Raw genomic sequence first — 226,003 nt, 5'->3', positions numbered from 1 at the left:
GCACCGGCGGGGCGAGGGGTGACGTCGCCATCAGCCGTGCCCCTCGCTGACATGGGCGCCCGAGACGGCGCGACGCTCGCCGAGCGACACCGAGGGCAACCGCACCGAGATCAGCCCGCGCGGGCGCCAGACCATCATGGCCACCATGGCGAGGCCGAACAGGAGCAGACGGTACTCGCTCGGGTCGAAGCCTTCGCCGAACACGGCCTTCAGGAAGCCGAGGTTGCGCAGCATCTCCGGCCCGCCGACCATCGCCACCGCGGCGATGGCGACACCGACCTGGCTGCCCATGCCGCCCAGCACCACGATCGCCAGGATGATGGCGCTCTCCAGGAAGTTGAAGCTCTCCGGGCTGATGAAGCCCTGGCGTACGGCGAAGAATGAGCCGGCCACACCCCCGAAAGCCGCGCCCAGCGCGAAAGCCGTGAGCTTCGTGGCAGTGGTGTCGATGCCGAGCGAGCGGCACGCGATCTCGTCCTCGCGCAGGGCCTCCCAGGCGCGGCCGATCGGCAGGCGGCGCAGGCGCAGGGTGACGAAGTTGGTGATCAGCGCGAGCGCGAGGATTAGGTAGTACAGGAAGACGAGCCGGTGCATCGAGTCGTACGGGATGCCGAAGGTGGCCGCGAACCCGTCGTCGCCCGCCGTGAACGGGATCCCGAAGAAGGTCGCCCGCGGGATCGACGAGATGCCGGCGCCGCCGCCGGTCACGTCGGTCCAGTTGATCAGGACGAGGCGGATGATCTCGCCGAAGGCTAGCGTCACGATGGCAAGGTAGTCGCCGCGCAGGCGCAGCACCGGGAAGCCGAGGATCATCCCCCAGAGGCCGGCGAACAGGCCGGCCAGCGGCAGGCAGATCCAGAACGACAGGCCGAAGGTGGTCGACAGCAGCGCGTAGGAATAGGCGCCGACCGCGTAGAAGGCGACGTAGCCGAGGTCGAGCAGGCCCGCGAGGCCGACCACGATGTTCAGGCCCCAGCCGAGCATCACGTAGGTGAGGATCAGGATGCCGAGGTCGATCCAGTAGCGGGCCGAGGACAGGCCGCCGGTGGCGAGCGCCGCGAGGATCGGCAGGGTCAGGGCGACGGCGATGAAACTGTAGAGCCCGACCTTCGAGGTCTTCTGGCCGGCGTCGGGCTCGCCGTGGACCGCCTCGGTGGCCTGGACCGGGGAGGGGGTCAGCGCCCGCCGGGCGTCCCGGCGCAGGAGCACGAGCCGTTGGACGATGCGGGCGACGAAGATCGCCAGGCAGAGCGCCGCCACCAGACCCCAGCGCGGCACGAGCACCAGCTCGCTCCCCGGCCCGGGATCGGTGCGGTAGGCGATGATCGGCACGCAGAGGCCGAAGGTGACGAGGGCGTAGAGGGCAGCATCGCGCAGGATGCCGGCCATCGCGGAGCCCGGGAGCGCAGTCTGGGAACCGGCCATCAGACTTTCTCGACCTCGGGCCGGCCCAGGATGCCCGAGGGCATGAAGATCAGCACGATCGCCAGGATCGAGAAGGCGGCGACGTCCTTGTACTCGATGGAGAAGTAGGCGGACCAGAAGGTCTCGATCAGACCGATGATCAGGCCGCCGAGCACGGCGCCTGGCAGGGAGCCGATGCCGCCGAGCACCGCGGCGGTGAACGCCTTCACGCCGGGCACGAACCCGTCGGAGAACGACACGACGCCGTAATACATGAGGTAGAGGACGCCCGCGACGGCCGCCAGCGCGGCACCGAGCACGAAGGTCAGCGAGATCGTGCGGTCGACGTCGATGCCGAGCAGAGCCGCCATCTTGCGGTCCTGCTCGCAGGCGCGCTGCGCCCGGCCGAAGGGCGTGCGCTGCACGAGGTACCAGAAGCCGGTGAGCAGCACGGCGGTGACCGCCATGATCAGCACCTGCTTCCAGGCCAGGAACACCGCGTAGCCGTCCCGCTCGAACAGGGTGATGCCGCCCGACAGCATCGGCGGCGTCGGCTTGTTGCGGGCGCCCTGCACGACCTGCACGAAGTTCGACAGGAAGATCGAGACGCCGATCGCCGAGATCAGCGGCGCCAGCCGGAACGAGCCGCGCAAGGGTCGGTAGGCCACCCGCTCGATCGCCCAGCCCCACAGCGCGGTGAGCACCATGGCGACCACCAGCACCACCAGGAAGGCCAGCGCGATGGAGCTGATGCCGAGCCAGACAGTCAAAAGCAGGAACGTGATCAGCGCGATGAAGCAGGAGACCATGAAGACGTCGCCGTGGGCGAAGTTCACCATGCCGATGATGCCGAACACCATGGTGTAGCCGATGGCGATCAGGCCGTAGATCGAACCGAGCGTCAGCCCGTTGATCAACTGCTGTACGAAAACGTCCATGGACTCCCGCGCGCGCTCGTTTCTTGTGCTGCCCGCGCCGAGCGCGGGCTGATCGTCGCCGCAAGTCTCGTACCGCAAGCGTAGCCAACCGGCCACCGGTTTCATCGCCGCCCGGGCGTCGCGTGAAAACAGTCGACCGCACCAGTAACCGGGCCTGAATGGGCTTGCGTCTGGCGTAGTTCGTGCTTCACGTTAACGAACTTTAATGCTCGCTCATCCCGGGCGCTGGCGAGGAGCAGTACCGATGGCAGGTTCACGGCTCACGACGATGATCTTCGTCGGCATGCTCCTCGGGATCGCGGTGGGCTACGCCTGCAGTATCACCTGGCCGGATCCGCAGACCGCCAAGGAGATCGCCGGCTATATCGCGCTGATCTCCGACGTGTTCCTGCGGCTGATCAAGATGATCATCGCACCGCTGGTGTTCTCGACGCTGGTCGTCGGCATCGCGCATCTCGGCGACACCGCTGCGGTCGGCCGCGTCGGCGGCAAGGCGCTGCTCTGGTTCGTCGGGGCCTCGTTCTGCTCGCTGATGCTCGGCCTGATCCTGGTCAACATCATGCAGCCGGGCGTGAACCTGAACCTGCCGCTGCCCGATGTCGGCGCCGGCACAGGCCTGAAGACCGCCTCGCTCTCGCTTAAGGAATTCGTGACCCACCTGGTGCCCAAGAGCGCCGTGGAGGCCATGGCCAACAACGAGATCCTGCAGATCGTGGTCTTCTCGATCTTCTTCGGCGTCGCGCTCGCGGCCCTCGGCGAGAAGGGCCACTTCCTCGCAAAGGGCATCGAGGGCCTGGCCGACGTCATGCTGAAGGTGACGGGCTACGTGATGCTGTTCGCCCCCGTGGCGGTGTTCGCCGCCATCGCGGCGACGATCACAACGCAGGGCATCGGCGTGCTCATCACCTACGGCAAGTTCCTGATCGAGTTCTACATCGGCCTCGCGGTGCTCTGGGCGCTGCTGATGGGCGTCGGCTTCCTGTTGCTCGGCGGCGGCGGCATCATGCGGCTGATCAACTTGATCAAGGAGCCGTTCGTGCTGGCCTTCTCGACCGCGTCGAGCGAGGCGGCCTACCCGAAGATGCTCACCAACCTCGAGCAGTTCGGCGTGCCCAACCGGATCACCTCGTTCGTGCTGCCGATGGGCTACTCGTTCAATCTCGACGGCTCGATGATGTACTGCACCTTCGCGGTGATGTTCATCGCCCAGGCCTACAACATCCCGCTGACCTGGGGTCAGCAGCTCACGATGCTGTTCCTGCTGATGGTCACCTCGAAGGGCATGGCCGGCGTGCCGCGCGCCTCTCTGGTGGTGATCTCGGCGACGCTGGCGCAGTTCAACATCCCGGAGGCCGGCCTGCTGCTGATCATCGGCATCGACCAGTTCCTCGACATGGGCCGCTCGGCCACCAACGTGCTCGGCAACAGCGTCGCCACGGTGGCGGTCGCCAAGTGGGAGGGCCAGCTCAGCACGACCGACCAGCGCCTCGACCATGTCGGCACCGTGCCCTCGCCGGCAGAGTAGGGGCGGCGCGAGAGCGGGAGGACGGGTGATGGCAATGCGGCTCGTGGCGGCGATAGTCCTGGCGCTGGCTGGCGCGTCGCCGGCTTCCGCCATCGAGGTGCTCACCGGCACGCTCAAGAGCGTCGCCGAACGCGGCGAGATCGTGCTCGGCTACCGGGAGAGTTCGGTGCCATTCTCCTTTGTGGAAGGGAAGCAGCCGGACGGCAGCCCCCGGCCGATCGGTTACGCCATCGACCTCTGCGGCGAGATCGCCGACGACGTCCAGGCGGCGATCGGCCGCCCGGTGAAGATCCGCTACGCGCCGGTCACCGCCGAGACCCGCATCGACGCGGTGGCCTCGGGCAAGATCGACCTCGAATGCGGCTCGACCACCGCCAATGCCGAGCGTCGCCGGCAGGTCGCCTTCTCGCCGGTGGATTACATCAGCGCGACCCAGCTTCTGGTGAAGCGGGGATCTGGCATCGCGTCCTACCGGGATCTCGGCGGCAAGACCGTGGTGGTCACCGCAGGCACCACCAACGAGAAGGCCGTGCGCGACCAGCTCGCCCGGCTGAAGATCGCCGCCCAGCTGGTGACCGCCCCCGACCACGCCGCCTCCTACGCCATGGTCAAGGCCGGCAAGGCCGACGCCTTCGCCACCGACGACGTGCTCCTCTACGGGCTGATCGCCACCGACGCGCAGGACGGGGCGAACTACACGGTGCTGCCCGACAAGCTCTCCTACGAGCCCTACGGCATCATGTTCCGCAAGGACGACCCGGAACTCGCCGGCCTCGTGCAGCAGACCTTCACGCGCCTCGCCGAGTCCCGCGCGCTGCGCTGGACCTACGAGCGCTGGTTCCAGAAGCGCCTGCCCCACGGCGAGCGCCTCGACATCCCGATGTCGAACGACCTGCGGGTAAGCTTCCAGCTGATGGGTCTCGACGCGGGCGAGTGAGCGCCGCATCCACCGCGTCATCCCGGGGCCGCGCAGCGGAGCCCGGGATCCAGACACGCCGAGGCTCCAAGAATAAGCACTGACAGTGCGTCTGGATTCCGGGCCCGCCTCCGGCGATCCGGAAGGACGGAGCGGATGGCGCGGCTCACTGCCAGGCGCGATCGCCCGGGCGCCTCGCTTTCGCCCAACCGGCACGCGAGGAAGACCCGGCCTGACCGCTTCCCTCCCGCCGCGAGCGTGCCTTCGCCCATGCTGATCGCCGCGCACTGCCCGAAGCCGCGCGCCCTGGCGCTGGCCGCCCTCCTCGCCTGCGCCGCCTCGGGGGCGTCCGCGCACCCGCACGTCTGGGTGACCGCGAAGGCGCAGCTCGTCTACGAGGGCGGCAAGCTTGTCGGCGTGCGCGACACGTGGAGCTTCGACCCCGAATACACCGCCTACGTCACGCAGGGCCTCGACACCAACAAGGACGGCACGCTCAGCCCCGACGAACTTGCCGGGCTCGCGGCCGAGAACACCGCCAACCTCGCCGAATTCGGCTACTTCACGAAGCTGAAGGTTGGCGGCAAGGAGCAGGCCTTCGCCGATCCGAGGGAGCCGGCGGCTCGCATGGAGGACAAGGCTCTGGTCATGACCTTCCTGCTGCCGCTCAAGACGCCGGTCCTGCAGGGTCGGGGTGTTGCCGCCCTGGAGGTCTACGACCCGACCTACTTCGTGGCCTTCTCGTTCGCGGACGGACCCGAAGCCGCGACGCTCGCGGGCGCGCCGCAGGGCTGCGCCGCCACCGTCACCCGCCCGAAGACCGAGCAGCCGAAGACGGCGGAGGCCGGGTCCTCGGGAATGACCGAGGCGTTCTTCGAGGCGCTGACCGCGGCCTCCAGCTACGGGGTGCAGTTCGCCAGCCGGGTTCTCGTGGCATGTCCGTAGGCATCGGGATCGCCGCGCCGGCCCAACCGGGGCGGGTGGGATTGCGGCTCGGCCTCATGGTGCTGGCCATCGGAGTGGCCGCCCTGCTGGCGGCCGCGATCGCGTGGCTCGTTGCGCCCGGCATCGTCGCGCCGCCGCCGCGCTCGCCGTTCGGGATCGGCTTCCGGGAAGCGGCCCCGGCCGCCACGGGGATCGGCGGCGTGATCCTGGCGCTGCAGGCGAGCTTCTCGCGCAGCCTCAACGCCGCGGTGAGCGCGCTCCGGGGCGGCGGCAGCTGGAGCCCGCTGGTCGGGCTCGCCTTCGCGTACGGCGTTTTCCACGCCGCCGGCCCCGGCCACGGCAAGGCGGTGATCGCGGGCTATATCCTGGCGGGCGAGCGGGCGCTCCGGCGCGGCGCGATGCTGAGCGTCTGCGCCGCGCTGCTCCAGGCCTGCATGGCCGGGGCGATCGTCGGCCTCGGCAGGTTGGTCCTCAACGCTACGACAGCGAGCATCACCCGGGCCGGCACGCTGATCGAGACGGTGAGCTTCGCTCTCGTCGCCCTGATCGGGCTGGTGCTGACGTGGCGCAAGGCCGGGCGCCTCGCGCATCTCGGCACCGGCTGCGGCCCCGGCTGCAGCCACCTGCCAGGGCCGCAGGCCCTCGACACCCATGACACGTGGCGCGAGCGGGCCGGTGTGGTGCTGGCGGCAGGCATGCGTCCCTGTGCGGGCGCTGTGCTGGTCTTGGTCTTCGCGGTGTCGCAGGGCGTGCCCGGGGCGGGCGTGCTGGCGGTCCTGGCGATGGCGCTGGGCACGGCGCTCACCACGACGGCGCTGGCCTGTCTGGCGGTCTTCGCCAAGCGCACGGCCCTGCGCCTCGCGGGCGGCCGGGGCCAGGCGGGGCTCCTGGCGCTCGGTGGCCTGGAACTCGTCGCCGCAGCCTTCGTGCTGGTCCTCGGCACCGCGATGATCTCGGGCCTCGCGCCCGGGCTCGGCGGCTGAGGGGGCCTCGCCTTCCGGAACACGGCGTGCCACGCTGCGCACCCGAGACGGAGAGCGCGCCCATGCATCCCGACTTCGAGACGATCCTGAACTGGCGCCTGCTCGCCGGGTCTCACTCCTTCCCCGGCCCCGACGGCGGAACCTGCATCAACGAGGCCGCGATCGTGGCGGCCGGTCTGCCGTACCGGGCGATCCGCTCCAGCGCGGATTGCCCGCCCTGCTTCTCGCGGCCGATCGCCGCCTACGCCCTCGGCCTCAACGACGCCATGCCGGACGACATCCGGCCGCAGCTCATGGCCTTCGTGCTGCGGCTCTCCGGCAGCGCCGACATGCCGGAGGTCGAGGCCGCGCGCACATCGCGGCTGGCGTTGGAGAGCGTGCGGCGCATCCTGGCGCCGCTCTGCACCCTCGCCGGCATGGCCGAGGATGCCGAGGCCTGCGCCGGGGCCCCGGACTGGCTCATCGCGCTGGCGGCCGCGAAGGCGGCGGCCTGGCGGGGCGGGGCGCTCGCGCAGGCGGCGGCCCGGGGACGCCGCTGGCGCGAGGGCGCGCTGACCGCAGCAGTGTCCCGGACGGCGACGGCCGCGCAGCGCTCCGGCGACGATGCGCGCTGCGCCGCAGAGGTCGCCGAAGGGGCCGCGCCCTTCGTGGCCGGGACTTGGAGCCAGGCCTGCGCGATCCTCGAGACGGCCCTCAGCCTCGGTCGGCAGGCGCCGGAGATCGCCTTGGCCGGGGCCCGGGAGCGGCTCGACGCGGCGCGCGCCCTCGCTCCGGCCTGATCAGGCCGCCACGGGCGCGGCGTCGAGATCGAGCTCGATCGTGCCGCAATTCTCCAGGAACGTGCCGGTGAGGTGATAGAAGAACGTGCCGTGCCCGACCACCGCGATGGTCCGTTCCGGCCGGGTGCGCAGCCAGTCGCGGAACGCCGCGACCCGGGCGTCGAACAGGTGGCGCGGCTCGACCGGGTAGCCGCCGACCTCGCAGCCGGCTTCCGCGTGCCACCAGATCTCGGGCAGATGGCCGACATCGAGATGCGGGAATTCGGCCGCGATCTCCGAGGCCGCACGGCCGACGTCGCAGCTGCTCTCCTGGCATTCCCGATGCAGCACCTCGACCAGAATGCGGGGCTTGCTCGGATGATCGCCGAACACGATCGCGGCGGTCTCGATCGCGCGGGTCAACGGCGACACCACCACCAGATCGAACGGGATCGACCGCAGCCGCTCCCGCGCGTCCCGGGCCTGCATCTGGCCGCGCGGGGTCAGCCGGGCGTCGGGCAGCCCGGGATCGCCGCGCCCGAGCTTGTGCGCGGCGTTGAACGTCGATTCCCCGTGGCGGAGGCAGACGATTCGGGTCTTGTCCTGCATGGAACTCGGATGCGTCTCTCGAGGGGTCGGCTGCGTTGGTTCCGGGCGTGTCAGGCGAAACGCCCGCCGCGCTGGATGACCTCGATCTTGTAGCCGTCCGGATCCATGGCGAAGAAGAACCGGGCCAGCACGTCCTCGCCGTGCTTGAGCGCCTTCAGGTCCGTGACCGTGAAGCCCTCGCGCCGGTGCCGCGCATGCTCGGCCTCCAAGTCATCGACCACGAAGGCGATGTGCCCGTAGCCGTCGCCCAGATCGTAGGGGGTGTCGCGCCCCTTGTTGACCGTGAGTTCCAGCTCGAACGGCGAGGCCGGGTCGCGCAGGTAGATCAGCGTGAAGTCGGGAAAGTCGTAGCGGTCGGACACCTCGAGGCCGAAGGCGCGGGCGTAGTAGTCACGCGCGCGCTGCTCCTCAAGGACCCGGATCATGGCGTGGACGGGCTTGGACATGCGTCTCCGGTTCCGTGTGAGCAGGCGACAGGTGGAGGATCCACCCCATGTGGCGCTCCGACCCGTCCCTGAAAAGACCGAGCGCCGCAGAGGCCTGCGCGACATCGACGCTCCGGGGCGCGCCGAACCAGCTCCGGTCGACCGGCTTCTCCTGCGAACCAACGCTTGCACTTGAGCGCAATAGCACGTCGTCCAATACAAATTGCCAAGAACTAATTCTGAGGCCAAATTCGCGAATATCAGTATTATTTATGCCAATAAACCACTCAATCGAGCGATACATATCAAGCATGCCGACTTGAAATTTCGAGCTTTATACCTCATAACAGACAAGAGCGATTAATTCCTTTTTTACTCCCCACAGCCAATCCTTCGAATGACCATTCAGAACGGCCATATAGATTTTCAATCCGGGACATGAAGACTGTGGTAAGGCTGTCAAACCTCAAGGTTCTGCCCAAGCTGATCGCCGTCATTGCTGTCATCAGCATGATTGTCGGCGCCTGTGTCTGGTATGGACAGGGCCGAATGCGCGAGATCGACCAAGCCTACAGCGACTTCCTCAGCAACGAGACGGTGGCGGCGGTCGAGGCCCGGCGCCTCAACCGCCTTATGTTCGAGCTCAATTACTGGGTCTACCGGATCATCGCGGAGACCGAGGAGGCGCAGATGCAGAGCGCCAACCGAGGCTTCGAGGCCGCCCTTCCGAAGGTGAGGCCGACAATCGAAGCCCTCCGCGCGCATGCGCCGGCCTTCGCGAAATCGATCAACGCGCAGGGCGAGCGCATCGAACGCTTTGTCCAGAACGTCGACGAAGTGCGCCGGCTCGGGACCACCAACCAGAACGACAAGGCCCTCGCGCTGGTCCACTCGGCGATCGACCCGACCTTCTCGGCGATGATCGAAGCCGGCAACAAGATCGCCGACGACATCGGAGCTTATGTCGCCAAGGCGTCGGACGAGCTGACCGACAAGACCAACGCGACCCGCTACAGCCTGATCCTATTCAGCGCCCTGGGCATGCTCGCCGGACTCGCCGCGGCGGTGTTCATCGCGGTGTCGGGGATCACGCGCCCGCTCTCGCGCCTCGTGTCGGTCCTGCAGCGCATGGCGCAGGGCGAGATCGATGCCGAGATCAAGGAGGCCGCCCGTCGGGACGAGGTCGGCGCGGTCGGGAAGGCGGTCGAGGGCATCAAGGCCATGGTGGCTCGCAAGGCCGCCGAGGAGGCCGAAGTCCGGCGCATCGCCGACGCGGCCGCCCAGGACGAGCGCAAGCGCACCATGCTGGAACTGGCCGACGGGTTCGAGCAGGCGGTCGGGAGCATCGTCGGGATGGTGTCGTCCTCGGCCACGGAACTGCAGGCCACCGCCCAAACCATGACGGCCAGCGCCACCGAGACGGCCAACCAATCCACTGCCGTGGCGTCGGCCGCCGAGGAGGCTTCCGCCAACGTCCAGACCGTGGCGGCCGCGGCCGAGGAACTCGGCTCTTCGGTGCAAGAGATCGGCCGGCAGGTGCTCGGCTCGGCCAGCCTCGCGCAGACGGCGGTCGGCGAGGCCGACGAAACCCAGCACCTCGTCCAGGCGCTGACCCAGGCGGCCACGCGCATCGGCGACATGGTCGGGCTGATCTCGAGCATCGCGGGCCAGACCAACCTGCTGGCTCTGAATGCCACGATCGAGGCGGCCCGCGCCGGAGAGGCGGGGCGGGGCTTCGCGGTGGTCGCCGCCGAAGTGAAGGAGCTCGCAGCGCAGACGGCGAAGGCCACCGAGGAGATCAGCCAGCAGATCGGCCAGATCCAGGGCGTGACCGGCCAAGCGGTCTCGGCCATCGACACGATCGCGGCGCGGATCCGCGAGATCGATGGGGTCGCGACCACCATTGCCGCGGCCGTGGAGCAGCAGGGCGCGGCCACGCAGGAGATCGTCCGCAACGTCGCGCAGGCGGCGACCGGCACCGACGAGGTGACGAGCAACATCACCGGCGTGGCCCGGGCCTCCGAGGAGACCGGCGCGGCCGCCGCCCAGGTGCTGGGCGCCGCCGGCGAGTTGTCGCGCCAGTCCGAGCATCTCGGCGCGGAGGTGTCCCGTTTCCTCGCGACGATCCGGGCGGCCTGAGACCGACTTCGCACGGCGCGAGCCCGGACGTGCCGAAGCATCCTGGCGCCCACAGCCAAGCCATCCGCGCGTGATGACGCGCGGGCAAAGCCGACCGTGGCCTTCAACCGGCTCCTGTCAGAGCCCCGCTCAGGCCCCGACCCGCACCACCTCGGTCCGGTCGCCGGTCTGCGCGAAGGCGGCCGGATCGGCGCCCGTCATCCAGACCTGGCCGGGCAGGGCTTCCAGAGCCTCGAACAAGCCCGCACGCCGGCGCGGGTCGAGGTGGGCCGCCACCTCGTCGAGGAGGATCACCGGGGCGATTCCGCTCATAGCCCGCACCAGGCGGGCATGGGCCAGGACGAGCCCGATCAGCAGCGCCTTCTGCTCGCCCGTGGACGCCGTCCCGGCCGGCACGTCCTTGGGACCGTGGCGGACCACGAGGTCGCTGGTCTGCGGCCCGATCAAGGTGCGGCCGGCGGCCCTGTCGCGGTGGCGGCCATTGCGCAAGGCCAGCCGGAACCGGTCCTCCGCCTCGATGGCGGGCCAGACCGCGACGAGATCATCGAGGTCCCCCTCCAGGCGGATGGAGGCCCAGGGGAAGGGCTGCGCATCGTCCCGGGTCTCGGCGATCAGCCGGTCGAGCCGCTCGGCGGTCTCGCGCCGGGCCAGCGCCACCGCGACGCCGAGCTCGGCCACCTCCCGCTCCACCGCGTCGAGCCAGCGGTCGTCGTCGGGTCGATCCTCCAGGAGGCGGTTCCGCGAGCGCAGAGCCCGCTCCATCGCGGAGACCCGCGCCCCGTGCCCGGCATCGACCGCCAGGACGAGGCGGTCGAGGAACCGGCGCCGGTCGCCGGCCGCGCCGCGGAACAGCCCGTCGAGGTCGGGCGTCAGCCAGACCACCCGGAGGAACTCGCTGAAGGCCACCGGCGAGGAGGCCGGCGCGCCGTCGATGCGGCAGAGCCGGCCTGCCCGCCCGTCCGGCCCGGGGGGCTCCAACCCGGTGCCGAGCCGGTGCTCGGCGCCGTCCCGATCGAGGGTGATCGAGACGGCGAAGCCGCCCGGTCCCCCGGTCCGCGCCATGGAGGCGAAGTCCGCCCGCCGCAGGCCCCGGCCCGGCACGAACAGGGAGATGGCTTCGAGCAGGTTGGTCTTGCCGGCGCCGTTCTCGCCGACCAGCGCGACGAACCGGGCCTCGGGCGCGAGTTCGAGATCGGCGTGGTTGCGGAAGTCGCGGGCGATCAGGCGGGTGATGCGCTGGACCGGCTCGTTCGACCCGATCTCAGGATCGAGTGGATTGCTCATCGTCGATCCGCAGGGCTGAGCCGAACGGCGCTCAACGCTCCCCTCTCATCTGCCATCCCGTACAACCACCGCGTCCTGAGGTGCCCGCATCGGCGGGCCTCGAAGGAGGGCTCCAGAATCCATGTCGCCATCTGGAGGCCTTCTTCGAGGACTCCACGATGCTCCGGCACCTCAGGACGAGGGCGGGAGCCGGAAGGACCGACGCAGTCCTACACCCGCATCGGCATCAGCACGTAGAGCGCGGCGGCACCCTCGCGGTCTTGTATCAGCGTCGGCGAGCCCGGATCGGCGAGCTTGAACAGCGCAGTGTCGCCCTCGAGCTGCGCCGTGATGTCGAGCAGGTAGCGGGCATTGAAGCCGATATCGAGGTTGGCCGCCTCGTAATCGACATCGAGCTCCTCCGTGGCGCTGCCCGAGTCCGGGTTGTTCACCGAGAGGGCGAGACGCCCCTCGGCCAGCCCCAGCTTTACCGCGCGGCCGCGCTCGGACGAAATGGTCGAGACCCGGTCGACCGCCTTGGCGAAGGCGTCGCGCTCCACGGTCAGCCGCTTGTCGTTGTTGGCCGGGATCACCCGCTGGTAATCCGGGAAGGTCCCGTCGATCAGCTTGGAAATCAGGGTCAGGCCGCCGGCGAAGCGCAGGCGGATCTTGGCGGGCGACAGGTCGACCGCGACAGTCTCGCCGCCGTCGTCGAGGAGCTTCTGGATCTCCGCCACCGCCTTGCGGGGCACGATTACGCCGGGCATGCCGACGCTGCCCTGCGGCGCCGGGATCTCGACCCGGGCGAGCCGGTGGCCGTCGGTGGCCACGGCCCGCATCACCGGGCCGGCTTCGGTCTCCAGCGTGTGCAGGTAGATGCCGTTGAGATAGTAGCGCGTCTCCTCGGTGGAGATCGCGAATTGCGTCTTGTCGATCAGGCGCTTGAGATCGGCGCTGGCGATCTCGAAGCCGTGGGGCATCTCACCGGCGGCGAGGTCCGGGAAATCGCCTTCCGGCAGGGCCCCGAGGGCGAAGCGCGAGCGGCCGGAGCGGATCGTCATCTGGCCGGCCTCGCCGCCGGTCTCCAGGGAGACCTGCGCGCCGTCGGGGAGCTTGCGCACGATGTCGTAGATCACGTGCGCCGGCACCGTGGTGGCGCCCGCATCGGCGACGTCGGCCGGAACCCCCTCGGTGACCTCGATGTCGAGATCGGTGGCCCGGAGCTGGAGGCTCGCGCCTTCCGAGCGCAGCAGGACGTTCGACAGGATCGGGATCGTGTTGCGGCGCTCGACGACCCGGTGCACGTGGCCGAGCGACCTGAGCAGGGCCGCGCGCTCGACAGTGACTCTCATCGCAATACTCGAATGGTGTGGACGGCGCCGCGGCCGGCAGCCGTCGCGGAATATGGCCGTTCAGCTTGGCGAAGGGGACTCGGGAACGCAAGGCCGCCATGGGTGCGCCGCACAGCGACCTCGACCATCCCGCCGGCGCCATGTCGGATTCAGGGTTTCCGTCCAGGCCGCCCCGTGCGAAAGCGCCGCAACCGAACCGAGACCGTCCAGATCATGCTGCAGAGCGTCGAGACCGCAGGCCCCACAGGCACCGCACCGAGCGCCGGGAGGATCCTGGCCGCGAGCTTCGTCGGGACGGCGATCGAGTTCTTCGATTTCTACATCTACGCCACGGCCACTGCCCTGGTGATCGGACCGGTCTTCTTCCCCGCCGGCGCGCCGGGCGTTCAGCAGCTCAGCGCCTTCGCGACCTTCGCCATCGCGTTCATCGCGCGGCCGGTGGGTGCAGCCCTGTTCGGGCATTTCGGCGACCGGGTCGGCCGCAAGGCGACGCTGGTGGCGTCCCTGCTGATCATGGGCCTGTCCACCGTCCTGATCGGCTGCCTGCCGACCTACGCCACGGCCGGCTGGTGGGCTCCGGCGGCGCTCTGCATCCTGCGCTGCGGGCAGGGCATCGGGTTCGGCGGGGAATGGGGTGGGGCGGCTCTGCTGGCGGTGGAGAACGCACCGCCGGGCAAGCGCGCGTGGTACGGGATCTTCCCGCAACTCGGCGCGCCGGTCGGCTTCATTCTGGCCAATCTCGGCTTCCTGGCGCTGAGCTTCGGCCTGTCGCCCGAGAACTTCCAGGCCTGGGGCTGGCGGCTGCCGTTCCTGGCCTCCGCCGCCCTGGTCGGCGTCGGGCTCTACGTGCGCCTGAAGCTCACCGAGACGCCCGCCTTCAAGGCCGCGCTGAGCCAGGCCCGCCCGGAGCGCGTGCCGTTCGCCACGATGCTGACGCAGCACGGGCGCGCGGTCCTGATGGGCACCTTCGCCATGGTGGCGGTTTACGCGGTGTTCTACCTGTCGACCGTGTTCGCCCTGGGCTACGGCACCGGCACGCTCGGCTACACGCGGCCGAGCTTCCTGCTGTTCGAGTGCATCGCCGTCTGCTTCATGGCGCTGGGAACCGTGATCTCGGGTGCCGCCGCCGACCGGTTCGGGCGCCGGCCGGTGCTCCTCTCCGGTATGGCCGCGGTGTTCCTGCTTGGCTTCCTCATGGGGCCGATGCTGGGAACGGCCGCCGGCACCGGGACGTGGCCGCCGGTCCTCGGCTTCCTCTGCCTCAGCCTCCTGGCGATGGGCTGGGTGTTCGGCCCGATGGGCGCCCTGCTGCCGGAGCTGTTCCCGACCCGGGTGCGCTACACCGGCGCCTCGGTCACGTACAATCTCGCGGGAATCCTGGGCGCATCCGGAGCGCCCTACATCGCCCAGGAACTCGCGGCCTATGGCGGGATCGGCTTCGTCGGGATCTACCTGGCGGTCGCCGCGACCCTCAGCTTCGTCGCCGTCCTGGCGATGCCGGAAACGTCGGGCCGCTAGAGCCGTTCCGGATCGGATTGGGACGGGGTCGATGGACATGCCCATGCCGGACCACGCGTAGGTTTCCTCGCGCGTGCGGGAGAGATGTGCCCACGCAGTGAGCTGGGTGAGGGATCAGGTCTGCCCAGGCGAGGCGCAACCGGGCCCCGCGGCGCGGACGCCTCACCGTGAAGCGTCCTAGCATTCACCCCAACCCTCTCCCGCACGGGAGAGGGGGCATGACGCGGCTGTCTCGGCAGGAGACGCTTGTCGTCCAGGCCGTAGCAACCGGATCGGGAACGGCACTAGGCCCGGCCGGCGCCCGGCTCGAAGCGGCCGAGGAACCGGGTCCGCTCCCACAGCTCGATCGTGTTACGCTCCAGCATCGCGCGCACTTGGCGCTTCGCCTGGCTGTCGTCCTCGGCCAACACGACCTCGGCCGAGAAGACGCGTCCGGCGCGGTCGAGCTTGAACGCCCGGTAGGCGCGGCTGCGATGGGCGGTATCGGCGTTCAGGGCAAGCATCGGGACCTCCTCTGCGGCCGAACGTTCCAGCAGAGGGTTAACGGCACGTAAACGGTGCGCGGGCCGGGCGTTGCGCCTCGTCAGAGCGCGCATCCTGGCCGGGGCGACGGGCCGTGACCGGATCCGGAGCGCTCAGCTCCGCTTGTCGAGGGGTCGGCCCAGCAATCGTGCGAACTCGGCCTCGATCTCCTCCACCGAGAACGGATTGCCGGCTGATTTCGCGTCGGACCGGGTGACCGGCGGCTCGAATGTCGGAGCGGCCTTCGGCAGAACCGGCTGGGCCGGCGGCGGCGCGGGCGGCTGCAAAGCCGGGACCGGCTCCGGCGCTGCCGGGGGTGCGGGCGACACGACCGGAGGTTTCGGCGTGACCGGTGCCGCCGGCCTGTCCGGGATCGCAGGCATCGGCCCAGGCGTGGGCGCCGGCGGGGTGGAGGCCATGGCGGCCGCCACCGGGTCGACACCCTCCGGCGCGGCGGGCACCGGGGCGGGCGTGACGGCGGAGGACGGGCGCGAGAGCGCGGCCTGAAGCTGCCGCGCCATATCGGACAGGATCGCCGGATCGACCGAGCGGCGTTCGGACGGGACGGCGAGGCTCGGGGCCTGCGCCGCTCCCGACTCGGCCGGCTCGGGCTCGACCTTCCGCTCGGAGGCGGGGCGCGGCGGAGACTCAGCGAGCGGCGGCGCGGTCCGGCTCAGGATCCGCCGCGGCGTCATCGACTCGCGTGGCGCCCGAGGCGGCGCGATGGGTGCCTCCGCGACCGGATCCGGCGCCAGGGGCGCGGAGACATCCTGGCCGGGCTCATCACCGCCGAGCAGGGCGGCGTCGAGCGGCAGGGTCACGGGCGGTGCGGCTGCGGAGCGTGGCACGGGTGACGGCACGACCACCGGCATCGCGAAGCCCGGATCGAACAGGGGCTCGGCGCGGCGACCAGCCGTCTCGGCCAGGGCGCGCGGCGGCTCGGGCAGGCGCCCGCCCTGGACCAGGGGATCGGGCAGCGGCTCGTCGAGAGCATCCGGGGCCGGCTCGGACCGGAGGCTCGCCTCCGGCAGCGGGCGCTGGGTGCGCTGGATGTTGCGCTCGACCACCACGTCGTTGGGGCCGCCCACCAGGAGCAGGTGCTCGACATTGTCCCGGCGCAGCAGGATCAGCTGGCGCGCGCGGTCGAGCTCGTAGACATCGACGATCCCGAGCCGGGGCTGCCGACCGCGGCCGCCCGCACGCCCCGGCAACGCGAGGTTGCGTCCCGTGAGCCGCCGGACCGTGAAGACGATGGCCGCAAGCGCCGTGAAGATGACGGCGAAAATCACGACGTACTGGACGATGGGGGAGCCGTCAGAACCGAACACGGATTGCAGCCATCGCAAAATTACGCACTCGCACGTTCCGGCCGCCGCTGGTTCGCGACCGGCACGGCTTGTCCATACCACGCCGGCAGGGCTGCAAGGCAAATGACGTTAAGAGTTCGTTAACAGACCTTTTAAACCAACGCTATCAAGACAATAGGTTGTGAAGAGGGTCTCGCGCGGGCGCCTCGGGAACCGGATTGCCGCACCCTGCACATGCCGGCCCGCGACCGCACGGTCAGAGGCGATCAGGCAGGGGCCGGCCTGACCGATCGGCGGCGTGGCCACCCGTCGTTGCTGGCTCACCCACATCTTTAACGCACCGTTAACCATGCAGGCGGCAGATTTTGCCGAGCCCGCCGGCTTCGGCGCGGCCCCGCCGGAGGCGACCTTGGCCCTCACAGACCTGCCCGTGCTCGGCATGCTGCGCACCCGGATGCAATGGGCCCAGGCGCGCCAGGGCGTGATCGCCGAGAACGTGGCCAATGCCGACATGCCGGGCTTCAAGCCCCGCGATCTCGTGGAGCCCCGCATGGACCGGGCAACCGGCACCCTGGTCTCATCGTCGACGACCCTGGCGCTGACCAGCCCGGCCCACATCGCCCCGGCCGGGCAGGGAGCGGGCGACGCCGCGTCGAAGCGCGCGAAGGGCTTCGAGACGCGCCCGAGCGGCAACGCCGTCAACCTCGAGGACGAGATGATGAAGGCCGGCGACAACCAGTCGGACTATCAGCTCGCCGCCTCGCTCTATCAGCACAGCCTCACCACCCTGAAGATCGCCGTCGGCAAGAGCTGAGCTTCCGGGACAAGGGCTGTTCGGTCACGGCGCGCGGAGGGCCTGAACCATGGAATTCAGCAAGTCGCTCACGGTGGCGGCGGCCGGCCTCAAGGCCCAGTCGGGCCGGATGCGGATCATCGCCGAGAATATCGCCAACGCCGATTCCGCGCCCGCATCGCCCGGGGCGGAGCCCTATCGGCGCAAGATTCCGACCTTCACCAGCCATCTCGACGGCGAGACCGGGGCCCGGCTCGTGGAGGCCGGCCGCATCCGGCGCGATCCGTCGGCGTTCCGGACCAAGCACGAGCCCGGAAACCCGGCGGCCAACGCCCGGGGCGAGGTGCAGATGCCCAACGTCAACGCCCTCATCGAGAACATGGATCTGCGCGAGGCCCAGCGCTCCTACGAGGCCAATCTCAACATGGTCACCTCCACCCGCAAGATGCTGGCGCAGACGCTGGCGATCCTGAAGTGACCGCGTAGGAACGCGCAGCAAGGACTCTGGCCATGGCTTCGAGCAACTTCGCGGCGGGCGCCTACGCCGCCGTCCAGGGCCTGGCCTCCGGTCGGCCCACCCCCCGGGTGCAGCCGGCCGCGGAGGCGGGCGGCGACTTCATGCAGCTTCTCGGACAGACGCTGGACAGCGTCGGCGATGCCGGGCGGCGGGCCGACGCGCAGGCCGTCTCGGCCGCGTCCGGCAAGGCCAACGTGGTCGACGTGGTCACCGCGGTGGCCGAGAGCGAGACCGCCCTCCAGACCATGGTCGCGGTGCGCGATCGCATGATCTCCGCCTACGAGGAGATCATGCGGATGCAGATCTGACGCCGCGCCCCGACCGGATTACCGGCATCGGATCATCCAGCCCAGTCCCCTCAGGATGAGGGCGGAGGTTCGGATAGACGTTCGACCGGCGGGAACCGCCCCGCCTCCTGCGCCGCCATCCCGGCTCACATTGGCACCTTCATGACCGGCCTCGCCATTCTCGACATCGCCCGCGACGGCATCTTCGTCTTCCTGAAGATCGCCGGACCGCTGATGCTCGTCTCCCTCGCCGTGGGGCTCGCCGTCTCGCTGGTCCAGGCCCTGACCCAGGTCCAGGAGCAGACCCTGATCTACGTGCCCAAGATCGTCGCGGTGTTCGCCGCGCTGCTGTTGATGCTGCCGTTCATCGGTGACGCCATGGCCGGCTACATGGTCCGCATCGCCGCCCGGATCGCGGCGGGCGGCTGATGCACAATCCCGCCGCGACAGGGGCCAAATTCGCGTGCCATAGGGGCGGCGATGAACCTGCTCGTGCCCGGGATCGCGTCGGCCTTTCTGATCACCTTCGCGCGCGTCGGCACGCTGATCATGCTGATGCCCGGGATCGGCGAGCAGACGGTGTCGCCGCGGCTGCGTCTCGCCTTCGCGGTGCTCACGACGCTGGTGCTGTTCCCGACCGTGCGCCCGCTGCTCGGCGGCACGGAGGGGCTGGCCGGGCCCCGGCTGATCGGACTGCTGTTCGGGGAGACGATCGTCGGGCTGGTGCTCGGCCTCACGGTGCGGATGGTGCTCGCCGCCCTGCAGACCGCCGGGGTGATCATCTCGGCGCAGCTCGGCCTGTCCTACGCGATGACGGTGGATCCGAGCCAGGGCGGCCAGCAGGTGGCGATCGGCAACTTCCTGTCGCTGCTCGGGATCACGCTGATCTTCGCCGCCGACCTGCACCATCTCGCCATCGAGGGCTTGGCCCGCAGCTACGTCGTGCTGCCGCCGGACGGCGTGCCGGCCTTCTCGGACGCGCTGATGCTGGCGACCCGGGCGCTCGCCCGCGGCTTCACGCTGGCGGTCCAGATCTCCGGGCCGTTCATCGCCTTCGGCCTCCTGTTCAATCTCGGGCTCGGCGTGCTGTCGCGCCTGATGCCGCAGTTGCAGGTGTTCTTCCTGGCGGTCCCGGCCTCAGTTCTGGCCGGAATGGTCATCCTGATGGGCGCCCTCGGCGTCATGATGGGAGTCTTTCTGGACGATATCGGCCGGTATCTCGGCGCGTATGTCGGCCGATGACCGTGCCCGCCCCCCGCCGCTTCCGCACGCGCTGAGGTCGATGCGCAATGGCTGAGGGCGCGGATGACGAGGACAAGACCGAGGAGCCGTCCCAACGGCGCCTCGATCAGGCGATCGAGCGCGGCGACGTCGCGAGCAGCACCGAGATCAACACCTTCGCGTTGCTGGCCGCCTTCACCCTCGCCCTGATGGTCGCGGGCCCGAGCATCGCGCAGAACCTCCTGTACGGGTTGAAGGCCTATCTGGCGAACGCCCACACCCTCCCGGACGACGCCACCGCCATGAAGGCCGCCGCGACGCGGGGGCTCTGGCTGTGGCTCCAGGCGGTGGCCGTGCCGGTGGGCTTGGCCATCGTCGCGGGTCTCGCCGCGGGCCTGCTCCAGCACCCGCTGGTGTTCAGCACCGAGACGCTGATGCCGAAATTCGAGCGGCTGTCGCCGATGGCAGGCCTGAAGCGCCTGCTCGGCATCGAGGCCTGGTTCCAGTTCGGCAAGGGACTGGCCAAGATCACGATCGTGGGCGTGGTCGGCGCCGTCCTCCTGTGGAACGACCGCGACCGGCTCGAGGTGTTCGTTCAGCTCGACCCCACCGCGTGCCTGCCGGCGATCCTGTCCCTGAGCCTGCGGCTGCTCGCCGGCATGCTGTGCATGCACCTCGCGATCACCCTGGGCGACGCGCTCTACGCGCGGTTCCGCTGGCGCAAGCGCCACCGCATGACGAAGGAAGAGCTGAAGCAGGAGATGAAGGAGTCGGACGGCAACCCGGAGGTCAAGGGCCGCATGAAGCAGCTGCGCATGGCGCGGGTGAAGAAGCGGATGATGGCCGCCGTGCCGACCGCCACCGTGGTGGTGACCAACCCGACCCACTACGCGGTGGCCCTCCGATACGAAGCCGGCATGGCCGCGCCGATCTGCGTCGCCAAGGGTGTCGATGCGCTGGCTCTGCGGATCCGCACGGTGGCGGCCGAGCACGGCGTCGCGGTGATCGAGAACCCGCCGCTGGCTCGTGCGCTGCACGCCACCGTGGAGATCGACCGCGAGATCCCCGCCGAGCATTACCGGGCGGTGGCCGAGGTGATCGGGTTCGTCCTGCGCCTGCGCCGGAGGGCCGCGTAAGCCCCGGCCGCAGCGGCGGCCGGACGATCGGCCGGGAAAGCCACGCTTCGTCCACCTTTTTTCGCGAGGCTGTGCCGAGGCTTGGCGCGACGTCAGTGGTGCCGCGCTGCCCTTGCCCTGATATGGCCGGCAGGCCTAACCGGGGGATCGTTCTGGAATGAAGCCGATGGCCGACGTCACTGGACCTCCGGCGCCCGCCGGGGGCCCGCAGAATTCTGGACTGCCGATCTCCGGCGCCCAGGGTCCGGTCCCGCAGGGGACGGGGTCGATCGACCGCTCGGAGCAGCCGGGCCGGGTCGGGCTGCTGCTGGTCCTTGCGGGCCTGCTGGTTGGGGCTGCGATCGGCCTGTCGTTCGTGGCGAACGAGCAGGCTCAGTCGCTGATCGTGTGGCTGCTGGCGCTTCTGGCCATGGCCGGCGTCTTCTTCCTATTCGCCCTTGCGATCGGCGCGCTCCAGCTCAGCGGCAGCGCCGCCCGGGACGACATCACCAAGGGCATCGTTGACGCCTCGCCCGACGGCGCGCTGGTCGTCGAGGATAGCGGCCGGCTGATCTACGCCAACGAGGCCTATCTGCGGATCGCCGGCGGCGAGACCTTCTCGAACCTCGTCCCGGTCGAGCGCATCCTGGTCGGCTCGCCGGAGGTCTCCGAAGCGGTCTACCGCCTATCGCAGGCCTCGCGCGACGCCCGCGCCCATACCGAGGAAGTGCGGATGTCGCCGCCCCTGGGGCCGGTCGGCGGGGAGCGCAGCTTCGGCTGGTACCGGGTCTCGGTCCGGCCGCTCCTGCGCCCGCGCCGGGCCGCCGCGCTTTGGACGGTCGCCGACATCACCGCCGAGCGCGAGCGCCAGGAGAACGTCTTCCAGGAACTCCAGCACGCGATCGACTATCTCGACCATGCCCCGGCGGGCTTCCTGTCGATCGATCCGGCCGGCGCCATCGTCTACATGAACGCGACGCTCGCCGCCTGGCTCGGCTACGACCTGGCGAGCGTCGGCCCAGGGGGCCCGCACCTCACCGAGATCGCTCCCGAGGCGGACGTCCTGGTGCGCACCGCTGGGCTGCCGGGCGAGGTGCGCACCGACCGGTTCGACCTCGACCTGCGCCGCCGCAACGGCCACACCCTGCCGGTGCGGCTCTATCATCGGGTTGCCTTCGGCAAGGATGGCAAGCCGGGCTCCTCGCGCACCTTCGTGATCAACCGCTCCGCCGGCGCCGAGACCGACGAGCCGCAGCGCGCCGCCGAGGTGCGCCTCGCCCGCTTCCTCAACAACTCGCCCATCGCCATCGCGACCCTCGACCGGACCGGCCGGATCGCCCGGGCCAATGCCTCCTTCACCCGGCTGTTCGGCACGGTGCCGCGTCAGGTCGAGGACGGCGCGATCGGCGTCGAGGGCGCGACGCGGGCCGAGCCCAACGTCGCGGATTCGGTCGCCGACCGCACCGCCCTGGAGGCCGGCCTCGCCCGCGCGACAAGCGGCCTGACCGATCCCGAGCCCATCGAGGTCCAGCTGAACGGCCCGGGCGGCCGCTCGGCGCGGGTGTGGCTCAGCCCGGCCGACGGCGGCGACCCGGTTCAGCAGACCGACGAGGCCGAGCGCGTCATCCTCTACGCCCTCGACACCACGGCGCAGCGGCAGCTGGAGCAGCAGGTCGCGCAGGCGCAGAAGATGAACGCCGTGGGCCAGCTCGCAGGCGGGATCGCGCACGACTTCAACAACGTGCTGCAGGCGATCATCGGCTACTCGGACCTGCTGCTGGCCAGCCACCGGCCGACCGACCCGGCCTTCCAGGACATCATGCAGATCAAGCAGAACGCCAACCGGGCGGCGGGCCTCGTCCGCCAGCTCCTGGCGTTCTCACGGCGGCAGACGCTGCGTCCGGAGGTGATGAATGTCGGGGAGGCGCTCTCCGAGCTGACCCTGCTGCTGAAGCGCCTGCTCGGCGAGCGCGTCGCCCTGGAGCTGAAGCACGGCCGCGAGGTCTGGCCGGTGAAGGCCGACGTCAACCAGTTCGAACAGGTGATCGTCAACCTCGCGGTCAATGCCCGCGACGCCATGCCGGACGGCGGCAAGCTGATGATCCGGACCGAGAACGTGACCGATCCGGGCCCCGCGGCGGTGGCGGACGGGCGCGGCGGCGCGCCGGCAGGCGATCATATCCTCATCGAGGTTCGCGACACCGGGCAGGGCATCCCGCCCGAGCTGATGGAGAAGATCTTCGAACCGTTCTTCACCACCAAGGAGATCGGCAAGGGCACGGGGCTCGGCCTCTCGACGGTCTTCGGTATCGTCAAGCAGTCCGGCGGCACCATCGACGTGCAATCGACCGTCGGGGAGGGGACCGCCTTCCGCATCTACCTGCCGCGGCACGTCCCCGTCGCCGAGCACGAGGAAGCGCCGCTCGTAACCGCCACACCGGCCCTGCCGCGGACCGAAGCGGCCGCTCTGCCGTCGCTGTCCGGGCAGGATCGGGCCGGCGGCGCAGCGCCCCCCGCCGGCGAGTCGGCCGCGCGCGCCGAGGCCAAATCCGAGGCCAGGCCCCACGCGAAGATCGACGCACCGGCGCCGCGCAAGCCGGCGGCCGACCATACGGGGCAGGGGACCATCCTCCTCGTGGAGGACGAGGATCCGGTCCGGGCGGTCAACAGCCGGGCGCTCTCGGCGCGCGGCTACACGGTGCTGGAGGCCGCTTCGGGCCTCGAGGCCCTGGCGATCGTGCGCGAGGGGGCTCAAGAGATCGACCTCGTCGTCTCCGACGTCGTCATGCCCGAGATGGACGGCCCGACCCTGCTGCGGGAGGTGCGCAAGCATCAGCCCGACCTGAAGGTGATCTTCGTCTCCGGCTACGCCGAGGATGCGTTCCGCAAGAACCTGCCGGAGGGTGAGACCTTCAACTTCCTCCCCAAGCCCTTCAGCCTGAAGCAACTCGTCGAGACGGTGAAGAAGACGATGGCGGATTGAGGCGGCGGTTCGTTGGCGACCTGCCCGGCACGAGGGGTTCGGCAGCATGCTACGGACGCCTGCGACGGCCGCGTCGAGCAGGTCGGACTGTGGGGCAGCTCCGGAACGGCAGACGGCCCCGGAGAAGCTCCGGGGCCGCCAAATGTCTCGCATCGATGAACCAGCCGCGCCCGTTCTGGCCGCGGTGGGGAGGCTTACGCCTCGCCCTCGTGGAGGTCGTCCGCCGTGGGCGTGGCGTTCTCCAGGATCTTCTCGGCGACGAGGCCGGAATTCTGGCGGATCGAGGCCTCAATCTTGGACGCGATCTCCGGGTTGTCGCGCAGGAACCCCTTCGAGTTCTCGCGGCCCTGGCCGAGGCGCTGGCTGTTGTACGAGAACCAGGCGCCCGACTTCTCGACGATCCCGGCCTTCACGCCGAGGTCGATCAGCTCGCCGACCTTCGACACGCCCTCGCCGAACATGATGTCGAACTCGACCTGCTTGAACGGCGGCGCGACCTTGTTCTTCACCACCTTCACGCGGACCTGATTGCCGATCGCCTCGTCGCGGTCCTTCAGGGTCGAGATCCGGCGGATATCGAGGCGCACAGAGGCGTAGAACTTCAGGGCGTTGCCGCCCGTGGTGGTCTCGGGGCTGCCGTACATCACGCCGATCTTCATCCGGATCTGGTTGATGAAGATGACCATGCAGTTCGAGCGCGAGATCGAGCCGGTGAGCTTGCGCAGGGCCTGGCTCATCAGGCGCGCCTGGAGGCCGGGCTGGCTCTCGCCCATCTCGCCCTCGATCTCGGCCCGCGGGGTCAGCGCGGCGACCGAGTCGACCACCAGCACGTCGATGGCGCCGGAGCGTACCAGCGTGTCGGTGATCTCCAGGGGCCTGCTCGCCCGTGTCGGGCTGCGAGATCAGCAGGTCGTCGAGGTTCACGCCGAGCTTGCGGGCGTAGACCGGATCGAGCGCGTGCTCGGCATCCACGAAGGCGCAGACACCGCCCTTCTTCTGGGCTTCGGCGATCGTATGAAGCGCCAGCGTCGTCTTGCCGGACGATTCGGGACCGTAGATCTCGATTACACGGCCGCGGGGCAGACCGCCGACGCCGAGGGCGATGTCGAGCCCGAGCGAACCGGTGGAGATGGTCTCGACCTCCTGCACCTTGTCGTTCTTGCCGAGCCGCATGATCGAGCCCTTGCCGAAGGCACGCTCGATCTGGGCCAGGGCGGCGTCAATGGCCTTGGACTTGTCCTTGTCCACCGGGGGCATGTCGACCACTTTCAATGCGGGCTGGGCCATCTGGCGGGATCCTTATGAAGGGGTTGGGCGCCGTTCACAACGCGCTTCAACACCCGCTTTATGTACCTGTTTTGTTCTCATTCGGCAAGTGCGAGAGAACGGTTCTGGGCGGATCGCTCTACGGTTGAGAGGTCCAGACCTTCCCTTGGCGAAGCGGCCGTGCCGCAAGCCTAGCCGCTGACGGCGCCCGGTACGGTTGCCAGTTGAAGGCTTCGATCAGCGGGTCCCGCGTCATCACGAGCGCAGCGCAGGAACCCAGGACAGCGCGCGCCTCGACGGTATGGCGCTGTCCGGGTTGCTTCGCTCTGCTCGCAAAGACCGTGGCCTGTTTGTGGGGGGACACACAGACAACGATCGCACAGGCGATGCTTGATCTCCTCGACGCCGGCACAACTAACGCGATCGATCCCGAGGATCTGCGAGACATCCTCGACGGTCGCGATGGGATCGCCCGCACTGTGAGCGCGTCGGACAGTGACGTAACGGCTGCGTTCCGACGATTCGACCTGTGACGTCTCAACGGTCCCGCGGCGCAAGGCCCCACGAAAACAGGAGACCACGGCGCGGCCATCCCAGCCACCAGCTCATCCTGAGGCGCCAGCGCGAAGCGGAAGCCTCAAAGGAGCCCTCCAGGGATCGCAGGGCTGGCTGGTGCCCTCCTTCGAGGCCCGCAGTGCGGTCACCACAGGACGAGGGAGATCAGATGGATGCCCGACCGATGTACCGCCACGTGCTATCGCGTGCAGCGATCGGCGCCTTCCTGGATCCCGGAATGGTCCTCGGCTTCGCCACCACCACCGGTGCAGACGAAGCGATCCGCAAATCCCGCGCTGTGCGAAGAAGACACCGAACCATCCAGGCGGCGAAAACGCGAAAGCCCCGCGTTGCCGCGAGGCTCCCACCGACAAGACATGACCCAACGTCGGCCCGGGATGCGCCAGGGCCCTGAGACCCCGACCGCCACCCGATCAGGCGGCCTCGCCGGTCTCGGCCTGCACCGTCGCGTCGCCCTCGACCAGCTTCCAGGTCTTGGTCTTCGAGAACGGGCGGCACTCCTCGATGAACACCGTCTGCCCGACCTTGGCGACATTCGCCTCGTCGTGCGCGTGGTAATTCTTCGAGCGGCGCACGGTCTTCTTCATCACCGGGTGGGTGAAGCGACGCTCCACCTTCACCACGATAGTCTTCTCACCCTTGTCGCTGACGACGGTGCCCTGCAGGATGCGCTTCGGCATGGTTGTCTCCTAAAACCCGCCTCAGCCCTTGGCCTGCTGCAGCGTCTTGGCACGCTGCAGAGTCCGGACACGGGCGATGTCGCGGCGGACCTCACGGACGCGGGCGACGTTCTCGAGCTGGCCGGTGGCCCCTTGAAAGCGCAGGTTGAACTGCTCCTTCTTGAGGTTGATCAACTCGTCATTCAGCTGATCCGGCGACAGGGCCTTGAGATCAGACGCTCGTTGGGTCGACTTCACGATATCCTCCGTTCAGTCGGCGATGCGCTGGACGACCCGCGTGCGGATCGGAAGCTTCGCGGCGCCGAGGCGGAGCGCCTCCTTGGCGATGTTCTCGGCAACGCCGTCGACCTCGAACATGATCCGGCCGGGATGGACCCGGGCCGCCCAGTAATCCGGGGCGCCCTTACCGGAGCCCATGCGGACCTCGGTCGGCTTCGACGAGACCGGCACGTCCGGGAACACCCGGATCCAGACGCGGCCCTGGCGCTTCATCTCGCGGGTGATCGCACGGCGGGCCGCCTCGATCTGGCGGGCGGTGACGCGCTCGGGCTCCACCGCCTTAAGGCCGAACTGGCCGAAGTTCAGCTCGAAGCCGCCCTTGGCCGCACCGTGGATGCGGCCCTTGAACTGCTTGCGGAAGCGGGTCTTTTTCGGTTGCAGCATGGCTTCCTACCTTACGCGTGCTCGCGCTCGCGGCGTCCGCGCTCGCGGCCGCCCTCGCCATCGCGCTCACGGCGTCCGCCGGAGCGGCCGCCCTCTTCCTGGGCCTTCTTGTCCTGGGCCATCGGGTCGTGCTCAAGGATCTCGCCCTTGAACACCCACACCTTGATGCCGCAGGTGCCGTAGGTCGTGAACGCCGTAGCGGTCCCGTAGTCGACATCGGCGCGCAGCGTGTGCAGCGGGACGCGACCCTCGCGGTACCATTCCTGGCGGGCGATCTCGGCGCCGCCGAGACGGCCCGAGCAGTTGATCCGGATACCCTCGGCGCCCAGACGCATGGCCGACTGGACGGCCCGCTTCATGGCGCGCCGGAAGGCGACGCGGCGCTCGAGCTGCTGGGCGATCGAGTCGGCCACCAGGGTGGCGTCGATCTCGGGCTTGCGCACCTCGACGATGTTGATGGTCACGTCGGCCTTGGTCATGGTGCCGACGAGCTTGCGCAGCTTCTCGATATCAGCGCCCTTCTTGCCGATCACCACGCCCGGACGACCCGAGTGGATGGTGACGCGGCACTTCCGGTGCGGACGCTCGATGACGATCTTGGAGACCGCCGCCTGCTTGAGCTGCTTCATGAGGGCGGCGCGGATCGCGACGTCCTCGTGCATGAGCTTCGCGTAGTCGCCCTTGTTGGCGAACCAGCGGGAATCCCAGGTCCGGTTGATGCCGAGCCGAAGACCGATCGGGTTGACTTTCTGGCCCATCAGTTCCTCCTCAAGCCGCTTCGGCCTGGCGGACTTCACGAACCACGATGGTGAGGTTCGAGAAGGGCTTCAGGATACGCGCGCCGCGGCCGCGGGCGCGGGCGTGGAAGCGCTTGAGAACCAGCGCCTTGCCCACGAAGGCCTGGGAGACGACGAGGTCGTCGACATCCAGATCGTGGTTGTTCTCGGCGTTGGCAATGGCGCTCTCGAGGCACTTTTTGACCTCGGTCGAGATCCGCTTGCGCGAGAACTGGAGCTCGGCCAGCGCCGTGTCGACCTTCTTGCCGCGGATCATCTGCGCCACGAGGTTGAGCTTCTGCGGGCTGACGCGCAGCATGCGCGCGACGGCCTTCGCCTCGTTCTCGGGGAGCGCGCGGGGGGTGGCTTGCTTGCCCATCTCAGCGCCTCTTCGCCTTCTTGTCGGCCGCGTGGCCCGGGAAGGTGCGGGTCGGCGAGAACTCGCCGAACTTGTGACCGACCATCTCCTCGGACACGTAGACCGGTATGTGCTTCTGCCCGTTGTGCACACCGAAGGTGAGCCCGACGAACTGCGGGAGGATCGTGGAGCGGCGGCTCCAGATCTTGATGACCTCGGAGCGCGAGGATCCCCGCGCCGCCTCGGCCTTCTTGAAGAGGTAGCCGTCGACGAACGGCCCCTTCCAGAGAGAGCGTGCCATAGCGATTACTTCTTGCGGTTGTGGCGGCTGGACAGGATGAACACGTCGGTCCGCTTGTTGGACCGGGTCTTCTTCCCCTTGGTGGGCACGCCCCACGGCGTGACCGGGTTGCGGCCGCCCGAGGTGCGACCCTCGCCGCCGCCGTGCGGATGGTCGACCGGGTTCATCGCCACGCCGCGGTTGTGCGGGCGCTTGCCAAGCCAACGGTTGCGCCCGGCCTTGCCGAGCGAAATGTTCATGTGGTCCGGGTTCGAGACCGCGCCAACGCTGGCGAAGCACTGACCATGGACCAGGCGCTGCTCGCCCGAGTTCAGGCGCAGCGTCACGTAGCCCTGGTCGCGGCCGACGATCTGCGCGTAGTTGCCGGCCGAGCGGGCGATCGCGCCGCCCTTGCCGATCTTCAGCTCGACATTGTGGACGATCGTGCCCACCGGCATCGAGCCGACCGGAGCGGCATTGCCCGGCTTGATGTCGACGCTCTCGCCGGCCACCACCTTGTCGCCCGGCTGCAGGCGCTGGGGAGCCAGGATGTAGCTCTGCTTCCCGTCGGGGAAGTTGATCAGCGCGATGAACGCCGTGCGGTTCGGATCGTACTCGATCCGCTCCACCGTGGCAGCGACGCCGAGCTGCTCGCGACGCTTGAAGTCGACGTTGCGCAGCACGCGCTTGTGGCCGCCGCCGCGGAAGCGGACGGTGATGCGGCCGAGATTGTTCCGGCCGCCGGAGGACGACTTGCCCTCCGTCAGCGCCTTCACCGGCTTGCCCTTGTAGAGCTCACGGCGGTCGACGAGCACGAGCTGGCGCAGGCTCGGCGTGACCGGTTTGAATGTCTTCAAGGCCATCGGCTTGGATCCCTAAATCCCGTCCTCAGAGCCCGGTCGTGACGTCGATCGAGTGGCCCTCGGCCAGGGTCACGATCGCCTTCTTCACGTCGGAGCGCTGTCCGCGGAGTCCGCGGAAAATCTTCTTCTTTCCCTTAGTGACAAGGGTGTTCACGGCCGTGACCTTCACGTCGAACAGCTTCTCAACCGCCTCCTTGATCTGAGGCTTGGTCGCCTTGGGGGCGACGCGGAAGACGACCTTGTTCTGCTCGGTCAGGTTCGTCGCCTTCTCGGTGATCACCGGGGAGACGACGATATCGTAGTGGCGCGGATCGGCACTCATTTGAAACGCTCCTCCAGCGCGTCGACGGCAGCCTTCGTCAGGACGAGCGTGTCGCGGCGCAGGATGTCGTAGACGTTGATGCCCTGCACGGGCAGCACGTCGATCTGCGGGATGGCGCGGGCGGCCCGGCCGAAATTCACGTCGACCTCGGCACCGCCGATGATCAGCGCGTTCGAGAGGCCCATCTTGCCGAAGCGCTCGACGAGACCCTTGGTCTTGTGATCCTCGATCTTGATGTCGTCGACGACGATCAGGGTCGATGCCTTGGCCTTGGCTGACAGGGCGTGACGCAGAGCCAGCGCACGGACCTTCTTGGGCAGGTCGTGGCTGTGGTCGCGCACGACCGGCCCGAAGGCCCGGCCACCGCCACGGAACTGCGGCGCCGAGGCCGCACCGTGGCGGGCGTTACCGGTGCCCTTCTGCTTGTAGGCCTTTTTGCGGGTCCGGTTCACGTCCGAGCGGTTCTGCACGGCGTGAGTGCCGGCGCGACGCTTGGCGAGCTGCCAGCGGACCATGCGCTGCAGCAGGTCGGCGCGGGGCTCCAGGCCGAAGATCTCTTCGTTCAGCTCGACCGAGCCGGCACCGGCGCCGTCGAGGGTTTTGACATCGAGCTTCATCACGCGGTCTCCTCAGCCGCAGCGGCCTCAGGAGCCGGGGCGGACGCGCCGTTCTCACGGAACTTGCCCGGCAGCGGAACGTCGGCGGGGAGCTTGCGCTTCACCGCGTCGCGGATCTGGATCCAGCCGCCGGCGACGCCCGGCACCGCACCCTCGACCAAGATCAGGCCGCGCTCGGGATCGGTGCGCACGACGCGCAGGTTCTGGGTGGTGACCCGCTCGACGCCGAGGTGGCCCGGCATCTTCTTGTTCTTGAAGGTCTTGCCCGGGTCCTGACGGCCGCCGGTCGAACCGATCGAACGGTGCGAGATCGACACGCCGTGGGTGGCGCGCAGGCCGCCGAAGTTCCAGCGCTTGATACCGCCGGCGAAGCCCTTACCGGTCGTGGTGCCGGTGACATCCACGAACTGGCCGGGGATGAAGTGGTCCGCGGTGATCTCGGCGCCGACCGGGATCAGCGCGTCCTCGGACACGCGGAACTCGGCGAGTTTCTTCTTCGGCTCGACCTTTGCGACCGCGAAGCGGCCGCGCTCAGCTGCCGAGACGTTCTTGACCTTGGCCTTGCCGACGCCGACCTGCAGCGCGACGTAGCCGTTCTTCTCGACGGTGCGGTGGGCAACCACCTGGCACTGATCGATCTTGAGCACGGTGACGGGGACATGCTCCCCCGCGTCCGTAAAGACGCGGGTCATGCCGACCTTCTGTGCGATGACGCCTGAGCGCATAGGTTCTCTCCCTCGCGCGATGAAACGGGAAGCTCTAAGTCCTCAGCGGACTCAGAGCTTGATCTCCACGTCCACGCCAGCGGCGAGGTCGAGCTTCATCAGCGCGTCCACGGTCTGCGGCGTCGGATCGACGATATCGAGCACGCGCTTGTGCGTGCGCATCTCGAACTGCTCGCGCGACTTCTTGTCGATGTGCGGCGAGCGGTTCACGGTGAACTTCTCGATATGCGTCGGGAGCGGGATCGGACCCCGGATGGTCGCGCCGGTGCGACGAGCCGTGGAGACGATCTCCTTGGTCGACGCATCGAGGATGCGGTGATCGAACGCCTTCAGGCGAATACGGATGTTCTGACCGTTCATGATCCTGGAACCTTGAGAGGGACGGCGGGGTGTGCGGGGCCTGTACCCCGCCGCGCCCTGCTAAGGATGCTTCTCTTGAGCTCAGTCGTTGATGGCGGCGACGACGCCGGCACCGACGGTGCGGCCGCCCTCGCGGATGGCGAAGCGCAGCTTCTCCTCCATGGCCACCGGCACGATCAGCACCACGTCCATGGTCACGTTGTCGCCCGGCATCACCATCTCGGTGCCCTCGGGCAGCGTCACGATCCCGGTCACGTCCGTCGTGCGGAAGTAGAACTGCGGCCGGTAGTTCGTGAAGAACGGCGTGTGACGGCCACCCTCTTCCTTGGTCAGGATGTACGCCTCGGCCTTGAACTTGGCGTGCGGCTTCACCGAACCCGGCTTGCACACGACCTGGCCGCGCTCCACGTCCTCGCGCTTCGTGCCGCGCAGCAGCACGCCGACGTTGTCGCCCGCCTGACCCTGGTCGAGCAGCTTGCGGAACATCTCCACGCCCGTCACCGTCGTGGTCTGCGTGTCGCGGATGCCGACGATCTCGACCGTCTCGCCGACCTTCACGATCCCGCGCTCGACGCGACCCGTCACCACCGTGCCGCGGCCCGAGATCGAGAACACGTCCTCGATCGGCATCAGGAACGGCAGGTCGATCGGACGCTCCGGCTGCGGGATGTAGCTGTCCACGGTCGCCATCAGCGCCAGGACCGCCTCCTTGCCGATCTTCGGCTCCTTGTCCTCCAGCGCCATCAGCGCCGAGCCCTTGGTGATCGGGATGTCGTCACCGGGGAAATCGTACTTCGACAGGAGCTCGCGCACCTCCAGCTCGACCAGCTCCAGAAGCTCCTCGTCGTCGACCATGTCGACCTTGTTGAGGAACACCACCAGCGCCGGAACGCCGACCTGACGCGCCAGCAGGATGTGCTCGCGGGTCTGCGGCATCGGGCCGTCGGCCGCCGACACCACCAGGATCGCGCCGTCCATCTGCGCCGCGCCCGTGATCATGTTCTTCACGTAGTCGGCGTGGCCGGGGCAGTCCACGTGCGCGTAGTGCCGGTTCTGCGTCTCGTACTCCACGTGCGCCGTCGAGATCGTGATCCCGCGCGCCTTCTCCTCCGGTGCCTTGTCGATCTGGTCGTAGGCCGTGAACGTCGCGCCGCCCGACTCCGCCAGAACCTTCGTGATCGCCGCCGTCAGCGACGTCTTGCCGTGGTCAACGTGGCCAATCGTGCCAATGTTGCAGTGCGGCTTGGTGCGGGAGAACTTTTCCTTGCCCATCAGAGCCTCCTAAATTCGAATTCGCGTTGCGGAAGAAGAGATACTTAGGCGTACTTGGCGATGACCTTGTCGGCCTCGCCGCGCGGCACCTCTTCGTAGTGGTCGAACTGCATCGTGAAGTTGGCGCGGCCCTGCGAGAAGGAGCGCAGCTGGTTCACGTAACCGAACATGTTGGCCAGCGGCACCATCGCGTTGATGACGTTGGCGTTGCCGCGCATGTCCTGACCCTGGATCTGGCCACGGCGGGAATTCAGGTCGCCGATGACCGAGCCGGTGTACTCTTCCGGCGAAACGACCTCGACCTTCATCACCGGCTCGAGCAGGACCGAGCCGCCCTTCTGCAGGGCCTCGCGGAAGGCGGCGCGGGAGGCGATCTCGAAGGCCAGCGCCGACGAGTCGACATCGTGGTAGGCTCCGTCGATCAGCTCGACCTTCACGTCGACCACCGGGAAGCCGGCGAGCACGCCCGCGCCGAGGACCGAGTTCAGGCCCTTCTCGACGCCCGGGATGTACTCCTTCGGCACCGCACCGCCGACGATCTTCGACTCGAACGAGAAGCCGGCACCCGGCTCGTTCGGCTCGACGACGAACTTCACGCGAGCGAACTGGCCGGTACCACCGGTCTGCTTCTTGTGCGTGTAGTCGATCTCCTGACGGCGGGTTAGCTTCTCGCGGTACGCCACCTGCGGCTGGCCGATATTGGCGTCGACCTTATAGGTGCGGCGCAGGATGTCGACCTTGATGTCCAGGTGGAGCTCGCCCATCCCCTTGAGGATGGTCTGCCCCGATTCTTGGTCGGTGGAGACGCGGAAGGACGGGTCCTCGGCGGCGAGCTTCGAGAGCGCGATGCCGAGCTTCTCCTGGTCGGCCTTCGACTTCGGCTCGACGGCGATCTCGATCACCGGCTCCGGGAACTCCATCTTCTCGAGGATGACGGCCTTCTGCGAGTCGCAGAGGGTGTCGCCGGTGCGGGTGTCCTTGAGGCCGGCCAGGGCGACGATGTCGCCGGCATAGGCTTCCTTGATGTCCTCGCGGTTGTTGGCGTGCATCAGCAGCATGCGGCCGACGCGCTCCTTCTTGTCGCGCGAGGAGTTGAGCACGTTGGCGCCCGACTCAACCTTGCCCGAGTACACGCGGCAGAAGGTGATCGTGCCGACGTGGGGATCGTCCATGATCTTGAAGGCGAGCATGGAGAAGGGATCCGAATCCGTCGGGTGCCGGACGGTCTCTTCCTCGGTCTTGAAATCGATGCCCTTGATCTCGCCGCGATCGGCCGGGGAGGGCAGGTAGTCCACGACGGCGTCGAGGAGCGGCTGCACGCCCTTGTTCTTGAACGCCGAGCCGCAGAGCACCGGGTGGAAGGCGCGCAGCTGCACGGCCTTGCGCACCAGGAGGCGCATCTGGGCCTCGTCCGGCTCGGTACCGTCGAGGTAGGCGGCCATGGCGTCGTCGTCGAGCTCGACGCAGGCCTCGACCAGCTTGGTGCGGTACTCGACAGCCTGATCCTTCAGGTCAGCCGGAATCTCGACCTCGTCGAAGTTGGCGCCGAGCGCCTCGCCCGACCAGACGATCGCCTTCATCTTGATGAGGTCGATGACGCCCTGGAAGTTGGACTCGGCCCCGATCGGCAGCTGCAGGCACACGGGCTTGCCGGCGACGCGATCGATGATGTCGGCCACGCACTTGAAGAAGTCGGCGCCGATCTTGTCCATCTTGTTGACGAACACGACGCGCGGCACGTCGTACTTGTCGGCTTGGCGCCACACGGTCTCGGTCTGCGGCTCGACGCCCTGGTTGCCGTCCAGCACGCATACGGCGCCGTCGAGCACGCGGAGCGAGCGCTCCACCTCGATGGTGAAGTCGACGTGGCCGGGGGTGTCGATGATGTTCAGGCGCTTATCGCGCCAGAAGCAGGTGGTGGCAGCCGAGGTGATCGTGATGCCACGCTCCTGCTCCTGCTCCATCCAGTCCATGGTGGCGGCGCCCTCATGGACCTCGCCGATCTTGTGGGACTTTCCGGTGTAGTAGAGGATCCGCTCGGTCGTCGTGGTCTTGCCGGCATCGATGTGGGCCATGATGCCGAAGTTGCGGTAGTCCTCGATCGCGTGCGTGCGGGGCATCGAATTGCTCCTGAGAGACGGCGGAACCGCTTACCAGCGGTAGTGCGAGAAGGCGCGGTTGGCTTCCGCCATCCGGTGCGTGTCTTCCCGCTTCTTCACGGCGTTGCCGCGGTTGTTGGCGGCGTCGAGCAGCTCGGCGGAGAGGCGCTCAATCATGGTGCGGTCGTTGCGCGAGCGGGCCGCCTGGATCAGCCAGCGGATGGCCAGCGCCTGGCGACGCTCGGTGCGAACCTCGACCGGGACCTGGTAGGTCGCGCCGCCGACGCGGCGGGAGCGGACCTCGATCATCGGGGCAACGTTGTCGAGGGCGGCGCGGAACACCTCGATCGGGTTGGCGCGGGCGCGGTTCTCGACGATGTCGAAGGCGCCGTAGACGATCCGCTCGGCGGTCGACTTCTTGCCCTCGTACATGATCGAATTCATGAACTTCGTCAGCACCACGTCCCCGTACTTCGGGTCGGGGATGATCTCGCGCTTCTCGGCTGAGTGACGACGGGACATTGGGTTCTGCTCTCGAACAATATGGTCTTAAGCGCCCCGCGCAGGCCGCCTGAGCCCTGAGGCCGGCGACATCCTTACGAGGCCGTGGAAATATCCGACCGAAGCGAAACTTACTTCGGACGCTTGGCGCCGTACTTCGACCGGCGCTGCTTGCGGTTCTTCACACCCTGCGTGTCGAGCACGCCGCGCAGGATGTGGTAGCGCACGCCCGGAAGGTCCTTCACGCGGCCGCCGCGGATCATGACCACGGAGTGCTCCTGAAGGTTGTGGCCCTCACCGGGGATGTAGCCGATCACCTCGAAGCCGTTGGTCAGACGGACCTTGGCCACCTTACGAAGCGCCGAGTTCGGCTTCTTCGGGGTCGTCGTATAAACGCGGGTGCAGACGCCGCGCTTCTGCGGGCAAGCGTCAAGCGCCGGAACCTTGTTGCGGCTCCGCTGGATCTTCCGCGGCTGGGCGATCAGCTGGTTGATCGTCGGCATCCTGTGCCCTCTTCCTCGGTCACCTAGTTCGGACCGCGAAGAGCAGTCCGCAAAGCGAATATGCGCCGGAGGGCCAGTCACGGACCCTCGGCGCGGTGTGGGCAGAGGAGCACGTTCGACAGCGAACGCGCTCGTACCTACGGATCTGACTTAGAGCGTCAGGCGATTTGAACCCTCGGAGCGCGCGGGGCGATGGCGGCGGCGTCCGGGGGTATGCCCAAGGGCCGTCGGCAGCCGATGGCCGTCCGAAGTGGCGCGCTTCTAGACGCGGTTGCCCCTCAGGTCAATGCGTTCGCGGCAGAAAACTGCGCCGCGCCGGAGGTTAAGGATCGGTCAAGGCGCGGTTTCGTTCGGACGGGATCCCAGGGGCTCTGGGCGAGGCCGGCACACCTAACGACACGGCATGCGTCGGACAAGGCTTCTCGGGGCGGTTCGACGCGCGGCGCTCCCAGCGGTCACCGTCGGCCGCGGGGATCATCGTCCGGCACGCGGAGGCTTCGGGATCGTCGAAATCGGGCTCGCGATCGCCGGAAAAGTTTTGCTCAGTGCCGCTCAGATTTTCTGCAGCAACATGCTCGCTCTGACCGCAAAAATGAAATTCTTGCCTGTTGTTTCGGAACGGTAACCGAGATGATGATAGAGATGATCGGCGATGCGCCATGCAAACTGAATGCTCTAAGCTTCAGATCAGCACGCGCGCCGAGAGAACGGCCGATCGAGGATTATATAGGGTACTTTGATCTCATCATCTCTGGCCGCGGTAAACGTGATGGCCGCGGATACGGTCGGCTGCGGATCGCTCTGATGGAGACACCTGTGCGTCGCCTCTTCGCCTTTGCCCTTGCAACGCTTCTGTCGGTGAGCGCCGCCCAGGCCGACCGGCTAGACGAGATCAGACAGGCCGGAATCCTCCGGGTCGCCGCCTTCGACAGCAATCCGCCATTTGGGTTCGTCGATCATGCGACCAAGCAGATCGCCGGGCTCGACGTCGACTACGGGCGCGCACTCGCCGACAAGCTGGGCGTGAAGCTCGAGGTCAGGCCGACAAATCCGGCGAATCGCATCCCGCTCCTGACCTCCGGCAAGGTCGATCTGGTGGTGGCAAACTTCACCATCACGGAGGAGCGAGCCAAGCAGCTCGACTTCAGCATCCCATACTTCGCGTCCGGGCAGCAGTTCCTGGCCAAGAAAGGAACCCTGTCGTCGCCCGAGCAGCTGAATGGCCTGCGCATCGGCGCCGACAAGGGAACCACCAACGAGATCGTTCTACGCCGAGACTTCCCGAAGGCCACGGTCGTCGCCTTCGACGATACGCCGTTCGCATTTACGGCCCTGCGCAACGGCAACGTCCAAGCCATCACGCAGGATGGACCGAAGCTCGTCGGCCTGTTGGCGAAGGTGCCGGATCGCGAGAACTACGAGATCCCCGCCTTCATGATCTCCAATGACTATATCGGCGTCGGCATCCCCAAAGGTGAGATCCGGCTGCGGGAGCTCGTGAACGAGACCCTGCGGGACCTGGAGACGAGCGGGAAGGCGGCGGCGATCTATGACCGGTGGTTCGGGCCGAACACCGAGCAGCCGCTGCCACGCCTGTTCCGGATCGGGGACCACAGCTGATCGAATCGGCGGTGGAAGTGACCCAGCGCTTCGCTGGACTGTTCTGCGACCTCCTGGCGCCGCGCTATCTCGTGTGGCTGCTGCAGGGCTTCGGGGTCACCCTGGCCCTGTCGGCCGCCGTGTGCGTTGCCGGCACGGTCCTGGGCCTCTCGGCGTGCTGCTTGCGGGAAGCGGGCAGCGCGTCGGCACGGCGGGTCGTGTCCGCCGGCATCGGCCTCATCCGCAACACGCCGCTGCTCGTTCAGCTCTTCGTCTGGTACTTCGCGGTCGCCGCTCTCCTGCCGATCAGGCTGACCGTCTGGCTGAGCACGCCGCACCGCCTGGAGTTGGGCGTCGGCGCACTGCACTGGCCCGCCTACGAGACGGTGGCCGGGTTCTGCGGGCTGACGCTCTACGCGGCCGCCTACATCGCCGAAGAGGGCCGCGCCGGCATCAACGGCGTCCGTCCCGGCCAGCGGGAGGCGGCCCTTGCCCTCGGCTTCACGCCGGTCCAGGCGTTCCGCCACGTCGTCCTGCCGCAGGCCCTGCGCATCGTGTGGCTGCCGATCGTCGGCCAGTACCTCAATACGATCAAGAACACGTCGCTGACCATGACGATCGGCCTCGCCGAACTGTCCTACGCGTCCCGGCAAGTCGAGACCGAGACGTTCAGGACGGTCCAGGCCTTCGGCCTCGCGACGCTGCTCTATGTCGGCGCCGTCGCCGCGGTGGAATCGGCGGGGCAGGTTCTGGCCCGACGTTATCGACCGGCGGGACGGCGCCGGTGAACCTCGCGATCATCGGCGACAATCTCGGCTACCTGCTGCTCGGCGCGTGGCCCGACGGGCCGGTCGGCGGACTGGCGCTGACGCTGACGCTGATTCTCTCCGGCCTATCCGGTCTCGCCTCGGCTGCGCTCGGACTCGTCCTGGGGATCGGCCTCGCGATGAGCACGGGGACGACCCGAGGCGCGCTCACCCTGGGCCTCGGGTTCTTCCGCGCCGTGCCGATCGTGATGCTGATCTTCTGGAGCTACTTCCTTCTGCCGATCCTGTTCGGTGTCTCGGTTCCCGAGATGGGCACCGTTGTCGCGGCGCTGTCGCTGGTCGGGGGTGCCTACCTGTCCTACGGGGTTGCGGCGGGCATCGAGAGCATCGGCCGCGGCCAGTGGGAGGCAGGCTTGGCGCTCGGCTTCGGCCGCTGGCGGATCCTGCGCTTCATCGTGCTCCCGCAGGCGCTACGCGCCATGGCGCCGTCCTTCGCCAATCAATGGACCGCGCTCATCAAGGACACGTCGCTTGCCTACGTGATCGGCGTGCCCGAGCTGTCCTTCGTGGCCGCGCAGGTGAACAATCGCGCCATGGTCTACCCGGCCGAGATCTTCCTCTTCGTCGGGGCCGTCTACGCCGGCCTGTGCGCCTCCCTCGACGCGTTGGCGTCCCGGCTGGCGCGAGGATCGCGTTCCGTCACGAAAGCCTGACCGGCTAGCAACGCGACTCGGCACATCCTGCCGAGCTGGCGCGAAGCGGCGTGCCGGATCGGGGCAGGGGGGCGCCGTCACGGTCTACGGAAGATTAAAGCGAACCGTCGAAACGTCGCGATCATCGGGTGGCCGGCAGGTCGCCATGGGTTCGGGTCGAGGATGTTGCGTATGGGTTGCGTCGCGGTCAGCAACGTTGTGCCGTTCCGACGGGCGGTTCCCGTCCAGGCGCCCGGCGAGCGCGAGGCGCGCAATCGCCGTCGCAGCGAGCAGCGTTCGCTCCTCGACGCGGTCTACGCCACCGGCAGCCTGATCGTCGCGGCGGAGGACCGCACGATGAAGCTGACGGCTTCGCGCCTGCAGGTCTACGGCTTCCTGGCCATCGAGGAGCTGGCCGACGACGGCACCGTGCGCCGGCTCCGCCCGTCCGAGGCTGTTCGGGCCCGCGCGGAGCGGCCCTGGCGCCTGTCGAAGCCCGCTTGCGGCGGCGCTGTCACCATCCCGAGCCTCGACGGCTTCCTGTTCGAATCTGCCGGCCAGCCGGCCTGATTCCAGCCTCTTCGTGCGGCTTGCGACCGGCGTGCCGAAAGGCGCGCCGGTCGTTCTGCGTCAAAGCAGTCGTCCGTTCCGTCCCAGATCGGATCTCGAGCGCCCTCGTTGCGCACCTGCCGCGCCGAGAAATCCCGCCGCTCGGCTTGCCATTGCCAGCGGTCCGTAGTATCCGCCCGGCCTTCGCGACATTCCCGATGGGTGCTCGCACCCTGTGAACGCGGTGACCGCGCCGGTGTCCCAAGACACCGCCAGCGCGGTCGAACACATGAGCCGGGGACATCAGGTCCCCATCAGGCGTCGTCCGCCGGGCAATACCGCCCGTGTGCGGAAACCCGCCTGAAACAAGGAGTCACGCACGTGATCCAGATGCAGACGAATCTGGACGTCGCCGACAACTCGGGTGCACGCCGTGTGATGTGCATCAAGGTTCTCGGCGGGTCGAAGCGCAAGTATGCCGGCGTGGGCGACGTCATCGTCGTCTCCGTCAAGGAGGCGATCCCGCGCGGTCGCGTCAAGAAGGGCGACGTCATGAAGGCGGTCGTCGTCCGCACCGCCAAGGACGTGAAGCGCGCCGACGGTTCGGTCATCCGCTTCGACAAGAACGCGGCCGTTCTGATCAACAATCAGAAGGAGCCGATCGGCACCCGCATCTTCGGACCGGTGCCGCGCGAGCTGCGCGCCCGCAACCACATGAAGATCATCTCCCTGGCTCCGGAGGTGCTGTAATGGCTGCCAAGATCAAGAAGGGCGACACGGTCGTCGTGCTCACCGGCCGCGACTCGGGTCGCTCCGGCGAGGTCATCCAGGTTCTGCCGAAGGAAGGCCGGGCCTTCGTGCGCGGCATCAACCTGGTCAAGAAGCACCAGAAGCAGACCCAGAACCAGGAAGGCGGCATCATCTCCAAGGAGGCCGCCATCCAGCTCTCGAACATCGCGGTCGCCGATGCCAACGGCAAGCCGACCCGCGTGGGTTTCCGCATCCTCGAAGACGGGCGCAAGGTCCGGTTCGCCAAGACCACGGGGGATCAGATCGATGGCTGAGGCCGACAAGAACGCCTACACCCCTCGTCTGCGCAAGCATTACGAGGAAGTGGTTCGCCAGAAGCTGATCGAAGAGTTCGGCTACAAGAACCCCATGGAAGTGCCGCAGATCACCAAGATCGTGATCAACATGGGCGTCGGCGAGTCCACCGCGGACTCGAAGAAGGCCTCCGTGGCTGCGGGGGACCTCGCCCTCATCGCCGGCCAGAAGCCGGTCATCACCAAGGCCCGCAAGGCCATCGCGACCTTCAAGGTCCGCGAGGGTATGCCGATCGGCTGCAAGGTGACCCTGCGCAAGCAGCGCATGTACGAGTTCATGGACCGGCTGATCACCATCGCGCTGCCGCGCAAGCAGCGCATGTACGAGTTCATGGACCGGCTGATCACCATCGCGCTGCCGCGCGTGCGTGACTTCCGCGGCCTGAACCCGCGCTCGTTCGACGGCCGCGGCAACTACGCGCTGGGTCTCAAGGAGCACCTCGTGTTCCCGGAGATCTCCTACGACAAGGCCGAGCAGACCTGGGGCATGGACATCGTCGTGGCGACCACCGCCAAGACCGATGCCGAGGCCAAGGCCCTCCTCGCCGCCTTCAAGTTCCCGTTCCGGCAGTGAAGCTTTCGGGCTTCAGACGCGGACACCGGAGATAGACCACATGTCGAAGAAAAGCTCAGTCGAGAAGAACGAGGCCCGCAAGGCGCTGGTGAAGCGCTTCGCGGCCAAGCGGAAGGCGCTCCTCGAGATCGCCAACAACGACGCCCTCGAGATGGAGGAGCGCTTCGAGGCGCGCCTCAAGCTCGCGGAACTGCCGCGCAACTCGTCGGCCACCCGCATCCGCAATCGCTGCGGCATGACCGGCCGTCCGCGCGCCTACTACCGCAAGATGGGCATCTCGCGCGTGGCGCTGCGCGAGCTTGGCAACCGGGGCCTGATCCCCGGCCTGGTCAAGTCGAGCTGGTAAGGAGGTCCCCATGGTTAACGATCCCGTGGGCGACATGCTCACCCGCATCCGCAACGGCCAGCTGCGCCGTCGCAACGTCGTCCAGACGCCCGGCTCGCGCCTGCGCGCCAGCGTCCTCGACGTGCTGAAGTCTGAGGGCTACATCCGCGATTACGCGGCGACCGACCTCGGCAACGGCCGCACCGAGTTCGCTATCGAGCTCAAGTACTATGACGGGCGCCCGGTGATCCGCGAGATCAAGCGCGTCTCGAAGCCGGGCCGCCGGGTCTACTCGTCGGTCGGCGAGCTGCCGCACGTGGCCGACGGCCTCGGCGTCACCATCGTCTCCACCCCGCAGGGCGTCATGGCCGACCACGAGGCGCGCGAGCGCAACGTCGGCGGTGAAGTGCTCTGCACCGTGTTCTGATCGGGACGGAGGAGGTTATCCCATGTCTCGCGTAGGCAAGAAGCCGGTCCCCGTACCGGCGGGCGTTACCGCCACCGTCACGGGTCAGACCGTGAAGATGAAGGGTTCGAAGGGCGAGCTGTCGTTCGTCGTTCCCGCCCTCGTCAACGTGGCCCTGAAGGACGGCGCGATCTCGGTCGAGCCGATCAACCAGTCCAAGCCGGCGCGCTCCCTGTGGGGCACGTCGCGGGCGCAGATCGCCAACATCGTCGAGGGCGTGTCGAAGGGCTTCGAGAAGAAGCTCGAGATCACGGGCGTCGGCTATCGTGCGGCGATGGCCGGCAAGGCCCTCAAGCTGTCGCTCGGCTACAGCCACGACATCGAGTACGAGATCCCCGCCGGGATCACGATCGCAACCCCGAAGCCCACCGAGATCACGATCTCCGGGATCAACCGCCAGCAGGTCGGTCAGGTCGCCGCCGAGATCCGCGATTACCGCGGACCCGAGCCGTACAAGGGCAAGGGCGTGCGGTATGCGGGCGAGTTCATCTTCCGCAAGGAAGGCAAGAAGAAGTAAGGAGGGCATCATGTCTCGCAAGCTCGAAGCCCTCGATCGCCGCAAGGCGCGCGTCCGTCGCGCGCTGCGGGCGGCCGCCAACGGCCGTCCGCGGCTCTCGGTGTTCCGCTCGTCGAAGCAGATCTACGTGCAGGTCATCGACGACGTCGCCGGCAAGACGCTGGCCGCAGCCTCGTCGATCGACAAGGCGCTCAAGGGCGAACTGAAGACCGGCGCCGACGTCGCCGCCGCCAAGGCGGTGGGCAAGCTCGTCGCCGAGCGCGCCAAGGCCGCGGGCGTCACGAAGGTCATCTTCGACCGCTCCGGCTACATCTACCACGGCCGCGTCGCCGCCGTGGCGGAGGCCGCCCGCGAGGGTGGCCTGGAATTCTGATCGGGTTTCACCGAACCCCGTCATTCCGGGGCACCGCAGGCGAGCCCGGAAACCAGACCCTCGGCGCGGCAGGATCTGCACCCCCGACGGCTCTGGATCTTGGGCTCCGCTGCAGGGACCCGGGATGACGACAGAAACGGCGGAGGAGAGCGGTGCGCCGCTTTCCGCAGACAAAATCGAGCGAGCAGGCCCGCCGCCTGCGCCAGTGAGATGAACAGGTAGAAACATGGCACGTGAACGTGAAGGCGGGGGCCGCGGCCGCCGCGAGGATCGCGAGGAGCGCGACAGCGAGTTCGTGGACAAGCTCGTCCACATCAACCGCGTCGCGAAGGTGGTAAAGGGTGGCCGTCGCTTCGGCTTCGCTGCCCTTGTCGTCGTCGGCGACCAGAAGGGCCGCGTCGGCTTCGGCCACGGCAAGGCCCGTGAGGTGCCGGAAGCGATCCGCAAGGCGACCGAGGCTGCCAAGCGCGGTCTGATCCGTGTGTCGCTCCGTGAGGGCCGGACCCTGCACCACGACGTCAACGGTCGTCATGGCGCCGGCAAGGTGATCCTCCGCGCCGCCCCGCAGGGTACCGGCATCATCGCCGGCGGCCCGATGCGCGCCGTGTTCGAGACGCTCGGCATGCAAGACGTTGTCGCCAAGTCGCTGGGTTCCTCGAACCCCTACAACCTCGTGCGCGCCACTTTCGAGGCGCTCAAGAACGAGGACAGCCCGCGCTCCGTGGCGGCCCGCCGCGGCATCAAGGTGTCGACGCTCCAGTCGCGTCGCCGCGATGCCGACCCGGCAGACCAGTCCGAAGCCGCAGTCGCGTAAGGGGGGTCCGATGGCACAGAAGACCGTCCGCATCGAGCAGATCGGTTCGCCGATCCGCCGCGAGGCCAGCCAGCGCCAGACGCTGATCGGCCTCAAGCTCAACAAGCTCCACCGCGTGTCCGAGCTGGAGGATACCCCCTCCGTGCGCGGCATGATCCGCAAGGTTGCGCACCTCGTGCGCGTCCACGGCGACGTGGCGTGAGGAGGTCCCGATGAAGCTCAACCAGATCAGCGACAATCCCGGCGCCACCAAGGACCGGATGCGCGTTGGCCGGGGCATCGGCTCCGGCAAGGGCAAGACCGCAGGCCGCGGCGTGAAGGGTCAGAAGGCCCGGACCGGCGTTGCCATCAAGGGCTTCGAGGGCGGTCAGATGCCGTTGCATCGTCGCCTGCCGAAGCGCGGCTTCAACAACCTCTACGCTCAGGATCTGAACGAGGTGAACCTCGGCCGGATCCAGGAGGCGGTCGACGCCGGCAAGCTCGACAAGGCCGCCACCGTTACGGTGGAGAGCCTGGTCGCCGCCGGCATCATCGCCCGTCCCCGCGACGGCGTGAAGCTGCTCGGCGTCGGCGAGCTCACCGCGAAGCTCAGCTTCGAGGTCACCCGCGCCTCCAAGTCCGCCGTCGAGGCGGTCGAGAAGGCCGGCGGCTCGGTCAGCACCGTCTACGCCCAGGGTGCCTCCACCCGCGGCGGCAGCGAGGCGGCCACGGCCTGACGGGAGCGCGGAGGGTGCGATCTCGGGGACCCGTTGCACGGGCTCCGCGCACCCTTTAAGCCGATCCTTCGAGCGGCGGCCCTGCGACCACGCGGGCCGCCGTTTTTCGTTTCATCCGGGCTCGACCGCCCGGCGACATGTCCAGGACGCGACGCTTATGGCCTCAGCCGCCGAGCAGCTTGCCGCCAACCTCAACTTCGGTGCGATCGCCAAGGCCGATGAGCTGAAGAAGCGCATCTGGTTCACGCTCGGCGCCCTCGTGGTGTTCCGGCTGGGCACGTACATCCCGATTCCCGGAATCGATCCGGAGCAGTTCGCCCGGAACTTCCAGCAGCAGTCGGGCGGCGTGCTGGGCCTGTTCAACATGTTCTCGGGCGGTGCCGTCGAGCGCATGGCGATCTTCGCCCTGAACATCATGCCGTACATCTCGGCCTCGATCATCGTGCAGCTCCTGACCTCGGTGATCCCGAGCCTGGAGGCGCTGAAGAAGGAGGGTGAGTCCGGCCGCAAGGTCATCAACCAGTACACCCGCTACCTGACGGTGGTGCTGGCGCTGGTCCAGTCCTGGGGCATCGCGATCGGACTCCAGGGCTCCTCGGCCGCCATCGATCCGGGCCCGTTCTTCCTGGCCTCGACGGTGATCACGCTGACCGGCGGGACCCTGTTCCTGATGTGGCTCGGCGAGCAGATCACCTCGCGCGGCATCGGCAACGGCTCGTCGCTGATCATCTTTGCCGGCATCGTCGCCCACCTGCCGGTGGCGATCGCGGGCGCGCTCGAGCTCGGCCGCACCGGCGCCCTATCGCCGGCGATCATCCTAGGTGTAGGCGTCGCCGCGGTGGCGCTGGTCTACTTCATCGTGTTCATGGAGCGTGCCCAGCGCCGGCTGCTGATCAACTACCCGAAGCGCCAGGTCGGCAACCGCATGTACGAGGGCCAGACCTCGTTCCTGCCGCTCAAGCTCAACACGTCCGGCGTGATCCCGCCGATCTTCGCCTCCTCGCTGCTGCTCCTGCCGGCCACGGCCGCGAGCTTCTCCGCCAATGGCGGCGCGACCGGCTGGCTCGGCACGGTCACGGCCTATCTCGGCCACGGCACGCCGCTGTTCATGGTCCTCTACGCGGCGCTGATCATCTTCTTCACGTTCTTCTACACCGCCGTGGTCTTCAATCCGCAGGAGACGGCCGACAACCTGAAGAAGCATGGCGGCTTCATCCCGGGCATCCGTCCGGGCGAACGCACCGCGGCCTTCATCGACAAGGTGCTGACCCGCATCACGGTGATCGGCGCCCTGTACCTGACGCTCGTCTGTCTGTGCCCGGAGATCCTCTCGTCCTACGCGGCCGCGAGCCTCGGCTTCGGCGGCACGTCCCTGCTGATCGTGGTCTCGGTCACTATGGACACAGTGGCGCAGATCCATGGGCACCTGATGGCCCACCAGTACGAGGGCCTCGTGAAGAAGGCCAAGCTGCGTGGCGCCTCGACCACGCAACGCCGCCGCTGAGGCTGATACAGAGACGGGACGAAGCCAAGCATCCTCCCGTCTCTGGCCCAAAGGTCCGAGTGTTTCCGCGCTCGGGACCGGCTAGAAATTCTTAAATCCGGCGATGCCAGGGAGGCTTCGCCACCGCGGCTTGAGCCCGAAGCGACCGGGCCGAACGAGGACAACGCCATGCGCATCATTCTGCTCGGGCCGCCCGGTGCGGGAAAGGGGACGCAATCCGAGCGGATCGTGCAGCGCTTCGGCATCCCGCAGCTCTCGACCGGCGACATGCTCCGGGCGGCGGTGGCGGCGGGCACGCCGGTCGGCCTTGAGGCCAAGGCCGTGATGGAATCGGGCGGCCTCGTCTCGGACCGGATTGTGGTCGGCATCGTGGCCGACCGGATCGAGGAACCCGATGCCCGCCGCGGCTTCATCCTCGACGGCTTCCCGCGCACTGTCGCTCAAGCCGAGGCATTGTCCGAGATGCTCGCCAGCAAGGGCTTGAGCCTCTCCACCGTCATCGAGCTGAAGGTGGACGAGAACGCCCTCGTCGGCCGGATCGAGAAGCGCGCGGCAGAGACCCTGGCCCGTGGCCAGGCTGTGCGGAAGGATGATACCCCGGAAGTGTTCAAGCAGCGCCTGGAAGCTTATCGCGCCCAGACCGCGCCGCTATCGGCTTACTATGCCCAGAAGCGCATGCTGAAGACCGTCGACGGCATGCAGCCGATCGACAAGGTCACGGCCGACCTGATGTCGGTGCTTGAGCCGCACGAGGAGCGTGTGACGTCCTGAGCACCTGTTGAGGTGCCGGTCCGCTGCTGGCCGGACAGGGACGCAAGGCTGAATAGGGAGGCGAAGCTCTCCGTGTCGCGGAAGAGGCGCTGTCAGGATGATCGCGTCCGACGGCGATTGGGTCGCCCTCGATCCTGAACCTCTCGCGGGCTCGACCGGTTGATTGGCGCAGCATCGATCGGAAACACCATGACCCTACGCGTCGTCGTCACGACGGTTGTCCTCAGCCTCGCGGCTTCGCTGCCGGACCTTCCGGCTGCGGCGCAGAGCCCCGCCCAATCCTTCGTGTACGGGCAGAAGCGGTTCCGCCACGCCTGCCGACCGCCCCTCAAGTTCGCTGCCGGCGCCTGTGTCCGCCGCTGCCCAGGCGGCTACCAGGATTTGGGCAGCTACTGCCGGTTCCGGAATCAGGGCTTCCGCTAAGAGACCCGGATCAGAGTCGTCCTTCCCGGCGCAGGGTGCCGAAGAAGTTGACGACGTCCATCGCCAGGGATCGATGGCCGAATAGACGAAGCGGATAGCCCTCGGGGGTGTCCTCGCGCAGCTCGATCATGGCGGTCATAACGTTGTAGCGGAACACCATCCGGCGGCCCGCGAACGTGGCCCAGAGCAGGATCGGCCCGTGATCCGCGCCCTGAACCGCCACGGATCCCGGCTCTGCTTCGGCGAGCACGCCGCCGATCACCGCCAGTGTCACGGGGACGACCTCGTCCAGGGTCTCGGCGGCTTCCCGCAGGACGGCATCGGCGAAGGCCCGCACGGTCGCACCGTCGCTGGTCAGCAGGGACATCCAGACTCCTCGATCTCGTGCATCACGGCCCCGGGGCGTGACGCAGGGCGGCACGTCGAACCGGTCATACCACGTTGACATCGGGCCTTCCGCGCGCTAGCAGGCCCTCCTTCGTCCAGCCGAACGATGGTCCGAGGTGCCCTGTCCAGGGCCGCCCGCGGGCCGCGTCGTCGTTTCACGTGCGCAGGGGCCGGCCTCCACCGGACGCGCACGACACCGGCCCGGATCCTCGGGCCCGACATGGAGAGTGATTGTGGCCCGTATCGCAGGCGTCAACATCCCGACCAACAAGCGCGTCGTCATCGCGCTTCAGTACATTCACGGCATTGGCGCCAAGAAGGCCGAGGAGATCACCCAGAAGGTGAACATCCCCGCCGAGCGCCGGGTCAACCAGCTGACCGATGCCGAGGTTCTCTCGATCCGCGAGACGATCGACCGCGACTACATCGTCGAGGGCGACCTGCGCCGCGAAGTCTCGATGAACATCAAGCGCCTGATGGATCTCGGCGCCTATCGCGGCCTGCGTCACCGCAAGCAGCTGCCGGTCCGCGGTCAGCGCACTCATACCAACGCCCGCACCCGCAAGGGTAAGGCGAAGCCGATCGCCGGCAAGAAGAAGTAATTTTTTGGAACTGGGAGGCCGTGCTCAGCTCGGCCTCCTTCCCATCGCGCCAGGTGTCCCCCAGCGGACCCGGCGCCGGCTCGACCGCCCTGCCTGGGCGCTCCGGCCAAGTCCCAAAAAGAATCCCGAGCGCCTGGTGTTACGGGCGTGCCTGAAGGAAGAGTGAGAACAGATGGCCAAGGAACCGCAACGCGTCCGCCGCCGCGAGCGCAAGAACATCGTGTCGGGCGTCGCCCACGTGAACGCGTCGTTCAACAACACGATGATCACCATCACGGATGCGCAGGGCAACACGATCTCGTGGTCGTCCGCCGGCGCGATGGGCTTCAAAGGCTCGCGCAAGTCGACGCCGTACGCCGCTCAGGTCGCCGCCGAGGATGCCGCCCGCAAGGCGTCCGAGCACGGCATGCGCACCCTCGAGGTCGAGGTTTCGGGTCCGGGTTCGGGCCGTGAGTCGGCGCTCCGCGCCCTTCAGGCTGCTGGCTTCACGGTGACCTCGATCCGCGACGTGACGTCGATCCCGCATAACGGCTGCCGGCCGCGCAAGCGCCGCCGCGTCTGATCGAAGTCTCGTGACGGAGAAGCTCATGACGGGATCGAAGCCGCTTCCGGGCGTGCTGCGTTGGAACCTCGGCGACCTCACGGTCACCGTGCTCAACGACGGCTGGTTTCAGGCCAGCCTCGATCTCGTCACGGGCATCTCCAAGGAAGAGGCCGGGCGGCTTCAGCTGGCGGGCTTCCGAACCGAGCAGCCCAAGATCACGCTGAACGCCTTCCTGATCACAGGTCCCGGCCTCAAGCCGACCCTGATTGACACGGGCTATGGCGACCTCGCGCCGGCACCGACCCTCGGCCGGGCCGGCGCGGCGCTGGCGCTCACCGGCGTCAAGCCGGAGGAGATCGGCACGGTGCTCGTCAGCCACCTGCACCCAGACCATGTCGGCGGTCTCGTGAAGGACAGCGCGGCGCGCTACCCGAATGCCGAGATCGTGCTGCACGCCGACGAGGCGGCGCACTGGCTTCCGGATGAGGCCCTGGCCCAGGCGCCGGAGGCCGCGAAGCCTTATTTCGAGGGTGCCCGCAAGGCGCTCGCACCCTACGCCGGCAAGGTGCGCGAGCACCGGGGCGGCGAGGTTCTTCCGGGGATCACAGCGGTGCCTCTGCCCGGCCACACGCCGGGCCATTGCGGTTTCCGCATCGTCTCCGGTGGACAGTCGCTGATGATGTGGACCGACGTGGTGCACCTGCCGGCGATCCAGTTCAAGAACCCTGAGGCCGGCGTCGGCTTCGACGTCGACGGCGACCAGGCACGGGAGACGCGCAAGCGGATCCTGGACGAGGTGGCAAGCGAGCGGACGCTCATCGCCGGCGGCCATCTCGAATTCCCGGCGCTCGGCTACGTGGACCGGGAGGGGGCTGGCTACAGCTTCGTACCGGTGCTGTGGGTCGGCGGCGAGTAACGGCGGACAGACATTCAGGGACCGTTCGGGGCGCCAGGGGGCGGCGCCGGACGGCCGAAGCGCGGGGACGGTCGTCGCGGATCCCGGGCAAGGACGAGAGGTAGGATCGTGGTCATTCAGAAGAATTGGCAGGAACTGATCAAGCCGAACAAGCTGCAGGTCACGACCGGCGACGACCCCAAGCGGGTCGCCACGGTCGTCGCCGAGCCGCTGGAGCGCGGCTTCGGCACCACTCTGGGCAACGCCCTGCGCCGGGTGCTCCTGTCGTCGCTCCAGGGCGCGGCCGTGACCTCGGTGCAGATCGACGGCGTGCTGCACGAGTTCTCGTCGATCCCGGGCGTGCGCGAGGACGTCACCGACATCGTCCTCAACATCAAGACCATCGCGATCCGCTCGCAGACGGACGCGCCGAAGCGCATGACCCTGCGCAAGACCGGCCCCGGCCTCGTCACCGCCGGTGACATCGGCACGGTCGGCGACATCCAGATCCTGAACCCCGACCTCGTGATCTGCACGCTGGATGACGGCGCCGAGATCCGCATGGAGTTCACGGTGGCCACCGGCAAGGGCTATGTCCCGGCCGAGCGCAACCGTCCCGAGGACGCCCCGATCGGCCTGATCCCGGTCGACTCGCTGTTCTCCCCGGTGACCAAGGTCAGCTACCGCGTCGAGACGACCCGCGAGGGCCAGGATCTCGACAAGGACAAGCTGACCATGACGGTCGAGACCAACGGTGCGGTCTCGCCGGAGGATGCGCTCGCTTACGCGGCGCGCATCATCCAGGACCAGCTGCAGGTCTTCGTGAACTTCGAGGATCCGCGCAAGGAAGAGGCCGCGCCGCTCGCGCCGCAGCTGCCCTTTAACCCGGCGCTGCTCAAGAAGGTCGACGAGCTGGAGCTGTCGGTCCGTTCGGCGAACTGCCTGAAGAACGACAACATCGTCTACATCGGCGACCTCATCCAGAAGTCCGAGGGCGAGATGCTGCGGACCCCGAATTTCGGCCGCAAGTCGCTCAACGAGATCAAGGAAGTGCTCGCCGGCATGGGCCTGCACCTCGGCATGGACATCCCCGGCTGGCCGCCGGAGAACATCGAGGACCTCGCCAAGCGCTTCGAGGAGCACTACTAGGTCGCTGGTTCCCCCCGCTCCGCCCTCATCCTGAGGTGCCGGAGCGCAGCGGAGACCTCGAAGGAGGCCTCCAGGGATCGCAGCATCTTCTGGAGCCCTCCTTCGAGGCCCGCTGACGCGGCCACCTCAGGATGAGGGCTTCGGTTTAAAGTTCCCGCCGCGGGGTCATGCGGAATCAACCGCCCTGTGCTCAGGGCACCCGGCCGTACCGTGGCACGGCGGCCGAGACCAGAAGGAAGCCAGCACCATGCGTCACGGTTATCGCGGCCGTCGTTTCAACCGCACCGCCGAACACCGCAAGGCGATGTTCGCCAACATGTCCGCCGCGCTGCTCAAGCACGAGCAGATCATCACCACGCTGCCGAAGGCCAAGGACCTGCGTCCGGTCGTCGAGAAGCTGATCACGCTCGGCCGCATCGACAGCGTGCACACCCGCCGTCTGGCGATGGCGCAGCTGCGCGACGCCGACATGGTCAAGAAGCTCTTCACGGTGCTCGGCCCGCGCTACAAGGGCCGCCCGGGCGGTTACTGCCGCATCATGAAGGCCGGCTTCCGTCAGGGCGACAACGCCCCGCTCGCCGTGATCGAGTTCGTCGATCGCGACGTCGAGGCCCGCGGCAAGGATTCCGGCCCGAGCCAGGTCGCCGAGGCCGCCTGATCCCGGCCGGGCGTTCCTACGCCCCTGTCGTTCGAGAAGCCGTCCCGGATCCTCCGGGGCGGCTTCTCGCTTTTTGGCTTCTCGTCTGTGCGGGCCAGCGAAGCAATCCAACCCGCGCCATGCCGACTGATTATGCGGATCACCGGCCCGCCTTGCGGCGCTCGCGATGACGATGCGCTGATCACAAAAAACCCGCCGGCTCGCGCCGACGGGTCTGAGCAGGGTCCACGTCTTGGATGGTCGCGGGAGCTCGCCCTGGCGGCCCGTATCGGACGGGCCGGGAACTCGACCGCGCCGCGCTCCGAAAACCCCTATCCCTGCTGATACACGTCCGGTGGACCGTCCTGGTCCGGGTCGTTGTCACACCTGCGGCGCGGGAAGATGCCGTGATCGCTCATGGTCCACCTCCTCATCGTAACCCGGGGCCCACGGGCCCCACATAGGTTCAATGAGCCGGCAACCGGTCGGTTCCCAGGCCCGGTCAGCCAGCCTGTCCGGCCGCGCCGTCGAGCAACGTGGCCACCCGGGCGGCCAGGTCGGCCGAGCGGAACGGCTTCGAGAGAACCGGCAGATCCTCGGGGATCTGCATGGCCTCTGCGTGACCGGTCAGGATCAGGACGGGAAGACCCGGCAGCCTGCCGCGGATCTCGGCCGCCAGCTCGATCCCGCTCATGCCGGGCATGGCCAGATCGGCCACGACCATGTCGAAGCGGTCGTGCCGGAGACTTCTGAGCGCGGCCTCGCCGTCGGCCGCCTCGGTGGTGCTGTGCCCGAAGCCCGTCAGGAACGAGGCCGTCACGTGCCGCACCTGCGGATCGTCATCGACGATGAGGATACGGGCCCGGCGCCCGGCGACCGGAGCTGCGCCGGCCTCCTCGGCAGGCTGCTCGGGAGCTTGGTCGGCGAAGGGCAGGGCCAGCTCGACGCGCGTCCCCTTGCCGACCTCGCTGTCGATCACCAGCCGACCTTTCGACTGCTGCGCCAGCCCGAAGACCATGGCGAGGCCGAGCCCGGTTCCCTGGCCCACGGCCTTGGTCGTGAAGAACGGTTCGCACACCCGGCGCAGGATGTCTTCGGGGATGCCGGTGCCCTCGTCGGTGACGCTGATGCCGAGATAGCTGCCGTCGGCGATCTCCGGATCGCCGCTGATGTTGAGCCGCCGCGTCGCCACCGTGATGGTGCCGCCGTCCGGCATCGCGTCCCGGGCGTTGATGCAGAGGTTGAGCACGGCGAGTTCGAGCTGGTCCGGATCCACCTGAACCGCCAAGAGGCCGTCCTCCAGGTCGGTTCGCACGGTCACAAGGCCGCCGAGGCTGCGTCCGAACAGGTCGCTCATCCCGGTGATCAGGCCATTCACATCCACGGCCCGGGCCTGCAGGTCGTGCGCACGGCTGAAGCTGAGGAGACGCTTGGTCAAGGACGCGCCGCGCTCCGCAGCTCCGCGGGCGTTCTCGATCAGGCGCTGGACCCGCGGCTGGTCGGCAATCTTCGGACCGGCGAGTTCTAGGCTGCCGAGGATCGCGGTCAGCAGGTTGTTGAAGTCGTGCGCGATGCCGCCCGCCAGCGTCCCGAGGGCCTGCATCTTGTCGGATTGGCGCAGGCGCGCCTCCAGAGTCCGCTGCTCGGTCACGTCGCGCTCGATCACCGCGAGATGGCTGATCGCGCCGCTCGGGTCGCGAATCGGCACCCGCGTCACGTGGCTCCAATGCTCGGCGCCCGTCGGGCCGTCGCTGATCAGGCTCTCGGCCACCGCGCCGGAGCGGATCGCGGCCTCGTCCGCCGTCGTTACCGGACCGGCCTTCGCGCCGAGCAGCTCGGCCTCGCGCCGTCCCAGGCAGGCGGCGATGTCGTGATGGAGAAGGGCTGCCTTGCGGGCGTTCAGCCGAACGAACCGACCGTCCGCGTCCTTGAAGCTGATCGCGTCCTGAGCGTGGTCGAGCAGACCCCGGAGAAGCGCCCGCTCGGTGGCGAGGTCCCGTCCGAGTTGGTGCCGCTCGAAGGCCTGCCGAACCGTGGAGCGCAGCAGGCCCGCATCCCAGGGTTTCGTCACGTATCCGACGATGCCGCCGCGATTGAGGGCGGCGATCACCGCCGTGATGTCGGCGTAGCCGGTGAGCAGGATCGCCTGCGCATCGTGGAAGGTGCGCGCTTCGGCGAGCAGCGCGTCGCCGGTCAGGCCCGGCATGCGCTGGTCGGACACCACCACGGCGATGTCGGGCTCCGCGCGCAGGATCTCCAGCGCCTCGGCAGGGCGCGAGGTCGTCAGCACCCGGTAGGACTCCTCGAACAGGTCCTCCAGGGCGATCAGGATATCCGGCTCGTCATCGACGGCCAGGATCGTCCCTACACCTGCCGTACGGTCACTCATGCACTGGCCGCCTGCCGCGGAATCCCGATCACGAAGCAGGCTCCCCCACCTGGGGCCGTCTCCACGGCGAGCGAGCCGCTATGCGCCTGAACGACGCTGTAGGCAATCGCAAGACCAAGTCCCGTTCCCGATCCCACCGGCTTTGTCGTGAAGAAGGGTTCAAAGATCTTCTCGCGCAACGTCTCCGGTATGCCAGGACCAGTATCGCTGATGCGGATCTCGTCAACATCCGGGGATGATTCGGTGACGATGCGAATCGTGCCGCCCTCCGGCATCGCGTCGGCGGCATTGCCCAGGATGTTCATCACCACCTGATTCAGCAGCGCCGGGGTGCAGTGGATCTCGGGCCTGCCCGCGAAGGTGCGCTCGACGACGATCCGGTCGCCGAGCTTGTGCTGGATCAGGGCCAGCACGGTGTCGATCGCCTCCGGCACGTTGACGAGGGCACGCTCACCCTCGTCGAGGCGCGAGAACTTCCGGAGGTTCAGAACGAGATCCTGGATGCGGGTCAGTCCCATCCGCATCGAGCCGACCCGCTGCCGGGCCTTGTCGATGGTACGGGCGGCCGCGTCCGGCGCCGCGTCCGGCAGCTCGCCGAGCAGACGCTCCACCGTGCCCTGATGGGCCAGGATGAAGGCGAGGGGATTGTTGATCTCGTGGGCGATTCCGGCGACCAGCTCGCCCAGCGAGGCCATCTTGGCGGCCTGGACGAGCTTGGACTGCGCGTCGGTCAGCTGGCGGTTGGCGTCGGCGAGGTCACGGTTCGCCTGCTCCAGGGCGTCGGCGAGCCGCGCCCGGGCCTCGGCCGCCTCGGCCTCGGCGCGGGCCCGCTCCACGGCGCGCTCCCGCTCGCCGAACTGGCCGGCGATGCGCCGATCGTCCTCTTCCAAGAGCCGGCGGCGTACGAACCCGCGCACCCGGAGCGCAAGGACCTCGGCATCGGTCTTCGAGACGACGTCATCAGCCCCCGCCGCGTAGGCCTGGACGAGGAAATCCTTGGCCGGATCGCTCCCGGCGATGGCCACGAGGTGGAAGCCGGCGCCGGCCGCCTGACCCGCGCGGCGCTGACTGATCGCTAGGCAGAGGGCGAGCCCGTCATAGGCGTGGCCGAGCAGGTCGACCGTCACGCAGTCGAACGCTTCGGTCCCGTCGGCCGCGTTCAGGGCCGCCAGGGCCGCCTCCGGCCCGTCGGCCGTGGCGACGTGGTGCCCGTCCTGGCCGAGCAGGCCGGACAGGAAGGTTCGGTAGGTGGCGCTGCCGTCGATCACCAGGATGCGCCCGCGGCGGAAGGCGGCCGCGCCCGGCCCTTCGCCGTCGCTCGCCGAGCGGCGCTCGCGCATCAGGGCACGGATGCGCAGGATCATCAGGTCGCGGTCGGCGGATTTCGGCAGGTAGGCGTCGGCGCCGCTCTCCAGCCCCTGACGCTCGCCGCCGCTGCCGCCGGTCAGCATCAGGACCGGCAGGGCCCGGGTGCGCAGCGACAGGCGCATCTGCCGGATCAGCTCGTCGCCGTTCATGCCCGGCAGGTGGTAATCCGCCACGACGAGATCGGGCTGGCTGCGGTTGAGGTGATCGAGGGCCGTCTCGGCGGAGGGACAGCGCTCCACCGCGAAACCGTGCGCCTCAAGCAGGAGGCGCAGTTCGAGCGCCTGCGTCTCCGAATCCTCGACCAGCAGGATCCGGGCGGGCCCCTCGAGGGCGCCGGCCTCGGCCGCCGTCACGGACGCGCCCCCGGCTCCACCAGGCGCAGGACGTGGTCGGCGATCCGGTCCAGCGGAAGGACGGATCGGGCCGCGCCGAGCCGTACCGCGGCCGCCGGCATGCCATAGACGACCGCGGTGCTCTCGTGCTCCGCAACAGTCTGCGCGCCGGCCCGGTGCATGTCGGCGAGACCTGCGGCGCCGTCCTCGCCCATGCCGGTCAGGAGCACGCCGATCCCGGCCGCTCCGGCCTGCCGTGCCATGGAGCGGAACAGAATGGTGGCGGCCGGCCGCTGGCCCGAGACGGGCGCAGCGTCGATCACCCGGAGAACCCGGTTCGACCCGATCTCGAGGTGCCGATCCCCGGGTGCCACGTAGACGCGGCCGGGTTCGGCCCGCTCACCGTCCCGCGCCAAGCCGACGGGCAGCGTCACGACGCTGTCGAGCCAGCTAGCGAACCCGTCCATGAAGGCCGGGCCCATGTGCTGGACGACCAGAACCGGCAGGGGAAAGTCCTTGGGGAGCGCGCCGATCACCCGCGCCAGGGCCGGGGGGCCGCCCGTGGAAGCCCCGATCCCCAGGAGGCTCGGCGCCTGCCCGGGAATCTCGACCGGGGTCGCCTGCGCGACGGGCGCGGTGCGGCCGGCCCACTCGGTGCCGATCGGGCGGCGGCGGATCACCGGGACCTGAGCCATGATCCGCAGCTGCGTGCAGATCTCGCCCGCCACCGCCTCGTAGCCGGCATGGGTCGTGGCTACGGGCTTCTCCACCACGGACAGGGCGCCGGCCCGCAGCGCGTTCATGGAGATCCGCAGGGACGAGTCCTCCACGGAATCCGCCACCACCACGATCGGGGTCGGCTGCTCGGCCATGATCCGGCGCGTCGTCTCCAGCCCGTCGATCCCCGGGAGGCGGATATCCATCGAGATCACGTCCGGCCGTACGGTCCGGAGCTTGTCCAGCGCTTCCTCACCGGACGCGACGGCGGCCACGATCTCGAGCCGGGGATCGCGGGAGACGATGTGGCGCAGCAGCTCGCGCACCACGAGGCTGTCCTCCACGAGCATCACGCGAACCGGCGTCATAGGAGTTGCCCGATCGTATCGAGCAGCTGGCGCTGATCGAACTTCTGCTTGGTCAGGTACGCATCCGCACCGAGATCCAGACCTCGGGCCACATCGGCGGCGTCGCCGCGCGACGTCATCAGGATGGTCGGGAGGCGGGCGAAGCGCGGGTCGGACCGCAGCGCCTGGACCAGGCCGAACCCGTCGAGGCGGGGCATCTCCACGTCTGCGAGGACGAGGTCCACGAGCTCGATGTCGGCGCGCAGCCGGTCGAGGGCATCCTGCCCGTCGACGCAGACGACCACGCGGTAGCCGGCGGCTTCCAAGATTCCCTTCTCCAAGGTCCGGGTGGTGATCGAATCGTCGACGACCAAGATCGTCGCGCGCGCGGATGCGCGCGGCGCTGCATGAGTCGTCGAACGTGGAGCCTGCCCCATCGTTCCGGCCGAAGGTGCGACAGCCGCGCGCGCGGCGAGGCCGTCCGGGTCCAGGACCAGCACCGGGACGTCTCCGGGCAGCACCGCGGTGCCCGCGATGAGCTCGGGATCGGCTCCGAAATCGGGGGCTGGCAGGACCAGGAGCGGTCGCACGTCGTGCAGGCGGTCGACCGCCAGCGCCAAGCGGGTGCCCCCGGCCCGCAGCACCGCGGCCGTGAGGATCTCGGGGTCGGCCGGATCACCGGCCTGGCCGAGGATCTCAGCGAGTCCGACGACCGGGTGGCTCGTCGCGGCCTTGCCCTCGCCGAGCCGGAGCATCGTACGGCCCATCGCGACCGGCAGCTCCGTCCGTCGCAGGCGCAGCAGGCGCTCCACGGCGCCGCCCGGCAGCGCGTAGACACGCCCGGCCGCCTCGACCAGGAGCAGGCTGCGCCGGGCCGCCGACAACGGCAGGCTGAAGACCAGGGCGGTGCCGGCCGGCTCGCGCGGCTCGAGGCGCACGCTGCCGGCGAGCTGGCGCGCCGCGTCCGCCGCCACCGACAGGCCGTATCCGCGCCCGGACAGGGTGTCGACGGCGTCCGCCGTCGAGAAGCCGGGCTCGAACACGAGGCGCAGCAAGTGCTCCGCACCGACGGCAATCTCCGGAGCGAGGAGGCCGCGCTCCCGCGCCACGGCCTCGATCCGCGCGAGATCGGGCCCTGGCCCGTCGTCGAACACCGTGACCTGCAGGCGCGAGCCGCGGACGGCGAGATCGAGTCCCAGAGCCAGCGCCTCGGGTTTGCCGGCGGCGCGGCGGGCCTCCGGCGTCTGCCAGCCATGGCTCAGGGCGTTGCGCAGGGCGTGCAGCAACGGATCCTTCAGCACCTGCAGCGTGCCGCGCTCGACCGGCAGATCGAGGCCCCGCAGGTCGAGATCCACCTCGCGTCCCTGCTCGCGGGCGGTCTCGCGGAGCGACCGGGCGAGGGGCGCAAGCACCGTCTCGGCCGGCACCAGGGCCAGGCGTTCGGCCGCCGCGCGGACGCGGGACGCGGCACCCTCGATCGCGCTGGTGGCGGCCGCTTGGCGTCGGGACAGATCCGCAGCCTCCCGGGCGAAGGAACCGACCTCCGCCGCGAAGGCGCGCAATCCCGGCTGCTCCGTGGGCGCCTCGGCGGCGAGCGCCTCCGCGCCGGCGCGCAGGTCGCGAGCCAGGCGAGCGAGGCGGGCGAGGCTTTCGGCTGCGGGAGCCCGGGCCGCCAGGGTGCTCGCGAGGTCGTGGCTCGCACGGGCCATCGCGTCTACGGCTTCGCCGGGAACGCGCAGGAAGGCCGTGCCCGGATCGGCCGGCTCGGCCGCGGCCTTCTGGACAACCGGCGCGCTCGCGGTGGCCGCAACCGGCGCCGGGGCCGGTGCATCGACGGCCGGTCTGGACGACTCGGCGGCAGCCGGGGCGCTTTCTTGCGCCGCGCCGGGCGGATCGAGGACCCGACCGAGCGCCGTCAGGGCGTCCGACGGCATCTCCGGGCCGGCCCCGTCCTTGAGCCCGGCGACGTAAGCCTCGACGCGGTCGAGGGCGAGGTGGACGGCGTTCGCCGCATCGCGGTCGAGGGCCGTCGCGCCGGTCCGCACCCTCTCGAACAGGGTCTCAAGACGGTGGGCGACCGCCTCGACGGCCGGCAGATCGACGGCCCGCGACGCCCCTTTCAGGCTGTGGGCACGGCGAAAGACGTCGTTCCAATCCGGCGTGGCGCTGCCGAGCGCCCCGCGGATCGCCGTGACGTGCTCGCGATGCTCGACGTCGAAGGCGGCGAGCAGGAGCTGGCGGATGTCCTCAGCCAAGACGCAGCCGGCCTCAGTGCCGGTAGCGTTCGGCGAGGGCCATGAGCGCCTGGGCCAGCTCCGTCAGGTTGGCCGAGGCAGTCTCGACCTGCCGCGTGCCGGCCGCCGTCTGCTGGCTGGCCTGCCGGATGTTCTGGAGCGCGCCCATCACCTGCTCGATGCCGAGCTGCTGCTGGTTCGTCGACGCGATGATCTGCTGGAAGGTCTGGACATTCTCCTCCACCCGGGCGGTGATTTCCTCGATGGTCCGCTGCGTCGTGTCCGAGCGCGTCTTGCCGGCGGCGGCACGCTTGACCGCCTCCTCGGTGAGCATCACCGACGTGTTGATGCCCCGCTGGATCTCGCCCAGGATCCCGCGCACCTGGCCGGTCGCCGCCTTCGCCTGGTCGGCCAGCAGCTTCATCTCCGAGGCCACCACCGCGAAGCTGCGCCCGCTCTCGCCGGCCGCCGCCGCCTCGATCGCCGCGTTGAGCGCCAGCAGGTGCGTGCGCTCCGAGATGTCGTTGACCGTCTCGATGATGTCGCCGATCGTCTGGGTCTTCTCCGACAGGCTCACGATGTTGCCGGCCACCGCCTCGGCCTGCTCGCGGATCGCGTCCATGGCCTTGGCGGTGTCCGAGACGGCGCGCAGCCCCTGGCGGGAGGTCTGGGCGGTGGCCTGGGCGGTGGCGATCACCTCGGTGGCACGCTTGCTGATCTGCGCGCCCGAATGAGTGATCTCGTCGACCGTGGCGGCGGTCTCCTGCACGGCGGCGAATTGCTGCTCCACCGAGGCGGCCTGCTCCTGCGCCGAGGCGCGGATCTCGGCCGCGGCCGCGTTCAGGTCGGCGGTGGCGGCCCGGTTGGTGCGCGCGAGGTCCGACAGCCCCGCCACCATCGCGTTCAGCGTCGTGCCGAGGCGGCCGATCTCGTCGCCACCGCGCGCGTCGAGCTGCCCCGACAGGTCGCCCTCGCCTACACGGGCCACGAACGCCATGACCGTCTCCAGCGGGCGCACCACCGCGCGGCTGATCAGCCACGTGACGATGATCGCGAGGAGAACGGCGGCCGCCAGCGTCAGGTAGATCGAGAGGCGGGAGCGGTCGTAGACCTCCTGTGCCGCGCGCTGGCCCAGGGCCATGCCGCCGTCCAGCAGGGTTCTCAGGTTCTTGATCCCCTCCAGGAAGGGCACCTGGAGGCGCGTGATCTCGTCGTTGCGCGCCTCGACGGCGGCCGTGTCCTGCTTGAGGATGGCGGCGAACTGGGCCTCGCTGAGGCTTCGGACCTCGCGGAAGGCGCGCTGGACCTCGCCCGCCGACGCGGCGATGCGGTCCCAGGCGGCGATGCGGTCGGCGGAGGGCGAGAAGGCCCTGTACTCATTGGAGAGCTGAATCGTGGCGGCGAGGCGGTTCTCCACCTGCGTCGCGGTCTGGCGCCACTTCGCCAGCGTGTCCTCCGTGCGGGTCAATTGCCCCTGAGGCTGAGACTGAGACTGCGTCAGCATCGCGATCACCGCGGTGCGGCGCAGGATCCCGAGATCCCGGGCCTCGTTCCCGAGATCGTCGAGCTGGCGCAGCACCGTCATGTCACGCCGCACGATCGCGTCCGTGGTGTCGCGCACCGCTCCGATCTGCTCCAGCGCGTAAAGGCCGAGCGCCACGATCACCACCGTGACGGCAAAGAAGCCGAGGAGGATTCGTCGTCCGATCGAGAGCGTCACGGTCGAGGGTGGCTCCGGTTGAAGCAGCGCCCGTCAGGGCAGGACGCGGCGCAGAAGGCGGGGGAGATCGATGACGACGAAGTCGGGACGGCCGTCGCTCGTTGCCCCGGGGGCATAACCCGAAGCGGCCTCGTTGCCCAATCCGTCGGGATCCGCGATCCCCGACGACGCGGCGGAAGATCCGGCGGCGCGGACGATGCCGAGCACCCGGTCGACCGCGAAGGCGAGCGGCTGGACAAGGCCTTGGTGATGGGGCTGTGCGTGGGACAGCGCGCTTCGCAGCACGACCAAGTGCCCCCCGTCGGACTCCGGATCGGGCGCGGCGTCCGGGCGTCCGAGCGCGCGCGCCAGGCTGAGCACCCCGACAATCCGGCCCGAGAGGGCGACGAGCCCGATGAGGGCCGGCACCGCGCCGGGCATGGGTGTGCACGGGCGCATCGGCAGGATCTGCGCGACGGCGGTCACCGGCAGCCCGTAGCGCTCGGACCCGCAGGCGCAGACGAGATGGTCGACGCCGGTCTCGGATTCCCCTGCGGCCGCGCCGCGCCGGGCGAGGGCGGCGGCGCGTTCGGCGCGCAGGTCCCGGTCCATCCGGACGCGCTGATGGCCCTTCGGTCCGCTCGATGTTGCCTCCATCAGGAACTCCTGCGGTCGGCGCCGCGGCCACGTACGAGGCCGGCGCGGGCTGCCGCCGCACCGGCCGCGACCTCGCCGGCGGACGCGCCGTCACCCTCGGGCAGCTCCGTATCCGGCCCGAGGGCTTGGCTCAGGGCAATCGCATTGTCGAGGGCGCGGGCGGCCTCGTCGGGGCGGCCCAAGCCGAGGAGCAACAGGCCGAGATGGTAATGGGCCATCACGAAGGCCCGGTCGAGATAGAGCGCCGCCCGCAGCGCGCGCTCGGCCTCCGCGTCACGCCCGAGGGTGCGGGCGAGCAGGCCCTCGTAGAAGCGCAGGGCCGGATCGGTGGGATCTTGATCGAGAGCAGCGCGCAGCGCCCGCCAGGCTGCGCCGGTCTCACCCGCATCCGCAAGGGCGCGGATCGTGTCGATATCGCCTGAAGACGCCGTCTCGGCGCGGGGATCCGCTTCCTCCGGGGCCTCGCCGGCCGGCTCGCTCGTCGGCTTCGCGCGCGAGGCCGGCGCGCGATCCTGGCCATGCGGAAGTGCGTCTGCGAGAACCAGTGCGGCCGCGTCCTCCGGGCTGGCATGCGCGCGTCCATGCGGCACGGCCGGTGCTTCGACGAAGATCGGGACCGGAGCGGCTGATGGTGGCGGCAGCGCCTCGACGAGGCGGCGGTAGACCACCGTGCCGGGCAGGCTGACGGGTGCGAGGAAGGACGCGAAAGCCGGGCTCGGCTCGGCATGGCCGAGCAGCAGCCAGCCATCGTCCCGCAGCCTGCCGCTGAGGCCGCGCACCACGGCGCTGACGGTACGGGCGTCGAAATAGATCAGCACGTTCCGGCACAGGATCAGATCGAACACCTCGCCCTGCGGTGGTCCGGGCTCGGTGAGCGTCAGAAGGTTGCCGCGCTCGAACCGCACCAGCGTGCGGAATTCCGGCCTCAGGGCATAGCCGCCCTCGCGCCGGATCCCGGGGGCAGGCGGAAGCCGGGTGAAGTAGCGCAGCCGGTCCTCCGGCGGCATCGTGCGCAGGGCCCAGCGGCCGTACTCGGCGGCGCGCGCCGTGGCCAGCGCCTCCGTGCTGATATCGGTGCCGAGGATCGCGATCCGCCAGTCGGGCAGCGCCTCCCCGAGAAGCTCCCGCACCAGAATCGCCAGGGAATAGGGCTCGGCCCCCGTAGAGCAGCCCGCGCTCCAGATCCGCAACGAGCGCTCGGAAGCCCGCGCCTCGATCAGCGCCGGCAGGATCGTCTCCCGCAACGCCTGGAACTGCTCGGCGTAGCGGAAGAAGAAGGTCTCCCCGACGGTGATCTCCGCCTCAAGACGCGCCCATTCCGCCTCGCCCTGGGCGCTATCCGACAGGAGGGCGGCGTAGGCGGCGCAGTCGGTGGAGCCGGATGCGCGGAAGCGCCGCCGCAGGCGCTCGATCAGCAGATCGTCCTTGTCGATGTAGTAATGGTGGCCGGTGCGCGCGATGATCCGTGCCTTCAGCGCGGCATAGGCCGGGTCGGCACCCGGATCGGGGCGGGGGGTACCCGAACGTGGCATCGGGCGGTCAGGCGGTCTGCGGCAGCGCGGCGAGCCGTTCGGCGGCGGCCTGCGACAGCGCGGCGACCCGGGCCTGTTCCTGCGCCGTCAGGAGCCGCTCCGGCGCGAGCGCGTGGATGAGGCGGTCGCCGAGGACGAGCTCGGCCGCGACACAGCCGTTGAGCGTCCCCTCCGCCTCGACCGGCCGGATCGCGGCCTCGGGGACGGTCACGAGGTCGGCGGCCCGATCCACGAGATAGGCGTGCGGCGCGGCGCGGGTGAGGACGAGGTGCGCGTAGAGGCCGGCCGCCGACACGGCCGGACGCAGCCCGAGCAGAGCGGCCAAGTCGATGACCGGGACGGGCGCGCCGCCGAGATTGAGGAAACCGATGAGCCATCCCCCGGCAGCGGGCGGATTGTGCAGATCCGGAAGCGGCAGAACCTCGGCCACGGCCGCACGGGGCAGGGCGCAGGGCGTGCCGGCAACGTCGAGGATGAGATAGGCCGAACCGTTGCTGGCCACCGCCACTCGCTCCCCCCTTATCCGGTCGCGGCCGAACCGGGACGGCTCGCGACATAGGCCGTGTTAACGCTCCCGGCAATGATCGGGTCCGCGGCGCATGTTCAGGCGGAACCAAGTCTTGTCTGAGCCGCTTATTTTCCGACGCAGCGGAATCGCACCTGACGAGGTGCGCGGCCTCGCCTGCGCCGGTCTACGCCAGGGATTGACGATGAAGAAACTTCTGATCGCTGCCGCGTCGCTGACGCTGCTCGCGGGCTCCGCCTACGCCCAGGGCAACTCGCCCTACAATTCCTCCGGCTCGCAGGCCGGTGGCCCGCGCGGCGGCATGGAGCGGGCAGCGGAAGGCGCCGCGATGGAGCAAGGTGCCGCCCCGGCCGCCCGGCCGATGATGCGCAAGCGCATGAAGCACAAGCGGATGATGAAGCATCACCGCCGGATGCGCCATCACATGTAATCACCGTCGGGTCTCGTCGCGCTGAGCGGCGTCGCCCATACGGCTGGCCTGTCGCGACTGCGGCAGGCCTTTTTTGTGCCTGTTCACAGGCCAGAAGCCGGCGGAGCAGCCAAGCAGCATAATGCAGCCGGCTCGCCGGTTGCCGGACACGATCGGGCGGTTCAAGCTCGCGCGAACCCGGCATCGACCGAAGGATGTTCGGAAACGAACACGGTTCGATCCGCGGTAGCGTATCTGGGGAGCGGGGAACCGCGGGGAGGATCGATGTCACGACCGCTCGACCGGAGATCCGAGGACAGGATCGAGGCGACCGGTGTCGAGGGGCGGCGCAGCGCCATCGTGGCCTCGGTACGCCAGCGGGGCTTCGTCACCATCGAGGCCCTGGCAGCGCAGTTCGGCGTCACCGTGCAGACGATCCGCCGCGACCTCAACGAATTGAGCGCCGAGGGTCGCCTCGAGCGCTACCGGGGCGGCGGCGGCTTGCCGTCGAGCGTCGAGAACATCGACTATGCCGACCGGCGCGTGACCCTGCTGCCGGAGAAGACCCGGATCGGTCGCCTGGCGGCAAGCCGGATCCCCTCGCACTGCTCGGTCTTCATCAACATCGGCACGACGCCGGAGGCGGTCGCCCGAGAGCTGACCCGTCACGATGATCTCAGCATCATCACCAACAACCTCAACGTTGCGATCTCGCTGGCGGAACTGACGGAGTTCCGCATCGTGGTGGCCGGCGGCACCGTGCGAAACCGCGACGGCGCGGTGCTCGGCCAGCTTACCTGCGACACGCTCAGCCAGTTCCGCGTCGACGTGGCGGTGATCGGGATCAGCGGCATCGACGCCGACGGGGCGCTCCTCGACTACGATTACGAAGAGGTTCGCGCGACGCAGACCATCCTGGCGCATGCGCGGAAAACCTTCCTGGTCGCCGACCACACCAAGTTCACCCGCCGTCCGATGGTCCAGGTCGGGCGGCTGGACCAGGTCGACACCTTCTTCACCGACCGGACGCCACCCGCCGAGATCGTCGCATTGATGGACCGTCAGGGCGTTACGCTGGCCGTGGCCGAGAGCGGTAGCGAACCCTAACGAACACTCGTTTTTTCGCTTGCGAAAATCCGTGGCAGGCTCAATATATCTCCAACCCGCCGCCAGGGCGGGACAGGAGGAACCATGGCGGCAGCAACGCGCCAGCCCGAGCCGTCGGACGCCTACGATCTCCTGGTCGTCGGTGGCGGCATCAACGGCACCGGCATCGCCCGGGATGCCGCCGGCCGCGGCCTGTCGGTCCTGCTGGCCGAGCGCGGCGATCTGGCCGGCTTCACCTCCTCATCCTCGACGAAGCTGATCCACGGCGGCCTCCGCTACCTCGAATATTACGAGTTCCGCCTCGTTCGGGAGGCGCTGGCCGAGCGCGAGCGGCTTCTGCGGCTCGCCCCGCACGTGATCTGGCCGCTGCGCTTCGTCCTGCCCCATGACGAGGGCCTGCGCCCGGCCTGGATGCTGCGGCTCGGCCTGTTCCTCTACGACCATCTCGCGCGGCTGCGGACGCTGCCGGGCTCGCACGGGATCGATCTGCGCAGTTCCGCCTACGGCGCCCCGCTGCAGAAGCGCCTGAACCGGGGCTTCGTCTATTCCGACTGCTGGGTGGAGGACAGCCGCCTCGTGGTGTTGAACGCCATGGATGCCCGCGAGCGCGGTGCCACGGTGCTGACCCGCACCGGTGTCGTCTCGGCGCGTCGCGCGGGTGACGGCTGGGTTGCGACGCTGCGCGATGAGCGCGGCGGGGCCGAGCGGACCGTCCGGGCGAAGGCCGTGGTCAACGCCGCCGGCCCCTGGGTGAGCGCGACGCTCGGCGGCACGCTCGGGATCAACAGCCGCGCGGCGGTGCGCCTGATCAAGGGCAGCCACATCGTGGTGAAGCGCCTGTTCGAGGGCGACCAGGCCTACATCCTGCAGCAGCCCGACAAGCGCATCATCTTCGCGATCCCCTACGAGCGGGACTTCACGCTGATCGGCACCACCGACGTGCCCTACGACGGCGAGCCCGGCCCGGTCTCGATCTCGGACGCCGAGACCGACTACCTCTGCGGCTGCATCAACCGCTCGTTCGACACCACGATCACGCCAGCCGACGTGGTCTGGAGCTACTCGGGCGTGCGCCCGCTCTACGACGACGCGGCCGAGAACGCCTCCGCGGTGACCCGCGACTACGTCCTCGACGTCGAGGACCAGGGCGGGACGGCCGCGGTGCTCTCGGTGTTCGGCGGCAAGATCACGACCTACCGGCGGCTCGCCGAGCACGCGCTGGAGAAGCTGAAGCCGTATTTCCCGCACCATTTCCCGCACCTCAAGAAGGCCTGGACCGGGGACGCGGTTCTGCCCGGCGGCGCCATGAAGGATGCCGACTTCGATCAGTTCCTCGCCAAGCTGAAGGCCGAGAAGCCGTTCCTGCCCGACGAGACCGCCCGGCGCCTCGCCCGCGCCTACGGCACCCGGGCGCGGGACATCGTCGGGACGGCGCAGTCGATGGCGGATCTCGGCGAGGCCTTCGACGGCGGGCTGACGGCGGCCGAGGTCGATTACCTGCGTACCGAGGAATGGGCGGTCACCGCCGACGACATCCTGTGGCGCCGCTCGAAGCTCGGCTTGCGCACGAGCCCGGAGAGCGCCGCGCGCCTGGCCGCCTATCTCGATCGCAGGGCCAAGGCGGCCTGACGATTTCGGACCCGTTCCGGCGCAGACCGACCGGGCATAACAGGGGAGGGAACGATGAGCCGTTACGTCGGGGCCATCGATCAGGGCACCACCAGCAGCCGCTTCATCGTGTTCGACCGGGAGGGCAGCGTCATCGCGCTGGCCCAGGCCGAGCACGCGCAGATCTATCCTGCGCCCGGTCATGTGGAGCACGACGCGTCCGAGATCTGGGCCAAGACGCAAGGGGTGATGCGCGAGGCGCTGGAGAAGGGCGGCCTGCAGCCCTCCGACCTCGCCGCGGTGGGCATCACCAACCAGCGCGAGACGACGGTGATCTGGGACCGGACGACCGGCAAGCCGCTGCACAACGCCCTGGTCTGGCAGGATACCCGCAACGACCGGCTCGTCGCCGAGTTTGCCCGCGACGGCGGCCGCGACCGGTTCCGCGACCTCACCGGCCTGCCGCTGGCGAGTTATTTTTCGGGTCTCAAGCTCCGCTGGCTGCTCGATCATGTCGAGGGCGCCCGCGAGAAGGCCGAGGCCGGCGACGTGCTGTTCGGCAACATCGACACGTGGCTCGTCTGGAACCTCACCGGCGGCACGAACGGCGGCCTCCACGTCACCGACGTGACCAATGCCAGCCGCACGCAGCTCATGTCGCTCAAGACCTTGGAATGGGACGACGGCATGCTGAAGACCTTCGGCATCCCGAAGGCGATGCTGCCGAAGATCGTCTCGTCGAGTGAGGTCTACGGCGAGACCAAGGCGCCGTTCGCGGGTGTGCCGATCGCCGGCATCCTGGGCGACCAGCAGGCCGCCCTGTTCGGCCAGACCTGCTTCGCTCCGGGCGAGGCCAAGAACACCTACGGCACCGGCTGCTTCGCCCTGATGAACACCGGCGAGGAGCCGGTTCCCTCGAAGGCCGGCCTCGTCACGACGCTGGCCTATCGCCTCGACGGCCAGAAGCCGGCCTACGCGCTCGAAGGCTCCATCGCCATCACCGGCGCCCTGGTGCAGTGGCTGCGCGACAACCTGCACATGATCAAGGATTCCGCGGAGGTCGAGACGCTCGCCACCACGGTCGAGGACAATGGCGGCGTCTACTTCGTGCCGGCCTTCTCGGGCCTCTACGCGCCGCACTGGAACGAGGGCGCCCGCGGCCTGATCATCGGCCTGACCCGCTACGTCAACCGCGGCCACATCGCCCGCTCGGTGCTGGAGGCCACCGCCTTCCAGACCCACGAGGTGCTGGACGCGATGGCCAAGGATTCCGGCATCCCCGTCAAGGAGTTGCGCGCCGACGGCGGCATGGTCGCCAACAACACGCTGATGCAGTTCCAGGCCGACATGCTCGACGTGCCGGTGGTGCGCCCGAAGGTGGCCGAGACCACCGCGCTCGGCGCCGCCTACGCGGCGGGTCTCGCGGTCGGCTACTGGAAGGGACTCGACGACCTCAAGCGCAACTGGGGCGTCGACAAGCGCTGGACGCCGAAGATGGATGCCGGCCGGCGCGAGACCATCGCCGCCGCCTGGAGCCGGGCGGTGCAGCGCTCCTTCGACTGGAAGACCGACGAGGATTGACGGCATCGCCGTCGGACCCGTGTGCACGGCGTGCGGCCCGAGGGCCTCGTGACCACCTCCATCACACCCGCGACCTCATCCTGAGGTGCGGCGAAGCCGCCTCGAAGGAGGGCTTAGCCAGCCGCGCGATCCCTGGCGCTCGCCTTCGAGGCCTCCGCTGCGCGTCGGCGCCTCACGAAGAGGGAGGTGGATGGGATCCGCGCAGATAACAGTGACCGCCTCCGGCGATCACACGCTCGCACAAGCTTTGGACTCTCACAAAAAGCAGCGAACGGGGGAGACAGGACGATGACATCACCCTTCCTGGGCGAATTCCTGGGCACGATGACCTTGATCGTGCTCGGCGACGGCGTCGTGGCCGGCGCCCTGCTCAAGCATTCCAAGGGCGAGAACGCCGGCTGGATCGCCATCACGGCGGGCTGGGCCTTCGCCGTCCTCGCCGGCGTGTTCGTGGCCAACGCCACCGGGAGCGCCGATGCCCACATCAACCCGGCGGTCACCGTGGCGGGTGCGGTCAGCTCCGGCGATTACAGCAAGCTCGCCACCTACATCCCGGCCCAGATGCTCGGCGCCTTCGTGGGCGCCGTGATCGTCTGGCTCCACTACCTGCCGCACTGGGGCGCGACCCAGGATCCCGGCCTCAAGCTCGCCTGCTTCTGCACCGGCCCGGCGATCCGGGACGCGAAGGCCAACTGGCTCTCCGAGATCATCGCGACCTTCTTCCTGATCCTGACCATCTCCGCCCTCGTGACCACCACGCTGGGCTCAACCGGCGCGATCCCGCGGGCCGTCGCGCCCTACATGGTCGGCATGCTGGTCTGGGGCATCGGCCTGTCGCTCGGCGGCACCACCGGCTACGCCATCAACCCCGCCCGCGACCTCGGGCCGCGCGTGGCCCACGCGGTGCTGCCGATAGTCGGAAAGGGCACCTCCGACTGGGGCTATGCGCTGATCCCCGTCGCCGCACCGTTGGTCGGGGCGGTGCTCGCCGGGCTGTTCGTCCGGGCGCTCGGGATCTAACGGAACGACCACACCCTCAACCGCCGCGGGGCGGCCCGGCGTCGCGGTGGTTTGCGGCGCGCGGCCTTGAGCCTTAAGTCAGGGCGATCCCGACCGCGCCCCCGGGCGCTTCCCCGCGGTGTGGCATGGCCATCGTCCTCGACATTCTGAAGAACGATCCGCGCGCCGCGCGCCTGCGCCATCCCGAGAAGGCGCACCGGCCCGACCAGCCGGTCCAGGCCAAGAAGCCGGACTGGATCCGCGTGAAGGCGCCGGGCTCCAAGGCCTGGACCGAGACGCAGAAGATCGTGCGCGAGCACGGGCTCGTTACGGTCTGCGAGGAGGCCGGCTGCCCGAATATCGGCGAGTGCTGGGAGAAGCGGCACGCCACCTTCATGATCATGGGCGACACCTGCACGCGGGCCTGCGCCTTCTGCAACGTGCGCACCGGCCTGCCCGACGCCCTCGACCTGGGCGAGCCGGACAAGATCGCCGATTCGGTGGCCAAGCTCGGCCTGCACCACGTGGTCATCACCTCGGTGGACCGGGACGACCTGAAGGATGGCGGCGCCGAGCACTTCGCCCGCACCATCGCGGCGATCCGGCGGGCGAGCCCCGGCACGACCGTGGAGATCCTGACCCCCGACTTCCTGCGCAAGGACGGCGCGCTCGAGGTCGTGGTCGCCGCCAAGCCGGACGTGTTCAACCACAACCTGGAAACGGTGCCGGCCAAGTACCTCACGGTGCGGCCGGGTGCCCGCTACTTCCACTCGGTGCGCCTGCTGCAGCGGGTGAAGGAGCTCGACCCGGCGATCTTCACCAAGTCGGGCATCATGGTCGGGCTCGGCGAGGAGCGGAACGAGGTCCTCCAGCTCATGGACGACCTGCGCTCGGCCGACGTCGACTTCCTGACCATCGGCCAGTACCTGCAGCCCTCGAAGAAGCACCACGAAGTCGTGCGCTTCGTCCCACCCGACGAATTCAAGGCCTACGAGACCACCGCCTACGCCAAGGGCTTCCTGCTGGTCTCGGCCACGCCCCTGACGCGTTCATCGCACCATGCGGGCGAGGACTTTTCGCGACTTCAGGCGGCGCGTCTGGCCAAACTGTCGCCCGCGCTCTCGGCCTGAGGAAATCCGAACACGATGCCGTCCTTCCGGGTCACCCGCGCGGTGAAACATTCGCCGCAGCAGATGTACGACCTCGTCGCCGACGTGGAGCGCTACCCCGAGTTCCTGCCGCTCTGCGAATCCCTGCGGGTGATCCGCCGGCAGGACATGCCCGAGGGCGGGCAGGTCCTGATCGCCGAGATGGGCGTGGGCTACAAGGCGATCCGCGAGCGCTTCACCACCCGGGTCACCCTCGATCCGGCGAACCTCAAGATCGTGGCGGAGTATATCGACGGCCCGTTCCGGCACCTGGAGAACCGCTGGCTGTTCAAGGACGGCCCGAACGGCGGCTGCAACGTCGACTTCTTCATCACCTACGAGTTCAAGAGCCGCACCCTCGGGCTCCTCATGGGCACGATGTTCGATCGGGCCTTCCGCAAGTTCACCGACGCCTTCGAGGGGCGGGCGGACCGGATGTACGGGGCGCGGGCGTAGCCGCGTCATCGCGGGCGTAGCGATGGTCTCAGGCCCGCGCCGGCATCCGCACGTGCTCGGGCCGCACGCCCATCCCGATCATCCGCGCCGGCAGGACCTGAAGCCGCGGCAAAGCGTCGAGGAGGCGCAGGGCCAGCGGCGCCCGGAACGGCGCGTCGGCCGCTAGCGACGCGGCGATGACGCGGGACTGAATCACCCGCTGCAGCGCCTGCGTGGCCCGCACCGGAAACATCCGCCGGGCCTGGACCCGGGCGAGGTCGGCCTCCGTGGGGCGACCGGCCCGCAGAGGCTCGGCCAGGAGGTTGGCCGCCGCCACCGCGTCCTGGATCGCGAGGTTGATCCCGACGCCGCCCACCGGCGACATGGCGTGCGCGGCGTCGCCGATGCAGAGCAGCCCCGGGCGATGCCAACGGTCGAGCCGGTCGACCGTGACGGTCAGGAGCTTGACGTCGTCCCAGTCGGCGATGGCCTCGGTGCGGTCGGCCAGGAACGGCGCGAGTTGCGCCACTGCGGCCCGGAAGGCCGGCAGGCCCTTCGCCCGGAGCGCGGCGTCGCCGCCCTTCGGCACCACGTAGGCGCATTGCCACGTGTCGCCCCGGTCGAGGGTGATCAGGATCCGTCCCGGCCCGAACCGCCCGGCCGCCGCCTCCGGATCGCCGTCCCGGCGCGGCAGGCGGAACCACAGCACGTCGATCGGCGCGCCGAAGGCCCGGGGGGTGAATCCCGCCTGCGCCCTCATCCGCGAATGACGGCCGTCCGCGCAGAGCACGAGATCGGACCGGATCTCGACCGGACCGTCCGGCCCGGCGGCGCGCACGCCCGCGACGCGGCCCTCCGCCTCGATCAGGTCCTGCGCCTCGGTGCGGCGGATCAGGCGGAACGCCGGGTAGCGCGCGGCCTCGGTGGCCAGGAAATCCAGGAAGTCCCATTGCGGCATGAAGGACAGGAAGCGGTTCCGGGTCGGCAGCCGGCTGAAATCGGCGACCCGGTAGCTGCGCCCGTCGACGACGCCGGAGAAGTTCTCGACGCGGCGCTGGGGGAGGGCGCGGAAGCGCGCGGTGAAACCCAGCTCGTCCATTAGGTCGAGCGTCGACGGGTGGATCGTGTCGCCGCGAAAGTCGCGCAGGAAGTCCGCGTGCTTCTCCAGCACGGTGACATCGATGCCCGCACGGGCGAAGAGCAATCCGGCCATCATCCCGGCGGGGCCTCCGCCGACGATGCAGAGGCGGGTCGTCACCGTATCCATGGCCGTCCTCCCGTACCGTGATCAGTCGCTGAGGGCGTCCTCCAGCAGACCGAGCGCGTCGGCCACGGCGGCGCGGCGGATGCCCGCGCGCCCGAGATCGCCGTAGCGCCGCTCCAGATGACGCGTCTCGCCGTCCCGCTGGCCGAGGCCGAAATGCACCAGCCCGACGGGCTTCTCGGCGCTCCCGCCTCCCGGGCCGGCGATGCCGGTGATCGCCACCGCGACGGAGGCCCGCGACGCGGCCAGCGCCCCGGCGGCCATCGCCCGGGCCACGGGCTCGCTGACCGCGCCGTGCCGGCGGATCAGGTCCATGGGCACGCCGATCGCTTCGGCCTTGGCCTCGTTCGAGTAGGTGACGAAGCCGCGCTCCAGGACGGCCGAAGAGCCCGGCACCGCGGTGAGCAGGCCGGCCACGAGGCCGCCCGTGCAGGATTCGGCCGTGGCGACGGTGCGCCCGGCCGCCGCGTAGGCCGCGACCAGCGCTTCGGCACGGGCGAGAAGCTCTGCGTCGTCGATCATCGCGAACGGGCTCCCCTCGGGCGGCGGCGCCCTATCTCATGTTGTGACCCAAGGCCGAGCCCGGCTCAAGGAGCGGCGGGCCCCGATCGGAGACACCCTTTCCATGATCTTCCCCGCGACCACGGCCTTCTACGCCGGGCTGCTCGCCCTCGTATATCTGGGCCTCTCGGGATGGGTGATCGGGGCCCGCGTCTCCGAGAACGTGCTGTTCGGCGACGGGGGCGACGACACGGTGCTCAAGCGCGTCCGCTCGCACGCCAATTTCGCGGAGTACGTGCCGCTGGCTCTGATCGTCATCGGCCTGCTGGAGGCGAGCGGCGGCAGTCACGGCCTGGTCCGGGCGCTGCTGATCGCGCTGCTGGTCGCCCGGATCCTGCATCCGATCGGGATGTTCGCGCCGCCGAACTCGCCGCGCCAGTTCGCCTGCCGCGGTGGCGGCATCATCGTGACGATGGCGGCCCTGGGCGTCGCGGCGATCGCGCTGCTGGTGCGGGTAGCCTGAGACGGGTCGCGGCCCGGCGCGGGTGCCATCGCCTTGTTCCTCTCTCGCCCGGGCGAGCAGATCCGCGCCCGGTGCCGAAGCCGCGTTGCCGAGGCGGACGGGTAAATCGGCGAGACTCCAACGACATAGGGGGCCGGTCGCGTCCCGTCCGCGCTCGACCCGAAACCGCTCAGCCCTGCCGCATCGCGGTCTCGGCCTGCGCGTCGAGGGCGGGGCCGTCCTCCTCGGGCAGCCGGACCGTGGCGGCCGCCTGAGCCGCAAGACCCTCGGCTCGCCCGACGAAGCCGAGCTTCTCGGTGGTCGTCGCCTTGATGGAGACCGCCGAGAGCGGCACGCCCGCGATGGCGGCGATGCGCGCGCGGATCTCCTCGCGGTGCTTGCCGATGCGCGGCGCCTCGGCGAGCACCGTGATGTCGAGGTGATCGATGCGGCCGCCGCGGGCGCGGACCAGATCGCAGGCATGGGCCAGGAACTGGTCCGAGGCGGCGCCGCGCCAGCGCTCGTCGGAGGGCGGGAAGTGGGTGCCGATATCGCCGTCCGCGATGGCGCCGAGCAGGGCGTCGGTCAGGGCGTGCAGCGCCACGTCGCCGTCCGAATGGGCAAGCACGCCGCGGTCGGCCGGGATCTTCACGCCGCCGAGCCAGACATGGTCGCCGGTGGTGAAGGCGTGCACGTCGAAGCCGGTGCCGAGGCGGGTCACGTAGGTGGTCATGGCGCGGGCTCCCGGCGCTGGCAATTCGGTGGTCTCGGTCGCGAAGGCGCGGTCCGCCTCGATCAGGTCGGCGGGCTGGGTGATCTTGCGGTTGGCGACGTCACCCGCGAACACCACCACTGGCAGGCCGGCCCATTCGGCGAGGGCGCCGTCGTCGGTGAAGCCGTCGAGGCCCTGCGCGGCGGCGTCCCGGTGGCCCTTGAGGAGCGGGCCGAAGGCGAAGGCCTGGGGGGTCTGGACCGCGCGCAGGTGCTCCCGCGGCGGGGTCTCGTGCACCCGGCCGATGCCGGGCGCGATGTCGACGACGCGCTTGACTGTGTCGGTCACCGGCACGCCGGGAACGGCCGCGCCGTGGTCGCGCCCGGCCGCGATCGCCCGGGCGATCAGCGCAGAGTCAACGTAGGGGCGGGCGGCATCGTGGACCAGCACGATCTCCGGCGCGTCGCCGGCAGCCAGGGCCTCGAGACCGGCGCGCACGGAGAGTTGGCGCGTCGCGCCGCCCTCGACCGGCGCGGTGATCTTGGCGCGAAACGCGGGCGCGAGTTCCTCCAGGCAGCTCCGGAAGAAGTCCGCTGCGTCGGCGGCGATCACCGGTTGAATCCGCGCGATCGCGTCGTCCGTCGCGAGCGCCGCCAGCGTGCGGGTCAGGACCGCCTGCCCGCCGACCCGGCGGTACTGCTTGGGCGTGCCGCCGCCGATGCGGATGCCGCGACCGGCCGCCACCACCACCGCGGCGACGCCGGCTCCCGCGCTGGCGGGTCCGGTGGCTGGCGTGCCGGTGGCGGGCATGGGCGACGAACTCGTGAGGTCCTGAGGGGCGGAGGGGCGGCCAGCGCGCGGGCCAGCAGTGCCGGCGCAACCCTGCCGCGGAGGGTGCCCGTCGTTTAAGCGGGGGAGGGCCCGAAATCAACGCGCGGTCCCGCTTGCCAGCGGACCGGCCTTGCCTCATTGTTGTGCAGAATGACGACTGACCATTATTTGAGCGCGCTACGCCGCGACGGTGCGAAGGCTGGAGCGGCAGACCCTGTCCCGCTCTGCCTGCTCGCCCCTCTTTCGGGCGTCACCGACCTGCACATGCGCCGCATCGCCCGCCGCTGCGGCGCCGACGCGGTCATCTCCGAGATGGTGGCGGCCCGGGAATTCACCCGCGGATCCGGAGAGGCCAGGCTGCGTGCAGAGGGTTCCGGCGTCGACCTGCACGTGGTCCAGCTCGCGGGCTGCGAGGCGGCTCCGATGGCGGAGGCCGCGCGGCTCGCGGAGGCCGGGGGCGCTCACGTGATCGACGTGAACATGGGTTGCCCGGCTAAGATCGTGACGGGGATCGCCTCAGGCTCGGCGCTGATGCGCGATCTCGACCACGCCGAGCGCCTGCTCGCGGCGGTGCGGGGCGCGGTGTCGGTCCCGGTGACCGTGAAGATGCGCCTCGGCTGGGACGATGCGAGCCGCAACGCCGCCGATCTCGCCGCCCGCGCCGAGCGTCTGGGCCTGAACGCCGTGACGGTCCACGGGCGGACCCGCCAGCAATTCTACAAGGGCAGCGCCGACTGGGCGGCGATCCGCGCCGTCGTCGCGGCGGTGTCGATCCCGGTGATCGCCAACGGCGACGTGACCGACCTCGCCAGCGCCCGCGCCTGCCTGGACGCCTCAGGCGCCGCGGGAATCATGATCGGCCGTGCGGCGACCGGCCGCCCCTGGCTGGTCGGGCAGGTTGCCGCAGCCCTCGCGGGCCGGCCGGCTGCGGAGCCGTCCCGGGCCGAGCAGGCCGCCCTGGCCGCAGAGCATTACGCGGGGCTGCTGTCGCTCTACGGCCGCGACATGGGCGTGCGCCACGCGCGCAAGCACCTCGCCGCCTATGCCGAGACCGGCGGCACGCTGGGCCCGGCGGAGCGCGCGACCCTCCTCACCACAACCGATCCGGAGACCGTGCTGACCTTGCTGGCCCGGGCCTTCGCGGGCGCGGCGAACCCCGTCCAGGAGGCCGCGTGAGCGACGAGTCCCTCCCGAAAGAATCCGGCAACCGGCGCGACACCGCCGCCGAGGCCGTGCTCAACGCCCTGCCGCTGCCAGTTCTGACCATCGGCGCCGACGAGCAGATCCTCCACTGCAACCACGCCGCTGAGGCGTTCTTCGACTACTCGGCGCGGCTGATGCAGCGCCGCCGCCTGCGCGACATCATCCCGTTCGCCTCGCCGATCATCGCGCTCGTGGCCGAGGTCCGGCGGCGCCGCGCCAGCGTCAGCGAGTACCGGGTGGAGCTGACCCAGCCGCGCCTCGGCCTGGAGCGCAGCGTCGACGTGTTCGCGACGCCGCTCGGCGACGACGGCGACGCCGTGGTGATGATGCTCCAGGAGCGCACCATCGCCGACAAGATGAACCGCCAGCTCACCCATCGCGGCGCGGCGCGCTCGATGGTCGCGCTCGGCGCGATGCTGGCCCACGAGATCAAGAACCCGCTCGCCGGCATCCGCGGCGCGGCGCAGCTCCTCGAGAGCACCGGCGCCGAGGAGGACCGGCTGCTCACCCGCCTGATCTGCGATGAATCCGACCGGATCGTCCGCATCGTCGAGCGCATGGAGTTGTTCGGCGACGAGCGCCCCTCCGATCGCGGCGCCGTCAACGTCCACGGGGTGCTCGATCAGGTGAAGCGCTCGGCGCAGTCGGGCTTCGCGCGGCATATCCGGTTCATCGAGACCTACGACCCGTCGCTGCCGCCGGTGCTGGGCAACCGCGACCAGCTGATCCAGGTGATCCTGAACCTCGTGAAGAACGCCGCCGAGGCGATCGGCCCGGACGCGGTCGAGGGCGAGATCACCCTGTCGACCGCCTTCCGCACCGGCCTGCGCCTGCAGGTCCCGGGATCCCGCGAGCGGGTCAGCCTGCCGATCGAGGTGGCGGTGCGCGACAACGGCCCGGGCATCTCGGCCGAGCTGCTGCCGGACCTGTTCGACCCGTTCGTCACCACCAAGGCGCAGGGATCCGGCCTCGGTCTTGCATTGGTGGCCAAGATCGTCGGCGATCACGGCGGGATCGTCGAATGCGATCCCGCCCCGCGCCGCACGGCGTTCCGCATCCTTCTGCCGATGTCGAGTGCCCGGGACGGGCGCGAATCGGCGGTCGATCCGTGATGTCGATCCCCAAATCCGGCCCCTCGTCGGAGGTCTGAGTAGAGAGTCATGCCGAACGGCCACATCATCGTCGCCGACGACGACGCCGCGATCCGCACCGTGCTCAACCAAGCGCTGTCACGGGCGGGCTACGAGGTCCGCTCGACGGGCAATTGCGCCACCCTCTGGCGCTGGGTCGCGCAGGGGGAGGGCGACCTCGTCATCACCGACGTGGTCATGCCCGACGAGAACGTGTTCGACCTGCTGCCGCGCATCAAGCGGGTGCGGCCGGAGCTGCCGATCATCGTGATGAGCGCGCAGAACACCTTCATGACGGCGATCCGCGCCTCGGAGCGGGGCGCCTACGAGTACCTGCCGAAACCCTTCGACCTGAAGGAGCTGATCGCCATCGTCGGCCGGGCGCTCTCCCGGCCGCGCGGGACGGCCCCGGCCGGGGCGCCCCCCGAGAACGAGGACATCCCGCTGGTCGGTCGCTCGCCGGCCATGCAGGAGATCTACCGGGCGCTCGCCCGGCTGATGCCCACGGACCTCACCGTGATGATCACCGGCGAATCCGGCACCGGCAAGGAGCTGGTCGCTCGGGCGCTGCACGATTACGGCCGCCGCCGCACCGGCCCGTTCGTGCCGGTCAATATGGCGGCGATCCCGCGCGACCTGATCGAGTCCGAGCTGTTCGGCCACGAGAAGGGCGCCTTCACGGGCGCGCTCCAGCGCTCCGCCGGCCGGTTCGAGCAGGCCGAGGGCGGCACGCTGTTCCTCGACGAGATTGGCGACATGCCGATGGAGGCGCAGACAAGGCTACTGCGCGTCCTGCAGCAGGGCGAGTACACGACGGTGGGCGGCCGGGTCCCGATCAAGACCAACGTCCGGATCATCGCGGCGACCAACAAGGATCTGCGGATTTCGATCCAGCAGGGCATCTTCCGCGAGGATCTGTTCTTCCGGCTGAACGTGGTGCCGCTGCGCCTGCCGGCCCTGCGCGAGCGCTCGGAGGACGTGCCGGATCTCGTCCGCCACTTCTTCGTGCTGGTCGAGCGCGAGGGCCTGACCCGGAAGTCCCTCGACGGCGACGCGATGGAGCGGCTCAAGCGCTACCGCTGGCCCGGCAACGTCCGCGAGCTGGAGAACCTCGTCCGCCGGCTCGCCGCACTCTACCCGCAGGAGACGATCACCGGCCCGGTGATCGAGGCCGAACTCGACACGCTGCCGCTCGCGGCCCCCGCCGCCTCGAACGGCAACGGCGCCGCCCGCAAGGCCGGTGGGGAGTCGGAGAGCCTGTCGAGCGCGGTGGAGCGGCACCTCTCGGACTATTTCTCCGGCTACCGCGACACGCTGCCGCCGCCCGGGCTGTACCACCGGATCCTGCGCGAGATCGAAGGCCCGCTGATCGGCGCGGCGCTGGCGGCCACCCGCGGCAACCAGATCCGCGCGGCGGAACTCCTCGGGGTCAACCGCAACACCCTGCGCAAGAAGGTGCGGGACCTCGATCTGCAGGTTTTCCGGACGGCGCGGTAGGACGTCCGGACAGATCCCATCGATCCCGCTCATCCTGAGAGGCCCGCGTCGGCGGGCCTCGAAGGAGGGCGCCAGGGATCGCAGCGCTGACCGGAGGCCTCCTTCGAGGCCTACGCGACGCTCCGGCACCTCAGGATGAGGTCCGGGATGGGATGAGACGATCCTGTCTGTCCTCAGCGGCCCGGCAGGATCGGGTCGCCGCGCATCAGCGCGTGGAGCCGCTCGGTGTCGAATCCGTTCGGGATGCTGGGCAGGGGCGCCTTCGGCGCGGGCGCGGCCTTCGCCGGGGCCGGAAGCGACCCGGTTGCGGACGGCTCGGCCTGAGCGGCGCGGATCACCGGCGCCGGCGCCAGATGCGCGAGCCGGTCGGCGCTGACGAGAGCGACGGTCGCCGTCGAGACGAGGACGAGGACGGCGCCGAGGAGGGAACGCAGGATACGCACGCGACCACCCGGAACGCGACTTGAGACGGCAACAGATTAGCGGCGCGGCCGTTAACGAAGCCCCACTCCAAGTCTTCGGGAGGCGATATTGACCAACGCCCAGGCCACTGCGAGCGACAGCCCGTTCATCCAGGGTCGTAACGCCCGCCTCTATGGCAAGCCCGTCAGCGAATGCCCCTATCCGGAAGGCTCCCAGGAGCGCGCCGCCTGGATGGAGGCCTACGAGGAAGCCGTGAATTCGGATCCGCCCGAGAAGCCCTGATCGTGGGACAGGCCGCGTTCCGAGACCGCGGATCCGGGCATCCGGCTTGACCTCGCCGGGTGCGCGGCGCTTCGTGCGCCGCAGCGCAACGCGATCCGCGAGCCCCGATGTCCCTGAAGCCTTCGCCCGACGCCCAGCAGACCTTCGCGCCCGCGACGCGCCTCGTCCATGCGGGCCGGGATCCGGGTGAGCAGCACGGCTTCGTCAACACACCGATCTATCGCGGCTCCACGGTCCTCTATCCGACCTACGACGCCATCAAGCACCGGCGCGGGCGCTACAATTACGGCACCTCGGCCACGCCCACCATGGACGCGCTGACGAGCGCCTGGACGGAACTCGCCGGCGCCGCCGGGACGGTGGTGACGCCCTCCGGGCTCGCGGCGCTCACCGTGGCGCTGATGGCCGCGGTCTCGGCGGGCGACCACCTCCTCGTCACCGATTCCGCCTACCGGCCGACCCGCCAGTTCTGCGACGGCGTGCTGGCCCGCTACGGCGTCGCGGTCACCTACTATGACCCGACCATCGGGGCCGGCATCGCCGAGCTGATGCGGCCGAACACGAAGGCCGTGCTGGTCGAGGCGCCCGGCTCGCAGAGCTTCGAGATGCAGGACATCCCGGCCATCGCCGCGGTCGCGCACGCCAACGATGCCTGCGTGATCATGGACAACACCTGGGCGACGCCGCTGCTGTTCCCGCCGCATGAGCGGGGGGTCGACATCGCCGTGGAGGCCGGGACCAAGTACCTGAGCGGCGGCTCTGACCTGCTGATCGGCCTGACCTCGGCCAATGCCCGGTACTTCCCGGCGGTGCGCCGAACCTTCGACCATTTCGCCATGTGCGCCGGCGCGGAGGACATCTTCCTGGCTCTGCGCGGCATGCGCACCATGGCGTTGCGGCTGCGCGAGCACGGCCGCGCCGGGCTCGAGATGGCCCAGTGGCTCCAGGCCCGGCCGGAGGTGCTGCGCGTTCTCCATCCCGGCCTGCCGGAGGATCCCGGCCACGCGATTTGGAAGCGCGACTTCTCCGGCGCCTCCGGCCTGTTCGGCGTGATCCTGAAGCCGGTGCCCGAGGCGGCGGTCGCCGCCATGCTGGACGGCCTGCAGCTCTTCGGGATGGGCTTCTCCTGGGGCGGCTTCGAGAGCCTCGTGATCCCGTTCGACTGCGCCGGCTACCGCACCGCCACGCAATGGTCGCCGGGCGGACCGGCCCTGCGCTTCCACATCGGCCTCGAGGATACGGCCGACCTCAAGGCCGATCTCGACGCCGGCTTCGCCCGCCTGCGGGCCGCTTCGTGACCGCGCCGAGCCGGCGCCGTCTCATCCAGGGCGCGGGCGCGCTCGCCCTCGCCGGGACCCTGCCGGCCGCGGCCGCCGACGCGGACGTCACGGGCCGGCTTGCCCGCTACATGGCCTCAGCCGGGGCACAGACGCTGCCCCCCGAGGTGCTGACCGCCTGCAAGCACCGCGTCCTCGACACCCTGGCCGCCATGGTCTCCGGCGCGCGGATGCGGCCGGGCGAGATGGCGCTCACCTACGTGCGCGGCCTGGGCGGGACCGAGCAGGCCGGCGTCGTGGCCTCCGGTTTCCGGACCACCACCGTCAACGCCGCGCTCGCCAACGCCATGTGCGCCCATGCCGACGAGACCGACGATTTCGAGCCGGTCACCAAGGCCCATCCCGGCTGCGCCACCGTGCCGGCGGCCCTGGCCATGGCCGAGCTGCACGGCAATTCCGGCGCGGAGTTCATCCGGGCCGTGGCGCTGGGCTACGATCTCTGCTGCCGCCTGCTCCTGGCCCTCGGACCGGACCACGTGCGCGGCACCCACCGCAGCGCCGAGGGCACGAGCGCGACCTTCGGGGCTCTCGGGGCCGCCGCGGCGCTCGCCCGCCTCGACGAGCAGGGCATGCGCTTCGCACTGTCCTACGCCGCCCAGCAGGTCTCCGGCCTGTGGAGCTGGGTGCGCGACAAGGACCACGTGGAGAAGGCCTTCGACTTCGCCGGCATGGGCGCGCGCAACGGCGTCACGGCGGTCGGCATGGTGGTGGCGGGCCTTACCGGCGTCGCCGACGTGCTCGACGGCCGGCACAACCTGCTGAACGCGCTCTCGACCGCGCCGAAGCCGGACCTGATGCTCGACGGTCTCGGCAGCCGCTTCTTCGTCACCGAGACGGCGATCAAGACCTTCTCGGTGGGCTACCCGATCCAGTCGCCCCTCGATGCCACCCTGGCGCTGCGCAAGCAGTACGGGCTGACGCCGGAGGCCGTGCGGCACATCCTGGTCAAGGTCCCCACCGACGCCGTCGGCATCGTCGGATCGAGCGCCATGCCGGATGTGAGCTGCCAGCATCTCGTGGCGCTGGCGCTCGTGAAGGGTGCGGTCTCCTTCGCCGACAGCCATGATGCCGGCCTGATGCACGATCCCGCGATCGCGGCCGAACGAGCCAAGGTCGAGCTGGTGGGCGACGCGGCGCTGATGGATCCCGCCGCCCCGCGCGGTGCCGTCGTGACGATGACCCTCGCGGACGGCCGGATTGTGGAGCATCACACCCGGCATCCGCCCGGCACGAAGGAGAACCCGCTGAGCACCGAGGCGGTGAACGCCAAGGCGCGGGATCTGATGGCGCCGGTGCTCGGAGCTGACGCCACCGAGCGCCTGATCGCGCGCATCAACACCCTGGAATCGGTCGCCGACATGCGCGAACTGGGCCCGCTCCTCACCGCCTGACGCATGGCCTTCACACCGTCGCGTATTTGACCTGCCCGCTCGATCCTGATTGACCGGCCCGACATGACCACGAGCCTCTCCGCCGGCGGAACGCCGCGCCTCGCCGCTGCCGATCGGATCGGCCGGGGGCTCGACGCGCTGAGCGTCGGCCACGGCCGGGCTGTGGCCGCCCTCCTGGCGCTCTGCCTCCTTCTGTTCCTGCCGGGCCAGATCTCGCTGCAGCCGATGGACCGGGACGAGCCGCGCTTCGCCCAGGCCTCCAAGCAGATGCTGGAGAGCGGCGACCTCGTCGACATCCGCTTCCAGGGGGAGGCGCGACACAAGAAGCCCGTGGGGATCTACTGGGCGCAGGCCGCCGCCGTCGCGGCCGGCGAGGCGCTGGGCGTCCCGCACGCCCGCACGCAAATCGCCCTCTACCGCATCCCGTCGCTGATCGGCGCCATCGCCTCGGTGCTTCTCGCCTACTGGGCGGCTCTGGCTTTCCTGCCGCGCCGCGCCGCGCTGCTCGCCGCCGCCCTCTACGGCGCCTGCCTGATGCTCTCGGCCGAGGCGCATCTCGCCAAGACCGACGCGCTGCTCGCCGCCTGCGCCACCGCGAGCCTCGGCGCGCTGGCCCGGACCTGGCTGGCATTCCGCGACGGCCGGCCTCCGACGGGCTCGGTATTCGCGGCCTTCTGGCTGGGTCTGGCGCTCGGAATCCTGGTCAAGGGACCGATGGTGCCGCTGTTCGTCGTCCTGCCGGCGCTGATCCTGTCGGTGATGGCACGCTCCGGACGCTGGCTCCTGGCCCTTCGGCCGCTTCCGGGCCTCGCCCTGACCCTCCTTCTGGTCGCGCCCTGGTTCGCCGCCATCGCGTGGAAGAGCGGCGGCGCCTTCTACGCCGAGGCGGTCGGGCACGACATGCTGGGCAAGGTCGGCGGCGCCGCCGAGCGGCACTGGGGGCCGCCGGGCGCCTACGCGCTCGCCTTCTTCGCGATCTTCTGGCCCGGCGCCGCCTTCGCGGCCATGAGCCTGCCCTTCGCGTGGCGGGCACGGCGCGAACCCGGCGTGGCCTTCCTGATCGCCGCGGTGCTGCCGGCGTGGCTGATCTTCGAGGCGGTGCCGACGAAGCTGCCCCATTACGTCCTGCCGCTGATGCCGTGGCTCGCGATCCTCACCGTCCTGGCGATGACGCGGGGGGCGCTCGATCCCCGCCTGCGCGGCGCGCGCCTGACGGCCCTGCTGGTGCCGGCCATCCCGGTGGCGCTCACGCTCGGCCTCTGCCTCGCCGGCTGGCGCCTGGATGCCCACACGATCCCATGGCCGGCGCTGCCGCTGCTCGCCGCCGCCTGCGGCGTCGCGGCCCTCGCCTGGATCGCGTTCGCCAGGGGGCCTCTCGCGGGCGCCGCCGAGCGGGCCCTGGTGCTCGGCGTCCTGGCCTCCTGCCTGCTCGGGCCGGCGGTGCTGGGCGTGGCCCAGCGCGCGCTGCCCGCCCTCAAGGTCTCGCCTCGGCTCGCGTCCCTGCGCGACCGGATGCCCTGCACGGATCCGCAGGTGGCGAGCCTCGGCTACCGGGAGCCGAGCCTCGTGTTCCTCGTCGGCACCGGCCTTGCCCTGCCGCCCGACGGCGCCGCCGCGCGGCAGTTTCTGGAAGCGGGCGGCTGCCGGCTGCTGTTCGTGGAGGCCCGCGACCGGGACGATTTCAACGCCGCCTGGCCGGTCGGGCGCGGCGTGCCCGCGCCCCTGGCCGAGATCGAGGGCTTCAACCTGAATACCGGCCGGCGGGTCTTCGTCACGGCCTACGCGGTGGCCCCGTGAGCGGCGCCCCGGTTCTCAGCGTGGTCGTGCCGGTGAAGAACGAGGCCGGCAACATCGCGCCCCTCGTGGCCGAGATCGAGGCCGCTTGCGCGGGCCTCGCCTTCGAGCTGATCTACGTCGATGACGGCTCCTCGGACGGCACGCCGGCCGCCCTCGCGGCCGCCCGCGCGGGCCGGCCCTGGCTGCGGGTGCTGCGCCATGCGCGCAGCGGCGGCCAGTCGGCCGCGGTGCGCAGCGGCGTCCTGGCGGCCCGGGGCGCGATCATCGCCACCCTCGACGGCGACGGCCAGAACGATCCCGCCTTCATCCCCGCCCTCCTGTCGGCCCTGGAGACGGCCGGTCCCGGCGCCGGTCTCGCGCAAGGGCAGCGGCGCGGGCGCAAGGACGGGCGCTTCAAGATGCTGCAGTCGCGGATCGCCAACGGCGTGCGCGGGCGGATCCTGAAGGACGCCACCCGCGACACCGGCTGCGGCCTCAAGGTCTTCCGGCGTGCGGTCTATCTCCGCCTGCCGTATTTCGACGCCCTCCACCGCTTCATGCCGGCGCTCGTCGTCCGCGAAGGCTTCGCGGTGGTCCACCGCGACGTGATCGACCGCCCGCGGCTCACCGGCACGTCGAATTACGGGCTGTTCGACCGCCTCTGGGTCGGACTTCTCGATCTCGCCGGCGTCTGGTGGCTGATCCGGCGCAAGCGCGCCGATCCCCAGCCTCAGGAGATCACGAGCCCGGTGCCCGCGCCGGCAGACCAGGATGTCGGATGCTGATCCAGCTCGCCCACGATCTGCCGGCCTATTTCTACGACGTCTTCGTCACGCGGCTCGATTTCTGGCTGGTCTTCGGCATCGTCGCCCAGCTGGTGTTCGGCTCGCGCTTCATCCTGCAGTGGATCGCCAGCGAGCGCGCGGGGCGGAGCGTCATGCCCCTCTCGTTCTGGTTCCTGTCGATCCTCGGCGGGATGATGACCCTGGTCTACGGCTTCGTGCGGCGCGAGCCGGTGATCATCATCGGCCAGGGCCTCTCGACCGGGATCTACCTGCGCAACCTCGCGCTGATCTTCCGCGAGCGGCGGCGGAAGCGGAGCGGCGCATGACCCGCGCGCCGCTGCCCGGCTTCTACGACGATCTGGACGCTACGTTCCGCGAAGCGTGGCGCCTGCTCGCCGACGGGGCCGAGCAGGGCCGGAGCGGGTTCCACTTGCCGACCCTGGCGACACGCGGCAGAGACGGCGGCCCGCGGGCCCGGACCGTGGTGTTGCGCGCCGCCGATGGTGCGACCGGCAACCTCCGGTTCCACTGCGACCGCCGCTCCGACAAGGCCGCGGAGATCCTGGCGCACCCGGCCTGCGCGCTCGCCGCCTACGACACCGCCGCGAAGGTCCAGATCCGCGTCGAGGGTCGCGCCACGCTCCACACCGACGATGCCGTGGCGGAGGCGGCCTGGGCCCAGTCCCGGGCGATGAGCCGGGTCTGCTACGGCGCCGAACCGGCGCCGGGAACCGTTCTGCCCGAGGGGAGTGCCTACAGCCTGCCGGACGAAGCCACGGCCGCGACGCTCGGCCGTCCGCATTTCGCCGCCGTGCTGGTCCGGGCCGAGCGCCTGGACTTCCTCTACCTCGATCGCCGCGGTCACCGGCGGGCCGCGTGGCGGCAGGCGGAATCCGGATGGTCCGGCGAATGGATCGCACCCTGATCGAGGGCGCCGCGCCCGCGCAGCCGCCGCCTTGACTTCGGGGATGGCAGCCTTGCGTCGTTCCCCCTGACGCACACCGCGCTCCCGGGCTAAAGCCTCCCCGCCCGGCCGCCCATCCGGGTCGATCGGGAGGAACCCGTGGGCCTCGTCTACGCGCTCGCCGCCTACCTGAGCTGGGGCCTCCTGGTCCCGGTGCATTTCCGGTTGCTCGGGGCCTACAGCCCGAACCACATCCTGGCCGAGCGTATCGTCTGGTCCAGCCTGTTCGCAGGCGCGCTGGCGCTGATCCTCGCGGCCCGGCATCGCTTGAACCTGCCCTGGCCGCTGCGCCGGCGCCACGCCCTGTTGCTGCTCTCGGCGGCGATGATCGCGGTGAACTGGCTGCTCTACCTCTACGCGATCAGCGGCGGCCACCTGCTCGATGCGAGCCTGGGCTACTACATCAACCCGCTGGTCAGCGTCGCGCTCGGGCGGGTCGTGCTCGGCGAGCGCCTCAGGCCGATGCAGGCGGCGGCCGTCGGCGTCGCGGCCGCGGGTGTGGCGATCGCGGTGGGCTGGGCCGGCGAGCTGCCGCTGTTGTCGCTCTCCCTGGCGGTGTCCTTCGCGCTCTACGGGCTCGCGCGGAAGGTCGCCGCGGTCGACGCCTTGGTGGGCTTCCTGGCCGAGACGCTGCTGCTCCTGCCCGGAGCGATCCTCTGGCTCGTCCTGACCGCCGAGCCGTTTCTCCCCGCGGAGCCGACGAGCCGGGCACTGCTGATGCTGACGGGGCTCACCACAGCCTTGCCGCTGATCTGGTTCGCCGCCGCGGCGGTCCGCCTGAAGCTCACCACCCTCGGCCTGTTGCAATACGTGGCGCCGACCTGCCTGCTCGGCCTGAGCGTGCTGGCCTACGGCGAGCGCGTCGAGCCGCACCGAGCCCTGATGCTCGCGCTGATCTGGGTGGCGCTCGCCCTGTACACCATCGACGCCCTGCGCCTCCGGCGCAGCCAGGAGACCGGCCCGGTCCGGTCGGATCCCGACGCGATGCGTGTATAAGGCATACCGGTATAAGCCGCCGCGGGGCGGATGACAGGATAGCGCGTGGCCGATGAGCGAGACTGAGGGCGGCGCGCAGGCCGTCACGGATACCGATTACCGGAACCTCGCCGATGCGCTGCCGCAGCTCGCCTGGATCGCCGAGGCCGACGGCACCATCATCTGGTACAATCAGCGCTGGTACGACTACACGGGCACGACGCTGGAGGAGATGCGCGGCTGGGGCTGGCGCACCGTCCATCACCCCGACCACGTGGCGGCCGTGACCGAGCGCTACCAGGCGGCGATCGCGCTGGGCCGGTCCTGGGAGGACACCTTCCCGCTGCGCGCCCGTGACGGGTCCTATCACTGGTTCCTCTCGAAGGCGCTGCCGCACCACGACGCGTCGGGACGGATCCTGCGCTGGTACGGCACCAACACCGACATCACCGGCCGCCGCACCGTCGAGGAGCGCCTGCGCCATTCCGAGCAGCGGTTCCGGGCGCTGGTGGACGCCTCGGCGGCGGTGATCTGGAACACCAACGCGGCCGGCGAGCTGATGCCGCCCCAGGTCCGGTGGAGCACCTATACCGGCCAGACCGAGGAGGCCTACCAGGGCTGGGGCTGGCTCGACGCGGTCCATCCCGACGACCAGGGTCACGCCGCCGACGCCTGGGCGGCCTGCGTGGAGGCGCGCCAGACCTACGAGGTCGAGTACCGCCTGCGCCGCCACGACGGCGCATGGCGCGCGATGGAGGTGCGCGGCGTGCCGGTTCTCGCCGAGGACGGCAGCTTGCGGGAATGGGTCGGCACCTGCGTCGACGTCACCGAGCGGAAGGAGGCCGAGGAGGCGGTGGAGCGCGCCCGGCAGGCCGCCGAGGCGGCCAACCGCGCCAAGAGCCAGTTCATCGCCAACATGAGCCACGAGCTGCGCACGCCGCTCTCGGCGGTGATCGGCTATTCGGAGATGCTCGGCGAGGAGCTGGAGGATATCGGCCAGGCCGCGCTCCTGCCGGACCTGCGCAAGATCGAGGCGGCGGCACGCCACCTCCTGTCGCTGATCAACGACGTGCTGGATATCTCGAAGATCGAGGCCGGCCGCATGACCGCCTCGGCCGAGACCTTCGCGGTGGCGGACCTGCTCCGGGACGTGTCCGATTCCACCGGCTCCCTGGTGGAGAAGAAGGGCAACCGCTTCGTCCTCGACGCGGGGGCCGGGGCGGGCGCGGCGCTCGGGTCCATGCACCAGGACCAGACCAAGATCCGCCAGTGCCTCCTGAACCTCATCGGCAACGCCGCCAAGTTCACCGAGACCGGGACGATCACCCTGGCGGTGCGCCGGCACCGGGAGGAGGCCGCGGACTGGCTGTCCTTCGCGGTCACCGACACCGGCATCGGGATGAGCGAGGAGCAGATCGGGCGCCTGTTCGAGCGCTTCGTGCAGGCGGACGATTCGACCACGCGCCAGTTCGGCGGCACCGGCCTCGGGCTCGCCATCACCCGCGCCTTCTGCCAGTCGATGGGCGGCGACATCAGCGTCACCAGCACGCCGGGCGCGGGCGCGACCTTCACGATCCGCCTGCCCGCCACGCTCAGACCCGAGGATGCGACGCCGACCGAAGCCGAACCGCACACGCCGGTCGAGCCGCACGAGCAGCACGAGACGGTTCTGCTGGTCGACGACGACCCGGCCGCCCGCGAGCTGCTCCAGCGCTTCCTGGAGCGCGAGGGTTTCCACGTGCGCAGCGCCAATGACGGCCGCGCCGGCCTGACGCTCGCCCGGGCGCTCCGGCCGCGGGCGATCCTGCTCGACGTCGAGATGCCGCGCATGGACGGCTGGGCGGTGCTGCACGCGGTGCGCAACGACCCCGAGCTCGCCGGGACGCCGGTGATCATGACCTCGGTCGTGGCCGAGCAGGGGCTCGGCCAGGCGCTCGGTGCCACCGACTACTTCGTCAAGCCGATCGACTGGGACAGGCTCAAGGGCCTGATGGAGCGCTACCGGCCGGAGGCGCCCGGCGAGGCCCGCATCCTCGTGGTCGACGACGACGCGGATGCCCGCGAGCGCCTGCGCCGGTCCCTGGGCCGCGAGGGTTGGACCGTCGACGAGGCGGAGAACGGCCGGATCGCCCTGGAGCGCGTCAGCCAGGCGCGGCCAAGCCTGATCCTCCTCGACCTGATGATGCCCGAGATGGACGGGTTCGGCTTCCTGCGGGCCCTGCGGTCGCGGCCCGACGGCGACGTGCCCGTGGTGGTGCTCACCGCCAAGGAGATCACCAGGGCCGAGAAGGAGAGCCTGAACGTCCAGGCCGACCGGGTGATCGCCAAGGGCTCCATGAGCCTCGCGGAGATCGGCCGGCAACTGCGGGTGCTCTACGCGCGTTCGGCGAGCGAGCCGGTGCCGGGGCGCCTCCAGGGCCTGATCGACCAGCTGGCGGAGCAGGATGCGGGGGACAGACCATGAGCGATGACGGCATCGACGCGGACAGGGCGGCGGCGCTCCGCCTGCGGGCCCGGCTGGCGGTGGTGGAGCGGGCGGCGTGGTTCGGCCTCGTCCATGCCATGCGGAAGCGGCCGGCCGAGACCGAGGCCTACATCACCTCGGAGCGGGCGCGGTGCACGGAGGGGTTCGGCAGCGGCGCCTGGGCCAAGGACCTCACCGACGCCGAGCGGAAGATGCTCGCCGACGAGGTGGATTCCGGGCTGGCGCAGCTGCTGGAGGATGCGCGCGGGGAGGTTTGAGGCGCCGTCCTCTATGACCCCTTTGGTCATCACGCGCGCAGCGAGGTGACCCAGGGCCACGCGACATCAGCCGTCGTGGCGCCGCCTGGATTGCTTGGCTCCGCTCGCAAGGACGGCGTTCAACCCGAAATGGGATGAGCGCGCTTCGCTACGCATCACCGAACACATCGCCCCAAGCCGGCGGCAGGCCGGTCCAGGATAACGACGGCGCCACAGCGTGCCCCGGCAAGCTCGTCGCTGAGAACACGCCGCGCGCCACGGCCCGGGCCAGCACGCGCGCGGCGGCATCGCCCAGACGCGCCATCCCGACCACCGGGTCGGCCAGCGGCACGGCGCCGGTGGCGACGGCGAAGACCAGATCGCCGTCCAGCGGCGTGTGCGCCGGCACGAGCGCGCGGGCCAGCCCGTCCTGCGCCGCCACCGCCAAGCGCCGGCACTGCGCCTTGGTCAGCGCCGCGTCGGTCGCCACCACAGCGAGGGTCGTGGCGGCGCCCGGGAGCGCGCGCGCGGGGAAGGCCAGGGCCTCCGGGGGCACCCGGGCCGGGGAACCGAGACCGCCGAACTCGTCGCCCTCCTCGAAGGGCGCCGCCCAGAAATGCGGCCCGTCACCGATCGTCGCGTTGCCGAAGGCGTTCACGGCGGCGAGCGCGCCGATCCGGAAGCCCGTGCCTGGGACGCGGGCGGACGCCGACCCGATCCCGCCCTTGAGCCTGCCGGTGCGGGCGCCGGTCCCGGCCCCCACGGAGCCCAGGGCGAAATCCTCGGCCGCGGCCGCTGCGGCCTTAAAGCCCATCTCACGATAGGGCGGGTAGCGGCCCCAATCCTTGTCGCCGCCGTTCAGGAGGTCGAACAGGATCGCCCCGGGGACGATCGGAACCCGCATGGTGCCGACCGGGAAGCCGCGCCCGGCCTCGGCGAGCCACGCCGTCACGCCGGACGCCGCGTCGAGCCCGAAGGCCGAGCCGCCGGAGAGGACAAGGGCGTCGATCCGGTCCACGGTGCGCTCGGGATCGAGCAGATCGGTCTCGCGGGTGCCGGGCCCGCCGCCGCGCACATCGACGGAGGCGACCACGGGCGCATCGAACACGAGGGCGGTGACGCCGCTGGCGACCGCCACGTCGCTCGCGTGGCCGACCCGCAGGCCGGGAATGTCGGTGATGCGGTTGTGGAGCATGCGCCGACCTTGCCACGCCGCGGGAGCGCCGCAAATCCGGAGGCGCCGTTGACCCCCGGTGCGGGTTTCCCAGGTTGGCGAGCGACACATCAGCGTCGAGGAGCACGGCATGGACGTCGGATTTATCGGAATGGGGCGGATGGGCCGGGCGATGGCCGCAAGCCTGGCGCGGGCGGGCCACACGGTCCGAGCCTGGAACCGGACGCCGGAGGGCGCCCGCGGGATCGACGGGGTCACCCCGGTGGCGAGCGCCGCGGAGGCTTTCGCCGGAGAGGCGGTGATCACGATGCTGGCCGACGATGCGGCGCTGGAGGCCGTGATCGTCGCCGGCGGCCTGCTCGACCGGGCCGAGCGCCCGGGTCTGCATATCGGCATGAGCACGGTCTCGGTGGCCCTGGCCCGGCAGCTCGCCGCCGTGCACGGGCGGGCGGGCGTCCCCTACATCTCCGCCCCGGTCTTCGGACGGCCGGACGTGGCGGAAGCCGGCAAGCTCAATATCGTGGCAGCGGGCGAGGCGGCCCTCCTCGACCGGGCGGCGCCCTTGCTGGACGCCATGGGCGCCAAGACCTGGCGCTTCGGCGCGGAGCCTGTGCGGGCCAATGCCGTCAAGCTCGCCGGCAACTTCATGCTGATCTCGGCCATCGAGGCGATGGCCGAGGCCTGCGCCCTCACGCAGGGCCACGGCGTCGCCGGCGCCGACTTCCTCGACCTGATGACCAACACGCTGTTCGCCTCGCCGGTCTACAAGGGCTACGGCGCCTCGATCGCCCAGAACCGCTACGAACCGCCGGGCTTCGGCCTCAAGCTCGGCGCCAAGGACGTGCGGCTGGCTCTCCAGGCCGGGGAGGGCGCGGGCGTGCCGATGCCGTTCGCCAGCGTTCTGCGCGACAACCTGATCGAGGCGATCAGCCACGGCGACGGCGAGAAGGATCTCGCGGCCCTGGCCCGCGTCTCTGCACGACGTGCAGGGCAGAGTTGAGGATGGACGCCACCCGTCGCGTTTTCGACGAAGATTAACTTTCCTTTTAACCTCACGAAAGAGTGTCCGTGTGAGCTATAAGCACGGATACAAGTAGATGCGCACATATTCCTACTCGCTACGCAAGGCGACCTTGTCCACGAAGGTCATCATGCTGGCGATGCTCGCGGTGACACTCACCGCGGGCGCCATCTGGATTACCGTGTCGCGCCAGACATGGTCGCAGATGGAGGAGCGGCAGCACAGCAACGGCGAGCGCAACCTGCGAACTCTGGCCCTCGTCCTGGCCGCGCGCGTCGAGGGCGCCAAGGCCGACCTCGCCGGCACCCGCGTCGTCAAGGTTGCGACGCCGAGCCTGTCGGGCTTCGCCGATGCCGGCGTGGTGGACGACGCCGTCGCCTATTCCGGCGGCTTGGCCACGGTGTTCAGCTACGAGCCCGCCACCGACAGCTTCGTGCGGCGTCAGACCACCGTGCGCCGGGACGACGGCGCGCGCGCGGTCGGCACCGCGCTCGCCGCCGACAGCCCGGCGCAGGCCGCCGTGCGCGCCGGTCAGACCTACGAAGGGCCGGCGGTGCTGTTCGGGCGGCGCTACTACACGGTCTATCAACCGACGGTCGACGCCGCCGGAAAGGTCAACGGCATCCTGTTCGTCGGGCTGCCGATCGAGATGTATTTCGACGCCCATGCCCGGACGATGACGAGCCTCAGCGTCGCCGCCCTGATCATCGCGGTGCTGGCCTGCGCCCTCGTCGGGCTGGCGGCCGCGCGCCTGTTCCGGCCCTTCTCGGCGATCTCCACCCGGATCGAGGCTCTGGCGGCCGGCGACCTCGAATCCCCGATTCCCCATGCGAGCCGCGGCGATGAGATCGGCACGGTGGCCCGCGCCCTGGAGGTGCTGCGCACCGCCGGCCTGCGGACACGGGAACTGGAAGGCCTGCAGAGTGCGGGCGCGGCCGACGAGACGCGGCGGCGGGCCGCCCTCGACCGCGCCATCGCGGCATTCCGCGGGCAGGTCGTCGTTCTGAAGGGCGCCCTGACCGCCAGCACCGGCGCGATGCGCGACCGGGCCGGCGAGATGGCGGCCAGTTCCGCCGAGGCGGAGGTTGCTGTCGCCGAGACCGAGCGCGGCTCACACGAGACTTCGGCCAGCGTCCAGACCGTGGCGAGCGCCGCCGAGGAACTCTCTGCCTCGATCGGCGAGATCGGCACCCAGCTCGACCAGGCCGAGGCTCTGGTCGCCACGGCCGCCGCGGAGTCGGACGCCATGAACACCGAGATCGGCGAGCTTGCCGAGGCCGCGGGGCGCATCGGCGACGTGGTCGGGCTCATCCGCCAAATCGCCGAGCAGACCAACCTGCTGGCGCTCAACGCCACCATCGAGTCGGCGCGGGCCGGCGCGGCCGGCAAGGGCTTCGCCGTGGTGGCCTCGGAGGTGAAGGCGCTCGCCGCGCAGACCGCGCGGGCAACCGAGGAGATCAGCGGGCAGATCGCCGGCGTGCAGACCTCAACGACGGCGGCCGTGGCGGCGATCGGCCGGATGGGCGAGCGGATGCGGGCGGTCAGCGCCACCACGGGCGGCATCGCCGCGGCGGTCTCGGCGCAGGGCGCGGCCACCGCCGAGATCTCCCGCAACGTCGCCGAGACGGCCGGGGCCACCGAGGCCATCGCCAGCGGGCTGACCACGGTGGCCGGCGCCGCCCGGCGCTCGGCGCGCATGGCCGCCACCGTCACCGAAGCGGCTCAGACCGTGGACAGCGTGGCGGCCGACCTGGAAGGCGAGATCGAGCGCTTCCTGGGGCAGGTCGCCGCCTGAGAGCCCGGCCTCTCAGAGCCCGAAGCGGGCGAAGGCCGCACGCTCCTCGAGGGCGGCCATCGCCCCCTCCGCGAGCCCGCTCCCGATGCCGCCCGGGGCACCGCCGCGGCGCAGCAGGCGGGACAGGAAGCCGCCGCGCGCCTCGGCCACGAGGCGCAGATCGACCTTGTCGCCGTAGCGCGCCCGCATCGCGGTGCGCACGTCGCCGAGGGCATCGACCAGGCCGAGACCGAGCGCCTGCCGCCCGGTCCAGACCGCGCCGGTGAACAGGTTCTCGGACTGCGACAGGGTCGGGCGGCGGGCCGTGACCAGGCTCGTGAACAGGTCCTGGACGTCGGCCTGGATGCGCTTCAGACGCTCCACGTCCGTCGGATCCTCGGGGCGGAACGGGTCGAGCATCGACTTCGCCTCGCCCTGCGTGTGCACCCGGCGCTCGACGCCGAGCTTCTCGAGCAGGCCGTGGAAGCCGAACCCCGCCGAGACGACCCCGATCGAGCCGACGATCGAGGTCGGGTCGGCGACGATTTCGTCGGCCGCGCAGGCGATCATGTAGCCGCCGGAGGCCGCGACATCCTCCACGAAGGCGATGACCGGCAGCCGTTTCTCGTCGGCCAGGGCCCGGATGCGGCGGTGGATCAGGTGCGACTGCGCCGGCGAGCCGCCGGGCGAGTTGATCACGATCGCCACCGCCTTGGCCCCGGGCATCCCGAAGGCCCGCTCCAGGCTGCCGGCCACGCCTCCGATCGAGAGCCCCGGGCGGATCGGCGAGACCGCTCCGATCGTCCCGGACAGGCGGACCACGGCGACCCGCGGGCGTCGTTCCCGGAAGCGGCGCGGCAGGAAGGCACGGAGTGTGTCGGGAAACGCGAGCGGCATGGGGATCGGACACAGACTCGTCGGAGGGCCCGGCCGGAAGCGGCACGGTGTGGCCTTCCGAAACTGGGCCTTCCGCCGCCGCACGCAAGGGCGACACGTGGGCCGGGCCGGACCGGGCCGGGCCGGCCATCTGCGCAGTCACGACGGATCGAACCGTTTGCCGACCTTGGCGGTTTCTGGCGACGGCGCGAGCCTCGTGCCGGCCCGGATCCGCTGGACTCGGCCGGGCGCTCACATGGGAGAGAAACGATGCGACCCTGGCCTATCCTGGTCCTTCTCGCCGCGCTGCTCGGCGGCTTGGCGAGCGCGCCGGCCCGCGCGGCGCCCCTGCCGGTCCCGGCGACCGCCGAGGCCGCAGCACCCGCCCCGGTGATCCAGCAGGCCCGCTGGCACTACCGTCGCCACTGGCACCGCCGCCATCACTGGCACCGTCACTGGCATCACCGCCGCCACTGGCACCATCGCCATCACTGGCGCCGGCACCATTGGCATCGCCATCACGGATACCGCCGCCACTACGGACACCGCCATCACGGCTACCGGCACCACGCGTTCCGCGGCCGCGCCGTGGGTCATCGCCACCTCACGTTCTACTGAGCGGACTGCCCCGCATCCCGGCCCGATCCGGCCGGGACGCGGCCCTGCCGAAGCACCTGTCGACGACCGCGCTGCGACCTTGCGGGCGGCCTCGGAAAACCTTATTTAACCGTCTGATATCACTGCTCTTCCGAGAGGCCGTTCCGGCGCATCTTGCGTCACCCGGGAGCGGTCGTGAGCACCGCCCGTCCGGGCCTCAGAACGGAAATCGACTTGGCCGAGAACGATCCGACTGGCGCAGCCCCGCCCGCCAGCGACATCCGCCCCGTCTCCATCACCGACGAGATGCGCCGCTCCTACCTCGATTACGCGATGAGCGTGATCGTGAGCCGGGCGCTTCCCGACGCCCGGGACGGCCTCAAGCCGGTGCACCGGCGCATCCTCTACTCCGCCTTCGAATCCGGGCACCTGCCCGAGCGGAAATACGTCAAGTCGGCGCGCATCGTCGGCGACGTGATCGGTCTCTACCACCCGCACGGCGACCAATCGATCTACGACGCCCTCGTGCGGATGGCGCAGGACTTCTCCATGCGCCTGATGCTCATCGACGGGCAGGGCAATTTCGGCTCGGTGGACGGCGATCCGCCGGCCGCCATGCGCTACACCGAATCGCGGCTGGCCAAGCCCGCGACCGCGCTGCTGACCGACATCGACAAGAACACCGTCGATTTCCAGCCGAACTACGACGAGTCGCGCGAGGAGCCGACCGTCCTGCCGGCCCGGTTCCCGAACCTGCTGGTCAACGGCGCCGGCGGCATCGCGGTCGGCATGGCGACCAACATCCCGCCGCACAATCTGGGCGAGCTGATCGACGCCTGCGTGGCGCTGATCGACGAGCCGGGGCTGACCATCGAGCAGCTCACCGAGATCGTGCCCGGCCCGGACTTCCCGACCGGCGGCATGATCCTCGGCCGCGCCGGCACGCGGCAGGCCTACGCCACCGGCCGCGGCTCGGTGATCATGCGCGCCAAGTCGCATGTCGAGGAGTTGCGCAAGGAGCGCGAGGCGCTGATCTTCACCGAGATCCCCTATCAGGTGAACAAGGCGACGCTGGTCGAGAAGATCGCCGAGCTGGTGAAGGAGAAGCGCGTCGAGGGCATCTCGGACCTGCGCGACGAATCCGACCGCTCCGGCATGCGCATCGTCGTCGAGATCAAGCGCGACGCCATGGCGGACGTGGTCCTGAACCAGCTCTACCGGTTCACGCCGCTGCAATCGTCCTTCGGCTGCAACATGGTGGCCCTGAACGGCGGCCGCCCCGAGCTGATGAACCTGAAGGACCTGCTCCAAGCCTTCGTCGACTTCCGCGAGGAGGTCGTCTCCCGGCGGACCAAGTTCCTCCTCGGCAAGGCCCGCGAGCGCGCCCACGTGTTGTGCGGCCTCGCCATCGCGGTCGCCAACATCGACGAGGTGATCCGGCTGATCCGGACCTCGCCGGACCCGAACTCGGCGCGCGAGGCCCTGATGGCCCGCGACTGGCCGGCCCACGACATCGCGCCGCTGATCGCCCTGGTGGACGACCCGCGCCACCGGGTCGCCGACGATGGCACCTATCGCCTGTCCGAGACCCAGGCCCGCGCCATCCTCGACCTGCGCCTGCAGCGCCTCACGGCTCTCGGTCGCGACGAGGTCGGCGACGAGCTGAAGACGCTGGCCGACGAGATCGCCGACTACCTCGACATCCTGCGCTCGCGCGCCCGCATCCAGGGCATCGTCAAGGGCGAGCTCGCCGAGGTCCGGGACCAGTTCGCCACGCCGCGCCGGACCGAGATCGTCGACTTCGACGGCAGCGTCGAGGACGAGGACCTGATCGCCCGCGAGGACATGGTGGTGACCGTGTCGCACGCCGGCTACGTGAAGCGCGTGCCGCTCTCGACCTACCGGGCCCAGCGCCGCGGCGGCAAGGGCCGCTCCGGCATGGCGACCCGCGACGAGGATTTCGTCACCCGCCTGTTCGTGGCCAACACCCACACGCCGGTGCTGTTCTTCTCCAGCCAGGGTCAGGCCTACAAGGAGAAGGTCTGGCGCTTGCCGATGGCCGCTCCGAACGCCCGCGGCAAGGCGCTGGTCAATATCCTGCAATTGCAGGATACCTCCGAGCGCATCACCACGATCATGCCGCTGCCGGAGGACGAGGCGTCCTGGGAGACGCTCGACGTGATGTTCGCGACTGCCAGCGGCAACGTCCGGCGCAACAAGCTGTCGGACTTCACCACGGTGAACCGCAACGGCAAGATCGCCATGAAGCTCGATCCGGGCGACCACATCGTCCACGTCGAGATCTGCCGTCCGGACCAGAACGTCCTGCTCACCACAGCTCTGGGTCAGTGCATCCGCTTCCCCGTTGAGGACGTGCGCGTCTTCAAGGGCCGCGACTCGACCGGCGTGCGCGGCATCCTGCTCGGCAAGGACGACAAGGTCATCTCGATGACCATCCTGAACGCGTTCGACGCCACCGCGGAGGAGCGGGCCGGCTACCTGAAGATGCGGCGCGCCGTGACCGGCGAGGCCGAGGAGAACGGCGAGGCCGAGGCCGAGGACGGCGCCGAGGCGGCGGCGATCTCGCTGGACCGCTACAACGAGATGGGGGCGGCCGAGCAGTACGTGCTCACCCTGTCGGAGCGGGGCTTCGGCAAGCGCTCCTCGTCGTTCGAGTACCGGACCTCGGGACGCGGCGGAAAGGGCATCACGGCGATGCGGGTCAACGCCCGCAACGGCAGCCTGATCGCGTCCTTCCCGGTGGAGGCCTCGGACCAGATCATGCTGGTCACGAACGGCGGCCAGCTGATCCGCGTGCCGGTGGACGACATCCGCATCGTCGGCCGCGCCTCGCAGGGCGTGACGGTGTTCAACACCGCCAAGGACGAGAAGGTCGTCTCGGTGGAGCACATCGAGGGCGAGGACGAGGGCGCCGAGGCCGGCCCGGAGGGTGGCGACGAGGCGTGAGACGCGTGCCGGACTGGGCGGCTACGGCCTGAGGTTCCGTCCGGCGCGAAAATGCTCTAGGTCGGGCCTCAATGACCCGCACCGCCCTCTATGCCGGATCGTTCGATCCGGTCACGAACGGCCATCTCGACGTGATCCGCCAAGCCTGCCGGCTGGTGGATCGCCTCGTGATCGCCATCGGTGTGCATCCCGGCAAGGCGCCGTTGTTCTCCGCTGAGGAGCGTGCCGCCCTGCTCACCGAGACCTGCGGGCCGGTGGCGCAGGCCGAAGGCGCGGCGCTGGAGATCGTCACGTTCAGCGATCTCGCCGTCTCGGCTGCCCGGCGCTGCGGCGCCGCGATCTTCATCCGCGGCCTGCGGGACGGCACGGATCTCGATTACGAGATGCAGCTCGCCGGCATGAACGGCGCCATGGCGCCCGAGGTGCAGACCGTGTTCCTGCCCGCCTCGACGCAGGCCCGCCCGATCACCGCGACGCTGGTGCGCCAGATCGCCGGCATGGGGGGCGACGTTTCGCCCTTCGTGCCCGCCGCCGTGGCCGCGCGCCTCCGGCAGCGCTTCGCCGCCCATTCCTGACTTGGAAGGATCCAGATGAACCGACGCCACGCCCTCCTCGCGCTCGTCCTCACGCTCGGCACGGCCCAAACGGCCTGGGCCGCCGACGCCAACACGGTCTATCTCCAGACCAAGGACGGGCGGATCACCATCGAGCTGCGGCCCGACCTCGCGCCCAAGCACGTCAAGCAGATCAAGACGCTGATCTCCCAGGGCTTCTACAACGGCCTCAAATTCCACCGCGTCATCGACGGCTTCATGGCCCAGACCGGCGACCCGAAGGGCAACGGCACCGGCGGCTCCAGCCTACCGAACATCCCGGCGGAGTTCTCGCAGTCGGCCCAGTTCCGCCGCGGCACCGTGGGCATGGCCCGCTCGCAGGATCCGAACTCGGCGAATTCCCAGTTCTTCATCTGCCTCGCCGACGCACCGAACTTGAATGGCCAGTACACGATCGTCGGCAACGTCACGGACGGGCTCGACGTCCTCGACAAGATCAAGAAGGCCTCGCCCGGTGCACCCGGCGGCACGGTTCAGGACCCCGACAAGATCGTCAGCATGACACTCGCCGAAAAGGCCAAGTAGCGGCCGCATGCCGGGCCGGCGCGCCGCCTCGATCCTGCTGCTGAGCCTGATCCCGGCGGCCGCGGCGGCCTATGACGGCAGCCCGTTCTACGGCTACGCCTTCGAGCCCGGCGGCGCTTATCCCTTGAGCCTGCCGCAGACCCTGCGGGCGACGATCGCAGTGCCGGTCCCCCGGATGGCGACCAAGCCCGCCGACACCCTGGCCGAGCTCTATCCGGCGCTCGCCGCCTGCTGGCAGGCGCCGACGGGTCTCGGGGCGCCGAGCGCGGGGTCCGATGAAATCGAGATCACCCTCAGGCTGTCGCTGCGCCGCGATGGCAGCCTGATCGGGCCGCCGCGCGTCACCTACGCGGCGGGCGTCTCCGGGCCTCAACGGACCACCCTGGTCCGCGGGACCCTCGACGCCCTGGCGCGCTGCACTCCGGCCCACATCACGCCGGGCCTGGGCCGGGCGATCGCAGGCCGGCCGGTGGCGCTCCGCTTCGTCTACCGCCCGCCGGCCTGAGCGCCGGCGACCCCGTCACGGGCGCTGGCCGGATCCGGCGCGCGCCGATACAGTTCCCTCAACCGGAAGGACAGACCTATGGCTGACAACGAAACGATCGTGCTGGAGACCACCAAGGGCCGCGTCGTGATCGCGCTGCGCCCCGACCTGGCGCCGGGCCATGTCGAGCGGATCAAGACCCTCGCCGCCCAGGGCTTCTATGACGGCGTGCCGTTCCACCGGGTGATCGACGGCTTCATGGCCCAGACCGGCGACCCGACCGGCACCGGCTCGGGCGGCTCGGACCTGCCGGACCTGAAGGCCGAGTTCAACGCCGAGCCGCACGTGCGCGGCACCTGCTCGATGGCGCGGACGAACTTCCCGCACTCGGCGAACTCGCAGTTCTTCATCTGCTTCGACGACGCCCGCTTCCTCGACAAGCAGTACACGGTGTGGGGCAAGGTCGTGGAAGGCATGGACGTGGTCGACACGATCAACAAGGGCGAGCCGCCGCGCTCGCCGGACAAGATCGTGAAGGCGACCGTCGCGGAAGCCTGAGCTCGGATTAAACCTGACGTCTGAAGCCATCTCTCGATGGCTTCGGCTCCGCCGTCCTTGCGAGCGGAGCGAAGCAATCCAGTCGGCACGCGGCTTCCTCAGTCGCGCTGCCCTGGGTCACTTCTCTTCGCTCGTGATGACGGCGGAACCGCATCACCCTCGGTCCAGGGCTTCCGCCGCCGCCAGATCCGCCGGCGTGTTGACGTTGAGGAACGGATCCACCGGCTCCGCCGGCCAGGACGCCACTGCCGCTCCGTGGCGCGCGATGAAGGCGCCGACCCGCCGCTCGCCCCGTTCGAGATAATCCCGGAGCCCATCGCGCAGCGCCGTCGGCCAGAGCGCGATCGTGTAATGCTGCCGCGCCCCTGAGGCCGCGAGGGCAATACCCGCCTCTGATCCCGCAGCCTCAAGCCGCGCCACCAGATTGCCCGGCAGGAACGGCGCGTCGCCCGACACGCTCACCACCCGGGTGACACCCTGCGCGGCGGCGTGCTCCAGCCCGGCGAGGATGCCGGCCAGCGGACCCGGCTGGTCCGGCAGCGGATCCGGCAGGACCGGTCCGGGGAACCCGGAAAACCGCGCCGGGTCGCCGTTGGCGCTCAGCGCCAGTCCCGCCCCGCATTGCGGCCCCAGCCGCTCGACCACCCGTTCCAGCAGGGTCCGCCCGCCGAGCCGCAGCAGCGGCTTGTCGCCGCCGCCCATCCGCCGCGCCTGCCCGCCGGCCAGGATCAGGCCCAAGACCGGCGGAGGGACAGGCGGCGGCGCCACGGCCTCACTCGAAGACGATCTTCGGCGCCGTCCGCCCCGCCGGCGCGCCGGACAGGTTCGCCCAGAGCTGGGCGGCGATGTCCCGATAGACCTTGGCGTGCGGCCCATCCGGATCGGTCGCGACCACCGGCCGGCCCGCATCCGAGGTCTCGCGGATGGTCATGTTCAGCGGCACCTCGCCGAGGAACGGCACGCCGAGCCTCTGCGCCTCGTTCCGCGCGCCACCATGCCCGAAGATGTGCGAGGCGTGGCCGCAATTCGGGCAGACGAAGGTCGCCATGTTCTCGATCACGCCGAGGATCGGCACCGCGACCTTCTTGAACATGGTCACACCGCGCCGCGCGTCGATCAGCGCGAGGTCCTGCGGGGTCGAGACGATCACGGCGCCGGACAGCGGCGTCGCCTGCGCCATGGTGAGCTGCGCGTCGCCGGTGCCGGGCGGCATGTCGACCAGGAGCACGTCGAGCTCGCCCCAGAGCACGTCGCGCAGCATCTGGGTGATCGCCGACTGAACCATCGGGCCGCGCCAGATCATGGCGGTCTCGGGCTCGATCAGGAAGCCGATCGACATGACCTTGAGCCCGTAGCCGACCATCGGCTCCATGGCCTTGTTGTCGACGACGTTGGGCTTGCCCGAGAGGCCGAACAGCTTCGGAACGGACGGGCCGTATATGTCGGCGTCGAGGAGGCCGACCTTCAGCCCCTGCGCCTGGAGCGCCAGGGCGAGGTTGCAGGCGGTGGTCGACTTGCCGACGCCGCCCTTGCCGGAGGCGACCGCCACGATGTGGCGCACGCCCGCGATCTGCGGACCCTGGTTCGGCGGTGCGCCGGGCCGCGGCGGCGCCACCGGCGGCGGCGTCACGGGCCGCGGGGCGGCGCTGCTCTGGGCCGGGTGGCTCTGGTTCCGCTCCGAGGTGAGGCTCGCGAACACGCCCGAGACGCCCGGCATCTGCAGGACCCGGCCCTCCGCCTGCCGCCGCACCGGCTCGAACCGCTCGGCCTCGCTCGGATCGACGAGGATCGAGAACATCACCCGGTTGTTCGGATCGACCACGACCTGGGAGAGCCGTCCCGAGCCGGGCAGGGTGGTGCCGGCAGCATCGACGGTGACGTCGGCGAGCGCCTTCAGCACGTCGTCGCGGGTGATCGCCAAGATGTCCTCCAGCGGGGCAAGCAGGTATGCCAGTGCATGTAACCGAGCGGGCCGAGAACACCAGACCCCGGGCCCGCAATCCGCGTCGGCGCTGGCGGCCTGCGTCCCCGTGGCCGTCTCGTCCCCGTGGCCGTCCCGGCCGAGCGGGTCGCGTCAGTGCGGGCGGGCGATGAGGTTGCATTCCTCCATGGGTCCGCGCACCGCGGTCCCGTCGCCGCGCCGGTAGACCCCGTGGCGCAGGCGCCGACAGCCGAGCGGGCCGCGCAGGCGCTCCACGCGCTGGATATGGACGCTGCCGTAGCGCCGGTTCGAGACGTCATGGCCGCCGATGCGCACGCCCGGGCCGAAGCGCACCTCGGCGGCGGCCGGCAGCAGGCAGGGGCCGAGGGCGACCAGCGCCGCCGCTGCGCGGCTCATCACCCGAGCCCGATTCATCCGAACCTCCGTCCTCGCGCGGACAAGCTGAACCAACGGGAGACTGATCCGTTGTCGGGGCAGCCTTCGGCCAGGGGCCCTCTCTGGAGACCCGGCCGGGACCAAAACGACGCGTAGGAGACCATTTTCATGCATCAGGGCAACCACCGCGACCACGAGGGCGCGAAGAAGCTGTTCGAGCTCATCAAGGACGTGAAGATCGCCATGATGACCACCGTCGATTCCGACGGCACGCTCAACAGCCGCCCGATGTGGAACAACGACGCCGACGAGAACGGCGACCTGTGGTTCTTCACCAAGCTGCACTCGCCCAAGACGGCCGAGATCAGCAAGGACAACCAGATCAACCTCGCCTATTCCGACCCGTCGAGCCAGAACTACGTCTCGGTGGCCGGCAAGGCCGAGATCGTCCGCGACCAGTCGATCATCGACGCGAAGTGGAATGAGAGCCTGAAGACCTGGTTCCCGAACGGCAAGGACGACCCTGAGGTCGCGCTGATCCGTGTCCACCCGGAGAAGGGTGAGTACTGGGACAGCCCGAACAGCACGATGCTCCACCTCTACGGCTACGTGAAGGCCTCGCTCACCGGCGAGAGCCCGAAGACCGAGACCAAGAAGGTCGACCTCGCCTGAGCGCCCGAAGCTGACGCACAGCGATGCCGGAAGCGGTTTTCCGGTCTCTGACACCGGGCCACTGAGCGCAGGCTCATGGCCCGGTGTCTTTGAATGTGAGCCTCGTCATTCCGGGACTGCGGAGCAGGGCCCGGAATCCAGAACCGCACGGCGTGTTCAGCTGGGCGCTATCGGCGGCTCTGGATTGCACGCCTCCGGCGTGCCCCTCCGGGTCCGGGCTCGCCTGCGGCGCCCCGAAATGACGTCCGGGATGCGGTGCAGCCAGGGCGGGAATAGCCTGACCCTGTGAAGCCGAGTTCCAGGTCCGGGTGGTTGCCCGTCTCCTTGACGGGGCCGCGCTCGGCATGCGCTCTGCGTGAAAGAGGCGCGCGGTCGAGTTCCGAGAGCATGCTGGATCTGGCGAAGCGAGTCTACGACCACAGCTTCCGCATCGACCCGATCGTGCGGTCGCTGCTCGATACCGATTTCTACAAGCTCCTGATGGCGCAGACGATCCTGCGCCGGCACCCCGACATCCAGACCACTTTCGGGATCACCAACCGCACGCGGCGCATCCGGATCGCCGACGAGGTCGATGCCGGGCTGCTGCGCGAGCAGCTGGACCACGCCCGCACGCTCCGCCTCAGCAAGGGTGAGGTCACGTGGCTGCGCGGCAACGTATTCCGCGGTCAGGGGCGCATTCTGGGACCCGAATTCGTCACGTGGTTCGAGAACTTCCGGCTGCCCGAATACGAACTGGCAGTCCATGACGGGCAGTACGAGCTGACCTTCCACGGACCGTGGATCGAGACCACCATGTGGGAGGTCCCGGCGCTCGCGATCCTCAACGAATTGCGGGCGCGCGCCGTGCTGCGGGGCCTCGGCAAGCTCGACCTGCAGGTGCTCTACGCCCGCGCCATGACCCGAGTCTGGGAGAAGATCCAGCGGCTGCAGAAGCTGCCCGACCTGTCGGTGGCCGATTTCGGCACGCGCCGCCGCCACGGCTTCCTGTGGCAGGATTGGTGCGTGCAGGCCATGGCGGAGGGCCTCGGCGGCGCGTTCCTCGGCACCTCGAACTGCCTGATCGCGGCCCGGCAGGAGGTCGAGCCGGTGGGCACGAACGCCCACGAATTGCCGATGGTCTACGCAGCGCTCGCCGAGGACGACGCGGCGCTCGCCCGCGCCCCCTACGCGGTGCTGTCCGACTGGCAGGAGGATTACGGCGGCAACCTGCTGGTGATCCTGCCCGACACCTACGGCACCACCGGTTTCCTGGCGAACGCCCCCGACTGGGTGAGCGACTGGACCGGGATCCGCATCGACTCGAAGGACCCGATCGAGGGCGGCGAGGAAGTGATCCGCTTCTGGCAGGAACGCGGGCACGATCCGCGGGACAAGCTCGCGATCTTCTCCGACGGGCTCGACATCGACGAGATCGAGCGCATCCACGCGCGGTTCCACGGGCGCATGCGCATCGGCTACGGCTGGGGCACGCTGCTGACCAACGACTTTCGCGGGCTCCTGCCGGACGGCAAGCTCGATCCGGTCTCCATCGTCTGCAAGGTCACGGAGGCGGATGGGCGCCCGACCGTGAAGCTCTCCGACAATCCCACCAAGGCGCAGGGACCGTCCGACGAGGTCGCCCGGTATCGGCGGGTGTTCGGTGTGGGTGAACAGGAGATACTGCCGGTGGTGGTGTGAAGGGGTGTCAGACCCGGCAGGGTGAAACACGGAGGCTGCCGACCCGGGGATGAATTCATTATCATGCCGCCCAATCGGAGCCGCCTCGGGCGGCCCTGTCCGGGAGAACGCCATGTCGATGAATCGCCGCTCGCTCATCGGGGCCGCGGGCCTCGCCCTTACGGCTCCGGCTCTGCAGGGCGCGCAAGCGGCCGAGGCCGCGAAGCCGGCCGCGAAGGCGCCCCCACCGCCCGTCACGAAGATCCTCGCGCAGTGGATCCTGAGTTCCTCCTACGACACCCTGCCGGAGAACGTCCGCCGCGAGGGCGTGCGCAGCTTCCTCAACTGGGTGGGCGTGGCGATCGGCGGCTCGCACCACGAGACCGTGGACGTCGCGGTCTCGGCGCTGCAGCCCTTCTCCGGGCCGCCCCAGGCCGGGCTGTTCGGCCGGACCGAGCGGTTCGACATCATGAACGCCGCCTTCCTCAACGGCGTGTCGAGCCACATCTTCGACTTCGACGACACCCATCTCAAGACGATCATCCACCCGGCCGGCCCGGTCGCCTCGGCGATCCTGGCCTATGCCGAGATGAAGCCCGTTTCGGGCAAGGCCTTCCTCGACGCCCTGGTGGTCGGGATCGAGGCCGAGTGCCGGATCGGCAATGCGGTCTACCCGAACCATTACGACGCGGGCTGGCACATCACCGGCACCTGCGGGCCGTTCGGTGCCGCGGCGGCGGCCGGCAAGCTGATGGGGCTGACCGAGCAGCAGATGGTCTACGCCCTCGGGCTCGCCGCCTCGCAGCCGGTCGGCCTGCGCGAGTCCTTCGGCTCGATGAACAAGAGCTTCAACCCAGGCCGGGCCGCGTCCAACGGCCTGTTCGCCGCGATCCTGGCGTCCAAGGGCTACACCTCGTCCGACGGGATGATCGAGGCCAAGCGCGGCTGGGCCAACACGATCTCCACCAAGCAGGACTGGTCCGAGATCACCGACGGCCTCGGCACCCGCTACGAATCCGCGCTCAACACCTACAAGCCGTTCGCCTGCGGCATCGTCATGCATCCGACGATCGACGCCGCGATCCAGATCCGCGACGAGGATAGGGTCAAGCCGGAAGACATCAAGCGCGTCGACCTCAAGGTTCATCCGCTGGTGCTGGAGCTGACCGGCAAGACCGCCCCGAAGACCGGCCTCGAAGGCAAGTTCAGCATCTACCACGCCGCGGCGGTCGCCTTCGTGGAGGGGGCGGGCGGCGAGAAGCAGTTCAGCGACCGGGCGGTCAACGACCCGCGCGTGGTGGCGCTCCGCCAGAAGGTGGTGCCGGTGATCACGCCCGGCATCGACGCCGCGCAGGTCGACATGACCGTGACCCTCAACGACGGGCGGACCGTCCACCGGCGGATCGAGCACGCCATCGGCAGCGTCGAGAAGCCGATGTCCGATCAACAGCTGGAGGCGAAGTTCGCCGACCTCGCCGCGGGCGCGCTGCCGGAGGCGCAGGCCAAGCGCGTGATGCAGCTGTGCTGGTCGCTTCCGGACCTCAAGGATGCGGGCGACGTGACCCGGGCCGGGGTGCAGGGCGCCTAGCCGGCCGCGGCGGCGGGATCGTTTTCGGGCCCTGTACCGTTCCCATCCGCAAGGCGCCCCGAGACCCCGGCGGGCGCCCGCGCGTGGCGTACGGGGCGCGGATCACGGTATGGGCACGAGAACCCCGGTCGGGGTCGAGGTGGCGGCGCGACCCGGAAACCCGCCGCGACCGACCCGCGTCGCCGCGGCCGAGACGCCGCGGGCGGCGATGGCCTCGCCGGTCGTGGTCGGGGCCACCATCATCGCGGCCCTGTATTTCGGCCGCGAGATCTTCATCCCGATCGCGATCGCGCTGCTCCTGTCTTTCGTGCTGACGCCGTTGGTGAACCGCCTGCGGCGCCTGCGCCTGCCGCGGCTGGTGGCCGTAGGCCTGGGCGTGTTCCTGACCCTGGGCATCGTGGCGGCCCTCGCGACCCTGATCGGCATCCAGGCGGCCGACCTCGCCGGCGACGTCCCGCGCTATCGGACGACCATCGAGCGCAAGGTCGAGGGGCTGCGCGACTCACCCGTCGGCCATCTCACCGCCTATGTGGCCAATATCGGCCGGGCCCTGCATGTCGGCGGCAAGGAGGCGGGCCACGAGCAAGCGCCGCAGGCCGCCGCGCCGCCCGCCGAGCCGGCGCCCGCTCAGGGCCAGGGGCCGGCGGCCCCGAAGCCCGTCCTAGTCGAGATTGCCGCCTCGCAGCCGGGGTCGCTGGAGATGCTCTCGACCGTGCTGTCGCCGGTCATGCATCCGCTCGCCACGGTGGGCATCATCTTCGTGGTGCTGCTCTTCGTGCTGATGCAGCGCGAGGACCTGCGCGACCGAATGATCCGGCTGGCGGGATCGAGCGACCTGCATCGCACCACCGTAGCGATCGACGATGCCGCGCGGCGGCTCAGTCGCTACTTCGTGGTGCAGCTCGCCCTCAACGCCGCCTTCGGCGTCGTGATCGGTATCGGGCTCTACGTCATCGGCGTGCCGAACCCGGTGCTCTGGGCGATCTTCTCGGCCCTGATGCGCTTCGTGCCCTATCTGGGGGCCGTCGTGTCGGCGCTCCTGCCGATGGCGCTCGCCGCCGCGGTCGATCCCGGCTGGAACATGATGATCGCGGTGGCGATCCTGTTCATCGTCTTGGAGCCGCTGACCGGCCAGGTGTTCGAGCCGATCGTCTACGGGCAATCCACCGGGCTCTCGCCCTTCGCCGTGCTGGTCTCGGCCCTGTTCTGGACCTGGCTGTGGGGCCCCGTCGGCCTGCTCCTGTCGACGCCGCTCACCGTCTGCCTCGTGGTGCTCGGACGCCACGTGGAGCACCTGGAATTCCTCGACGTACTGTTCGGCGACCGGCCGGCCCTCACGCCCGTGCAGAATTTCTACCAACGGATTCTGGCGGGCGATGCCGAGGAGGTGCTGGGCCATGCCGAGCTGATCCTGCAGCAATGCTCGCTCTCGTCCTACTACGACGATGTGGTGCTGAAGGCCCTCGAACTCGCAGCCCGCGACGCGGCCCGGGGCGTTCTGACGGCGCGCCAGAAGGCGGCGATGCGCACGGCCCTCGGCGAGTTGATCGCGGACCTTTCCGAGCGCAGCGACGCAGTCACCGATGCCGCCGGCGAGACTGCCGAGAGCGCCTGCAGCCCGATGCCGATGGGACCGGCGCCCGATGCTCTGTCCCAGGCCTGGACGCGGCAGGGAGCGGTCCTGTGCGTGTCCGGCCGCGGCTTCCTGGACGAGGCCGCCGCCGCGATCCTCGCCCAGATCCTGGAGAAGCGCGGTCTCGGCGTCCGCACGGTCCCGTTCGCCGAGGCGGCCTCGGCGCGGATCGCGCGCTTCGAGCCGGGCCCGGCCCAGATGGCCTGCGTGGTTTCCCTCGCGCTGGACGGCGAACCGACCCATCTGCGCCGGCTGATTCGCCGCCTGAAAGGCCGGATGCCGGGCGTGCCGATCCTGCTCGGCCTCTGGCTCACGCAGGAGGAGGGGCCGGGTCGGGCGACGGAACAGTCGACCGGTGCCGACGGCCGCGTGGTCTCGTTGCGCGAAGCCGTTGAGGCCGTGCTCGCCGCCGCAGAACGGAAAGCCGAGCCGCAGGCGGACGATCACGCCGGGACGACCCCACCATCGGATCACATGTTGGAAGCCGGGGAGGACACCCCCCGCAAGCCGGCGCGGGCCGATGCATGAGCCGGGGGGCTTGACGGCCGGGGGTGCACCCCGATTTCGTCGCGCATTGTCCGGGCGATCGAACCGACCGCGGACGGAACCAGGGACATGATCCGATGAGCGTCGTCGAACTCGGACGGTTCATGGACGACCTCGCGGACGCGTCCGGCAAGGCGATCCTGCCGTTCTTCCGGGCCCAGTTCGGCCTGGATGACAAGGCCCGCGGAGGCGCCCCCTTCGACCCCGTGACCGAGGCCGACCGGGCCGCCGAGGTCGTGCTCCGGGCGATGATCGGCCAGACCTTTCCGGGCCACGGCATCCTCGGCGAGGAATTCGGCTCGGAACGCACCGATGCCGAGTGCGTCTGGGTTCTCGATCCGATCGACGGCACCCGGGCCTTCATCGCGGGCTTGCCGACCTGGGGCACCTTGATCGGGCTGACCCGCAACGGCGTGCCGGTGCGCGGGATGATGCATCAGCCCTACCTGGCGGAACGCTTCACCGGGGATGGGCGCAACGCCCGACTGCGCACGCCCTCGGGCGAGCGGACCCTGCGCGCACGCCGCTGCGGGGCTCTTGCCCAGGCGATCCTGGCCACCACGGATCCGCGGCTGTTCGCGGCGGGTGAGGAGGCCGAGCGCTTCCGGGCGCTGGAAGGCCAGGTGCGGATGAGCCGGTACGGTGCCGATTGCTACGCCTATTGCATGCTGGCGGCGGGACAGATCGACCTCGTCGTCGAGGCGGGGCTGAAGCCCTACGACATCGTCGCGCTGATCCCGATCGTGGAAGGTGCGGGCGGCCAGGTCACGGCCTGGGACGGGGGCTCCGCCGCGTCGGGCGGCCGGGTCGTGGCTTCGGGCGACCCGCGGCTGCACGAGGCGGCGCTCAAGGTGTTGAATCCGTGAGGGCAGGACCTTTTCCCGCGCCTGAGAGCCCGTTTCCCGCGGACCACCGCGGAGGCCGGTCCGCGTGCTGCTGAACGCCCTCGTCCTGCTCACGAGCTTGGTTCCCCGGGCGGAGGCGGGCGCGGAAACCATCCTGCACGCCCTGCCGGTCCCTGTCGTGGCGGCCGCCCCCGCGGAGACGGCGCCGCCGCGCTTCGACCCCGCGACCCGCTCCGTCTCCAACTGGCACGCGCAGACCGCCGCGCACCTGCTGCCGCGGGCGCTCGCGGTGACGGCCTCCCTGGCGGAGGACCCGCCCTACGTCGCGCGCTGCGTGCGCCTCAACAACGGCTGGTGCATCAAGTCCGCCCGCTGGCCCGGCGAGATCGGCGCCGACGCCGAGGGCCACACCGCCTTCGCTACCCTCGATGACGGGGCCGACGCGGCGGCGAGCCTGCTGCGGCGCTACTATCGCGACTACGGCCGGCACACGGCCCTGGCGATCGTGCGCCGCTGGGCCCCCGCCGAGTGCCGCTCCGTCGCCGCGCCCGCGCGCTCGGGACGTCCGGTAGCGGCTCCCGCAGTCTCGGCCGCGCTCGCGCCCCGGGGGCTCGGGCGCACCCTGCGGGCTCGGTTCCTCGCCACGCACCGGCCCGGCGGAGCCCCCCGCGGCCGGTCGGCCCTGCGCGTCCAGCCCTGGTCGCCGCTCGCCCGGATGGCCGGCCATGCGGGCCGGCGCCGGGCCCCCGTGCCGCACGTGGCCACGCTCCAGCCGATCCCCGACATCGCCACCGGCCTCACGGCGCCGGCCGACCCGGCCGGACAGACCGCACGCCGACCGGCCCGGGGCGTCGCCGACCCGGCCGCGCTCCTCGACCGGACGACGGATCGCCGGGTGCCGAGCCCCGAGCGGATGGTGGCCGAGTCGGCGCTCCTCCCGGCGATCGCGACCGGGCTGCCGGTCCTCGACCTGCGCCTGCCGGCCCCGCTCTGCACCGGCGACGAGGTGCGGATCCAAGCCTACGCCGCGCGGATCAGCGGCAGCGTCGGGCTGAAGCCCGGCGACGACCTCGACCTGTTCGGGCCGGACGGCGCACCCCGCGCCAATCTTGCACCCGTGATGCTGGCGATGTCGGCGGTGGAACTCGGCACGCTCCGGGCCGGCCCGGATCTCGTCGCGGGGGCGATCGCCCGGTTGCGACCGGTGACGCCGGCCGCCAATAACGCCACTCCGTAGCGTCAAGCCTTGCGGTTCGGCCCGAGTCGCGCCACCTCTGCCGCGCCACCTCTGCCCGGCCTGTTCCCCTCACGACGAGCCCGCCCGTGCCCCTGACCGACCTTGCCGCGCGCGCCGGCTCGGCCGTCAAAGCCTTCGCCGAAGCCTCGCACGACCTGCTGGTCCAGCCGACCCTGCGGCTCGGCGTGACCGGGCTCGCGCGCTCGGGCAAGACCGTCTTCACCACGGCGCTGATCCACCATCTCGTGGAGACGCACGCACTGCCGGCCTTCGCCCCGGCGCAGGAAGGCCGCCTGCGCCGCGCCCGCCTCGTGCCGCAGCCCGACGACGACGTGCCGCGCTTTCCCTTCGAGGAGCATTTCGGCACGCTGACCGAGGCCCGGCGCTGGCCGCGCTCGACCGACCGGATCAGCCAGTTCCGCCTGGAGATCGCCTACGAGCGCACCGCCGGCTGGCGCACCGGTCCCGCGACCCTGATGCTCGACGTGGTCGATTATCCCGGCGAGTGGCTGCTCGACCTGGCGCTGATCGAGACAAGCTACACCGCCTGGTCGCGGGCCACGATCAACGGCACCCGCCGGCCGGGGCGCGCCGCCGTGGCGGCGCCCTGGCTCGCCGCGCTCAAGGACTTCAACCCGAACGGGCCGCTCGACGAGGTCGCGGCCGAGCGGGCGAGCGACGCGTTCAAAGCCTACCTCGCGGGCCTGCGCGCCGGTCCGGAATCGGTCGCCACGACGCCGCCGGGCCGGTTCCTGATGCCGGGCGACCTCGCGGGCTCGCCCGCGCTGACCTTCGCGCCGCTGGACGGGCTCACCGAGACCATCGCGCCCGACAGTCTCGCCGGCCTGATGGAGCGGCGTTTCGAGGCTTACAAGACCAAGGTCGTGACGCCGTTCTTCCGCGACCATTTCCAGCGGGTCGACCGGCAGATCGTGCTGGTCGACGTGCTCTCCGCAGTCGATGCCGGGCCGACCGCCCTGGCGGAGCTGGAAGAGGCGCTGGACGCGGTGCTGCTCAGCCTCAACATTGGCCGCAACACTGTCCTGTCCCGGCTGTTCGCCCCCCGGGCCGACCGGGTGCTGTTCGCCGCCACGAAGGCCGACCATCTCCACCAGACGAGCCACGACCGGCTCGACGCGCTGCTGCGGCTGCTGGTGTCCCGCGCCATGCGGCGGACCGAGGCGGCCGGCGCCCGGGTCGGCACCGTGGCGCTCGCCTCCGTGCGCGCCACGCGCGAGACCACGGTTCATGATGGCGGCGAGACGCTGCGCGCCGTGGCCGGGACCCCGGAGGCCGGCGAGGTGGTCGGCGACGAGGTGTTCGACGGCAACAGCGAGGCCGCGATCTTCCCGGGCGAGCTGCCGGCGCGCGCCGAGGCCGTGCTGGAAGGCGCGGTCGAGCCGGGCTCCCTGCGCTTCCCACGCTTCCGCCCGCCGCTGGTGCGGCCCGACGGCTTCGGCCGCCCTGGGCACCTGCCGCAGATCCGGCTGGACCGGGCGATGCAGTTCCTGATCGGCGACAAGCTGGCGTGACGATGTTGGTGAGCCTGCGGAGCATCCAACCATGACCTCCGGCCAGAAACCCCGCGCCTTCCGGATCACGCCCGAGCGGGACGTCGAGCCGGACGTCGCCACGACGCCGCTCGCCGCCAGGCCGCCCCAGGCCCGGATCGTGGAGGAGCCCTTCGAGATCGTCGACGCCGCCGACGGTGTCGCCGTGCCGGTCGCCCCGCGCCGCCGCTCGCCGTGGGGGGCGCTGTTCCTGTCGGCGGTCGGCGCCCTGGTCTCGCTGGGGATCGGCCTGTCGGTCGAGCGGATGATCGCCGACCTGTTCCAGGCGGCGCCCTGGCTCGGCTGGGTGGCGCTCGCCCTGCTGGGCCTCGCCGCCCTGGCGCTCCTGGCGATCGTGGTGCGGGAACTCGCCGGCCTGCGCCGCGAGCGCAAGATCGAGCGCCTCCGCCAGTCGGCCCTCGACGCCCTCGGAACCCGCGACCACACGGGCGCGCAGGCGGTGGTGCAGGCGCTCTCAGCCTTCTACGCCGACCGCGAGTCCCTGTCGGCGGGCCGCGCCCGGATCGACGCTGCCGCCGACGCGATCCTCGACGTGGACGACCGGATCGGTCTGGCCGAGCACGAATTGCTCGCGGGCCTGGACCGTCAGGCGCGCAACGCCATCGCGACGGCGGCCAAGCAGGTCTCGGCGGTGACGGCTTTGAGCCCGCGGGCGATCGTGGACGTCGCCTTCGTGGTCTTCGCCGCCGTCCGGCTGCTGCGCCGGATCGCGGCGATCTACGGCGGACGCCCGGGCTTCTTCGGCTTCCTCCGCCTCGCGCGCGCCGCGGTCGCGCATCTCACCGTCACCGGCGGAATGGCGGTGGGCGAGAGCGTGATGCAGCAGGTGCTGGGGCTGGGGATCGCCGCCCGCGTGTCGGCCAAGCTGGGCGAGGGGGTGCTCAACGGGCTGATGACCGCCCGGTTCGGGCTCGCGGCACTCAATGTCTGCCGCCCGCTGCCGTTCGTGCGCGAGGCGCCGCCGCGGCTCGCCGACGTCGCCGGCGAGTTGCTGCGCTCGGCCGAGGCCGAGTCGAAATAGCAGGGTCGCTCCTGGCCGCGCGTCGCTACTTGCCGCCCGCGGCGGCGCGGCGGTTGGCGATGCGGGAGAACATGTTGCCGGTGTAGTCGGCGCTCTTGGGCTTCTCGGGCTCGCCGAGCTTGGCCTCGAAGGCCTCGATGCGCTTCAAGAGCGTCACGTCGTTGAACAGCGAGCTGTTGAAGTTGGACTGGGCCCGCGGCCCGAGGGCGGTCTGCACCGCGTCGAGTCGTTCCAGAAGCTCTTTACGCGTCACGGTGATCTCCAGGGGCGCCTTCGGGGCGAAGGACCGCCCGAGACGCCACTGGACGGGTCGAGGGTAAACGGAGCGTTAACGAGATCCGGCGGCCCGTCGCGCGGGTTGGCCGCCGCGATCTTTGCGAGCGGAGCGATGCAATCCAGGCGGCGCCACGACCATCCCGGTCGCGCCGCCCCGGGGCCGTTTCACTGCGCTCGCGAAGACGTCAGGCGCGACCAGGGCGCTCAGGCGACGCAGGCTCACAGCCCCTTCAGAAAGCCGGCCAGACGCATAAGCCCCTCGGGCCAGGGCCCGTGCCCGCTCGCCACGTTGATGTGACCCGACTCGCCGGCATCGACCGTGAGCGCTCCCCAGGCATGCGCGAAATCGTCGGCGCGCGCGTAGCGGCAATGCGGGTCGGTGCGACTGGCGACGAGGAGCGACGGGAAGGGCAGGAGGTCGCGCGGGACCGGCGCGAAGGCGCGCACCGAATCCGGCAGGCCCGGCGCCTCCTCCACGTCCGGGAAAGCCACCAGCAAGGCGCCGCGCACGACGCCCGGGGTGAAGCGCGGCGCCGCCTCGACGCTGGCCACAACGCCGAGACTGTGGGCGATCAGGATCACCGGCCGGGTCGCGGCGGCGACCGCCGCGGCGATCGTTCCGCACCACGCCTCCGGCGTCGGCGCGTGCCAATCGTCCTGCTCGACCACGCGGGCTGTGGCGAGCCGGCCGGCCCAGCGGGCCTGCCAATGATCCTCCTCGGACCCTCCGAGCCCCGGAACGATGAGGATGTCGCAATCGGCGGTCTTCATGCCCGGATGCCTAAAGCCGTCGCGCGGACGCGTCGAGACCACCGTGTCATTCGGCAGCGATCGACCCCGCGCGCTCCAGCTCGGTGATGTAGCGGGCGATCTGCACCGACGCGCGGTTCTTCGCCTTGGCCTCGATCTCGAAATCCGCCCAGACGAGGTGGCGGGCGACGAGGCTGTTGACCGCCCGGTTCCACATCATGTCGGAATGCGCCGCGAGGTCCCGGACCGCGTGGCCGGCGGTGCGCAGGGCCGGGAAGTCGGGCAGGGCGTCCGGATCGCACTCTTCCGCGACCGCCTCGCGCGACACGCTGATATGGGCCACGGGCCGCACGCCCCGCCAGGACGCCTGCACCTGCGCGATCCGGGGATCGTCCGGCTCGAGATATTCGCCGCCGCTCTGGACCCAGTGGTGGTGCAGGTCGAGCACCACCGGCACGATGTCGGCGAGCCGCAGCACCGCGTCGAGGCCGAAGACGTTCTCGTCGTTCTCCACCGTGACGAGGTCGCGCGCCACCTGGCTCGCCCGTGGCAGGGTCGCGCGGAAGCCGTCGACCCCGGGGTCTCCGGCGCCGACATGGATGTTGATATGGGCGCCGTGCGGATGCCAGCCGCCGCCATAGCCCATGCGGTCGAAGATCTCGGCGTGATAGTCGAGTTCGGACAGGCCGTTCTCGATCGCCGCCGGGTTGCGGCTCGCCAAGAGGCAGAACGGGCCCGGGTGGAAGCTCAGGCGGACCTCGAGGCGGCGCGCCAGCGCTCCCGCCTCGGCGAGGCCGCGCTCGACGAGGGCCGCCATCTCGGGCTCCGCGTAGATCGCCTGGGCGATCGGGTGGGTGTAGCCGGGCAGGACATTGCTCGCCATGCGCAGCAGGCGCTCCAGCGGCGGCCGGGCTCCGACCCAGGCGATCTGGCGCGCGAGGGCGTCGAGATTGTGCGCCACGAGGCCGGCGAGCTTCGTCCGCCGGGCGGCGGGTTCCAGCTTGGCGAGATAGGCCATCGTGACGCTGGTGAGATTCATGTGAAGCGTCGCGTCGCGTTCCGCCTTGAGGGTCGCGTGCGTGCCGGGGGGCTCGTCGAGGACGAACTTGCAACAGAAGCCGAGACGGGGATGATCGCGCATAAATGGCACAACGCGCGGAAGCCCGACCCGTCCCCGCGCCGTTGCGGAACGGGCGCTGCGCGGGGACGTTTGAAGTCCCGAGCGCGGCAGTTCCGCGTGTACGGCACTTCCCGACCCATGCCCCCGTCGCCCTCGCGCCCGAGCGGACAGCCGGATACCGGCTCCATCCTGTGGATCCTGATGCTCGGTTCGGCGCTGGTCGCCCTCGCGGCGGCGCCGGCGCGGCGCGGGGTGCCGGTGCGGGCTCGAGACGCCGGACCGCCGCGCGACCCCGAGCCGCCACAGGACCCGAGTGCGGCGAATAAAGGCGTTGCCGCCGGGGCGCGCTCGATCTCGGGCCGCGCCGCGCAGCTCACGGCGGCCACACAGCCGGAGCGCGGCCGCGCCGCCAACAGCCCCGCCGAGATGACACGATCCGGCTGGAAGGACATCGCGGTCCGGGTCTATCTCGAGTTCAACAAGGACCGGGTGCTGGCAGTCGCCGCCGGCGTCACCTTCTACACGCTGCTGTCGCTGTTCCCGGCGATCGCCGCGCTTGTGACCTGCTACGGCCTGTTCGCCGACGTGACCGTGATCAACGACCACCTCGCGCAGCTGCACGCCGTGCTTCCGTCCGGGGCGGTCGAGCTGATCGGCGATCAGGTCAAGCGCATCGCGTCCCGGGGCACCGGCTCGCTCAGCGTGACCTTCTTCACCAGCCTGCTGCTGTCGATCTGGAGCGCCAACGCCGCCATGAAGGCGATGTTCGACGCGCTGAACGTGGTCTACGAGGAGGAGGAGAAGCGCAATTTCTTCTGGCTGAACCTCCGCTCCCTGACCTTCACGGTGGGGGCGCTCCTGTTCATCGTCATCGCGCTCAACGCGATCGTGGTCGTGCCGGTGGTGCTGAACTTCCTGGGCCTCGGCTCGACCGCGTGGCTGCTCGCGGCCCTGCGCTGGCCGGCGATCCTGATTGTCCTGCTCGGCGGCCTCTCGGTGCTCTATCGCTTCGGACCGAGCCGGGAGCACGCCCGGTGGCGCTGGGTCGGGGTCGGCAGCGTGATCGCGGGCCTGCTCTGGCTCCTCGCCTCGCTGCTGTTCTCCTGGTACGTCGCCAATTTCGGCACCTACAACGAGACCTATGGTTCGCTCGGCGCCGTGATCGGCTTCATGACCTGGATCTGGATCTCCTCGACGATCGTTCTGCTCGGGGGCGAGATCAATGCGGAGCTGGAGCATCAGACCGCCCGCGACACGACCACGGGTGCGCCCCTGCCGATGGGACGCCGGCAGGCGCGGATGGCCGACACGGTCGGCGCGGCGGCCTGAGGGCAGGACTGCCGAAGATCGCCGACGACGCGTAGAGTGCGGCTCCAGAACGGGAGAACGTCATGGCGGATACGCCGACCACCGGTCGCGAGACCCGCAGCGACGCCGCGTGGCGCGCGGCGCTCACGCCGGACCAGTACCGGGTCCTGCGCGAGCACGGCACGGAGCGGGCCGGCACGAGCAATCTGCTCGCCGAGAAGCGTCCCGGTACCTTCACCTGCGCGGGCTGCGGACAACCCCTGTTCGAGCAGGAGACCAAGTTCGAGTCCGGGACGGGCTGGCCCAGCTTCTTCGCGCCGATCGAGGGCGCCGTCGCCACGTCGGTCGATCGCAGCCACTGGATGGTGCGCACCGAGGTGCACTGTGCCCGCTGTCAGGGACATCTCGGCCACGTCTTCGAGGACGGCCCCGCCCCCACCGGTCTGCGCTACTGCATGAACGGCGTGGCGATGCAGTTCGAGCCGGCGGCATGACGCGATCCGAGATTTAACCTGGGTTCAAAAAATCGTGCCGCGAGCCGGGATATCGGGGACAGAAGGCGCCGAGGTCGTATCTTCACCGCGGTCCGGTCTTGATTTCGTCGCGTTTTTGCTTAGCGCTCTATAGTCTCATGTTGTCGCTGTCCGGTGATTGGCGGCGGAAGCGGTCAGGTGCGGGTGAATACGGCGTTGCGATCCAGCTTTTACGCCGTCCTCCCCGGTTCCACTTGATCCGGTCCGTTCGATCCGGCGGACCAAGAGGCTGTCCGCCCGAGCGGCGCACCGCCGACCAACCGGGAGGGGTTTTGAGTTCATGAGCACCGTTCGCCGATTCCTGGTCGCCCCGTCCCTGGTCCGCCTGATCCGCAAGGAGCGGGGCGGGGCACGCATCACCGAAGGACATTTCGCGCCGCAGGGCGGTCGCGCCTCCTACGTGCGGGTCGACGGGCAGAACTGCCAGCTCGTGCTCGTCAACAAGGGTGCCGACGGCATCCCGGTCGAGGAGCGCACCGATGTGCCGCGCGCCCACGGCGACGCGCTGCTCGATGTCTGCCCCGGAAAGGCCGCCTACGATCGGACGACCCTGAACGTCGGCGGACGCGAGGTGGCGATCGACCGCTACGTCACGCCCGGAAGCCTGGACCTGATCAGTGTCGTCTTCGAGCACGACGGCGATGCGGCCGGCTTCCAGGCGCCCAGCTGGTTCGGGCGCGAGGTCAGCGGCGAGCCCGCGTTCGAGCGGCAGACCCTGGCCATCCAGGGCGTGCCGGCCGCCGAGGAGGTCTCCCTGAGCAACGCCGCGCTGGACGCCGTGCTCGACCTGATCGAGCCGCGGTTCGGCTTCGGCCGCTACGGCAGCAGCAATCGGCCGTCCGAATCCGACGACGGCGCGCTCAACGCGATGCGCCGCATCGTGACACCCGCTGCGCCCTCCGCACCCGTCGCGCCCGCGCCGGAGCCGGTCCACCACGCGGAGCCCGCGGCGCCCGCCGCGGCAGCCCCCGCCGAGCCGGCCCCCGAGCACCACGCCGATCCGGAGCCGGCTCCGGAGCCCGTCCATCACGCGGAGCCTGCGGCGGCGCCCGAGGCGCCTGCGGCACAGGCCGGCTCGCCTGAGACCCTGCACGGCGATGCCCGGATCGACGACGTGATCGAGAGCCTGTCCCAGGCGCTCGGCGCGGCCATCCACCAGCAGCCGGAACCGTCCTCCGAATCCAAGGATGCGAAGAGCGAGGATCCGGCGTCGATGTTCGAGCGCTGGACCGTGCGCCCCCGCCGGACGCAGCAGCAGAACTGAACCGGCCGCCGGCTCCCGCCGGCGCAGATCCGCGAACACACCGGGCCGCCGCGCAGACCGCACGGCGGCCCGTCTGCTGCGTGTTGCGCCCGCGCGGTTCCGGCACGGCCGTCCGCGTTGGGGAAGACCAGGTTGCCGCGACTTGGACGCGTTCAGTTGCGGATGACCACCGCCGCCCCGCCGCGGCTGCGGGCCAGACTGAACAGGGCGGCCGCATGTCCCGGCGACAGGCGGATGCAGCCATGGCTCGCCCGGCGCCCGAGCGACCCGGTCTCGTAGGTGCCGTGGATCGCGTAGCCGCCCCGGAAGAACATGGCGTGCGGCATCGGCGAGCCGTGATATTTGCGCGAGCGCCACATCGGTGCCATCAGCCCGACCCGGAAACGGCCGTTCGGCGTAAAATAGCCGCGTCGGGCGGTGGACACCGGCCAATCATAGGCCGGAGTGCCGTCGACGAAGACGCGCATGCGCTGGCGCGACTGGTCGATCTGCGCGACGACCCCTGCGGCCGCCGGAGCGGCCAGCGCGCTGGCCAAGATTCCGCCGAGGACCGCGACCCCGGCCCAGTTGAAGACAGCCACGCGTCACCCCCGGAATTAGACTGGATGCCGTTGATCGAACGGCGAAATCCGGCGGCGGCTTGAAACAGCCGCATTTATCGGGATGAGCCCAATTGTCAGACTAGAGAAGTCTTTCCGGCGGGAATCGACAGGTTTTTGTCACGAGGGGTTTGCCGCAGATTACCGAGCTGCCGTTGAGGCGCGGATCGATAATCGCTAGCGTGCCGGCAAATCGGGAGGGTGCGCGGTCGTCGCACGGGATGGACATGGCACAAGCAATCCACGCGACGAGTGCGGCCGCAGCGCCCCGAGAGCCCTGGTACAAGGTGCTCTACATCCAGGTCCTGATCGCCATCGCGCTCGGTGTCCTTCTCGGCTGGTACGACCCCGCCACCGGCAAGGCCATGAAGTGGCTCGGCGACGCCTTCATCGGCCTGATCAAGATGATGATTGCGCCGATCATCTTCTGCACCATCGTGCACGGCATCGCGTCGATCGGCGACCTGAAGAAGGTCGGTCGCGTCGGGCTGAAGGCCCTGATCTACTTTGAGGTGGTCTCCACCGTGGCGCTGCTGATCGGTGTGCTGGTCGGCGAGGTGATCCGGCCGGGCGCGGGCTTCAACGCCGATCCGTCGAAGCTCGACGCCAGCAAGGTCGCGACCTACGCCAGCAAGGCCGCGGCGGATTCCACCGTCGCCCACATCCTGGCGATCATCCCCAAGAGCTTCTTCGATCCCTTCGCCACCGGCGACCTGCTGCAGGTGCTGCTGATCTCGATCCTCACCGGCGTCGTGGTCACGAGCCTGGGCGAGCGCGCGGCTTCGGTGAACCACGCGATCGACACCGCCGGCCAGATCTTCTTCAAGATCATCGGTATCGTGGTGAAGCTCGCGCCGCTCGGCGCCTTCGGCGCCATGGCGTTCACCATCGGCGAGTACGGCATCCAGAAGGTCTACGACCTCGCGTGGCTGGTCGGCACCTTCTACGTCACCGCGCTCCTGTTCGTGTTGGTGGTGCTCGGGACGATCGCCCGGGTCGCCGGCTTCTCGATCCTGCGCTTCCTCGCCTACATCAAGGACGAGCTGCTGATCGTGGTCGGCACCTCCTCGTCCGAGACGGTGCTGCCGCAGCTGATGACCAAGATGCGCCGGCTCGGCGCGTCGGATTCGGTGGTCGGCCTCGTCGTGCCGACGGGCTACTCGTTCAACCTCGACGGCACCAACATCTACATGACGCTCGCGACCCTGTTCCTCGCGCAGGCGGTGGGCGTGGACCTGAGCATCACGCAGTACGCCACCATCATCCTGGTCGCGATGCTGACCTCGAAGGGCGCCTCGGGCGTCACCGGCGCGGGCTTCATCACCCTGGCGGCGACCCTCTCGGCGATCCCGAACAGCCCGGTCCCGGTGGCCGCCATGACCCTCGTTCTCGGCATCGACAAGTTCATGTCCGAGTGCCGCGCGCTGACCAACCTCGTCGGCAACGGCGTCGCCTGCGTGGTCGTCAGCCGCTGGGAGGGCGAGCTCGACGTGGCCAAGCTCAACGAGGTCATGGCCCACCCGGTCTCCATCGGCACCCACATCGCCGACGAGACACCGCAGCCGATGGTGACCGACGGCAAGGTCGCCGCCGCGGAGTGATGGGCCGGCCCGCAGGCGCACGCCTCGGCATCGATCTCGGCGGCACCAAGATCGCCGGGATCGTGCTGGACCGGGCCGGCCGCACGGTGGCCGATACCCGGGTCGCCGCCCCGCGCGGCGATTACGGAGCCACCGTCGAGGCGGTGGCGGCCCTCGTGCTGGAGCTCGAGGGGATGGCCGGGACGCCCTGCACGGTCGGCATCGGCATGCCGGGCAGCCTGTCGCCCGCGACCGGCCTCGTGCGCAACGCCAATTCCCACTGGCTCAATGGACAGCCCTTCGGCGCCGACCTGACGCGGCGGCTGGGTCGGCCGCTGCGGATCGAGAACGACGCGAATTGCCTCGCGGTCTCGGAGGCGATCGACGGCGCCGGCGCCGGCGCACGGGTCGTCTGGGCGGTGATCCTGGGCACCGGGGTCGGATCGGGCATCGCCATCGACGGGCGGGTGCTCACGGGCCGCAACGGCATCGCCGGTGAATGGGGCCACGGCCCGCTGCCCTATCCGCGCGACGACGAGCGTCCGGGCCCCACCTGCTATTGCGGTCGCCGGGGCTGCATCGAGACGTGGCTGGCCGGCCCCGGCCTCGCGGCCGATCACGGGCGGCGGCACGGCGCGCCGCTGACCGCCGAGGCGATCGTCTCCGCCGCCCGGGAGGGCGGCGCGGAGGCGCAGGAAACGCTCGCACGCCATCTCGACCGGCTTGGGCGCGCGGCCGCCCAGGTGATCAACCTCCTCGACCCGGACGTCGTCGTGATCGGCGGCGGCCTGTCGCGCATTGCCGAGCTGATCGACGGCCTGCCCGCCGCGATCGCACCCCACATCTTCGCCGACGCCTTCGACACACCGGTCCGGGCGAGCCTCCACGGGGATGCGTCGGGCGTCCGCGGCGCGGCGTGGCTGTGGGAGGCGGAGCCGGTTTGAGCGATCGCCCGTCCGGCGGCCTCCTCACGGAGACGTCTCTTGCCGGCGTGCAGGGGGCAGGGCAGGACGGCGACGCTCCAGTCTCGATAGCCCGATGATCGTCCGCACCCGGCCCAACCTGCTCACCCTGCTGTTCACCCTGCGCGGGTCGATCCTGCCGCGGGTGGCGCCGAAGCTCGCCGGGATCGTGGCGGTCTCCTGCGCGGTGGTCTGGGCCGAGGCGCGCTGGCCCGCGGTCTTCCCGATGACGGCTGGCGTCACGCCCTTCACCCTGGTGGGCCTCGCCCTCTCGATCTTCCTGAGCTTCCGCAACAACGCCTGCTACGAGCGCTGGTGGGAGGCCCGGAAGCTCTGGGGCAGCCTGATCGGCGAGGTCCGCAACCTCGCCCGCGCCCTGCCGGCGCTGCTGCCGGATGCGGACGCGGCCCCCCAGCTCCGGCGGCTCTCCGCCTTTGCGCACGGCCTTCGGGCCCGCTTGCGCGGTCTCGATGAAGCCGCGGCCGTCGACGGGAGGGTGCCGGGTTCGGACAGGAGCGGCCCCAACCCAACCGACTCGGTCCTGGCCGCGATCACGCGCGACCTGGCGGCTGCGGTGCGGGCGGGACGGCTTACCGACATCCAGTTCGGCATCCTGGAATCGCGGATCGAGGCGCTGTCGGGGGTGCACACCGCCTGCGAGCGCATCGCCAACACGCCGCTGCCCTTCGCCTACACCCTGCTGGTCTACCGCACCGCCTGGCTCTACTGCCTGCTCCTGCCGGTGGGGCTCACCGGCTCCCTGGGCTGGGCAACGCCGGTCGTCGTGGCGCTGGTCGGCTACACCTTCTTCGGCCTGGACGCCCTCGGAGACGAGTTGGAGGAGCCGTTCGGAACCGAGCCGAACGACCTGCCCCTCGACGCGATGGTCCGCGCCGTCGACCGCATCGTGCATCACGCGCTCGGCGAGCCGATGCCGGACGCGCTGACCCCGGACGGATACTGGCTGCGATAGGGCAGGGCCTAACCGTTCCAGGCCCGCAGGACCGGCTCGGTACAATCGTGCTCGTAGCCGAGCACCGAGACACTCGTGGTGCCGAGAACGAGGAGCGCTCCGGCCTCCGGCGGCAGGCCGATCCAGCGTGCGGCGAGCACCCGCAGACAATGCGCGCTCGAGAACACGAGGAGATCGGCATCGAGGGCCCGGGCCCGCGCGATGACCCGGTCCGCCCGGATCCCGACATCGGCGGCCGTCTCGCCGCCCGGGCAGCCATCGCGGAACAGGCGCCAACCCGGGCGCTCGGCCAAGATCGCCGGCGTCGTCCGGCCCTCGTAGGCGCCGTAATCCCACTCGGCCAGATCCGGGTCGATCGCGCGCTGATCGCCGAAACCCGCAAGTTCGCAGGTGGTGGCTGCCCGGCGCGACGGGCTCGACCAGACCGCCGTGTAGGATTGGATCCTGAGGCGCAGCGCAAGGGCTCGTGCGGCGGCCTCGCCGGTCGGCGTGAGCGGGATGTCGCTGCGCCCGGTATGCCGGCCGGAACGGCTCCACGCGGTTTCGCCATGGCGGACGAGCGTGATCTGCGGATAGGGGCTGCCAGGCATGCGCGCCTCCATGGGCCTGCGTTCAACGCAGTCATCGCGCTCTGGCCCCATGGATTCGGCAGAGCAGGGTCAAGATCGCGCTTGCACGGCGCTCGAAACGAACATAAACATATCTTTATGTCTATCGAACGCAGGCAAGAGGCGGGTTCGATCCCATTTCCGGAGGCGCTCGGCGTTCTCCGGGCGGCCGCCGAGGAGACGCGCCTGCGCATCCTGGCGCTGCTCGCGGAGGGCGAGTTGTCGGTCTCGGACCTCACGGACATTCTGGGCCAGTCGCAGCCGCGGATTTCGCGGCATCTCAAGCTTCTGGTGGAGGCCGGGCTCGTGGAGCGCCACCGTGAGGGCGCCTGGGCGTTCTTCCGGCTGTCAGAAGCCCGCGCCGGGCTTGCGGATCCGCTGCTGTCCGGTCTCGACCGGACCGCGCCGCCTCTCTCGGAGGATCGCGCCCGGCTCGACGCCGTCCGGGCGCAGCGGGCTGAGACAGCCGAGACTTTCTTCGCACGGCTGGCACCCAAATGGGACGAGCTGCGCTCCCTGCATGTGCCTGAGGCGACCGTCGAGGCGGCAGTTCTCGTCGCTCTGGGCGACCGTCCGATCGGCAGCCTGATCGATCTCGGTACCGGCACGGGCCGGATGCTCGGCCTGCTCGCGCCGCGCGCCGGGCGCGCCACCGGGCTCGATTCGAGCCATGCCATGCTGTCGGTCGCCCGAGCCAACCTGGAACGACAGGGCCTGACGCGGGTCGACCTCCGACAGGGCGACATCCACGCGCCGCCCTTCGCGCGCGCGAGCTTCGACCTCGTGGTGGTGCATCAGGTGCTGCATTATCTCGATGACCCGGCCCGGGCACTGCGCGCCGCCGCCCGGCTCGTGGCGCCGGGGGGCCGCCTCCTGGTGGTGGACTTCGCACCGCATGAGCTGGAGTTCCTGCGCACGAGCCAAGCCCACCGCCGACTCGGCTTCTCCAGCGATCAGGTGTCCGGCTGGCTCGCGGAGACCGGCCTCGACACGGTCGCCACGCGCGATCTGGCACCGCGCGAAGCGGGCCAGCTCACCGTCACCCTCTGGCTGGCTCAGGATGGGCTGGCCGACGAGACAACCGAACAGCCCCGGCGCGCCGTCGCCTGAGGCTCAATCCCATCGTCTGAACCGACCGACATAGAGGACGAGACCCCGATGCGCCGTTCCACTCACCGCGCCAGCCGCGACGGCTACCACCCGATCCGTGTCTCGATCGAGTTCTTCCCGCCGAAGACCGAGGAGATGGAGAAGATCCTCTGGGGTTCGATCGAGCGCCTCGCGCCGCTCCAGCCGAGCTTCGTGTCGGTGACCTACGGGGCCGGCGGCTCGACCCGCGAGCGCACCCACAACACTGTGGCCCGGATGGTCCGCGAGACCAGCCTGAAGCCGGCCGCGCACCTCACCTGCGTGGACGCCACCCGCGAGGAGATCGACGCGGTGGTCCAGTCCTACTGGGACGCGGGCGTGCGCCACATCGTGGCGTTGCGCGGCGACCCGGCCGAGGGCGTCGGCCACGCCTACCGGCCGCATCCCGAGGGCTACGCCTCGACCGCCGAGCTGGTCGAGGGGATCAAGCGGATCGGCGACTTCAAGGTCTCGGTCTCGGCCTATCCCGAGAAGCACCCCGAGGCGGCCTCGCTCGAGGCCGACATCGATGCCCTGAAGGCCAAGGTCGATGCCGGGGCCGATCAGGCAATCACCCAGTTCTTCTTCGAGAACGAGATCTACCTGCGCTACCTCGACAAGGTCCGGGCCGCCGGGATCACGATCCCGATCATCCCGGGCATCCTGCCGGTGCAGAACTTCAAGCAGGCGGCGAACTTCGCCCGCCGCACCGGCGCCTCGGTGCCGTACTGGCTGGCCGCCCGGTTCGAGGGCCTGGAGAACGACGTCGAGACCCGCCGGCTCGTCGCCGCCGCGGTGGCGGCCGAGCAGGTGCTCGACCTCGTGGACGAGGGCGTCAACGACTTCCACTTCTACTCGATGAACCGCTCGGATCTGGTCTATGCGATCTGCCACCTGCTCGGCCTGCGCGCCCAGGCGCCGAAGCTGGCGGCGGCGAAGGCGGCAGCCTGATTTTCGGGGCCGCGCTTGACGCTCCCGACCCGTCATCGCGAGTGCAGCGAAGCGACCCAGGGCAGCGCGACATCCATTAGCGTGGCGCTGCTGGATTGCTTCGTTTCGCTCGCAAAGACGGGGACGCTTCCATGCCCATGGCACGGAAGCGTCTGACAGGACAAAATTTTTTCTCCCTCCTGAGGTGCCGCGCGAGCGGCCTCGAAGGCGGGTTCCGACGATCGCCACAACATCTGGAGGCCTCCTGCGAGGCCTCCGCTTCGCTCCGGCACCTCAGGATGAGGTGATCTGACAGGACGCACGATGACCGATTTTGCCCCCGTCGACGGCACCGCGATCGCGAAGGCCCTGCGCCAGCGCGCGGCGGAGAAGATCCTCGTCCTCGACGGGGCGATGGGCACCGTGATCCAGCGGCTCAAGTATTCGGAAGAGGACTTTCGCGGCGACCGCTTCAAGGATCACGGCCACGATCAGAAGGGCAACAACGACCTCCTGATACTGACCCAGCCCGATGCGATCCGGCAGATCCACCTCGACTACTTCCTGGCCGGCGCCGACGTCTGCGAGACCAACACCTTCTCGGGCACGACCATCGCCCAGGCCGATTACGGCATGGAGTCGATCATCCACGAGTTGAACGCCGAGGGCGCAAGGCTCGCCCGGGAGGCCGCCAAGCTCGCCGAGCAGAAGGACGGCCGACGCCGCTTCGTGGCCGGCGCCATCGGCCCGACGAACCGCACCCTGTCGATCTCGCCGGACGTGAACAACCCGGGTTTCCGGGCCGTGACCTTCGACCAGGTCAAGCAGGCCTATGTCGAGCAGGTCCGCGGCCTGATCGACGGCGGCGCCGAGCTGATCCTGATCGAGACGATCTTCGACACGCTGAACGCCAAGGCCGCGGTGGCGGCGGCCTGGCAGGTCTTCGACGAGACCGGCATCCGCCTCCCGATCCAGATCTCCGGCACGATCACGGATCTCTCGGGCCGCACCCTGTCGGGTCAGACCCCGGCGGCCTTCTGGCACTCCCTGCGCCATTCCGATCCGCTGACCTTCGGCCTCAATTGCGCGCTCGGCGCCCGCGAGATGCGCGGCCACATCGCCGAGCTGTCGCGGATCTGCGACACCCTGGTCTGCGCCTACCCGAATGCCGGCCTGCCGAACGAGTTCGGCCTCTACGACGAGAGCCCGGAGGCGATGGGCAAGCTGGTCGGCGAGTTCGCCGAATCCGGCCTCGTCAACATGGTCGGCGGCTGTTGCGGCACCACGCCGGACCACATCCGCGCCATCGCCGAGGCGGTCGCCGGCAAGGCGCCACGGCCGATCCCCGAGATCCCCCGCCTGATGCGGCTCTCTGGCCTCGAGCCCTTCGTGCTCACGCCGGAAATCCCCTTCGTGAACGTCGGCGAGCGCACGAACGTCACCGGCTCGGCCAAGTTCCGCAAGCTCATCACCAACGGCGACTACGCGGCGGCGCTGGACGTCGCCCGCGATCAGGTCGCAGCCGGCGCCCAGGTGATCGACGTCAACATGGACGAGGGCCTGCTCGACTCCCAGAAGGCCATGGTCGAGTTCCTGAACCTTGTCGCCGCCGAGCCCGACATCGCCCGCGTGCCCGTGATGGTCGATTCCTCGAAGTTCGAGGTGATCGAGGCCGGGCTGAAGTGCATCCAGGGCAAGCCGATCGTGAACTCGATCTCCATGAAGGAGGGCGAGGAGAAATTCATCGAGGCCGCCAAGGTCTGCCGCTCCTACGGCGCTGCCGTGGTGGTGATGGCCTTCGACGAGCAGGGGCAGGCGGATTCCTACGAGCGCAAGGTCGAGATCTGCACCAAGGCCTACCGGATCCTGACCGAGCAGGTCGGCTTCCCGCCCGAGGACATCATCTTCGATCCGAACATCTTCGCCGTCGCCACCGGCATCGAGGAGCACAACGGCTACGGCGTCGCCTTCATCGAGGCGACCCGCACGATCCGCGAGACCCTGCCGCACGCCCACATCTCGGGCGGCGTCTCGAACCTGTCCTTCGCGTTCCGCGGCAACGAGCCGGTGCGCGAGGCGATGCACGCGGTGTTCCTGTTCCACTGCATCAAGGCCGGCATGGACATGGGCATCGTCAATGCCGGCCAGCTCGCCGTCTACGACGAGATCCCGGCGGAGCTGCGCGAGCTGTGCGAGGACGTGGTTCTCAACCGCCGCGACGATTCCACCGAGCGCCTGCTGGAGGCAGCCGAGCGGTTCAAGACCGGCGCCTCGGCGCAGGCCAAGACCGCCGACCTGACCTGGCGCGAGGCGCCGGTCGCGAAGCGCATCGAGCACGCGCTGGTCAACGGCATCACTGAGTACATCCTGGCCGACACCGAGGAGGCGCGGGCTCAGGCCGAGCGTCCGCTCCACGTCATCGAGGGCCCGCTGATGGCCGGCATGAACGTGGTCGGTGACCTGTTCGGCGCGGGCAAGATGTTCCTGCCGCAGGTGGTGAAGTCCGCCCGCGTGATGAAGCAGGCGGTTGCCTATCTCGAGCCCTACATGGAGGCCGAGAAGCTCGCCAACGGCGGTGACGGCAAGCGCCAGGCCGCCGGCAAGGTGCTGATGGCGACCGTGAAGGGCGACGTCCACGACATCGGCAAGAACATCGTCGGCGTCGTGCTGGCCTGCAACAACTACGAGATCATCGATCTCGGCGTGATGGTGCCGGCCGCCAAGATCCTGGAGACCGCCAAGCGCGAGCAGGTCGACATCGTCGGCCTGTCGGGCCTGATCACCCCGTCGCTCGACGAGATGGTCCACGTGGCCGGCGAGATGGAGCGCGAGGGGCTCGACGTGCCGCTGCTGATCGGCGGCGCCACCACGAGCCGCGTCCACACGGCGGTGAAGATCCACCCGGCCTACGCCAAGGGTCAGGCGGTCTACGTCACCGACGCGAGCCGCGCGGTCGGCGTGGTGTCGAGCCTGATCTCGAAGGAGACCCGTGGGCCCACGATCGAGAAGGTCCGGGCCGAGTACGCCAAGGTCGCCGACGCCCACAAGCGCTCGGAGGCCGACAAGCAGCGGCTGCCGCTCGCCAAGGCGCGGACCAATGCGTTCAAGATCGATTGGTCGGGCTACAAGCCGGCCAAGCCGACCTTCACCGGCACCCGGGTCTACGGCTCCTACGAGGTCGCCGACCTCGTGCCCTACATCGACTGGACGCCGTTCCTGCAGACCTACGAGTTCAAGGGCCGCTTCCCGGCGCTCCTGGACGACCCCGAGCAGGGCCCGGCCGCCCGCGCCCTCTACGAGGACGCGCAAGAGATGCTGAAGCAGATTGTGGAGGAGCGCTGGTTCAACCCGAAGGCGGTGATCGGCTTCTGGCCGGCCAACAGCGTCGGCGACGACATCGCGCTCTACACCGGCGAGAGCCGGTCTGAGCGGCTCGCCACCTTCCACGGCCTGCGCCAGCAGCTCTCGAAGCGCGACGGGCGCTCGAACACGTGCCTGTCGGACTTCGTGGCGCCTTCCGAGACCGGCATCGCCGATTATGTCGGTGGCTTCGTGGTCACGGCCGGCCTGGAGGAGGTGCGGATCGCCGAGCGCTTCGAGCGGGCGAACGACGATTACCGGGCGATCCTCGTCAAGGCGCTCGCCGACCGCATTGCCGAGGCCTTCGCCGAGCGAATGCACGAGCGTGTGCGCAAGGAGTTCTGGGGCTACGCGACCGAGGAGGCCTACGCCCCCGAGGAGCTGGTGCTGGAGAAGTATGACGGCATCCGTCCAGCCCCGGGCTATCCGGCCCAGCCCGACCACACCGAGAAGACCACGCTGTTCGACCTGCTGAAGGCCGAGAGCCGCATCGGCGTGAAGCTCACCGAGTCCTACGCCATGTGGCCGGGCTCGTCGGTGTCGGGGATCTACATCGCCCACCCGGAGGCGCATTATTTCGGCGTCGCCAAGGTCGAGCGGGATCAGGTCGAGGATTACGCCGTCCGCAAGGGCATGGATGTCCGCGAGGTCGAGCGCTGGCTCGGGCCGATCCTGAACTACGACCCGGCGCGGTATCTCGCGCAGGCGGCGGAGTAGGGGCGGGGGCTCACGCCCCCGTCACCGCGAGCGGAGCCGGGGAGGGCGCCCTGTCCTGAAGTTTCGTCAGGCCGCCTTCCCGACTGTGAAGTCGACGTGCACCGCATCGTAAGGAAACACGATTCGCTCGTCGTCCGTGCGGTTGAGAATGCCGGCGTTCAGGAGCGCGTGCACGTCGGAATGCGTGTTCTTCACGTCCCGGTCCAGCAGTCGCGCCACGGCACGCAGCGACATCGGCTCCTGGCCGGCTAGGGCCTTGATCAGCGCCCAGCGGCGGGGTGTCAGCACGGTCCACAACCCCTCGACGGTGGGGAAGGAGATGAAGGCACCCTGCTTCTCGCCCCGGAAGGCTGCCAGAGCACGGGCGCCGGCTTCCTCGACGGAAGAGACGCCAATCGTCACGGTCCTCATGACCGCCTCCAAGGTTCGACATCGGCCCAGAAATCCGCCAGCAGGGCCTCCGGACTGGTGAAGCGGTAGGGAACCTCCTCCCGACCGATATGCTTGTGGTCGCCCTTCCCGGCTTCGTTGTCGTAGCGGAGCACGCAGACACCATCGACGACGAGGGCGAGCCGGTTCTTGAAGCTGTGTCCGCTCTCGCGGATCGGCTTCGGCACACTCCAGACCACCAACTCGACGAACGACCGCTCAGGGATGATCGCGATGCGCTCCCTGAGCAGCAGCTCGGCCCTCATGACCGCGAGAATGTCCCCTCTGCCGCATGTTGGCAAGCGCACCAACACACGGTAGAGCAGCCACCATCAGCCGTCCGACGCATGGCCGGGTCCGCACCCTCCATTTCAGCAGGTCCCCGCGCCCCGCGTGTTGACGTACAGCGCGTAGACCGAATGCGTTGACGTCATCAGCAGCAGGTTGCGGTTGACGCCGCCGAAGCACAGGTTGGCGCAGCGCTCCGGCAGGCGGATCCGTCCGATCAGCTTGGCCTGCGGTGAGAGCACGATGACGCCGTCCTCGGCCTCGCTCATCCCCCAGCCGCACCACAGATTGCCATCGACATCGACGCGGAACCCGTCCGGCGTGCCGGTTCCGGCATCGTAGAACACCCGCCCGTTCGCGGTTTTGGTGCCGCTCTCGACCACGTCGTAGACGCGGATCAGGCGGTTCGGCTTCGCCCGCGCCTCGATGACGTAGAGCTTGGACTCGTCCGGCGAGAAGCAGAGCCCGTTCGGACCCGCAACGCCCTCGACCACGACGCTGGCCTGCCCCGTCCTGGAATCGATCCGGTAGACGTTGCCGGGAAGCTCCGGTGCGGCCATCGACTCGTGCGGGTTCGGCCCGAAGGCCGGATCGGTGAACCAGACCGCGCCGTCGGAATGGCAGACGACGTCGTTCGGCGAGTTCAGCGGCTTGCCGTCGAATCGGTCGAGCAGCGTTGTGAGGCTGCCGTCGTGCTCGGTCCGGGTGACGCTGCGAGTCTTGTGCTGGCAGGTGATCAGCCGGCCCTGCCGGTCTCGGGTGTTGCCGTTGGCGTAGTTCGACGGCTTGCGGAACACCGAGAGCGTGCCGGAGGCCTCCTCCCACTTCATGATCCGGTCGTTGACCACGTCGCTGAACAGCAGCGATCCCATGTCGCCGAACCAGACCGGCCCCTCGGCCCAGCGAAATCCGGTGGCGACCCGCTCCACCGTCGCCGAGGCGAGGCGGTACTTGGCGAAGGCCGGATCGAGAATCTCGACGGCCGGGTCGGGCACCCGCTGCGACGGCTCCCAGCCGGCTCCGGCCGCCCGCGCGGCGCCGAGCAGGGCCGCTCCGGCGAGCAGCCCCCTGCGTGCGATCATCACCATGGTCCCTCCCTGTGATGTGGCCCGCCGCCTGTTGCCGACGGCTCGGGCCGGTCAGTGAATCTCGGGTTCCGGGATCCCCCCGGCGCCCTCCAGAAAGTCGAAATCGCAGCCCTCGTTGGCCTGCCGCACGTGCTGGGCGAACAGCCGGTTGTAGCCCCGCGGATAGGCCCGGTCCGGCGGCACGAAGGCCTTCACGCGCGCCGCGATCTCGGCATCGTCGAGGTGCAGGTGAATCCGGCGCCCGGGCACGTCCACCGTGATCAGGTCGCCATTGCGCACCGCCGCGAGCGGGCCGCCCGCAGCCGATTCCGGCGCCACGTGCAGGATGCAGGCGCCATAGCTGGTCCCGCTCATCCGGGCGTCCGAGATGCGGACCATGTCGCGCACGCCCTGCCAGAGCAGGACCTTGGGGATCGGCAGCATGCCCCATTCCGGCATACCGGGGCCGCCGATCGGGCCGGCATTGCGCAGGATCATGACGTGGTCGGGAGTGACGTCGAGATCGAGGTCGTTCACCGCAGCGTTCATCGCGTCGTAGCTGTCGAAGACCAGCGCGGGACCGGTATGGTTCAGGAAACGCGGGTCGGCGGCCGGCGGCTTGATCACGCAGCCGTCCGGGGCGAGGTTGCCGTACAGGATCGCGGTCCCGCCCATGGAGACGATGGGCCGGTCAAGCGGGCGGATCACGTCGTCGTTGAACACCTTCATACCGGCGAGCCCGTCGCCGATCGTGCCGCCGGTGACCGAGCGCGCATCGAGGTGGAGCAGGGGGGACAGGCGCACCATCAAGGCGCGGATGCCGCCTGCGATGTGGAAATCCTCCATCAGCCACTGCCCCGAGGGCCGAAGGTTGGCGATCACCGGCACCTTCTGGGCGAACTCGTCGAACTCGGTGAGCTTGACCGGGATACCGGCGCGCCCCGCCATGGCCACCAGGTGGATCATCGCGTTGGTGGAGCCGGCGAGCGCGTTGTGGACCACCAGGGCGTTGTCGATCGAGCGACGGTCCAGGATGTCGGAGGGCTTCAGGTCCTCCCAGATCATCTCGACGATCCGCCGGCCGCAGGCGCCGGCCATGCGGGGGTGGTCGGCGTCCGCCGCCGGGATCGAGGCCGAGCCGGGCAGGGACAGTCCCAAGGCCTCGGTGATCGACGTCATGGTCGAGGCTGTGCCCATGGTCATGCAGGTGCCGGCGGAGCGGGCGATGCCCGCCTCCATGTCGTTCCATTCCTGCGTGGTGATGTTCCCGGCCTCCTTCTCGGCCCAGTACTTCCAGACGTCGGAGCCGGAGCCCAGGATTGTGCCGCCGAAATGCCCGCGCATCATCGGTCCGGCCGGGAGGAAGATCATCGGCAGGTTCATGGAGATCCCGCCCATGACGGTGCCGGGCGTGGTCTTGTCGCAGCCGCCCATCAGCACCGCGCCGTCGACGGGATGCTGACGCAGCAGCTCCTCCACCTCCATGGCCAGGAGGTTGCGGTAGAGCATCGTGGTCGGCTTGACGAAGTTCTCCGACAGCGAGAGCGCCGGCAATTCGATCGGGAAGCCGCCCGCCTGCCAGACGCCGCGCTTCACGTGCTCCACGCGCTCGCGGAAATGCAGGTGGCAGGGGTTGATGTCGCTCCAGGTGTTGATGATGCCGACGATCGGCTTGCCGGTGAAATCCGCGCGCTCGTAGCCCATCTGCAGCATGCGAGAGCGGTGGCCGAAGCTGCGCAGGTCGGTGGCGCCGAACCAGCGCTGGCTGCGCAGGTCGCCCAGGGTCTTGCGTGCGGTCATCGCGCTGTCTCCGATCTCACGGGTTCGGGCGCCCGGGCTGGCCTGCGCCTTCCGCGTCGAACCGCCGATCCGCCGACATCCTGCCCGGCCGGACCGCGACCCATGTGATGGCTCCGGACGCGACGGCACAAGCCGCCAGGAAGTAAAGTCCGGCCTCGTAAGTGCCGGTGTAATCCTTGAGCCAGCCCAGCACATAGGGACCGACGAACCCGCCGAGATTGCCGATCGCGTTGATCAGGGCGATCCCGCCGGCCGCCGCCGGCCCCGACAGGAATTCCCCCGGCATCGCCCAGAAGGCGGGCTTGCTCCCGTAGAGCCCGATCGTCGCCACCGACATCGCCGTGAGCGCCCAGAGGCTGCCCAGCATCGGACCGGAGGCGATGAGGCCCAGGGCGGCGACCAGCGCGGCGATCACGAAGTGCCAGCGCCGCTCGTCGCGCCGGTCCGACGACCAGCTCCAGGCGATCATGCCGACGGTCCCCACGACGTAGGGCACCGCCGTGGCCACGCCGGTCTCCCAGTCGGTGAGATGCAGGCTCTTCAGGATCGGCGGCAGGAAGAAGGTGATGCCGTAGGTGGCGGTGCCGATGTTGAAGTAGATCGCGCCGAGCGCGAGCACTCGCCGGTCGGTGAGGACCTGCCGGAGCGTGAAATGCCCGTGGGTCCGGAGCGTCCCCGCGCGCTCCGCCGCCAGCGTCTCCGCCAGCCAGGCACGGTCCTCCGCATTCAGCCAAGTCGCCTGGGCCGGCCGGTCCGTCATCAGCGCCAGAACCGCAAAGGCCAGCAGGATCGAGGGCACCGCCTCGAGGATGAACAGCCACTGCCAGCCGTGCAGCCCCCATGTTCCGTCGAGCTGCAGGATCGCCCCCGAGATCACCGCGGTGAGGGCGTTCGAGCCCGGCACGGCCAGGAACAGGGCGGCCACCACCCGAGCCCGGTACCGCTGCGGAAACCAGTAGGTGAAGTAGAGGATCATGCCGGGGAAGAAGCCGGCTTCGGCGACGCCGAGCAGGAAGCGCAGGGTGAGGAAGCTCACCGGGCCGGTGATGAAGGCCATGCTGCCCGCGACCAGTCCCCAGGTGACCATGATCCGGGCGATCCAGAGCCGCGCCCCGGCCCGCTCCAGGAGGACGTTGCTCGGCACTTCGAAGATGACGTAGCCGAGAAAGAAGATGCCGGCCGCCCAGCCGTAGACCGTGGCGGAGAACCCGAATTCCCGGTTCAGGCCGAACGAGGCGAAGCCGACATTGGTCCGGTCCATGTAGGCGACGAAGTAGATCAGGACGATCAGCGGCAGGAGACGCCACGATACCTTGGCGATCGTGCGCCGCTCGATCTCCGGTACTGCCGTAACCGTGGGAATGCCCGCCGTCATGGCGCCCTCCGAGCCGAAACCGTGACGTCACGGCCCGGCACCGATTGGCGACCGCACCCGGAGCGGGCGGAAGCGGCCCGCTCAGCGTCCGGTCCGCTGCCGCCAGGCGGCGAAGTCGGTCAGGCTCTGTTCGTCGGTCGCAGGATAGAGGCCGAGGATTGTGCGGCCCTTGCGTACCTCCTCGGTCACGAAATCCTCGTAGGCGGTCATGTCGACGGCCTCGTCGGCGATCGCGTCGGCGAGGTGAGCCGGGATCACCGCCACACCGTCGCCGTCGCCCACGATCACGTCGCCGGGGAAGACGGGGGCATCGCCGCAGCCGATCGGCACGTTGATGTCGATGGCCTGATGGATGGTGAGGTTGGTCGGCGCCGAAGGCCGTACGTGGTAGCTCGGCATGGCGAGCTGGGCGATCTCGTCGGCATCGCGGAAGCCGCCATCGGTGACGAGCCCCGCGCAACCCCGCACCATCAGCCGCGTGGCCAGGATCGAACCGGCGGAGGCCGCCCGCGCATCCTTCCGGCTGTCGATCACCATCACGGCGCCGGGCGGGCACTCCTCCACGGCCTTGCGCTGCGGGTGGGCGCGGTCCCGAAACACCGTGATCGGGTTCAGGTCCTCGCGGGCCGGAATGTAGCGCAGGGTGAAGGCCTCGCCGACCATCGTGCCGCCGCCGGGCTTCAGCGGCCGCACCTCCTGGATCATCTGGTTCCGGAAGCCCCGCTTGAAGAGGGCGGTCATCAGGGTCGCCGTGCTGACGGTCTTCAGCTTGGCGCGTGTCTCAGGGGACAACCCGGCCATCCGCTCCTCCTCCCGGGCCTCGGTCTCGGCGCCCGCCGACGGTGACAATCACGCGTCGCTTGCACCGGCCTTGGCTCCCGTCCGCGCTGCGCACGAACTGATATCCCAGATCTTGAGTAACACGGCGCGCCGCGCCATTGTCAACCGGCGCAGGTCGCGGCGGACACGGCCTGACATCGACGGGGAAGCCCTTGGCCGGATTGGGATTTGCGGGCGACGGGAGCCCGGCCGAGGCGCAGAGGCCGCGCTCGCTGGCCGAGACCGCCTACGACGCCATCGAGCAGATGATCATCAGCCGCCGCCTGACCCCGGGCGCGATGGTCTCCGAGGGCGAACTCGGCGCGGAACTGGCGCTCGGGCGCACCCCGGTCCGCGAGGCGCTGGCGCGTCTGAAATCGATCGGCTTCGTCGAGGTTCACCCGCGTCGCGGCGTGCTCGTCACACCGGTCGACATCCTCAAGCATCTCGAGCTTCTCGAGGTCCGGCGCCCCCTGGACGAGACCGTGGCGCGCTGCGTGATCGCGCGCGGCTCGGACGACGACATGGCGCGACTGCAAGCCTGCGTCGCCGCTTTGCTGGCGGCTGCCGAAGCGCGGGACCGCGAGATCTATTTCCGGACCAAGCGGTCCTTGCACGAGACCTTGGTCGGGGCGGCCTACAACACCACCCTCGCCAGCACCATGACGGCCCTCCACGCCCAGTCTCGGCGGTTCTGGTACACCCACGAGCCGACCGCCGGCTTCCTCGATTGCGCTGGCCTCCACGCCGCCATCGTCTCGGGCATCACGGCACGCGATCCCGAGACGGCGCTTGCCGGCATCAGCCGACTGTTCGACTTTCTCGAGCAAATGACCCGGCGCGCCCTCGACCGCAGGCTTCTCGTCTGACAGGCTGGAGCGCATCGGGATGCCTGCAACACGCACTGGGATATCAGAAGTATCTCAGGAGGTGGCGGGCGGCATGACCCGCAAGAGGCTTCGGGCGCGGCCCGATCGCCAGGGAGGAACGGCTTGAGCGGATTGCCCTCACGCACCGGCGCGCAGGTGCTCGTCGACCAGCTGCTCGCGCAGGGCGTCGAGCGCGTGACCTGCGTTCCCGGCGAGAGCTACCTGTCGGTTCTGGACGCCCTGCGCGACAGCGGGATCGACGTCCTGGTCTGCCGGCAGGAGGGCGGCGCGGCGATCATGGCGGAGGCCGCCGGCAAGCTCACCGGCCGGCCCGGCATCTGCTTCGTCACGCGGGGGCCGGGCGCCACCAACGCCTCGGCGGGCGTCCATATCGCCCGCCAGGATTCGACGCCGATGATCCTGTTCGTCGGCCAGATCGCCCGGCGGATGCGGGACCGCGAGGCGTTTCAGGAGATCGACTACCGGCAGATGTTCGGCGGCGTCGCCAAGTGGGCCGTGGAGATCGACGACGCGGCGCGCATCCCGGAAATCCTGGCCCGGGCGTTCCGGGTTGCCCTCCAGGGCCGCCCGGGGCCGGTGGTGATCGCACTGCCGGAGGACATGCTCGACGATGTCGTGGCCGCGACCGACGCGCCGCGTGTGGCCCCGACCGAGCCCGCCCCGTCCCCGGGCGACGCGCAGCGCCTGCGGACGATGCTGGCGGAGGCGCGACGGCCGGTGGCGCTCCTCGGCGGCTCGCGCTGGACCGCCGGGGCGGTGGCGGCGTTCGCGGCCTGGGCCGAGCGCCACGACATCCCGGTCGCGGTCTCGTTCCGGCGGGCGCAGCTGTTTCCCGCCGATCACCCGAACTTCGCGGGCGAGCTCGGCATCGGGCCCAACCCGGCCCTCCTGGCCCGGATCAAGGAGGCCGACCTGCTGCTGATGGTGGGCGGGCGCCTCTCCGAGATGCCCGCGCAATCCTACGGCCTGCTCGGGATCCCCGATCCCGGCCTGCCCCTGGTCCATGTCCATCCCGACGCGGCGGAGCTCGGCCGGGTCTACCAGCCCGCCCTCGCCATCGAGGCGACCCCGGGCACCTTCTGCGCGGCGCTGCCGGACTTCGCGGCGACCGGTCAGGGGCGCGCCGCCGAGGCCCACGCCGCCTATTCCGCCTGGTCGGAGACGCCGGAACCGAAGCCGGGCGCCTTCCAGTACGGGCAGGCGATCACGTGGCTGCGCGAGCGGCTGCCGCCGGACGCAGTGATCTGCAACGGCGCCGGCAACTTCGCGACCTGGGTCCACCGCTACTATCGGTTCCGCGCCTTCGGCACGCAGCTCGCGCCGACATCGGGCTCGATGGGCTACGGCCTGCCGGCCGCCGTGATGGCCAAGCGCAGCGCGCCCGAGCGGATCGTCGTGGCGCTGGCGGGCGACGGCGACGTGATGATGACCGTGCAGGAATTCGCCACCGCCGTTCAGTACGGCATCGCCGTCGTGGTGGTCGTCCTCGACAACGGCATGTACGGCACGATCCGGATGCACCAGGAGCGCGAGTATCCCGGCCGGGTCTCGGCGACGGAGCTGCGCAATCCCGACTTCGCGGCGCTGGCCCGCGCCTGCGGCGGTCACGGCGAGCGGGTCGAGCACACCGAGGCGTTCGCCCCCGCCTTCGAGCGCAGCCTCGCCTCCGGCCTGCCGGCGATGATTCACTGCCTCGTCGATCCCGAGGCGCTGACCCCGACCATGACCCTCGCGGCGATCCGCGAGAAGGCGTTCGCGGCGCAGCGGGGCTGACGGCCTCCGCCATGGCCGTCCCGGTGCGGCGCGGTCGCACCCTTATGAAGAGGAGCAGCTCATGACCGTGCGCGGCGAGAACCTGATCGGGACCGAGGCCCGGCGCGGCCGGGAGGCTGCGTTCCGGGCGGTGGCGGCGGCCACCGGCGAACCGATGGAGCCCGATTTCCCGGGGGCGAGCCTCGCCGACCTCGACCGGGCCTGCGCGCTGGCCGAGGCCGCCTTCGACGCCTATCGCGAGACCGATCCGGAAGCCCGGGCCGGCTTCCTCGAGGCGATCGCCGCGAACATCCTGGAGATCGGGGACGATCTCGTCACCCGCTGCATGGCCGAGACCGGGCTTCCCCGCCCGCGGATCGAGGGCGAGCGCGCCCGGACCGTCGGCCAGCTGCGCCTCTTCGCCAGCGTCGTGCGCGACGGCAGCTATGTCGCGGCGCGCATCGACCCGGCGCTGCCGGACCGCAAGCCGCTGCCGCGGCCGGACCTGCGCCTGCGCCGCATCGCGGTGGGGCCCGTGGCGGTGTTCGGGGCGTCGAACTTTCCGCTCGCCTTCTCGGTCGCGGGCGGCGACACCGCCTCGGCCCTGGCGGCCGGCTGCCCGGTGATCGTCAAGGCCCATCCAGCCCATCCCGGGACCTCGGAACTCGTCGGCCGGGCCGTCCAGAAGGCGGTCGCATCCTGCGGCCTGCCCGAGGGGACCTTCTCGCTCCTGTTCGATGCCGGTCAGTCCATCGGCCAGGCGCTGGTCGCCGATCCCCGGATCGCGGCCGTGGGGTTCACCGGCTCGCGCCGGGGCGGAACGGCCCTGATGGCGATCGCGGCCGGGCGCCCGACACCGATCCCGGTCTACGCCGAGATGAGCAGCATCAACCCGGTGCTGCTGTTCCCGGCCGCGCTGGACGAGCGCGGTGCGGCGATCGGCAAGGCCTTCGCGGCCTCGCTGACCCTGGGTGCCGGCCAGTTCTGCACCAATCCCGGCCTGATCCTGGCCCTGCCCGGGCCGGGCCTGGACGCGTTCCTCGACGCGGCCGCGGCGGCGCTCCGGGAGAGCCCGGCCGCGACCATGCTGACGCCGGGCATCCAGCGCGCCTACCGAGAGGGCGTCGCCCGGGTCGCGGGCCACAACGCCGTCACCCTACTGGCCGAGGGGCCGGAGGGTGCGGCGTCGCAGGGGCGGGCGACCCTGTTCGCCACCGACTCGGACGCCTTCCTGGCGGATCCCGCGCTGCAAGAGGAGATGTTCGGGGCCTCCGCCCTCGTCGTCCGCTGCCCGGACTTCGTGGCGATGCGGGCGGTGCTGGAGCATCTCGAAGGCCAGCTGACGGCCTCGCTGCACCTCGCTGCCGCGGACCACGCGGCGGCGCGCGATCTGCTTCCGCTCCTGGAACGGCGGGTCGGCCGCATCCTGGTCGATGGGTTCGGGACCGGGGTCGAGGTGGCGCATGCCATGGTGCATGGCGGACCGTACCCGGCGACCTCGGACGGGCGCACGACCTCCGTGGGCAGCCTCGCGATCGACCGGTTCCTGCGGCCGGTGAGCTACCAGGACGTCCCGGACGCCCTGCTGCCAGCCGCGCTCCGCGCCGCCAACCCTCTCGGCCTGCCGCGGCGCATCGACGGCGCCCCCGAGCGCGCCTGAGCCCGTGTTCGGGCGAAGGGTCTTCGGACGCGGGGCTGGAACGGCTCCGCGTCCGCGATCTGAGCGCTTGCCACGTGCCCCACTGGCGTCTAGACAGCGACCGCCCACCTTGGGGCGTCGCCAAGTGGTAAGGCAGCGGTTTTTGGTACCGCCATTCCCAGGTTCGAATCCTGGCGCCCCAGCCAAAATTTCGCGTAAGTCGCTGTTGTAAAACGCTTTCCCGCTGAAGCGGGAGGCGTCGGCACACATCGGTGTTGCACATGCGTGTCTCACACGAGGTGCCCGATGCCGGCCATCGCCCATGCTTACAGACGCGGCGGGAGCTATTCCTGGCGCCGCCGGATTCCGCTGACGCTGATCCGATTCTGCCGTTCCAGGCAGCTCGTGGTAAGCTTGGGCACGCGCGACCCGGCAAGGGCACGCTTCCTCGCGAGCCAGCTTACGGCTCATTCCGATCAGCTTTTTCATCGTGCCATGAGCGAGCCCGAACCCGATCTCATCATGAGCCGGCGCCAGCTCGACGGCATCTTTCGCGAAAGCCTATTGACCCACCTCGAAAAACTCGACCGGATCGCTGCGGCAGAACGTGCAGAACCGGACTTCGATCCTGAGGCGAGCCGGCGTGCCGATCGGCGTATGGGATGGATCCTGCGTATCCTTGGAGCGCGCGGCGCGGCAGCCACCATTGACTCTCCCTTGGCTGATGAGATGCGTCGCGACGGGCTGAATGACCTCGACATTGAGGAGGCACGGGCGACGCTGGCCGCGATGGTGCGCCAGAACGGCCACCTGATGCCTCGCGCTCGGCTGGAAGGGCTGCTCGCAAACCAAGCGGTCGCACCGACCATGACTAACTTGTCTCTAGCTCAGGAGATTGCCTTCCGCGGTATGTCCGCGGCGGCCTTTGCGACTGAGCGCCGCTACGATGGTCTTAGGATCGAAGAGGTCACACTGCGCGACGCAATCCTGCTGAGAGAAGCGCAGGAGCCGCCGGAGGCCAACGGCTTTACGGCAACCGCGAGTACAGCTCGTTCGCAAGCAAACGCAAATGCCATCCCTCAAATGCCGACAGGCGTTGCAATCGTGTCAGCAAGCCCGAACCTCGCGCTGGAGACGATGGACCAAGAGCCCCATCAGATGGGGATGCATCCAATCATCGCGTTCGGGGAGGCGATGATCGCCGGGCGCGCTCGTGACGAAACCTGGGATGCAAAAACACAGCATCAGGCGCGGCAGATTTTTGTCCTGTTCGCAAAGCTACTTGCCGAGAATGGTCTCATCCGTGTGAATGATCTTCGGCAGAGTCATTTTGCAGGATTAGTTGATCTTTTGCGGTCCGTCTCGCCGTCGTATGGTAAGAGCCCCCGTGATGCCGAACGAAGCACTGCCGAACTACGTGAGCTTGGCGCCAAGCTTCCGGCCAACAAACGAGGCATCGTCGGGGATACCATCAACCGTCACCTGACTTTCCTCGGACAGCTTGTGACATTTCTCAAAGCCCAGGGTCTCGCGATTGATGCGAGCATCGATCTCGCGCTCCTTCGCGCCCGCAAGCGGGACAGGGCACGTAACCGGCGACCATCTCTCAGCAACGACGATGTTACGGCGATCTTCCGATTGCCTTGCTTCACAGGCTGTCGTTCATGGCGCGATCCGTTTACCGCCGGCGATCAGGTATTCCATCGCGCTTTGTACTTCGCGATTATCCTACTCTATTATACAGGGGCGCGACGAGAGGAAATTGCAGGACTTCATGTCGAAGACGTGGAGGAGGCCGGCGGCATTGCATACGTCGCTTTTCGATTTAACGAAACCCGCCGTCTTAAAAACGTTCAATCTATTCGGTTTGTCGCATTGCATCCAGAGGTGCTCCGCCTCGGGTTTTTAGAATACGTCAAAGTTGTTCGCGCACTCGGATACGGGCTCGTGTTTCCGGATCTAAAATCGCCAAACTCAAGCTCGCCGCTCGGCGATCGTCTCTACGATGAATTTAGCAGCGGACTTCAAAAAGCGATCTCAAACGAAGCCGAACGTAAAAAGGTGATCCACTCTTTCAGACATTCGCTTGGCAACAATCTTAAGCAAGCCCGCGTTCACACGGAAATCAGAGCCGACATCCTTGGACACGCCGGGGCCGGCGAAACAGACGAACGTTATTGCGATCCGACAGCTCTGTCATTGATGTTGGAGGAGCTTAAGAAGGTCCCAGCGGTCACCAACCATCTAGAGCAGAAGCCGATACAGCTGCTCCCGTGGGTCTCCGCAAAGGAACGGCCGCCCTTCGCACGAGCCCGCAAACGCACCGTGTCTCGGGGATAAGTGGCGCCGGCAGGACTCGATTTTCTGCCAACAACCAATTAGACTGTAGATACTTGCCGGACGTCGACGGGATGTTGTTATGCATTTTTGACTGCATGCTCAAGCAGCTTCAGAGATGCAGCGTCGGGGTGTCCACACACTTGCTGACAATTCTTCAGCTAGGCAGGGCTTGTGCGGTGGCGGTCGAGGGCGTTCCTTAACTGCTCGACCGCGAGCTCGCGAAGTGTGGGCGGCTGCAAAATATCGACCGTAGCGCCCCAAGTGAACAGGTGGTGGACGAGCTCAAGCATGCCGCCAGCCCGAAAACGGACCACGAGCGCGCCGTCTGCTTGAAGCTCTGTGCTCTGGTTCGTGTGGAACAGGAACCGCGTGGCTTCCTCGGCAGCCTCCGGTGCGAAGCGCAGCTCAACGTCTTGCTGCTCCTCTTGGAAGGTGCCGAAGGACTGTGCCGCGTAGGCCGCAAGCGAGAACGTGTCCGGTGGCCCGCAGGCCGGCCCGCTCGTCGCAAGTTGCGCCATCCGGTCGAGGCGCCAGAGAACCGGTTTGGTCATACCGAGCGTTGGGCCGACCAAGTACGGCACGCGCCCGAAGATGAGCCCGTAGGGGTCGACCCGTCGAGCGCCGCGGGTCGCCCCGTAGCGGAAGGTGAGTAGGAGGCAGCCCTTCAAAGCTTCACGCACCAGTGAAAGCGTGTCGGGTTCGATCAGTGGCCGAGGGCCGGCCTGCATTGCCAACGCCTCGGCAGACAGAAGGGCCTCCAGGTCCGGCTCGATCCGCTGGCGTGCCGGCGCGCGGAGCGCCGCCCGGATCTTGGCGTCAAGGTTACGCAGCAAGGCCGCCCGGCTGTCGTGCCCAGTCGCCGCGAGTTGGCGGATAGCGAGCCCCAGCTCGGCAAGCTCGTCAGCAGTCGGAGCCTGCATGAAACCGTCGAGCCCACCCGGGATGCGGAAGCGCTTGGACCGCCCCTCGGCCACTTCCTCGATCTGTGGGAACAGATGCGCGATCGCGTCCCGCATGCGCTCGGCAGTGCGCCGCTCAACGCCAGCCTCGCGGGCCATCTCTTCCAGCGTCAGGCCTTCGCTCGAACCGGCCAGCCTTCGCGCGAGGCCGAGCAGCGCATCCGACTTCTCCCATCGCATCGAGATACGTCCGTTTCTGTCATAGCAAGCTGGTCTAATGCACGCATCGATACAGGAAAACGAGCGGCGCGATGCATCCCTTCGAACAACATCTTCTGCGCGGCTACGCCTATGCGGCGGCGCGCGGTGGGTATGTAGCCGACGAAAACGACCTGCGCGTCTCGGACGCGGATCTCGTGCTAAAGCGCATCCAGCATGAGAAGTCCCGACCCGATCGCGATTTCGTCGCGTGGCTGGTGCGGCATGCTAGCGAACTCGCCTGTGAGCCGCTCCCAAACCTCTCGCGTGATGCCTATGATTCCGGGTGTGGCCGTATCGACCAGGAGAGCTGGAACCTACTCGCGCCGATCCTGGACCGCGTGCGTCCCTCGAAGCAGCGTCCGGCACGGTCGAGCTTGCAGCGCCGCCTTGACTGGCTAATCGAGACACTGGCGCTCGACCGCCTCGACGCGGCTATCCTAAGCTTGACGGTGCGGGCGGCCCTCGATCGGCGTTTCCACACGCTCGCGCAGGTCACCGCGGGAAATTCGCCCGGCCGCGACGAGATCGGCATCCGTGCGCTGGCCGCCCTTCTCGGACAGGGCACTGAGACGATTGAGGGACGCCTGAAGCGCAACCAGCCCTTGTGCCTGCTGGGTTTCGTCGAGGATCGCAACGGTGGAGATTTTGCACCGTCCAGAATGGTGTTGCGGGTCGCCCGCATGGCTTCAGCCGGTCCGGTGGTGCTCCGAGAGGCGCTACTCGGCCGTACCGAGCGCCCACGGCTTGGCTGGGACGACTTCGCCCATCTCGGCCCCATGCGTGACCTTGCCGAGCGGCTGGTCGAGGGGGCCTTCCGGGAGCGGAGTAAGGGCGTCAACATCCTCCTCTACGGCGAGCCCGGCACGGGCAAGAGCGAGTTCGCTCGCACGCTCGCAGCGAGGCTCGGTGCACGAGCCTCCTTCGTCGGCGAGACGGACAGCGAAGCGGGGGAGCCGCACCGGAACGAGCGCATCTGTGCCTTCGCAGTTGCTCGCGCGCTTGCTGGACGGGCGGGTCGCGTACTGCTGGTAATGGACGAGGCCGACGACATCTTCACCGGCGTGGACAGCGACGATGGTCGTCTGCGCGCGGGCTCGAAGGTGTTCATGAACCGCCTCGTCGAGACCACTGAGGCACCGACGCTCTGGATCACCAATCACCCCGATCGTCTCGGCCCGGCCGTGATGCGTCGGATGTCGCTCGCGTTGCGCCTACCAGTGCTCGGCCACGAGGGGCGCCGCCGCATGCTCGATCGGATGGCACGTCGTAACAAGCTACGGCTAGGCTCCGCCGATCTCGACCGCGTGGCGGCACTCGAAACCTCTCCCGCGGTACTCGACGCCGGTCTGCGCGTCGCGAAGCTTACAGGCGGCGGCGCCGAGGACTCGCTACGAGCTGCCACTTCAGTTGCGGCCGCGATGGCTTGCGGACGTGCTATCGCAGCCGAGCCAGCTTACACGTCCTTCGACCCAGCACTATCGGCGGCGGATCACGACTTGGCCGCACTGGCCGATCGGATCGCAGCCGGGTCCGACCGGGCACTGTCATTCTGCTTCTACGGTCTCCCAGGCACTGGCAAAAGCGCCTATGCCCGCCACCTCGCGAGGCGGCTCGGACTCGATGTCGTCGAGCGGCGGGCTTCCGATCTCTTGTCCATGTGGGTCGGTGGCACGGAAAAGGGGATTGCGGCCGCCTTCGAGGAAGCCGCGGACCGCCGCGCCATGCTGATCCTCGACGAGGTCGATAGTCTCCTGCGCGACCGTGCCGGCGCCCACCACAGTTGGGAAGTCAGTCAGGTCAACGAGATGCTGACGCGCATGGAGGCAGCTCAGCATCCGTTCTGCTGTACAACCAACTTGATGGACAGCCTCGACCCAGCGACGCTCCGCCGCTTCCTGTTCAAGGTTGAATTCCATCCGATGAGCGCAGATCAGGCGCACACGGCCTTCTTGCGCCAGTTCGGCATCGCGCCGCCGCCTGGCCTCGACCGCCTCAATCCGCTCGCTTGCGGCGACTTCACGGTCGTGGCCCGGAAGGCGACGGTTCTGGGCAAGCGAGACCCTACCGCGCTCCTGGAGATGCTGGCCGCCGAGGTGGCGGCGAAGCCGGGTGCAAACCAGACGGCAATCGGCTTTACAGCCGGGATCGTGCGATGAACGAAGATGCGATCTGGAAGACTGCGGCAGCCGTGATGGCCTTCGACGTCGACGGCGTAACCGAGTTACGCCTCAAACATGCGAACGGGCAACGAGGCGTGATTTCCAGCGAAGACATCCTCAATGGGGTTATGCGGGTTATCGATCGTCGCACCCTGGAGATCAGCATCTATGAAAGCGTCGAGGCGATGGTGTTGGACGGGTGGCTGCCTTCAGATGTTTGAACTCAGCTGCCGACAAGAATATATCTGTCATAGAGTACTGCGCCGTTCAACCAATGCGCTTGAGGTAGCCAATGCCTTTGATTGATGATCTTACGAGTTTGGCCGCCGGTCGCAATATTCTACCATCTGCTTTTGCCTGTCCGTCATTCGGTCAATGCAACGCATCCACTAACGGCAATATGAATGGTGGATCAGGATGCTCAATGAGCTTCGTTGGGTCAAAATACGGCAGTTTTATTCCAAAGATAGTTTGTATTGGAATCGATCATCGAGATAATATTTCCAACGATTATTATCAGAGGACATTTAACATAATCGATTACTACCAAATACAGGGACACAATTTCAATCCGCACTACAAAGGTGTCGTTAAAACCGCAGCCGCGTTCCTTGGTCCGCAAGGCGCTGTCTGCAACACCTGTTGGCAAACAGGGCAATGTAGGAAAGCGGCAAATCCAAACACGCCGGACTGCGTCCTCGATAGGATCGTACAACCTAACCTCGTAAAATGTGTTCCAGCCAACGTTGTCAATGCGAATTCGCTAGCTACGCCCACCATGATGACAAATTGCGCACGCCATCTTTTAGCAGAGCTTCTTCTGATAAGACCCAGATTGGCAATATTTCATGGAGCGAAGCTGAAGAGGTCATTTCTCAATGCGCTGGCAACCGAAGGTATTCAATGGGCTAATATTCAAGCTCCACAAATTCCGCATGGCGCAGCTGTAGAGGTTGCTGGGATTGATATGCTGGCTTTCTTCTTTCATCATCCGGCTCGCTCTATGCTAGCTAGGCAATGGGATGACGTGGTGGCGCCCTGTCTCGATTATCTTCAACAAATCGGCGAAATCGCTTAGCCCTTTAGCGTCTCAAATGCGACGTCAGCAGCGTGGCTCTGGGTGAAGGTCGAGGAAGAAGCGGTTCGACGTGACGAACGCTCGACCCAGTTCTCTGCAAAGGGCAGAGGTGCGCCGCTATACCCTGCTGTTTTTCCAGGCTCCGGGCGGATTAGCAACTTGCCGCCGTGCCGTTTCGTCGGCACCATCAAGCTCTATCAACGTTAGATTGCCGAGGAGGGGGCTATGACGGGATCGGCACGGCCAGTAATGAGCCGCCTCTCGCCCACTTTTTTGGCAACGTTTCTCGGTTGCTCCGCATCAGCCGCTTGGACGTTGGAGCATCGGCGTGGCTTGCGTGAAGCGGCGTTGAGCGCGGCCGATCCGCAGGCCGAGCTGATTCAGCGTAAGGGTTACGAGCACGAAGCGTACTGCACGACCGCGCTTGCTCGCGATCATGGCCCGCCTGTGCAGATCTCTTCCGGCTCGCTGGTAAGCCGGATGGCCGAAACCGATCGGGCTATGAGCGAAGGCGCGCGGCTGATAACGCAGGCGGCCTTGGCTGATCGCCACTGGATCGGCTACGCCGACTACCTCGTGCGCGTCGATCAGCCCTGTGAACGCTGGCAATGGTCCTACGAACCCTGGGACGCCAAACTGGCACATCACGCCAAACCCGAACACGTGATGCAAATCGCGCTATACGGTGATTTGCTCGGAAAAGTGCAGGGCCGCGTCGCTGAGTTCGGTGCGCTGATGCTCAGTAGCCGCGACCCCACCACGCCATACGTCGTCGAGCGCTTCCGGCTGTCAGAGGTCCGCCACTACGTCCGCCGTGCCGCGACAAGACTCGAACGCTTTGCCGATGAACTGCCGACGGGCCTGCTGCCTGAGCCCTGCGCCTACTGCGGCAAGTGTGATTGGGCGCCCAGTTGCGAAACCGCTTGGGAAGCCGCCGACCATCTGAGCCGCGTCGCCGGCATCACGCGCAAGCAACGCCAGAATCTGCTGACCGCTGGGGTAACGACTGCCGCGCTGCTGGGTTCATGCGCTGAGAGCCGTATTGCTGGCATCGGCAGCGAGACACTCGCTCGACTTATCCAGCAGGCCCGCCTGCAAAAACAAAGCGCAGCCGAAAAACGGGGTATCTACGAGCTCCTGCCGCCCATTGGCGGCCAGGGGCTGGCGCGCCTGCCGCCTTCCGACCCCGACGATCTCTTCTTCGACTTCGAAGGCGACCCCATGCATCCGGGTGGTCTCGAATATCTTTGCGGCATCCTCTGGCAGGCGCAGCCCGGCGATACCGAAGGTGAGCCCGTGCCCGGGCATCCAGCCTGCCGGTTCCTTGCCATCTGGGCGCATGACCGAGCACAAGAAAAGGTCGCTCTTGCCGAGCTGATGGCGTTTCTGACGCGGCGTCTGGAGCGGGCGCCCGGAGCGCATCTCTATCACTACGCGCCTTACGAGAAGACCGCGCTTCGACGCCTAGCTTCGATGCATGCTGTCGCCGAGGAAGCCGTCGACAAGCTGCTGCGCGCCGAGCGCATGATCGATCTCTACCAGGTTGTGCGCGAAGGCGTGCGCGTGGGCGAGGCCAGCTACTCGATCAAAAGCCTTGAGCGGTTCTACATGCCCAAGCGCACCACCGAGGTCGTCTCCGGTGGGGACAGTCTCGTCATCTACGATCACTGGCGGCAGACCAGCGAGCAACGGAGCCTCGATGCTATTCGCGACTACAACCGCGATGACTGCCTCTCGACGCTGTTGCTGCGGAACTGGCTCGCGCAGTTGGCGGAAGTTGCAGGCATCGTCGCCGCGCCGGAAGCGGTCGTCGTCGAAACCATTGAGGAGCGCGAGAATCGCCTGAACCGAGAGGCGCGTGAGCGGGCCCAGTCCGAGCTAGAAACATCGATTGCAGGCGATGCAACCGCGCCGGATTTCGCCGCCCGGCAGCTCATGGCGGATCTGGTAGGCTTCCACCGCCGCGAGGCCAAGCCGGCCTGGTGGTCCTTCTTCGATCGCCAGGACCGCGGCGCGGAAGAGCTGCAGGATGACGAGGACTGCCTCGGTGGCTGCATTCGCGACGGGGATGACTGGATCGGCGCCGATAAGCGCAGCCTGACCTTCCGCTTCCGCTATCCCGAGCAGGAGACCAAGCTGCGCAAGGGCAGTGCCATATATCTCGCTGCGACGGGGGAAGCTGCTGGTACCATCATCGCGATTGACGAGGCCACTCGCAGGGTGACCGTCAAACGCGGCAGCAAGGCCGGCCCGCTGCCCGAAGCCGCCTGTCTCATCCCCGGCGGACCGATCGGCACTGACGTGCTTCGGGTTGCGGTATGGCGAGTGGCTGCGGACGTCGCCAAGGGCGGGGCTGCCTTTTCCCATGTCGCCGCCCTCCTTCGCCGCGAGCCGCCGCGCATTTCAGGCCGGGAATCGGGCCTGCCCATCATCGCGCTGGATGCGCGGGACGACCCACGCCGCTTGCTGACAGCCGCCATCGCCGCCGTGCGCAGACTAGACCGCTCCTGGCTGGTCATCCAAGGGCCGCCGGGGGCCGGCAAAACATACACAACCTCGCACTTGATTGCGGCGTTGATTGCCGAAGGTAAGACTGTCGGTATCGCTTCCAACAGCCACAAGGCCATCGACAATGTTCTGCACGCGGTCGAGGCCCGGCTGATCGAAGAGGGGCGGCGGCCCGGGATCCGCGGTCAGAAAAAAGATGGCGAGGGCGACGGCTATGAGGGCGCTGGCTTCATCCAGAGCGTGACCGACAACAAGAAGATTGATTCGGCCATGCCTATCTTGGCCGGCACGGCTTGGCTGTTCGCGCGGGAGGAGTTGCAGGCTAGTCGCGACGTGCTGTTCGTAGATGAAGCAGGGCAGGTTTCACTCGGAAATCTGGTTGCGATGGCGCAGGCGGCGAAGTCGGTTGTGCTCATCGGCGATCAGATGCAGCTCGCCCAACCCATCCAGGGCGCGCATCCACGCGAGAGCGGTCTGTCCGCCCTCGACTATCTGCTTGAGGGACACGCGGTGGTGCCGCCCGAACGGGGCATCTTCCTCTCACAGACGTGGAGGATGCACCCCGATCTCTGCCGCTTCGTCTCCGCCGCGGTTTATGACGGACAGCTTCAGTCAGAAGCCGGCTGTGCCGTGCAGCGGTTGGTGTTGAACCGCGATGCCCATCCAGTGCTTAAAGCGACTGGCCTTGCCTTTTACCCGGTGACGCACACCGGCTGCCGGCAGAAATCCGAGGAAGAAGCAGTCGAAGTAGTTGCGCTTTTCGAGAGCGTCCTCGGCCAGCGTGTCATTGGGCGAGACGGGAAAGAGCGCCAGCTCGAACTCGCCGACATCCTTGTGGTCGCGCCCTACAACATGCAGGTCAACCTCCTACGCGCGCATTTGCCCGAAGGCGCCCGGGTCGGCACCGTTGACCGCTTCCAGGGCCAGGAGGCGGAAGTGGTGCTGGTCTCAATGGCAACCTCCGGCGCCGAAGACATGCCGCGGGACGCCGCTTTCCTGCTTTCCCGCAACCGCTTCAACGTCGCGATCAGCCGCGCGCGCTGTCTTGCTGTGCTGATCGCCTCGCCCGGCCTGCTCGACCTCGTCGCGCGCAGTGTCGACGAGATGCGGCTAGCGAACGTCTTCTGCTGGGCGGAAGCCTATGCGGCGGACGGTTTAAGTGGTCAACATTGAGGAAAAGGCATGCAGCTGGCAAAAATTAAAGAAGTAAAAGCGAGCTATAATGATGCCTTTCTGCCTAACCACGATCCTGGCTGGGAGGCGTCCTGCCTAACAGATTTTGCGAAAATTTCTTCCGTAACGGAACAAGAGTTCCGGACGCCCGAATTTCAACGTTTTTTGTGGGAGCTCGACGACATCGCCAGCATAGGACCAGGCAATTCGGTGACAGTACCTGGTGCCTACCAAGACGTAGAAATCGTCGAGGTGCTCTGGCAGCTGAAGCAGTGGATACCATCCCAAGATGTCATCAGTCGCGCCAGCCACCTGGATGCAGAATACAACAGACTTATCGGTTTGGTTTCTCCTCGACATAATTTGAGAAGGCCATGGGCTAGATTGGCCCGTCTATTTTGGGGACTTCGCCCAGAGGAGATGTTGTGCTTGGTCGATAGCGTACGAACTAATAAATTCAGGGTATGGCTAGAACAGCCAACCCAGGGGCTTGGCTTTATCGGACAGCACGTCATCTCCAGGCAAGCCTTACGAGAAGCCTTGGGACCCGAGGCATCGCCGACCGACCACGTCCTGTATAGTCAATTTTCTTGGCATGTCTGGAAGCAGCTCAATCCGAAACAACCTGAGGCCATAACCAAGCCTGAAGTCGTTGGCACAAAAGTCACCGACACCCCGCAGCTCGCCATTCTTCCAGCAAAGGTCCAGCGTAAAGGTATCAGCTATGTCTCTAATAATTTAGCATTGCTACTTTCAATTGTTCGAGGCGCGGAGAACGGCAACGATCGTGAGTCACTGCTACATCAGATCGCCGATGAAGTTCCGACACTCAGCAGCGCCTCCCGCGTTAACGTGCTGTCGCAGGCCCCGTCTTTGGGCCTGCTGTCAGTTGAGGGAGGAACGTATCGTCCGACTGCCGCTGGCAAAGCTCTTCTTGAAGGTGAACCGCCAGCCGACGTGCTGACACCCATTATGGTAAGAACCGTTTTCGGGTTCGCTCATATTCTCGACGATTTGGGATATGCGGGCACGCTTACACGGCTTGAGACATCGCAAAAGTGCCGCAGCTACTATCCCCGGTGGACGACAGACTTCGCGCCAAATCAGCTAATAACTTGGATGCGCGATCTTGGCCTTGTCGAGATCAAAGGCGTGGGTAAACAGGCTCTCATCAAACTCACTGAATCGGGCGAGTACTGGCGCAGCGGCCTGCCGAATGAAATAAAAATTCCGTCGCTTCTGCTCAGCAATGAATTGCCTGATGAAAAAGCGCTAGAAGAAGTCGCCCAGGAAGAAGCGACGTCTTTGGTTCCTGACTTTGTCACACCGTCGGTTGACGCCATCCTGACGCGCTTCCATCAAGACGATCGGCTGAAAACGTTGGTCTTTACCGATGCCCAGATTCGCATGTTGCATGCCGCGCTTCATTCCGCGCAAGGCAAGCGCTTCGTCCTACTGGCAGGTCTTTCAGGCACGGGCAAAACGTCGATCGCGCGTGGATACGCCCAAGCTTACTGCGAAGCGCGTAGCCTTGAGATGAAGGCACATTACGCTCAGGTCGCCGTATGGCCGGATTGGACCGATCCCACGGGCCTGCTCGGCTTCGTCAATCCGCTGGCAAATCCGCCAACCTTCCAAGAAACTCCAGCTCTGCAGCTTCTGCTCGCTGCACACACCAATCCTGATAAGCCGTACTTTCTCTGTCTCGACGAGATGAACCTTGCGCGTGTCGAGCACTATTTCGCGCCTTTCCTGTCCGCTATGGAAGGCGGCAACGGCCGTTTGACTATCCACGCCAACCGAGATGCTGTTGATGCCATTCCGTCCTCGATCGCCTGGCCGGGCAACCTGTTTGTCATGGGCACCGTCAACATGGACGAAACGACATATCCGTTTTCGGACAAGGTTCTGGACCGGGCATTCACCTTCGAGTTCTGGGACGTCGATCTCGAACGCTGGTCCCAGGTTGCGGCGGCAAGAGAGAACGCCAAGACCGCAGTCGACCTCTTGCAACCGGTGCTGAAGCAGCTGGCAGAGGCCCTTAAGCCAGCCCGTCGTCACTTCGGCTATCGTACCTGCGACGAGGTACTTGGCTTTGTCATGGCCTATCCGGAAGCCGAGCACGAAATCGCGCTCGATGCCGCCATCTTAGCGAAGGTGCTTCCCAAGGTGCGCGGCGACAGCGGCGGCGAATTACCTAAAGCGATCGATAAGGCGCTTGAGGTGACCAAGGCCGCCAATCTGATGCGCTGCACCGACAAGCTCACCCAGATGCGGGCGACGCTACAGGAAATGGGTGCCGTGAGATTCTGGTATTGAGCGCGCCCGAGCTCTTCCGGCTGGTCGACGGGGTCGAGGTGCCTCTGTGCGAAGGTCCAGAGGGGTTTTTTTGTTCGGAAGGGGACTGCGTGGTTGTGGTGTGCCGCACGGCCGACCTGCCGCAGCTTCAGCTCCGCGGCGAGCGACTTGCTCCGGAGAGCTTGCAGCAGGCGGACGGACAATTCAAAGCCCGGTTCGTTCATCGGATCGACAGCTGGGCTGGGCGCACATCATTCTCTCTGTTTGACGGGCTAGAGCACCACGACTTTACGCTCGACGTAGGTCCGCATCAGCAGAAATTGACGCCGGGCGGTTGGAACGCGCTGATCAAGGAGCTCAGTGACATCTCTCTTGCACTACCCTGGGGCATGTCGCCGGGAGCGGGCGCCGGCGGGCTCACCGACGATGCTTTAGTCGCGGTACACCCGGCCATCATTGAACATCAACTGCCATTGCTGGAAAGGCTGCTGACGCGGCTGCTGGCCGATCCCCCGACGCTCGTAAGACGCGTTCGTACGGTGCGCCCCCTGAGTCTAAGCCGTGGCGCTGATCTCAGGACCGTTCGCTGGCTGGCGCGGCATCCGCTTGAGCTGGCCGGCGTGAGGGGAGAAGCACCAACTGACGCGTTACCTAATCCGCGCGCAATGGCTGATCAGCCAGAAACCCTGACCTCCACCGATCATCCTATCACCCGCTACATCGTACATCTGCTCCGCCGAGTGCAGGCACGCATGGCCGCAACCGCCAAAACGCTTGCATCACCGCGCCAGCACGGCATTCCCGACGATGCCGTTAAAGCCTACGCAAAAAAACTGGCGTCGCGTGTTGAACAGGCGAACGCCAGAATCGGGGCGGTGCTGAAGACGACACTGTTTCGATCGGTGCACCCGGAACCCCTGAGCGACGCTGTCCTTCAGGCACTACCAGACCAGCCTCTCTTTCTGGCACTCCATCGATGCGGACAGCGCCTTCTCAATCCCGGTTTGGCATATGCTCCGGGACAGAACATCTTCGCTGCTCTGAAAAATAGCTACGATCTCTTTGAAATCCTAGTTCTCTATCGCCTCGCGGCCCAGCTTGGCAGTTATCTTTCAGCGGACTGGGCTCCCGGCAAAGTGGCCTCCATCAAGAAATACGATCTCGAAGATCGCCCGGAAGATCGGACAAGATGGGTGTGGCAGGGGCCACATGACCAGCGCCTGGAGCTCACATATCAACCTCTGTTCCATTCTGCCGAGCCTACAAACGCATCGCGCCCTCTGGCGAGCCTCAGTGCGCAAGCCATTCCCGATTACGTGTTGGCCCTATGGAAGGGCGACGATATCGTGTCCTGGCTGATCCTCGACGCCAAGTACCGGTCGGGACGGAAGCCTGTGCACGACGCCCTTGGTGATATCCATCGTTACCGAGATAGCTTACGGATGGGGGGCACCCCCGCGGCTGGTGCCTACATCATCGTGCCCCATCTACAGGATGATGCTGCCTTATACGGCCAGGCTCAATACCTTTTCGCTCATCAGTTTGGCGCCCTCATCTTGTACGCTGACGATTGGTCAACTCCAGTATTGAGCTGGTTTCAGGCTGTAAATCTGTAATATTTTCCCAAATTAATTAAATAAATTACATATGATCTTCGATTTATTGCTGAAATATAATAAAAACTGACTTCGGTAAGGACTTAGATAATTATGATTGCGAATAGGCGCAAAAGAATGAAATTTCCGTCAAAGCTCCCAAACTCATTGGCTTGATAATTATTTGATAAAAAGTGCATTCGCGATAGGCGTCAATCGCGACCCAAAGTGTGACGCCGATATACCAAAAGCAATGCTCCTAAAACGCATTTCACTACGTCAAATAAGCTCTTGAGAGTGCGGCGCAGCGAGGGTGGGGCGGTCGTCAGCGCCGAGCAAGTGCTGCGGATCATGCGGGCGCAGGCCTGACGCTGGCTCCGCATACCGCGCTTCGTCCCGGCCGAACCCATGACGGCGTCGTGACCGCGCTGCGCTCGAACGTGCGCTGGTGCTCGGACCATCTCGAACTGCACTGCCGGGACGGGGCCGTCGTGCGGGTGCTGTTCGCCCTCGAAGCCTGCGACCGCGAGGTGATCGCCTGGTCGGCGACCACGACGGGCGACCCAGGGAGATGGTGCGCGACCTGATGCTGGCCTGCGTCGAGGCCCGGTTCGGCGCGACGCGCACGGCTCACCCCATCGAGTGGCTGTCGGACAATGGCTCGGCCCACATCGCCAAGCCGACCCGGGAGATGGCCACTGCCCTGGGACTGCGCCTCGCTTTCACGCCGGTGCGCTCGCCCCAGTTGAACGGCATCTCGAAGGCGTTCGTAAAGACGTTGCGGCGCGAATATGCCAAGCTCGCGATCCTGCCGGATGCCGAGACCGCGATAGCCCTCCTGCCGGCGTGGTTCGAGGACGACAACACCGTCCACCCGCACTCCGGGCTACGCTTTCTCTCGCCCAACGAGTACTTCGCTCTGAGTGTCTAAACCCACCCTGCCGCCTGTCCGGTCAAACGGGGTCCACTCCACTATGGCTGTCGGCGGCTGCATGATCCGCCCGCACCAAGGTGGGAGCGGATCACGTTTTGGCTCGCCTATGGAGCCAGGAGCCGCCCCTGATCCTGGTTTGGCTTCAGGCGGCTGCGCGCCCGAGAATATCCATCAGCTTCTCGTAGCTGGTGACGACGTCGTACTTGACCTGATCCTCGATGACGCGCCGCCCGATCTCGTTGAAGAACTTTCGCGCACACGCGATCTTGGTGTTCTCGATTTCGCGTAGCTTCATCGAGGACATGCTGCCCTTTGTCTCGGCGACGAAGTAGATGTGCCGGACGCTGCCTTCCTTGAAGGAGATTGCCCAGTCTGGATTGTAGTCGCCGACCGGCGTCGGGATCAGGAAGCCACGGGGAAGCTTGGCATAGACCACCACCTCGCTGCTGGCATCAAGCTCACCGGCGAATTTGCGCTCGATGTCCGAATCCGTGACGACATAATCGTAGATGTGGTGCTTCAGCTTGGCGCTGGCCTTCGAGAAATCCTGCCTGGTCTGATTGGCCGTGAAGATGTCCACGTCGTACCGCTCGGACAGGCCGTCGTAGGCGAGCCGTTCGATGATTATCGTGGCTTTCTGCTCGGCGATGATCCGCGAAGCCTCCGCGATGAAGTGCTCGGGGTTCTCCCTGAACTGGCCGAAAACGCTGGCCTGGATTGCCGTGAGGATGTCGGCCACGGTCCTGCGCGTCAGCTCCGTATTCTCGGCGACCTTGCCGAGAAGGTCGTATTTTACGAGGGAATGGATTGAACCGCCGCGCTCGGTCGTCGAGCCGGTGAGCGAGAAGCCTTCGCCGGCCTTCAGTTGCTCATCGGTCAGCCCGTCGCCCTGAATGCCGATCTGCACGGTGTATTGAAGCGGCGTGACACGGAGCTGGCTGTCGAGCGCGTTCACGCATTTGCGGATCAGCTCGTCGGAATCGAATTCGACCCGATAGACGGCCTTCTGATTGATCCGTCGCCAAAGTTCCTGGAACTCTTTCTTCTCGAAATTGTCGTTCAGCGGGTTGGTCTTGGGCTTCCGGCCATCGTCCACCTTCGGTAACTGGGCATCGTTGAACACGCTGTCGATGATCTGAAAAATCTGATCCGCGTGAGGCTTCAGATCGTTCGGCAACGCCGCCAGCGTCCCGGCCTCCTTGGCCTTGTGGTAAGCCGTGGTGATCTGATCGGCGTCGTCCGAATAGTCGTTCTTCACCAGGTAACGATAGATCTGCTTCGCCATCGCCGGTGTGATCTCGACCGGCCCGGACTCGGTCTTGATGGTCTTCCCGGTGAAATAGGCCTCGGTCGCCTTCCGGGGACGGGAGGTCAGCGTGTCGGCGATCTCTTTCTGGAGACCACTGACGAACGCCGTGTAGCTCTCGCTGGCCACGACGGTCAGCACGTTGATGTCGTGGACCACTGCGGGGTTATCCATGCGGTCGCCGTTCTGGTCGACCGACAGACGAAGCCCGCGGCCGACTTCCTGGCGGCGCGAGATCGTGTTGTCGCTGTGCTTAAGCATGCACATGACGAAGACGTTGGGATTGTCCCACCCTTCCCGAAGGGCAGAGTGCGAAAAGATGAAGCGGGTCGGCTCGCCGAAGGACAGCAGCCGCTCCTTGTCCTTCAGAATGAGGTCATAGGCGTCCACATCATCAGAATCGACCGCCTTTGCTCCAACCACGGGGTCCTTTAGCCGGTTCGTTTTCTTGTCGATGGCGAAGTAGCCGTTGTGGGTCGCCGCGGCGTCGATTCCGGCCAGGTGCTTGCGATAGGCCTCATTGTCGATAACCAGCTCCGACATAAATTCCTCTTTGAGAAGCTCATACTCCTCCTCGAACATGCGGGCGTATTCACCCTTTTCGTCGGGCTGGGCATAGTCACGGTACTTCACCACCTCGTCGATGAAGAAGAGCGACAGCACCTTGATGCTCTGGGCGAAGAGCTGCTTTTCCTTGTCGAGGTGCGCCTTGATCGTTTCCCGGATCTGGATGCGCCTTATGTCGCGCTCGGACACATCGCCAGTCGCCTCGCCGGCATGGAGCACCACGCCGTTGGTGAACTCCACCGTATCGTTGCGGGCGTCGATCTGCGCGATGGTGAAGCCGTTGCGATACTGGTCCAGCTCCCCAGACTCGGCGAACAGGTCGTCACGGAACTCCAGACGCTTGAGCTGGCGCTTGATCTCGCCGGACTTCAGCCTAACCTCGATCTCGAGCCGCGCCACCGGTGATTTCTTCGAGATGTCGATGCCCTCGAGATAGAGATAGGCGTTCGTACCGGCGAGACCGCGGGTCTGGATACCTCGCACAGCGATCTTCTTCACCAGCTTCTGGCTATAGGCGTCGAGCGCGTCGAGCCGGTGGATGCGGTTATGCTCAGTCCGGTGCGTCGCCGAGTAGCGAAGGATCATCAGCGGCTTGAATTTCGGCAGCGCCTCCATCGTGGCGGCGCCTTCCATCTTCTGCGGCTCGTCCAGGATCAGGATCGGCCGGTTGCTGGCGATAACATCGATGGGCTTGCGCGACTGGAAATCATCCAACTCGTCATAGATGCGGCGGTTGTCGGCTCCCCGGGCGTTGAACGCCTGGATGTTGATCACCATGACGTTGATGCTGGCGTCCGATGAAAAGCTCTCCAGCTCGTGCAGCCGCCTGGAGTTGTAGATGAAAAAGCGCGCCTTCTTGCCGTAGCTTTCGGTGAAGTGGTCAGCAGTGATTTGGAGCGATTTGTAGACACCCTCGCGGATGGCGATGCTGGGCACCATGATGATGAACTTCGACCAGCCGTAACGCTTGTTCATCTCGAACATGGTCTTGATGTAGCAATAGGTCTTGCCGGTACCCGTCTCCATCTCGATGTCGAGGTTGAACCTGCATCCGGCGCTGGAGACCAGCTTGTCAGAGATCGGCAGGTTCTCCCGCCGCTGGACGTCCTTCATGTTGGCCAGCACCTGAAGGTCGGTCAGGACCAGGTCGGCGTTCTTGAAGCCCTCCTCGAAGGCGCTCACCTGCGCCTTTCGGCCAGGATCGATGCGGTAGGTGATGCCGTTCACCAGCGGCTGACCGGCGAAGCAATCCACCACCGAGTCCACGGCCTGGGTCTGATAGGGCTGGACCTTGAATTTCAGCTTCATGCCTGCCCCCTCAGATCGACTTGACGTCGGTGCCGGGAGAAAGCTGGCGGAAGACCTGCTCAACGTTGATCTTCACGGCGTCCGACACGAAGCCGTTATCGCGGAAGACGACGCGCAGCGGCTCGCGACCGGCAAGCTCCTTCACCAGCTCCTCGGTCACGCCGGTGTCGAAGCAGGCGATCAGCGCATTCTCATCGACGACGAAGACATCCTTGCCCTGCACCGTCTCGCACCGGATCGGCAGCGTCAGGTCCACGCCCCAATCGACCAACACCTGGAACAGCAGGTCCTCGGCGGTTCTGTCCGGCTTGATGTTGTCGACCGCGTGGAGCAAGTCCTTCTGATCAACTTGATCCGGGCGATAATAGACGTCTTGCATGTTCGATGCGTCGATCTTGAGGACGCGGAAGCCGACGTCCTTATTCCAATCCGGGTGTGCTTCCTCTTGAAGGAGTTTTTTGCCTGCGCGGCGTATGCGTTCTTTCGAAATCTCTGAGACAGTTTTGAAGCCTTGCTTGAACGCATCATCGTTCTCACTGATCGCCTCAGGCAATTGAACGCTGATACAGCGGAGCCTTTGTCCAGTCTCAGCAGACTGAGCCATTATGGCGTGAGCAGTCGTTCCAGATCCCGCAAAAAAATCTAGAACAAGATCGTTGTTCTCGGCACAAACCAGTGTCGCGAAGAATTTTATCAGATCGGTCGGTTTTGCAAATTCAAAGGGTATATCAATCTTTTTTAGCTCCGCAGAGCTATGTCTGCTTTGGAACTTTTCCAAAATATTTCCCGGAAGCTGCCCATCTCGCATCCGATCATCTAGCCAAATCTTGTAATAGACGTTCCACTTCGCCTTAGAGCCATCTGCGTGGATCAACGATGTCCTGTCTGACGCAACAAATGATATGTTGCCGTTCTCTTTCTCTTGTTTGAAACGATCATAGGTCCATCGCCAAACGCCGTCTCCGTCTACGGGGGTTACTTTCGCCCCTTCTTTTCCTTCAGACGGAAAGGTCGACCCAGGAGGAATGAGCAAATTTCCATCCGGATCCTCTATAAAATAGCGTTGGTTCGCGCGGGCATCCAACATGGCCTGATATAGGCCCATCGACCTATATTTCTGTCCGGCGCGCGGACCGGTCTCTTCGACACTTGTATAGACCTTATCGATAACGTTTTGGCTAATCTGCTCCCTGAAGGGGGCCAATTCAAAAATGTTCTTAGCAAACACAAGAACGTAGTCCACCGACGGCGAAAAATGCGTGCCCTTTTGGCCGCCGGTCTTCATTACTCGCGAGCATATGGTTATGAAATTTTCTTCGCCAAACACCTCAAAACAAACCTGGAGTAAGCCACTAAGCTCCTCCTGTCCTATTGATATAAAAATTGCCCCATTGTCAGAAAGAAGGTTTCGCACCAACTTCAGGCGCGCATAGATCATTCCCAGCCAGTCGGAATGAAACCTTCCATTCGACTCTGTATTAGAAACAAGCCTATCTCCAACATCATCAATTTGATTCGATGAAAGCAGCCAGTCGGAAGAGGGCATGTCGAATTTATCATTATAGATAAAATCATTTCCCGTATTGTATGGAGGGTCAATATATATCATTTTGACCTGACCCAGATAGGTTTCCTGTAATAGTTTCAATGCTAGTAGATTATCCCCTTCGATGAACAGGTTCTGTGTCCCGTCGAAATTAACGCTCTCTTCCCTCGACGGGCGCAACGTCTTTGCAACAGGTGCATTTGCTGTGGCCAGGGCCTGCCGTTTTCCCGGCCAATCTAGTCGATAGCGCTCCTGCGGCCCTTCTACGATCTGGTCGTTCAGCTCCTGCCGAAGCTGATCAAAGTCAACCGCCAGATGCAGCTGCCCCGTGATTTCGTCCTGCGCCTCCGTCACGCAGCCGGGAAACAGCGCTCGTATCTTTGCGATGTTCTCCTGCGCCAAATTAGGGCTATGCATCTTCAGCTTTTCCATATGTCTCCCTTTACTCACTCGCCGCAGCCCGCGACGGGATCGCCTGCTGTCAGGCGCTCCAGCTCTTGTTTGGCCGTGCGCAGCTCGGCATTGATGGCGACGCGCTTGTTGAATTGCTTCTCGCGGGCGAGGCGGGTCTTGATCCGGCCCACTTCCCGCGCCTTGGCCCGGATTGCTTCCATGCGCGCCACGCGTATCTGGATGTCTTCGCCGGCCGCCGACGGTGCCGGCATCATGGCTGTGAGAATCGCTTCGTAAAGCCCATTGAGATTGAGCGCGACCGGCAGGGGCTGGCGCGGCGCATCGTCCGGCGCCCAGTCGGTCGCGAAATACTCGCTGACCACCCACTTGGCCGCATCCGCATCGCTCGGCCGCTTAAAGGCGGCAACTGCTCTCCGCTTGCCCGACCAGGTGAGCTCGAAGATCAACGGAAAAGGAATGGCGCGATCAATGGCGCGCAGCACCTCGTCGTCCAGCTTGTTGGTCCGCAGGCTGACGCCGAACACCTGAATCTCGCTCACCGCTCGCGTAGCGGCGAGGTTGATGGTCTCGGGCGCCAGCTTGAATTTCCAGGCGATCTGATCGACCTGGGTGACGAACAGGTCCTTCAGCGCCGTATTCGCGCCAGCGTGCTCATAGATTCTCGTCTTGGGCACCACGCGGCCGAAGGCGGCCGCCTTAGGATAGTCGAAGAAGACGGCGGTCATGCAGGCACCTCCTCCACCACGAGGAAGGCGATCAGCTCAAAATCGTCGAGCCCGGCGATTGTGTGGACCAGCGCCGTGGTCCGCCCGCCACTGAACAGGCTGTCGAGGTCCTTCTCCTCCTTTACCTCGATCATCGACCGGATCGCCGCGCTTAAAAGCGCGGAGCATTGCTCCATCTTCCGACCGTCCTGCGTCCGCTCGTTGAACAGACCGCAAACCGCCTGGATCGGCTCAACCCGGCCCCGACAACTCGTGCGTATCAGATCGAGCAGCCGTTTTACCTCGGTATGGTCGACAACGACATTCCCATCACTGCCGACATAGACCAGATAATAGGGGTGAAGGCGGTTCTGCTGGTTGATGTTCACGCTGTCGTAGATGTTCTTCAGCGCGAAGATCACGCCCGGCATGAGCCCGAGCGCCGGCTGCGCCGGCACGACCGCGTGCATGCCGTTGGGCAGATGCTCAATGTCGCCGTTCTCCTTGATGTGGTTTAAGAGATCCATGCGGAAATCGTTGAGACCGAGATCGGTGATCGAGATTCCGGTCCGCACGTCCTCCAGCTCGATGGCCTCCTCCTGAAGGCGCTTGAGCTGGTCCTTCCGGTAGGCGATGTCGCTGCTCTTGGCCGTGAGCACGTTGTCGTCGCCCGTCGCCGTGACGTCGGCGATCACCATGCGGTTTTCGACGCGCTCCTTGAGGTTGATGTATTCGTCGAGCGAGATGTCCGGCCAGTAGTTGACAAGCTGGATCTCCGCGTTGGGCGATCCGATGCGGTCGATGCGCCCAAATCGCTGAATGATCCGCACGGGATTCCAGTGGATGTCGTAGTTGATCAGATAGTCGCAGTCCTGAAGGTTCTGACCTTCCGAGATGCAGTCCGTGCCGATGAGGATGTCGATCTCGCCGGCCTCGTGCGGCAGGACCAGGTGCTTCTCCTTGGAGCGCGGGGAGAACAGCGTCAGGACCGACTGGAAATCGTACCCCTTCTTGAGCGTGGTCTTCGGTGCGTCGGAGCCCGTCACCAGGCCGGAATTGAGCCCGTGGGATTGCAGGAAGGCCGGCGTCAGGTTGGCGTAGAGATATTTCGCCGTGTCGGCGAAGGCGGTGAAGATAAGGACCTTGCGGTTGCCGGGGTTCATCGGCTCCGCCACCTTGCGGGTGATGATGTCCATGAGGTGCTGAAGCTTGGCGTCGTCGTCGGGGCCGACCTTGTCCATCGAGGCAATCAGGTCGCGGATCAGGGCGAGGTCGGCCTCCAGGTCGTGCTTCCACGATGGCAGGTCCATGTCCGCGAGGCTGATCTGGATCTTTCTGCCGACCGTGAACTCGTCGAGGCCGGTCAGATCTTCGTCATCCGCATCGAAGCCGGGGTCGCCGAGATGGTCGATGACAGTCGCCGAACTCCCAGTCCGCTCGAAGGTCGAGATCGCATCGAGCGTTTGCGAGATGTTTCCGCCCAGCGCGTGCAGGGTTAGCCGGAAGGCTTCAACGGAGCTTTCCAACCGTTTGAGCAGATTGGTGGTCATAAGAGCCTGAAGGCTCCGCTCGCGATCCGCCTGGCGCAGCTTGCCGCGGCCGCCCTCGACCTGGGTGTCGTAGATCTCTTCGTATTTGCGCAGTCGGCTCGGCAGGATGTAGCTGATCGGGGCGTAGACGGCGAGCTTAAGCACCGACAGGTGGCTAAAGATGTCATTGAGCCCGAGCACGTCGGGCCGATAGGTGATCGGGCATTGATAAGACAGCGGCTTTCGGCGTTGCGGGAACTTGCCGATTTCCTTCGTGTCGTAGAACGTCTCGATATGCTTGCGCGACCGGGCGATCGTCACCGCGTCGAGCAGCTCGAAGAAATCGAAGTCGAGCGCCTTGAGGATGGCGGCGGCCGTCCTGTCCTGCGGCGGAAGCTCCGACCAGGCATTGAACGCCTTTTGGGCGCGCCGGAATATCTCCTCGACGCCGGTCTTGGTCTTGAGGTGCCGGCTGAGATTTTCGGACTCCCCCTCGTAGGCAAGGGCGAGCTGATTGCGTAGGTCATTGAACCGATTGTTCACTGGCGTTGCCGAGAGCATCAGAACTTTGGTCTTTACGCCGGAGCGGATGACCTTGTTCATCAGCTTCTGATAGCGCGTCTCACGGTCCTTGAAGACGTCATTGTTCCGGAAATTGTGAGACTCGTCGATGACGACGAGATCGTAATTGCCCCAATTCACGCGATTGAGCGGAATGCCGAACGACTCGCCCGAGGTGCGTGAGAGATCGGTGTGACATAGGACGTCGTAATTGAAGCGATCCTTAGCGAAGATGTTCGTTGTCAGATTTGTGTTGTAGTTTCGCCAGTTGTCGGCAAGCTTTTTTGGGCAGAGCACCAGAACCGACCGATTGCGTAGCTCGTAATATTTGATCACTGCCAGTGCGGTGAACGTCTTGCCGAGGCCGACGCTGTCCGCCAGAATGCAGCCGTTGTGCATTTCCAGCTTGTTGATAATGCCGGTCGCTGCATCGCGCTGGTAGTTGAACAGCTTGTTCCAAACGAGACTGTCCATGTAGCCAGTCAGGTCATTCGGCAGCGCGTCCTGATCGATCTCGTCGAGGAAATCCTGGAAGATGTTGTAAAGAATGTGAAAATATGTTCTCTCTGGAGAATTGTCCTGATAGATAGACTCGATGTGTTCGCAGATAGCGGCCGTTACGTCGCAGACCTTTTGCGCGTCGCTCCAAATTTGGTTGAAGAGCTGGAGATAGACCTGCGTATGGGCAGCGTCGTCGATATGAGTCACAAAGTTCGAGACCGCGTCACCCTTCTGGTAGCCCAGGTCAACGGCCGTAAAGCCGCTAATCGGCATATAGGCGACGTCGCCTGCTTCCGATCCTGCATGAATGAACTGCTGCATCGGCGCCCTAGTCGTGTTCGACCTGAAGCGCGCCTTCTTGCGAATCCACTCAGCGCATTCTCGGGCGACCGCTCGCTGGGTCAGCTTGTTGCGAAGCTGTATCTCGAATTCGGTTCCGTACAGCCCCCGTTCTCGCGTCGTCTTAAAGATGAAGAACTCTCGCCGCTCCTTGCGCAGACGGTCGGTCACTTCCATCGGCACAAAGGTCGGGGCAGTGAAGATGAACTCAAGGTTCTCAATTTTCGACAATTCTGATTTGAGTGCCTCGAAGGCGTAGATCGAAAAGCACGACGCGGCGATTTTCAGTTGCGTGCCGCGGCCCACCGTCGCCTTCAGATCGTCGCCGAGAGGCAGCGAAGTGTTATCGATGATTTTCATCGCCCCCCTCCTACGCATAAGCACGTTCTGATCCTACCCGGATTCCGCGGATCTCGAGTCGCCCTCCGTCGCTGATGGACGAGCTCGACCTTGAGGATGTGGAGGAAGCTCTCCAGCGGGGTGTCGTCGTAGCAGCAGGCGTTCCGGCTCATCGACGGCGTTTCCCCCATTCTGGCGAGTTGCCTTCGATAGGCCTCGGCCGCCTACTGGCTGCCGCGATCCAAGTGGAAGATGAGCCCGGCTGCCGGTCGCTGCCGCTGGGCGGCCATCATCAGCGCAGCCACGCTCAACTCCGTACGCATGTGATCGCGCATCGACAAGCCGACGATCTTGCGGATGGCCAGATTGAGGACAGCGGCAGGTGGAGCCAGCCCGCTCCAGTCGGCAGATAGGCGATGGCGGCCCGCCAAACCGTGCTGGGCCGCTCGGGCGAGAAGTCCTGCTTCAGCAGGTTTGGCGCGATCGGAAGGTTGTGATCGCTTTCCGGCGTGCAGGACCGGAATTGACGACCTGCCAGGCCGCGGAAAACATTCCGGCGCATGAGGCGCTCCTCCCGACTGCGACTGGTGAAACCGCCCTCGACCCGCACGCTGGCGTGCTCCTGCAGAGCTCCGGAGCGCCGGTGAGGGGCGGCATGGATACGCCAGACATCGAGCAAGAGTTGGCGCTCGGAGACCGAGCGGGCGCGCTTGGGCCGTAACCGCCAACAACTGAAGTCCTTGGAGGCGGCTGCAAGCACGCGGCTCATAACCCACATCGTCGGAGCGGATCACTATGCCGCACCAAAGGACGGCGCCGTCCCGTATCAGAAAAGCGTTTCCCTGCCCGCTCAGCATCGCAAGGTGCACAGGTGTGTAGAGAACATTTTTAAACTTTTGGGAACCTATCCGAACGGTTCTCATATGCTCGCAATTGTTTGGTTCGGCTTGATGGTAGAATAAGTCATCGCTGATAAACTAGACGTTATGAGCGAGGTCGATCCGCAGAATTGGGCCGAGGACATCGCACGCAACCTCTCTTATGGAGGCGAGCGCGTGCCCTTCCAGCGCGTGCTGCGCGCCCATCAGTACGGCCTCGACGCCCTGCGCGCCCGCGGGCTTACCTGGCAGAGTCTGGCCCACCTTCTCTCACGGGCCGGCGTCCGGCGTCCCTCCGGGCAACCCTACACCGCCAACCATCTGCGCATTTGCGCCACGCGCCTGGGGCCGTCGGTCGGCGATGGTGGCTTCGGACGGCCCCTGTCGTCCGCTCGCCGACGGTCGTCTCGCCCAGCCGCGACTTCGACTGCGCCCACCAACGTCGGGGGACGGGGTCGCGCGTCGGCGCCCAGGTCGCAGGAATCTACCTCCCATCGCTCGCAGACAGACACGGTGGCGGACGACAAGGACGTGTCCGTCGACGAGATCGCCGCCGCCCGCGCCCGCCTGCGCCAGACCCCTTGAGCAACCCGGAGCCTCCTATGCCCCTCGACCTCGCAGACCTCGCCGACCTTCCGCATCCGCCCGAACTCGACGGTCCTTGGGAGGAGGCCCCCGACGACGGGGTCCGCGAGATCTTCCCGAGCGATCCGGGCTACATCGCCTCGATCTACCTCGACGCCGACCGGAGCTGGACCGAGATCCAGCGCCAGCAGCTCATGGCGCATTATACCGCGCGCTTCCCAGGTCGCCGCCTCGACTTCTGCACCGTGTCTCGCGACAGCCTGCGCTACCGCCCGCTGTCGCTGTTCCCGGAGATGGAGCAACTGTTCCTGCAGCAGGGCCACGTCTGCGACCTCGAAGGGCGCCGTTTCGGCGACAACGGACAGCAGCAGATCCTGTTCGTCCGCCACAACCGCGACGCCCTCGACATGGCCACATTCATGCTCTGGGAGATGCTTCGGCTCGCTGGCCCCGAGCTGAGGCTGTGGGATCCGCGCGGTGACCGCGGCGAGGCCGAGCACGCCGCTATCGTCGACACCCAGACGAACCTGCAGCTCGGCCATCTCCTTGGCCGTCCCAGCGGACGAAGGGGCGACCGCCTGATCGAGATCCAGCTCGTGGAGCACGCCGGAATGCTGCTCGGCTGCGGCCAAGTGACCGGCGAGCACCGCGTCCACCTCGCCGAGAGCGTGGCCCCGCGCGGCGCGTGGAAGGCGGCGCAGCAGGCCGACACCTGCCGCGCCCTGTTCGGGCGTTCGCCGGAGGCCATCCGGGCGCAGGTCGCGTGGGAGGTCGCGAACGCGGCTACCCTGTTCGACCACCGCCGCGACTGGCCCGCCGACCATGCCGAGCGGATCGCTCGGGGCGTCCCGCCCGCAGCCGTCACGCCCGGAGCGGTGGCGACCTGGTACAGCCAGGTGCTAACCGCGCTGCGAAAGGCCGCCTGGGAGGCTGGGGCCCGCGCCTCGACCTTCGTGGCGGGACAGGACGTGCGGCGCGAGGCGGAGGTCCATCGCCGTCCGGTCGGCGTGGCGAGCGTGCCCAAGCTCTACCGGACCGCGACCGTCCGGGCGCACATCGACCGGGCTGCCGACCTATTGGCGCAGCACCTCTCCGAGGTCCAAGGCAACTGGATCGCCAAGGATCAGGTCACCGCCGGCTTCAGCACCGAGCAGTGGCTCACAGCCGCCCTCCACGGCGCGAGCGTGCACCGCGACGATCCCGCCCAAGAACCGGAGGCCGACCGCGCGCTCGCCGCCTGGATCGGCGATCTCAAGCGCTTCGGTCACGCCCATCTCGACGTGTTCGATGCCGAGCGGCTCCTCGGTCTCGAAGAGGACGGCTTTGAAGGGCGGGACCGGTTCTTCCGGAGCCAGTTCTCGGAGGCCGTCTGGGAGGCGCTGTTTGATGCGGCCGCCGAGGTCGATGGGGGGAAGGACACCCTGGAGGTCACCTACGGCTGGTGCGCGGATCCGGCCGCCCCCTGGGGCGTGGAGCGGACCGCGGATCTCCTGGCGATCCGAGGCCCGCTCCTGAGCTTCCCGACCTGCGAGGCTGCCTGGTGGGCGGACAGGGCCGAGGTCATCCGGCGGCTGGAGGAGTTCCTGATCCCCGATTCGGCTCCTGTTTCACGTCGGCGGTGACGGGATCGCGCGTCCACGGGGCCGGGATATATCCCCGACCCCGCTTGGCCCAGCGGGTCGGCGGCCAGTCGAGGCGGTAAGCGGTCCCGGCGTAGTGCAGCACGGCGCGCACGACCTCGCGCGACGTGCCGGGGTGGAATAGCCCGACGTCCTTCTGCAGCTGCGTCGCCGAGAAGACCGGCAGCTCCCGCTCCAGCGGCTTCAGGGTGCCGGTGTGCTCCGTCGACTTGTGGGTGTTGCGCTCGCTGCCGCGGATCGTGCGCGTACCGAGGCGACGCGCCGCATCCTCGGCCCCCTCGCCGGCGACGTGGCGGCCGTAGATTTTGATTTGGAACAGATCCGACAACGTCTCCGCGCTGTCTTCGTAGTACTCGTGCAATTGCCATACCGACTGCAGTGCGATTATAGTTACCAACTGCTTCTCTCTTCCAACAGATAGACCGCCGACCAAGCCTTCGATTTTGCCGAGCTTGTAGAATTCGTCTAAGATCATGGTTACCTTTGGCTTGCCGGCCTCGAAGTCTGGGCTGGTCACCCGCGCGCAGATCCGCTTGAGGATCCCGCCGCACACCGCCGTCGAGAGCTGTGGGAAGTCCGGGTTGGACTGCACGATCAGCACGCCCGGCCCCGCCCAGTCCGGCGCGAGGAAGCGCTTGAGCGACAGGCGCCGGTCCGCCGGGTGCCGCGACCAGGCGAACGCCAGGGGGCGCAAAGTGGTCAGCGCCCCGGACAGAAGGGTGGCCATCACCCCCTCGACCGTCTTGGACACCTCCTGGACACCCTCCGGTCCCAGCAGCGGGCTGGCGCTGAGGTCGAGCCCGGAGATCCGGGCCTGGATGTCCTGGGGCGCGGCTAGCAGTGCCTCCAATAGAATCTGCGCATCCCAGGCACCGCCGCGCTCGGCCCGGATCGCCGTGATGACGTCGGCCAGCACCAGGCGTGCCGTGTCGGACCAGAACGGCTGCGTCGAGGCCGGGACTGCGTCCCGGGCGAATTCGGCCGCCGCCGCCGGCCCGTCGATGTCCGCGCCGAGATCCCAGGCCCAGCCGTCCCTGTGGGTTGGGGAGATCAGCACGACGTCCCGAGCCCGGAAGGCGCCGGCGACGTCCCCCTTGGCACAGTGGAACACGAGCCGGTCGCCGCGCGCCATCGCAGACATCCCCAGCGCCCGACACAGGTTCGACTTGCCGGACCCGGGCGCGCCCAGGATCATGATGTTGCGCGTCTCTAGCGGGCGCGGGACCGCGAGATAGGGCGCGAGCCACAGCCCGGGCTCGTCCGACCAGCCCGCCTCCTCCATGAAGGCGCGCTGGAGGTGCGTCCGGGCGAGGTCGCCCCGGAAGACCTTCGGATCACCCGGGTCGGGCTGCCGGAACGGCTCGGTCGGCGAGGTCTGCGTCCAGACCCGGTAGGCCGCCCAGGCCCCGAGACACAGCCCGATCAGCCCAGCGCAGCCGAGGCGCAGATGGATCGGCTCGTCGAGCTGGCCTCGGACGAATTCTCGCCACACATCGGCGGGGGCGAGGATGAGGTGGCTCGTCCGCACGGGATCGTGGATCGGCGCGCCAGCCAACAGGACGAGGAAGGCGGCGAGTCCAAGGCCCAGGCCGGCGGCGAGGCCGGCCAGGACCGCGTTCTCGGGATGGCGGCGCGGCGTCAGGCCGACCCAGAAGTGCGGAAGGGGAAAGCTCATGGGAGTCTCCGATCGATGTCGCGGTCAGGGCTGCGGGAAGAAATGCAGGCCGGCGAGGCACAGGCCGGTCAGCAGGATGCCGAGCGCGATCACTTCGACCGTCACCCGATCGGCCAGCGCGGCGCGCCGGCGTCGGCGCTCGGGCCAGTCGGCCGCCGCGATCACACCGGGCCGATCGGCCTCGGCCGTCGATCGCCGGTTCTGTCCCCGACGCGCCGCCGGGCGCGTCGGCGCGGGCGTGGCCGCCTTCGCCTCGCGCCGCAGGGCGTGGATCAGGGCGCGGAAAAACGCGCGCTGCCCACTAAGGCCGAGCTTGCGCAGCCGGTCCGGGTCCGGCGGCCGGCCGTCCCTCACGCACTCGGTTACCAGGGTCTGGATGCGGTCCTTGAGTTCGGCGAGCTCCTCCGCCCGATTGCGGGCGAAGTCGATGACGATCCGCGGCCGGCGCGGCGGGGGCTGATCCGGGGCGTCCATCACCGGCCCCCCTTCGGCAGGGCGATGACCCGGTCGAGCTCGGCTGACATCGCCTGGAAGAATCGGGTGACGTGGCCGCGGGCGAGCTTGAAGTCGCCGGGCTCCATGTTGAAGTGCTTCGCGCCCTCGGCGACATCCATCGCCATGACCTTGATGAAGCGCATGCCCGCCTCCTCGAAGGGCTGCCAGAACTCGCTCAGCATCGCGGGCATGACGAGGTGGGGCGCGTCCGCAACAAGCGGTTGCAGCTCCGCCTCGTACAGGCGGCGGGCCGGACTGCTGGGCTTGAGCGCCCCGAGCGCGCCGCGCTCGAAGCGGTTCTCGACCAGGACGAGGCGCGCGCACGGGATGGCCTTGCGCAGGGCGCGCCAGGTCATGGCTGCCCCCTCGATCGCCTCGGGGTCGGCCTGGAACGGGACGAAGCCGATCATAGGCACGCCCCAGTCGCGCAGGTCCTGATCCAGCTCGACGTCGCGGAAGAAGTCGCAGACCATCTCGACGTCCTTGGCGCCGGTGTCGAACTCGACCGAGGTCCCGGTCGCCTTAATGCGCGAGCACGCACTGTGCAGCGGCGTCAGGGCGGTGCGCAGCAGCGCCGGCTCGGTAAGCAGGCGCTCGGGATCGGGCCGCAGGCTGGTGACGGCGGCGCCGAGCATCCTCTGCAGGCGCGGCTTGTCGTCGGTCTGGAACGCCACGAAGGGGTGGTCGGCCAGCACGAAGGTGTCGGCCAGGAGCGTGGCTTGCATCGTCTTGCCGACGGAGGACTCCTGGCAGAACGTGCCGACGAGACCCGGCAGGGTGACGGGGAAGGCGGGGTTCCTCTGGGACTTGGCCATGACGCAACTCCGGGATGGATGACGCAGGTTTGAGCGGACGCGATCGCCGTCGGCCGTTGTAGACACTTGCGCGCCGCTATGAGTAGACTGTGATGATCGGCATTATTGGGGACATCGGCGGCGTATTTGCTGCCGATGTATTTGTTTGTCTCGATCTGTTCTACATTATTATTGGAGAACGCGCCGATGATCTATCGAGATGCTCAGCGCACGATCCGGAGCCGGCGGCCGATCCGGTAGAGCAGGCTGCGCCGCCGGATGTGCTCCCGGTAGATGCTGAAGGCCACGTACCCGCGAGCGACGGCAAGCAGCGTGGACAGCACTGGCAGGAGCGCTCGCAGCCGAGCTTCATCGAGGTCCGCGAGCCCTCGGCTCACGCGATCGTGGTGTTCACCACGGCCGGGCAGCCCGAGCGCATCGGCCAGGACCGCTTCGGCGTTGTTGCCCCGGTTGATGTCGCCGGGCCCCATGATCAGGCAGAGCACCTGCTCGGTCTCGCGAGCCAGGATCATCGCTTCCGCCTGCACTGTGACGCGCCTGTCGCACATGTCAGTCCCCTTCTGCTTCTCCATTCGGATCTCCCCGCCGACGATGTGATCGGCGGGATCCGAATGGGTCGGGGTCTTCGCCGCCGACCCCCGCACCATCGCTCCGTTCGGAACTTGCCCACCCGGACTGCTGGATGGGCAGGCCGCAGACGGGGTTCGGAGGGGTGGGGGTCGCTCAGAGCACGCGGTCGCGGTCGCGGTCGCGGCGCTTGGTCCGCCTGGTCGCGAGCGGCGCATCCGGTCCCGCCAGGACGTCGAAGGTCGCAGTCTTCGTGCCGCCCCGCGACAGGCGCGCGCCGAGGAAGGCCGCGCGCTCCTCAGGCGCGACCGGCGATCCCGCCGAATCCGGATCGCGCCTGGCGCGTAGTTGTGCGTCGAGCAGCCCGGCATCGAGCACGATCCGGGTCGGGCCGCGCGAGCGGCTCAGTGCCACGTAGCTGTCGTGCCGGTCGAAGCTCGCATCGAGGACGACCGTCGCCGTCTCCGCAGTCAACCCCTGCGATGCGTAGGCGCTGACCGCGAGGTAGTGCCCGAGCCGTGCGCGCCCGTCAGCGTCGACCAGATCCCGCGTCGAGAACCGCACCGGAGCCGTGCCGATCCGCGCGGTTAGGAAGAGATGCCCGTCGGGCTCTGGCGCGACCGCCACGACCTGCCCGGTCGTGCCGTTGATCACGCCGGAGCCGATTGCGTCGTTGCGCACGCCGAAACGGATGCGGTCGCCCACGGCGAGCCCGAGGCGATAGCTCCGGCCCGAGGCGTCGGCTGCCACGACAGCGTGCTCGGGGCCGGTCAGGATGCCCTGTGCGCGCCAGCGCGCTCGGATCTCGGCGTTGAGGGCGCGCACCACGGTGTTCGACTTGGCGATGAGCAGGTGGTCGGCCTGCGGCGATCGCGTCTGTTCGGCCATCCAGGCGGTGACCGCGGCCTGGACTGTCGCCCGCGCGCCGTCGTGCTCCTCGACGTGGCCGTGCTCGGCGAAGAGGCGCAGCGCCTCGGGCACCGCGCCTTGAGACAGGGCGGCGACGGCCGCGCGGGCATGGGCCGCGCGCTGGCGGACTATAGTGGTGACCCGGGCGGGGGCCACGACCTCGGCTAGGAGACGCAGGGCCGGTCCGGCGGCGATCGCCTGGAGCTGCGCCCTGTCGCCGACCAGGACCACCTTGGCCCCGCACTCGCGGGCGAGGGCGAGGAGCGCGTGCATCGCGCGCGAGCCGAGCTGTCCAGCCTCGTCGACGAGCAGCACGCTGTCGCGGTCGAGCACGGTCTTGCCGGCGCGCGCCTGGGCGAGGAGGCTGTCGACCGCCCGCGCCTCGACTCCGAGCTCCTCGCGCAGCATATGGGCGGTGCGCCAAGCGGTGGCGGTGGCCAACACCCTCCGGCCCTGGGCATGATACTGATCGGTCACCACCTTTAGGGCCGTGGTCTTGCCTGAGCCGGCCGCCCCCTCGATCAGGGCGAGGGCGCGCGGGCCCGTCGCGAGGCGGGCGGCCGCGCGCTGCTCCTCCGACAGGCCGGCCGCGGTGCAGGCGCGATCGATGGTAGCCGCCGACACGGCGCGCCAGCGCTTGGCCGCGAGGTGGCGACCGTGGTCGACGAGCTCACGCTCGATCGCCACGAGCTCGGGCGTCGAGAACAGGGCGTGGCCGTAGCGGTCACGACCGAGGACGCAGAGCCGTCCGCCCCCCTCCAGGCGCGCGACTTCGGGCTCGATCCGCTCCGGCCCCGCCCCGGTCCCGACGAGCGCTGCGGCCACCGCGGCGATGAGCTGGCGACGCTCGAACACGGACTGGGTGCGGGTGAGCTCGTTGGGCAGGGCATCGATGCGGGCTCGAACCAGGCGCTCGCGCTCCTCGGGGGCGGGTGGGCTCACCAGGCGCACAGACCGCGTAAACTCTGCGCCCAGCCCCTGCTCCGCCGCGCGCTCGCGCCAGTTCCGGAACTGGTCGCCGGTGCCGGGGCGCTTGTCGGCACGCGAGGCGCGGTTGACCGCCGCGGCGAGCGCGGGCGCAGCGGCGCTGGCCAGGTCGTACTCGGCCAAGCGCTCCTCGACCTGTCGCCGCCGGGCCGAGAAGTAGGCCTTGACCGGCTCGGGGATCGCCGGTCCGTCGCGGCCGGCGAGTTCGAAGATGCCGTTGCGGCCGGTGGGGACGACGCCGTATCCGAGCCGTTGCAGGCCGGCGGCGAGGCTGGCGTGGTAGACTGCGCCGCAGGCCATCTTGTGCGCGTAGATCGCGCGCCCGTCGATGGCGCCGTGCAGGCGGCGCGTCCGGCCGCCCGCGTCGGTGACGGTCGCCTCGCCGAGATTCGCCACGCACAAGTGGGTGTGCAGGTCCATGTCGGCGAAGACGCACCCGTCGAGGTGGGGGGCGGGGCGGGCCTCGGCGTGCTGGAACGCGGCGACGCTGAGCTTGGCCGGCAGCACGACCCGACCGCCGCGTCCGCGGCGGATGAAGCCGGCCTCGCGGTTGAGCAGATCGGTGACCGCCTGGGCCGCTTCGCGCTGGACGGCCTCGATGGCCGCCCGATCCTGCGTGTCGGCCAGGGCATAGGCGATGCTGACGCTCTTAGGAGCGGAGAGGGTGACGTCGAAATTGCCTACCCGCCGCCCCGGTGGCTGGCGGACCAGCGGGCGCCCGTCGGGTCCGAGGCCGCTGTGTAACCGCTGGAACAGTTCCGGCTCGACCTCGGTGCCCGGCGCGAGGCCGAAGCTGTCCGGCTGGGACAGCCAGGCGCCCTTGGGTTCCTGGCCACCGAGATAGTACTCGCTGCAGCGCAGGTAGTATCCGGGATCGACGCTCTTTCCGACGGTCGCGACCATTCTCGCCTCCTGATCGGGAGGCAGGATCGCTGGATCGGGCATTTGCCCGCCGAGCGGCTGGGTGGGCACGCAGTTCGAGCGGATCGGCGAGGGCCGCGTGCGTATCCGAGCCGCGTCTTCCACTCACCTTACTTCGCTGAATTACTCGGTTCCGCTAAGCCGGAGCGGTCGAGTGCAGGTGGCGCGATTGAGCGAATGAGATAGAGGGATGACCAAAAAGTAGATCCATCACAGCTTGCTCGGCGTCACACATCGATGTACGACAACGCGGCTGCGACGCTGCGAAGTGCTGGCGCATCAGCGACTTACATTGGCTAGCGCTTAGGTGAGAATCCTGGCGCCCCAGCCAAACGCCTGTGATGCTCAACCCGCCGTTGCTTCTCCGGCTGTTTTCGGACCCGCCCGGTCCGATCGCAACGTCCAGGCCCACTCGGGATGTCCGCAGTTCTGGACGGCAGGGAATCACGCCTTGCCCCGCACCAACCTCCACCGCCGCGGACAGACGATCCTGTTTCGTCGTACATCCCCCACGATCTGCGCCCACGGTTCGGCCAGCGTGAGATCCTGCGCTCCCTCGGCCACGCCACACCCGGCCAGGCCCGGCGAATGGCGCAGCGTTTGTGGGAGAGGACAGGGACCTTGTTCACCCTCGTCCGCTTCAACCGATCGCTTTCACCCGCAGACATCGAACGGCTCGCCGAGCGATACCTCGAATCTGAGTCCCTTAGGCACGACGGTCTGATCGCGACCATCGGGCACTATCCCGAACCTGAGGATCTGCCCGCCGCCGACACAGTTTTTGGACACGCCCCAGTCTACGGCGGCGATCCAGCCGAGCTGGCCGTCATTGGAGGGCCGCCCGATAGCCGACATTCAATTTGAGGTCTGATGCCGCTCTGTCGTTGAACTTGGCAGCACCCCGGAAGCAGACGCTGACGCAATCAAGTTTGATCGTCTGGGTGATGGCACAAGATCGCGTGCCACCCGAATCCCTTCCGACACGAAATGCACTAAGCTCGGCGCCAACGGGCCCCAAATGCCCGCTTGCAAGTCCGCGTTCGAAGAGGTCGGATGCCTCCGCGCGGCCAAAGGGAGGCACAGGCGCGCCATGCTCGGCCAGATGCAGGACTGGCCCCTGCTCATTCACCGCATCCTCGACTATGCCGAGGCCCAGCACCCTCATCGGGCCGTGATCTCGCGCTCCGTTGAGGGACCGATGCACCGCACGACCTATGCGGAGATCCACGAGCGAGCGCGGCGGCTCGCCAAGAGGCTGGAGCGGGACAGCATCCGTGCGGGCGACCGCGTGGCGACGCTGGCCTGGAACACGTGGCGCCACTTGGAGGCGTGGTACGGCATCACCGGTATCGGTGCGGTCTACCACACGGTCAACCCTCGCTTGTTCGAGGATCAGATCGCCTACATCATCAATCATGCGGAGGACCGGATCCTCCTCCTCGACCTGACGTTCTTGCCGCTGGTCGAGCGGTTGGCCGAAGATTTGCCCACGATCGAGCGCTTCGTCATCCTCACCGACGCGGCTCACATGCCGCAGACGAACCTGCGCGACGCGGTCGCCTACGAGGCGTGGATTGCAGAGGCGGACGCGGACTTCGCCTGGGCGCGCCTCGACGAGAACGCGGCGGCAGGCCTCTGCTATACCTCCGGCACTACGGGCAAGCCGAAGGGCGTGCTCTACTCGCACCGGTCGAACGTGCTGCACGCAATGGCCAACAACAGCCCGGACTACATCGGGCTCAGGAGCCGCGACGTCGCGATGCCGGTGGTGCCGCTGTTCCATGCCAACAGCTGGTCGCTCGCCTTCCTGGCTCCGATGACGGGTGCGGGCTTGGTTCTACCCGGCCCCCGGCTCGACGGCGCATCGCTGCACGAGTTGCTGGAGCGGGCGGACGTCACTGTGACGGCGGGGGTGCCGACGGTTTGGCTCGGGCTGCTTCAGCACCTCGACGCCACGGGGCGCAGGCTCGCTCACCTGCGCCGTATCCTGATCGGCGGGTCGGCCTGTCCGCGCGCTATGACTGAGCGCTTCGAGCGCGACTACGGGGTCGCCGTGATGCACGCCTGGGGGATGACCGAGATGAGCCCGATCGGCTCGTTCTGCGCGCTCAAACCCGAGGTCGAGCGCCTGGACGAGGCGTCGAGCCTCGACCTCAAGACGAAGCAGGGATACCCGCCCTTCGGGGTCGAGTTCCGCCTGACCGACGATTCGGGCAGCGATCTGCCCTGGGACGGCGCCACGCTCGGCCGCCTCAAGGTTGCAGGCCCAGCGGTGGCCAAGGCCTACTTCCGGGACGGCACGCCGATCCTCGACGACCGCGGGTTCTTCGATACCGGTGACATCGTCACCATCGACCCGAATGGCTACATGTCGATCACCGACCGCTCCAAGGACGTGATCAAGTCGGGCGGCGAATGGATCTCCTCGATCGAACTGGAGAATCTCGCGGTCGGCCACCCCGACGTGGCGGAAGCGGCGGTGATCGGCATCGCCCATCCCAAATGGGACGAGCGCCCGCTGCTCGTAGTCGTGCCAAAGGCCGGCCGCACGCCTGACAAGGCTGAGATCCTCGCGTTCATGCGCCCGAGCATCGCCAAATGGTGGCTGCCGGATGATGTCGTTCTGGTCGAGGAGATCCCGCACACGGCGACGGGGAAGATCCAGAAGACGAGGCTGCGGGATCAGTTCCGGGACTATCAATGGCCGGGCGTGTGATGCCGGGTCGAGCACTGACCGCGCGGACCCTCTGGCGAGGGTTGAACCATTTGCGCTTCGGCCGCGGATCGGTCGTTTGCCGTCTGCTTTCGTGGCCCGTTCGCTCAGAAGCAGACCGGCGGCTTTCGGCCAAATCCTGTCCCGACGGCGGGCGCATCTAAAGGGCTAGGCTGGGTGGATTTCTGCCGGTCCGCTTTCAGGCGAGAATTGGCAGAAGCAGACGCCACCGTCGCGCCCACTCACGACCCAAGCCGGTCGTGGGGACCTTCGCTGTGGCATCTCCAAAGCAGCCATCGCAGTACGCCGCTCAAAGCAGCATTGCGGTCGGACGGTTGCCACGCCCGACCGCCGAACGCTCATGTGCGATTGTCGATCTCCGGCACACCGCTGCTACGGTCCGCATACGCGGCGATGAAGGCCGGTCGAGCCTGCCAGCGCCGCCAGAAGGCATCGAGATGCTCGAAGCGCTCATCGAGCGGAGTGGCGTTGACGGGGAACTTGGAGAACGCGATGGCCGTCGCCAACGTGATGTCCGAGAACGTCGGCTGATCGCCTCCCAGCAGCCACGCCCGGCCGTCGGAGAGATGCCGGTCGACCAAACCGGCATGCGCCAGGGCCACCTTGCGGGAATGCTCGCCCCAGGCCGGATTGCTGGTCAGTTCGAGCTTCGGGCCCAGACCCTGATGCAGGACGTGGAATGCCGTGACGATGGGATAGAGGATGTGGACCCACACCCGGTTGTCCCACATCTGATCGAGGCCACGCTCGTGCGCCGTCCCGCCCATGATCTTGCGGCCTTCGAACGTGTCGTCGAGGTAGCGGGCGATGGCGGAGGTCTCGCTCAGGTAAGAGCCGTCGGCGAGCGCGAGCGTCGGTGTCTCGCCCCAAGCGTTCATCTTCAGGTGCTTCCAACCCCGCTGCTCGCCCACCGGTGACATGTCGTAGACCGTCTCGTCGAAGTGACCGGCGATGCCCTTCTCGTGCATGAAGATCCGCAAGCGCTGCGGGTTCGGGAAGGCCGAGGGTGAGGTGAAGAGCTTCAGCTTGTCGGACATCGTCGGCTCGCTTTCCTGAGGCGTTTGTCTGTCTGTCATATGACAGGTTGGAAGCTAGGACCGAGATCTTGTGCTGTCAACCCCTGTCTGCCATATGACAGGTGGAGGTTGAACATGGCAGCGACGTCAAAGGGGAATGTGAGAGAGGCCATCCTCGTGGCCGCCAGGGAGGCGGCGATGGCCTATGGCTACGGCGGCCTCAACTTCCGCGACCTCGCGGAGAGCGTCGGCATCAAGGCTGCCAGCATCAACTACCACTTCGCCACCAAGGCTCTCCTCGGCGAGGCGGTTGCACGGCGCTACTGGGAAGATATCGTCCGCGATCTCGAAGCCATCTCGACGAATGCCCGAAGCCCAACCGAAGCGTTGCAGCAATACCCGAGCATCTTCCGGCTATCCCTGGAGCGCAACAACCGCATGTGCCTGAGCAGCTTCATGGCGACGGAACATGACGAGCTGCCCGAGCCAGTGTTGAAGGAGGTGCAAACTTTCGCCGACGTGAACGTTGCTTGGCTATGCGAACATTTGATCGCTGCCAAACTCGCCTCGCCAGCCGAGGGTGAGTTAAGGGCCCGCGCCATTTATGCTGCTGTCGCGGGGGCGCAGATGATCGCTCGCAGCCGTTCGGATGTAAAAGTGTTTGATAACTTGATCGAAAGCTACCAAAAAATCGGATTGCTTCCAACCTAGTTAAGCTTCGTATCTGGAAATTGCGTGTTTGGGTGCTTCCGCCGGATCAGATCCACGCCGGACGACCGGTTGAGCGCATATCTCATCCAGACGCAGACCAGCTGTTTTTCACCCTGTGCGGTCGTTCCACAACCGCCCCGTTCCGGGCCACCCGGCGAGGACGACGAGCATGAGAACTCGCCAACGTAACGCCGACGGGCGAAGTCAATCCGCCAGTGTCTTGGACATCCATATGTACGCATGGCCGGGAGGCACATCGAGCAACCGACACTCCTCCGCATATCCCGACTTCCTGTAGAACTCCGGGGCCTGAAACGTCATCGTCGCCAGCCTGACCCTGCGGCACCCATGTTGGCGCGCCGCGTCTTCGGCCTTCCGTAGCAGACGCTGTCCGATCCCCTGCCGCCGTCTTTCCTCCTCCACCCAGAGAATCAAGACGACGAACCAGTCCCACTGTATCAGGCCCTTGAGACCGCCCAACACCCGTCCCTGGTCGTCACGGCATACAAGCCAGAGGGGCTTGGTCGGGTCGGGGCCGTTGTGAAGTTCGTTGAAGCGGTCCAGCCCATCCTCGACAATCTTCGCCGTTTCCGCATCGATGTCAGCACTGACCGTGATGCGTTCGCGTGTCATGGGCGGTCTCCAGGTCGGTCCGCTCCGCCGTAGGGCGGCATTGAGGCGTTGGCCGCGGTATCAGATGTTCGACGACGTGCGCCCGCGCCGGGGCCACTGGGTCCTTTGCCCGGCCCAGGTCCGGCGGTCATGCTGACGGTGACACGATCACCGGGCGTCTGTGTAGTGACAGTGCCCACGAGGGGACCCTTGATCGCCGGGCAGCCCGTCGTGACCGGCGGCGCGAAGTTGGCGCGGTTGGTGCTCGCCCCGCCGGCGGCACAGATCATGTCGGCTCTGGCGATGGCGTTGTTGTCGCCCTGGATGGCCTTCGCATCGGTTGAGTTCGCGGACAGCGGGCAGGCGGTTGCCGACAAGTTGGCGTTCTTCTCCAGGTGCCCGCTGCCCTTGGCTGCGGGATCGAGGGTGAGCAGGCACAGGCACATCTTGCCCATGATGGTGACGGCCGAGCGCACCGTGATCGGCACGATCTTGATCCCCACGAAGGCGCCGAAGGCGAGCTTGAAATTGTCGGTTGCAGTCACCTACCCCGAAACGCCATTCCGGTCGCGGCTGATGCGTTGCGTGGTTGCGACAGGCGAACGCCTCAGCTCACCAAAACAATACGAATTGCCAAGTACAACGCGGTAACCATTCCTTGAGAAAAGTAGATATTGCACTGCACATGCCGAACAGGGCCGCGATTGCTTAACGGATAAGCCTCTATGATTGCCCTGATCTAGTAGGGGTCGTAATGTATCCGATCTCAGCTGAGGGAGCGGGCATCCCATTTAAAAATGATACGGTCGGAGATGCCGCCGCGGCGTCCGACTACGATGCCCAGCGTCTTGCTGAGATTGCTGCCCAGTTCGGCCGCTGGCGCATCAACGTAGCCGACCGGACCATTCGCTGGACGGAGGGCGTGGCTTCGATCTTTGGCGTTGCCATGCCGGATCGTGGCTTGATGCCACTCGATCAGCACCTGCGCTTCTACCATCCGGACGAACGCGACGCGGTCCGCACACGCATCGAGGCCGTGATCCATGGAGCAGAGCCGAGCCTGCAGGGTACCTACAACGGACAAGCTCGCATCGTTCGACCGGATGGCGCAGAGCGCACCGTCATCATCCGCGGCGTGCCAAAACGCGACGCTTCGGGCGCGGTCACCGCTATCGTCGGCATCCTCCTGGATGTCACCGAGCAGGCATGGATGCAGGAGAAGTTGCGCGAGACGAGCGAGCTTCTGCGCACCACACTGGAGAACATGGATCAGGGGCTGATCCTGTACGGCCCAGACATGTGCGTGCGCCTGCATAATAGGCGCGCGAGGGAGCTCCTCGACCTGCCGGAAAGCGTTCTGTGCGAGGGCAGCCCCTACGACGTCATCAACGCCTATCAGGTCGCCCGTGGCGAGTATCAGACGAGCCCGGACTCGTTGATGGGCGCTCTCGATGCCGCCGACCTCGCCAGCTTGCCCGACGTGTACGAGCGGGCGCGACCAAACGGAACAAGCCTTGAGGTGCGGGTCGTACGGCTTCCGGACGGGGGCTATGTGCGCACGTACAGTGATACGACACGACGGGCCGAGAGCGAGCGCGCGCTCTTGGCGAGCGAGGCGCGACTGCGCGCGAGCGAGGATCGCCTCGCCCATGCCTTGGACAGCGGCAACGACGGCCTCTGGGACTGGAACCTGGTGACGGGCGAAGCGTGGTTCTCCGACCGCTGGTTCCGGATGATTGGGTACGAGCGGGGCGAGTTGAGGCCGAACCTCGAACTGTGGCCGCAGGTCGCCCATCCCGAGGATGGCGAGCGCGCTGTCAGCGCCATGCGCGACCACCTGCGCGGCCTGACAGCGACGTATGAATGCGAGTACCGGCTCCTGACGAAGAGCGGTGGCCAGATCTGGGTTCTCACACGCGGCAAGGTCGTCGGTCGCGACGCGAGCGGTCGCGCGCTCCGGGTCGTTGGCACGCAGATCGACATCACGCGGCGCAAGGCGGCCGAGCAGCAGGTGGCCCACATGGCCACGCACGACGGCCTGACCGGACTGCCCAATCGAGCGCTGTTCCGCGACCGGCTCGAACAGGCGTTCGCGGCTTCACGGCGCCACGGCGACGGTTTCGCCCTGCTGGTCTGTGATCTGGACCGCTTCAAGGTCGTGAACGACACGCTCGGCCACTTGGCGGGGGACGCAGTCCTACAGGTCGTCGCCGAACGGTTGCGCGCTGCCGTGCGCGACGGCGACACGGTCGCGCGACTTGGCGGAGACGAGTTCGCGATCATCGTCAGCCGCCTTGATGGTTCACAGAGCGCGGGTGTGGTTGCTCGCCGCGCGATCCAGTCGATGGAGCAGCCGATCGAGCTTGACGGACGACGGATGAGCGTCGGCATCAGCATCGGCATTGCCCTGGCACCACAGGATGGCTTCGACGGCCAGAGCCTGTTCAACCACGCTGACATGGCGCTCTACATCGCCAAGACGGCCCCGCACAGCGAGTGCTGCTTCTACGATCCCAGCATGAGCACGATGGTTGCGGTGCAGGGCGAACGCGAGCAGACATTGCGGGAAGCGCTGTGGCGCGACGAGTTCACGCTGCACTACCAGCCGATCGTGTGTGCCGCAGATGAAGCGGTCAGCGGGTTCGAGGCGTTGCTGCGTTGGCAAAATCCGACGCGCGGCTTGATACCGCCCTCTGAGTTCATCCCGCTGGCCGAGGAAACGGGCCTGATCGTCGCGCTGGGTGAATGGGCCCTGCGCGCCGCCTGTCGCGAGGCCGTATCGTGGCCGGATGACTTGCGTGTGGCGGTCAACGTCTCGGCCGTGCAGTTCCAGCAGCCCGGGTTGGAGCAGGCCGTCCTGGGGGCGTTGCTCACGTCGGGACTGGCGCCGCATCGGCTTGAGCTTGAGATCACCGAAAGCGTGTTGATGCGGGACAGTGAGGCGGTGATCGCCTGTCTGCACCGGCTGAAGGCTCTCGGCGTCCGCATAGCGCTGGACGATTTCGGCACCGGTTTTTCATCCCTGAGCTACTTGCGCAGGTTTCCGTTCGACAAGATCAAGATCGACCGCACGTTCATCCGCGACATCGCTGACCCGGATACGGCCTCGATCGTGCGAGCGATTGTCGGCATCGGTTCTCGACGGGGAGCTATTATCACGGCTGAAGGTGTCGAGACGCAGGATCAGTCCGAGAAGGTGCAACAGGAAGGCTGCACCGAGATGCAGGGCTTCCTGTACAGCAAGCCCGTGACCGCGTCCGACGCTCTAAGCTTCATACGAACGCACCGGAGCAGGCACGCGGCTTGATGTCACGAGCAACATCGGAGATCCTGAGCGGCCATGCCGCTTTCGACCCGTTGCAGCCGTCCAGACAACCCTCCGCACTTCCCGAAAGCGGCCGTAGACGCAACGCTGTTCAAGGTCGGCTCGGTGTGGTCAGCGGACCTCTCCGAGGCTGAACGCCGAGACCGGGTCAGGCCAATGAAGGCGCAAAGCGGGTCGGACGCCCCCGCCCGGCGCGTCATGCATGCTTCGCTCAACAACTACGCCGCCAAGACGTTCGTAGAAGCGGCGGGCCGGCATATTTTGCTCGTAGCACCACAAGTAAATTCCAGCCCTTCTATAATTATTCGCCGACCATTCTGCAGCATGTTTCAACAGTACTGCGCCCAGTCCCCGTCCTTTTGCCGCCGGCAGGAGGTGAAGATTGTCAATCAACGTCCCCCATTGATCATCCTCAGCCCCCACGGCACAAACAAAGCCAATAGGCTCGTCAGCGGCTTCGGCGATGATGATGAGTTCGTGCGGGTCCTGCTGCGCGATCCGGGACATCCAAGCGCTGAGCCGATCCTCCTCGATCGGACCGGCCAGGAAGTTAGGATTGAGGATTGCACGATAGGCGCTTCGCCAACTCGCCGTGTGGAGACGTGCGATCAGCGCCCCGTCGTCTGCCGTGGCAATCCGCATCTGCATGGCTGATCTTTAAGGCAGCGCCGCCACGGTTCGCAATGCGTCGAAAAAAGGCGCGGCCGCTACGTTTGTTTCCCTGTCGATGCATTGCTGCCCCGAAGCGGCATGGCGAAAAGCCATCCGAACCGACCAGGGCCTTCTGTGGGGCCTTCTCGTCCTGCTGGCCGCCTGCGGGCACCAGCACCGCCGACAGGTGCCTGCGATCGGGTCCTCACCCGATGACGCGCTGGCTCTCTTACGTCCTCGCGGCCATCACCGCCGATCTCTACTGAACAAAGAGTGCGCAGGCTGCGTTGATGTACGATCCCAGACTTGGGACGATTGAGGAAACGCCCATGCGCATGAAGATATACGGCCTTTCGGCCGCGCTTGCTGTTGCTCTCACCAGCACAGCCTATGCCCAACAGCCGGCCGGCGGCGGTAGCGCTACGGGCAACATGAACAACCCGGGTTCCGTGAAGAGCGAAGGGCAGAAGGCGACCGAAGAGACAACAGGTACCAGCACCCGCTCACCCGCAACTGGCGCCGCGGCGGTGCCCGGAACCGGCACCGTGCGTCCTGGCGTCGGCGCAGGCGGGAGCACAACCGCACCCGCACGATGAAGTCCTCGGGCGTACTCGCACGACACGATCGGTGAGTTCTTGGCAGGGGCCGCCTTGGAGGCGCCTCTGCCAATACCACGCTGTCGAGCAGCAGCTGGAGGCATCACGGCAGCCACTCGGGTCTGCTCCCGACCCAACCCGGCCGCCCGGACAGATGTCGGCGTTCCTCCAAAGCGGCTGTTCGTCAAACCGCCCGCAATTTCGGCTCGGCTGGCAACTGGACCTTGGCCCTTCGTCCTGAAGCCGACGCTCTACCTCCGGCCTGCGGCGATCTCTGCCCGTGGTCCAAGCACGCGCCGGCCCAGACGTCGTCAGCGCTTGGCCACACCACCGCGGGACTGTTCGGGTACACCCACCTCACGGGCGGGTACCAGGGCGGGCAGGCCGAGTACGTCCGCGTGCCGTTTGCCGACAAGACCCACATCAAGGTGCCGGAGAACCTGAGCGACGAGCAGGTGCTGTTCCTCGGCGACATCTTCCCCACCGGCTGGCAGGCAGCGGTGCAGGCCGATATCCAGCCGACCGATACGGTCGCGATCTGGGGCGCTGGCCCCGTCGGTCAGATGACGCTGCGCTCCGCGCTGCTGCTCGGGGCAAAGCAGGTGGTCTGCATCGACAGCGTGCCCGAGCGCCTGGAGATGGCGCGCGCGGGCGGTGCGATCACCATCGACAACAGCCAGGGCAGCACGGTCGAGCGGCTGAACGAACTCACGGGCGGCAAGGGCCCGGAGAAGTGCATCGATGCCGTCGGCATGGAGGCGCATTCACCGCGCGCGCTCGAACACGCCTACGACCGCGTCAAGCAGGCGGTGAGGCTGGAGAGCGACCGCGCTTCAGTGCTGCGCGAGATGATCTATGTCTGTCGGCCCGCCGGCATCCTCTCGATCCCGGGCGTCTATGGCGGGCTCATCGACAAGGTGCCGATGGGAGCCCTGATGAACAAGGGACTGACCATCCGCACGGGGCAGACCCACGTGAACCGATGGACCGATGATCTCGTCAAGCGCATCGACGACGGTCAGATCGACCCGTCCTTCGTCATCATCCATCGGGCCAAGCTCGAACAAGGGCCCGAGATGTACAAGACATTCCGCGACAAGAAGGACAACTGCATCAAGGTCGTGCTCAGACCCTGAGTGGCTCCGCGGCCCGTCGCGCTACAGCGGGCCTGCTTACTTCGCCTCTCCCCAGCAGCAGCGAGGAAGTCAGCATGTCCGAGGCTATGACTCAACGCCGCCGGAGCGGCCCTCCTGATCGCTCTGAGTTGCCGGGCTACCTCGTTTCAGATCCGCGCCGCAGGCCAGATCCCGCAACCAGAGAACTTGCCCAAGGCTTAGGTTGGTTCTCGATCGGCCTCGGGCTTACCGAGGTGGCGTGCGGCGGCGCCATCGCTCGCTGGCTTGGAATGCCGCGGTCGGCCCCGGTCATCCGAGCCTACGGCGTGCGCGAACTCCTGCAGGGGATCGGTATCTTGGGTGCAAGCGACCCGACCCCGTGGATCTCGGCACGTGTGGCCGGAGACGCGCTCGATATCGCCACGGTGCTGCCAGGGCTTGAGGGTCATAATCCGCGCAAGGACAACGTGGTGATCGCCCTTGTGGCTTTGGCCGGCGTCACCGCAGCCGACGTGATCTGTGCGCGGAACCTCTCGGAAGCCCCGCTCGCTCCGTCTGAGAAGGTCCGACGCGATTACCGCCAGCGCAGCGGCTTCCGCCGTCGTGCCGAGGCGATGCGGGGCGCGGCACGCGGCTTCAAACCGCCGCCCGACATCATCGGCCCGGAAGCGATGCGTCCTTGGACCCTAACCAACGCCTGAGGTCGGAAGGATGGCTGGCCTGATCCTGCCCGTCCTCGAACAGGCATCGGGCGTGCTCGTCATGGGCCTCGTCCTCGCCGACATCTTCCTGAGGGTCCTCTAAGCGCGCATCGGAACAGGCCTGATCGCGGACAGGATCGCCCATCTCACCTGGGCGATCTTCCGTGCCGCCGATGCGGCCGGGCAGAAGCGGAGCGCCGTGCTGTCCTTCTGCAGCCCGGTCGTCCTCATCGTCTACGTCCTGCTCTGGACCTTGGGGCTGACCCTCGGAGCCGGTCGGATCATCCACCCCAGGCTCGGTGGGGCGGTCCGGGCGAGCAGTGGCGAGACGCCGGCCGACTTCATGACCGCGCTCTACGCGGGCACCAGCAGCACGGCGTTCCGCTCGTGCGCGCGCCTACATGCTCAAGTTTATGGGTGAGGGCCTGACAGAACCGACGCGGTCGCTGGGACGCGCTGAATCTCAGGTGAGCTCACTCAGGATGCGCTTGCGCCGCTCCCAGCTCGCGACCTTGCGCAGAAGGCGCGAGAGCTGCTCGACCGAGTATGGCTTGTGCAGCAGCTCGAACCCATAGGTGCCGTTCTGTGCCAGCACGTGGCTGTAGCCGGAGGCGAGCAGCACCGGCAGGTCGTGGTGCCGGCGGCGGATCTCGTGGGCGAGGTCGATGCCGTTCATCCCGGGCATCACCACGTCGGAGAACACCACGTCGAAGCGGTCGGCATCCTTGGTCAACTCGGCCAGCGCTTCCTCGGCGTCGATCGCCCAAACGGTGACGTAGCCGAGCTCAGTCAGGGTCTGGGTCGCGAATGTGCCCACGTCGGGGTTGTCCTCGACCACGAGGACACACATGCCATGCCCGTCGACAAGGGGTTCCGGATCCACCTGGGGCGGACGGGTCGCGGCCTCGACGCGCGGCAGGTACAGGACGAACATCGTACCCTGTCCGATCGTGCTCTGGACACGGACCTCCCCACCCGATTGCTTGGCGAAGCCGAAGACCTGGCTCAACCCGAGACCAGTTCCCTGTCCTACGCCCTTCGTCGTGAAGAACGGTTCGAAGATGTGCTCAATCTGCTCGGGGGCGATGCCGGAGCCCGTGTCTTCGATGCCCACAGCGACGAAGTCGCCGCTCACGGCAGGATAGGTGCGGATCGACGGGATTGTCGCCACAGGGTTCACTGTGATGGTCAGAGTGCCATCGCCCTCCATGGCATCCCTGGCGTTGACGGCCATGTTCACGAGGGCCGTATCGAACTGGCTCGGATCGGCATCGACAAAGCAAGGTTCGTCCGCGATGTTCGTGACGATTCGAACGCGCGAGCCGCTCAGGGTGCCGACCATGTCGCTGATGGTGAGGACGCTCCGGCCGGCGTCGAAGACCTCGGGCTTGAGCGCCTGCCGCCGCGCGAAGGCCAGGAGCTGGCCCGTGAGCTTGGCGGCGCGTGCGACGGTGTCGGAGATGGCGCCGACGTAGCGTTCGCGGCGGTCCTCCGGCAGGTTCGGACGCTTCAGGAGGTCGGTCGAGGACTTGATCACGGTCAGCAGGTTGTTGAAGTCGTGCGCGACGCCGCCTGTGAGTTGGCCCACCGCCTCCATCTTCTGCGCTTGGCGCAAGGCTTCCTGGGCTGAGGCCAGCTCCGCCTCGCGCGCCTTCGCGAGGGTGAGGTCGCGGCCCACCGCGATGAAGTTGGCGCCGTCGGGCTCTGGCGCCACCGTCCACTCGATAAGCTTCCATCGACCGTCGTCGGTGGCGATACGGTTCTCGAAGCGCGTCGGCTGCCGCGTCTCACCCATCCGGGCGAGGGCGGCGAGCGTCGGGCCCATATCGTCGGGGTGCATGAACGTCCCGTACGGCCGCGACAGGAGCTCGGCCTCCGACCAGCCGAGCACCCGTGTCCAGGCCGGGCTGACCGCCGACATCATCCCATCGTAATTGGCTCGCGCCAGCATGTCCTCGGACAGGATCCAGAGCTGGTCGCGCTCGGCCGTACGCTGGTGGACCTGCTGCTCCAAGGTCGCGTTCAGGTCTTGGAGCGTCTGCTCCATGCGCTTGCGCTCGGAGATGTCGCTGAAGAGCACAGCGACCCGACGCGCCGCTGGATCGCCGACCCGCAACGCGCGCACGTCGAACCAACGTCCGAACACGTCGGCCCGGTTCTCGATGTGAGCGGGTTCGCCGGTCAGCGCGACGCGCCCATAGGTGTCGAACCAGTGCTGTTCGAGGTCGGGAGCAAAGTCGCTGACCCACCGGCCAACGACGTTGGCGCCAGTCTGCCGCTCGTAGGCGGGATTAGCCTCGACGATTTGGAAATCGATGGCTCGATCCGCGTCGTCGAATCGCACCTCGATTATGCAGCAGCCGACGTCAATGCTCTCGAACAGCGTGCGGTAGCGGCTCTCGCTCTCGGCCAAGGCAGCCCGCGAGCGGATCTGCTCCGAGACCTCGTAGCCGCCCACGAAGATGCCGGTGACATCCCCTGCGGCGCCACGAATGGGCTGGTAGATGAAGTCGAGGTACCGGTCGCCGTCCTCACCGACCAGCCGGATAGGCAGGGCCTGCGCCACGAACGGTTCGCCCGTCGCGTAGACATGGTCGAGAAGCTCGTAGAAGCCTTGCCCGGCCAGCTCTGGGAACACCGCGCGCACGTTCCGCCCGATGTAGTCGCGACGGCCCGCCACCGTGACGTAGGCATCGTTGACGTACTCGAAGACGTGGCCCGGGCCGCGCAGCACTGCGACGAAACCCGGCACCTGCTGGAGCAGCGCTTGCTGACGCTGGCGCTCGGACGCGGCCTGCCGCTCGGCGAGAACCTGACGGGTCGTCTCGGTGCAGGCGCAGAACAGGCCGGTGATTGTTCCGTCATCCCCCGGCACGGGCGTGTAGGAGAAAGCGAAGTGCGTCTCCTCGGGATAGCCGTTGCGATGGAGGGTGAGAGCCAGGTCGTTCATGTGCACGGGGTCGCCAGCGTACACACGATCCATCAGCGCACCGACCTCTCCCCGCACCTCGGGCCAGGTCTCGAAGAACGGGCGACCCAGGGCCGCGGGGTGGCGCTCACCCAGCATGGGCGCATAGGTGTCGTTGTAGATCAGCGTGCGGTCCGCGCCCCAGGCGATGAACATGGGCTGGCGCGAGTTGAGCATGACCCGCACGAGGGTCAGCAGCGACGGGGGCCAGCGCTCCTGCGGCCCCAAAGACGTGGTCGTCCAATCGAAGGCACGCACGCGCGCGCCCATGAGGCCACCACCGTGGAAAGCCGACGTCTCCGAAGCCACGGGCTCAGCCCCGAGCCGGACCGGGCCGCGGGAGCGGCGAGAGAGACCGCGCGGCCGTACGGACCGGGCCGCCGGTGGCACGCTGACTGTCGTTCCCGAGGAGTGGGGTTCGCGTCGAGGTGCTGTCGAGGGCGTATTCGAGGTGCATACGAGCCTCCTAGCACATGCGGTATTGCGGGTGTTTCCCGCTGATGCGCCGGATTGCGGCCTTTCGCATCAAGGTCGGACGAAGGCGTGAAGGCTCGTCACGAGAGAGGCTGCTCCTCGGTGCCGGGCAACGGCATGCGCACGGACACTCTTAGTCCGTCTGGCGCGAAGTCGACATCCACTTCCGCCCCGGTCTGGGTGGCCAAGACCTTGTTGAGGAGCCGGTGGCCGAAGCCCTGGCGCGTGGGATGCGCGGCAGGCGGCCCGTCATGCTCGGCCCAGTTCCAGCGGAGGGCTCGGCCGGACGTGCCATCCTCGACCCACCATGTGACCTGGAGGCGGCCGTCCGGATCGGCAAGCGACCCGTGCCGCAGGGCGTTGGTGGTCAACTCGTGCAGGGCCATGCCGACCGGCACGGCGAGTTCGGACGGCAGCACCACCTTCGGCCCGTCCAGAGTCAGGCGGCCCCGTTCGCCGTACGGGTCGAGCTCGGCCCGCAGCAGCCCCTCGAACGAGGCGGCCTGGGCAAGGTCCTCGGTGATCAGCGCGTGCGTGCGGGCCAGCGAGGCGATCCGGCCCGAGAAGGCGCGGATGAACTCGGAGATCGAGAGGGGGGAGCGCGCGGTGGCGTTGAGCACGGCCTGGACGGTGGCCAGCGTGTTCTTCACCCGGTGGTGCAGCTCACGCACCATGAACGCCTGACGGTCCTCGTGGGCGCGCCGTCCCGTCACGTCCCTCTGCGTCGCGACCCAGTGCGTGAGGCGCCCGTCGGCCTCCCGCACCGGCGTGATCAACCACTCGACCACGTAGGTCGAGCCATCCTTGCGGTAGTTGACCGCCTCGGCCTGCGTGGCTTCTCCGGCTTCAAGGGCGGCGCGCAAGCCGTCCAGGACGGTCCGGTCCGTCAGGGGTCCCTGCAGGATGCGCGGCGACAGGCCAACGATCTCGCGCGCCTCGTAGCCAGTCATCCGGGTGAAGGCGGGGTTGGCGTACTCGATCAGCGGGCCCGGCTCGTCGACGTCAGCCGAGGTGATGAGGATGGCCTCGCCGGACGCCTCGACCGCCGCGCGCAGGAGCCTGGGATCCGGTGCCGCCGTCCTCGCATTGTCCTGAGCCTCCAAGGTCGTCTCCCGACCCAGCTCGAAACCGCGGGGTTGCCCAGCAAACCTATGACGCAGCTGCAGGTTGCGCACCTGTGTAACTGGCGCTCAGCGACGTCCCGCGCCCCGTCGCCGCAGACCGCCGGTATAGGGACCTCCTAGATCCCTACGATGCGGTGCCGCGAGCGCTGACAAGGACTTGGCAGGCCGCTACCGTGCCGGCTCGCCAAGGTCCGCCCCTCCCCACGGAGCCTCGACCGACGATGACCAGCACCACGACGAGCCGCCCGACCGGCGAGGCGTCCCGTATCTCGACCGGGGTGACCGGGCTCGACGAGGTCCTTTGCGGCGGCCTCACGCCGAGCCGGCTTTACCTGCTGGAGGGCACGCCCGGCACCGGCAAGACGACGCTGGCCCTGCAGTTCCTGCGGGAGGGTATCGCCCGCGGCGAGCGCGCCCTCTACGTCACCCTGTCGGAGACGGCCGACGAGCTCGGCGCGGCCGCGGCGACGCACGGATGGGACCTCGACGGCATCGACGTTTACGAGCTCGTCGACGAAAATGGTCTCGACCCCGACAGCGAGCAGTCGATCCTGCACCCGTCCGAAATCGAGCTCGGCGAAACCGTCAGGGAGGTCATCGCGCGCGTCGAGGAGACGAAGCCGGACCGGGTCGTGTTCGACAGCCTGTCCGAGCTGCGCCTGCTGGCCCAGAACCCGCTGCGCTACCGACGCCAGATCCTCGCGCTCAAGCGCTTCTTCGCCAAGCGCGCTTGCACCGTGCTGATGCTGGACGACAAGACCTCCGAGACCGGGGACGTGCAGCTCCACAGCATCGCGCACGGGGTGATTTCGTTGGAGCAGGCGCCGCGTGAATACGGCTCCGAGCGGCGCCGGGTACGCATCATCAAGATGCGGGGCATCAAGTTCCGCGGCGGCTACCACGACTTCGTCTTGGAGACCGGCGGCATCCAGGTGTTCCCGCGCCTGATCGCCGCCGAGCACCACGCGAGCTTCGATGCGCGGGGCAAGTCCACCGGCTCGCCCGAGCTCGACCTGCTGCTCGGCGCCGGGCTTGTGCCGGGCACCAATACGCTGCTGCTCGGACCTTCCGGCGTCGGCAAGACCACGACCGCCGTCCGCTGCATGGTAGCCGCCTTGGAGCGCGGCGAGAGCGCGACCTACTACCTGTTCGACGAAGGGCTCGCGACGCTGCTCGCCCGATCCGCCATGCTCGGGATGGACCTCGCGCCCCACGTCGAGGCGGGGCGACTGACCATCACGCAGATTGACCCGGCCGAACTCTCGCCCGGGGAGTTCTCCAGCCTGGCCCGACAGGCGGTCGAGGAGCGGGGGGCCAGCTTTATCGTGGTCGACAGCCTCAACGCCTACCTGCACGCGATGCCGGGCGAGGAGTTCCTCATCCTGCAGATGCACGAGCTCCTGAGCTACCTGAACCAGCAGGGCGTCACCACGCTCCTGGTTCTGGGCCAGCACGGCGTCGTCGGTGAGGTTCGGACGGATGTCGACCTGAGCTATCTCAGCGACAGCATCCTTTTGTTCCGCTTCTTCGAGGCCAAGGGCGAGGTCCGTACTGCCCTCTCGGTGGTGAAGAGCCGCGTCAACGCGCACGAGCGCAGCATCCGCGAGATGAAGCTGACGACGGGCGGCATCCAGGTCGGGGAGGCGCTCACCGACTTCGAGGGCGTGCTGACCGGGTTGCCCTCCTATCGCGGGGAGATGGCGATGCTGACGGGCCAGGGCCTCACCGAGGGCGCGCGCCGGTGACCGCGCCGGACTCGCACGAGGAACGCATCCTCATCCTGGCGCCGCGCGGGCGCGACGCCCAGGTCGTGGAGCAGGTGCTCGCCCGGGCAGGCACACGCGCCGAGGCTTGCTCCGACATCTCGGGCTGGCTCGCCTGCCTCCAGACCGGTGCGGGCGCCGCCCTGATCACCGAGGAGGCGCTGGCCGAGGCCGGCAAGCCGGACGACCTATTCGCCTGGCTTGACGCGCAGCCGCCCTGGTCCGACTTCCCGTTCATCGTGCTGGCGACCCGCCAGGCCGGGCGCCGCTCCGAGCGCGCCTCGCGCCTGCTCGCCCGCCTCGGCAACGTCGTCCTGCTGGAACGGCCGGTCAACGCCGAGACGCTCGCCAGCGCCGCGGCCTCGGCCCTGCGGGCACGCCACCGCCAGTACCAGGCCCGCGAGCACCTCTTGGAGCGGGAGCGGGTGCAAGAGCAGCTCCGGCTCGCGAACGAGGACCTGGAGCGGCGCGTGGCCGAGCGCACCCAGGAGGTCGAGGCCGCGCACGAAACCCTGGCTTTCGCGCTCGACGCGGCTGGTATGGCCTCGTGGGACCTGGACTACCGCACCGGCGCCTCGCGGCGCTCGCCCCGCTTCGATGCCGTCTTCGGCTATGACGGGAATGGGGCGCGCTGGGACCGGGAGAGCCTCCTCGCCCACGTCGTCGCGGAGGACCGCGACACCGCGGAACGCGCATTCGCTACGACGCTCGAGACCGGCATCCTCGACCTGGAGTGCCGCATCCACCGCGCCGACGGGCAGGTTCGCTGGATTGCCATGAGGGGGCAGATCAAGCGTGACGAAGCCGGCCTGCCGCTGCGCATCGCCGGCATTCTGATGGACCGCACCGACCAGCGCCTGACCGAGGAAGCCTTGCGCCAGGCCCAGAAGATGGAGGCCATCGGACAGCTCACCGGCGGCGTGGCCCACGACTTCAACAACCTGCTCACCGTCATCGTCGGCGGTCTCGACATGATCCTCCGGAGGCCCGAGCACGTCGACCGTGTGAAGCGGCTGGCCGAGGCGGCGATGGGTGCCGCGCGGCGTGGTGAGCAGCTGACCCAGCAACTCCTCGCCTTCTCGCGGCGGCAGATGCTGCGGCCCCAGACGCTCAACCCGAACCGTCTGCTCATCGACTTCAAGCCGCTCGCCGAGCGCGCGGCGGGCGGGGCCGTCGAGCTCGTCTTTGACCTCGACCCGGCGCTTGACCCGATCCGTATCGACCCGGCCCAGTTCGAGGCGGCGGTGCTGAACCTCATCGTCAACGCGCGCGACGCCTTGGAGGGTCATGACCGCCACGCCCGCATCGTGGTGACGAGCCGCAACGTCCATCTCGGGACGGCAGCCGTCGCCGACAAGGGCGTGGCGCCTGGCCCCTACGTGGCGGTGTCGGTCAGCGACACGGGCAGCGGCATCCCGCCCGAGGTGCTGGGACGGATCTTCGAGCCGTTCTTCACGACCAAGGAGGTCGGCAAGGGGACCGGGCTGGGGTTGAGCCAGGTCTACGGCTTCACGCGCAGCGCCAAGGGATTCGCGCAGATCGAGTCCGAGGTCGGCGGGGGCACCACGGTCAGCCTGTACTTCCCGCGCTCGACTGACCCGGCCGGCGAGGAAGTCGGGACGGGTCCGGGGGCGACCATCCCGCTTCGCCGCGCCGGGGACGGCGAGACGGTCCTGCTGGTCGAGGACGACGAGCAGGTGCTCGGCATGGCGGTCGAGAGTCTGGAGGAGCTGCGTTACCGGGTCGTCGTCGCCCGCAACGCCGCAGAGGCGCTGGAACATCTGACGGGCGTGGAGCGCATCGACATCCTGTTCTCGGACGTGGTGATGCCGGGCGGCATGAACGGCTCGCAACTGGCCGTCGAGGCGCAGAGACTGCGTCCCGGCATCAAGGTGCTGCTCACCTCGGGCTACGTGGCGAACCTCGATGAGGGGCAGGTGATCGGCCGGGGAGACCTGCCGGTGCTGAACAAGCCGTACCGACGCGACGAACTCGCACGGTCCCTGCGCTTGGTGCTGGCCGGCGAAGGGCGCTGAACGGATAAGAGCAACCGGCCCCGCCTGTTCAGCGCATCGCGATCGCCCTGCCTCAGGGTGACGAGCGAATAGGCCGCGCAGCATGTCCGCTTTCCCAAGATTCGGCTAGGAGCATACTGGCCGCAATCTGCTAGATGGCGGCACGCCTGACCGCCAATGCCGGCAAGACCGGAGGTTTGGCTTTGCGCCCGACCCGGTCATCCAGCTGGTCAGGGCCGCATCCCGCGGGCGGACGCTGCCGATCCTGATGCCCTCATTGCCGATCGCTTTGTCCGAGGTTGAGGCATTGAGGAGGCCTCAGACGAAGATGAGGCAGTGCTTCAGGTCTCGCCTGCAATCACTGTTGCCGTGCGCGGCACACGAACAACATCAGCCGGCAGCGCAGCAGCCACGGGAGTCGAAGCAGTCCCCTCAAGGGCGAGCAGCAGCGCCGCAGGTTGGTAGGGCTTGGAGATCAGCGGGAAGCCCGCTTTGATCGCCCTGGCTGCCTGCTCGCTGTAGCCGGTGGCCAACAACACCGGTACCGCGGGCCAGCGTTCGCGAACGCGCAGGGCGAGATCAAACCCGTTCATCTCCCCTGGCATCACGAGGTCTGACAGGATCACATCGAACGACTGACCCCCGTCCAGCACGTGCAGAGCCTCCGACGCATTGGCGCTGCTCACGACCCTGTGGCCGCGCTCAGCCAGGATCGAGGCGGCGACCTCCGCCACCTGCGCGTTGTCCTCGACCACAAGAACGCGAAGGGAGCGCCCCGGATCGTCAGGTTTCAGGCTCTCCCTTCGAGCCTCGACGACCGGCGCATGCGTGCGCGGCAGTGAGATCGTGAAGGTCGTGCCGCGGTTGACCTCGCTCGTGATCCGGACGGAACCGCGTGACTGCTGTACGAAAGCGTAGACCTGCGGCAGGCCGAGCCCGGTGCCCTTGCCGACCTCCTTCGTGGTGAAGAACGGCTCGAAAGCACGGGCAACCACCTCGGGCGGCATGCCGGACCCAGTGTCAGCCACCGCAATCGCGATGCTCTGTTCAAGTTCGCTGCCGGGCGCGGTGACGTTCTCGGTTCTGATCCGAAACTCACCACCTCTGGGCATAGCGTCACGCGCATTCACCGCGAGATTGATCAGCGCGATCTGTAGCTGGGCCGGATCGACCTCTACAGGCCAAAGCCCTTGCGCGAGATCGAACGCCACCCGGATGTCGCCGCGCAGGGACTGCTTGAGCATGTCGTCCATACCGAGGATCAGCCGGTTCAGATCCAGGACTTCAGGCTGGTGCAGGTGCCGACGTCCGAAGGCGAGCAACTGCTGAGTCAGTTTGCGGCCCTGCTCCACAGCTTGCACCGCGTTGTTGATCAGGCGCTCTCGCCGCTGCTCGGGCGCGCGGCGGAGGAGATCGAGATTGCCAAGGACGACGGTGAGGATGTTGTTGAAATCGTGCGCGATTCCAGAGCTGAGCCCGCCGAGCGCCTCCATCTTCTGCGCCTGAAATAGGGACGCCCGGGCCTTCTCCAGTGCTTCCTGCGTGTTCTGCCGCTCGGTGATGTCGCGGGTGACCTTAGCGAAGCCGATAAGCCGGCCAGTCTCGTCGCGGATGGCGTCGATGACCACGCTCGCCCAGAAGCGGGTGCCGTCCTTGCGCACCCGCCAGCCCTCGGCCTCGAACCTGCCTTCTCGCGTAGCCGTCTCCAAAGCTCTGGCAGGCTTGCCTGCTGCCCGGTCCTCCGCGTTGTAGAAGCGGGAGAAGTGCTGCCCGACAATCTCGGCTTCCGTGTAGCCCTTGATCCGAGCCGCGCCTGAGTTCCAGTTCGTTACCACACCCTCTGGGTCGAGCATGAAGATGGCGTAGTCGGTGACCCCCTGTACCAGCAGCCGGAACCGCTCCTCGCTCTGGCGTAACGCTTCACGGGCGGCCTTCTGAGCGCTGATGTCCCGCGTGATCTTGGCGAAGCCGACGAGCGTACCGGACGGGTCCCGGATGGGGTCGATGATCACGTGGGCCCACATCCGGGCGCCGTCCTTGCGGACGCGCCAGCCTTCCTGCTCGAACCGCCCCTCATTGACTGCGGTCGCAAGCGCCCGGTGCGGCAAACGGGTCTGACGATCCTCCTCGGTGTAGAAGCGGGAGAAGTGCTGACCGATGATCTCGGCTTCCGTGTAGCCCTTGAAGCGCTCTGCCCCAGGGTTCCAGCTTGTCACGATGCCGGTGGGATCGAGCATGTAGATGGCGTAGTCGGTCACCGACTGGACCAGAAGCCGGAAGCGCTGTTCGTCTGCGCTCTCGGTGGCGGACCCAGACTGGGATGCCATGCGTGTTCCTTCCTGCACGGGCAGGCCCCGAGCGAGGGGCTGCCCAGTGACGCGCGTCGCGCTTAGCCAAGGCTGTGTATCGGGTCTTGGTTCCTATGCTCGGCCAGCGGCGCGGCCGTAGATGCACGAGCGGCACACAGCACTTCTGGATCGAAGGCGGACAGGATCTTGAGGTGGCGCCTGCACACATCTCAAAAGCGATCTTTGACAACCTTGTCGAGGGTGTCGATTGCTGCACGCGGGTGAGCGAGTACAACACTGGGTTAAAGTCATGCGCTCCTGCGCCAGATCGTCAGCGCCCACAGGACTAAGAGCGCCTAACAGAACCGTTTGATCTGGTTGAGTGTGATGAGGCTGGCCGCGAGGCTGGTGAAGGGCTCGTAGATGTCGGCGCGTCGCTCGTAGCGGACCGGCAAGCGCCGGAAGGGATTGAACCAAGCGTGCGTGCGCTCCACCACCCATCGGTGCCGGCCCAGTCTCTCGCTGCTCTCGATGCTGCGGCGTGCGATGCGCGGTACAATCCCACGTGCCCGGCACTCGTGTCGGCGCGGTCGAGCGTCGTAGGCTTTGTCGGCGTGCAGTTTGTCCGGGCGGTGTCGCGGCCGGCCCCGCCGACCGTTGCGCACGGGTGGGATGGCATCGAGGGTCGGTGCCATCATCACGCTGTCGTGCCGGTTGGCCCCACTCAGGCAGACGCCGAGCGGCGTACCGCGCGCGTCGGTGACGAGGTGGCGCGTCTGGCCCGCCTTGCCCCGGTCCGTCGGGTTCGGGCCGGTGGCAGAGCCCCTTTTTTGGCCGGGACAGAGGCGCTGTCCAGGCTCGCTCGGCTCCAGTCGATCTGACCCGCCCCGTGCAGGCGCTCCAAGAGCACTTGATGCAGGCGCGCCCACACGCCGGCCGCCTGCCAGTCCCGTAAGCGGCGCCAGCAACTCATCCCGCAGCCGCAGCCCATCTCCGCAGCCCATCTCCGCAGGCAGCCTCTCCCACGGAACGCCTGAGCGCAGCACGAACAGAATGCCGGTCAACGCAGCTCGGTTCTCGATCGGCCGACGGCCGCCTTTTGGACGTGGGCGGGGCGGCGGCAGAAGCGGCGCAATCTCGGTCCAGAGATCATCGGGCAGAAGCGGACGAGCCATCACCACCAACGCCCGCCCACGCAATCCGTGCCCGTTCCGTTAGGCGCTCTAAGTTGCCTCCTGTATGAAGGCCTCCCAATCCTGATTGCAATTTCTAATTTCTGCTTCACTCAATTCGGCATGCCGGATCGGATAATGGTTCGGTCGATGATGAGCATCGTGATCAGCTACGTAAAGAACGGCAAGGTTCTCATCTACCGTGTTGGCGTGGTTGCCGTCGATATGATGAAGCTCAAGACCTACATCGAGCGCTTTGCAGACACAGCACATGCCACCATTCTTAGACAGCAGGCGTTTCCGCTGCGTGGTTGTCGGATTGCGTCTCACTTTCAGATGCTAGCCTAGAGCCTGTCGTCACCTGAGGTGATCGAGGGCTGCGGCGAGGCAGAGGCCTCCGGTGAAGCTGGAGGCGGTTTTCTCATAGCGCGTGGCAACCGCTCGCCACTCCTTGAGCCGTGCCCAGAGCCGCTCGACGACGTTGCGGTTGGTGTAGATCCAGTCCGGGCAGCGCTCGGGAGCCTCGTTACTCTTGGACGGGATAGCAGGTGTTGCCCCGACCTCTCGCAACTGCTGCCGGAAGCGTTGGCTGGAGTAGCCCCGATCCGCTGCGTGGGGGGACGCGGTTCGCCTACGAGCCGGGCACGGCTGGGTTCTGGCAGCCGAGCGGCGTGGCGGCCCAATGGGGTGGTCAGCCGCCTGATCCGGGACCGGTCCGGGACGCGGGTGGAACGGGTCGACGGCGAGGGGCGGCGGACGGTCGAGCGCTACGGCGCCTACGGACTGCTCGCCGAGATCGAGGACCCGAAGGGCGGGCGCCTGCGCTTCGGCCATGATGGGCTGGGCCGGCTGGAGCGGGTCGAGAACCAGCTCGGACGGGCCTGGACGTTCGAGCGCGACGCGGCCGGTCGGGTGGTGGCCGAGACCGACTTCGATGGCCTGCGCACGACCTACGCGTACGACCGGGCCGGGCGTCTGACCGGGAAGCTGGCGGCGGACGGCACGCGCACGGTCTACGCGCACGATGCCTCGGGTCTGCTGACCGGTGAGACCGTGACGGTGCCGGGCGCGGCCGAGCCGCAGGTGACGACCTTCGCCTATGACGGGGCCGGGCAGCTGGTTGCGGCGCGCGGGGGCGGGTCGGAGGTGCTGCTGGAGTGGGACGGGCTCGGCCGGGTGGTGGCCGAGACGGTGGACGGGCGTCGTGTCGAGAGCCGGTACGATTGCTGCGGCAACCGCGTGGAGCGGACGGGGCTCGGGAGTCGGGTGGAGAGCCGGTACGACCCGCTGGGTGCGCTGACGGCGCTGGAGATCGCCGGGCACGGCGCGCTGACGCTGGATCATGACGCGGCGGGCCGGGAGCTGCGCCGGGCGAGCGCGGCGGGGTTCGTGCTGGAGAGCACCTGGGACGCGGCGGGCCAGCTGGTGCGGCAGGTGGGCGGCCGGGGGCGGAGTTCCGGCCCGGGTGCCGGGAAGTTTTTGGAGCGGGTCTATGGCTGGGACCGGGCGTACGCGCCGGTGTCGGTGTTCGACCTGCGCTGGGGCGGGACGGGGTACCGGTACGACCGCAACGGGCAGGTGGTGGAGGGGCGCCACGGCGACGGGTCGGCGGAGCGGTACGGCTACGACGCGGCGCTGAACGTGGCGGAGTTCGCGGAAGCGGATGGCCCGGCGACGTCGGGTGGTCTGGTCCAACCGGCGTCGTACGGGCGGGATCCGGCGGGGCGGCTGCGGGCCTGGCGCGGCTCGGCCGGGGGCCGTGTGGAGGTGGCACACGGACCGTCCGGCGAGCGGGTGACGTACCGGCATGATGTCTGCGGGCGCGTGGTCGAGCGGGTGCTGGAGCGGGACGGGTTCCGGCCGCGGGTGTGGCGCTATGCCTGGGACGGCAAGGATCGTCTGGTCGGGTGCACGACGCCCACGGGTGAGCGCTGGGCGTACGGCTACGACCCGTTCGGGCGGCGGCTGTGGAAGCGGCGCACGGACGCGGGGCCAGACGCTGCGGCGGGCGATGCCGTCATCGGGACGGCGTATGGCTGGGACGGGGATCTGCTGAGCGCGGAGGCGCCACTCGGGGCCGATGGCTCAGCGGACTGGGCTCGGGCGACGATCTGGCACTACGAGCCGGGGACGTTCCGGCCTCTGGCGCGAGAGGGGTCTGGCGGGTCGCTGGCCTACGTTGTGACGGACCATCTGGGCACGCCGCGGGAGCTGGTGGACGCGGACGGGCGTCTGCTGTGGTCGGCGGAGTACCGGGTGTGGGGCGCGGTGCGGCGGGTTTGGGTGGCGGCCAACGACGAAGAGCCGGGTGTGGCAGGCTCCGGCGGACGCCCGGGCGGAGGGCGCAGCTACGCGGTTGCGGGCAACCTCGCGCTGGCGGAGGATACCGGAGCGGTCGAGGCGGTTCTGCTGTGCCCGCTGCGGTTCCAGGGGCAGTGGCAGGATGGCGAGACCGGCCTCGTCTACAACAGGTTCCGGTACTATGATCCCATCACCACGCAGTACGCCAGTCCAGACCCAATCGGCTTGGAAGCTGGAACAAGACAGTACGGGTATGTACCAAATCCTAATATATTTGTCGATCCAAGCGGCTTAATATGTTGCGGCCGAAGCAAATTACAGCACGAATACAAGCACGCACGGGATTTCGATGTTAACGACCCTAATCTTAATAATGTTTCTCTCAAGAATTTGAAGATTAAATAAATTCTCACATCCAAGACCCAAACACACAATCAATTCCTAGTACGTATAGAGGTACAATTACAGGCACAAGTCACTATAATCCAATTACAGGGAATTGGTTTTTGAAAGTTCACCAGGTGACTTAGAGCGCCTAACGGAACGGGCACGAATTGCGTGGGCGGGCGTTGGTGGTGATGGCTCGTCCGCTTCTGCCCGATGATCTCTGGACCGAGATTGCGCCGCTTCTGCCGCCGCCCCGCCCACGTCCAAAAGGCGGCCGTCGGCCGATCGAGAACCGAGCTGCGTTGACCGGCATTCTGTTCGTGCTGCGCTCAGGCGTTCCGTGGGAGAGGCTGCCTGCGGAGATGGGCTGCGGAGATGGGCTGCGGCTGCGGGATGAGTTGCTGGCGCCGCTTACGGGACTGGCAGGCGGCCGGCGTGTGGGCGCGCCTGCATCAAGTGCTCTTGGAGCGCCTGCACGGGGCGGGTCAGATCGACTGGAGCCGAGCGAGCCTGGACAGCGCCTCTGTCCCGGCCAAAAAAGGGGCTCTGCCACCGGCCCGAACCCGACGGACCGGGGCAAGGCGGGCCAGACGCGCCACCTCGTCACCGACGCGCGCGGTACGCCGCTCGGCGTCTGCCTGAGTGGGGCCAACCGGCACGACAGCGTGATGATGGCATCGACCCTCGATGCCATCCCACCCGTGCGCAACGGTCGGCGGGGCCGGCCGCGACACCGCCCGGACAAACTGCACGCCGACAAAGCCTACGACGCTCGACCGCGCCGACACGAGTGCCGGGCACGTGGGATTGTACCGCGCATCGCACGCCGCAGCATCGAGAGCAGCGAGAGACTGGGCCGGCACCGATGGGTGGTGGAGCGCACGCACGCTTGGTTCAATCGCTTCCGGCGCTTGCCGGTCCGCAACGAGCGACGCGCCGACATCTACGAGCCCTTCACCAGCCTCGCGGCCAGCCTCATCACACTCAACCAGATCAAACGGTTCTGTTAGGCGCTCTAAACCTTCGGGTTGGCGCCTGCCCCGGTCGTTTGAAGAGCCTCAGGCGCTGTTTCTGAGCGGAGATCCAGCGTCTCGCGCCGGCTCGATCGCCCAGTCGATTATGGCAAGGCCTTCAGATGCTAACGTAGGACCCGAGACCTTGGCAGACCGCGGGAATACCCATGCCCGTCAGGGCTATCTTTGTCGGTCGCGAAAGCGCAGAGTGCCGACATCACCGGATCGGCTGATCCAGGCTCCGGTGGCTGAGGGTCCATGCCCCCGCCTGCAACGGACAGGCGCGCATGGCGGACATCATCACGTTCTCCACCAAGCCCCGCTCGCGGCACGCGCGCCGTACCTATCAGGTGCATCGGTTCGCTCAGGGCGGCGGCGTGCTCAGGTCCTGCATCATCACCGCCCGCGACGATGGTGACGCCAGGCGGCAGGCGGCGCGGCTGATCGACGGCCATCGCACCGAGCTCTGGGCCAGCAATCGCCTCGTCGCCGTTTTCGGTTCGGTCAGGGCTCCGCTCGCGACCGCGATCCAGCCTGCGGACCAGCCCACGATCGGACGGTAAGGACGGCTCCGTCCGGCCTCTCAGCACATCCAGGAGCAAAACCATGGCGACGGAAAAGAAGCGCGGAAATCGCGAGACCAAGAAGCCGAAGAAGCCCGTGCCCAAGACCAACGCGGCGGCGCCCTCGAACAAGGGCACGGTCGCGGCTGCCATGAAGACCAGCGGTCGAGGCTGAGGCGATGTCCGACCACCATGGCTGCTCGGTATGGTAGAGCCCGTTCGACCCCGGATGTGCCCGGTGATGCGGAAGTTGATCGGGACGATCGTCCGCATGTCGCAGCGTCCTGGCCTTCAGGAGCGGGGACAGCTGATTGATCAGCTCACGGAGCTCGAAACCGAGGGCCTCGCCCAGGATGTTCCGTGGCGGACCGTGGAGGCAATCCGGGCCACCCGGTTGAAGCTCCGCGTCGAGGGCCTGATGCCCAGGACGCCTCTCCCGCGCGGTCACTGATGGTTCTGTGCATGATCGGACACGAGGCGTGCTTGATCGAGCTACGCGCATTCGTCAGCCGGGCAGACCGGGACGATTTCGCCGCCGCCCAGCAGACCCTGCTGCAATTTATCTTGCACGCGGACGGTGGGGAACAACGGCAGAAGGCACTCGACGGGCTGCTCAACGAACTCAGGCGCGATGATCACGCGGGCGCGTACTCGCGGGAGCAGCACGCCTTCCGCACGGCGCTGCTCGCGATGGTTGAGCGGACCCGTGAGATGGCAGGATCGGCGAAGGGGTGACGCCCGCCGCGGGACGGACCTCTGGAAGCCGAACCTTGCCGCCTCGAGCGGTTCGTTGGCCCAGTCGGGCTTACCACATCTCTTCGCTGATGAGCGCGCCGCTCGCGTCGAAGATGCCGCGCCAGCCTCTGTCATGCAGCCGGACGGTCACGCGAGTCAGACAGACGCCGTCGCCATCGCTGGACACGACACGGGCATCGACCCGTCCCTGCCGGTTCGTGCGCTTCAGGTCTGCGGTGCTCACCCCGAGTCGAGGCGCCAGTTCGCGGGGATCGACGAGCCAGTCACCCATGCGGCCGAATGCGAGCTTCACGGAGCAGGTCTCCATCAGCACGGCAGCAGTTCGCGGGGCTGAAACCGACCATAGCACCCTTCCTTCTCGTCCGTACGCCCGCGTCGAGCGACGATACGGCCGAGCCGTTCGGCGGAGCCCGGCGCTCCCGGATCCCGATCAGATGCCGATGCTGGCAGCCCCCGCCGTGGCGGCCTGTTGAACCGAGGCACCGTTCCGCAGCGCCATGGCTATGGCGATCGACATGGTGTCGATGGCGAGGGCACGGTCCTGTCCGTAATCGTACGAGCTGTTCCGGCCCGAACTCAGCCTCGCATAGTAGGCATCGGGAAACTCCTGATCGATCCGAGTCCTGAGGAGGCGTGCAGCCGCAGCGTAGTTTTCCTCGAACTTCCGATCCTTGCTCGCAGACGCGCCCTCGAAAGCTCCGTTTTCCTTCCGCTTGGCGATCGCGTCAGACTTTCGCTCCTGCGCGCTGCCCAGGAAAAACTGGATCGTTTTGGAGATCAGCCACCGGATGACGGGCATCGGAATCTCCTGAGCGGGCAGCGACGGGCGCACCCTGACGGACTTGATAGCACATCCCGATGGTCCTGAGCGTCGAGGTGCCGTCAGCGTTCAGCGCCACGTCACCTCCCTGCGCGGATCACCGCCGAGCAAGAGCCGGCTTGCTGCAGTCCCGGCGGCACAATCTACAGACCCGGATGCACGAGGAAGGCCCCGCGCTCGGAGACCTTCCACACCGGAAAGGATCCCTCGCGAACGAACATGGCAAAAGCTTCGACCGTCTCCGGTCGATCGAAGTCCCGGTCGTCATGCACGGCGCGGCCGACGATACAGGCCGCATCCGGCGCATCAGCCGTCGGAGAGCGGCTATCCAGCGAGTACATCACGCCGGAACGATCAGGCCTGAGGGTGTCCGGCAGCGCGTTGATCCTGCGCCATAGGCAATGCCATCGGGCGCAGGTCTCTGGACGCTGGGTGTATATCCCGCAGCCCGTTCCGGTGTTGTGCCGGCACAGGACCCCCGCGGGTTTGTTGAGGGCCTGGATCTCCAGAACACGACAACACAGCGTGCAGGAGCCGCAGGATCGATCCAGGTCGGGAGGATCGGCGGACAGAGGAGCCACTCCTCGTGCGCCGCCCTGGACGCGTGTGTCGCTCGTCATCGATCTGTCCTCGCGGATATGTCGGTGACTTTTGCGGTGCGCCGCCACCCCCGCCCGAAGCGATGCCAAGGGCCCGCTGCCGGGAAGCATCGCTGGGCTCTCGCGTCGCACCCGAGCGGACCCGGAACAGGACCGGGACGGGTCGACGCCCGCATGCGGCGGACGCCCCCGGACCTGTGCCCTCAAGCCTTCTGGGGAGGCCTGCCGGTCCTGTTTCTGATCTTCGGCTCTGGGGGGAGAGGTTCAGGCTTGTTGGCCAAGAGACGCTTTACACGCTCGTTGAAGTCCTCGGGCGTGACCGCCTGTGCTTTGCCGGTCGTAAATTCGCGCGCCATGTCTGTCAGTCTCCGCTTCGTCGCCCAGAGCACGGGATTGCGCGGAGGGAGTACGGTGCTATGCGCCTTCTCGGATCAAAGTACCACTGCCAATTCTTGGATCGGGCGGCAGGGCACCGGAATTTGCTGGCGTTTGGACGTGGTGTCCTGCTTACGCGATCGGCTCACGCCGCCGGACGCCTGACGTGTCGCCACGCCGCGATCGCGCTCCGTCTCGCCTCGAAGGTCGTGCGCAGCCGCGTGCCGGGCGCACCCTGACGCTCGGCGCCGAAGCCGTGGAGCAGAACCGCATCCGGTCCAAAAGCCCGCTGCATCTCGGTGCGCCACAGGCGGTCCGCGACGGTGAGGGTGCTCTCGGTCTCCGCGAGGTGATCAAGGTCCACAGCCGATCTCCTCGGTTTGCCGCTTCCTATCACAACGCACTGTCCCGTCCGGAGGTCCGTCTCGACGGTGAAGACAGTCCGGGCCCCGCGGCTCGGATCCGCGCGCGCAATGGCCGGTCAACGTCGCGCAAGAAAGAGCGTGCTGCCATGCGGGTGCCTCTCGGAGCTTGGCCGCATTGCTGGATGAAGGGGTCGGATCAGAGGGCCCGTGCGAAACCTGCCTCCAGATCGAGCGCGCTGGCCGTCTGCTGGGAAAGGCGGACACCCGTCGGCTCGACGGTCGCGTCCTCCTTCACCGCGCGACGCACGATGGAGAGCGCCTCGTTCTCGGATGTGGTGATCGCGACGTAGAACATCACCAACTGCCCGGACAGCTCCGCCTCATCAGGCCGCGTCACCTTGAGGATAAAGGCCGTCTGATTGGGTTCGATCATCGCCGCTTCGGACGAATGGGCAGGCGTGTTCATCATCGTAGGATTCAACGGCCTTGATCTCCGGCTGCCCGTCACATCTCCGCCGAACCAACACGCCTCAGCGGATGCACGTTGCAGCACGCCATCTCCGTGAGAACGGCCGGTCGGTCGACCACGCTCAGGACGCGTGCGTGAGCTCACCCTCCCGCACCGCACGCTCACCGCCCGCGGACCTGATCCGATACGTCGGCTCGCCGGAACGATCGTCCGGCGTCAGGCGAACCACCTCGAAGAGACCGTCGACGATGCTCTTCCCGCCGGCATAGCTGATCCCCAGCTGCCGGACCTGTTGGCCGATCTTGAACTTGTGAGACATGATGCGTTCTCCAGGGTGATGACGCGTGCAGGCTGAGGCCGACCTACCGGCGGGCCCGCGCCTTGCGCGCCGCAAAACGCGCGTCGCGCGCGGCCTTCTGTTCGCCCGCAAGGGCAGCCTGCCGCTCCGCCTTTTCCGCAGCCTGACGGGAGCGCTCGGCGGCGGCATCTGCCTCAGCAGCCAGAATCTCAGCCTCGTGCTCAGCCTGCGCGGCGAGACGCGCCGTTTCCCGCTCGGTCGACCGCTCTTCCCGGGCCTGAGCGACCGCCTGCCGCGTGGCCTGGCGGGCGAGGACAGCCGGATCATCGGCCGCCGGGCGCGCCCGAAAGCGGGCCAGCGTGTCTTGCCGCGCTTTGGCCGTCGCTTCGAGACGATCTACGAGCTGGTTGCTTTTGAAGGGCTTCACGTACGCTCCTGAGGCGCACCAGAGTTCAGCTCCGGTGGCGAAAAACAGTAAAGCCGTTCCGCGATGGGAACGGCTTCGAAGCGCGTCACGGGCGGACGCGCAACGCTCAAGCGGCCTGAAGGCTGCCGGCAGATTGTTTGCCGCTCCGGCGATCGGTCTCCATCTCGTAGGAAACCTTCTGGCCTTCACTCAGGCCCTGCATGCCAGCGCGCTCGACGGCCGAGATGTGGACGAATACGTCCTTGCCGCCGTCATCCGGCTGGATGAAGCCGAAGCCTTTGGTGTCGTTGAACCATTTAACGGTGCCGATGGTCATCAGTAATCCATATCAAGTTAGGCAAGCAATAAGGCCGGGCGCGCGAATCGTACGCGCCCGGTCGCTGATCGTCGAAAATGGGAGAGATGCAGAACGCTCGCCCTGTTGAGGCGATACGGCCGGATGTCTGGCCAAAAGTCGATGGATCATCTGTACGCTATCGGTGCGACGAACACAACCGCGCGGGAAAATCATGTAATTCGTGCCGGGGTGCGCGGAAAATATTTATCCTGCAAGTCCGTCTTGGGCACTCGCGCGGACAGCTCGAACGAGGAGTGAAATCGGCTCTCAGCTTGCCCCGTCGCACATCTGGCCTTCCGGCTACCCGTGGCCGCTACCATGCAGTAGCCTCCCACTCGGCTCGGCCCAAAATACCGGTCAGGTCACGAGAAGGGCGTACAGCAACTGGGAGGAAAGACTGGGTCTATTTCGGAACGAGACGGTCCGACCGCAGCTGAGCGGGGCAGGAGAATCGGACCCGCACCTCGGAAGTTTTAGAACGGGAGGAGCCGCCGAAAGCGGGCAATGTTCACGAGCGCCACGAGGGACGCGGCCACGTAGGTGAGGGCTGCGGCGCGCAGTACGGTGCGGGCGCCGGGCATGTCGCCTGCGTCGAGGAAGTGACCCGTCTCCAGGATAGGCAGGGCCCGGCGGAAGCTCGCGTCGAGTTCGACGGGCAGCGTCAAGACGTGGAACACGAGTCGAACACCGAGGAGTGCGATGCCGACACCGACCTGTAAGGCGAGCAAGATCGGCGAATGGACGATCGCGAGCACCACAGGCGCAGTCATCATCACCACGGCCGCGGCGAACTCGAAGCCCTGCACGACCGGGGCGAACCTCACCCGCGCGGCGAAGAGCCGGTCCCCCGCCGCGTGCTGGAGCGCGTGGGAGACCTCGTGCGCCGCGACCGCGACCGCCGTGACCGAGCGGCCGTCATGGTTCCCCGGCGACAGCCGCACGACGTTCGCGACCGGGTCGTAGTGGTCGGCTGGCGCGATCTCCACGGGAACGTGCTTCAGCTCCGCCAAGTCGAGTAGATGGCGGGCGAGTTCACCTCCGGTCCCGGGCAGATCCGGCCGCTCGGTCGCGTATTGCCGCATCGCCCGGCGCACCCACCATTGGGGGCCGAACACGAGACCGATCAGCAGGGCGCCGAGCGCTAGGAGGATGGGCACGTTAGATATGTAGTCGTGCCACCGTATCCGTGAAAGCGCGGTGCATGCCTCCGCCTCCGGCACGTCTCGCCCCCCCCACGTCGGGGTCGGGAAACCGAGGCGCGGGCTGATCGCGGGCGGGGTGAGATGCTGATGGCTCCTCAAACGGGGCTCCATCATGCCCACGACGATCGAGACTACCCGCCGGCCTCGGAACCTCGGCCGCTTGATCGGACCCAAGCCGCCGTTCAAGCCTAAGCACATCGGGGCGATTTCACCCGCCTGCAGCACGAGGGCCGCATCCGCGACCTCGCCTTGTTCAACACCGCCATCGCCAGCACGCTGCGCGGCTGCGCCCTCATCCGCCTCCGCGTGGCCGACGTCCGCCTCTGCGACAGTGTCTTCCAGCGCACCACCATCGTCCAGCAGAAGACCGGCCGGTCCGTCCCGTTCGAGTTGATCGAGACGACCCGCGAGACGCTGACGGCTTGGCTTAAGATGCGAGGTCTGCGGGCGAGCGACTGGCTGTTCCCGAGCCGCAGCCGCTCGGGCGAGCAGGTTACGACCGGTCAGTACGGCCGACTTGTCGACGAGTGGGTGATGCTGATCGGCCTCGACCCGGCGGGCTACGGCACGCACAGCCTGCGCCGGACGAAGGTCGTGCTGATCTACCGGCGCACAGGCAATCTGAGGGCCTGCCAGCTGCTGCTCGGCCACACGAAGCTTGAGAGCACGATACGCGACCTCGGCATCGAAGCAGACGATGCGCTGGTGATGTCGGAGCAGACCGATATCTGACACTCACCGCGGCGGCCCCCTGGGCCGTCGCACGCAATCCCTTCTCCGTCCGAAAAGGGTAGTGAGCGGCCTTTGGCACTGCGGCCGGAACCGGACTTCCGAGCCAGCAGCGGTTGGTCTGGTTTGGATGCGCCTTTAGCAGACCGTTGTTCGTGGCCGCTTCGATCTAGAGCGTTCAGCGAGGATAAGCGCTTATTGGACCGTCCGGCACACAGCGCGCTCCCACGCCGAACCGAGCCGCCGTCCCATTCGGTCAAGCTTTCCTGCTCAGCCTCTGTACGCTGCCGCGCGCCGCCATCTCCTGTGGTTCTCGAAGTTTGCCCTTGTCGTTCTCAGGGTTGGCAAAACCGATCGGCGAGGGGGGCGCTACATCCGGAGCGTCATAGGGGATCGGAATCTGTCCTGAAGCCGCCGGCCTGAGCGCGCATTTCCAGGAGGCAGACATGAGGAGAAGTCGAAGCCTGAACGGCATCGACCGACGCATGTTGCTGCCGACGCTTGCCCTGCTGCCAGCTCTGCCGGGAACCCTCATCACTGCTGCCGCACAAGCAGGAGCACCGGGCGGCTTGCTGCCGTCTTGGAGCGACGGGCCGGCGAAGCAGGCGATCTTCGATTTCGTCCGCGCCACAACGGAGCAGTCGAGCCCGACCTACGTGGCTCCAGACGACCGGATCGCCGTGTTCGACCAAGACGGAACCCTCTGGGTCGAGCAGCCGATCTACGCGCAGGTCGCCTATTGCCTGGACCGTGTCCCGGCCGTGGTCGCGAAGAAGCCCGAGCTGCGAATTGTCGAACCCTTCAAGACTGTGCTGTCCGGCAACCGCGAGGCGATGGAAGAGCTCTCCTTGGAAGATCTTGAGACGATCCTCGCTGCCACGCTCACGGGTATGACGGTGGAGGCGTTCCAGTCCGAGGTGTCAAATTGGCTTGAGACCGCCCGGCATCCACGCTGGAGCCGCCCCTATACCGAGCTGACTTTTCAGCCGATGCAGGAGGTCCTGCGATACCTGCAGAGCAACACTTTCAAGACCTACATCGTCACCGGCGGCGGTCAGGACTTCGTGCGCGTCTACGCCGCGAAAACCTATGGCATCCCGCCCGAGCAGGTGGTCGGCACCGCGGGCACGACGAAGTTCGGCTACGGCCAGGACGGCAAGCCGCTCCTGACCAAGGAGCCGAAGCTACTGCTCAACGACGACAAGGCCGGCAAGGCCGAAGGCATTCACTTCATGATCGGCCGACGCCCGTTGGCCGCCTTTGGCAACTCCATCGGCGACCGCGAGATGCTGGAATACACGCGCGCAGGCCGGGGCGCCCGGTTGGCGATGCTGGTGCTCCACGACGACCCCTCGCGCGAATATGCCTACGGTCCCGCGGCCGGCCTGCCCGACGGCAAGATCGGCACCTTCACCCCGGAGCTTTACGAAGAGGCGCGAGAGCAGGGCTGGACGGTGATCAGCATGAAGAATGACTGGAACCGAGTGTTTGCCTTCGAGGCATAAGAAGAATGCAGACCTGAGAACTTCGGTCGGCTTCCTTCGTGCCTCGCTAGCAGACACGCAAAACCGAATGCCACGGAGCAGACATTGTGCGGGTCTGCTCAGGGTGGAAAGCAGACCCGCGTTTTCAAGCCCGAAGCTGACATTCTATCTCCAATTGATGACAAGCACAAGCAAAGTAAATTTATTTTTAACTGTCTTAAAAATCGAAATCTTTGTTGGCAAACCCGTACCTATGTTATTGCACCTGGAATCTGACGAGTTAAAAAACATTTTTCTAGAGATTTCTCTTGACCACGAGCGCCAGTTGAAAAATGGCCGCACGATCTTACGGGTAATATTATAACCACTCCAAGCATAGGCACGATGCTGGCGCCGGAGCGGCAATTAAAATGCGCGAGCTAGGGCAATGGATCATCGCCTTTCTGATCATCGAAGTGGTTTGGATTATCTACCTCGTTATGGCTTTTTCCGCGGCGAATATTGCGATTGATCAGCAAGCAGAAACGGCAGAGCTTGGGCCGTTTTACGCGATGCCGCTTGTGATGTTTCTGTTCGTCAGCATGGGATTATGGCTGATGGCGGCAATAGCTCGCGTGTTGACCATCTTAGCTCGTTCAACTGTGCGTTTCTGAATAACTTCGATTGTGATATGGGTGCTGAAGCTGAATTCTGACCGCCGTCTCTATAAAATCATGGCTCAAGACAAAAAATCCGACAAAAATTTGACGGATTGAAGTTCCGATGCGCAGTTTACGCCTTGATTTGCTTCAGAAAGCATTAACTTCGAACTAAATCGGCTCGCAAATAGCCGCCTCTGGCGGCATCGTTCCAGCTGTTTCAACGTAAAATTAAGGCTGCACAACCAGATGTAAACTGGAGTGTTGCGCAGAGGCGGGGGCCTCAGGAGAGCGCGCTGAGAGGTTTCGATGCGGCGAGATATTCGGCGCTGGCTGGCCTCCCCGGAAAAGGGCGAGGGCGGCAATGTCGTGATTATTTTCGGTCTGGGACTACCTCTGCTCCTTGGTGCAGGCGGCCTGGTGATCGATTACGGCAATGCCGTGCGCATCCGCTCTGTCGAGTCCAGTGTCGCCGACGCGACCGCTCTGCTGGTCGCCAACGCCGACACCGTCGCGGCCGCCACAGAGGGCCTGCGCCTCGCCAGTGCCCAGCTCACCTCGCGGCTGGGCTCGGCCAACACGACCAACGGTTTTCAGGTCAATGGCACGTGGATCGACGGCGCGAACTACCGGGTGACGATCTCGACGACGCTGAAGACGAACCTCTTACACTTCCTGCCCGGCATGCCAAGGCAGATCACGATCGGGGCCGCCACAACCGTCAATCGGGTCGCCCCCGTCTACCAGACCAGCCCGCCGACGTTCAGCCAGCTGTCGCCCGAGGCCGCCGACTACAACCGGATCTACATGTATTGCTACTCGTCCGATCCCAAGCGCCAGGCTGAGGCCGACAAGGGTCGCCGAGGGATAGTCGCAATCGCCGACAACGGAACACCTCCGACAGACTACTCCAAGGCCACTCTGCCAACCTGCGGCGCCAACGAGGCGCCGAGCTATATGCTGCACAATGTCCGAAACGCCCGCAGCAACCCGTCCGCCTGGAACGACAAAAATCAGGAGACGTACGAGTACTACACTGACACAACGATCGACACAGGATCGCGCGTGCAATCGATGAGTATGAAGGGTTACCGTGTCTACAACGGCAGCACTTTGACTCCGATCAGCATGGTCTCAAATCCGATCTTGGAGACGATCGTCTGCGATACCCTGAGCCAATGCAAGAACAAGTCGGACGGGGGCATCCTGCCGAACAGCCATACGACCCATAACCCCGCCACAGCGACCACAGGCTGCAGCGATGGGAAGTATATGTATTATGGCTGGGAGGATCGTCCGCCGAACGCCGGCAGTGACATGGACTACGACGACATCCGGGTCATCGTATCCTGTCCGACCTTGGTGAAGGTTTCCGATAAGAAGCTGCGGATCGTGGAGTAGCACGGAAAGACATCGATCGACCATGCCGCCTGTCCGAACGCCCCGTATGGCTCCTACCTTCCGGCCTGCAGCTCGACTGGTACATGCTTGCGTATTTCCCGCTCGCAAACTTGCTGACGCGCGGGAGGGCGCGACCGCCGTCGAGTTCGCGCTGGTGGCCCTGCCGTTCCTGAGCCTGCTCGCGGTGATCGTTCAGACCGCGATCATGGTCTGGACGGCGCGTAATCTCGATGATGCTCTCCAGCGCGCCGGGCGGACGATCTACACGGGCCAGTTCCAAAAGGCGAACCACGGGCAATCCGACTCCACCACCCTGCTCGCCGCCATGAAGACTGCCATGTGTGGAACGAACGCCTCGCGAGTGGCGGGCCTGTTCGACTGCAGTTCGCTCAAGCTTAATGTCGCCGTGAGCAGCACCTTCGCCAGCGGGGTCGTGCCGACGCCACTGGACGCGAATACAGGCGATTGGTCCAAAGGCTTCGGCACGAATTACAGTTGCGCGAAGCCTGGGGACATTGTTGTCTTCACCGCGGCGGTCAAATACCGGCTTGCCTTCAGCTTCCTCTACGCGGGCGTGCCCGGCTTCAGCGACGGGTCGAGACTTCTTCAGTCCACAGCGGTGTTCCGGACCGAACCCTACGACACCTCGTCCGGACAGGGGTGCTGAGGTGATGAGGCCGGCGATGGACATAATCATCAGGCGTGATCGAGTAGCCCCACACTTCCGAGATGATGCGCAGGGTGTGGCGGCGATCGAGTTCGCGCTCATCCTGCCAATCATGCTGGCGCTGCTTTTCGGCACGACGGAGTTTGGGCGCGCGATCGACCATTACCGCAGAGTTACGCTTCTGGCGCGCGCGGTGGCGGACCTCACCTCCCAAGGAGACGGACAGGCCACGATGGCGGCGGGGTCGTTGACCGATATCGTGGCTGCGGCCAAACTGGTGCTCACGCCTTATCCCAGCAGCGGAGCTAAAATCGTCATCAGCGCACTCAGCGTTCCCGCTGACGGTGCCGGTCAGCAGCCGCGCGTGTGTTCCAGCTACGCCACCAGCAACGGGACCGCGCGGACGGTTGGGGCAGCGAGCGACCTCAAGGTACCCGAAGGCTTCCAACTCGCCGGGATGCGCTACGTGCTGGCCGAAGTGAGCGTGCCGTATCCTGCGATTTTCGGCAGCAGCGTCATGCGGCTCGTGGGTGGGGCAAACAACCAGTTCACATTCAAGGCAACTGTTCCTTGGCCAGTTCGGGCGGGACAGACCTATAAATCAACTTACAACGAGATCGTTTTGCCGAACGGAAAGGCGTGCACTTCCTGAATGCTGCCTACAAAAACTCTGAAATCCTCAGCGGGCCCTTGAACCCTCGCCTGCGCGCGATCCAAGGTTCGGAACAGAGAAGCCACAGCCAGCGATGCTCGGTGCAGCGCGGCTGCCTGCGTCAGACGGCGGGCCGGATGCATCGCGGGAGATCGTCGGCGATCCCGACCGCTTGCATCTGGCCGTCAGCAACCTGCTGTCGAATGGGTTCAAGTACGCGTCGGACAGCGATCCCGTCTAGCTGCGGGCATGGACCAGACATGCGACGGTCCTTGCCGTCAGCCCGGAGAAGCTCTGGCCTGGATCAGCATACGAGGGCCTGTCCGGTCAGCGACGTGCTTGTGGTTGGCCGGCAGCCTCAAGGATGAGGTCCGCGACGTCCTGGGCCTGCGAGATCAGGGACAGGTGGCTTGCCTTGAGTTCCACGGTCCTCGCGTTCATGCGCTTGGCCATGAACCGTTCGAGGTCCGGATTGATGGTCCGGTCCTCGGTCGACACCGCGTAGAAGCTCGGCTTCGATCGCCAGGCTGCCCGGGTCGTCCTCCCGGTCAACAACGCCTTGTGGAACGGCTGCTGGACTGCGAACAGAACCCTGGCCCGGTCGACCGGCAGGTCGCCCGCGAAGTCCCTCAGGAAGGCCGTCTCGCTCAGACGCCCCTCGTCGCCGTCGAACACGATTCCCGCCGAGGCGGGCGGTGCCGGATAGGTCTTGGCGAGCGCCGTGTAATCCTCGCCGGCATCGGGCGCCCGGGCCGCGACGTAGACGAGGGCGGACACCTTCGGGTCGAGGCCGGCCTCGGTCACGATCATGCCGGAGAACGAGTGGCCCACGAGGACGGTCGGTCCCTCCTGCCGGGCCAGAACGCGCTGTGCGGACGCGACGGCCTCCTCGAAGGTGGTCAGCGGGTTCTGCACGGAGGTGACGTTCAGGCCCTTCTCCTGCAGCCGCGGGATCACCTCCGACCAGCACGACCCGTCGGCGAACAGTCCGTGGACGAGGACGACGTTGCGCGCGCGCGGCAGATCCTGGGCCGAGGCCGCACCGGGAAACAGCGCGGCGGCCGCGCCGGCGACGAGGGTATGGCCGAGTATTCTCCGGGTCATCATGGCGGGCATCTCCGTTCCGGGCCGGCAAGTGCAGGACGTGCCGTCCCAGTTCGCCGGCGGCGCGGGGAGGATACATCCGGGACCGCCGGGCTGCGCCCAGGTGCGGTCCGGCGCATGGGCAGGACGCGGACGCCCCTGATCGGCGGCCTCCCTGTCGAGCCCATTGCGAGCCCATTGCGAGCCCATGGCGGAATGTCCGCTTCTATTCACGGAGCGTCCGTGAGCGGGCCAGCCGCAATCACCACGCAGACCTGCGGGCGCGTTTCGGAAGGGTGGAAAGCGGTCTCCCGCGTCGCGGCTGAAACTGGGGGCGCCCTCATAAGAAATGCATTCCGGCGCCATTGATGCGCGCAGCGGATGCGGAGCTAATAGGGCCAACGTTGAGGGGGGGGCACGATGATCAGGCTCGCAGGACGGCTCCGCAGGCTCTGTCTGCTCGCGATCTCCGTCTGGAGCCTCGCAACCAATGCCCATGCGGCGGATGTCACCGTCCTCTGCTCGCAGGCCCTGAAGACCGCTCTGGACGAACTCATCCCGCACTTCGAGCGCGCGAGCGGCAATCGCCTCGTCGCCACCTACGATACCTCCGCCATCCTCAAGGCGCAGATCGAGACGGGCAAGCCGTTCGACGTCGTGGTCCTGACCCCGCCTCTGATCTTGGCCCTCATCCAGCAGGGCAAGGTTGTCGACAGCAGCGCCACCACGCTCGCGCGAACAGGAGTCGGTCTGGCCGTGAGGAAGGGTGCGGCGAGGCCCGACATCGGTTCCGCCGAAGCGCTCAAGCAGGCGCTCACCCGGGCTGAGTCGGTGGCCTACAGCACGTCCGGCGCGAGCGGAGCCGTCTTCGCAGCCGCGCTGCAGAAGCTCGGGATCGCCGACGCGGTGAAAGCCAGAGGCAGAGCCATCCCGAACGGCCTGACCGGCGATGTCGTCGCTCGGGGCGAGGCGGACCTTGCCGTGCAGCTGATGCCCGAGTTGATGGCGGTCTCCGGGGTGGACGTGGTCGGTCCGTTCCCTCCGGAGCTTCAGTCCTCCGTGGTGCTGACTGGGGGAATCTCGGCCACCGCCGACAAGGCTCGGGCTGAGGCGTTCCTCGCGTTCCTCAGATCCCCTGCCGCGGCCGCGATCATGCGCGCCAGAGGTCTGGAGCCCGGCTGATGGATCCGTTTGGCTGTCGACCGCAGAGGCGCGGGCCACGCACAAGCCCGGATTGGCCAGACATCGCATGACCCTCAGGACAGCGATCAGACCTTGGCCCCCTCATCCGGACGCAGACGTTCCACGTCCGGCTCGCAGCGGAGGTGGGCCGGGCCCTCACGCCCTCAGCCGCGCGGGATTTCCGACAGCGGTTGCGCCGGGCGGGATGTCGCGCGTGACCACGCTGCCCGCACCGATGATGGCGTCATCGCCGATTGTCACGCCCGGCAGGATGATGGCTCCACTGCCGATCCAGACGTTCGCGCCGATCACGACAGGGCGGCCGTACTCGAGCATCTGCCGACGCTGAACCGGATCGCGCGGATGATCGGGCGTCATGATCTGCACACCGGAGCCGATCTGGGTCAGGTCGCCGATGGTGACCTGCACCACGTCCAGGATGCAGCAATTGAAGTTCAGGAACACGCCACGGCCCAGGCTGATGTTGTAGCCGTAGTCGCAGTGGAAGGGTGGACGGATGTTGCAGCCCTCGCCGACACACGCGAAGGCTTCCTCCAGGAGTGCCTGCCGCTCCGGCTGGCTCTTGGTGTTCGTGGCGTTGTAGCGATCCAGCCATTCGGAAATGCGCCGGTTGTCGGCGGCAAGCTCGGGGTCGTCGGCGATGTACAACTCACCGGCCAGCATTTTCTGCTTCTGAGTCTTCATGGTTGTGGAGTTCTCCTCGCGACCGCTGATCCCCCTGGACCCGCGGCCCAGGCCCGCGGACGGGATGAACGCCGCGCCCGCCTGAGCTATGCGTACAGACGTACACATCAAGGCCGGAAGCCGAGCCTCTGAGGAGATCCTGCTTGCCCAGCGCTCAGCGCCGCCACGACCCGGGGCGCCGGGCGCGCATCATCCAGTCCACGCTCGATGTCATCGCCGAGCACGGCGTTGCCGGTACGACGCACCGCCGCGTCGCGGCGGCTGCCGACGTCCCGCTCGGCTCCATGACCTACCATTTCAAGGACATGGACGAGCTTCTGACCGCGGCGTTCACGCGCCTGGCCGATACGGTCGCGGCACGGTTCACCGCGCGTCTGTCCGCCGCGTCAACCGTCGATGAAGCCTGTGAGGCGGTGGTCGATCTCGTCCTGAACGACGAGTGGGCAACGCCGCGCACCATGCTGCTGAGCTACGAGCTCTACGCCTTCGCCGCCCGGAACCCGCCTCTGCGCCAAGTCATGCGGAACTGGATGGCGAACAGCCGTGCCGCACTCGCGCAACATTTCGAGCCTGACACGGCCAAGGCGCTGGACGCCATGATCGAGGGGCTCACCATCCACCGATCGGTCGATCCGAAACCTGCGGATCGACGGGAGGTGCGCGCGATTGTCGAGCGGCTCATCCGCTGAAGCACGTCGAGACGGTCGACGACAGCTCACAGGTCGTTGCGTCAGGTCGGGTCATCCTCCCCGCCCTCATCCTGAGGGTCGGACGCCGGCCATCCTGATGAGGCGATCCCGCGATCCATCTTGGGTTCAGAGATGCGCCGTGGCCTAGGATCCGCTGATCGCGGAGGCGATCCTGTATTCGCGCGGGGCCATGCCATGACGCGCTTTGAAGCGGCGGGCGAAATGGGCCTGGCTTGCGAAACCGCAGCCGTAAGCCAGCATGCCGATCGACAGGTGGGCGCATGCCGGATCGGCCAAGCGCCTGGCGGCCGCCTCCAGCCGGCGCTCCCAGATGTAATCGGAGATGTGCCGGCCGCGCTCGTGGAACAGCTCCTGCAGCCGGCGCAGCGACACGCCCATCGCGGCGGCGAGCTGAGGTGGGTCCAAGTTCGGGTCGCTCAGGTTCGCCTCGACATAGGCCTTGGCGCGCTGGACCGTGACGTTGCCGTGGATGGAACCCGGCACCTCCTGCGCCATCCGTTCGGCGAGGCTCGCTATGATCAGGTCCGTTCCGATCGACGCCATGCGCGCGGCCGCGTCGGGCGTGAGCTGATCGCCCACGCGCACCAGTTCCTGGATGAAGGTGTTCGCCAGGATCGTGGAGGCGAGGTCCGCTCCGACCGGGAGTGCACAGAACAGCCGGGACGGGCCCAGCATGGCCTCGAAGCGCTCGCGCGGCAGATCGACGACAAGGGAAATACCCGTGTTTGCCTCGCAGACGGCCGGGCGTGCGTCGATAACGACGAAGTCGCCCGTCCGGGTCACGGCCTCCCGGTCGCCTTGCTGGAGGGTGTCGTGTCCGGAGAGCTTCATGGACGCGTAGAGGCGGTCGGGCTGCCCATGGCGCCGGATCGCGTCGGGCGTCGCTTCGGTCCGCATGGCTGTGTGGGCCATTCTAGAAATCGGCACAGGCCCGATGCTGGTGACGTCCAGCCTGCCCTGAAACGGAACCTCGTGAAGGGGTTGCTGGTCGATCGGGATCAACCGCTCGCAGACCATCTCCCGCCATTGGCGGAATGCGTTCCTGGGATGGATCGCGTCCGTCGAGAATAGCGGTTGCATCCGGGTCGTGGCACAAAGCTCGCCAGTCGCTGGCAGAAACTGATCGCCCGGCCGTCTATTGTATATAATCTAACGACTCAAGCTTTGCGTTCTGAAGTCGGGCGCGGAAGTGACGCGCGCTTCCGAGCACGGCCGCCCGAGAGCGGACCGACAGACATCCACCCCGAGCCACAGCAGTCAGAGAGCTGACCAACGGCCGTTTTCGGGACGCGCCGACAGTGGTCCGGGCGGCCGACGTGGGTCGGAACCGGAACGTCCGCATCCGATGCGGTAGGTCGTCCCGAGCGCCCGCGCTCCATCCGGCAGCGGCCACGCCTCACAGCCTGCCTCACGGAGTAGGCGGAGCCACGGCACCGACACGTGCCGCCCGATGCTTCAGCCTTCCGGCGGCCGCGGCGTAGCCTCCGCCAGCGCCATCAATGAAGTGCATGTGCCCGCTGCCGGGCACCGGAGGGCTGATGCAGGTCAACTGCGCAGCCGATTGCCGTTCCAGGCCGAAATGGCAGATCCCCTGCGCCTCTGCGGCGGCGAGCTGCGCCTCCAGCTGATCCGCGAAGGCCTCGGTGCAATCCAGTGTCATCCGCAGCGCATCATCGTACTTGCGGAAGTCCGTGTTCCCGACGATCTCGTGCCGCAGCACGGCGGGATCGAACGCTCCGACCCGCAAGCCTGTGCGATAGATCAGGTATTCAGGGATCGATCGTGCCACGAGGCGGAGTTTGCGCCAGAGGCGGCTCTGACGAGAGCCCGGCACGGCGCGCAGTTCAAGATCCAGCCCCGCCCACGGTCCGTGCATCTGCGGTCCCTCATCCTGCATCGGACGTGCGACCTCGGCACTGATCTCCACACTGTGCAGGAGCTCCTGCACGAGTTGCCGGAAGGCCGGCGCGTCGCCGCCGTGCTGCGGCACGAGCATGAGCGAGAGCATCAACGCGTGGCGGGGACGGATCTCCTGCCAGCGGCAGGAGAGGCCGGTCAGGTCAGGCTGGCTGCCGGGCTCGGCCGGCGCGACGGCGTAGTCGCCGGCCTTCATGGCGGCCTCTGCCCAGGGCAGGCCGCCTCCGCTGAACATGGCGTAGGACACGTGAGCACTGGGCGCGTAGCGCGCGACGCGCACGTCCAGCCCGCGATCGCGCACGGCCGAGACCGGCACCAGAGCGGTGCGCAGCTCGAGTTGCAGCGCCTCACGAACCCAGACGGCCGTTGCCGCCAGCGCGTCTCTGGCGGTGTCGACGTCCTCCGGGGCAATGGCGAAGCTGGCCCCGTCGCCGCCGAAGGCGAAGGGGAACTCGCGCCGGCCGAGGACATTCGAAACGGCCGCGATGGTGGCTGCGCCGGCCGCGTTGACCGCCTTGTAGCGGCCGAGCCCGATCTGCTGCTGGGAGCCGACGACATCGGCCACACCGAGCCACCAGGTCGTGGGCAGCGGCCGATAGAGGCCTGGATCCATGAGACTGGAGAAGGCGGTGAACCGGGGCAGGCTCTCGTAGAAATCATGGGCCGTGCGGCGCATGGCGGGCTCGCCCTGCCGAGCCGATCCTGCCGATTTCCGCGTCGCCGCCATCGCCCTGCTCCCCGGCGCAGCCTCCGGCCGCGTGACGCGCCCGGATCCCGGCACCGACATCATCCCCGGTGAAACCACCATCACCACGGTCACGTGCACGCCTTCAGGCGAACGCGCTACGGCGGCGACACACTCGCGACCGCTCCGCACAGGAGCGAGCCACACCTCTAACGCGGTTGCGGTTCGCGTTTCGATAGTCGCGCGGCGTCTTCGGGACGAATGGGACGGGGGTGCCGTCACTCAGTCCGTCGTCGCAGCCAGCGGCGGTGTCAGGCGATGGGCCAACCGGCCGCCGCTGCGTGTGCAGCGGCGGCCGGTCGCTCACCGGGGCCTCAATGAGCCGAAGACGGATGCTCCGTCAGCTGCAGACGCGCTCATGTCCGAAGAACAAGGGGTTGTAGACGAAGCGGCAATCCCTGAAATCCGAGCTGAGGAAGTAGCCGCCCGCGGGATAATCCCAGTTGAACCCGCCGAAGTGCCGACGGTAGCCGCGGTGGTGGAAGTATCGATGGTGGCCGAACCCGCCGTACCCGAAGCGGCCATACCCGAATCCGCGATGGCCGAAGCCGCCATGATGGCCGAAGCCGCCGTGACCGAATCCGCCGTGACCGAACCCGCGGGCATCGGCGCTGACGGCACCGCCGGCCAGTGTCGCGAGTGCGAGACCCGCCACCGTCATCATCTTCGTCGAAGTCGTCTTCATCGTGCTTCTCCCTGTTGGGGTGACAGCACGTTGCGCCCGACGATGGCCGGCCGCTGTGACCCCGGTCACAGAGACCCGGACGCGCGGCGCGGGATCTACGGCAGCGGCGCAGATTCGCGCTTCAACCAAACCTCGATGGGTTGGGATCGTCCGCGAATGGAAGCCGTCCTCCGCTCGTCGAAGAGGCCGCCAGGCTCATTGATGCCGGCAGCCGTCAGGAGATCGGCGCTGACGGCGAGGCGGGCCTTGGCCTCCGACGCCACGGCCAGCAGGCGGCTCGCGACGTTGACGGTATCGCCCGTCGCCGTGACCTGCTGATTGGTGTCGCTGCCGAGGCGCGAGAGGATCGCCGGTCCGGAATGCGCGCCGATCCGCACGTCGAGCGCCCGTCCGGCGCCTGCCAGTTCGGGATCGCGCGCGATCCAATCGCGGGTCCGGACGATGAGATCGCCGGCTGCCCGCACGGCGTTTTCCGCCTGCGCGGGATCGGGGTCCAGCGCGCCGAACACGACCATCGCGCCGTCGCCCATGAAGTTGACGACGAGACCTTTGTGCGACGAAGCGGTCTCATCCACGAGATCGTGGAACGTCTTGAGGAGGGCGCGGGTGCGGACCGGGCCGAGGCGCTCGCTCTGGCCGGTGAAGCCGGTCAGATCGATGAAGAGCACCGGGATCTCGCGCGTGAGCGGCGCAGCCAGATAGGTCGGGTCCCAGGCGAGCCGTTCCGCGAGCGCGGCGGGTTGAAGCCGGCGCAGGGCCTGCTCCGATCGTGCGAGCCTCAGGCCCTGGCGGCGATCCAGCGTCTGGCGGGCCACCGCGCACAGGAGCGTCGGCAGGCCAGCGGCTGCGAGCGGCAGGGCGGCGCTCAGCCAGATGCCCTGGCTGAAGGCGACGGCGCCCAGAGCGAACCAGGCGGCCAGGAGGAGGAGTACGAGGATGGCTGCTGGGAGCGGAGGGGCCAGCGCGATCAGGAGCACGGCAGCGCCCGCGAGAACCACGGCCGCCACCCCGTCGAGCCGCCGCACGCGCGCATCGCGCACGAGTCCGTCGCCCGTGGTCAGATGGGCGATGCCGGTCGCCAGCAATTCGACGCCGGGCATCACGGGATCGAACGCCGTCGCGAAGGTGTCGCTGCCCCCGAGTGCCGTCGCGCCGATCACGACGATATGGTCCGCCAGAGCGGCGACCGGAACCGTCCCGTCGAGAAGTGCGGCGGCGCTCACGGTCTGGATCGTGCGCCGCGGCCCGTAGGGACGGAGCGGAAGGTGATAGCCGAGGTCGAGCCGGATGACGGCAGACCCGATCCGTACCTGTCCCTCGCTCAGAACCGGATCGCTTCGGGCGGCCAGGGCCGCTGTGCGCAGGACGAAAGCGGCGGCAACGCCCTCGTCCGTCCGGGCAACGAGGGGAAGGTGCCGCGGCACGCCGGCGGCGTCCTCGGACAGGTTGACGAGGCCCGACAGCGCAGCCGCGCCGATCGCCGGGATCGGGCGATGCACGGCGGTGGCGACCGGGATGCCTCCCTCGTTCGTGGCCTCGTCGAATACGGCTGCCGCCGCCAGGACGGCAGGCAGCTTGCGGAGGGCGGCGGCGAGGGCACGATCCGCCTCCGGCTGGCGCCCGTCTTCCAGGAACAGGACATCGACGGCGAGCGCGCGGGGGTGGGCTGTGGCGATCGCTTCGATCAGCCGCGCCATCGTCGCGCGCGAGACGGGAAAGCCGCCTTCCCGGCGGACGATCGCGTCGTCGATGGCGACGATCGCCACATCGTTGGGCGGCGTGCGTGGACCCGCCAGCCGCATGCGCAGGTCCGTCGCCGCCGCCTCCAGGTAATCGAGCGGCGTCGCCTGTCCGGCGATGTGCAGGTGAGCGAGCCAGCCGCTCCACCCCAGCGCGGCCACGAACATGAGGAGGGCGAAGCGTCGCTTGGTCCGCCGGGAGGTCGGGATCGACTCAAGCCCCGGCTTCAGACCCGCGGCTCTCACCGCCCGAAGCGCTCGAGCAGGCTTCTGACACGCTCCTGCGGCCACCGTCGCACGTCCAGGGGGCCCTGATCCTCACCGACATCGACGCCCTCGCCCGGGCCCAGCGTGACGGACACGGCCGGGGCGTTCCGGCGCGCGACGGCGACGCGGCCTCGGGCCACGAAAACCGCAGTCTTGGCGGTGGTCACATCGACGGCGTAGATCGTGCCGCGCACGGAGGCGATGGCGTGGGGGGTGAGGATCTGGAAGCCGCCCCGGCGCGTGTTCGAGTGCGGTGGCAGGGTCACGAGGACGGCGCTGCCGCCGATCTCCGCCCCCTCGAGCTGCCCGTCGCCATTCCGATCTATGGGCCGGAACGGGGCCGCTCGCTCGGCTTCGAGGGTGAGACCGTCGGTGCATCGCAGGATCCGCAGAGGCGGGTCGAAGCGGGTCGATTCCGTGCAGCGCGTCTGGGCGTTGACGGTAACCGGGACGACGACGGCCGCGAATGCGGCCGCGGCTCGCGCGAGAGGCTTCATGTGGTGGATCCTTTCTGTCGCCTCAGATCCGTGAGGGCTCGCCGAGGGCCGCCAGACGCGGCGCGACCTTCACACGCACGCGTGAGCGCCCAAGATCGATAATGCCGGATCGACGCCAATCCTGAAGGACGCGATTGACGCTCTCCCGCGCCGCACCAACGTAAGCGGCGAGCTCTTGCTGTGTCACCTGGATTTCTGCGCCGTAATCCTCGGACAGCATAACCAGACGCCGCGCCAGCCGGGCATCGAGAGGAAGGAGCGTGGCCTCCTCCATGCGCTCGCTCATCCAGCGCAACCGTCGGCAGAGGAAGCCGATGATCCGCGCCGCCAGGGTCGCATCGTGCGCCAGGAGTTCGAGGAAATCCCGCCGGTCGATGACGAAGAGGTCCGTCGCCTCGAGCGCGATGGCCTCCGCGGTGCGGGCATCGCCATCGAGGAGGGCGATCTCGCCGAAGACGTCGCCCGGGCCGAGGAGGTTGAGCGTCACGGACCGGCCATCCTCGGTGCCGGTGGCGATGCGGATCTGCCCACGCCGGATCGCGTAGAGGGCATCGCCGGGATCCCCCTTCTGGAACAGGATCTCGTGCCGCGCGACGCTCCGCATCCGGCAAAGGCCGGCGATGGCTTGGAGGGCGTCCTGGCCCAGCTCGGCGAAGAACGCGTTGGCGGCCAGGAGCCCGGCCAGCCTGTTCGGCGTGCTCACGACATCATCTCTCGACTGCGCCGATCCTGACCCGTGTGCGCGCCGCAAGGGGCTCCGTGGCGCAGCCTCGTGTCAGCACGATACCGCACCGTGTCGTCCCCGACCGGCCGGCGCGTCCGTGCCAAATCTCACAGGCCGGCATGGCCCCGCCGTCCCGTCGGGCCCGGCTATCGGCGTATGGCGCCACCGCCTTGCGGGCGGCCTCGATCCAGGCCGGCCGCTGGAAACCCGCCGGACGGCCCTGCTTGGAAGGAGGTTCCCACAGCCTGGATGCGGCTGCGACCGAGGGATCGATCCGCCACGGGGCTTTGCGGACGGCCGGATCGGGATGCAGCCCCGTCCGCACGATCGACAACACTGTCGTGTCGGCGAACGGAGCCAATCGCGAGACGCGCGGCATGCAGATCCGCGATCGATCTCCGTAACGCTTCGCGGACGGCTGCGAACAGGCCCTCGCAAACTTCAGCCCGCGCCTCCGGTGTGACGTCGATCACAGTCGCGGAGGTCGAAGGCGTGGAAGACCCACCGAAATCCCAGCGACTCAGGAGCTCTGTCGCGGGACCCGCAATGATGGCGGGGGAAGCCGTAATGTTTTTCCCAGCAACGGCAGCGCGGCAGAAGAAGGATTTCATATCTCATGAGCCAGTCCCGTCTCGAAGACCGCGAATCATCTCGGCGCGCACAGGAGAACCAGCGGCGCCTCGTCAGCGAGCTGCGGTCGCAATACGACGTCATCATTTGCGGCGCCGGCTCCTCAGGCTCGGTCGTGGCGCGGCGCCTCGCGGAGAATGCCGACCTGCGCGTGCTGCTGATCGAAGCCGGGGGCAGCGACGAGGCCGAGACGGTGCTCGACCCTGCACAATGGCCGGCCAACCTGGGCAGCGAGCGGGATTGGGGATTTCAGGCGCAGCCGAACCCGCACCTGAACGGTCGGGCCCTGTCGATGGCGATGGGCAAAGGTCTCGGGGGCGGCTCCAGCATCAACGTGATGGTCTGGGCGCGCGGGCACCGCAGCGACTGGGACTACTTCGCGGCGGAGGCCGGCGATGCCGGTTGGAGCTACGACAACGTTCTCCAGATCTATCGTCGAATCGAGAACTGGCACGGTACGCCGGATCCCCGGTATCGCGGCAAGTCCGGGCCGGTCTGGGTCCAGCCTGCCGCGGATCCCAGCCCCATCGCACACGCGATGCTCGATGCGGCCCGCGAGGTCGGCATCCCGACCTTCGCGCATCCGAATGGCCTGATGATGGAGGGGCCGGGCGGCGCCTCCATCTCGGACATGCTGGTTCGCGACGGGCGGCGCCAATCGCTCTACCGGGCCTATGTCCACCCTTGGCTCGACCGCCCCAACTTGACGGTGCTCACCGACACGACCGTGCGGCGCGTCCTGATCGAGGAGCGGCGCGCGGTCGGCGTCGAAGTGGTTCGCGCCGGGCAGGTCCTGGAGATCCGAGCCCGGGCCGAGGTGGTGCTGTCCCTGGGCGCTATCCAGACGCCCAAGGTTCTGATGCATTCCGGCATCGGGGACCATGCGGAGCTGACGCGCTTCGGCATCCCGGTGGTGCAACACCTGCCGGGCGTCGGACAGAACTTCCAGGACCACGTCTCGTTCGGATGCATCTGGGATTATGCCGAACCCATCGCCCCCCGTAACAGCGGCAGCGAGGCGACCCTGTACTGGACGAGCCGTCCCGGGCTCGATGCGCCGGATGTTCTCTTCTGCCAGGTCGAATTTCCCGTGCCGAGCGATCGGACCGCGGCGCGCGGTGTGCCGGCGCAGGGCTGGACGATGTTCGCCGGTCTGGCGCGCCCGGCGAGCCGCGGCCGGCTTCGTCTGACGAGCGCCGATCCCTCGGTGCCGTTGGCGATCGAGGCCAACATGATGTCCGATCCCGCGGATCTGACGACGGCCGTCGCCTGCGTGGATCTGTGCCGCGCGCTGGGCAACGCACAGGCGTTTCGGCCGCATGTCCGCGGCGAGGCCATGCCGGGCGACATCGAGGGAGACGCGCTCGAAGACTTCATCCGTGATGCCGCCGTGACCTACTGGCACCAGAGCTGCACGGCCAAGATGGGCCGCGATGCCCTGTCGGTGGTCGATGCATCGCTGAACGTCTACGGGATCGACGCTCTGCGCATCGCGGACGCTTCGATCATGCCGCGCGTGACGGCGGGAAACACGCAGGCCCCCTGCGCCATCATCGGGGAGCGGGCGGCACAGATGATCGCCCAGGCTCACGGCCTGTGATCACCCTGCGGGTCGCGGCCCGGCACGGTTCTAAGCCTGCCGGGCCGGGCTCTTCTCCTTCAGGCGCCACGCCGCGTCGTGGTGATCATCACTCTGGCGGTCGCCGATGACTTTCCAAGACGTTGAACGCACGCTGCGGCAGTTGGGCGATGCGGCAAGAGGCCTTGCCGCGATCGGTGCAGCCTTACGCCTGCGGCAGGAGGCGCTGGAGGTTCATCCCGAGGTCGCGCGCCGGTTGCACGATGTGGTTGCCGCCGTGGTGCCCGGGGACCTCGGCGACCTTGATCAGGCGCAGGTCTCCGCGTCCCTGGCCTCCGTCACGCACGCGCTGCAGGAGGCGCGGGACCTGTTGGAGTGTCCGGAGCGACCGCCCGTCTGGCAGGTCCGCGACCCTGCGATGTTGCAGGCCCAAGGCCAAGCCTCGCGCGTCGTCGTCCGGCGCTTGGCGGCCTTGGCAGCCGAGCGCCCGGCGCTCGCAGCCGCACTCACCGGGCGCTTCCTGGATGTCGGCACGGGTGTGGGCGGGATTGCTCTCGAGGCCGCAGCGCAGTGGCCCGCGCTGCATGTCGTGGGCCTGGATATCTGGGAGCCGGCTCTCGCACTGGCCCGTGCGAACGTGGCGGCAAGCCCATTCCGCAGCCGGATCGACCTCCGCCTGCAGGACGTGACCCAGTTCGAGGATCCGGCCGGCTACGCGCTGGCGTGGCTTCCGGCCCCCTTCCTCTCCCAGGACGCGGCCCGGACGGCGCTCGACCGGCTGACGGCTGCCCTCGAGCCGAGCGGATACCTTGTTGTCGGGCTCTACGCGCCGCCCCCGGATCCGGTCGGCGCCGCGCTTGCGGCCCTGCGGCTGGCTCGCAGCGGCGGCCACCTCTGGGCGTGCGCCGCCATGGAGGATGAACTCCGCGCCCGTGAATTTACCGCCATCGAGACTTGTGCGGGACAGCCGGTCACGCTCGTGATGGGACGACGCACGTAGAACGCTCGCCGTCGAGGCGTCGGCGCGGCTTACGCGCCATGGCACGGGGCCCTCCCGAAGGTTTGGAGCGCATTCCGGAAGCGGCCCGGCGATGGCAGTCGCCGGGCCGCAGGTGCTTATCGGGCGCGCAGGCCGAACGAGAGGCCGTAGGCCGTGCGGCGGGCTTCGAAGATCTCGTCCTTCGGCGCGTCGATGCCCTCGGCCAGCTGGCCCGGATCGAAGATCCCCCCGTCGCAGGACTCGTTCGGCTCCAGGGCGGTCACCGCGATCGTGCCGAGTGTGATGGCCTTTCGATCGTCCTCGTTCTTCCATCGGAGGGTGATGTCGTTCGTCAGGTCGTCGCCGGGCTCGGCCAGCAAGGCCACGACGTCGAAACGCGCCGGGCCCTTCGACAGGTGCTCGCTCAACGCGGCGACCAGGAACTGCGGTGGCTTACCCTTCGCCTCGTCGTCGCTCAGCACGATCTCGCCGGCTTGCGGAACCACCCTGAACTTGAAAGGCACGGTGCGCCCCGCGGAATTCACCCCCGTGAAGGTGTGCACGCCCCAGTAGACGATGCCGGCATAGCTGCCGGGTAAGGGCTTGCCCGCGACGAACGCCGCCTGGCGCGTCGTCTCCGGATTGGCCTTCGCGAAGGCCGCGATCGCCTCCGGGTTGGGCTTTCCATCGGCGCCCGGCGCGCGGACCTGCAGGAAGCCGAGCATCTGGTCGAGCGTCCGGGCGAAATGCACCGGGGCGTTCTCGAACAGCAGATGCGTCTCGCCGCCGTCCGAGAGGATCTTGATCGAGAAGCCTCGGAGGACGGTCCTGGCCGTATCCGGCGCGGAGGGATTGCCGCCGCCGACCGAGAACCGGCCGACCAAGGGCCACGGCCGCGTGAAGCTGATCGACCGCGTCACCTGTCCGACGTCGGCCGAGGGCGTGTAGGTGCCGCGCACGCATTGCCCCTTGGCGAAGGTCGCACGCACGCCCGGCGGCTTCCCGGCCACTGTCTTCAGGGCCTCCACCAGGCTCTGCGCATCGGCCGCGGTCGCTGCGGTCGACAGCGGGAGAAGCGCAAGCAGGGCTCCGCCGAGGAACAGGAGCGTGACCGCCCTGAGCAGGGTCGACACCCTGCCGGAGGCGCGGCCGTTCCTGGCCGACGGCCGCGGCGCTGCCACGGACGGGGGTGGATCGTCGAGGCGGGCATATGGCATGATGGTCCTTCCTTCTCTGATGCTTGGAGGGGGATCTCTCGGCGGTTCGGCGATGGCAGTCGCCGGACCGCTTCGTGGCTACAGGCCTAGTTCTGCGGGGCCACCTTGCCCGGCAGCGACAGGTTGCCGGAGGCGACCTTGAAGACGTCGCTGACGCAGAGCAGCGGCGCATGCAGGTTGCCGTTGACCTTGAGACCGGAGGTCACCCCGTCGAAGGACACATCCTTGATGCCGGTGATCAGCGAGACCGGAATCTCGACCTGTACGGCATCACCCCGGACGGTCGTCGGATAGTCCGGGCTGTCGATCAGGAGCGGCACCTTCGGCCAGGTCGGCGGAACCTTCGGCTTCGAGCCCTTCGGGATGTCGACCACCTTCAGACCGCCGCCGCAGGCCGGGTCCTTGGCGAGCACCACCCAGTGCGGGTGCCAAATGTGCCGGTTCACACCGCCGGTGGCCGCATCGTCGAAGTCGGGGTGGAAGGTGACGGCCAGCGCCACGATGCCCTGAGCCTTGTCGAAGCCGATCGCGTCGCTGTCGAGCGTCGTCGGCCAGACATAGGCGTAGACGCCGGAGCCCGCGAACTGGCCCGTGGCGTCGGGCCTGTCCGTGCCGGCCTCGCCGCGGACACGGGTCGTGAACACGGCCGTATCGCCCCTGGTCACGATCGTCGTCTCGACGATGTCGAACGATGCCAGGACCGCCGCGTCAGGCTGCGCCTGGATGGGACCGGCCGAGGCGCTCGTGGC

The 226,003-nt window shown here is 67.9% G+C and carries 207 protein-coding genes, 1 tRNA gene and 8 pseudogenes (2 of these 216 cut by a window edge); 123 read left to right on the top strand and 93 right to left on the bottom strand.

From position 1 onward, the window contains the following. The 3 genes in view from ABIE45_RS24015 to ABIE45_RS24005 are tightly spaced (each overlapping or abutting the next) and all read right to left on the bottom strand, a layout consistent with a single transcriptional unit that may run on beyond the window. Window positions 1-31, bottom strand: the beginning of a protein-coding gene (locus ABIE45_RS24015) for an ABC transporter ATP-binding protein (protein WP_192708832.1). The gene continues 857 nt to the left of window position 1, outside the view; only the first 31 of its 888 coding nucleotides appear in the window; it begins with the start codon at window positions 29-31; its stop codon lies beyond the left edge, outside the window. Beyond that, on the bottom strand, window positions 31-1,425 hold the full coding sequence (gene livM, locus ABIE45_RS24010) for a high-affinity branched-chain amino acid ABC transporter permease LivM (protein WP_192708831.1): 1,395 nt from the start codon (window positions 1,423-1,425) through the stop codon (window positions 31-33). The genes ABIE45_RS24015 and livM overlap by 1 nt, the downstream gene beginning before the upstream one ends. Next, complete coding sequence (locus ABIE45_RS24005; RefSeq protein ID WP_192708830.1) at window positions 1,425-2,342, bottom strand: branched-chain amino acid ABC transporter permease LivH; 918 nt, start codon at window positions 2,340-2,342, stop codon at window positions 1,425-1,427. The genes livM and ABIE45_RS24005 overlap by 1 nt, the downstream gene beginning before the upstream one ends. A gap of 244 nt (window positions 2,343-2,586) precedes the next feature. Between ABIE45_RS24005 and ABIE45_RS24000 the strand changes: the two genes are divergently transcribed. From ABIE45_RS24000 to ABIE45_RS23980, 5 genes are all read left to right on the top strand, one after another. Further along, the gene (locus ABIE45_RS24000) at window positions 2,587-3,867 is read left to right on the top strand and encodes a dicarboxylate/amino acid:cation symporter (protein ID WP_192708829.1); all 1,281 of its coding nucleotides are present in this window, start codon (window positions 2,587-2,589) and stop codon (window positions 3,865-3,867) included. Between the two features lie 28 nt (window positions 3,868-3,895). Then, complete coding sequence (locus ABIE45_RS23995) at window positions 3,896-4,804, top strand: amino acid ABC transporter substrate-binding protein (protein ID WP_192708828.1); 909 nt, start codon at window positions 3,896-3,898, stop codon at window positions 4,802-4,804. Window positions 4,805-5,053: 249 nt separating this feature from the next. Beyond that, window positions 5,054-5,728 carry a DUF1007 family protein gene (locus ABIE45_RS23990; protein WP_192708827.1) on the top strand — a complete coding sequence of 225 codons (675 nt, stop codon included), beginning with the start codon at window positions 5,054-5,056 and terminating at the stop codon, window positions 5,726-5,728. Beyond that, complete coding sequence (locus ABIE45_RS23985) at window positions 5,719-6,711, top strand: nickel/cobalt transporter (RefSeq protein ID WP_192708826.1); 993 nt, start codon at window positions 5,719-5,721, stop codon at window positions 6,709-6,711. Before ABIE45_RS23990 ends, ABIE45_RS23985 begins: the two co-directional genes overlap by 10 nt. Window positions 6,712-6,773: 62 nt before the next feature. Continuing rightward, on the top strand, window positions 6,774-7,490 hold the full coding sequence (locus tag ABIE45_RS23980; RefSeq protein WP_192708825.1) for a hypothetical protein: 717 nt from the start codon (window positions 6,774-6,776) through the stop codon (window positions 7,488-7,490). Here the strand turns inward: ABIE45_RS23980 and ABIE45_RS23975 are convergent, their stop codons facing one another. Beyond that, window positions 7,491-8,078, bottom strand: coding sequence for a histidine phosphatase family protein (locus ABIE45_RS23975; RefSeq protein ID WP_192708824.1), 588 nt, complete (start codon window positions 8,076-8,078; stop codon window positions 7,491-7,493). 50 nt (window positions 8,079-8,128) lie between these two features. Beyond that, window positions 8,129-8,524 carry a VOC family protein gene (locus ABIE45_RS23970; RefSeq protein WP_192708823.1) on the bottom strand — a complete coding sequence of 132 codons (396 nt, stop codon included), beginning with the start codon at window positions 8,522-8,524 and terminating at the stop codon, window positions 8,129-8,131. 417 nt (window positions 8,525-8,941) lie between these two features. Between ABIE45_RS23970 and ABIE45_RS23965 the strand changes: the two genes are divergently transcribed. Further along, on the top strand, window positions 8,942-10,642 hold the full coding sequence (locus tag ABIE45_RS23965; RefSeq protein ID WP_192708822.1) for a methyl-accepting chemotaxis protein: 1,701 nt from the start codon (window positions 8,942-8,944) through the stop codon (window positions 10,640-10,642). Window positions 10,643-10,771: 129 nt separating this feature from the next. Here the strand turns inward: ABIE45_RS23965 and recF are convergent, their stop codons facing one another. After that, window positions 10,772-11,926: a DNA replication/repair protein RecF gene (gene recF / locus ABIE45_RS23960; protein WP_192708821.1), complete on the bottom strand. Its 1,155-nt coding sequence runs from the start codon at window positions 11,924-11,926 to the stop codon at window positions 10,772-10,774. A gap of 209 nt (window positions 11,927-12,135) precedes the next feature. Beyond that, complete coding sequence (gene dnaN / locus ABIE45_RS23955) at window positions 12,136-13,257, bottom strand: DNA polymerase III subunit beta (RefSeq protein WP_192708820.1); 1,122 nt, start codon at window positions 13,255-13,257, stop codon at window positions 12,136-12,138. A gap of 213 nt (window positions 13,258-13,470) precedes the next feature. Here dnaN and ABIE45_RS23950 point away from each other — a divergent pair, with 213 nt between their 5' ends. Beyond that, complete coding sequence (locus ABIE45_RS23950; RefSeq protein WP_192708819.1) at window positions 13,471-14,775, top strand: MFS transporter; 1,305 nt, start codon at window positions 13,471-13,473, stop codon at window positions 14,773-14,775. 284 nt (window positions 14,776-15,059) lie between these two features. Here ABIE45_RS23950 and ABIE45_RS23945 read toward each other — a convergent pair whose 3' ends face one another. Continuing rightward, window positions 15,060-15,278, bottom strand: coding sequence for a hypothetical protein (locus tag ABIE45_RS23945; RefSeq protein ID WP_192708818.1), 219 nt, complete (start codon window positions 15,276-15,278; stop codon window positions 15,060-15,062). Between the two features lie 132 nt (window positions 15,279-15,410). After that, the gene (locus ABIE45_RS23940; RefSeq protein ID WP_373622588.1) at window positions 15,411-16,625 is read right to left on the bottom strand and encodes a hypothetical protein; all 1,215 of its coding nucleotides are present in this window, start codon (window positions 16,623-16,625) and stop codon (window positions 15,411-15,413) included. Window positions 16,626-17,013: 388 nt separating this feature from the next. On the opposite strand from ABIE45_RS23940, the gene flgB reads away from it, so the two are divergent. The 7 genes from flgB (at window position 17,014) to cckA (ending at window position 23,520) form a co-directional block, all read left to right on the top strand. Next, window positions 17,014-17,418, top strand: coding sequence for a flagellar basal body rod protein FlgB (gene flgB, locus ABIE45_RS23935; RefSeq protein ID WP_192708816.1), 405 nt, complete (start codon window positions 17,014-17,016; stop codon window positions 17,416-17,418). 49 nt (window positions 17,419-17,467) lie between these two features. Continuing rightward, the gene (gene flgC / locus ABIE45_RS23930) at window positions 17,468-17,875 is read left to right on the top strand and encodes a flagellar basal body rod protein FlgC (protein ID WP_192708815.1); all 408 of its coding nucleotides are present in this window, start codon (window positions 17,468-17,470) and stop codon (window positions 17,873-17,875) included. Window positions 17,876-17,907: 32 nt separating this feature from the next. Continuing rightward, window positions 17,908-18,222: a flagellar hook-basal body complex protein FliE gene (gene fliE / locus ABIE45_RS23925; RefSeq protein WP_192708814.1), complete on the top strand. Its 315-nt coding sequence runs from the start codon at window positions 17,908-17,910 to the stop codon at window positions 18,220-18,222. A 141-nt stretch (window positions 18,223-18,363) separates the two neighbouring features. Next, on the top strand, window positions 18,364-18,630 hold the full coding sequence (gene fliQ / locus ABIE45_RS23920; RefSeq protein ID WP_192708813.1) for a flagellar biosynthesis protein FliQ: 267 nt from the start codon (window positions 18,364-18,366) through the stop codon (window positions 18,628-18,630). Between the two features lie 51 nt (window positions 18,631-18,681). Continuing rightward, on the top strand, window positions 18,682-19,443 hold the full coding sequence (gene fliR, locus ABIE45_RS23915; protein ID WP_192708812.1) for a flagellar biosynthetic protein FliR: 762 nt from the start codon (window positions 18,682-18,684) through the stop codon (window positions 19,441-19,443). 47 nt (window positions 19,444-19,490) lie between these two features. Then, window positions 19,491-20,558 (top strand): flagellar biosynthesis protein FlhB, encoded by a 1,068-nt coding sequence (gene flhB / locus ABIE45_RS23910; protein ID WP_192708811.1) that lies wholly within the window; start codon window positions 19,491-19,493, stop codon window positions 20,556-20,558. Between the two features lie 166 nt (window positions 20,559-20,724). Next, window positions 20,725-23,520 (top strand): cell cycle histidine kinase CckA, encoded by a 2,796-nt coding sequence (gene cckA, locus ABIE45_RS23905; RefSeq protein WP_373622587.1) that lies wholly within the window; start codon window positions 20,725-20,727, stop codon window positions 23,518-23,520. Between the two features lie 194 nt (window positions 23,521-23,714). On the opposite strand, the pseudogene recA reads toward cckA, so the two are convergent. After that, a pseudogene (recA, locus tag ABIE45_RS23900) lies at window positions 23,715-24,777 on the bottom strand (recombinase RecA). Between the two features lie 395 nt (window positions 24,778-25,172). Between recA and ABIE45_RS23895 the strand changes: the two are divergent. Beyond that, window positions 25,173-25,319, top strand: a complete 147-nt coding sequence (locus ABIE45_RS23895; RefSeq protein WP_373622585.1) for a hypothetical protein — start codon at window positions 25,173-25,175, stop codon at window positions 25,317-25,319. A 456-nt stretch (window positions 25,320-25,775) separates the two neighbouring features. Here the strand turns inward: ABIE45_RS23895 and rpsQ are convergent, their stop codons facing one another. The 15 genes from rpsQ to rpsL form a co-directional block, all read right to left on the bottom strand. Then, window positions 25,776-26,042 carry a 30S ribosomal protein S17 gene (rpsQ, locus tag ABIE45_RS23890; protein WP_192708809.1) on the bottom strand — a complete coding sequence of 89 codons (267 nt, stop codon included), beginning with the start codon at window positions 26,040-26,042 and terminating at the stop codon, window positions 25,776-25,778. 21 nt (window positions 26,043-26,063) lie between these two features. After that, window positions 26,064-26,279: a 50S ribosomal protein L29 gene (gene rpmC, locus ABIE45_RS23885; protein WP_192708808.1), complete on the bottom strand. Its 216-nt coding sequence runs from the start codon at window positions 26,277-26,279 to the stop codon at window positions 26,064-26,066. A 12-nt stretch (window positions 26,280-26,291) separates the two neighbouring features. Then, window positions 26,292-26,705 (bottom strand): 50S ribosomal protein L16, encoded by a 414-nt coding sequence (gene rplP / locus ABIE45_RS23880; protein WP_012319193.1) that lies wholly within the window; start codon window positions 26,703-26,705, stop codon window positions 26,292-26,294. Window positions 26,706-26,716: 11 nt separating this feature from the next. Next, window positions 26,717-27,463 carry a 30S ribosomal protein S3 gene (gene rpsC, locus ABIE45_RS23875; RefSeq protein ID WP_012319192.1) on the bottom strand — a complete coding sequence of 249 codons (747 nt, stop codon included), beginning with the start codon at window positions 27,461-27,463 and terminating at the stop codon, window positions 26,717-26,719. 10 nt (window positions 27,464-27,473) lie between these two features. After that, the gene (gene rplV, locus ABIE45_RS23870) at window positions 27,474-27,860 is read right to left on the bottom strand and encodes a 50S ribosomal protein L22 (protein ID WP_012319191.1); all 387 of its coding nucleotides are present in this window, start codon (window positions 27,858-27,860) and stop codon (window positions 27,474-27,476) included. 1 nt (window position 27,861) lies between these two features. Then, the gene (rpsS, locus tag ABIE45_RS23865; RefSeq protein ID WP_192708807.1) at window positions 27,862-28,140 is read right to left on the bottom strand and encodes a 30S ribosomal protein S19; all 279 of its coding nucleotides are present in this window, start codon (window positions 28,138-28,140) and stop codon (window positions 27,862-27,864) included. 5 nt (window positions 28,141-28,145) lie between these two features. Beyond that, window positions 28,146-28,982, bottom strand: a complete 837-nt coding sequence (gene rplB, locus ABIE45_RS23860; protein ID WP_020094256.1) for a 50S ribosomal protein L2 — start codon at window positions 28,980-28,982, stop codon at window positions 28,146-28,148. A gap of 25 nt (window positions 28,983-29,007) precedes the next feature. Next, window positions 29,008-29,304 carry a 50S ribosomal protein L23 gene (locus ABIE45_RS23855; RefSeq protein ID WP_020094257.1) on the bottom strand — a complete coding sequence of 99 codons (297 nt, stop codon included), beginning with the start codon at window positions 29,302-29,304 and terminating at the stop codon, window positions 29,008-29,010. Next, on the bottom strand, window positions 29,301-29,921 hold the full coding sequence (gene rplD / locus ABIE45_RS23850) for a 50S ribosomal protein L4 (RefSeq protein WP_160536267.1): 621 nt from the start codon (window positions 29,919-29,921) through the stop codon (window positions 29,301-29,303). The genes ABIE45_RS23855 and rplD overlap by 4 nt, the downstream gene beginning before the upstream one ends. After that, window positions 29,921-30,646 carry a 50S ribosomal protein L3 gene (gene rplC, locus ABIE45_RS23845; RefSeq protein ID WP_043351246.1) on the bottom strand — a complete coding sequence of 242 codons (726 nt, stop codon included), beginning with the start codon at window positions 30,644-30,646 and terminating at the stop codon, window positions 29,921-29,923. The genes rplD and rplC overlap by 1 nt, the downstream gene beginning before the upstream one ends. 51 nt (window positions 30,647-30,697) lie before the next feature. Next, entirely contained in the window at window positions 30,698-31,006 is a 309-nt protein-coding gene (rpsJ, locus tag ABIE45_RS23840; RefSeq protein WP_043351245.1) for a 30S ribosomal protein S10, read from the bottom strand. An 81-nt stretch (window positions 31,007-31,087) separates the two neighbouring features. Next, the gene (gene tuf, locus ABIE45_RS23835) at window positions 31,088-32,278 is read right to left on the bottom strand and encodes an elongation factor Tu (protein WP_192711805.1); all 1,191 of its coding nucleotides are present in this window, start codon (window positions 32,276-32,278) and stop codon (window positions 31,088-31,090) included. A 44-nt stretch (window positions 32,279-32,322) separates the two neighbouring features. Continuing rightward, window positions 32,323-34,398, bottom strand: a complete 2,076-nt coding sequence (fusA, locus tag ABIE45_RS23830; RefSeq protein WP_192711554.1) for an elongation factor G — start codon at window positions 34,396-34,398, stop codon at window positions 32,323-32,325. 30 nt (window positions 34,399-34,428) lie between these two features. Then, window positions 34,429-34,899, bottom strand: a complete 471-nt coding sequence (rpsG, locus tag ABIE45_RS23825; RefSeq protein WP_007557567.1) for a 30S ribosomal protein S7 — start codon at window positions 34,897-34,899, stop codon at window positions 34,429-34,431. 110 nt (window positions 34,900-35,009) lie between these two features. Further along, window positions 35,010-35,381: a 30S ribosomal protein S12 gene (gene rpsL, locus ABIE45_RS23820; RefSeq protein ID WP_007557568.1), complete on the bottom strand. Its 372-nt coding sequence runs from the start codon at window positions 35,379-35,381 to the stop codon at window positions 35,010-35,012. A gap of 642 nt (window positions 35,382-36,023) precedes the next feature. On the opposite strand from rpsL, the gene ABIE45_RS23815 reads away from it, so the two are divergent. The 17 genes from ABIE45_RS23815 (at window position 36,024) to ABIE45_RS23735 (ending at window position 46,574) form a co-directional block, all read left to right on the top strand. Next, window positions 36,024-37,001, top strand: coding sequence for an ABC transporter substrate-binding protein (locus ABIE45_RS23815; protein WP_373622582.1), 978 nt, complete (start codon window positions 36,024-36,026; stop codon window positions 36,999-37,001). 17 nt (window positions 37,002-37,018) lie between these two features. Further along, window positions 37,019-37,768 (top strand): amino acid ABC transporter permease, encoded by a 750-nt coding sequence (locus ABIE45_RS23810; protein WP_209578452.1) that lies wholly within the window; start codon window positions 37,019-37,021, stop codon window positions 37,766-37,768. Next, window positions 37,765-38,460 carry an amino acid ABC transporter permease gene (locus ABIE45_RS23805; RefSeq protein ID WP_192711553.1) on the top strand — a complete coding sequence of 232 codons (696 nt, stop codon included), beginning with the start codon at window positions 37,765-37,767 and terminating at the stop codon, window positions 38,458-38,460. The genes ABIE45_RS23810 and ABIE45_RS23805 overlap by 4 nt, the downstream gene beginning before the upstream one ends. Window positions 38,461-38,631: 171 nt before the next feature. Next, the gene (locus ABIE45_RS23800) at window positions 38,632-39,009 is read left to right on the top strand and encodes a hypothetical protein (RefSeq protein ID WP_192711552.1); all 378 of its coding nucleotides are present in this window, start codon (window positions 38,632-38,634) and stop codon (window positions 39,007-39,009) included. 360 nt (window positions 39,010-39,369) lie between these two features. Next, the gene (gene rplN / locus ABIE45_RS23795; RefSeq protein ID WP_010686182.1) at window positions 39,370-39,738 is read left to right on the top strand and encodes a 50S ribosomal protein L14; all 369 of its coding nucleotides are present in this window, start codon (window positions 39,370-39,372) and stop codon (window positions 39,736-39,738) included. Further along, a complete protein-coding gene (gene rplX / locus ABIE45_RS23790; RefSeq protein ID WP_161392856.1) occupies window positions 39,738-40,052 on the top strand; it encodes a 50S ribosomal protein L24 in 315 nt (104 codons plus the stop codon). The genes rplN and rplX overlap by 1 nt, the downstream gene beginning before the upstream one ends. Continuing rightward, window positions 40,045-40,665: a 50S ribosomal protein L5 gene (rplE, locus tag ABIE45_RS23785; RefSeq protein WP_373622579.1), complete on the top strand. Its 621-nt coding sequence runs from the start codon at window positions 40,045-40,047 to the stop codon at window positions 40,663-40,665. Before rplX ends, rplE begins: the two co-directional genes overlap by 8 nt. A 40-nt stretch (window positions 40,666-40,705) precedes the next feature. Continuing rightward, a complete protein-coding gene (gene rpsN, locus ABIE45_RS23780; protein WP_010686179.1) occupies window positions 40,706-41,011 on the top strand; it encodes a 30S ribosomal protein S14 in 306 nt (101 codons plus the stop codon). Window positions 41,012-41,021: 10 nt separating this feature from the next. Further along, a complete protein-coding gene (gene rpsH / locus ABIE45_RS23775) occupies window positions 41,022-41,417 on the top strand; it encodes a 30S ribosomal protein S8 (protein ID WP_010686178.1) in 396 nt (131 codons plus the stop codon). A gap of 22 nt (window positions 41,418-41,439) precedes the next feature. Further along, window positions 41,440-41,973, top strand: a complete 534-nt coding sequence (gene rplF, locus ABIE45_RS23770) for a 50S ribosomal protein L6 (protein WP_192711550.1) — start codon at window positions 41,440-41,442, stop codon at window positions 41,971-41,973. 10 nt (window positions 41,974-41,983) lie between these two features. Then, window positions 41,984-42,346 carry a 50S ribosomal protein L18 gene (rplR, locus tag ABIE45_RS23765; RefSeq protein ID WP_010686176.1) on the top strand — a complete coding sequence of 121 codons (363 nt, stop codon included), beginning with the start codon at window positions 41,984-41,986 and terminating at the stop codon, window positions 42,344-42,346. Window positions 42,347-42,572: 226 nt separating this feature from the next. Further along, entirely contained in the window at window positions 42,573-43,160 is a 588-nt protein-coding gene (gene rpsE, locus ABIE45_RS23760; RefSeq protein WP_012319173.1) for a 30S ribosomal protein S5, read from the top strand. 10 nt (window positions 43,161-43,170) lie between these two features. Then, a complete protein-coding gene (gene rpmD, locus ABIE45_RS23755; protein WP_020096280.1) occupies window positions 43,171-43,362 on the top strand; it encodes a 50S ribosomal protein L30 in 192 nt (63 codons plus the stop codon). A 10-nt stretch (window positions 43,363-43,372) separates the two neighbouring features. Beyond that, entirely contained in the window at window positions 43,373-43,876 is a 504-nt protein-coding gene (gene rplO / locus ABIE45_RS23750) for a 50S ribosomal protein L15 (protein WP_192711549.1), read from the top strand. Window positions 43,877-44,033: 157 nt separating this feature from the next. Then, window positions 44,034-45,380: a preprotein translocase subunit SecY gene (gene secY / locus ABIE45_RS23745; RefSeq protein WP_043387379.1), complete on the top strand. Its 1,347-nt coding sequence runs from the start codon at window positions 44,034-44,036 to the stop codon at window positions 45,378-45,380. Window positions 45,381-45,548: 168 nt separating this feature from the next. Next, window positions 45,549-46,151 carry an adenylate kinase gene (locus tag ABIE45_RS23740; protein ID WP_192711548.1) on the top strand — a complete coding sequence of 201 codons (603 nt, stop codon included), beginning with the start codon at window positions 45,549-45,551 and terminating at the stop codon, window positions 46,149-46,151. Between the two features lie 189 nt (window positions 46,152-46,340). Continuing rightward, window positions 46,341-46,574 (top strand): hypothetical protein, encoded by a 234-nt coding sequence (locus ABIE45_RS23735; RefSeq protein ID WP_192711547.1) that lies wholly within the window; start codon window positions 46,341-46,343, stop codon window positions 46,572-46,574. Window positions 46,575-46,584: 10 nt separating this feature from the next. On the opposite strand, the gene ABIE45_RS23730 is transcribed toward ABIE45_RS23735, so the two are convergent. Next, window positions 46,585-46,941, bottom strand: a complete 357-nt coding sequence (locus tag ABIE45_RS23730; protein WP_192711546.1) for a hypothetical protein — start codon at window positions 46,939-46,941, stop codon at window positions 46,585-46,587. A gap of 253 nt (window positions 46,942-47,194) precedes the next feature. Between ABIE45_RS23730 and rpsM the strand changes: the two genes are divergently transcribed. From rpsM to rplQ, 5 genes are all read left to right on the top strand, one after another. Further along, window positions 47,195-47,563 (top strand): 30S ribosomal protein S13, encoded by a 369-nt coding sequence (gene rpsM, locus ABIE45_RS23725; protein ID WP_050732928.1) that lies wholly within the window; start codon window positions 47,195-47,197, stop codon window positions 47,561-47,563. A gap of 172 nt (window positions 47,564-47,735) precedes the next feature. Then, the gene (rpsK, locus tag ABIE45_RS23720; protein WP_007557606.1) at window positions 47,736-48,125 is read left to right on the top strand and encodes a 30S ribosomal protein S11; all 390 of its coding nucleotides are present in this window, start codon (window positions 47,736-47,738) and stop codon (window positions 48,123-48,125) included. A gap of 25 nt (window positions 48,126-48,150) precedes the next feature. Then, the gene (locus ABIE45_RS23715; protein ID WP_192711545.1) at window positions 48,151-49,023 is read left to right on the top strand and encodes an MBL fold metallo-hydrolase; all 873 of its coding nucleotides are present in this window, start codon (window positions 48,151-48,153) and stop codon (window positions 49,021-49,023) included. Between the two features lie 108 nt (window positions 49,024-49,131). Beyond that, window positions 49,132-50,151, top strand: a complete 1,020-nt coding sequence (locus tag ABIE45_RS23710; RefSeq protein ID WP_010686165.1) for a DNA-directed RNA polymerase subunit alpha — start codon at window positions 49,132-49,134, stop codon at window positions 50,149-50,151. Between the two features lie 247 nt (window positions 50,152-50,398). Then, window positions 50,399-50,809 (top strand): 50S ribosomal protein L17, encoded by a 411-nt coding sequence (rplQ, locus tag ABIE45_RS23705; protein ID WP_192711544.1) that lies wholly within the window; start codon window positions 50,399-50,401, stop codon window positions 50,807-50,809. Window positions 50,810-51,290: 481 nt separating this feature from the next. On the opposite strand, the gene ABIE45_RS23700 is transcribed toward rplQ, so the two are convergent. From ABIE45_RS23700 to ABIE45_RS23665, 8 genes are read right to left on the bottom strand one after another with little or no spacing between them, the layout of a single operon-like run. Further along, a complete protein-coding gene (locus tag ABIE45_RS23700; RefSeq protein WP_192711543.1) occupies window positions 51,291-53,177 on the bottom strand; it encodes a response regulator in 1,887 nt (628 codons plus the stop codon). Next, complete coding sequence (locus tag ABIE45_RS23695; RefSeq protein ID WP_192711542.1) at window positions 53,174-54,898, bottom strand: response regulator; 1,725 nt, start codon at window positions 54,896-54,898, stop codon at window positions 53,174-53,176. The genes ABIE45_RS23700 and ABIE45_RS23695 overlap by 4 nt, the downstream gene beginning before the upstream one ends. Beyond that, on the bottom strand, window positions 54,895-55,962 hold the full coding sequence (cheB, locus tag ABIE45_RS23690) for a chemotaxis-specific protein-glutamate methyltransferase CheB (RefSeq protein WP_192711541.1): 1,068 nt from the start codon (window positions 55,960-55,962) through the stop codon (window positions 54,895-54,897). The genes ABIE45_RS23695 and cheB overlap by 4 nt, the downstream gene beginning before the upstream one ends. Beyond that, window positions 55,959-58,196, bottom strand: coding sequence for a response regulator (locus ABIE45_RS23685; protein ID WP_192711540.1), 2,238 nt, complete (start codon window positions 58,194-58,196; stop codon window positions 55,959-55,961). Before ABIE45_RS23685 ends, cheB begins: the two co-directional genes overlap by 4 nt. A 13-nt stretch (window positions 58,197-58,209) precedes the next feature. Then, complete coding sequence (locus tag ABIE45_RS23680) at window positions 58,210-59,895, bottom strand: methyl-accepting chemotaxis protein (protein ID WP_373622577.1); 1,686 nt, start codon at window positions 59,893-59,895, stop codon at window positions 58,210-58,212. Window positions 59,896-59,928: 33 nt separating this feature from the next. Next, on the bottom strand, window positions 59,929-60,531 hold the full coding sequence (locus ABIE45_RS23675; protein ID WP_192710502.1) for a chemotaxis protein CheW: 603 nt from the start codon (window positions 60,529-60,531) through the stop codon (window positions 59,929-59,931). Then, window positions 60,531-62,063 (bottom strand): CheR family methyltransferase, encoded by a 1,533-nt coding sequence (locus tag ABIE45_RS23670; RefSeq protein WP_192710503.1) that lies wholly within the window; start codon window positions 62,061-62,063, stop codon window positions 60,531-60,533. Before ABIE45_RS23670 ends, ABIE45_RS23675 begins: the two co-directional genes overlap by 1 nt. Before the next feature lie 7 nt (window positions 62,064-62,070). Further along, window positions 62,071-62,565, bottom strand: coding sequence for a chemotaxis protein CheW (locus ABIE45_RS23665; protein ID WP_192710504.1), 495 nt, complete (start codon window positions 62,563-62,565; stop codon window positions 62,071-62,073). 208 nt (window positions 62,566-62,773) lie between these two features. Between ABIE45_RS23665 and ABIE45_RS23660 the strand changes: the two genes are divergently transcribed. The 7 genes from ABIE45_RS23660 to ABIE45_RS23630 all read left to right on the top strand — a co-directional run bounded on the left by ABIE45_RS23660 (window position 62,774) and on the right by ABIE45_RS23630 (window position 69,897). Next, a complete protein-coding gene (locus ABIE45_RS23660) occupies window positions 62,774-63,019 on the top strand; it encodes a hypothetical protein (RefSeq protein WP_192710505.1) in 246 nt (81 codons plus the stop codon). Window positions 63,020-63,283: 264 nt separating this feature from the next. Continuing rightward, a complete protein-coding gene (locus tag ABIE45_RS23655; protein ID WP_192710506.1) occupies window positions 63,284-64,105 on the top strand; it encodes a DeoR family transcriptional regulator in 822 nt (273 codons plus the stop codon). An 84-nt stretch (window positions 64,106-64,189) separates the two neighbouring features. Then, window positions 64,190-65,734: a glycerol-3-phosphate dehydrogenase gene (gene glpD, locus ABIE45_RS23650; RefSeq protein WP_192710507.1), complete on the top strand. Its 1,545-nt coding sequence runs from the start codon at window positions 64,190-64,192 to the stop codon at window positions 65,732-65,734. A 54-nt stretch (window positions 65,735-65,788) separates the two neighbouring features. Beyond that, a complete protein-coding gene (glpK, locus tag ABIE45_RS23645) occupies window positions 65,789-67,294 on the top strand; it encodes a glycerol kinase GlpK (protein WP_192710508.1) in 1,506 nt (501 codons plus the stop codon). A gap of 288 nt (window positions 67,295-67,582) precedes the next feature. After that, a complete protein-coding gene (locus ABIE45_RS23640) occupies window positions 67,583-68,314 on the top strand; it encodes an MIP/aquaporin family protein (protein ID WP_192710509.1) in 732 nt (243 codons plus the stop codon). Between the two features lie 125 nt (window positions 68,315-68,439). Beyond that, complete coding sequence (gene lipA / locus ABIE45_RS23635) at window positions 68,440-69,423, top strand: lipoyl synthase (RefSeq protein WP_192710510.1); 984 nt, start codon at window positions 68,440-68,442, stop codon at window positions 69,421-69,423. Between the two features lie 15 nt (window positions 69,424-69,438). Beyond that, on the top strand, window positions 69,439-69,897 hold the full coding sequence (locus ABIE45_RS23630; protein WP_192710511.1) for a type II toxin-antitoxin system RatA family toxin: 459 nt from the start codon (window positions 69,439-69,441) through the stop codon (window positions 69,895-69,897). A gap of 28 nt (window positions 69,898-69,925) precedes the next feature. Here ABIE45_RS23630 and ABIE45_RS23625 read toward each other — a convergent pair whose 3' ends face one another. Continuing rightward, on the bottom strand, window positions 69,926-71,143 hold the full coding sequence (locus ABIE45_RS23625; protein WP_192710512.1) for an FAD-dependent oxidoreductase: 1,218 nt from the start codon (window positions 71,141-71,143) through the stop codon (window positions 69,926-69,928). Between the two features lie 21 nt (window positions 71,144-71,164). Next, window positions 71,165-71,662, bottom strand: a complete 498-nt coding sequence (locus ABIE45_RS23620; RefSeq protein WP_192710513.1) for a CinA family protein — start codon at window positions 71,660-71,662, stop codon at window positions 71,165-71,167. Window positions 71,663-71,765: 103 nt separating this feature from the next. Between ABIE45_RS23620 and ABIE45_RS23615 the strand changes: the two genes are divergently transcribed. Next, on the top strand, window positions 71,766-72,164 hold the full coding sequence (locus ABIE45_RS23615; protein ID WP_192710514.1) for an MAPEG family protein: 399 nt from the start codon (window positions 71,766-71,768) through the stop codon (window positions 72,162-72,164). Between the two features lie 169 nt (window positions 72,165-72,333). Here the strand turns inward: ABIE45_RS23615 and ABIE45_RS23610 are convergent, their stop codons facing one another. Next, window positions 72,334-73,665, bottom strand: coding sequence for a bifunctional 2-C-methyl-D-erythritol 4-phosphate cytidylyltransferase/2-C-methyl-D-erythritol 2,4-cyclodiphosphate synthase (locus tag ABIE45_RS23610; protein ID WP_192710515.1), 1,332 nt, complete (start codon window positions 73,663-73,665; stop codon window positions 72,334-72,336). A gap of 171 nt (window positions 73,666-73,836) precedes the next feature. Between ABIE45_RS23610 and dusB the strand changes: the two genes are divergently transcribed. From dusB to ntrC, 3 genes are read left to right on the top strand one after another with little or no spacing between them, the layout of a single operon-like run. Next, a complete protein-coding gene (gene dusB / locus ABIE45_RS23605; RefSeq protein ID WP_192710516.1) occupies window positions 73,837-74,862 on the top strand; it encodes a tRNA dihydrouridine synthase DusB in 1,026 nt (341 codons plus the stop codon). Beyond that, complete coding sequence (locus tag ABIE45_RS23600) at window positions 74,859-76,001, top strand: nitrogen regulation protein NR(II) (RefSeq protein WP_192710517.1); 1,143 nt, start codon at window positions 74,859-74,861, stop codon at window positions 75,999-76,001. The genes dusB and ABIE45_RS23600 overlap by 4 nt, the downstream gene beginning before the upstream one ends. 48 nt (window positions 76,002-76,049) lie before the next feature. Further along, entirely contained in the window at window positions 76,050-77,516 is a 1,467-nt protein-coding gene (gene ntrC, locus ABIE45_RS23595) for a nitrogen regulation protein NR(I) (RefSeq protein WP_192710518.1), read from the top strand. A gap of 173 nt (window positions 77,517-77,689) precedes the next feature. Here the strand turns inward: ntrC and ABIE45_RS23590 are convergent, their stop codons facing one another. Further along, complete coding sequence (locus ABIE45_RS23590) at window positions 77,690-77,959, bottom strand: hypothetical protein (RefSeq protein ID WP_192710519.1); 270 nt, start codon at window positions 77,957-77,959, stop codon at window positions 77,690-77,692. Between the two features lie 88 nt (window positions 77,960-78,047). On the opposite strand from ABIE45_RS23590, the gene ABIE45_RS23585 reads away from it, so the two are divergent. The 10 genes from ABIE45_RS23585 to ABIE45_RS23540 all read left to right on the top strand — a co-directional run bounded on the left by ABIE45_RS23585 (window position 78,048) and on the right by ABIE45_RS23540 (window position 88,191). Continuing rightward, window positions 78,048-78,221 carry an Rmf/CrpP family protein gene (locus ABIE45_RS23585; RefSeq protein WP_010686140.1) on the top strand — a complete coding sequence of 58 codons (174 nt, stop codon included), beginning with the start codon at window positions 78,048-78,050 and terminating at the stop codon, window positions 78,219-78,221. 107 nt (window positions 78,222-78,328) lie between these two features. After that, window positions 78,329-79,519 carry a cystathionine beta-lyase gene (gene metC / locus ABIE45_RS23580; RefSeq protein ID WP_192710520.1) on the top strand — a complete coding sequence of 397 codons (1,191 nt, stop codon included), beginning with the start codon at window positions 78,329-78,331 and terminating at the stop codon, window positions 79,517-79,519. After that, window positions 79,516-80,949, top strand: a complete 1,434-nt coding sequence (locus ABIE45_RS23575; RefSeq protein WP_192710521.1) for an MmgE/PrpD family protein — start codon at window positions 79,516-79,518, stop codon at window positions 80,947-80,949. The genes metC and ABIE45_RS23575 overlap by 4 nt, the downstream gene beginning before the upstream one ends. A gap of 63 nt (window positions 80,950-81,012) precedes the next feature. Then, window positions 81,013-82,746 (top strand): glycosyltransferase family 39 protein, encoded by a 1,734-nt coding sequence (locus tag ABIE45_RS23570; RefSeq protein ID WP_192710522.1) that lies wholly within the window; start codon window positions 81,013-81,015, stop codon window positions 82,744-82,746. Next, window positions 82,743-83,510 (top strand): glycosyltransferase, encoded by a 768-nt coding sequence (locus tag ABIE45_RS23565; RefSeq protein ID WP_192710523.1) that lies wholly within the window; start codon window positions 82,743-82,745, stop codon window positions 83,508-83,510. Before ABIE45_RS23570 ends, ABIE45_RS23565 begins: the two co-directional genes overlap by 4 nt. Beyond that, window positions 83,504-83,836 carry a lipid-A-disaccharide synthase N-terminal domain-containing protein gene (locus ABIE45_RS23560; protein ID WP_192710524.1) on the top strand — a complete coding sequence of 111 codons (333 nt, stop codon included), beginning with the start codon at window positions 83,504-83,506 and terminating at the stop codon, window positions 83,834-83,836. The genes ABIE45_RS23565 and ABIE45_RS23560 overlap by 7 nt, the downstream gene beginning before the upstream one ends. Next, complete coding sequence (locus ABIE45_RS23555; protein ID WP_192710525.1) at window positions 83,833-84,435, top strand: pyridoxamine 5'-phosphate oxidase family protein; 603 nt, start codon at window positions 83,833-83,835, stop codon at window positions 84,433-84,435. Before ABIE45_RS23560 ends, ABIE45_RS23555 begins: the two co-directional genes overlap by 4 nt. A 138-nt stretch (window positions 84,436-84,573) precedes the next feature. Further along, window positions 84,574-85,470, top strand: coding sequence for an EamA family transporter RarD (gene rarD, locus ABIE45_RS23550; protein WP_192710526.1), 897 nt, complete (start codon window positions 84,574-84,576; stop codon window positions 85,468-85,470). 52 nt (window positions 85,471-85,522) lie between these two features. Continuing rightward, a complete protein-coding gene (locus ABIE45_RS23545) occupies window positions 85,523-87,913 on the top strand; it encodes a PAS domain-containing hybrid sensor histidine kinase/response regulator (RefSeq protein ID WP_192710527.1) in 2,391 nt (796 codons plus the stop codon). After that, on the top strand, window positions 87,910-88,191 hold the full coding sequence (locus tag ABIE45_RS23540; protein WP_192710528.1) for a hypothetical protein: 282 nt from the start codon (window positions 87,910-87,912) through the stop codon (window positions 88,189-88,191). The genes ABIE45_RS23545 and ABIE45_RS23540 overlap by 4 nt, the downstream gene beginning before the upstream one ends. A gap of 148 nt (window positions 88,192-88,339) precedes the next feature. Here ABIE45_RS23540 and ABIE45_RS23535 read toward each other — a convergent pair whose 3' ends face one another. Beyond that, window positions 88,340-89,365 (bottom strand): P1 family peptidase, encoded by a 1,026-nt coding sequence (locus ABIE45_RS23535; RefSeq protein ID WP_192710529.1) that lies wholly within the window; start codon window positions 89,363-89,365, stop codon window positions 88,340-88,342. 88 nt (window positions 89,366-89,453) lie between these two features. Here ABIE45_RS23535 and ABIE45_RS23530 point away from each other — a divergent pair, with 88 nt between their 5' ends. Together ABIE45_RS23530 and ABIE45_RS23525 are read left to right on the top strand one after the other, a co-directional pair. Continuing rightward, a complete protein-coding gene (locus ABIE45_RS23530) occupies window positions 89,454-90,344 on the top strand; it encodes an NAD(P)-dependent oxidoreductase (RefSeq protein WP_373622899.1) in 891 nt (296 codons plus the stop codon). Between the two features lie 97 nt (window positions 90,345-90,441). Continuing rightward, entirely contained in the window at window positions 90,442-92,160 is a 1,719-nt protein-coding gene (locus ABIE45_RS23525) for a methyl-accepting chemotaxis protein (RefSeq protein ID WP_192710531.1), read from the top strand. A 12-nt stretch (window positions 92,161-92,172) separates the two neighbouring features. Here the strand turns inward: ABIE45_RS23525 and ABIE45_RS23520 are convergent, their stop codons facing one another. Continuing rightward, on the bottom strand, window positions 92,173-93,036 hold the full coding sequence (locus tag ABIE45_RS23520; protein WP_192710532.1) for a S49 family peptidase: 864 nt from the start codon (window positions 93,034-93,036) through the stop codon (window positions 92,173-92,175). A gap of 249 nt (window positions 93,037-93,285) precedes the next feature. On the opposite strand from ABIE45_RS23520, the gene ABIE45_RS23515 reads away from it, so the two are divergent. The 6 genes from ABIE45_RS23515 (at window position 93,286) to ABIE45_RS23490 (ending at window position 98,760) form a co-directional block, all read left to right on the top strand. After that, the gene (locus tag ABIE45_RS23515) at window positions 93,286-93,633 is read left to right on the top strand and encodes a hypothetical protein (protein ID WP_192710533.1); all 348 of its coding nucleotides are present in this window, start codon (window positions 93,286-93,288) and stop codon (window positions 93,631-93,633) included. Window positions 93,634-93,846: 213 nt separating this feature from the next. Beyond that, entirely contained in the window at window positions 93,847-96,579 is a 2,733-nt protein-coding gene (gene gyrA / locus ABIE45_RS23510) for a DNA gyrase subunit A (protein WP_192710534.1), read from the top strand. A 71-nt stretch (window positions 96,580-96,650) separates the two neighbouring features. After that, the gene (gene coaD / locus ABIE45_RS23505) at window positions 96,651-97,154 is read left to right on the top strand and encodes a pantetheine-phosphate adenylyltransferase (protein ID WP_192710535.1); all 504 of its coding nucleotides are present in this window, start codon (window positions 96,651-96,653) and stop codon (window positions 97,152-97,154) included. Between the two features lie 15 nt (window positions 97,155-97,169). After that, window positions 97,170-97,718 (top strand): peptidylprolyl isomerase, encoded by a 549-nt coding sequence (locus tag ABIE45_RS23500; RefSeq protein WP_192710536.1) that lies wholly within the window; start codon window positions 97,170-97,172, stop codon window positions 97,716-97,718. Window positions 97,719-97,725: 7 nt separating this feature from the next. Next, the gene (locus ABIE45_RS23495) at window positions 97,726-98,223 is read left to right on the top strand and encodes a hypothetical protein (protein ID WP_192710537.1); all 498 of its coding nucleotides are present in this window, start codon (window positions 97,726-97,728) and stop codon (window positions 98,221-98,223) included. A 78-nt stretch (window positions 98,224-98,301) separates the two neighbouring features. Continuing rightward, complete coding sequence (locus ABIE45_RS23490) at window positions 98,302-98,760, top strand: peptidylprolyl isomerase (RefSeq protein WP_091715579.1); 459 nt, start codon at window positions 98,302-98,304, stop codon at window positions 98,758-98,760. Between the two features lie 153 nt (window positions 98,761-98,913). Here ABIE45_RS23490 and mobA read toward each other — a convergent pair whose 3' ends face one another. The 3 genes from mobA to ABIE45_RS23475 all read right to left on the bottom strand — a co-directional run bounded on the left by mobA (window position 98,914) and on the right by ABIE45_RS23475 (window position 101,098). Further along, on the bottom strand, window positions 98,914-99,528 hold the full coding sequence (gene mobA / locus ABIE45_RS23485) for a molybdenum cofactor guanylyltransferase MobA (RefSeq protein WP_373622573.1): 615 nt from the start codon (window positions 99,526-99,528) through the stop codon (window positions 98,914-98,916). Between the two features lie 4 nt (window positions 99,529-99,532). After that, window positions 99,533-100,681, bottom strand: a complete 1,149-nt coding sequence (gene apbC / locus ABIE45_RS23480) for an iron-sulfur cluster carrier protein ApbC (RefSeq protein WP_192710538.1) — start codon at window positions 100,679-100,681, stop codon at window positions 99,533-99,535. Between the two features lie 153 nt (window positions 100,682-100,834). Continuing rightward, window positions 100,835-101,098 (bottom strand): hypothetical protein, encoded by a 264-nt coding sequence (locus ABIE45_RS23475; protein WP_192710599.1) that lies wholly within the window; start codon window positions 101,096-101,098, stop codon window positions 100,835-100,837. A gap of 147 nt (window positions 101,099-101,245) precedes the next feature. Between ABIE45_RS23475 and ABIE45_RS23470 the strand changes: the two genes are divergently transcribed. From ABIE45_RS23470 to ABIE45_RS23435, 8 genes are all read left to right on the top strand, one after another. Continuing rightward, window positions 101,246-101,749 carry a pyridoxamine 5'-phosphate oxidase family protein gene (locus ABIE45_RS23470; protein ID WP_024830124.1) on the top strand — a complete coding sequence of 168 codons (504 nt, stop codon included), beginning with the start codon at window positions 101,246-101,248 and terminating at the stop codon, window positions 101,747-101,749. Between the two features lie 387 nt (window positions 101,750-102,136). After that, window positions 102,137-103,429 (top strand): nicotinate phosphoribosyltransferase, encoded by a 1,293-nt coding sequence (gene pncB / locus ABIE45_RS23465; protein WP_192710539.1) that lies wholly within the window; start codon window positions 102,137-102,139, stop codon window positions 103,427-103,429. A gap of 112 nt (window positions 103,430-103,541) precedes the next feature. Further along, window positions 103,542-104,996: an MmgE/PrpD family protein gene (locus ABIE45_RS23460; protein WP_192710540.1), complete on the top strand. Its 1,455-nt coding sequence runs from the start codon at window positions 103,542-103,544 to the stop codon at window positions 104,994-104,996. 109 nt (window positions 104,997-105,105) lie between these two features. After that, window positions 105,106-107,157, top strand: a complete 2,052-nt coding sequence (locus ABIE45_RS23455) for an AI-2E family transporter (RefSeq protein ID WP_192710541.1) — start codon at window positions 105,106-105,108, stop codon at window positions 107,155-107,157. A gap of 95 nt (window positions 107,158-107,252) precedes the next feature. Then, window positions 107,253-108,041: a histidinol-phosphatase gene (gene hisN, locus ABIE45_RS23450; protein ID WP_192710542.1), complete on the top strand. Its 789-nt coding sequence runs from the start codon at window positions 107,253-107,255 to the stop codon at window positions 108,039-108,041. 64 nt (window positions 108,042-108,105) lie between these two features. Beyond that, window positions 108,106-109,257 carry a hypothetical protein gene (locus ABIE45_RS23445; protein WP_192710543.1) on the top strand — a complete coding sequence of 384 codons (1,152 nt, stop codon included), beginning with the start codon at window positions 108,106-108,108 and terminating at the stop codon, window positions 109,255-109,257. An 86-nt stretch (window positions 109,258-109,343) separates the two neighbouring features. After that, the gene (locus tag ABIE45_RS23440) at window positions 109,344-110,789 is read left to right on the top strand and encodes a YcjX family protein (RefSeq protein WP_192710544.1); all 1,446 of its coding nucleotides are present in this window, start codon (window positions 109,344-109,346) and stop codon (window positions 110,787-110,789) included. A 31-nt stretch (window positions 110,790-110,820) separates the two neighbouring features. Next, a complete protein-coding gene (locus ABIE45_RS23435; RefSeq protein WP_192710545.1) occupies window positions 110,821-111,849 on the top strand; it encodes a YcjF family protein in 1,029 nt (342 codons plus the stop codon). Between the two features lie 25 nt (window positions 111,850-111,874). Here the strand turns inward: ABIE45_RS23435 and ABIE45_RS23430 are convergent, their stop codons facing one another. The 3 genes from ABIE45_RS23430 to ABIE45_RS23420 all read right to left on the bottom strand — a co-directional run bounded on the left by ABIE45_RS23430 (window position 111,875) and on the right by ABIE45_RS23420 (window position 114,016). After that, window positions 111,875-112,102, bottom strand: coding sequence for a hypothetical protein (locus ABIE45_RS23430; RefSeq protein WP_192710546.1), 228 nt, complete (start codon window positions 112,100-112,102; stop codon window positions 111,875-111,877). A 242-nt stretch (window positions 112,103-112,344) separates the two neighbouring features. Then, entirely contained in the window at window positions 112,345-112,896 is a 552-nt protein-coding gene (locus tag ABIE45_RS23425) for an alpha/beta hydrolase (RefSeq protein ID WP_192710547.1), read from the bottom strand. 46 nt (window positions 112,897-112,942) lie between these two features. After that, a complete protein-coding gene (locus tag ABIE45_RS23420; protein ID WP_192710548.1) occupies window positions 112,943-114,016 on the bottom strand; it encodes a UV damage endonuclease UvsE in 1,074 nt (357 codons plus the stop codon). Between the two features lie 117 nt (window positions 114,017-114,133). Here ABIE45_RS23420 and ABIE45_RS23415 point away from each other — a divergent pair, with 117 nt between their 5' ends. The 3 genes from ABIE45_RS23415 (at window position 114,134) to ABIE45_RS23405 (ending at window position 117,100) form a co-directional block, all read left to right on the top strand. Next, window positions 114,134-115,324, top strand: coding sequence for a YihY/virulence factor BrkB family protein (locus tag ABIE45_RS23415; RefSeq protein WP_192710549.1), 1,191 nt, complete (start codon window positions 114,134-114,136; stop codon window positions 115,322-115,324). 62 nt (window positions 115,325-115,386) lie between these two features. Continuing rightward, window positions 115,387-115,797 (top strand): peptide-methionine (R)-S-oxide reductase MsrB, encoded by a 411-nt coding sequence (gene msrB, locus ABIE45_RS23410; protein WP_192710550.1) that lies wholly within the window; start codon window positions 115,387-115,389, stop codon window positions 115,795-115,797. A gap of 319 nt (window positions 115,798-116,116) precedes the next feature. After that, entirely contained in the window at window positions 116,117-117,100 is a 984-nt protein-coding gene (locus tag ABIE45_RS23405; protein ID WP_192710551.1) for a hypothetical protein, read from the top strand. A gap of 152 nt (window positions 117,101-117,252) precedes the next feature. Here the strand turns inward: ABIE45_RS23405 and ABIE45_RS23400 are convergent, their stop codons facing one another. Continuing rightward, the gene (locus ABIE45_RS23400; RefSeq protein WP_373622570.1) at window positions 117,253-117,681 is read right to left on the bottom strand and encodes a L,D-transpeptidase; all 429 of its coding nucleotides are present in this window, start codon (window positions 117,679-117,681) and stop codon (window positions 117,253-117,255) included. 245 nt (window positions 117,682-117,926) lie between these two features. Here ABIE45_RS23400 and ABIE45_RS23395 point away from each other — a divergent pair, with 245 nt between their 5' ends. From ABIE45_RS23395 to ABIE45_RS23385, 3 genes are all read left to right on the top strand, one after another. Beyond that, window positions 117,927-119,300: a dicarboxylate/amino acid:cation symporter gene (locus ABIE45_RS23395; protein ID WP_192710552.1), complete on the top strand. Its 1,374-nt coding sequence runs from the start codon at window positions 117,927-117,929 to the stop codon at window positions 119,298-119,300. After that, window positions 119,300-120,223, top strand: a complete 924-nt coding sequence (locus tag ABIE45_RS23390; RefSeq protein WP_192710553.1) for an ROK family protein — start codon at window positions 119,300-119,302, stop codon at window positions 120,221-120,223. Before ABIE45_RS23395 ends, ABIE45_RS23390 begins: the two co-directional genes overlap by 1 nt. Window positions 120,224-120,317: 94 nt before the next feature. Beyond that, window positions 120,318-121,214 (top strand): bestrophin family protein, encoded by an 897-nt coding sequence (locus ABIE45_RS23385; RefSeq protein ID WP_192710554.1) that lies wholly within the window; start codon window positions 120,318-120,320, stop codon window positions 121,212-121,214. An 8-nt stretch (window positions 121,215-121,222) separates the two neighbouring features. Here the strand turns inward: ABIE45_RS23385 and ABIE45_RS23380 are convergent, their stop codons facing one another. Beyond that, on the bottom strand, window positions 121,223-121,804 hold the full coding sequence (locus ABIE45_RS23380; protein ID WP_192710555.1) for a histidine phosphatase family protein: 582 nt from the start codon (window positions 121,802-121,804) through the stop codon (window positions 121,223-121,225). 117 nt (window positions 121,805-121,921) lie between these two features. On the opposite strand from ABIE45_RS23380, the gene ABIE45_RS23375 reads away from it, so the two are divergent. The 3 genes from ABIE45_RS23375 to metH all read left to right on the top strand — a co-directional run bounded on the left by ABIE45_RS23375 (window position 121,922) and on the right by metH (window position 127,957). Then, window positions 121,922-122,932 carry a metalloregulator ArsR/SmtB family transcription factor gene (locus ABIE45_RS23375; RefSeq protein ID WP_192710556.1) on the top strand — a complete coding sequence of 337 codons (1,011 nt, stop codon included), beginning with the start codon at window positions 121,922-121,924 and terminating at the stop codon, window positions 122,930-122,932. A gap of 48 nt (window positions 122,933-122,980) precedes the next feature. Then, window positions 122,981-123,901 carry a methylenetetrahydrofolate reductase [NAD(P)H] gene (metF, locus tag ABIE45_RS23370; RefSeq protein ID WP_192710557.1) on the top strand — a complete coding sequence of 307 codons (921 nt, stop codon included), beginning with the start codon at window positions 122,981-122,983 and terminating at the stop codon, window positions 123,899-123,901. A 303-nt stretch (window positions 123,902-124,204) separates the two neighbouring features. Continuing rightward, the gene (gene metH / locus ABIE45_RS23365) at window positions 124,205-127,957 is read left to right on the top strand and encodes a methionine synthase (protein ID WP_192710558.1); all 3,753 of its coding nucleotides are present in this window, start codon (window positions 124,205-124,207) and stop codon (window positions 127,955-127,957) included. A gap of 66 nt (window positions 127,958-128,023) precedes the next feature. Here the strand turns inward: metH and ABIE45_RS23360 are convergent, their stop codons facing one another. From ABIE45_RS23360 to ABIE45_RS23335, 6 genes are all read right to left on the bottom strand, one after another. Continuing rightward, entirely contained in the window at window positions 128,024-128,368 is a 345-nt protein-coding gene (locus ABIE45_RS23360; RefSeq protein WP_192710559.1) for a transcriptional regulator, read from the bottom strand. Further along, window positions 128,365-128,652 (bottom strand): DUF6516 family protein, encoded by a 288-nt coding sequence (locus ABIE45_RS23355; protein ID WP_192710560.1) that lies wholly within the window; start codon window positions 128,650-128,652, stop codon window positions 128,365-128,367. Before ABIE45_RS23355 ends, ABIE45_RS23360 begins: the two co-directional genes overlap by 4 nt. 105 nt (window positions 128,653-128,757) lie before the next feature. Beyond that, window positions 128,758-129,762: an SMP-30/gluconolactonase/LRE family protein gene (locus tag ABIE45_RS23350; RefSeq protein ID WP_373622567.1), complete on the bottom strand. Its 1,005-nt coding sequence runs from the start codon at window positions 129,760-129,762 to the stop codon at window positions 128,758-128,760. A gap of 51 nt (window positions 129,763-129,813) precedes the next feature. Further along, a complete protein-coding gene (gene araD, locus ABIE45_RS23345; protein WP_192710561.1) occupies window positions 129,814-131,541 on the bottom strand; it encodes an L-arabinonate dehydratase in 1,728 nt (575 codons plus the stop codon). 16 nt (window positions 131,542-131,557) lie between these two features. Further along, window positions 131,558-132,916 (bottom strand): MFS transporter, encoded by a 1,359-nt coding sequence (locus ABIE45_RS23340; protein WP_192710562.1) that lies wholly within the window; start codon window positions 132,914-132,916, stop codon window positions 131,558-131,560. Between the two features lie 81 nt (window positions 132,917-132,997). Then, window positions 132,998-133,717, bottom strand: coding sequence for a ribonuclease activity regulator RraA (locus ABIE45_RS23335; protein WP_192710602.1), 720 nt, complete (start codon window positions 133,715-133,717; stop codon window positions 132,998-133,000). 191 nt (window positions 133,718-133,908) lie between these two features. Between ABIE45_RS23335 and ABIE45_RS23330 the strand changes: the two genes are divergently transcribed. From ABIE45_RS23330 to ABIE45_RS23310, 5 genes are all read left to right on the top strand, one after another. After that, the gene (locus ABIE45_RS23330) at window positions 133,909-134,604 is read left to right on the top strand and encodes a GntR family transcriptional regulator (protein ID WP_373622566.1); all 696 of its coding nucleotides are present in this window, start codon (window positions 133,909-133,911) and stop codon (window positions 134,602-134,604) included. A 123-nt stretch (window positions 134,605-134,727) separates the two neighbouring features. Beyond that, window positions 134,728-136,398, top strand: coding sequence for a thiamine pyrophosphate-binding protein (locus tag ABIE45_RS23325; protein ID WP_192710563.1), 1,671 nt, complete (start codon window positions 134,728-134,730; stop codon window positions 136,396-136,398). 61 nt (window positions 136,399-136,459) lie between these two features. Beyond that, entirely contained in the window at window positions 136,460-138,037 is a 1,578-nt protein-coding gene (locus ABIE45_RS23320) for an aldehyde dehydrogenase (NADP(+)) (protein WP_192710564.1), read from the top strand. 110 nt (window positions 138,038-138,147) lie between these two features. Then, window positions 138,148-138,222 (top strand) — tRNA-Gln (locus ABIE45_RS23315). 100 nt (window positions 138,223-138,322) lie between these two features. Further along, window positions 138,323-140,356: a DUF6538 domain-containing protein gene (locus tag ABIE45_RS23310; protein WP_192710565.1), complete on the top strand. Its 2,034-nt coding sequence runs from the start codon at window positions 138,323-138,325 to the stop codon at window positions 140,354-140,356. Between the two features lie 158 nt (window positions 140,357-140,514). Here the strand turns inward: ABIE45_RS23310 and ABIE45_RS23305 are convergent, their stop codons facing one another. Further along, window positions 140,515-141,495: a WYL domain-containing protein gene (locus ABIE45_RS23305; RefSeq protein WP_192710566.1), complete on the bottom strand. Its 981-nt coding sequence runs from the start codon at window positions 141,493-141,495 to the stop codon at window positions 140,515-140,517. A 71-nt stretch (window positions 141,496-141,566) separates the two neighbouring features. Between ABIE45_RS23305 and ABIE45_RS23300 the strand changes: the two genes are divergently transcribed. The 7 genes and pseudogenes from ABIE45_RS23300 to ABIE45_RS23270 all read left to right on the top strand — a co-directional run. Then, entirely contained in the window at window positions 141,567-143,672 is a 2,106-nt protein-coding gene (locus tag ABIE45_RS23300; RefSeq protein ID WP_192710567.1) for an AAA family ATPase, read from the top strand. Beyond that, the gene (locus ABIE45_RS23295) at window positions 143,669-143,896 is read left to right on the top strand and encodes a hypothetical protein (protein ID WP_192710568.1); all 228 of its coding nucleotides are present in this window, start codon (window positions 143,669-143,671) and stop codon (window positions 143,894-143,896) included. The genes ABIE45_RS23300 and ABIE45_RS23295 overlap by 4 nt, the downstream gene beginning before the upstream one ends. Window positions 143,897-143,967: 71 nt before the next feature. After that, window positions 143,968-144,753 carry a uracil-DNA glycosylase family protein gene (locus ABIE45_RS23290; protein ID WP_373622565.1) on the top strand — a complete coding sequence of 262 codons (786 nt, stop codon included), beginning with the start codon at window positions 143,968-143,970 and terminating at the stop codon, window positions 144,751-144,753. Between the two features lie 333 nt (window positions 144,754-145,086). After that, window positions 145,087-148,434 (top strand): TM0106 family RecB-like putative nuclease, encoded by a 3,348-nt coding sequence (locus ABIE45_RS23285; RefSeq protein ID WP_192710570.1) that lies wholly within the window; start codon window positions 145,087-145,089, stop codon window positions 148,432-148,434. 9 nt (window positions 148,435-148,443) lie between these two features. Further along, the gene (locus ABIE45_RS23280; RefSeq protein WP_192710571.1) at window positions 148,444-150,753 is read left to right on the top strand and encodes a hypothetical protein; all 2,310 of its coding nucleotides are present in this window, start codon (window positions 148,444-148,446) and stop codon (window positions 150,751-150,753) included. After that, window positions 150,750-152,348: a nuclease domain-containing protein gene (locus ABIE45_RS23275; RefSeq protein WP_192710572.1), complete on the top strand. Its 1,599-nt coding sequence runs from the start codon at window positions 150,750-150,752 to the stop codon at window positions 152,346-152,348. Before ABIE45_RS23280 ends, ABIE45_RS23275 begins: the two co-directional genes overlap by 4 nt. Window positions 152,349-152,615: 267 nt before the next feature. Beyond that, a pseudogene (locus tag ABIE45_RS23270) lies at window positions 152,616-153,258 on the top strand (DDE-type integrase/transposase/recombinase); the annotation flags it as partial. Window positions 153,259-153,403: 145 nt separating this feature from the next. Here the strand turns inward: ABIE45_RS23270 and ABIE45_RS23265 are convergent. The 5 genes and pseudogenes from ABIE45_RS23265 to ABIE45_RS23245 form a co-directional block, all read right to left on the bottom strand. After that, window positions 153,404-156,442 (bottom strand): DEAD/DEAH box helicase family protein, encoded by a 3,039-nt coding sequence (locus ABIE45_RS23265; RefSeq protein ID WP_192710573.1) that lies wholly within the window; start codon window positions 156,440-156,442, stop codon window positions 153,404-153,406. A gap of 10 nt (window positions 156,443-156,452) precedes the next feature. Next, complete coding sequence (locus ABIE45_RS23260) at window positions 156,453-158,420, bottom strand: site-specific DNA-methyltransferase (RefSeq protein WP_192710574.1); 1,968 nt, start codon at window positions 158,418-158,420, stop codon at window positions 156,453-156,455. A gap of 14 nt (window positions 158,421-158,434) precedes the next feature. Continuing rightward, on the bottom strand, window positions 158,435-159,127 hold the full coding sequence (locus ABIE45_RS23255) for a DUF4391 domain-containing protein (protein WP_192710575.1): 693 nt from the start codon (window positions 159,125-159,127) through the stop codon (window positions 158,435-158,437). Next, window positions 159,124-162,396: a helicase-related protein gene (locus ABIE45_RS23250; RefSeq protein WP_192710576.1), complete on the bottom strand. Its 3,273-nt coding sequence runs from the start codon at window positions 162,394-162,396 to the stop codon at window positions 159,124-159,126. The genes ABIE45_RS23255 and ABIE45_RS23250 overlap by 4 nt, the downstream gene beginning before the upstream one ends. Before the next feature lie 50 nt (window positions 162,397-162,446). Beyond that, window positions 162,447-163,147 (bottom strand): annotated as a pseudogene (locus ABIE45_RS23245) (IS3 family transposase); the annotation flags it as partial. A 214-nt stretch (window positions 163,148-163,361) separates the two neighbouring features. On the opposite strand from ABIE45_RS23245, the gene ABIE45_RS23240 reads away from it, so the two are divergent. Beyond that, entirely contained in the window at window positions 163,362-163,838 is a 477-nt protein-coding gene (locus ABIE45_RS23240) for a hypothetical protein (RefSeq protein ID WP_192710577.1), read from the top strand. A 17-nt stretch (window positions 163,839-163,855) separates the two neighbouring features. Next, a complete protein-coding gene (locus ABIE45_RS23235; RefSeq protein WP_192710578.1) occupies window positions 163,856-165,460 on the top strand; it encodes a hypothetical protein in 1,605 nt (534 codons plus the stop codon). Here ABIE45_RS23235 and ABIE45_RS23230 read toward each other — a convergent pair. From ABIE45_RS23230 to mobF, 5 genes are all read right to left on the bottom strand, one after another. Beyond that, window positions 165,399-167,153 (bottom strand): type IV secretion system DNA-binding domain-containing protein, encoded by a 1,755-nt coding sequence (locus ABIE45_RS23230; protein WP_192710579.1) that lies wholly within the window; start codon window positions 167,151-167,153, stop codon window positions 165,399-165,401. The genes ABIE45_RS23235 and ABIE45_RS23230 overlap by 62 nt on opposite strands. A 24-nt stretch (window positions 167,154-167,177) precedes the next feature. Then, window positions 167,178-167,627 (bottom strand): hypothetical protein, encoded by a 450-nt coding sequence (locus ABIE45_RS23225; protein WP_192710580.1) that lies wholly within the window; start codon window positions 167,625-167,627, stop codon window positions 167,178-167,180. Further along, entirely contained in the window at window positions 167,627-168,463 is an 837-nt protein-coding gene (locus ABIE45_RS23220; protein ID WP_192710581.1) for a hypothetical protein, read from the bottom strand. Before ABIE45_RS23220 ends, ABIE45_RS23225 begins: the two co-directional genes overlap by 1 nt. A 203-nt stretch (window positions 168,464-168,666) precedes the next feature. After that, entirely contained in the window at window positions 168,667-169,035 is a 369-nt protein-coding gene (locus ABIE45_RS23215) for a hypothetical protein (protein ID WP_192710582.1), read from the bottom strand. Window positions 169,036-169,186: 151 nt separating this feature from the next. Continuing rightward, window positions 169,187-171,829, bottom strand: a complete 2,643-nt coding sequence (gene mobF, locus ABIE45_RS23210; RefSeq protein WP_192710583.1) for a MobF family relaxase — start codon at window positions 171,827-171,829, stop codon at window positions 169,187-169,189. 435 nt (window positions 171,830-172,264) lie between these two features. Between mobF and ABIE45_RS23205 the strand changes: the two genes are divergently transcribed. After that, window positions 172,265-172,711, top strand: coding sequence for a DUF6538 domain-containing protein (locus ABIE45_RS23205; protein WP_373622562.1), 447 nt, complete (start codon window positions 172,265-172,267; stop codon window positions 172,709-172,711). Window positions 172,712-172,937: 226 nt separating this feature from the next. Further along, entirely contained in the window at window positions 172,938-174,563 is a 1,626-nt protein-coding gene (locus ABIE45_RS23200; RefSeq protein WP_192710585.1) for a long-chain-fatty-acid--CoA ligase, read from the top strand. Window positions 174,564-174,919: 356 nt separating this feature from the next. Here the strand turns inward: ABIE45_RS23200 and ABIE45_RS23195 are convergent, their stop codons facing one another. After that, window positions 174,920-175,549, bottom strand: a complete 630-nt coding sequence (locus ABIE45_RS23195) for a glutathione S-transferase family protein (RefSeq protein WP_373622560.1) — start codon at window positions 175,547-175,549, stop codon at window positions 174,920-174,922. Window positions 175,550-175,732: 183 nt separating this feature from the next. On the opposite strand from ABIE45_RS23195, the gene ABIE45_RS23190 reads away from it, so the two are divergent. Further along, complete coding sequence (locus ABIE45_RS23190) at window positions 175,733-176,308, top strand: TetR/AcrR family transcriptional regulator (RefSeq protein WP_192710587.1); 576 nt, start codon at window positions 175,733-175,735, stop codon at window positions 176,306-176,308. A gap of 204 nt (window positions 176,309-176,512) precedes the next feature. Here ABIE45_RS23190 and ABIE45_RS23185 read toward each other — a convergent pair whose 3' ends face one another. Both ABIE45_RS23185 and ABIE45_RS23180 read right to left on the bottom strand, forming a co-directional pair. After that, entirely contained in the window at window positions 176,513-176,941 is a 429-nt protein-coding gene (locus tag ABIE45_RS23185; RefSeq protein WP_192710588.1) for a GNAT family N-acetyltransferase, read from the bottom strand. After that, window positions 176,938-177,465 carry a hypothetical protein gene (locus ABIE45_RS23180; RefSeq protein WP_192710589.1) on the bottom strand — a complete coding sequence of 176 codons (528 nt, stop codon included), beginning with the start codon at window positions 177,463-177,465 and terminating at the stop codon, window positions 176,938-176,940. Before ABIE45_RS23180 ends, ABIE45_RS23185 begins: the two co-directional genes overlap by 4 nt. A gap of 209 nt (window positions 177,466-177,674) precedes the next feature. On the opposite strand from ABIE45_RS23180, the gene ABIE45_RS23175 reads away from it, so the two are divergent. After that, window positions 177,675-180,227, top strand: a complete 2,553-nt coding sequence (locus ABIE45_RS23175; protein WP_192710590.1) for an EAL domain-containing protein — start codon at window positions 177,675-177,677, stop codon at window positions 180,225-180,227. A gap of 129 nt (window positions 180,228-180,356) precedes the next feature. Here the strand turns inward: ABIE45_RS23175 and ABIE45_RS23170 are convergent, their stop codons facing one another. Further along, on the bottom strand, window positions 180,357-180,893 hold the full coding sequence (locus ABIE45_RS23170; RefSeq protein ID WP_192710591.1) for a GNAT family N-acetyltransferase: 537 nt from the start codon (window positions 180,891-180,893) through the stop codon (window positions 180,357-180,359). Between the two features lie 913 nt (window positions 180,894-181,806). Here ABIE45_RS23170 and ABIE45_RS23165 point away from each other — a divergent pair. The 3 genes and pseudogenes from ABIE45_RS23165 to ABIE45_RS23155 form a co-directional block, all read left to right on the top strand. Continuing rightward, window positions 181,807-182,628, top strand: a pseudogene (locus tag ABIE45_RS23165) (zinc-binding dehydrogenase); the annotation flags it as partial. 74 nt (window positions 182,629-182,702) lie between these two features. Continuing rightward, window positions 182,703-183,308, top strand: coding sequence for a cyclase dehydrase (locus ABIE45_RS23160; RefSeq protein WP_192710592.1), 606 nt, complete (start codon window positions 182,703-182,705; stop codon window positions 183,306-183,308). A gap of 199 nt (window positions 183,309-183,507) precedes the next feature. Beyond that, window positions 183,508-183,729 carry a hypothetical protein gene (locus ABIE45_RS23155; RefSeq protein WP_373622558.1) on the top strand — a complete coding sequence of 74 codons (222 nt, stop codon included), beginning with the start codon at window positions 183,508-183,510 and terminating at the stop codon, window positions 183,727-183,729. Between the two features lie 42 nt (window positions 183,730-183,771). On the opposite strand, the gene ABIE45_RS23150 is transcribed toward ABIE45_RS23155, so the two are convergent. Together ABIE45_RS23150 and ABIE45_RS23145 are read right to left on the bottom strand one after the other, a co-directional pair. Continuing rightward, a complete protein-coding gene (locus ABIE45_RS23150) occupies window positions 183,772-186,546 on the bottom strand; it encodes a PAS domain-containing protein (protein ID WP_373622556.1) in 2,775 nt (924 codons plus the stop codon). A 284-nt stretch (window positions 186,547-186,830) separates the two neighbouring features. Then, complete coding sequence (locus ABIE45_RS23145) at window positions 186,831-187,853, bottom strand: HWE histidine kinase domain-containing protein (protein ID WP_192710593.1); 1,023 nt, start codon at window positions 187,851-187,853, stop codon at window positions 186,831-186,833. 242 nt (window positions 187,854-188,095) lie between these two features. Between ABIE45_RS23145 and ABIE45_RS23140 the strand changes: the two genes are divergently transcribed. Next, window positions 188,096-189,619, top strand: coding sequence for an ATPase domain-containing protein (locus ABIE45_RS23140; RefSeq protein ID WP_192710594.1), 1,524 nt, complete (start codon window positions 188,096-188,098; stop codon window positions 189,617-189,619). Next, entirely contained in the window at window positions 189,616-191,673 is a 2,058-nt protein-coding gene (locus ABIE45_RS23135) for a PAS domain-containing sensor histidine kinase (RefSeq protein ID WP_192710595.1), read from the top strand. Before ABIE45_RS23140 ends, ABIE45_RS23135 begins: the two co-directional genes overlap by 4 nt. 320 nt (window positions 191,674-191,993) lie before the next feature. On the opposite strand, the gene ABIE45_RS23130 is transcribed toward ABIE45_RS23135, so the two are convergent. After that, window positions 191,994-193,979 carry a PAS domain-containing sensor histidine kinase gene (locus ABIE45_RS23130; protein ID WP_192710596.1) on the bottom strand — a complete coding sequence of 662 codons (1,986 nt, stop codon included), beginning with the start codon at window positions 193,977-193,979 and terminating at the stop codon, window positions 191,994-191,996. 317 nt (window positions 193,980-194,296) lie between these two features. Continuing rightward, window positions 194,297-195,115, bottom strand: a pseudogene (locus tag ABIE45_RS23125) (IS5 family transposase). A 147-nt stretch (window positions 195,116-195,262) separates the two neighbouring features. Here ABIE45_RS23125 and ABIE45_RS23120 point away from each other — a divergent pair. Next, window positions 195,263-195,460: a hypothetical protein gene (locus ABIE45_RS23120; RefSeq protein WP_373622553.1), complete on the top strand. Its 198-nt coding sequence runs from the start codon at window positions 195,263-195,265 to the stop codon at window positions 195,458-195,460. A 9-nt stretch (window positions 195,461-195,469) separates the two neighbouring features. Here the strand turns inward: ABIE45_RS23120 and ABIE45_RS23115 are convergent. Then, window positions 195,470-195,718 (bottom strand): annotated as a pseudogene (locus ABIE45_RS23115) (transposase); the annotation flags it as partial. A gap of 120 nt (window positions 195,719-195,838) precedes the next feature. On the opposite strand from ABIE45_RS23115, the gene ABIE45_RS23110 reads away from it, so the two are divergent. The 6 genes and pseudogenes from ABIE45_RS23110 (at window position 195,839) to ABIE45_RS23085 (ending at window position 200,111) form a co-directional block, all read left to right on the top strand. Further along, window positions 195,839-197,818 carry an RHS repeat-associated core domain-containing protein gene (locus ABIE45_RS23110; RefSeq protein ID WP_192711789.1) on the top strand — a complete coding sequence of 660 codons (1,980 nt, stop codon included), beginning with the start codon at window positions 195,839-195,841 and terminating at the stop codon, window positions 197,816-197,818. A 173-nt stretch (window positions 197,819-197,991) separates the two neighbouring features. Next, window positions 197,992-198,810 (top strand): annotated as a pseudogene (locus tag ABIE45_RS23105) (IS5 family transposase). A 290-nt stretch (window positions 198,811-199,100) separates the two neighbouring features. Then, window positions 199,101-199,376: a hypothetical protein gene (locus ABIE45_RS23100; protein WP_192708137.1), complete on the top strand. Its 276-nt coding sequence runs from the start codon at window positions 199,101-199,103 to the stop codon at window positions 199,374-199,376. 43 nt (window positions 199,377-199,419) lie between these two features. Then, window positions 199,420-199,551, top strand: coding sequence for a hypothetical protein (locus tag ABIE45_RS23095; protein WP_283214871.1), 132 nt, complete (start codon window positions 199,420-199,422; stop codon window positions 199,549-199,551). A 96-nt stretch (window positions 199,552-199,647) separates the two neighbouring features. Beyond that, window positions 199,648-199,827: a hypothetical protein gene (locus ABIE45_RS23090; protein ID WP_373622552.1), complete on the top strand. Its 180-nt coding sequence runs from the start codon at window positions 199,648-199,650 to the stop codon at window positions 199,825-199,827. 32 nt (window positions 199,828-199,859) lie between these two features. Beyond that, a complete protein-coding gene (locus ABIE45_RS23085) occupies window positions 199,860-200,111 on the top strand; it encodes a hypothetical protein (protein ID WP_192708139.1) in 252 nt (83 codons plus the stop codon). Window positions 200,112-200,181: 70 nt separating this feature from the next. Here ABIE45_RS23085 and ABIE45_RS23080 read toward each other — a convergent pair whose 3' ends face one another. The 9 genes from ABIE45_RS23080 to ABIE45_RS23040 form a co-directional block, all read right to left on the bottom strand. Further along, entirely contained in the window at window positions 200,182-200,424 is a 243-nt protein-coding gene (locus tag ABIE45_RS23080) for a DUF6522 family protein (protein ID WP_192708140.1), read from the bottom strand. 138 nt (window positions 200,425-200,562) lie between these two features. Further along, the gene (locus ABIE45_RS23075; RefSeq protein WP_192708141.1) at window positions 200,563-200,931 is read right to left on the bottom strand and encodes a hypothetical protein; all 369 of its coding nucleotides are present in this window, start codon (window positions 200,929-200,931) and stop codon (window positions 200,563-200,565) included. Window positions 200,932-201,095: 164 nt separating this feature from the next. Then, window positions 201,096-201,572 (bottom strand): hypothetical protein, encoded by a 477-nt coding sequence (locus ABIE45_RS23070; protein ID WP_373622550.1) that lies wholly within the window; start codon window positions 201,570-201,572, stop codon window positions 201,096-201,098. 499 nt (window positions 201,573-202,071) lie between these two features. Then, window positions 202,072-202,290 (bottom strand): hypothetical protein, encoded by a 219-nt coding sequence (locus ABIE45_RS23065; RefSeq protein ID WP_192708142.1) that lies wholly within the window; start codon window positions 202,288-202,290, stop codon window positions 202,072-202,074. A gap of 197 nt (window positions 202,291-202,487) precedes the next feature. Continuing rightward, entirely contained in the window at window positions 202,488-202,760 is a 273-nt protein-coding gene (locus ABIE45_RS23060; RefSeq protein ID WP_373622549.1) for a hypothetical protein, read from the bottom strand. Between the two features lie 121 nt (window positions 202,761-202,881). Next, window positions 202,882-203,079, bottom strand: a complete 198-nt coding sequence (locus tag ABIE45_RS23055; protein ID WP_192708143.1) for a hypothetical protein — start codon at window positions 203,077-203,079, stop codon at window positions 202,882-202,884. A 43-nt stretch (window positions 203,080-203,122) separates the two neighbouring features. Continuing rightward, complete coding sequence (locus tag ABIE45_RS23050; protein WP_192708144.1) at window positions 203,123-203,485, bottom strand: DUF6481 family protein; 363 nt, start codon at window positions 203,483-203,485, stop codon at window positions 203,123-203,125. A gap of 106 nt (window positions 203,486-203,591) precedes the next feature. Continuing rightward, complete coding sequence (locus tag ABIE45_RS23045; protein WP_091715344.1) at window positions 203,592-203,801, bottom strand: cold-shock protein; 210 nt, start codon at window positions 203,799-203,801, stop codon at window positions 203,592-203,594. Window positions 203,802-204,295: 494 nt separating this feature from the next. Beyond that, complete coding sequence (locus ABIE45_RS23040) at window positions 204,296-204,979, bottom strand: zinc metallopeptidase (protein ID WP_192708145.1); 684 nt, start codon at window positions 204,977-204,979, stop codon at window positions 204,296-204,298. 157 nt (window positions 204,980-205,136) lie between these two features. On the opposite strand from ABIE45_RS23040, the pseudogene ABIE45_RS23035 reads away from it, so the two are divergent. From ABIE45_RS23035 to ABIE45_RS23010, 6 genes and pseudogenes are all read left to right on the top strand, one after another. After that, a pseudogene (locus tag ABIE45_RS23035) lies at window positions 205,137-205,756 on the top strand (tyrosine-type recombinase/integrase). Window positions 205,757-206,199: 443 nt separating this feature from the next. Next, window positions 206,200-207,258, top strand: coding sequence for an HAD family hydrolase (locus ABIE45_RS23030; RefSeq protein WP_373622548.1), 1,059 nt, complete (start codon window positions 206,200-206,202; stop codon window positions 207,256-207,258). A gap of 389 nt (window positions 207,259-207,647) precedes the next feature. After that, window positions 207,648-207,890 (top strand): hypothetical protein, encoded by a 243-nt coding sequence (locus ABIE45_RS23025; RefSeq protein WP_192708146.1) that lies wholly within the window; start codon window positions 207,648-207,650, stop codon window positions 207,888-207,890. A 294-nt stretch (window positions 207,891-208,184) separates the two neighbouring features. Next, entirely contained in the window at window positions 208,185-209,276 is a 1,092-nt protein-coding gene (locus ABIE45_RS23020) for a pilus assembly protein TadG-related protein (protein WP_192708147.1), read from the top strand. A 76-nt stretch (window positions 209,277-209,352) separates the two neighbouring features. Beyond that, window positions 209,353-209,943, top strand: coding sequence for a TadE/TadG family type IV pilus assembly protein (locus tag ABIE45_RS23015; RefSeq protein WP_373622898.1), 591 nt, complete (start codon window positions 209,353-209,355; stop codon window positions 209,941-209,943). Window positions 209,944-209,959: 16 nt separating this feature from the next. Beyond that, window positions 209,960-210,595, top strand: coding sequence for a TadE/TadG family type IV pilus assembly protein (locus ABIE45_RS23010; RefSeq protein ID WP_373622547.1), 636 nt, complete (start codon window positions 209,960-209,962; stop codon window positions 210,593-210,595). Window positions 210,596-210,922: 327 nt separating this feature from the next. On the opposite strand, the gene ABIE45_RS23005 is transcribed toward ABIE45_RS23010, so the two are convergent. Continuing rightward, window positions 210,923-211,702, bottom strand: a complete 780-nt coding sequence (locus ABIE45_RS23005) for an alpha/beta hydrolase (RefSeq protein ID WP_192708469.1) — start codon at window positions 211,700-211,702, stop codon at window positions 210,923-210,925. A 396-nt stretch (window positions 211,703-212,098) separates the two neighbouring features. Here ABIE45_RS23005 and modA point away from each other — a divergent pair, with 396 nt between their 5' ends. After that, on the top strand, window positions 212,099-212,860 hold the full coding sequence (gene modA / locus ABIE45_RS23000; protein ID WP_192708151.1) for a molybdate ABC transporter substrate-binding protein: 762 nt from the start codon (window positions 212,099-212,101) through the stop codon (window positions 212,858-212,860). A 156-nt stretch (window positions 212,861-213,016) separates the two neighbouring features. Here the strand turns inward: modA and ABIE45_RS22995 are convergent, their stop codons facing one another. Beyond that, window positions 213,017-213,565 (bottom strand): sugar O-acetyltransferase, encoded by a 549-nt coding sequence (locus tag ABIE45_RS22995; RefSeq protein ID WP_192708152.1) that lies wholly within the window; start codon window positions 213,563-213,565, stop codon window positions 213,017-213,019. Window positions 213,566-213,708: 143 nt separating this feature from the next. On the opposite strand from ABIE45_RS22995, the gene ABIE45_RS22990 reads away from it, so the two are divergent. After that, complete coding sequence (locus ABIE45_RS22990; RefSeq protein ID WP_192708153.1) at window positions 213,709-214,254, top strand: TetR family transcriptional regulator C-terminal domain-containing protein; 546 nt, start codon at window positions 213,709-213,711, stop codon at window positions 214,252-214,254. Window positions 214,255-214,398: 144 nt separating this feature from the next. On the opposite strand, the gene ABIE45_RS22985 is transcribed toward ABIE45_RS22990, so the two are convergent. From ABIE45_RS22985 to ABIE45_RS22960, 6 genes are all read right to left on the bottom strand, one after another. Continuing rightward, window positions 214,399-215,355: a helix-turn-helix domain-containing protein gene (locus tag ABIE45_RS22985; RefSeq protein WP_192708154.1), complete on the bottom strand. Its 957-nt coding sequence runs from the start codon at window positions 215,353-215,355 to the stop codon at window positions 214,399-214,401. A gap of 328 nt (window positions 215,356-215,683) precedes the next feature. Further along, the gene (locus ABIE45_RS22980; RefSeq protein ID WP_373622897.1) at window positions 215,684-216,919 is read right to left on the bottom strand and encodes a DUF3095 domain-containing protein; all 1,236 of its coding nucleotides are present in this window, start codon (window positions 216,917-216,919) and stop codon (window positions 215,684-215,686) included. 358 nt (window positions 216,920-217,277) lie between these two features. After that, complete coding sequence (locus tag ABIE45_RS22975; protein ID WP_192708155.1) at window positions 217,278-217,622, bottom strand: hypothetical protein; 345 nt, start codon at window positions 217,620-217,622, stop codon at window positions 217,278-217,280. A 95-nt stretch (window positions 217,623-217,717) separates the two neighbouring features. Further along, window positions 217,718-219,607, bottom strand: coding sequence for a CHASE2 domain-containing protein (locus ABIE45_RS22970; RefSeq protein WP_373622546.1), 1,890 nt, complete (start codon window positions 219,605-219,607; stop codon window positions 217,718-217,720). Further along, window positions 219,604-220,125: a FecR domain-containing protein gene (locus tag ABIE45_RS22965; RefSeq protein WP_192708156.1), complete on the bottom strand. Its 522-nt coding sequence runs from the start codon at window positions 220,123-220,125 to the stop codon at window positions 219,604-219,606. The genes ABIE45_RS22970 and ABIE45_RS22965 overlap by 4 nt, the downstream gene beginning before the upstream one ends. Window positions 220,126-220,147: 22 nt before the next feature. Further along, window positions 220,148-220,828 (bottom strand): Crp/Fnr family transcriptional regulator, encoded by a 681-nt coding sequence (locus ABIE45_RS22960; RefSeq protein WP_192708157.1) that lies wholly within the window; start codon window positions 220,826-220,828, stop codon window positions 220,148-220,150. A gap of 637 nt (window positions 220,829-221,465) precedes the next feature. Here ABIE45_RS22960 and ABIE45_RS22955 point away from each other — a divergent pair. Both ABIE45_RS22955 and ABIE45_RS22950 read left to right on the top strand, forming a co-directional pair. After that, window positions 221,466-223,079, top strand: a complete 1,614-nt coding sequence (locus ABIE45_RS22955; RefSeq protein WP_192708158.1) for a GMC family oxidoreductase N-terminal domain-containing protein — start codon at window positions 221,466-221,468, stop codon at window positions 223,077-223,079. 106 nt (window positions 223,080-223,185) lie between these two features. Next, window positions 223,186-224,058, top strand: a complete 873-nt coding sequence (locus ABIE45_RS22950; protein WP_192708159.1) for a class I SAM-dependent methyltransferase — start codon at window positions 223,186-223,188, stop codon at window positions 224,056-224,058. 116 nt (window positions 224,059-224,174) lie between these two features. On the opposite strand, the gene ABIE45_RS22945 is transcribed toward ABIE45_RS22950, so the two are convergent. After that, window positions 224,175-225,254: a catalase family peroxidase gene (locus ABIE45_RS22945; protein WP_192708160.1), complete on the bottom strand. Its 1,080-nt coding sequence runs from the start codon at window positions 225,252-225,254 to the stop codon at window positions 224,175-224,177. 86 nt (window positions 225,255-225,340) lie between these two features. Continuing rightward, on the bottom strand, window positions 225,341-226,003 hold the 3' portion of the coding sequence (locus tag ABIE45_RS22940; protein WP_192708161.1) for a hypothetical protein. Its footprint extends 57 nt past the window's final position; the window shows 663 of its 720 coding nt (coding positions 58-720); its start codon lies beyond the right edge, outside the window — the gene reads right to left on this strand; its stop codon occupies window positions 225,341-225,343.

Origin of the sequence: Methylobacterium sp. OAE515 (assembly GCF_041806315.1) — a bacterium.
GTDB classification, from domain to species: Bacteria; Pseudomonadota; Alphaproteobacteria; order Rhizobiales; family Beijerinckiaceae; genus Methylobacterium; species Methylobacterium tardum.
Note: the sequence above shows the minus strand (reverse complement) of the source record. Positions and strands in the feature narration are given on the sequence as shown.

What these genes read in the sequence shown, in the direction of transcription:
- livM (WP_192708831.1), bottom strand. Translation starts at nt 1,425, where the DNA reads ATGGCCGGTTCCCAGACTGCGCTCCCGGGCTCCGCGATGGCCGGCATC.
- ABIE45_RS24005 (WP_192708830.1), bottom strand. Translation starts at nt 2,342, where the DNA reads ATGGACGTTTTCGTACAGCAGTTGATCAACGGGCTGACGCTCGGTTCG.
- ABIE45_RS24000 (WP_192708829.1), top strand. Translation starts at nt 2,587, where the DNA reads ATGGCAGGTTCACGGCTCACGACGATGATCTTCGTCGGCATGCTCCTC.
- ABIE45_RS23995 (WP_192708828.1), top strand. Translation starts at nt 3,896, where the DNA reads ATGGCAATGCGGCTCGTGGCGGCGATAGTCCTGGCGCTGGCTGGCGCG.
- ABIE45_RS23990 (WP_192708827.1), top strand. Translation starts at nt 5,054, where the DNA reads ATGCTGATCGCCGCGCACTGCCCGAAGCCGCGCGCCCTGGCGCTGGCC.
- ABIE45_RS23985 (WP_192708826.1), top strand. Translation starts at nt 5,719, where the DNA reads ATGTCCGTAGGCATCGGGATCGCCGCGCCGGCCCAACCGGGGCGGGTG.
- ABIE45_RS23980 (WP_192708825.1), top strand. Translation starts at nt 6,774, where the DNA reads ATGCATCCCGACTTCGAGACGATCCTGAACTGGCGCCTGCTCGCCGGG.
- ABIE45_RS23975 (WP_192708824.1), bottom strand. Translation starts at nt 8,078, where the DNA reads ATGCAGGACAAGACCCGAATCGTCTGCCTCCGCCACGGGGAATCGACG.
- ABIE45_RS23970 (WP_192708823.1), bottom strand. Translation starts at nt 8,524, where the DNA reads ATGTCCAAGCCCGTCCACGCCATGATCCGGGTCCTTGAGGAGCAGCGC.
- ABIE45_RS23965 (WP_192708822.1), top strand. Translation starts at nt 8,942, where the DNA reads ATGAAGACTGTGGTAAGGCTGTCAAACCTCAAGGTTCTGCCCAAGCTG.
- recF (WP_192708821.1), bottom strand. Translation starts at nt 11,926, where the DNA reads ATGAGCAATCCACTCGATCCTGAGATCGGGTCGAACGAGCCGGTCCAG.
- dnaN (WP_192708820.1), bottom strand. Translation starts at nt 13,257, where the DNA reads ATGAGAGTCACTGTCGAGCGCGCGGCCCTGCTCAGGTCGCTCGGCCAC.
- ABIE45_RS23950 (WP_192708819.1), top strand. Translation starts at nt 13,471, where the DNA reads ATGCTGCAGAGCGTCGAGACCGCAGGCCCCACAGGCACCGCACCGAGC.
- ABIE45_RS23945 (WP_192708818.1), bottom strand. Translation starts at nt 15,278, where the DNA reads ATGCTTGCCCTGAACGCCGATACCGCCCATCGCAGCCGCGCCTACCGG.
- flgC (WP_192708815.1), top strand. Translation starts at nt 17,468, where the DNA reads ATGGAATTCAGCAAGTCGCTCACGGTGGCGGCGGCCGGCCTCAAGGCC.
- fliE (WP_192708814.1), top strand. Translation starts at nt 17,908, where the DNA reads ATGGCTTCGAGCAACTTCGCGGCGGGCGCCTACGCCGCCGTCCAGGGC.
- fliQ (WP_192708813.1), top strand. Translation starts at nt 18,364, where the DNA reads ATGACCGGCCTCGCCATTCTCGACATCGCCCGCGACGGCATCTTCGTC.
- fliR (WP_192708812.1), top strand. Translation starts at nt 18,682, where the DNA reads ATGAACCTGCTCGTGCCCGGGATCGCGTCGGCCTTTCTGATCACCTTC.
- flhB (WP_192708811.1), top strand. Translation starts at nt 19,491, where the DNA reads ATGGCTGAGGGCGCGGATGACGAGGACAAGACCGAGGAGCCGTCCCAA.
- cckA (WP_373622587.1), top strand. Translation starts at nt 20,725, where the DNA reads ATGGCCGACGTCACTGGACCTCCGGCGCCCGCCGGGGGCCCGCAGAAT.
- ABIE45_RS23895 (WP_373622585.1), top strand. Translation starts at nt 25,173, where the DNA reads ATGCTTGATCTCCTCGACGCCGGCACAACTAACGCGATCGATCCCGAG.
- rpsQ (WP_192708809.1), bottom strand. Translation starts at nt 26,042, where the DNA reads ATGCCGAAGCGCATCCTGCAGGGCACCGTCGTCAGCGACAAGGGTGAG.
- rplP (WP_012319193.1), bottom strand. Translation starts at nt 26,705, where the DNA reads ATGCTGCAACCGAAAAAGACCCGCTTCCGCAAGCAGTTCAAGGGCCGC.
- rpsC (WP_012319192.1), bottom strand. Translation starts at nt 27,463, where the DNA reads ATGGGCCAGAAAGTCAACCCGATCGGTCTTCGGCTCGGCATCAACCGG.
- rplV (WP_012319191.1), bottom strand. Translation starts at nt 27,860, where the DNA reads ATGGGCAAGCAAGCCACCCCCCGCGCGCTCCCCGAGAACGAGGCGAAG.
- rpsS (WP_192708807.1), bottom strand. Translation starts at nt 28,140, where the DNA reads ATGGCACGCTCTCTCTGGAAGGGGCCGTTCGTCGACGGCTACCTCTTC.
- rplB (WP_020094256.1), bottom strand. Translation starts at nt 28,982, where the DNA reads ATGGCCTTGAAGACATTCAAACCGGTCACGCCGAGCCTGCGCCAGCTC.
- ABIE45_RS23855 (WP_020094257.1), bottom strand. Translation starts at nt 29,304, where the DNA reads ATGAGTGCCGATCCGCGCCACTACGATATCGTCGTCTCCCCGGTGATC.
- rplD (WP_160536267.1), bottom strand. Translation starts at nt 29,921, where the DNA reads ATGAAGCTCGATGTCAAAACCCTCGACGGCGCCGGTGCCGGCTCGGTC.
- rplC (WP_043351246.1), bottom strand. Translation starts at nt 30,646, where the DNA reads ATGCGCTCAGGCGTCATCGCACAGAAGGTCGGCATGACCCGCGTCTTT.
- rpsJ (WP_043351245.1), bottom strand. Translation starts at nt 31,006, where the DNA reads ATGAACGGTCAGAACATCCGTATTCGCCTGAAGGCGTTCGATCACCGC.
- tuf (WP_192711805.1), bottom strand. Translation starts at nt 32,278, where the DNA reads ATGGGCAAGGAAAAGTTCTCCCGCACCAAGCCGCACTGCAACATTGGC.
- fusA (WP_192711554.1), bottom strand. Translation starts at nt 34,398, where the DNA reads ATGCCCCGCACGCACGCGATCGAGGACTACCGCAACTTCGGCATCATG.
- rpsG (WP_007557567.1), bottom strand. Translation starts at nt 34,899, where the DNA reads ATGTCCCGTCGTCACTCAGCCGAGAAGCGCGAGATCATCCCCGACCCG.
- rpsL (WP_007557568.1), bottom strand. Translation starts at nt 35,381, where the DNA reads ATGCCGACGATCAACCAGCTGATCGCCCAGCCGCGGAAGATCCAGCGG.
- ABIE45_RS23815 (WP_373622582.1), top strand. Translation starts at nt 36,024, where the DNA reads ATGATCGGCGATGCGCCATGCAAACTGAATGCTCTAAGCTTCAGATCA.
- ABIE45_RS23800 (WP_192711552.1), top strand. Translation starts at nt 38,632, where the DNA reads ATGGGTTGCGTCGCGGTCAGCAACGTTGTGCCGTTCCGACGGGCGGTT.
- rplX (WP_161392856.1), top strand. Translation starts at nt 39,738, where the DNA reads ATGGCTGCCAAGATCAAGAAGGGCGACACGGTCGTCGTGCTCACCGGC.
- rplE (WP_373622579.1), top strand. Translation starts at nt 40,045, where the DNA reads ATGGCTGAGGCCGACAAGAACGCCTACACCCCTCGTCTGCGCAAGCAT.
- rpsN (WP_010686179.1), top strand. Translation starts at nt 40,706, where the DNA reads ATGTCGAAGAAAAGCTCAGTCGAGAAGAACGAGGCCCGCAAGGCGCTG.
- rpsH (WP_010686178.1), top strand. Translation starts at nt 41,022, where the DNA reads ATGGTTAACGATCCCGTGGGCGACATGCTCACCCGCATCCGCAACGGC.
- rplF (WP_192711550.1), top strand. Translation starts at nt 41,440, where the DNA reads ATGTCTCGCGTAGGCAAGAAGCCGGTCCCCGTACCGGCGGGCGTTACC.
- rplR (WP_010686176.1), top strand. Translation starts at nt 41,984, where the DNA reads ATGTCTCGCAAGCTCGAAGCCCTCGATCGCCGCAAGGCGCGCGTCCGT.
- rpsE (WP_012319173.1), top strand. Translation starts at nt 42,573, where the DNA reads ATGGCACGTGAACGTGAAGGCGGGGGCCGCGGCCGCCGCGAGGATCGC.
- rpmD (WP_020096280.1), top strand. Translation starts at nt 43,171, where the DNA reads ATGGCACAGAAGACCGTCCGCATCGAGCAGATCGGTTCGCCGATCCGC.
- rplO (WP_192711549.1), top strand. Translation starts at nt 43,373, where the DNA reads ATGAAGCTCAACCAGATCAGCGACAATCCCGGCGCCACCAAGGACCGG.
- secY (WP_043387379.1), top strand. Translation starts at nt 44,034, where the DNA reads ATGGCCTCAGCCGCCGAGCAGCTTGCCGCCAACCTCAACTTCGGTGCG.
- ABIE45_RS23740 (WP_192711548.1), top strand. Translation starts at nt 45,549, where the DNA reads ATGCGCATCATTCTGCTCGGGCCGCCCGGTGCGGGAAAGGGGACGCAA.
- ABIE45_RS23735 (WP_192711547.1), top strand. Translation starts at nt 46,341, where the DNA reads ATGACCCTACGCGTCGTCGTCACGACGGTTGTCCTCAGCCTCGCGGCT.
- ABIE45_RS23730 (WP_192711546.1), bottom strand. Translation starts at nt 46,941, where the DNA reads ATGTCCCTGCTGACCAGCGACGGTGCGACCGTGCGGGCCTTCGCCGAT.
- rpsK (WP_007557606.1), top strand. Translation starts at nt 47,736, where the DNA reads ATGGCCAAGGAACCGCAACGCGTCCGCCGCCGCGAGCGCAAGAACATC.
- ABIE45_RS23715 (WP_192711545.1), top strand. Translation starts at nt 48,151, where the DNA reads ATGACGGGATCGAAGCCGCTTCCGGGCGTGCTGCGTTGGAACCTCGGC.
- rplQ (WP_192711544.1), top strand. Translation starts at nt 50,399, where the DNA reads ATGCGTCACGGTTATCGCGGCCGTCGTTTCAACCGCACCGCCGAACAC.
- ABIE45_RS23700 (WP_192711543.1), bottom strand. Translation starts at nt 53,177, where the DNA reads ATGAGTGACCGTACGGCAGGTGTAGGGACGATCCTGGCCGTCGATGAC.
- cheB (WP_192711541.1), bottom strand. Translation starts at nt 55,962, where the DNA reads ATGACGCCGGTTCGCGTGATGCTCGTGGAGGACAGCCTCGTGGTGCGC.
- ABIE45_RS23675 (WP_192710502.1), bottom strand. Translation starts at nt 60,531, where the DNA reads ATGGAGGCAACATCGAGCGGACCGAAGGGCCATCAGCGCGTCCGGATG.
- ABIE45_RS23670 (WP_192710503.1), bottom strand. Translation starts at nt 62,063, where the DNA reads ATGCCACGTTCGGGTACCCCCCGCCCCGATCCGGGTGCCGACCCGGCC.
- ABIE45_RS23660 (WP_192710505.1), top strand. Translation starts at nt 62,774, where the DNA reads ATGAAGAAACTTCTGATCGCTGCCGCGTCGCTGACGCTGCTCGCGGGC.
- ABIE45_RS23655 (WP_192710506.1), top strand. Translation starts at nt 63,284, where the DNA reads ATGTCACGACCGCTCGACCGGAGATCCGAGGACAGGATCGAGGCGACC.
- glpD (WP_192710507.1), top strand. Translation starts at nt 64,190, where the DNA reads ATGGCGGCAGCAACGCGCCAGCCCGAGCCGTCGGACGCCTACGATCTC.
- glpK (WP_192710508.1), top strand. Translation starts at nt 65,789, where the DNA reads ATGAGCCGTTACGTCGGGGCCATCGATCAGGGCACCACCAGCAGCCGC.
- ABIE45_RS23640 (WP_192710509.1), top strand. Translation starts at nt 67,583, where the DNA reads ATGACATCACCCTTCCTGGGCGAATTCCTGGGCACGATGACCTTGATC.
- lipA (WP_192710510.1), top strand. Translation starts at nt 68,440, where the DNA reads ATGGCCATCGTCCTCGACATTCTGAAGAACGATCCGCGCGCCGCGCGC.
- ABIE45_RS23630 (WP_192710511.1), top strand. Translation starts at nt 69,439, where the DNA reads ATGCCGTCCTTCCGGGTCACCCGCGCGGTGAAACATTCGCCGCAGCAG.
- ABIE45_RS23625 (WP_192710512.1), bottom strand. Translation starts at nt 71,143, where the DNA reads ATGGATACGGTGACGACCCGCCTCTGCATCGTCGGCGGAGGCCCCGCC.
- ABIE45_RS23620 (WP_192710513.1), bottom strand. Translation starts at nt 71,662, where the DNA reads ATGATCGACGACGCAGAGCTTCTCGCCCGTGCCGAAGCGCTGGTCGCG.
- ABIE45_RS23615 (WP_192710514.1), top strand. Translation starts at nt 71,766, where the DNA reads ATGATCTTCCCCGCGACCACGGCCTTCTACGCCGGGCTGCTCGCCCTC.
- ABIE45_RS23610 (WP_192710515.1), bottom strand. Translation starts at nt 73,665, where the DNA reads ATGCCCGCCACCGGCACGCCAGCCACCGGACCCGCCAGCGCGGGAGCC.
- dusB (WP_192710516.1), top strand. Translation starts at nt 73,837, where the DNA reads ATGACGACTGACCATTATTTGAGCGCGCTACGCCGCGACGGTGCGAAG.
- ntrC (WP_192710518.1), top strand. Translation starts at nt 76,050, where the DNA reads ATGCCGAACGGCCACATCATCGTCGCCGACGACGACGCCGCGATCCGC.
- metC (WP_192710520.1), top strand. Translation starts at nt 78,329, where the DNA reads ATGTCCCTGAAGCCTTCGCCCGACGCCCAGCAGACCTTCGCGCCCGCG.
- ABIE45_RS23570 (WP_192710522.1), top strand. Translation starts at nt 81,013, where the DNA reads ATGACCACGAGCCTCTCCGCCGGCGGAACGCCGCGCCTCGCCGCTGCC.
- ABIE45_RS23560 (WP_192710524.1), top strand. Translation starts at nt 83,504, where the DNA reads ATGCTGATCCAGCTCGCCCACGATCTGCCGGCCTATTTCTACGACGTC.
- ABIE45_RS23555 (WP_192710525.1), top strand. Translation starts at nt 83,833, where the DNA reads ATGACCCGCGCGCCGCTGCCCGGCTTCTACGACGATCTGGACGCTACG.
- ABIE45_RS23545 (WP_192710527.1), top strand. Translation starts at nt 85,523, where the DNA reads ATGAGCGAGACTGAGGGCGGCGCGCAGGCCGTCACGGATACCGATTAC.
- ABIE45_RS23540 (WP_192710528.1), top strand. Translation starts at nt 87,910, where the DNA reads ATGAGCGATGACGGCATCGACGCGGACAGGGCGGCGGCGCTCCGCCTG.
- ABIE45_RS23535 (WP_192710529.1), bottom strand. Translation starts at nt 89,365, where the DNA reads ATGCTCCACAACCGCATCACCGACATTCCCGGCCTGCGGGTCGGCCAC.
- ABIE45_RS23525 (WP_192710531.1), top strand. Translation starts at nt 90,442, where the DNA reads ATGCGCACATATTCCTACTCGCTACGCAAGGCGACCTTGTCCACGAAG.
- ABIE45_RS23520 (WP_192710532.1), bottom strand. Translation starts at nt 93,036, where the DNA reads ATGCCGCTCGCGTTTCCCGACACACTCCGTGCCTTCCTGCCGCGCCGC.
- ABIE45_RS23515 (WP_192710533.1), top strand. Translation starts at nt 93,286, where the DNA reads ATGCGACCCTGGCCTATCCTGGTCCTTCTCGCCGCGCTGCTCGGCGGC.
- coaD (WP_192710535.1), top strand. Translation starts at nt 96,651, where the DNA reads ATGACCCGCACCGCCCTCTATGCCGGATCGTTCGATCCGGTCACGAAC.
- ABIE45_RS23500 (WP_192710536.1), top strand. Translation starts at nt 97,170, where the DNA reads ATGAACCGACGCCACGCCCTCCTCGCGCTCGTCCTCACGCTCGGCACG.
- ABIE45_RS23495 (WP_192710537.1), top strand. Translation starts at nt 97,726, where the DNA reads ATGCCGGGCCGGCGCGCCGCCTCGATCCTGCTGCTGAGCCTGATCCCG.
- ABIE45_RS23490 (WP_091715579.1), top strand. Translation starts at nt 98,302, where the DNA reads ATGGCTGACAACGAAACGATCGTGCTGGAGACCACCAAGGGCCGCGTC.
- ABIE45_RS23475 (WP_192710599.1), bottom strand. Translation starts at nt 101,098, where the DNA reads ATGAGCCGCGCAGCGGCGGCGCTGGTCGCCCTCGGCCCCTGCCTGCTG.
- ABIE45_RS23470 (WP_024830124.1), top strand. Translation starts at nt 101,246, where the DNA reads ATGCATCAGGGCAACCACCGCGACCACGAGGGCGCGAAGAAGCTGTTC.
- pncB (WP_192710539.1), top strand. Translation starts at nt 102,137, where the DNA reads ATGCTGGATCTGGCGAAGCGAGTCTACGACCACAGCTTCCGCATCGAC.
- ABIE45_RS23460 (WP_192710540.1), top strand. Translation starts at nt 103,542, where the DNA reads ATGTCGATGAATCGCCGCTCGCTCATCGGGGCCGCGGGCCTCGCCCTT.
- ABIE45_RS23455 (WP_192710541.1), top strand. Translation starts at nt 105,106, where the DNA reads ATGGGCACGAGAACCCCGGTCGGGGTCGAGGTGGCGGCGCGACCCGGA.
- hisN (WP_192710542.1), top strand. Translation starts at nt 107,253, where the DNA reads ATGAGCGTCGTCGAACTCGGACGGTTCATGGACGACCTCGCGGACGCG.
- ABIE45_RS23435 (WP_192710545.1), top strand. Translation starts at nt 110,821, where the DNA reads ATGACCTCCGGCCAGAAACCCCGCGCCTTCCGGATCACGCCCGAGCGG.
- ABIE45_RS23425 (WP_192710547.1), bottom strand. Translation starts at nt 112,896, where the DNA reads ATGAAGACCGCCGATTGCGACATCCTCATCGTTCCGGGGCTCGGAGGG.
- ABIE45_RS23420 (WP_192710548.1), bottom strand. Translation starts at nt 114,016, where the DNA reads ATGCGCGATCATCCCCGTCTCGGCTTCTGTTGCAAGTTCGTCCTCGAC.
- ABIE45_RS23415 (WP_192710549.1), top strand. Translation starts at nt 114,134, where the DNA reads ATGCCCCCGTCGCCCTCGCGCCCGAGCGGACAGCCGGATACCGGCTCC.
- msrB (WP_192710550.1), top strand. Translation starts at nt 115,387, where the DNA reads ATGGCGGATACGCCGACCACCGGTCGCGAGACCCGCAGCGACGCCGCG.
- ABIE45_RS23405 (WP_192710551.1), top strand. Translation starts at nt 116,117, where the DNA reads ATGAGCACCGTTCGCCGATTCCTGGTCGCCCCGTCCCTGGTCCGCCTG.
- ABIE45_RS23395 (WP_192710552.1), top strand. Translation starts at nt 117,927, where the DNA reads ATGGCACAAGCAATCCACGCGACGAGTGCGGCCGCAGCGCCCCGAGAG.
- ABIE45_RS23390 (WP_192710553.1), top strand. Translation starts at nt 119,300, where the DNA reads ATGGGCCGGCCCGCAGGCGCACGCCTCGGCATCGATCTCGGCGGCACC.
- ABIE45_RS23385 (WP_192710554.1), top strand. Translation starts at nt 120,318, where the DNA reads ATGATCGTCCGCACCCGGCCCAACCTGCTCACCCTGCTGTTCACCCTG.
- ABIE45_RS23380 (WP_192710555.1), bottom strand. Translation starts at nt 121,804, where the DNA reads ATGCCTGGCAGCCCCTATCCGCAGATCACGCTCGTCCGCCATGGCGAA.
- ABIE45_RS23375 (WP_192710556.1), top strand. Translation starts at nt 121,922, where the DNA reads ATGTCTATCGAACGCAGGCAAGAGGCGGGTTCGATCCCATTTCCGGAG.
- metF (WP_192710557.1), top strand. Translation starts at nt 122,981, where the DNA reads ATGCGCCGTTCCACTCACCGCGCCAGCCGCGACGGCTACCACCCGATC.
- metH (WP_192710558.1), top strand. Translation starts at nt 124,205, where the DNA reads ATGACCGATTTTGCCCCCGTCGACGGCACCGCGATCGCGAAGGCCCTG.
- ABIE45_RS23360 (WP_192710559.1), bottom strand. Translation starts at nt 128,368, where the DNA reads ATGAGGACCGTGACGATTGGCGTCTCTTCCGTCGAGGAAGCCGGCGCC.
- ABIE45_RS23355 (WP_192710560.1), bottom strand. Translation starts at nt 128,652, where the DNA reads ATGAGGGCCGAGCTGCTGCTCAGGGAGCGCATCGCGATCATCCCTGAG.
- ABIE45_RS23350 (WP_373622567.1), bottom strand. Translation starts at nt 129,762, where the DNA reads ATGGTGATGATCGCACGCAGGGGGCTGCTCGCCGGAGCGGCCCTGCTC.
- araD (WP_192710561.1), bottom strand. Translation starts at nt 131,541, where the DNA reads ATGACCGCACGCAAGACCCTGGGCGACCTGCGCAGCCAGCGCTGGTTC.
- ABIE45_RS23340 (WP_192710562.1), bottom strand. Translation starts at nt 132,916, where the DNA reads ATGACGGCGGGCATTCCCACGGTTACGGCAGTACCGGAGATCGAGCGG.
- ABIE45_RS23335 (WP_192710602.1), bottom strand. Translation starts at nt 133,717, where the DNA reads ATGGCCGGGTTGTCCCCTGAGACACGCGCCAAGCTGAAGACCGTCAGC.
- ABIE45_RS23320 (WP_192710564.1), top strand. Translation starts at nt 136,460, where the DNA reads ATGACCGTGCGCGGCGAGAACCTGATCGGGACCGAGGCCCGGCGCGGC.
- ABIE45_RS23310 (WP_192710565.1), top strand. Translation starts at nt 138,323, where the DNA reads ATGCCGGCCATCGCCCATGCTTACAGACGCGGCGGGAGCTATTCCTGG.
- ABIE45_RS23305 (WP_192710566.1), bottom strand. Translation starts at nt 141,495, where the DNA reads ATGCGATGGGAGAAGTCGGATGCGCTGCTCGGCCTCGCGCGAAGGCTG.
- ABIE45_RS23300 (WP_192710567.1), top strand. Translation starts at nt 141,567, where the DNA reads ATGCATCCCTTCGAACAACATCTTCTGCGCGGCTACGCCTATGCGGCG.
- ABIE45_RS23295 (WP_192710568.1), top strand. Translation starts at nt 143,669, where the DNA reads ATGAACGAAGATGCGATCTGGAAGACTGCGGCAGCCGTGATGGCCTTC.
- ABIE45_RS23290 (WP_373622565.1), top strand. Translation starts at nt 143,968, where the DNA reads ATGCCTTTGATTGATGATCTTACGAGTTTGGCCGCCGGTCGCAATATT.
- ABIE45_RS23280 (WP_192710571.1), top strand. Translation starts at nt 148,444, where the DNA reads ATGCAGCTGGCAAAAATTAAAGAAGTAAAAGCGAGCTATAATGATGCC.
- ABIE45_RS23265 (WP_192710573.1), bottom strand. Translation starts at nt 156,442, where the DNA reads ATGAAGCTGAAATTCAAGGTCCAGCCCTATCAGACCCAGGCCGTGGAC.
- ABIE45_RS23260 (WP_192710574.1), bottom strand. Translation starts at nt 158,420, where the DNA reads ATGGAAAAGCTGAAGATGCATAGCCCTAATTTGGCGCAGGAGAACATC.
- ABIE45_RS23255 (WP_192710575.1), bottom strand. Translation starts at nt 159,127, where the DNA reads ATGACCGCCGTCTTCTTCGACTATCCTAAGGCGGCCGCCTTCGGCCGC.
- ABIE45_RS23250 (WP_192710576.1), bottom strand. Translation starts at nt 162,396, where the DNA reads ATGAAAATCATCGATAACACTTCGCTGCCTCTCGGCGACGATCTGAAG.
- ABIE45_RS23240 (WP_192710577.1), top strand. Translation starts at nt 163,362, where the DNA reads ATGAGCGAGGTCGATCCGCAGAATTGGGCCGAGGACATCGCACGCAAC.
- ABIE45_RS23235 (WP_192710578.1), top strand. Translation starts at nt 163,856, where the DNA reads ATGCCCCTCGACCTCGCAGACCTCGCCGACCTTCCGCATCCGCCCGAA.
- ABIE45_RS23230 (WP_192710579.1), bottom strand. Translation starts at nt 167,153, where the DNA reads ATGAGCTTTCCCCTTCCGCACTTCTGGGTCGGCCTGACGCCGCGCCGC.
- ABIE45_RS23225 (WP_192710580.1), bottom strand. Translation starts at nt 167,627, where the DNA reads ATGGACGCCCCGGATCAGCCCCCGCCGCGCCGGCCGCGGATCGTCATC.
- ABIE45_RS23220 (WP_192710581.1), bottom strand. Translation starts at nt 168,463, where the DNA reads ATGGCCAAGTCCCAGAGGAACCCCGCCTTCCCCGTCACCCTGCCGGGT.
- ABIE45_RS23215 (WP_192710582.1), bottom strand. Translation starts at nt 169,035, where the DNA reads ATGGAGAAGCAGAAGGGGACTGACATGTGCGACAGGCGCGTCACAGTG.
- mobF (WP_192710583.1), bottom strand. Translation starts at nt 171,829, where the DNA reads ATGGTCGCGACCGTCGGAAAGAGCGTCGATCCCGGATACTACCTGCGC.
- ABIE45_RS23205 (WP_373622562.1), top strand. Translation starts at nt 172,265, where the DNA reads ATGTCCGCAGTTCTGGACGGCAGGGAATCACGCCTTGCCCCGCACCAA.
- ABIE45_RS23200 (WP_192710585.1), top strand. Translation starts at nt 172,938, where the DNA reads ATGCTCGGCCAGATGCAGGACTGGCCCCTGCTCATTCACCGCATCCTC.
- ABIE45_RS23195 (WP_373622560.1), bottom strand. Translation starts at nt 175,549, where the DNA reads ATGCACGAGAAGGGCATCGCCGGTCACTTCGACGAGACGGTCTACGAC.
- ABIE45_RS23190 (WP_192710587.1), top strand. Translation starts at nt 175,733, where the DNA reads ATGGCAGCGACGTCAAAGGGGAATGTGAGAGAGGCCATCCTCGTGGCC.
- ABIE45_RS23185 (WP_192710588.1), bottom strand. Translation starts at nt 176,941, where the DNA reads ATGACACGCGAACGCATCACGGTCAGTGCTGACATCGATGCGGAAACG.
- ABIE45_RS23175 (WP_192710590.1), top strand. Translation starts at nt 177,675, where the DNA reads ATGTATCCGATCTCAGCTGAGGGAGCGGGCATCCCATTTAAAAATGAT.
- ABIE45_RS23170 (WP_192710591.1), bottom strand. Translation starts at nt 180,893, where the DNA reads ATGCAGATGCGGATTGCCACGGCAGACGACGGGGCGCTGATCGCACGT.
- ABIE45_RS23160 (WP_192710592.1), top strand. Translation starts at nt 182,703, where the DNA reads ATGTCCGAGGCTATGACTCAACGCCGCCGGAGCGGCCCTCCTGATCGC.
- ABIE45_RS23150 (WP_373622556.1), bottom strand. Translation starts at nt 186,546, where the DNA reads ATGGGCGCGCGCGTGCGTGCCTTCGATTGGACGACCACGTCTTTGGGG.
- ABIE45_RS23140 (WP_192710594.1), top strand. Translation starts at nt 188,096, where the DNA reads ATGACCAGCACCACGACGAGCCGCCCGACCGGCGAGGCGTCCCGTATC.
- ABIE45_RS23130 (WP_192710596.1), bottom strand. Translation starts at nt 193,979, where the DNA reads ATGGCATCCCAGTCTGGGTCCGCCACCGAGAGCGCAGACGAACAGCGC.
- ABIE45_RS23120 (WP_373622553.1), top strand. Translation starts at nt 195,263, where the DNA reads ATGATGAGCATCGTGATCAGCTACGTAAAGAACGGCAAGGTTCTCATC.
- ABIE45_RS23100 (WP_192708137.1), top strand. Translation starts at nt 199,101, where the DNA reads ATGGCGGACATCATCACGTTCTCCACCAAGCCCCGCTCGCGGCACGCG.
- ABIE45_RS23095 (WP_283214871.1), top strand. Translation starts at nt 199,420, where the DNA reads ATGGCGACGGAAAAGAAGCGCGGAAATCGCGAGACCAAGAAGCCGAAG.
- ABIE45_RS23090 (WP_373622552.1), top strand. Translation starts at nt 199,648, where the DNA reads ATGTCGCAGCGTCCTGGCCTTCAGGAGCGGGGACAGCTGATTGATCAG.
- ABIE45_RS23075 (WP_192708141.1), bottom strand. Translation starts at nt 200,931, where the DNA reads ATGCCCGTCATCCGGTGGCTGATCTCCAAAACGATCCAGTTTTTCCTG.
- ABIE45_RS23070 (WP_373622550.1), bottom strand. Translation starts at nt 201,572, where the DNA reads ATGACGAGCGACACACGCGTCCAGGGCGGCGCACGAGGAGTGGCTCCT.
- ABIE45_RS23060 (WP_373622549.1), bottom strand. Translation starts at nt 202,760, where the DNA reads ATGATGAACACGCCTGCCCATTCGTCCGAAGCGGCGATGATCGAACCC.
- ABIE45_RS23055 (WP_192708143.1), bottom strand. Translation starts at nt 203,079, where the DNA reads ATGTCTCACAAGTTCAAGATCGGCCAACAGGTCCGGCAGCTGGGGATC.
- ABIE45_RS23045 (WP_091715344.1), bottom strand. Translation starts at nt 203,801, where the DNA reads ATGACCATCGGCACCGTTAAATGGTTCAACGACACCAAAGGCTTCGGC.
- ABIE45_RS23030 (WP_373622548.1), top strand. Translation starts at nt 206,200, where the DNA reads ATGAGGAGAAGTCGAAGCCTGAACGGCATCGACCGACGCATGTTGCTG.
- ABIE45_RS23025 (WP_192708146.1), top strand. Translation starts at nt 207,648, where the DNA reads ATGCGCGAGCTAGGGCAATGGATCATCGCCTTTCTGATCATCGAAGTG.
- ABIE45_RS23020 (WP_192708147.1), top strand. Translation starts at nt 208,185, where the DNA reads ATGCGGCGAGATATTCGGCGCTGGCTGGCCTCCCCGGAAAAGGGCGAG.
- ABIE45_RS23010 (WP_373622547.1), top strand. Translation starts at nt 209,960, where the DNA reads ATGGACATAATCATCAGGCGTGATCGAGTAGCCCCACACTTCCGAGAT.
- ABIE45_RS23005 (WP_192708469.1), bottom strand. Translation starts at nt 211,702, where the DNA reads ATGATGACCCGGAGAATACTCGGCCATACCCTCGTCGCCGGCGCGGCC.
- modA (WP_192708151.1), top strand. Translation starts at nt 212,099, where the DNA reads ATGATCAGGCTCGCAGGACGGCTCCGCAGGCTCTGTCTGCTCGCGATC.
- ABIE45_RS22995 (WP_192708152.1), bottom strand. Translation starts at nt 213,565, where the DNA reads ATGAAGACTCAGAAGCAGAAAATGCTGGCCGGTGAGTTGTACATCGCC.
- ABIE45_RS22985 (WP_192708154.1), bottom strand. Translation starts at nt 215,355, where the DNA reads ATGCAACCGCTATTCTCGACGGACGCGATCCATCCCAGGAACGCATTC.
- ABIE45_RS22980 (WP_373622897.1), bottom strand. Translation starts at nt 216,919, where the DNA reads ATGGCGGCGACGCGGAAATCGGCAGGATCGGCTCGGCAGGGCGAGCCC.
- ABIE45_RS22975 (WP_192708155.1), bottom strand. Translation starts at nt 217,622, where the DNA reads ATGAAGACGACTTCGACGAAGATGATGACGGTGGCGGGTCTCGCACTC.
- ABIE45_RS22965 (WP_192708156.1), bottom strand. Translation starts at nt 220,125, where the DNA reads ATGAAGCCTCTCGCGCGAGCCGCGGCCGCATTCGCGGCCGTCGTCGTC.
- ABIE45_RS22955 (WP_192708158.1), top strand. Translation starts at nt 221,466, where the DNA reads ATGAGCCAGTCCCGTCTCGAAGACCGCGAATCATCTCGGCGCGCACAG.
- ABIE45_RS22950 (WP_192708159.1), top strand. Translation starts at nt 223,186, where the DNA reads ATGACTTTCCAAGACGTTGAACGCACGCTGCGGCAGTTGGGCGATGCG.
- ABIE45_RS22945 (WP_192708160.1), bottom strand. Translation starts at nt 225,254, where the DNA reads ATGCCATATGCCCGCCTCGACGATCCACCCCCGTCCGTGGCAGCGCCG.